Below are 227,090 nucleotides of genomic sequence, written 5' to 3' on the forward strand. Positions count from 1 at the left end.
GCCGCTGGGCCGCCCGGGACGGCCTGGTCGCCACGGTGGTCACGGTCCCGCGCACCTGAACGGCGAACCGCGCCGTCCCGGGCGAGTGCCGAGTGCCGAGTGCCGAGCGCCGAAAGCCGAGCGGCGGGCCGGCCCGTCCCTGCTCGCGTCAGGGGCGCGGACACCAGTTCCGCAGCAGCCGGAAGAACGCCTCCTCGTTCCCGGTCAGGCCCGCGGCCTCCAGGGCCCGCTCGGCCTCGGCCAGCACGGAGGGCGGGACGACGGGCGGCCGGGGAGGATCGCCCGGACCCGCCCCGGTGTCGAAACCGGCCCGCACGGTGTGCAGGAGCCGCAGGTAGGCCTGAACGGCGGTGCGCTCGTGGTCGGTCAGTACGGCGGTGGTCATCGGTCGGCTCTCCCCACAACGACGTCAGCTCTCACGCGCCCCCGCACGGCGGTGGCACCCTCCCAGCTTGCCGTCCACCACTGACAATCCCGCCGAGCCCCGTCCCCGGGCACTGTCCGGCGCGATCCGCTCGGGCCGTCAGCCCAGGTAGCCCAGCGACGCCTCGATCCGTCCCGCCAGGTGGTCCCGCTGCACCGGCCCGCGCAGTGACGAACCGGCGAGCCAGGTACGGCACTTGCTCGCCAGCAGCAGCCCGAAGGCCTCGGCCTCCCGCTCGTCGGCGAGGTCGAAGCGGGAGCGCGCGGCCACCGTGCGCACGGTGGCGCGCAGCGCTTCCTCGTCCCGCTCCGTCCCGTCCGGGGCCGGCAGCCGGGCCGCGACCGTGGCCCCCTCGACGTCGTGCCCGCCGTGCCCGGCCTGCATGTGCCACAGCTCGTGCCCCAGGATCACCAACTGGTGTCCGGGCGCGGTGCGTTCCTCCACGACGACCAGGTCCCGGTCCGTCATGTCGAGCCACAGGCCGCTGGCGGTCCCGGGCGGGAAAGCCGCCATGCGGAAGAGCACCGGGCGGCCCCGGCGCCGGCTCATCGCCCCGCACAGCGCCGCGTACAGCTCGGTGGGCTGTGCGGGCGCGGGGAGCGTCAGTTCCCCCACCAACTCGCCGCACAGGCGGCGCATCTCCTTACCGATGGCCACGTCTCTCCCCGGGCTCACGACGGGCTCATGCTTCGGGCCGCTTGACGCTTTCCAGGAGCATGTCCAGCCACTCGGCGACCTTGTCGCGGTGCTTGTCGGTGGGCAGTTGGGCGGCCCGCCAGGCGATGCCGCGCACGCCGTGGTCCTGGAGCAGCCGCTCCAGCGGGTCGTCGGCGGCGGCGGCCGCCTCCCGCTCCCGGTCGGCGAGCTGCTGGAGCAGTTCCTGCTCGGTGTGCTGGAGGACGCCCGAGAGCGCCTCGGGGTCCTCGGCGGTGAGGAATCCGGCGTGCACCCGGAAGAAGCGCTGAATGGCGTCGCAGTGTTCCATGGTGGGACGCCGGTCGCCGTTGATGAGCGCACCCGCCTGCTGGCGCGACATGCCGGCGCCGTCGGCTATCTCCTGCTGGGTGTACTTGCGGCCGTTCGGTTTCAGCCGGGTGCGGCGCAGCAGGTCCAGGCGCTGCACGAACCGGGTCTGCACATCGGGCTCGCCCGCGGGCCGGCCGCCGAGCAGGGCCCCGACGACGGGCTCGGGGACTCCGGAGGCGGCGGACAGCCGGCCGACGTCGAAGACCTCGGTGTGCGCCACGCCGAGCCGGTCCGCGAGTGCGGCGACCCGGGCGACGAGCGCGGTCAGCACGGTGGTCGGCATGGCGCCCGGACCTTCGAAGCCACCCGTCACCGACAGCTCTCCTACGTCTCTCACAGGCCTCACAGGCTTCTCACAAGCGGTTGCCGTGAACTTTCCGGAGAGTAGCCTGCCGCTCGAACTCACATCCAGGTATCGCCACAACTGTGGCCTATTTCAGCCGTCAACAGGCACGAAATGCCACGATAGTTGACACGCCTCGCGTCGGGGCACCAGGATGCGGGACGCCGCGAGAAGGCCGCATAGGCAAGAGGGGTGACCTCCCGATGGCATTTCAGGCAGGAGGGCAGCGGCCGGTGCCGCGGCCCGCCCCCGCGACCCCCGAGGCCCAGGCCTATCTCCAGGACTACGCCGCGCTCCTGGAGGCGGTGCCGTTTCCTTCTCTCGTCGTCGACCACGGCTGGGACGTGGTGATGGTCAACGGCGCCTTCCGGACACTCTTCCAAGGCGCGGGACCGCATCCCACGGCCATGCCGGACGACAACTTCCTCAGATTCGTCCTCTTCCACCCGGACGCCGCCGAGGTCCTCGGCGAGCACGAGTCGAGCTGGTGCCTGCCCATGCTGGCGCACTTCGCCGCCGCCCTGGAGCGGTACGGCCACGACCCGGGCCTCCAGGCCGTCCGCAGGGACATCGCGCAGGACCCGATCATGGAGGCCGCCTACCGCCAGGGCCTGCCGCACTGGATCCGCGCCGTCGGCGCGCGGGCCGTCGAACACGACGGTGCCGTACGGCCGCTGCACCACCCCGACCCGCGCCGGGGCACCACCGAGTGCCGGGTCGTGGTCGAGACCCCCAGGGCGCTGGAGGAGCTGGGCTACACCCGGTTGACGCTGGTCCTGCGGGAGCCGCGCCGCGCCGCACACCGCTCGCCGCGTCCCCGCCGCACCCCCTCCCACCTCAGGGTGGTCCCGGCCGCCGAGTGACCGGCCGCGCGGCCGGCCGGGTTCAGTGGGGTGAGCGGGGCCAGTGGGGTGACCGGGTTCAGTGGGGTGGCGGCGCGTCCGTCTTGACCGGCCCGGCCGCCCCGCGTTTCGCCGCCTGGATCTGCTCGTACACATGGGTGCGCAGCTCGGCGAAGCGCGGAGCCACCCGGGTGTGCGCCTGGTCCCGCCCGCCGGGCAGGTCGACCTGGAGCTGCTCGCGCACGACGGTGGGGGAGGCGGACAGCACGATCACCCGTTCGCCCAGGTAGACGGCCTCGTCGATGTCATGGGTGACGAACAGGATCGTGATCCCGCGCTCCCGCCACAGCCGCCGCACCAGGTCCTCCAGGTCGGCGCGGGTCTGCGCGTCCACCGCCGCGAAGGGCTCGTCCATCAGCAGCACCTCGGGCTCGTACGCCAGCGCCCGCGCGATGGCCACCCGCTGCTGCATGCCGCCCGAGAGCTGCCACGGATAGGCCCCGGCGGCGTCCGCGAGCCCGACCGAGGCGAGGGCGTCGGCGACCAGCTCCCGGCGCCGCGCCCTGCTCAGGTCCTTCTGCCGCAGGGGCAGTTCCACGTTCGCCCCGACCCGCATCCACGGGAACAGGCTGCGCCCGTACTCCTGGAAGACGAACGCCATCCCCGGCGGCGGACCGGCCACCTTCCGCCCGGCCAGGAACACCTCCCCGGCCGTCGGTTCGAGCAGCCCGCCCACGCACTTCAGCAGCGTCGTCTTGCCGCAGCCCGACGGGCCGACCAGGCAGACCAGTTCACCGGCCGCCACGGTGAACGTCAGGTCGCGCACCGCCTCGACGCGCCGCCCCGATCCCTCGTACACCTTGTTCAGGCCGCGTACGTCGAGCATGGACCGCCCTTTCAGAGCGTCACCTGGTCCGCCGGGCGGCGGCGCGCAGGCCGTGGTACCAGCCGAGCGCCCGCCGCTCGACCAGCTGGAAGAGGACCGACAGGACGAAGCCGAGCAGACCGAGCAGCAGGATGCCGGTCCACATGTCGGGGATCGCGAAGGAACGCTGGAACTGCACGATGGTGAAACCGAGCCCGTTGCTGGCGGCGAACATCTCGCTGATCACCATCAGGATGATCCCGATCGACAGCGCCTGGCGCAGCCCCGCGAAGATCTGCGGGCTCGCCGAGCGCAGCACCACGTGCCGCAGCCGTGCCACGCCCGTGACGCCGTAGGAGCGGGCCGTCTCGGCCATCACCGCGTCGACCGCCCGGACCCCCTCCACCGTGTTGAGCAGCACCGGCCAGACACAGCCCGTCGCGATGACGACGATCTTCATCGTGTCGCCGATGCCCGCGAACAGCATGATCACCGGCACCAGCACCGGCGGCGGCACCGCGCGCAGGAACTCCAGCACCGGCTCGCACACCGCCCGCACCCGCCGGTAGGAGCCGATGAGCGTGCCGAGCGCGACACCGGCGACGGCCGCGAGCGCGTAGCCCGCCGCGAGCCTGAGCACGCTGGGCAGCACGTCACCGCGCCACCGCTCGCCGGTCCACACGTCGGGGAAGGTCTCCAGAATCGTGCTCAGTGGCGGCCAGTACACGTCCTCGCTGCCGGCCGAGGCCGCCCACCACACGGCCACCAGTACGGCGGGCAGCGCGAGCACGAACACCAGCCGCAGCAGCAGGCGCCTCACACCGCCACCTCCCCGCGCACCGACTGGTGCCAGGCCAGCGCCCGCCGCTCCACCGACCGGGCCCCCACGTTGATCAGCAGCCCGAGCAGACCGGCGACCACGATCAGCGCGTACATCTCGGGCACCGCCTGCGAGGTCTGCGCCACGGCGATCCGGGCGCCAAGGCCCGGAGCCCCGATGACCAGTTCGGCGGTGACGGCGAGGATCAGCGCGACGGCCGCCGCCAGCCGCACCCCGGTCATCACGTACGGCAGCGCGGTCGGCCACAGCACGTGCCGGATCCGCGCCCAGGTGCCCAGGCCGTACGACCGCGCCGTCTCCTCCGCGACCGGGTCGATGTCCTGGACGCCGTACAGGACCTGGATCAGCACCTGCCAGAAGGAGGCGTACACGACCAGGAGCAGCACCGACCGCAGCTCGGTGCCGTACATCAGCACGGCCAGCGGGATCAGCGCGACCGACGGGATCGGGCGCAGGAACTCGATCGTGGACGCCGTCGCCTCGCGCAGGTACGGCACCACGGCCAGGAGTACGCCCGCCACGATCCCGGCGCCGACCGCGATCGCCAGTCCCAGCGCCCAGCCGGTGAGGGTGTCGCCGAGCGCGCTCCAGAAGGCGCCGTCCGCGACCTCCGTGCCGAGCGCGTCGGCGATGCGGCTGGTGGGCGGGAAGTACTCCTCCTTGACCAGGCCGAGCCGCGGCACCGCCTCGCCCAGGGCGAGGAAGGCCGCGAGCCCGGCCGCGCCGAGTGCGGCGTTGGCGCCCCTCACGGCAGCAGCTTGTCCAGGTCGGGCGTCTGCTTGAACAGGCCGTCCGCCTCGCCGAGCTTCGCCAGCTCCTCGATGGCGGCACGGTTCGGCTCGGCCGGCCACTTCGGCAGGGTCACCTTCGCCAGCACGTCCGCGGGGATCTTCGTGTACGTGGTGACGATCTCGCGGACCTCGTCGGGGTGGGAATCGGCGTACGAGAGGGACTCGGCGGTGGCCTCCTGGAACTTCTTCACCATCTCCGGGTGTTCCTGCGCGTACTTGGTGGAGGTGAAGTACATGGCGACGGTGAGCTTCGGCGCGACGTCGATCATGGGGGAGGCGATCTCCCGGCCGCCCTGGCTCTTGACCGTGGCCAGCGCCGGTTCCACCACCATCGCCGCCTCGATCCGCCCGGCGTCGAGCGCGGCCGGCATCTGGTCGAAGGCCAGCTCGACCAGCTCCACCTTGTCGGGGTCGCCGCCCGCCTTGCGCACCGAGGCCCGTACCGCGGTCTCGTTGATGTTCTTCAGCGTGTTGATGGCGACCTTCTTGCCCTCCAGGTCCTTCGCCGACTTGACGGGGCTGTCGCCCTTGACGGTGAGCGCCTCGAAGTCCTTGCCCACCTCGCCGGTGGAGGCGATGCCGTTCGCCACCGCCTTCACGGGCACGTTGTTGGACTGGGCGATCATCAGCGACGTCATGTTGCTGAAGCCGAACTCGAACTGCCCGCTGACCACGCCGGGCACGATCGCCGCGCCGCCCTGCGCGCTGGAGAAGGACAGCTTCAGCCCGCGCTCCTCGAAGAAGCCCTTCTTCTGACCCAGGTACAGCGGCGCGACATCGACGATGGGGATCAGACCCACCTTGACCTCGGTGGTGCCGCCGGACGCGTCGGACCCTCCGGACCCCCCGGAGTCGTCGGACGAGCCGCACGCCGTGGCGGCGGCCAGGACGGAAACGGCCGTGAGGCCGACGAACAGACGACGCATGACTCCCCCTGTGGGACCGGACCAGGTGCTCCGACAGGCTGTGCGCAGAGAGCACGAACGTGCTCAGCGGGAACGTAGGGCCCGCGCGAGTCCGGGTCAATGCTCCTGGCGCGATGGGCCGTTGAGGATTCAACCGGGAGTCGTTGACAGTGCACGACACGCACTCATAGCGTGCGCAGCGCGTACGGTCGTTCGTACCGCACGTCCCGCCGCACCGGCCCGCCGTGCGGCTTCTGCCGGAGGCCAGATGTCCGAAGACGCAGCCCGCGCACCGTACTTCGTGAAGTCCTTCGAACGCGGCCTCGCCGTCATCCGGGCCTTCGACGCCGAGCATCCGGCACTGACCCTGAGCGAGGTCGCCCGCGCCTCGGAACTGACCCGCGCGGCGGCCCGCCGCTTCCTGCTCACCCTGGCCGACCTCGGCTACGTCCACACCGACGGCCGCCGCTTCCGCCTCACGCCGCGCGTGCTGGAACTCGGCTACTCCTACCTGGCCGGCTTCACCCTGCCGCAGATCGCCGAGCCCCATCTGGAGCAACTCGTCGCGCAGATACGGGAGTCGTCCTCGCTGTGCGTCCTGGACGGCGACGACGTCGTGTACGTCGCCCGCGTCCCGACCAGCCGCATCATGACCGCGTCGATCACCGTCGGCACACGCTTCCCGGCCCACCTGACCTCCGTGGGCCGGGTGATCCTCGCCGACCTGCCGGACGCCGAGATCGACTCCCGGCTCGCCCGCGCCGACCTGCGCCCGCACACCGCCCGGACCCTCACCTCCGCGGACGCCCTGCGCGCCGAACTGCGCCGGGTGCGCCGGCAGGGGTACGCGCTCGTCGACCAGGAACTGGAGGACGGCCTCAGGTCCGTCGCCGCGCCCGTGCGCGACCGGGACGGCGAGGTGGTGGCCGGCGTGAACATCGCGGTGCACGCCGGCCGCAACTCCCTGGACTCCGTACGCCGGGACCTGCTGCCGCACCTCCTGGCCACCGTCGCCCGGATCGACGCGGACCTGCGGATCACGGGTCCGGGGGTCACGGGTCCGGGCGTCACCGGCCCGGGGGCCGCGGGCCCGGGCGTCACAGGTCCAGCACGAGCCGCCGCCCACGACACCGGGACACGCAGATGAGCATGGTCTCCCCGGCGGCCCGCTCCTGCTCGGTGAGGACCGAGTCCCGGTGGTCGGGCTCGCCCTCGACGACCTCGGTCTCACAGGTGCCGCAGGTCCCCTCCGTGCAGGAGTAGAGCACCTCGACGCCGGCTTCGCGGACCGCGTCCAGGACGGAAACGCCGGGCGGGACGGTGACCGTACGCCCGCTGCGCGCGAGCGCGACCTCGAACTCCGTGTCCGGGCCGCCGTCCGTCACCTCCCCGGGACTGAACCGCTCCACGCGCAGGATCCCGGCCGGGCACCGCGCCTCGACGGCGTCCAGCAGCGGACCGGGCCCGCAGCAGTAGACGAGGGTGCCCTCCGGCACGTCGTCGAGCACGGAGGCGAGGTCCAGCAGCCCTGCCTCGTCCTCGGGAGCGAACGTGACCCGGTCGCCGTACCGCTCCAACTCCCCGGCGAACGCCATGCTGTTCCGCGTCCGCCCGCCGTAGAGCAGGCTCCACCGGGCGCCCGCCTCCTCGGCGGCGGCCAGCATCGGCAGCAGCGGGGTGATGCCGATGCCGCCGGCGACGAAGCGGTAGCGGGCGGCCGGCTCCAGCCGGAAGCGGTTGCGCGGGCCGCGCACCCGGACCTTGTCGCCGATCCTCAACTCCCCGTGCACGTACGCCGATCCGCCTCGCCCGGTGGCCTCGCGCAGCACGGCGATCCGCCACACCTTCCGGTCGGCCGGGTCGCCGCACAGTGAGTACTGCCGCTCCAGGTCCGGGCCGAGGACGACGTCGATGTGCGCGCCGGGCTCCCAGGCGGGCAGCGGTTCGCCCAGGGGGTGGCGCAGGTCGAGGACGAGGACGCCTTCGGCCACCGACTCCCGCCGCTCGACGACGAGTTCGGTCTCATACACGGTCATGAGCCGCTGTCTCCGAGGTCGTGTCCTTGTGGGTGGGCGAGCATCCAGTCCCACATCGCGACGGGATCCTCGGCGGTGTGCTCGGCGCCGCAGTGACAGGTGCCGTGCAGGACGTCGGTGCCGGGCACCCAGTCGATGCGGTAGACCTCGCCGGTGCGCCCGCTCACGGGGCCGCCCGCTGCACGGGCTTGTCGCCCTCCTCCACCAGCCGGGCCAGGATGCGGCGGGCCGCCAGGCCACCGGTGTCGATGTTGATGCTCAGCTCCTGGTAGCCGGTGCGCTCGGCGCCGAGTGTGCGCTGGAGCAGGTCGAGCGCGTCGACGTCCTGCATGACGACCGTGTGGTTGTTCTTCCGCAGGAACTCGGTCACCTCGGCGTCGTCCGTGGCCCAGTCCCGCGAGACGGCCCAGAAGTCGTACACCTTCCCGTCGGCGGACGGCGTGATGGCGTAGGTGATCTCGGTGTGGAAGCCGTGCGGATCGTCGCCGCCGGGCTCGGGCACCACACCGGTGGGAGCCACCCTGCTGTGCAGCAGATACAGACACGGCGCGTGGTACTCGATGTCCTGCCAGCGGTCGATGCGGCCCTGGACGCCCGTGGACTTGGCGTAGAACGGCGGGCACTCCGCGTCGTCCATGTGCCGGCTCACCCGGACGATCCCGGCGCCCTCGTCGACCTCCGTGGTGATCGGCGTCTGCGCGACCTCGGGCGTGCCGATGTAACCGCCGTGCAGATACGTCTCGTGGGAGAGGTCCAGGAGGTTGTCGACCAGCAGCCCGTAGTCGGCGTCGATCGGCTCCATGCCACGGACCGTGACCCAGCCGGGGGAGTCCAGGTGCCGGGCCCGCGGCACCGCTTCGGGGTCGGCCAGTGCCGCGTCGCCGATCCAGACCCACACCAGCGAGTCCTGCTCCACCACCGGGTAGGAGGCGACGCGTGCGGTGCGCGGGACGCGTTTCTGACCCGGCACGTACACGCAGGTGCCGGTCGTGTCGTACGTGAACCCGTGGTACCCGCACACGATCCGGTCGCCGTCGAGCCGGGTCGGCGCCTCGGAGAGCGGGTAGCGGCGGTGCACGCAGCGGTCGTGCAGGACGACCGGGCTCCCGTCCTCCTCGGTGCGGTAGAGCACGAGCGGCTCACCGAGAACCGTGCGTCCCAGCAACTCGCGCCCCACCTCGTGGCTGTAGGCGGCGACGTACCACTGGTTCCTGGCGAAGGCGGTCATGTGCGGCATCGTTGCGGCTCCCGTCCGTCGTGGGTGGTGGCATCGTCGGGCCGCGCACGGCGGGGCGGCAACGCCTCTTCCGTCTCACGGAAGGGGAGGCGACGGGAAGTGTCGGTGGGTGCCCCTAGTCTTTCGCCAACGTCACAGCGGGGCCCGCCGATCGGGGCCGCCCCACGTGCTGTGCCGGGTGTTCCGAGTGACGGGAGAGGCGAAGAGCGCATGGGTTGGCTGGCAGCGGGCGACACATACGAAGTGGCTCTGGTGGAGGGCCGGGTGGTGGCGCGGTCCGCGTCGGCGAAGTCCCCGGCCGGGCAGGACGGAGACCCGGCGCGAGAGCCGGAGAGAACCCTGCCGGCGGAGATACGCGAGCGCCCCGAAGTCGTCGAACTCCAGCGCTTCGCCGAGTGGCTGGACAGACACGCGGCCGAGTGCGCGGCACAGGTCGACACCTGGATGGTGTCCTCGCTGCCGGTGGCGACCGGGCTGCTCGCGCGGGTCTGGCCGGACGAGGCGTGGCAGGCGGCGCTGCGCGACATCGTCGTGGTCGGTGACGGACCCGGCGAGGTCGGCCTGCTGCGCGACGCGGACGACTCGTGCGCACTGCGGGTGGTGAACCTGGACGGCGAGACCATCCGTCTGGCCCCCCGCACGGTGACCATGCCCCACCCGGTCCTCCTGCCGGACCTGGAGGAACTCCGTTCCTTCGCGGCCGAGTTGGGGGTCGTCCAGGGCGTGGAACAGCTCCACCGCGCCACCTGGCTGAAGCCCGCCGACATCGATGGCGCCGCGGAGACGATCACCGAGTTCGCCGGTGCCGAGTACCGCTCGTGGTTCCACCTCTCCTCCCGTGCCACGTCCCTCGGCTACAAGATCTCCGGCAGCAGCGTCGTCGACCGGATCAGGGACGCCGGACGCATCGTCACCGCCGTGGTCGGCATGAGCGACCCCTACGCCGAGGAGAAGGCCTGGACCGGCGGCCTGAGCTGGAGCGACGAGGACGGGCACCGGAGGCTTCCACTGACCGAGGTCGGCCCGGTGGCCTGGTCCGAGGGCATGCGCATGGCCGCGGCCCTGCATGCCGGCCGCACCGTGAGCACGGACGGCACCGAGTGAACGACGCGGCGGACACCCAGGGAAGGCACGCGATGACGAGCGACGGCACGGCACGGCACGGGGCGACGGCGGAGGTGGAGGAGCTGCTGCGCGCCGGTGCGGTGCTGCCGCCGGGCACCACCGGGGGAGGCGACCGGGCCGTGCCCGTGTTCACCCGGGCCTACCGGCATCCCGGTCTGGACGGCCGGATCGTGGTGCGGCTGAGCGCTGAGGACGGGACGGTCGAGGCGGGCAACGGCTTCCTCGGACTCGAACCCGAGGGGGAGCCGGCCGAGGTCGGCGTCGGGCAGCACCGGGCCATGGGCTTCCCCGAGTGGGTGCTGGTCCGGCACCCCTCGGACGGTCACCTGGCGATGTCCCTGGTCGAGGAGATGAACAAGGTCGCACGGACGGTGCGGTCCCGGGCGAAGCGGGCCCGTGCCACCTACGAGTCGATCGGCGATCGGCTCGCCGGTTCCGTGCCGCACTTCCTGCCCACCTTCTACGAGCAGGCGGGCCGGGTGTTCCTGGCCGCCGACGAGAAGGCGTACGCGTCCCAGATGTTCGTCAACGCGCGCAAGGCCGAGACGGCACACGGGCTGCCCTTCGACGAGGCGCGCATGGACGCCGTCTTCCTGGAGTTCGCCCTCGCCGACGCCATGCCGACCAAGGTCCTCTCCAGCTATGCCAAGGGCCTGTCGTCCCGGGTCCCCGCCGCCACGGCGTTCCGGCACCTGCGCGGGCTGTTCGTCCGGCTCGCGGCGCACGGACTGGCCCCGTCGAGCCCGGGCGCGAGCGATCTGCGCCGGCTGGCGAAGGCGGTCGCGGGAAAGAAGGCCCTCGCCGAGGAGATGACCTACCTGCGCGAGGTGCTGCCGCTGCCGGGCACCGCCAAGGCACCGCCCGGCTGGTGGAAGGCCCACCGGGCCGCCCTGCTGGAACTGGCCCGGCGCGAGCCCGCCGTGCGCGGCACGCTGCTGGCGCTGCTGCCCTCGGAGTGGGAGCAGCCGGAGCTGGGGCAGTGGCTCGACCTGCTGGAGAAGTCCCGCGCCACCGCCGGACTGTGCGACGCCGCGCTGCCGGCCGAGGAGCGTTCCCCCGACGGCACGGCAGGCTGGACGCGCAGGTTCCTCGCCCTGTGCCGCACCGCCGAGCGGCGCCTCGCCCCGGCGGAGCTGTACCCCCTCGTCGACCGCATGGCCGACACCCTCCGCGCCGAACTGGACGCCGAGGGCGGCACGTTGCCGCCGCCCGTCAGCGACGTCGACCTCCTCGACCAGCTCCTGGCGCTGCGCATCCCCCTCGAGGACCCCGGGGAGCACAGGCGGTTGGGCCTCGAGCACTGGGCGGCCCGCGACCAGCGGCGCGACCTCGTCGCCCTGGAGGCCGACACCCGCTTCCGCGCGGCCTTCCGGAACGGCTGTCCCGGGTACGAACGCGAGGGCGTCGACAGACGCACCGTGACCAGACTGGCCGAGTCACCCGGCGGGCGCCCGATGCTCGCCGAATGGGTGGCCGAGGTCAGCCGCAGGTACATCACCAGCGAGTTGGGCGGTTTCACCCGCTACTCCGGCCCGTTCGAGACGCTGAAGTGGCTGCCGGGCGAGGTCCTGGCGACCGCCGAGAAGCAGGTGCGGGAAGCGCTGAGCACCGGCATGGCCCCGGCACTCGCCCGCACCCTGCGCACCGGCATCCTCGACGAACTCGGCTGGCCCGCCTGGGACGAGGCGATCGGATCCCCGGAGTCCCGCGAGGAAGCGCGGAACATCCATGTGGGAGAGGCCTGGCCGCACCTGATCGTCTTCCGCGGCGACCACGCGCGCGTGATCGGCGCGGAGGGCACGGTGCTGACCCACGAGATGCGGCTCCCGGACGGGTCGGATCGCTGGCGCGCCGACGCCCGGTACGTGGACGGCGCACTGCTCGTCTCCTGGTACTCCTACTCCACGTCCGGTTCGCACGGCTACTGGCACCACGCCGGCTCCGGCACGTCGTCACCGGTGCCGCTCGACGGCGACGTCCGCTCCTCCTACGCCTGCCACGCCGACGGAACCGGCGGGATGAACGGCATGCCCTCCGCCACCCTCCCCCTGCCGGGCGGCGGCCGGACCACCGGCCAGGGAGTGCTGCGGCGAGGCGACACCTACGTGCCCTGGAGGCAGCAGGTGATCAGTGACGGTACGTCGTACTGGATCTGGAACAGGGACTGGTCCGACAGCGCGAACACCGCCTGGTTCGCCTACGACCCGGTCGGCGGCACGCTGGGGGAGCGCGACGCGCCCGACTGGTTCGGCGAGGGGCTGCGCGGCGCGCCGGAGGGCAGCGTCCTCGAAAGTGCCTGGCTGCTGCCCGCCCCCTCCGCCGTGCCGGGGCCGGTGTGCGCCCCGGTGGACGGGCTGCTCGGCTGGCGGGTGATCACGCTGCCCGACGGCTCGCGGCGGGGCGAGGACCTGGCCGGACGCTCGGTCGTCGTGCCACCCGGAGTCGGAGGGAGCCCGGAGCACGCGCTGGTGTTCCCCGGCACCGACCTGCCCGTGACGGTGCTCCGGAGCTCGAGCGACATCCGACTGCTCGACGCCGAGGGCAGGAGCGTCGCCGAGGTCACGCACGGCCATGCGGCCGGCCCCTTCTCCGCGGGCACCCCCCTGCTGCCGCCCCTGCGTTACTGGCACCTGCTCCGGCCCCGCGACCCCGAGGGCTCCGCGGCGCTCCGCCGGGTCGACGAGGACGTCGCGGCGGCCCTGCTGGCGGCGGCCTCGGCGGAGCCCGTGGCGCAGGCGTCCGGGGACGACGCGGACGACCGGGACCCGGTGCTCGAACCGGTCCGCACCCTGCTGCCGCAGGTCGGCCACGAGGCGCTGCTCAAGGGCATCACCGGTGTGGCGCGGTACGCGGCCGAACAGCAGCGCACCCTGGACGCCGCGCTCGCACGGCTGGACTCGGCGGTCCAGGGCGACGCCCCGGAGGAACCCCGGCCCGCGCTCGGCGACCGTCTGCTCGCCTCTGCGCTGAACGGCGTCGGCCTGACCGCACGCGACGAACGCTGGTACTACGACTTCCACCACCGCCTCTTCGAACTGCCGCAACTGCTCGCCCGGTCGGCGCGGAGCCAGGCCGAACCGGCCCCCGCGGGCAGCGTGCACGTGTCCCTGGCCACGCAGGGGTCGCTGGAGCAGCTGAACGTCCTGGCCCTGCCCGAACTGCCCGCCGTACTGGCCCTGCGGGCGGCTTCGCAGGCCACGGCGGCGGAGCACCGGGAGGCACTCGACGCGTTCCTCGCCGAACTGGACGCCCACCGGCTCACGGAACTGGACCCGGGCCACTGGCGGCGCGTCCGGCTGTGTCTGGACAGCGACCTCTTCACCGGGCCCGACGCCGTGCAGGGGTACACGAGGGCGACCGTGCTCGACCTGGCCGACGGCGCGTTCCTCGCCTTCCCCGAACGGTGGTACCAGTTCGTCCACGAGTACGGCGCGCACGACGTGCCGGGCCGGCACTACGGTGCCCTCCACCACGATCCGGCCGGACGCTTCGAGACACCCGCGCCCTACACCCTGGTGTCGCAGGAGCCGTTCGTGCCGGAGCCGACGCGGGCACCCGGCTGGGCCGCCGCCTTCCGGGCCACGCTCGCGGAGCGCGGTCCGGCGCCCTGGCACCCGGCGGCCGCCGAGGAGTTCGCCCGGCTCACCGGCGTCACCCCGACCACGGCCCGGCTGGTGCTCGCCGGTATGCCGCAGATCGACGACAAGCGCCGGAGCGTGCCCTCGGCGACGCTGAAGGTCATCGGGGTGAAGGCGGCCGATGCCCGGGTGGCCAAGGACGAACTCAGGTCCCTCGACGTCGGCGCCCTGCGGGCCGTCGTGGCGGCGCTGCTGCCCACCGAGCCGTCGCGGCTGTGGACGGACGGCCCCGACGTCGCCCGCGCGGCCGAGGTCTGGAACGCGCGGCTGGGCCGGCGCACCCCCCTCCCCGAGGACGTGCTGCACGACGCGGTCCGCACCGTCGAGCCGGTCGGATGGGCACCGGCCGACGCACTGCGCGGCTTCGTGGACGTGGCCGCCGAGCCCCGGTTGACGCAGGACCTGACCTGGACCTTCGGCAGCTACTACCTCGAGCCCGCCCAGAAGACGCCCGGCTTCGACGGCAACGTCCTCAAGGGTTCGGTGGCCATGGCCGCGTGGCTCGCCCACCGGCTCCCGTCCGGCGACCCGATCCGGGCCGCCCTGCCCGGCGTCCTGACCGCGCTGCGCGACCGGCTGGCCCGCCCCGGCCTGCTGCTCGCCCTCGACCGGCGGGGGGTCGACTGGGAGGCCTTCCGGCGGGCCGCGGGCGAACCCACGGAGACCGGCGAGGACTTCGTCCGCCACGGCGCGGTTCTGCTGGGCACCGAGGGGCCCGACCCGGTCCCCGCCGTCCGGCCGGCGCTGCTGGACGCGACCGGTCACGACCCCCACCTGGCGGCGCTGTTCACCGGTGAGCGGCCGAACGCCCAGGAGACCGCGCTGCGTCTGGTCCACGACCGGCCGTTCGCCGAACTGCTCGCCGACCCGGGGAACCCGATGGCCGGCGAACGCGACGAGAACGGACTGTGGTGGCCCCAGGACCCCGCACGCTCCGTGCCCGGCCTGGTCGGCGAGGTGGCCAAGCGGTACGGCATCGGCGAGGACGCCGCCGTCCTCTACCTGATGCTGCTCGCCATGCCGGATCCCACCGACCGCAACACCGCACGCTGGACCGGCTGGGCCGCACAGCGCGGCGGGACGGCACGGCTCCGGGCGGCCCGGGCCGAACTCGCCGCCACCGACCTGGTGGTCGAGGGCAGCCGCTCCAAGGCCGGACGCTCACTCTTCCTGCCCTGCGGCTGGACCCAGCTCCCCAACCCGCACCTCCCGCTGGAGCGGTGGAAGCTGCCGCTGTACGACCTCCTCGACGGCGAGAACCCCGTCCTGGGCGCCGTCGTCCCGTTCCGGCCGGTCGCCGGTCTCTACCGCGAGGCCTGGCAGCGCGTCCTGGACGGGGACGAGCCGCGACTGGACGAACTGGAGGTGCCGCGACCGCGCAAGCGCCGGCGCTGAGTCCGCCACTGGAGGGGACGGCCGCCGCGTGCGGCGAGCCGTGCCCGCAGTCTGGCGACGGGCATGCCGGAGATCAGCTTGCGGAACCGCTTCTGGCGGCCGTGCTTCTCACCGACCCTCTGAGCCGGTACCGGCAGCGTCCCCTCGCGGAACCAGCGATACGCGGTCTGAGGATGCACGCCCTGCGTCGGCCCTCGAGGCACACATGCGCTCGGTCGTCGCCGCGGTCGTCGGTACCTTCCGCCCGCCTGACCTGTCCGGTGAGGGGAATCCCGGTGTCGAGGCGCAGGCCCTGCCAGGATGAGGGCGGCCGCGGAGCCGACGGGATTCGAACCCGCGGACAGGAGGGGCAGGGCCCGCCCGGTTCCCGTCGAGTCGACGTGAACGGGGCCTCGCCCACGTCGATCGCATTGGACCGCTCTGCCACGGCCCCGCAGCCTGCGGGTACCGCGCGGTCCCGCTCGGGTCAGCGTAGGCATGCGGGCCGGCCCGTGGCGAGGGCTTTTCCCTCCCGGCCGCCGCTTCCCGCGTACCGGCGACTTTCACTTCACGGCCACCGGGTCCTTCCTGGCCGTTGGGCGTTCCTGGAACACTCCATTCGCGCGTGCACCCACCGTTCCGGCACCACCCGTCCCCGGCCGGACTCCCCCCAACGCGAGAGGTCCCTCATCCCATGCCCGACGTGAACCGGCGCAGATTCCTCCAACTCGCGGGCGCCACCACGGCGTTCAGTTCGCTGTCCGCGAGCATCGAGCGAGCGGCCGCGCTCCCGGCGAATCACCGCTCGGGGACGATCGAGGACGTCGAGCACATCGTCGTCCTGATGCAGGAGAACCGTTCGTTCGACCACTACTTCGGCAGGCTGCGCGGTGTCCGCGGCTTCGGCGACCCGCATCCGGTGACGCTGGACAGCGGCAGGTCGGTGTGGCATCAGCCCAAGGGCGACGGCACTGAGGTGCTGCCCTTCCGGCCGGAGGCCGACGACCTCGGCATGCGGTTCCTGGAGGGGCTCCCGCACGGCTGGCCCGACGGACAGGACGCCTACCACGACGCCAAGTACGACCGGTGGCTGCCCGCCAAGGGCACCACCACCATGGCGTACCTGACCCGCGAGGACATCCCCTTCCACTACGCGCTCGCCGACACCTTCACCGTCTGTGACGCCTACCACTGCTCCTTCATCGGCTCCACCGACCCCAACCGCTACTACCTGTGGTCGGGTCACACGGGCAACGACGGCGAGGGCGGCGGCCCAGTTCTCGGCAACGACGAACTCGGCTACGACTGGACGACGTACCCCGAGCGGCTCCAGGAGGCCGGGATCTCCTGGAAGATCTACCAGGACATCGGCGACGGCCTGGACGCGGCCGGTCACTGGGGCTGGATCGACGACGCCTACCGCGGCAACTACGGCGACAACTCCCTGCTGTACTTCAACAAGTACCGCGACGCGAAGCCCGGCGACCCCCTGTACGACAAGGCCCGCACCGGCACCGACGCGAAGAGCGGCGAGGGCTACTTCGACCGGCTCCGCGCCGACGTCAAGGCGGGCCGGCTGCCGAAGGTCTCCTGGATAGCCGCCCCGGAGGCCTTCTCCGAGCACTCCAACTGGCCCTCGAACTACGGCGCCTGGTACATCTCCCAGGTCCTGGACGCCCTCACCTCCAACCCGGCGGTGTGGGCGAAGACCGCCCTGTTCGTCACGTACGACGAGAACGACGGCTTCTTCGACCACCTGGTGCCGCCGATGCCGCCGAAGTCCGCCGCCCAGGGCCGGTCCACCGTCGACGTCTCCCTGGACGTCTTCGCGGGCAGCGGCAGCCACCGCGAGGGCTTCTACGGGCTCGGCCCGCGCGTGCCCATGCTGGTCGTCTCACCCTGGAGCAAGGGCGGCTTCGTCTGCTCCGAGACCCTCGACCACACCTCGGTCATCCGGTTCATGGAGCGGCGCTTCGGCGTGCGCGAGCCGAACATCTCGCCCTGGCGGCGCGCCATCTGCGGCGACCTGACCTCGGCCTTCGACTTCTCGCGCAAGGACAGCCGCCCGGCCCGCCTGCCGGACACCGACGCCTACGAGCCGCCGGACCGCGAACGCCACCCGGACTACCGGCCCACCCCGCCCGCCGACCCGGACATGCCCCGCCAGGAACGCGGCCCGCGCCCCACCCGCCCGCTGCGGTACGCCCCGCACGTGGACGGCGCCGTGGACGCCGCGGCCGGGAAGTTCACGCTCACCTTCGCCTCCGGCGCCCGGGCCGGCGCCGCCTTCCTGATCACCTCCGGCAACGGCACCGACGGCCCCTGGACCTACACCACCGAGGCCGGCAAGGACATCGCGGACACCTGGAACTCGGCGTACTCCGGCGGCTCCTACGACCTGACGGTGCACGGACCCAACGGCTTCCTGCGCGTCTTCCGGGGCGCCGGCAAGACCGCGGGACCCGAGGTCACCGCCCGGCACAGCGGCGACGACGTCCGGCTGACCGTCACCAACACCGGCACCGGGACGGCCCGCCTCCGGGTCGAGAACGCCTACGGCGGCCGGAGCAGGACCTTCGCCGTGCGCCCCGGCACCACCGTGCGCCACACCGTCGACCTCTCGGGCAGCCGCCGCTGGTACGACGTGACGGTCACCTCCGAGTCCGACCCGGCGTTCCTGCGGCGCTTCGCCGGGCACGTGGAGAACGGCCGGCCGGGGGTGAGCGACCCGGCGATCGTCACGGACTGAGCCGAGCCCGGTGACTAGAGCCGCGTGAGGCGCCCAGGCCCCGGCCCGGGCTGCCGGGGCACCAGCACCGGTCCGACCCGCCTCGGCCCCTCGGACTCGGGTTCCGGCTCCGGCTGCGGGTCCGGCGCCGGGGCGGCGGTCACCGGTCCGGCGTGCCCGGGCGGCGGGCCCGGGGTCGCGCGGCTCAGCTGGAGCACTCCCCAGGCGGCCAGCGCCGCACCGGTCAGCGCGAGCAGCACGCCGCCCGCGCCGCCCCGCAGGCGCTCTCCGAGCAGGGACAGCCCGATCACCGCGGCGGCCACCGGATTGGCCAGGGTCACCACCGCCAGCGGGGCGCCGAGACCGCCCCGGTACGCCGTCTGCGCCAGCAGCAGTCCGCCCGCAGCGAAGGCGGCCACCAGCACGGCCACGCCGATCACCTGCGCGCTCAGCAGCGGGCCCGAGCGGTCGGTGACGGCGACCGTGACGGTCTGGGTGAGCGCCGAGGCGACCCCGGAGGCGATACCGGAAGCCGTCGCGTGCCGCAGCCCGGGCCGGGCGCCGGGCCGCGACAGCACGCCGATCAGCGCCGCCGTCGCGCCGGACACCGTCAGCGCCTCGGGCACGCTCAGCGTGTCGTCGGGCGCGGGCCCGGACGCGGTGAGCAGCAGCGCGCCCAGACCCAGCAGCGTCAGTCCGGTGCCCCGCCACTCGACCGCGCTCACCCGGCGGCCCGCCAGCCGCGCCCCCAGGGGCACCGCCGCGACCAGGGTGAGCGCACCGAGAGGCTGCACCACGGTGAGGGGACCGTACTTGAGCGCCACGACGTGCAGCAGTGCGGCCGAAGCGTTCAGCGCGACCGTCCACCACCAGGCGCCCGAGGCCAGCAGCCGCAGCGCGCCGGCGCCGGAGGTGCGTGCGGCCAGCCGCTCCTGGGCGACGGCCGCGGCGGCGTAGGCGCAGGCCGAGACGAGGGACAGCAGGACGGCGACGAGAGCGGCGTTCATCGGCCCGCTCCGACCAGCCCGTGCTGCTCCGCGGGCGTCCGGTGCCGCGGCTCCGGCCGGCGGCGGGGCACGGCGCACCGCGGCCGGTGCGGCAGGCGGAGCACGGCGAGCGCGAGGCCGAGCAGCGCCGCGGCCACGATCACGTCGAGCCAGTAGTGGTTCGCGGTGCCCACGATGACCAGCAGCGTCACCAGCGGATGCAGCAGCCACAGCCACCGCAGGCGCGAGCGCGTCGCGACGATCAGACCGATCGCCAGCATCAGGGCCCAGCCGAAGTGCAGCGAGGGCATCGCCGCGAACTGGTTAGACAACTGGTCGGTGCGCGGCGGGCCGTACACCGAGGGACCGAACAGCCGGGCCGTGTCGATCAGACCGGTGGCGCCCAGCATGCGCGGCGGGGCGAGCGGAAAGAGGAGGTGCAGCACCAGCGCGGCGCCGGTCACCGCGGCCAGGACCCGGCGGGCCCAGACGTAGTGCGCGGGCCGGCGCAGGTAGAGCCAGACCAGGAAGGCCAGGGTGGCCGGGAAATGGATGGTGGCGTAGTAGGTGTTCGCCACGTGTATGAGCGTGTCGCCGTGCAGGAGCAGGGACTGCACCGTGCCCTCGTCGGGCAGCCGGAGCGCGCGTTCCCAGTCCCAGACGTGGTGGGCGTTGCGGAAGGCCTCGGCGGTGTGGCCGGTCGCCAGCTGGCGGCCGAACTTGTACACGAGGAAGAGCCCGGCCACGAGCAGGAGCTCACGGACGAGAGGTGGGCGCGCGGGCGCGTCCGGCCCCGCTGGTGCAGGCTCGCTGCGGGCGTTCATCCCCCGGCCCCTTCGCTGACGGTGGTGCGTGCGGCTCATCGGGTACGGGGGCGCGGGTGACGGTTCTCATCGATACGACCTCGTTCCGGTACGCCAGTGTACCGATACGATGGCGTTCCGGTACACTGGCGTATCGATAGACATAGGACACACTGGAGTGCGGGGCCGCGGTACGGCCCCCGGAGCCATCAGCGGAAGGAGCGGGGACGATGACGTCGCAGGCCGCGGACCGACCCGAACCGGTCGGCGCCTCACGCCGCTCCAAGATCACGCCCGAGCGTGAGCAGGAGTTCTTCGACGCCGTGCTCGACCAGCTCCGCTCCTGCGGCTACGACGCCGTCACCATGGAGGGCATCGCCGCCAGCACCCGGTGCAGCAAGTCCACGCTCTACCGGCAGTGGCGGACCAAGCCCCAGTTCGTGGCCGCCGCACTGCGCTCCAACCGCCGGGTGCGCTTCGCCGACATCGACAGCGGGTCGCTCGCCGAGGACCTGCGCCGGGCGGCCCGGGCCGCGGGCCAGGGGGCGGGCAAGGACACCGGGCTGCTCCAGGCCCTCGGCCACGCGGTCATGGAGGACCCGGAGCTGAAGGGCGCGCTGCGCGAGGCGCTCGTCGAGCCGGAGATCGCCGCGCTCAGGCAGATCCTCGCGCGCGGTGTGGCACGGGGAGAGGTCCCCGCCGGCCATCCGGCGCTGGAGTACGTGCCCGCGCAGCTCTTCGGCATGCTGCGGATGCGGCCCGTCCTCGAGGGCGAGCAGGCCGACGCGGAGTACCTCGTCCGGTTCGTGGAGGCCGTCGTGCTGCCGGCGCTCGGCCTTCCCTGAGACTCAGGTCGCCGTCCACGGGATGACTGGACGGTGACCTGCCCGCGCCGCACCGTGGGGACGGGGGCGGCGCGCAACCCCGGCCGGGCGGGGCACCCTTTGAGCGGAAGGGCGCCCCGCCCGGCCGACAGTTTTCCGGCCGCCGCGGCGACCTGCGCCGGGCCGGGCGGCTGACCGTCAGCCGGCCAGCCGGCCAGAGGGGCGAAGAGGCGGAGGGTCAGACGTCCTGTCCGTTGCCGCCGCCGGAGCCGTCCACCTCGATGCCCTTGGTGATCTCGTCGATCACCGTCTGCTTCTCCCCGACGTCGACGCCGAAGCGGACGACGACGATGCGCTCGGGCTCGGCGGGCGAGGGGAAGGCGAGCGACTCGACATAGCCGTCGGAGCCCTTCGCGGTGACCGCCTTCCAGCGGACCAGGTAGCCCTTCTGCCCGGCGACCGTGACCGCCTTGGCGGCCAGCTCCTCGTGCGAGGTGATCTCGCCGTAGGACTCGCCGCCGTAGGACTCCTCGGCGTTCGCTTCGATGTCGGCCTTCGCGACCTCCTCGGCGGTGCCGCCCTTGGTGCCCAGCACCACCGCCGGAGCCGAGTAGGCGCCGCCCTTGGTGCAGGTCGCGGAGGTGTCGCCGGGACACTTGTAGCTGTCGTCCGACGTGACCGACGCACCCACCTGCAACTCCTGTCCCGACCAGCCGTCGGGGATGGGCAGGCTGATCCCGCTGACCGGGTCCGTCACCGACCCGCTGTCGATCGTGGGCGGCTCCGACCCCTCCGGGGAGTCCGGCGCCGGCGACCGGCCGTCCTCGCCGCCGCCGTTGCCGCCGCCCGAGCCGCCGAAGGGGTCCTCCTGGCCGCCGGGACCGCGCCGGTCCTGCTGCGAACTTCCCGCGCTGTCGCTGCCCGAGCCGTCGTCGGCGAGCACGTACACGCCGACCCCGATGCCGGCCAGCACCGCCACGGCCGCCGCGACGGCTATGCCGGTACGCAGCCGGCGCCGCCGCGCGGACGGCGGCTGGACGGGAACGCCCGGATATCCCGGGTGCACGGGATACGTCCCTGCCGCGTCGTCCTGCGTCGGGGGTTGCACCGGGAACTGGTCCGGGGACTGGGCCGGGGGTTGCACCGGCGGCTGCGCGGGAGGAGCCCACGCGGCGGCCGGCCCCGCGGTGCGGACCTGGTCGGTCCACGCCTCGCCGTCCCACCAGCGCTCGGTGGCGGGACCGTCATTCTTCTGTCCGGGGTCCGGGTACCACCCGGGAGGAGTCGCCTGCGTCATGGGCCCACCGTATGAGGCGTCGGTGAAAGCCGGATGAGAGGCCCGGTCGTACACCCCGCTGCGGCCGGGCAGCCGCCCGTTCCGCGCGAGAGGTTGACGGCCACGGGCCCAGGCCGCCGCTGATGACGAGCCCGGCGCGTCGTTCGCGCTTTACCGCATGTCACCCGTCACGGCAACTGGCCCGCGGAGCGCGCACCACTCGCGCGGTCGGAGGGCTAGGCTCAGGCTCTGTACGTCATTCGGGCGACTCGGGGAGGCAGCGGGATGACGGAGGTACGGCGGGCGGGCGCCGGTTCGGCCTCCCTCTGGGAGCGCGACGAGGAAGTCGCCACCATCACGCGCGCGGTCGACGTCCTGTGCGCGGACCGCTCGTCCCCCGGCACCCTGCTGGAGGCCCGCGGCGAGGCCGGGGTCGGCAAGACCGCGCTGCTCGCCGAGACCCGCCGCATCGCCGAGGCGCGGGGCTGCACCGTCTGGTCGGCACGCGGCGGCGAGACCCTCAGGTCCGTCCCCTTCAACGTGGTACGCCAACTGCTCCAGCCCGCACTGGTGTCCATGCTCCCGGAGGAGGCCCGCGAGTACCTGGGCGACTGGTACGACATCGCGGGACCCGCCCTCGGCATCGTGGACCCCGGCGAGCGGCAGGCCGACCCGCAGGGGGTGTGCGACGGCCTGGTCGCCGCCGTACGCCGGCTCGCCCGCCGCGAGTGGCCGCTGGTGCTGCTGATCGACGACGCCCACTGGGGCGACCAGGAGACCCTGCGCTGGCTCGCCGCGCTCGCCGAACGGCTCGACGAGACCTCCGTCCTGGTCGTGATCGCCCGCCGCCCCGGCGACGTCAGCGGTGACAGTGCCCGTCACCTGGACGCGGCCGCCGCCGTGGGCCGGCCCCTCGCCCCGCTGAACGCGCTCACCCCCGGGGCGACGGCCGGACTCACCCGCGCCACCCTGGGCGGCCACGCCGACGCCGCGTTCTGCCGCGAGGTGTGGGCCGTCACCGGCGGCAACCCCTACGAGACCGTCGAACTCCTCGCCAAGGTCCAGGACAGCGAACTGCAACCCATCGAGGCGGAAGCCGCCGAACTGCGCGCCCTGAACCGCTCCGCCCGCGGCGGCGGTCTCGTCGCTCGCCTGGAGCAACTCGGCGTCGACTCCACCCGGTTCGCCTGGGCGGCGGCCATCCTCGGCGGCGGCATCACCGTCGACATGGTGGCCGCGCTCGCCACCCTCGACCGCGCCGACGCCGCCCGCTGCGCAGAACTGCTGTGCAACGCCCGGATCCTCTCCGTACCCGACTCCGCCGCGGGACAGCCGCGCACGGGCGAGCTGGAGTTCGTGCACCCGCTGATCGCCACCGCCGTCTACAACTCCATCCCCGACGCGCTGCGCACGGCGATGCACGGCATAGCGGCCCAGCTGGTCACCGACTCCGGACTCGGCGCCGCGGCCGCCTCCCGCCATCTGCTCCAGGTCTATCCCGACGACGACCAGGAGGTCGTGGAGCAGCTGCGCGACGCCGCCCGCGAGCACCTCGCCGTCGGAGCCCCCGACGCCGCCCGCCTCTGCCTCGAACGCGCGCTGCGGGAACCGCCGTTGCCCGACACCCACGCACGCGTGCTGTTCGAACTGGGCTGCGCCACCCTGCTCACCGCGCCCGCCACGACCATCGGCCACCTGCGCACCGCGCTCGCCATGCCCGGCCTGAACGGCGAGCAGCGCGTCGACGCCGTCTTCCGGCTCTCCCAGGCCCTGCTCCACAACGACCAGCTGGAGGAGGCCGTCCGCACCGTCGAGGCGGAGGCGGCGCGCAACCCGGACCCGTCCGCGCGGCTGCGGCTCCAGGCCGCCCAGTACATGTGGGAGGGCATCCACGCCGGCGAGACGTCCTCGCCCCGCCGCTCCGCGCGCCTCGCCGAACTCGCCGCCACCTGCACCGGCCGCGACAACGCCGAACGCGCCCTGCTCATCCTGCGCGGGTTCGACGCCATGACCCACGGCGAGAGCGCCGAAGAGGTCGTCGAGCTGTGCGACCGCGCTCTCGTCAACGGCCGCCTCGCACCCGGGCTCGGCTGGACGGACACCGAGTGGGGCCTGGAACTGCCGATGATGCTGGCCAGTTCCTACGCCTACGCCGACCGGCTCGACCGCGCCGAGGCACTGTTCACCGAGGCCCTGCGCGCCTACGAGAGCGCCGGCTGGAGCGGCGGGCACCTCTCCCTCGCGCACGCCTACGTCGGCCTCGGCCACCGCAGGAGGGGCCGCCTGAGGGAGGCCGAGCAGTCCCTGCGCGAGTCACTGCGCATCGCCGAACGCGTCGGCCGCGGGCTGCCGCTGTACTGGTCGGCGACCTGCAACCTGATCGACACCCTGCTCGCCCGCGGCCACGTCGAGGAGGCCCGGACCCTCGCCGACCAATACGGCTTCGCCCCGCCGTACCCGTCGACGATCGTGCTGCCCGACCCCCGCTCGGTGCGCGGGCGGCTGCTGCTCGCCACCGGCCGCACCAAGGAGGGCGTCAACGAGCTTGAGGCGGCCGAGAAGGCGGCGGCCGCCCGCGGCCGGCACAACCCGGTGGTGGTGCCCTGGGCGACCGAACTGGCCCGTGCGCTGGCCACCGAGGACCCCGGCCGCGCCGCCCGGCTGGCCACCGACGCCCGCCGCCAGGCCGAGCGCTTCGGCACGGACACCGCGATAGGAGAGGCCCTGCGCTGCGCCGCCGCGCTGGAGACCGGCCAGCGCGCGGTCCGGCTCGCCGCCCAGGCCGTCGCCTATCTGGAGGCCTCGCCCTGTCAGTACGAGCACGCCGCCGCACGCGTGGAGTACGGCATCGCGTCCCGTTCGGCGGCCGAGCTGAACCGTGGGCTCGCACTGGCCGACTCGTGCGGCGCCGACGGCCTGGCCACCCGCGCCCGCGAGGCCCTGGCGGTAACACACCCGGCCTGAGACCCGGCCCCGGCCCGGATGCGGCCGGGGCGAGGTTCCCGGCGCCGTGTCACTGCGCGGCGCCGTCCTCCTCGGCCAGCACCCGCTGGGCCGTCGTGAAGGCGGAGTTGGCCGCCGGTACCCCGCAGTACACGGCCGTCTGGAGCAGTACCGCCCCGATCTCGTCCGCCGTCAGCCCGTTGCGCCGGGCGGCCCGCACGTGCATGGCCAGCTCCTCGTAGTGGCCGTGCGCGACGAGGGCCGTCAGCGTGACCATGCTGCGCTCGCGGCGCGAGAGCGTCTCGTCGGTCCAGATCTCGCCCCACGCGTAGCGCGAGATGAAGTCCTGGAAGCGGGCGGTGAACGGGGTCTGCCGCCCTTGCGCCCGGTCCACGTGCGCGTCGCCCAGCACCTCGCGCCGCACCGCCATGCCCCGTTTGGCGCCCCCGGCGAAGTGCGCCCGCAGCGCGGTCAGCACCGCCTCGGGGCGTTCGGCCGGCGCCAGGTGCGACGCACCCGGGATCTCGGTCAGCGAAGCGCCCGGCACCGCGTCGGCCAGCTCCCGCAGATGCGCGGGAGGGGTGGCCGGGTCCTCCCGGCCGGCGACCAGCAGCGTCGGCGCGGAGATCCGGCCGAGCCGGTCCCGCAGGTCGAACGCGGCCAGCGCGTCGCAACAGGCGGCGTACGCGCCGGGATCGGCGTCCCGGTGGTCCCGGACCAGCCGCGGCACGGTGAACCCCGGGGTGAACCACCGCTCGTCCGCCGTCGCGGCGAGCCCCGCCAGCCCCTCGGTCCGTACCAGCGCGGCCCGCTCCTCCCACGGCCTCGCGCCGTTGAAGTGCGCCGACGAGCAGATGACCGCCAGGGACGACACGCGCTCCGGATGGTGCACGGCCAGATGCAGGCCCACCGCGCCGCCCAGCGACACCCCGGCGTAGGCGAACCGCTCCACCCCGAGCGAGTCGGCGAGCGCGAGCACCAGGCCGGCCAGGTCGCCGACGGTGGCGCCGGGTCCGATGAGATCCGCCGCCGAACCACCGTGCCCCGGCAGGTTCCAGCGGATCACCCGGTGCCCGACGGACAGCTCGGGCGCCACCTGGTCCCACAGGGCGTACGAGGTGCCCAGCGACGGCCCGAGCAGCAGCGGGGGAGCGGAGGAGGGGCCTTCGGTGAGGTGGTCGAGCATGGTCAACGTCGCTCCAGGGCACGGTCGGTCAGGGCTCCCGCGGAGCCGGTGCAACGGACGGGATCGGTGAGTGCGGCAACGTCGACGTCCCGCAATTCCGGTACCTCGGCCAGCAGTTCGCCCAGGCTCCGGTCCTCGGCGTACGTACGCGCCGCCAGCTCGGTCAGCAGCGCCTTGGCGCGGGCTCGCCCGAGCACCGGCGCCAGTTCGGCGGAGAGCCGCTCGGACACGATCAGCCCGTGCGTGAGACCGAGGTGCGCGCGCATCGCCTCCGGGCGCACCCGCAGCCCCTCGGTCAGTTCGGCGGCGTCACGCGCCGCCGTCCCGGTCAGGCGCAACAGGTCCCGCAGCGGCTCCCACTCGGCGTGCCAGGCCCCGGCCGGCCGCTCGTCCTCGGCGACCAGCGAGCCGTACAGCGTGGCCGCGAGCTGCGGCGCGCGCCGGGCGGCGGCCGCGATCAGCGTGGACCGTACGGGATTGGCCTTGTGCGGCATCGCCGACGAACCGCCGCCGCTGCCCTCGGCGACCTCGCCGATCTCGGTGCGCGACAGCGTCAGCACGTCCGCGGCGATCTTCCCGAGCGCCCCGGCGGTGAAGGCGAGCGCGCCCGCCAGGTCGGCGACCGGAGTGCGCAGGGTGTGCCAGGGCAACACGGGTGCCCGTAGCCCGAGTTCACCGGCGTACGCCGTCGGCAGCGCGGTCGGGTCCGGCGCCCCGTACGCCGCGAAGGCCGCCAAGGTGCCCGCCGCACCGCCGAGTTGCGCGGGCAGCGCGTCGCGTACCGCGGTGATCCGGTCTCGCGCGTCGAGCACCAGTGAGCGCCAGCCGGCCGCCTTCAGCCCGAAGGTCGTCGGCACGGCGTGCTGGGTGAGTGTCCGGCCGGGCATCGCCGTGTCCCGGTGCTCGGCGGCCAGCCCGGCCAGCGCCCGTTCCGTACGGGTGAGATCGGGCAGCAGCAGGTCCAGGGCACGGGCGGCGACCAGCATCGTCGCCGAGTCCATGATGTCCTGGCTGGTCGCCCCCCGGTGCACGTACGGCCCATAGGGCTCGCCGACCGCCTTCGTCAGGTCGGCGACCAGCGGGATGACCGGATTCCCGCCGCCACGGGCGCGCTCGGCCAGGGAGTGCGCGTCGAACCCGGCGGGGTCGGCGGCCCCGGCCACCGCCTCGGCCGCCTCCGCGGGGGCGAGGCCCAGTGCGGCCTGGGCGCGGGTGAGCGCCACCTCCGCATCGAGCAGGGCCCGCAGATACGCGCGGTCACCGGTCGCCGACGCGACCGGCGAGCCCGCCCACCCGGGGGCGAGCAGGCTCGTGTCGGCGTTGGCGTCGGCGGGGTCGGCAGGTGATGTCACTGGAACTCCAGGAAGACCGTCTCGCCCTCGCCCTGAAGGCGGATGTCGAAACGGTACGTCCCGTGGCCCTCGTCCGCCGCGACCAGCGTGTCGCGGCGCTCCGCCGGCACCCGGGCCAGCAGCGGATCGGCGCCGAGCACCGCCTCGTCGCCCGGCAGGTAGATGCGGGTGTAGAGGTGCACGAGCAGCCCGCGCGCGAACACGCACACGCTCACGTACGGCGCGCTCCGCCCGCGCGCCCCTGGCCGCAGCGTGCGCGCGTACCAGTGGCCGTCCGCGTCGGTCTGGATGCGTCCGAAGCCGGTGAACTCCACGCCGTTGCGGCCGAGGAAGCCGCCGGAGGCGGGGTCGCGCCGCATCGAGCCGTCGGCCGTCGGCACCCTGCCCTCGGTGTCCGGGCCCCACAGTTCCACGAGGGCGTCCGGCAGCGGGTTGCCCTCGCCGTCGTACACGTACCCGTGCACGGTGACCGTGTCCGGATGCCCGGCCGGCGCGATGTCCTCACCGCCGCGGAACGGCAGCGCGTACCCGTAGAACGGGCCGACCGTGTGCGACGGCGTGGGCAGCACCTGCTCCGGGCGACTGGTGTCGATCTTCGTCATGGCGGATCAGCGTCCTTCTTCGATCCAGGTGGCGTTCGGGCCGTCGAGCACGATGTCCCAGTGGTAACCGAGCGAGAACTCCGGCACGGACAGGCTGTGGTCGTACGTCGCGATCAGCCGCTGCCGGGCGGCGTCGTCCGTCACCGACTGGAGGATCGGGTCGTACGGGAACAGCGGGTCGCTCGGGAAGTACATCTGCGTCACCAGCCGTTGCGTGAACGCCGAGCCGAACACGGAGAAGTGGATGTGGGCCGGGCGCCAGGCGTTGACGTGGTTGCGCCACGGGTAGGGGCCGGGCTGGACGGTGGTGAAGCGGTAGAAGCCGTCGTCGTCGCAGAGGGTGCGGCCCACGCCGGTGAAGTTCGGGTCCAGCGGCGCGTCGTGCTGCTCGCGCTGGTGCGCGTACCGCCCGGCCGAGTTGGCCTGCCAGATCTCCACGAGCTGCCCGCGCACCGGCTTCCCGTTCCGGTCGAGGAGTCGGCCTGAGACGGTGATGCGCTCGCCGACCGGCTCCCCGTTGTGCTGCCGGGTCAGGTCGTTGTCGATCCCGGTGATGTCCCGCTCGCCGAAGGCGGGGGAGGACAGCTCCACCAGCTCCGGGTCCTTGGTGACGTCGATGGCGATCGGCGGCTGCTTCGGGTGGCGCAGCACCGAGGAGCGGTACGGCGCGTAGTCGCGGCGCGGGTGGTGCTCGACGGGCGCGCCGTCGGCGACCCGCTTCTCGTAGGCGGCGTGCTCGGCCGCGATCTCCGCGTCGATGTCGTGCTGGGTGAGAGTCATGACGGTTCCCGTGATTCCCGTGGGTGGCTAGCGGTCGAGGACCAGGGCGAGGCCCTGGCCGACGCCGATGCAGAGGGTGGCGATGCCGGTGCCGCCGCCCCTGCGGGCGAGCTGGTGGGCGACGGTGCCGGCGAGGCGGGCACCGGAGGCGCCGAGAGGGTGGCCGAGGGCGATGGCCCCGCCCTGCGGGTTGAGGATCGCGGGGTCGAACTCGGGCCACTCGGCGACGCAGCCCAGCACCTGGGCGGCGAAGGCCTCGTTGAGTTCGAGGACGTCGAGGTCGGCGAAGGTGCGGCCGGCCCTGGTGAGCGCGCGGTTGACGGCCTCGACGGGGGCGAGGCCGAAGTACTGGGGGTCGGTCGCCGAGACGCCGGTGGCGGAGATCCGGGCGAGCGGCTCGCGGCCGGTGGCCCTCAGGCCCTCCTCGTCGACCAGGAGCAGCGCGGCCGCGCCGTCGTTGAGCGGGGAGGCGTTCCCGGCGGTCACGGTGCCGTCGTTCTTGCGGAAGGACGGCCTGAGCTTCGCCATCGCCTCCAAGGAGGTGTCCGGGCGTACGCACTCGTCGGCGGCGAAGTCCACCGGATCGCCCTTGCGCCGCGGCACCGGGACGGGGGCGAGTTCCGCGTCGAACAGGCCGTCCGCCTGCGCCCGCGCCGCCTTCCGGTGCGAGGCGAGGGCGAACTCGTCCTGCCGCTCGCGCGTGATCCCGTGCTTGTCGGCGATCAGTTCGGCCGATTCGCCGAGGGGGATGGTCCACTGCGGGTCCATCCTCGGGTTGACCATGCGCCAGCCCAGAGTGGTGGAGTACAGCTCGGTGTGTCCGGCCGGGAAGGGCCGCTCCGATTTGGGCAGTACGTAAGGCGCTCGGGTCATCGACTCGACCCCGCCCGCCAGCGCGATCGACGCGTCGCCGACGGCGATGGCGCGGGCGGCCTGGATCACCGCTTCGAGGCCGGACGCGCACAGCCGGTTCACCGTGACGCCGGGGACGCTGGTGGGCAGGCCCGCGAGCAGGGCGGCCATGCGGGCGACGTTGCGGTTCTCCTCGCCCGCGCCGTTGGCGTTGCCGAAGTAGACGTCCTCGATCCGGGCGGGGTCCAGATCCGGGGTGCGGGCGAGGAGTTCGCGGATCGCGTGCGCGGCCAGGTCGTCGGGGCGCACGCCCGCCAGGGAGCCGTTGTACTTGCCGAACGGGGTGCGGACCGCGTCGACGACGTAGACGTCCTTCACTTCGGCTCCTCTCCGACGACGAGCTTCGCGTCGGTCTTCGCGACGACCTCGTCGACGCTCACGCCCGGTGCCCTCTCCACCAGGACCAGGCCGTCGCCGGTGACGTCGAGGACGCCGAGGTCGGTGATGATCCGGTTCACACACGCCTTGCCGGTCAGCGGCAGCGCGCACTCCTCGAGGATCTTGGGGGAGCCGTCCTTGGCGGTGTGGGTCATGACCACGATGACGGTGCGGGCGCCGTGGACGAGGTCCATCGCGCCGCCGATCCCGGTGATCATCTTGCCGGGTATGGCCCAGTTGGCGAGGTCGCCGCCCGCCGACACCTGCATGGCACCCAGGACGGCGACGTCGATGTGCCCGCCCCGGATCATGCCGAAGGACAGCGCCGAGTCGAAGAAGGAGGCGCCCGGCAGGACGGTGACGGTCTCCTTGCCGGCGTTGATCAGGTCGGGGTCCACCTCCGCGTCGGTGGGGTACCTGCCGGTGCCCAGGATGCCGTTCTCCGACTCCAGGGTCACCTCCACGCCCTCGGGGAGGTAGTTGGGGATCAGCGTGGGCAGGCCGATGCCGAGGTTGACGTACTGGCCGTCCTCGAGCTCCAGCGCCGCCCGCGCGGCCATCTGTTCACGTGTCCACGCCATCAGGAACTCACCGTCCGCCGCTCGATCTTCTTGTCGGCGGCCTGCTCCGGGGTGAGCGCCACCACCCGCTGGACGAAGATCCCCGGCAGATGCACCGCGTCCGGGTCGATCTCGCCCGGCTCGACCAGCTCCTCCACCTCGGCGATCGTCACCCGTCCGGCCGTCGCGGCCAGCGGGTTGAAGTTCCGGGACGACTTCGCGAAGACCAGGTTCCCGTGCCGGTCGCCCTTCGCCGCGCGGACCAGCGCGAAGTCCGTGCGGATACCGCGCTCCAGCACGTACTGGGTCCCGTCGAACTCGCGGACCTCCTTGGGCGGCGAGGCCAGCGCGACCCCGCCGGACCCGTCGTAGCGCCAGGGCAGCCCGCCGTCGGCGACCTGGGTGCCGACCCCGGCGGGGGTGTAGAAGGCGGGGATGCCCGCGCCGCCGGCCCGCAGCCGCTCGGCCAGGGTGCCCTGCGGGATCATCTCCACCTCCAGCTCCCCGCCCAGGTACTGCCGGGCGAACTCCTTGTTCGCGCCGATGTAGGACCCGGTCACGCGGGCGATGCGGCCGGCGGCCAGCAGGACGGCAAGCCCCGACTCCATCGCCCCGCAGTTGTTGGAGACCACCGAAAGACCGCCGGTCCCGCACTCGTACAGCGCCTGGATCAGCACGTTCGGCACGCCGCTCAGTCCGAAACCGCCCACCGCGAGCGAGGCGCCGTCGGGCACGTCGGCCACCGCCTCCCCGGCCGTGGCCACCACCTTGTCCATCCGAGAAGCCCCATCTCTTCCGCGCGCCCCGGGGACAGATAGTCAGGGCACTGAGTATTTTAGCGAGGTTTCCCACACGCTGCCACCGGACGGCCGGGGCGTCAAGACCCACAAAGTACGAGGTAGATCGTCTGAGGCGATCCGGGATGTCGGGACCCGGTGCCGTGTATCGTCAGTGCACCTACGAAAGTGACCACGGGGAGTGCACATGGCAGCGGTCGATCTGGCCACCCACCCCGGCCACCTGGCCCGGCGGCTGCAGCAGGCGCACTACCTGCTGTGGAACACGATGGTCTCCGAGGAGACCACCTCGCCGCAGTACGCCGTCCTCAACGCTCTCGTCGCCGAGCCGGGGCTCGATCAGCGCACCGTGGGGGAGCGGGTGGGCCTGGACCGGTCCACCATCGCCGAGGTGGTCAGCCGGCTCGGCCGCCGCGCCCTGCTCGACAAGGTCCGCGACCCGCAGGACGGCCGCCGGTCCCTGCTCCGGGCGACCGACGAGGGCCTGCGCGTCCACCGCAGGCTGGGCGTGCGCATCGCCCGGATGAACCAGGTGTTCCTGGCCCCGCTCGCCGCCGACGAGCAGGCGGTGTTCATCGACCTCATCCGCCGGGTCGCGGACGCCGCGGAGGGGCTCCGCAACCCGGCCGAGCCGACGGCGGCACCGGGCTGACCGGGGACTTCCCCGTCAGGAGCCCCCGGCGAAGACCACCCACACCTGGCCCTCGGCGAAGTTCAGCGGCTCGCCGTCCTCGGTGGTGAAGGTCGTGCCGGCCTCGGCCGCCCCCCGCTTCCAGGTCGCCTCGTACGCGCGCCCGTCGCGCAGCACCTCCGCCTGCCCGGAGCCCACCGACTCGACATAGGGCGAGTTGCTGCCTCGGAAGTCGCGGAAGTCGGACTCGCGCACCGTCACGTGCTGCACGACGACCGTGGCCGGCGCCAGCCGCCCGCCGTCGGCCGTGCGGGCCGGGGCGCCGTCCATGGAGACCAGCCACCGGTCCCGGCTGTCGGACCAGCTGAAGGTGAAGCTCGCCGCCGGATAGCGCACTGTGCGCGAGGACTCCGACCGGCCGCCCGCGGGGGCCTTGCCGTAGGTGAACCCGTTACTGAGGGCCGCCGCCCCCGAGGGTTCCTGGAGCAGCTTGCGGGGGTGCAGGTAGAGGTTGTGCGGGGCCTGCCGGTCCCCGGCGCGGACATACGCTTCGGAGTCCTCGCCGGGCGGCTCCGCGCGCAGGGGAGCCTTGTCGATGAGCGGCAGCAGCTTGCTCTGCGCGCCGGAGAACGCCAGCACCGGCCGGTCGAACTGGCCGAGCAGCTCCAGGTCGGACTCCCGGGCGCTGCGCACCGGTCCCACGGACTCGGGCAGCTCGGTGGCGTAGATCGCCATCAGTCGGCTCAGCCCGGCCTCCACCGGCTCGGTGTAGACGACGTCCGCGTCCTCCAGACCCGTCTGCGGGCGGGCCGCGCGTACGTTGTCGACCTTCACGGCGAGCACCGGTCCCGAGGCGGGGGCGGCCGTGCTGTGCGACCGCTCCGGTTTCGGCGCCCGCCCGTCGTCCTTCGTGCCGGGCCCCGCCGTGCAGCCCGCCGCGGCCAGCGAGACCGCCACCGCCGCCGTCAGCAGCGCGGCACTCCGCCCGCTGTGTGTCCCTCTTCGCATTCCGAGCATCCGTCCACCCATCCCGTGTCATTGATTGTGCGCTTCTTGAAGCATTTAGTGCCATACCTGACTGAATCCGATACGGCACACGGAACGGAGCAGATAATCCGCTGTTCGGCCGAAACGACCGCCGGGTTCGGCGACGAGGCCGCAGGGGTACCCGGCCGCCACGCAGCACCGAAGCGCACGGCGACCAAGGGAGCGCGGGGCGATGAAGGCAGTGACATGGCAGGGCAAGCGGGACGTGCGGGTCGAGGACGTGCCGGACCCGAGGATCAAGGAGCCGACCGACGCGGTCATCCGCGTCACGTCCTCGGGGCTGTGCGGCTCGGACCTGCACCTCTACGAGGTACTCACGCCGTTCATGACACCGGGCGACATCCTCGGCCACGAGCCGATGGGCATCGTGGAGGAGGTCGGCCCGGAGGTGACCAACCTGAAGCCCGGCGACCGGGTCGTGGTGCCGTTCCAGATCGCGTGCGGCCACTGCTACATGTGCGGCAACGGCCTGCCGACCCAGTGCGAGACCACCCAGGTCACCGGCGAGGGCATGGGCGCCCCGCTGTTCGGCTACACCCGCCTGTACGGCGCGGTGCCCGGCGGTCAGGCCGAGTACCTGCGCGTGCCGCAGGCGCAGTACGGCCCGATCAAGGTGCCCGAGGGCCCGGCCGACGACCGCTTCGTCTACCTCTCCGACGTCCTGCCCACCGCCTGGCAGGCGGTCGCCTACGCCGACGTCCCGCAGGGCGGCAGCATCGCCGTGCTCGGTCTCGGCCCGATCGGTGACATGGCCTGCCGGATCGCCCGGCTCAAGGGGATCGACAAGGTGTTCGGCGTGGACCTCGTGCCGGAGCGGCTGGAGCGGGCCCGCGCACGGGGCGTGGAGACGTACGACCTGCGGGCCTTCGACAACGAGAAGGAACTCGTCGCCGCGATCCAGGACCGGACCGACGGCCGCGGCCCCGACGCCGTGATCGACGCGGTCGGCACCGAGGCGCACGGCGGCGCCGTCGCCAAGCTGGTGCAGCAGGCCGCCGCGGTGATGCCCCGGGCCATCGGCGGACCCCTCGCGGAGCGGTTCAGCATCGACCGGCTCGCCGCGCTCTACACCGCCATCGACCTGGTGCGCCGCGGCGGCACCATCTCCCTCTCCGGCGTGTACGGCGGCATGGCCGACCCGATGCCCATGCTCACCCTGTTCGACAAGCAGATCCAGCTGCGGATGGGCCAGGCCAACGTGCGCCGCTGGAGCGACGACATCGTCCCGTACCTGACCGACGGCGACCCCCTCGGCGTCGACGGCTTCGCCACCCACCGGGTGCCGCTGACGGACGCGCCGCACGCGTACGAGATGTTCCAGAAGAAGCAGGACGGCGCCGTCAAGGTGCTGATGACGCCGTAAGGCCCCGGGCGGCTCACGGCCCGCCGAGAATCTCCGCCAGGTCGTAGCGGACCGGCTCCTCCAACTGCGCGTAGGTGCAGCTCTCCGGTGTCCGGTCCGGGCGCCACCGGCGGAAGCGGGCCGTGTGCCGGAAGCGCGCCCCGTTCTCCATGTGGTCGTACGCCACCTCGACGACCCGCTCGGGACGCAGCGGCACCCAGGACAGGTCCTTCTTGCCGGACCACCGGCTGGGAGCGCCCGGCAGCCGGGCCGACTCGTGCGCCGCCTCCTCGGCCCACGCCGCCCAGGGATGGCCCCGGGCGTCGTCCATGCGCAGCGGCTCCAGCTCCTCCACCAGCTCGGCGCGGCGCTTCATGGTGAAGGCGGCACTCACCCCCACGTGCTGGAGGACGCCCCGGTCGTCGTACAGGCCGAGCAGCAGCGAGCCGACCACGGGACCGCTCTTGTGGAGGCGGTATCCGGCGACGACCACGTCCGCCGTGCGCTCGTGCTTGATCTTGTACATGGCCCGCTCGTCCTGCCGGTAGCGCAGGTCGAGCGGCTTGGCGACGACGCCGTCGAGCCCCGCCCCCTCGTACTGCTCGAACCACTGCCGGGCCACCTCGATGTCGTCCGTCGCCGGCGCCACGTGCACCGGCGGCGTGACCCCGGCCAGCGCCCGCACGAGCAGCGCCCGCCGGTCGGCCAGCCCCACGTCGAGCAGGGACTCCTCGCCCAGGGCCAGCAGGTCGAAGGCCACCAGCGAGGCCGGTGTCCGCTCCGCCAGCGTCCGCACCCGGGAGTCCGCGGGATGGATCCGCTCGGTGAGCGCGTCGAAGTCCAGATGCCCCTCCCGCGCGATCACGATCTCCCCGTCCACCACGCACCGCTTCGGCAACCGCTCCCGCACCGCCGTCACCAGCTCCGGGAAATACCTGGTCAGCGGCTTGCCCGTACGGCTGCCCAGCTCCACCTCGTCGCCGTCGCGGAACACGATCGCCCGGAAACCGTCCCACTTCGCCTCGTAGTGCATGCCCGGCGGAATCTTCACCACGGACTTGGCGAGCATCGGCTTCACGGGCGGCATCACAGGCAGATCCATGGTCCGATTCTGCGCGCCATCCATTCCGCCTGCCTGATATGCGCGGCGAAGGCGCTGCGCCTACCGTGGCTCGCATGGCGGAAGCGGTGGAACTGGAGGCGGGCGGCCGGACCGTGCGGCTGTCCAGCCCGGGGAAGGTCTTCTTCCCGGAGCGCGGCTACACCAAGCTCGACGTGGCCCGGTACTACCAGGCCGTCGCCCCCGGCATCCTGCGTGCCCTGCGCAACCGGCCCACCACACTCCAGCGCTACCCGGACGGCGTCGCCGGCGAGTGGTTCTACCAGAAGCGCGCGCCCAAGAGCATGCCCGACTGGATCCCGACCGCGCACATCACCTTCCCCAGCGGACGCAGCGCCGACGAGATGTGTCCCACCGAGGAGGCCGCGGTCCTGTGGGCCGCCCAGTACGGCACCCTCACCTTCCACCCCTGGCCGGTGCGGAGCGACGACGTCGACCACCCCGACGAACTGCGCATCGACCTCGACCCGCAGCCCGGCACCGACTACGACGACGCCGCCCGCGCCGCCCACGAACTGCGGGCGGTGCTGGAGGAGTTCGGCGGGCTGCGCGGCTGGCCCAAGACCTCCGGCGGGCGCGGCATCCACGTCTTCGTGCCGATCGAACCGCGCTGGACCTTCACCCAGGTGCGGCGCGCCGCCATCGCCGTCGGCCGCGAGATGGAACGGCGGATGCCCGGGCGGGTCACCATCAAGTGGTGGAAGGAGGAGCGCGGCGAGCGCATCTTCATCGACTACAACCAGACCGCCCGCGACCGCACCATCGCCTCCGCCTACTCCGTGCGCCCCCGCCCGAACGCCCCGGTCTCCGCGCCCCTGACCTGGGACGAGGTGGGCCTCGCGCACCCGCAGGACTTCGACATCACGACCATGCCCGCGCGCTTCGCCGAACTCGGCGACGTGCACGCGGGCATGGACGAACGGTCCTACTCCCTCGACGCCCTGCTGGAACTGGCGACGAAGGACGAGCACGACCACGGGCTCGGTGATCTGCCGTACCCGCCCGAGTATCCGAAGATGCCGGGCGAGCCGAGCCGGGTACAGCCCAGCCGGGCCAGGAAGCAGGCTCCCGGCCCGGACTGAGCCACACCGCCAGGTGTTCCTACGGCTCCTACAACTCCTTGATGCGGACGTCCCGGTACGAGATCACGTCCGAGGTGCTGTGCACCTGGAGCCCGACGTAGCCGGAGGCGAACCGCCGCCCGTCCGTGCCCGGGTCGTCCGAGCGCTCGGGGTAGAAGGTCTGGCCGCCGAAGTTGTCGAACTCGTTGATCAGCACGCCGTTGCGGAAGACCGAGTAGTGCTGGTCCTCCACCCGGATCTCGTAGTCGTTCCAGGTGCCCTTCTCCGTCACACCCGCACCGGCCAGGCCGACCCGGTCGAAGCCGTACACGGAGCCGGACTTGTACATGTCGCCGGTCGGGCTGTCGAACGCCTGGATCTCGTGCCCGTACTTGATGGCGACCCACTCCGGACGCGACTCCTCCGGGTGGTCGTGCACCTGCGGGAAGCGCACGAAGACGCCGCCGTTGGTGTTCGTGGTGCCCGCCGCGTCGTCACGCCACTGGAGCTTCAGCGAGAAGTCGCCGTACTTGCGCTCCGGGAACCACAGCATGCCCATGCCGGGCGTGCTGGTGCTGGAGGTGATCGACCCGTCCGCGTTCAGCCCGAACGAACCGCCGCCCACCTGCTCCCACTTGGCGAAGGACTCCTGGCTGCCGTCGAGGATCGTGCGGTAGCCCTCGGTCTGGCCGGGCTTGCCGATCTTCGACTGACGGGCGGCCTTGTTGATCGCCCGGTACTCCCGACGGTCGACGACGCCCTCGTCCAGGAGGCCGTCCATGACCTCACGGACGTGCTTGAGGAAGAGCGCCTGGGACGTCCACTCCTTCTCGTCCTCGATCATCTCGTTGATCCGGCACCGGTTGTCGGTGACCCGGTTCGGCACACCCGTGTCCACCGTGCCGACGATCACCGTCTGGCGCTCGTCGTACTCCGGGCAGGGCGGCGCGGGCACCCCGCCCGCCACCACCGAGAAGCTCACGGTCAGCGACTCGGAGGTGTTGCCCGCCTTGTCGCTCGCCCGGTACGCCACGGTGTGCCGGCCCACGCGGTCCACGACCACCGGGTCGGAGTACGCGAGGTAGGGCCCGGCGTCGAGCGAGTACTCCACGCCGGCCACACCGGAGCCGCCCTCGTCCGTGGCGTTCACGGTCACCTTGGCGCTGCCGACGTAGGCGCCGTCGGAGTTCTTGGTGCCGTCCACGGTCGCGCCGGTCACCGGCGGGGTGGTGTCCTGCGGGGGAGCGGCGACGACGGTGAAGGCGACGCTCTTCTCCGCCGCGACGTTGCCCGCCTTGTCGGTGGCCCGGTAGCGCACGGTGTGCTCGCCGACCTCGTGCACCATGACCGGCGCCGTGTACGCCGTCCAGGCGCCGTCGCCGACCGCGTACTCGATGGTGTTGACGCCGGAACCGGTGTCGGAGGCGGTGACGGTCACCGTCGCCATGTCGATGTAGGCCCCGTCGGGATTCTTCTCACCGCTGACCGTCGCCGAGGTCTCCGGCGCGGTCGTGTCGTCGGTGTCCGGTGCGGCCACGGCGAACGTGACGTTCTTCTCCTCGGCGGCGTTGCCCGCCTTGTCGAACGCCCGGTAGCGCACCGTGTGTTCACCGACCTGGTCCACGACGACCGGCGTGGTGTACGGCTGCCAGGCGCCGTCCGCGCCGATCGCGTACTCGATCCGCTCGACGCCGGAGCCGCCCTCGTCGGTGGCGGCGAGCGTCACGGTCGCGCTGCCGACGTAGGCGCCGTCGGCGTTCTGCGTGCCGCCCACCTCGGCCGAGGTCGCGGGCGCGGTGGTGTCCTCGCCACCGCCGCCCTCGGTCACCACGAGCACGCCCGTCATCTGGCCGTGGCCCGGGATCGTGCAGTGGTACATGTACTTGCCGGGGGTCAGGGTGACCTCGGCGGTGTGCTTGCCGCCCTCGGCGTCGTTCGGGTTGGCCAGGATGTTCAGCTGGACGTCCTGGTTGTACGCGGGATCGCTGGTCATGAACGTCAGCGTGTGCGGCATGCCGGTGGTGTTGCCGGTGGCCTCACTGTTCTCGAAGACGATCGTGGCCGGACCGGCCACCGCCGTCTCGGGCGCCGACGTGTACTTGGTGATGTCGTCGCCCGCCGTCCAGGTCAGCACCTGGTCGGCGGCGGCCGCGGTGGGTGCCGCCGCGGGCTGCCCGGAGGCGGAGGTCGCCTGCAGACCGAGCATCATCAGCAGGCCGGCCAGCAGCGCGGCCCACATTCTTCGTTGGCGTATCACTCGGTCCCCCTCGCCAGCTGTCCGGCGGCCGGCGTCGGCCCACCGCCCTCGTAAGTGACCCGCCACAGGGCCGACTTGGAGTCCGAGGTGAAGAAGCCGCGGCCGTAGTCGAGGACGTACAGCGCGCCGTCCGGGCCGAACTTCCAGCCCATCAGGTTCTTGATGCCGTCGTTGCCGATCGGCACGATCTTCTTCAGGGACTCCGAGTGCACCGGCAGACCGCCGTCGCCCTGCGTCTTCGGGTCCATCAGCACCGCGTTGCGGGGCTGGTCGGCGTCGTAGAAGTCACCGACGAACCACTTGCCGTCCCAGTACGCGGGCCACTTGGTCTCGCTGGTGCTGTCGGCGTCGTAGCGGTAGACCGGGCCGTTCATCGCGGCCTGGCCGCCGCCCTTGAGCCAGGGGAGCCGGTAGGTGGCCTCGTCCTCCTCGTACGACGGGATGCCGTTCTCGTCGCGCGGGTAGTCGGGTCCGCCGCCCTGCGGCGAGTACCAGATGTTGTTGCCGGTCACCGGCGGCAGGTTGACCAGGCCGTCGTTGTTCGGCGACTCGTTCTTCGGGTGGTCGCAGTCGTACCAGCCCAGCGGCTTGGACGGGTCCGGCAGGTTCCGGTCCCGGTAGGGCTGCTTGTTGCCCATGCAGTAGGGCCAGCCCCGGTTGCTCGCCTTGGTGATCGTGGCGAACGTGTCGTACTTGGCCGGGCCCCACGTCGGCGACGGAGCACCGGCGTCCGGGCCGACCCAGCCCGCGTAGAGGGTGTCGGTCTTCTTGTCGACGGAGATGCGCGCCGGGTTGCGCACGCCCATCACGTAGATCTCGCCGCGCGTCTTGCCACCGCCCTCGGCGGTCTCCTCGCCGGTGAAGAGATTGCCCTCGGGGAGCGTGTACGTCCCGTCCGGCTCCGGGTGGATGCGCAGGATCTTGCCGTTGAGGTTGTTGGTGTTGCCGGCGGTGCGGCGCGCGTCGGCGAAGGACACGCCCTTGAAGTTGGGCTCCGGGTTGTTGCCCGAGTAACCGTCGCTGAAGCCACTGGAGTTGTTGTCACCGGTGGCGATGTACAGGTTGCCCTTGGAGTCCCAGGCCAGTCCGCCGCCCGCGTGGCAGCAGCTGTGGATCTGCACCGGCCACTTCAGCAGCACCTTCTCGCTGCCGAGGTCCAGCTTGTTGGTCGCCAGGTCGAGCGTGAAACGGGAGACGCGGCGCTCGGCCATGTGGGTGTCTCGGTTGATCTGGGAGTGCGGCGTGTAGTGCAGGTACACCCACCCGTTCTCCTCGAACTTCGGGTCCAGCTCGATGCCGAGCAGGCCCTCCTCGACCTTGACCAGCTCGTCGCCGCCGCCCTTGTTGCCGAAGACGGTCAGTTCACCGGCGAGCGTGACCTTCTTGGTCTTCGGGTCCCAGACGTGGATCTCGCCGGTGCCCTTGCCGACGTTCGGGTCGTTCCAGTCGGTCACCACGGGCTGGGACGAGTCCGCGCCGCCGCGTCCGATGTAGAAGACGCGGCCGTCGGGGGCGGTGACCAGGCCGTGCGGTTCGCCGATCTGGTCGTTCTGGCCGGGCTGGTTGGGCTGGGTGAGCCGCTCGGCCTTGTAGTTGCCGTTGATGGTCGCCTTGCAGTCGGCCTGCGACAGCCGGGTCGTCCACAGCAGGGCGCCGCGCAGATGGGTGCGGAAGTCGGTCTCGTCGTACGACGACACCGTGCCGCCCATGCCGGTGTAGAAGGACCGGCCGCCGTCGTAGTCACGGCACCAGCTGACCGGGTGGTCCGGCCCGTTGGCGCTCGCCCCGGGCGCGTACGTCGACTCGCGCACCCGGGCCACGGTGTGGACGTCTCCGGACGGGTTCTTCTGCCAGTTCAGCCACTCGTCGGGCCGCTTCCACTCCAGCGGCAGGTCCTTGGTGGCCGGATGACGCCGGTCGCCGACCTCCACGGTGGCGCGCTGGACCTTCGTCGGACTCGAGGAGGCCGGGCGGGCGCCGACCAGACCGGTGAACCAGTCCGAGTAGGGCTCCGCGCGGGCCGCGTCGTGGACGCCGAGGAACCCGCCGCCGGCCTCCATGTACGCCTCGAGACCCGCCTCCTGGGCGGGCGTCAGGACGTCACCGCCGCCGGTCAGGAACACGATCGCGTTGAAGCGGCCGAGCTTCTTGTCGTTGGTGAAGACGTTGGCGTTGTCGGTGGCCTCGACCTTGAAGCGCTCCCCGGCCGGGCCGGACAGCCCGATCCGTTCGATGGCCGCGATCCCGGCGTTGACGACCGGTGACTCGTCCCCGGCCGCGGCGGAACCGTAGTAGATCAGCACACGTACGTTGGAGCCGCCCGGTGGCGACTTGATCGACATCGTTGTCAGGGATGGGTCCGGCGCCGGACGTGCACTGGCGGCAGGGCCGGCCAGCAGTCCCGCGGCGACGAAAGCGGCGGTGGCACACGCCGCCCAGCCTCTTCTTCTCGCGCTCAACCCTCTTAAGGGCATGGGCACCTCCTCGGTCACGGCAGCAGCGCCAAGGAAGCTAGACCTCTTTGCGTGGTTCGCCAATAGGTATGACCGGGATCGAACGAACTTTGTCCTGAGTGTGGATAAACACGGCGGCAACCGGTACGGTCCCACAGGTTCATCACAGCCAATCAGGCCATGAGTCTGCGCAAATTCCGTATCGGCGTGGGGAGTTCGGCATGGACAGGCGAGGCTTCAACCGACGCGTACTGCTGGGCGGCGCGGCCGTCGCGACATCGTTGTCCATCGCCCCGGAGACCGCGGGCGCGGCCGCCGCCAAGGGAGTCACCGCCAAGACGGCGCCGGCCGGGGGCGAGGTGAGACACCTCAAGATGTACGCCGAGAAGCTGGCCGACGGACAGATGGGCTACGGCTTCGAGAAGGGCAAGGCGTCGGTCCCGGGCCCGCTGATCGAGCTGAACGAGGGCGACACGCTGCACATCGAGTTCACGAACACGATGGACGTACGGGCCAGCCTGCACGTCCACGGCCTGGACTACGAGATCTCCAGCGACGGCACGGCGATGAACAAGAGCGACGTCGAACCGGGCGGCACCCGCACCTACACCTGGCGCACCCACAAACCCGGCCGACGCGACGACGGCACCTGGCGGCCGGGCAGCGCGGGCTACTGGCACTACCACGACCACGTAGTCGGCACCGAGCACGGCACCGGGGGCATCCGCAACGGCCTGTACGGCCCGGTGATCGTGCGCCGCAAGGGCGACGTGCTGCCCGACGCCACCCACACGATCGTCTTCAACGACATGACCATCAACAACCGCAAGCCGCACACCGGCCCCGACTTCGAGGCCACCGTGGGCGACCGCGTCGAGATCGTCATGATCACGCACGGCGAGTACTACCACACCTTCCACATGCACGGTCACCGCTGGGCGGACAACCGCACCGGCATGCTCACCGGCCCCGACGACCCGACCCGGGTGATCGACAACAAGATCACCGGCCCGGCCGACTCCTTCGGCTTCCAGATCGTCGCGGGGGAGGGAGTGGGCGCCGGGGCGTGGATGTACCACTGCCATGTGCAGAGCCACTCCGACATGGGGATGGTGGGACTGTTCCTGGTGAAGAAGCCGGACGGCACGATCCCCGGGTACGAGCCGCACGAGCACGGCGCGGCGGCCGAGGGGAGCGGGGAGGCGGCCGGCGAGGACACCGCGCACCACCACTGAGGAGCACTCGCTGCCGCCCGACGGCCTGCCGCTATCCTGAGCCGCAGCCGCCGAGGAGGAGCGCCCGTGACCGAGACCGCGCCGCGTCCCACGCTCGAGGCCGTGGCCGAACGCGCCGGGGTCTCACGGGCCACCGTGTCCCGCGTGGTCAACGGGGCGCACGGGGTGCGGGAAGCGCTGGCCGAACGAGTCCGGCGCGCGGTGGAGGAACTCGGCTACGTGCCCAACCAGGCCGCCCGCTCCCTGGTGACCCGGCGCCACGACGCGGTCGCCGTCGTCGCCGCCGAACCGGAGACGCGGGTCTTCGCGGACCCCTACTTCGCCCAGCAACTGCGCGGCATCAGCAAGGAACTGACGGCCCACGACAGTCAACTCGTCCTGCTGCTCACCGAGGGCCGTGAGGACCACGCGCGCGTCGGCCGCTACCTGGCCGGTGGCCACGTCGACGGCGCCCTCGTCTTCTCCCTGCACCTGCACGACCCGCTGCCCGGGCTGGTGCGCAGCGCCGGTGTGCCGACCGTGTTCGGCGGGCGCCCCGACTGGGAGGACGGCCGGGACGACGTGGTCTACGTGGACAGCGACAACCGCGGCGGGGCCCGCGCCGCCGTCCGCCACCTGGCCGGGCTGGGCCGCACCCGCATCGCGCACATCACCGGGCCGCTCGACCAGACCTCGGCCGCCGACCGGCTCGCGGGCTTCCGCGAGGTCCGGCCCGGCGCCGACGCCGGGCTGATCGCGCGGGGGGACTTCACCTCGGGCGGCGGGGAGCGGGCGATGCGGGAACTGCTCGACCGGTGCCCCGACCTGGACGCCGTGTTCGCGGCCAACGACCTCACCGCGGCGGGCGCCCTGCGGGTGCTGCGCGAGCGCGGACGCCGGGTGCCGGACGACGTGGCCGTGGTGGGCTTCGACGACATGCTGCCCGTCGCCGAGCAGACCGACCCGCCGCTGACCACCGTCCGCCAGGACATCGAGGAGATGGGCCGGCTGATGGCCCGTCTGCTGCTGCGCGGCCTGGACCGCGGCGCGGCCGCCGACGGCCGGGAGGACAGCCCCGAGACCTCAGAGACCGCAGAGACCTCAGAGACCTCCGGGGCCTCCCGGACCTCCCAGGACTCCGGTGCCCCGGCAAGCACCGCATCCGGCGTGATCCTGCCGACCACCCTGGTCCACCGCGCGACGGCGTGAGCACCGGCGCCGGACGGCCCCTGCGCCCCGGACGCCCCCGACGCCCCGACGCCCCGACGCCCCGAGGCCTACGCCTGACGCGGCATCGGCCTGAGCACCGCGAACCGGGCGCCGTACGGGTCGGCGAGGCCGGCGACGCGGCCCACCCCCTCGATGTCCGTCGCGGGCATCCGCACCGCACCGCCCAGCTCCCGGGTCCGGGCGACCGCGGCGTCCGCGTCCTCGACCGCGAAGTACGGCAGCCACCCGGCTTCCGTGTCCGCCGGGTCCTCGGCGAGCGGGACGACGCCGCCGAACATGGCCTCCTCGCCCTCGCCGGCCGGATTGACGCAGGTGTAGGAGCCGCCGGGGAGGGAGACTCCGGAGGTCTCCAGGCCCAGCACCGACCGGTAGTACGCGGCGGCGGCCGCGATGTCGGCCGTGTGCAGCTCGACCCAGCACAGCGCGTTCGTCTCGCCGGCCGCGTCCAGGCCGGTGCGCCGCCCCGGCTGCCAGATGCCGAACGGCACCCCGGCCCGGTCGGCGAGGATCGCCATGGTGCCCTGGTCCATGACGTCCATCGGCCGCACGAGGACACCGCCGTGGGCCTGCTCGGAGGCCTGTGCGGCGCCCTCGGCGTCCGGAACCTGGAAGTAGACGGTCCAGGACGGCGGGCCCTGATCCTCGGTGGTTTGCATGCCTGCGGCCACGATCCGGCCGTCCAGTTCGAAGAAGCCGTAGCCGCCTGTCTCCGGCCCCGCCGACCGGAACCGCCAGCCGAAGAGGCCGCCGTAGAAGGAGGTGGCGCCGTCGAGGTCGGAGGTGCCGACGTCGAGCCAGTTCGGAGCGCCGGTGACGAAACGGGTGGTGAGCATGATCGCCCTCCTTGGAAGGGCCCCGGGTAGGGTCCCGTTGCCTGCACTGCCGAGTCTTCCACCGACGACTGGCCGTCGCTTCCGCGCGCCGCCGTGCGCCGCCGTGCGCGGCGCAGGACCATCTGATCGGCTGCGGGTGCCGCACGCGCGGCGTTGATCCCGCGTTGATCGAATGTTTTTCGCCGCCGGGCACGCTCCTGTCCATGTACATCGAGATGACCGAGACGCCCGACCTCAGCTGGCAGGAGGAGGCGTTGTGCGCACAGACCGGGGGAGACTTCTTCTTCCCCGAGCCCGGCAGCTCCGTACGGGACGCCAAGCGGATCTGCGGCCTGTGTCCGATCCGCTCGGCCTGCCTGGAGTTCGCGCTGAACAACGACGAGCGCTTCGGCGTCTGGGGCGGACTGTCGGAGAAGGAGCGGCTGGCCCTGCGGCGCGCGACGCGCTGAGTGCGCCCCGCTGGTCACGGCGCCCACCCCGCCGCTGACGTGGACGCCCGCCCGCACCCGTAATTCGCTGTGCCGCACCCGCCCCGGCAGGCACAATCCCCGCATGTCCCCAACCGCCGCACAGCACGAGGCCGAGAGCCTGCTGCACGCCCTCGATCCGCTCGCCCACCCGCGGCGCATGCGGGAACTCGTGGCGCGGGTAAGGGAGTCGGTCGACCCGCGGCCCGTGCTCGCCGAGCTCGAACGCCACGGCAGCCACGGACGCCGGCTCGCCGTCGTCGCCGCGTCCGCCGCGGGCGACACCGGGTGGATCGCGGACCGGATTGCCGACCCCGACCCGTACGTGCGCGGTCACGCCCTGCGCGTCGCCGACAGCCTGGGTGTGCCGGACGCGGCCTTCGAGGCGGGGCTCGCCGACGCCCCCGAGGCGGTCCGCCGGGGCCTGCTGCGCGCCGTCGTGGCCGGCGGGCGCACCGCCCTCGCCGACCGGCTGGTCGACGGTCTGCGCCGCGACTGGGGCGACACCGAGGCGACCCGTCTGCTGCCGGGCTGCACCGCGCCGACGGTCGCCCGGCTGCTGCCCGGCCTGCTGTACGCCGTCCGGGCCTGGAGCCCGCTGGCCAAGCGCCACCACGCGGCGCTGTTCGCCGTGCTGGAGGCCGAACTGACCGCGCAGCCCGAGGCCCTGCGCGACATCTGGTGGGGCCGGTACGCGCCCGCGGTGGCCACGCTCGCGTCCGCCGAGCCCGCGCGGGTGCTGGCGATGCTGGCGGAGCGGGGACCGAGCCGCCTGCCGTACGCACTGCGCGCTCACCTCCCGGCGTTCGCCGCCGCCGACCCGCGGCGCGTGCTGCGGCTGCTGCCCACACCTGCCTGGGCCCCCGTCGTCGGCGTCCACCGGCTGGGACGCACCGTGCTGTACCGGCTGACCCGCACGGACTCGCCCGAACTCGTCGCCTACGCCCGCGTCCTGCTGCCCCACGGCGATTTTCCCAAGCTGCTGAAAGCGCTCCCGCCCGCCCGGCGCCACGACCTGTGGACGGCCGTGCGCGAAGGGCGGGGACCCGGCACGGCCGACGTCGACGAGCAGCTGCTGGAGGTGCTGCCGCGCCGCCACGCCGCGCGCGAGGCCCGGGAGGCGGCCGCCCGCGCGCGTGAGGCCGGTGCCGGCGAGAACACGGTCCTCGTCGCCGAGTCCTTCCTCCCGGCGGCCGAGGTCCACGACCGGCTGCTGACCGCCACCGGGCGTCCGGACGCCGACGATCGCGCCTGGGCCTGGCCCCTGCTGATCAACAACGCCGCGCGCTCCGGCGACCCGGCCGCCGTCACCGTCGTACTGAAGGACATGGCGCGGCTGCGCAACGAACAGGACCCGGTGCGCTCCGCCGCGCTGCGGGTGGCGCGCGCCGTCCCGGCCGCCCTGTTCACCGAGGACGCCGCCGAGCACCTGGACCGGCTCGCCACCGACGCCGTCGAGGCCCGCGACTCCTCACCCGGCACCCGCCGGCTGCTCGGCGAACTCGCCCTCGCCGTGCTGCGCGAGCACGCGGCGGGCGGCACGCGCACGCTGGTGAACTGGGCCCTGCGCACCCTCGTCCGGATATCCGGCACCACCGGCGGCGCCGACCTCGGCCGCCTCGACCGCACCCTGCGGCGCGGCCAGGAGCACCAGGTGTACGAGGCGTTGCGCCCGTGGATCGAGGCGGGCGCCGAGAAGGCCGACTACGGACTCGTCTTCGCGCTCGCCCGCGCGGTGGGCCCCCGCGCCGCCGGGATGCCGGAACTCCAGGACCTGCTGTGGCAGGCCGTCCGGTACGGCAACGACACCACCGCCCGCACCGCGATCGGCCTGTGGCTCGAACCGTCCGCCACCCGCGACGAACGCGCCGCCCGCGTCCTCGCGCACGAACCGTCGGCGGCCGCGCTGGCGCCGGTGCGCGCGGTGGTCGTCCGGCGCCGCACCGACCTGCTCGACCCGCTGCTCGCCGAGGCGCCGCCGTACGGCCGCTTCCTGACCAAGGGCACCCCCTGGTCCGTACCGGTGGCCGCGCACGAGGTGAGCCGGTGGGTGCCGCGGCAGCAGTCCGCGCTGCTGCGCCGGTACGCCGCCCTGGCCGCCGACGCCGGGCTGCCACTGTACGCGCGGGCGAGCGCCCTCACGTGGGCCGCCGCCGTGCCCGACGGCGGTGCCGACCTCCTGCGCCGCTGGACCGGATCGGCGGACGTCGTCCTCGCCGAGGCCGCGCTCGCCGCCCTGGCCCGCACCGACGAGGCCGCGGACGCGCTGCCCGAGCTGCTGGCGCACGCCGGCGGCGACCGGGCCCGCGTCGCCGTGTACGCGGTCACCCAGGCGTCCCGGCAGGCCCGCCCGTCGAGCCTGGCCGGGCTGCTGCGGGAGGTCCTGCGGGCGCCGGACGCCAAGGTGACCAGCCGTAAGGAAGCGGTCCGGCTGGCGGCGGTCCGCCTCCCCGTGCCGGACGCCGCGGCCCTGATCAGCGAGGTCTACGCCCGCCCGGGAACCCACCCGGACGTACGCGCCGCCTGTGTCGCCTTCGCCGACGGGCTGCTCGCACGGGAGGAGACCTGGGAACTGCTGCACGACGCGGCACACGGCGCGCCGGTCCTGCGGGCGGCCCTGCTGCGGGCGGTGCCGCAGAACCTGCCCGAGGTCCACCGCGGCCGGTACGCCCGCCTGGTGCGCGACGTCGCCGTCACCGACGACCCCGCCACCGCGCTCCTCGCCTTCCACGCCCTGGCCCACTGGATCCCCTGGTCGGCCGAGGAGGCCGGGGTGCTGGCCGGGGCCGTCACGGACCTCACGAACCGGGGGACCTGGCACGCGGCGGCCAACGCCCTGATCAGCGTGGCGTCGAGCGCGCCGGAGGGCCTGGCCGGGCTGCTGGACGCCCTGCACGCGCTGGCCGGGGCGGAGGCCGACGAGGACAGCGACGCGGGGGAGCGGCGGGACCGGCCGGCCCGCCGGCGCGTCGAGTACCTCGTCGCCGGACTCGCGTCGAGCGGCCCGGGCTCCGAGGCGGCCGTCCGCCCGGCCGCGCTCGCCGCCGCCGAGCTGCTCTCCGCCTACGACGCCCACGTGGCGCAGGTCGCCGTGCTCGCGGCGCACCACGTCGACCTGACCGCCCTGCCGCCGCGCCTGGACCGGGTGACCGCCCTGGCCGGACCCGACCGCCCGGCACTCGCCGCGCGGATCGCCGACGAGGTCGGCGGGCGCCTGCAGACTCGGGAGCTGCCGGGCGACGCCGCGGTGCTGCTCGCCGAGGCCACGGCCCTGGCCGGGCACGGAGGCCATGCCCAGGGACTCATGGCCGTCGCCGTCACCGGCGCGGTCGGCGGCCGCGAGGACTGGCCCGCGCCGTGGCGCGCACTGCTGCGCGCCCTGCGCCGCCATCCGGTCCCCGACGTGCGCGACGCGGCACTGGAGGAGACGACGGTCTACGAGTGACGGCGGTCCCGGGTGACGGCTGCGCGGGAGGGTGCGGTCAGCCCGCCTTCCGGGCCGCCATCCGGGCCTTGCGCGCCGCGAGCTTCTCGTCGAACTTCGCGGCCTCGGCGTCGAGGCCGCCCATGTAGAGGCCCAGTTCCTCCTGGGCCGCCTGCCCGTCGGGACCGAGCCCGTCGATCTCCATGATCTTCAGGAAGCGGAGCACGGGCTGGATCACGTCGTCGTGGTGGATGCGCAGGTTGTAGACCTCGCCGATCGCCATCTGCGCGGCGGCCCGCTCGAAGCCGGGCATGCCGTGACCGGGCATCCGGAAGTTCACGACCACGTCCCGCACCGCCTGCATCGTCAGGTCGGGCGCCAGCTCGAAGGCCGCCTTGAGGAGGTTCCGGTAGAAGACCATGTGCAGGTTCTCGTCGGTCGCGATGCGGGCCAGCATGCGGTCGCAGACCGGGTCTCCGGACTGGTGGCCCGTGTTGCGGTGCGAGATGCGGGTGGCCAGCTCCTGGAAGGCCACGTAGGCCACCGAGTGCAGCATCGAGTGCCGGTTGTCCGACTCGAAGCCCTCGCTCATGTGGGCCATGCGGAACTGCTCCAGCTTGTCCGGGTCGACCGCGCGCGAGGCGAGCAGGTAGTCGCGCATGACGATGCCGTGCCGGCCCTCCTCGGCGGTCCAGCGGTGCACCCAGGTGCCCCAGGCGCCGTCGCGGCCGAAGAGGCTGGCGATCTCGTGGTGGTAGCTGGGGAGGTTGTCCTCCGTCAGGAGGTTCACCACGAGGGCGATGCGGCCGATCTCGGTGACCTTGGACTGGTCCTTCTCCCAGGCCTCGCCGTCCTCGAAGATCCCCGGGAAGTTCCGTCCGTCGGTCCACGGCACGTACTCGTGCGGCATCCAGTCCTTGGCGACCTTCAGATGCCGGTTGAGTTCCTGCTCGACCACTTCCTCCAGCGCGTACAGCAGCCGGGCGTCGGTCCATTCTGCGGAAGTGCCGAGGTGCGGGGAGACGATCGTCACGAAGAACTCCAGGGGGACGTGCGACAGTGCGGAGTGGCCGGCGAGCGGTGCCGGGAACCTACGGGATCGTAGGCTACGAAACCGTAGGTTACGAGACCGTAGGTTAAACGCACTGTAAAGGTCGCTGATCAGCAGCCGTTCGGCGGGGCCCGGGAATGCCCCGAGAGTCGCAGGTCCCGCGGCCGCGGGGGTGCCGCGCGTCAGGACTCAGGCGTACAACTCGCGCAGCCGGACCGAGAGGCACGTCACACAGCCCTCGAGCTTCTCGAACTCGCCGATGTCGACGACCACCGGCTCGTGGCCGAGGTCGGCGAGCAGCTCCGCCGTCTTGGGCGCACTGGCCGCCATCAGCAGCCTGCCGCCGCCGAGCAGCACCACGTGTGCCCCCGACTCCTCGGGCACCGGCAGGAACCGCGGGAACAGCGACGGCACGTCCGTCATCGGGATGTGCCCGATCACCGTCCCGTCCGGCAGCGCGGTGACCGCCGACTTCAGGTGCAGCACCTTGCTCACGGGCACCGCCACGACCCGGGCGCCCAGCGGCTCGAACGCCGCCCGCAGCTGCTGGACGCCGGCCGCGTTGGTGCGCCCGCCGCGTCCCACGTAGATCGTGTCGCCGATCTTCAGGACGTCGCCGCCGTCCAGGGTGCCCGGCTCCCAGACCCAGTTGACCGAGCAGCCGAGCCGGGCCACGGCCTCCTCGACGCCGGCCGTCTCCGCGCGCCGCGACTCGGCGCCGGGCCGCGTGATCAGCGCGACGTTCCGGAACAGGACGACCGTGTCCTCGACGAAGACCGAGTCCGGGCAGTCGTCGGCCGGGTCCACCTCCAGCGTCTCCCAGCCGTGCGCCCCCAGCGCCTCGACGTAGGCGTCCCACTGCTCGACCGCCAGGTCGTGATCGACCTTCTCCCGTTCGATGTGCGTCACCAGCCCTTCGGCGAGCCGGGGACTGGGGCGGCGGACGAGGGCCTTCTTGCTGGGCACGCGGGGCCTTTCGTATCGGCGCGGATCGGCGCGTATCGGCGTCGGCTGTCCGGCGCCCCTCACGCGGCGCCGGTGCGCCATCATGCAGCGCGGACCTGTGCGGACGGAACCCCCGGGGGCAGGTCCGGGGGCAGGTCCGGGGGCCGGTCCGGCCGGCGGGCCCTACCCCGACCACCCGGCGATCGTGTAGATCATCCCGCCGATCCAGGCCACCCCCGCGCCCACCGCCAGCACCAGTCCCGCGACCACCGCCCGCTCGACGGGCCGGGCCGGCTGGGCGGGGTACTCGGGTGCGCGGTGTGTCGTCATGCCCCTCAGCCTGCCGGTGGCCCGGGCGACGGCACATCCGTACGGATACTCAGATCATCCGAGTGCCCGCACCTCGGCTGCCGCCCGCACCGCGATTTGAGGCTTGCGCGCCCCTCTCTCGGCACCACCGGGAGCACCGCACGGCGAAGTGCCAAGAAGGACTTCAATGAAACCCTTGAAGGTATGAAGTTCCTTCTCGAAGTCACCATGGACGAGGGCGCGCTCGCCGAGGACCCCACGGGCGAGCTGCAACGGATCCTGCGGTACTGGGGCGGCAACCTGAAGCACTACGAGATGCGGCCCGGCGACGGTTCGGCGATCTACGACTCGGCGTACCAGGAGGTGGGCCGCTGGAGCGTCGAGGGTCAGGCCGAGTAGGCGGTGGCCGCCCGCAGGGCCGCGCGGCACAGGGCGTCGGCCCTGCGGGTGGTCTCCGGCAGCCGGTAGGCAGGGGCCAGGGCCAGCGTCTGGGCGCAGGCGTTGTCGAGGCTCACCCGGTGCCCGACGGAGACGAAGACCGGCTTGACGGCGTCGCGGGTACGGACCGCGCGCCCGACCTCCTCGGCGCCGGCGAGCAGCGGGGACGTGCTGCCGCGCGGGGCGCCCGGGTCGTCGTACGTGAAGGTGAACGGGTTCTTGGCGACGCCGATCGTGGGCAGTCCGGTGAGGACGCCCAGATGGCTCGCGAGGCCGAAGCGGCGCGGGTGGGCCAGGCCGTAGCCGTCGCAGACGACCAGGCCGGGCGCGCAGGGCAGCGCCTCCAGGGCGGCGAGGACGGTCGGGACCTCCCGGAAGGCGAGCAGGCCGGGCACGTAGGGGAAGGAGATCCGCCCGACGGCCGTGGCCTCGGCGACGACGGCGAGGGTCGCGGCGTCCAGCACGACGGCCGCCGCCGCGACGACGTCGCGTTCGTCGTCGTAGGCGACGTCCACGCCGGTCACCCGGCCGGTGCCGGGCGGCGGGCCGGGCTCGTCGAGCACCACGCGTGCGCGCAGTTCGTCCTGGACGGCGAGGGCCCGCTCCTCGGTCGCGGGCCAGCCGGCGGGGATCTGCACGGTCACGGTCGTCATCGTGGCCGCAAGCCTACGGGAGCCCGGGAGCCTCGTAGCCCCGGAGTAGGCTCACGATCATGTTCGTACTGGAGCTGTCCTACACCGCCCCGCTCGAAGCCGTCGACGCCGTGCTGGCGGACCACGTGGTCTGGCTGGACGAGCTGTACGAGCAGGGCGTGTTCCTGGCGTCCGGGCGCAAGGAGCCCCGCGACGGCGGGGTGATCGTCGCCGTCGCGCAGGACCGTGCGCGGATCGAGGAGATCACCGCGGGCGACCCGTTCGTCAGGGCCGGCGTGTGCGCGTACCGCGTCACCGAGTTCGTCGCCACGAAGACGGCACCGGCACTGGAGGGGTACCGCGAGACGCTCGGCTAGGAGCCGTCGGGCTCACTTGCCGAGGGCCCGCTGGAGCTCGCCCTTGTTCATGCTCGAACGGCCGTGGACGTCACGGCGCTTGGCCTCCTGGTAGAGCTGGTCGTAGGTGGGCCCCTGGGGCCCCTGCCGCTTCCCGGACCGCCGGCCGCCGCGCTTGCCCGGCGACATGTCCTGCGTCGACGTACGGCTGGCGGTCTTGGACTCGCCGGTCTGCGCGCGTTCCTTGTTCACCGTCCGGGCCGCGATCTCCTTGGCCCGGCCGGTGCGCTCGCCCCGCTCCTCGGCGCTGTCCTTGATGTGCTCGTACTGCCGCTCCCGTTTGGAGCTCGAACCGCGTGGCATGTCCGCTCACTTCCTCTCACGTTCAGCGAACGGTTACCCACGTTACGGACAAACACCCTGCCCCGCGCGGCGTCAGCGCTCCAGGCGGGCGACCCGGCCCTGCTCGCCCGCGGCCCAACAGCCCAGGTCCGGGGTGCAGTCCACGGTGTCGTACGACCCGGTGTCGACCGTGCGCCAGGTGTGCCCGCCGTCCGTGGTGAGGTCGGTGCCGGTGGGGCCGACGGCGAGGGCGGCGGTGCGGCTGTGCGGGAGCCAGGCGACGCCGGAGCGGTAGGCCGGGGGCGGCCGGTCGGCGGGGCGCCAGGTGCGGCCGGCGTCGGCGGTCCGGGCCGCCGCCCGCGGCGAGGCCTGGTCGGGGCGGAAGTCGCCGCCGACGGCGAGGCCGTGGGCGCGGTCGCGGAAGGCGAGGGCGAAGACGCCCCGGGCCGGGTCGCCGGCCGGGATCGGGGAGTCGGTGGCCGTCCAGGTGAGCCCGCGGTCGGCGGAGTGCAGCACACGCGCGCGTGCGGCGCCGCCGGTGGCCAGCCACACGTCCCGCGGCCCGGCGGAGACCAGGCACTGGCCACTGGCCGCGAACCCGGCCTCACCGTCCTGCGCGGCGGGCATCCCCTTGTCGGGCAGCACCTTCCAGGAGCGGCCGCCGTCGCTGGTCGACAGGATGCGGAACCTCCCGTCCACCGGGTCGCTCATGGCGAGGCCGTGCCGCCGGTCGAAGAAGGTGAGGCAGTCGTAGAAGGCCCGCGCGTCGGTGTTGCGGAAGGACTCGGTCCAACTCGCCCCGCCGTCGTCGGTGCGGTAGACCCGGGACGCCTCGCCCTCACCGATGGCCAGGGCCACGGCCCGGCGGGCGTCGAAGGCCTCGACGTCCCGGAACTCCAGCTCGCCGGCGCCCGGTGGGGAGACGTCGCGCCACGTGTCGCCGCCGTCGGTGGTGCGCAGGACGGTGCCCCGCGTGCCTGCCACCCAGGCGGTGTGCCGGCTGACGGCCGCGAGACCCCGGAAGCGGACGTCGGACACTCCGGTGCCGGTGTCCTTCACCTCCCAGTGCGGCCGCTGGTGCGCCTGCGCGGGGGTGGCCGCCGTCAGCGCGGCCAGCGCGGCCGCGCACACGGCCACCGCGAGCGCCGGCCGTCCCCTGCGCCTGCCGCCGGTTCGAACGGGCCGTACCGTGCGTCGCATGCTTCCCAAGCGCCTCATGGCGGGCGAAGCTAGCCCACCCATGGTTCGCCGTCCAGAGGACCTCGACCGCCACGCGCGCGTGGCCACGAACGCCACAAGTGCCTTACGGGGCCCACGAGGAGAGCCGTGTCACTCCCGTGCATGAACGCGGTGACAGAGGTCACTCGCTCGTCGTGTGCACGGATTGGCTGATTCCGTCGTCTCTTCCAGTGCCCGGCCCGCACGACCCATGAGCCCGTCCAGCCGTCACGAGGGAGCAAGACGTTGTCCACCGTCATCGAGCAACCCGTCGAGGCGCGTCTTGTCGCCGCCGCGCCGCGCATGCCGAACATCCCCGCCACCCTGCACTACGACCGCGGTGACCCGTTCGCCGTCCGCATGACCTTCCCCGCCCCGGCCACCCTCGAGGGCGTGGAGGTCTGCTGGACCTTCTCCCGCGAGCTGCTCATCTCCGGGATGCGGGAGCCGGACGGTCACGGCGACGTTCGGGTGCGCCCGTACGGGTACGACCGCACGGTCCTGGAGTTCCACGCCCCCGAGGGCACGGCCGTGATCCATGTGCGGTCGGGCGAGCTGCGCCGGTTCCTGGAGGCCACCGGCGAGCTGGTGCCCGTGGGTCTTGAGCACCTCCAGCTGGACCTGGACCACGACCTTGCGGAGCTGTTGCGCGGGAGCTACTGACCTCTACGCCGCCGAGGCCTGCGCGGTCTCGGCGCTCACCGCGCCCCACACCTCGCCCACGATCTTCCGCATCCCGGGCGCCGCCGCCCCGCAGCGCCCGGTCAGTTCCGTGATCCGGTCCCGCCCGCGCGCCCCGCTCCCCGCGCCCGCCGGGACACCCAGTGCGGCCGCGGCCGCCAGCGCCGCCACGGCCGCGTCCCGCTCGGAGACCTCCCCGGCCGGCAGCGGCCCCTCCAGGACCCGCCGCGTCTCCTCGCGGAGCGCCCGCGCCACGGCGACCCGCGCGAGCGTGTATTCCACGGACGGGAACACGCCGAGCACGCGCCTCTTCTCGGCACGCAGATACCCCTCGGCCACCAGCTGCTCCCGGACGGCGTCGAAGGTCACCCGGGCGTGCAGCCGCACCCATGTGCGCCACCGGTGCGGCAGCGACTCGCGGACGAGTTCCAGCAGCCCGTCCAGGACGGCGTCCCCGGTGCGGGAATCCAGGTCGGCGGGGGTGGCGACGCCGTCGTCGTCGATGAGCAGACCGTGCTGGGCCAGTTCGGTGAGCGCGCCGGCGCGCACCAGGTGGTGGACCCGGGCGGTGTCGGCGGCCCCGGACCGCGCGGGGTCCCAGGCCAGCAGGCAGAGCCGGGCCGGCAGTGAGAGCGAGCCGTTGGGCACGGGGCCTCCTCGGGGCCGTGAGACCGGGGCCGCGTCGGCGTTAATGCGTTGACAGGCCATCCGGTCTCTCTTAGATTCTGAATCGCTTCTGTTGCCGCCGATTGGAGAAGGACGTTGCTCGTCTGAGGTCCTGAGACACCGCGTCACACGTATCTCACGTGTGTACGCCGCGTGCGACCTCGGCGTCCGAGCCGTCCTTGCGGAGCAGGGCTTTTTTCATGCCCGAGCGCTCCCTGGACCCCTCCTTCCTCGTCCGACGTCGGCCGCCCGCTTCCGGTGTCTCGATACGCGTTTGCCCCTGACCGCCTCGAGCAACCGCGGAGACCCCGTATGTCTACTTCCCTCACCTGTACCTCCCTCTCCTTCGCCTGGCCCGACGGCACCGCCGTCTTCGAAGGCCTCGACACCTCCTTCGCACCCGGCAGGACCGGGCTGGTCGGTGTCAACGGAGCGGGCAAGTCAACCCTGTTGAAGCTGATCGCCGGGCGGCTCACCCCGGCCGACGGCACCGTCCGCGTGGCCGGCGAGGTGGGTTACCTCCCGCAGAACGTCACGCTCGACACCACGCTGCGCGTCGACGAGGCGCTCGGCATCGACGTACGGCGGGCCGCGCTGCACGCCATCGAGGCGGGTGACGTGGCCGAGGAGCACTTCGAGACCGTCGGCGACGACTGGGACGTCGAGGAGCGTGCGCTGGCCACGCTCGGCGAACTGGGCCTCGGTCACATCGGGCTCGACCGCACCGTGGGCGAGGTCTCGGGCGGCGAGTCGGTGCTGCTGCGCCTGGCCGCGCTGCTGCTGCGCCGGCCCGACGTCCTGCTCCTGGACGAGCCCACCAACAACCTCGACGTGTACGCGCGCAGGCGGCTGTACGCGGCCGTCGCCTCCTGGCCGGGCATGATGGTCGTGGTCAGCCACGACCGCGAGCTGCTGGAACTGGTCGACCAGATCGCCGACCTGCGTGCCGGCTCCATCACCTGGTACGGCGGGAACCTCTCGGCGTACGAGGAGGCGCTGGCCGTGGAACAGGAGGCCGCCGAGCGGATGATGCGGGTGGCCGAGGCGGATCTGCGCAAGCAGAAGCGCGAACTGGCCGACGCCCAGGTCGTCCTGGCCCGGCGCAGGCGGTACGGGCAGAAGATGTACGACACCAAGCGCGAGCCCCGGGCGGTGATGAAGCTGCGCGCACGCACCGCCCAGGAATCCGCCGGCAAGTACCGCGTCATGCACGAGGAGAAGCTCGCCGAGGCGAAGGAGCGGCTCGACGAGGCGGCGGAGGCCGTGCGGGACGACGCCGAGATCCGCGTCGACCTGCCGTACACGGCCGTGCCGCCGGGCCGGTCCGTGCTCACGCTGCGGAACCTGGAGCTGATGTACGGCACCCGGGTGACAGGCGGTCTCGATCTGCACGGTCCCGAACGGATCGCGCTGATCGGGCGCAACGGCGCGGGCAAGACCACGCTGCTGCGCACCGTCGCCGGGGAACTGGAGCCGGTGTCGGGCGAGGCGACGGCACACGTGCCGCTGCGGTTCCTGCCGCAGCGCCTCGACGTCCTCGACGACGGGCTGAGCGTCGCGGAGAACGTGGCCCGGTTCGCGCCGGGCGCCACCAACAACCGGGTCAGGGCCCGGCTGGCGCGCTTCCTGTTCCGGGGTGCCCGGGCCGACCAGAAGGCGGAGACGCTGTCCGGCGGCGAACGTTTCCGGGCAACGCTGGCCGCGCTGATGCTGGCCGAGCCCGCACCGCAGCTGCTGATGCTGGACGAGCCGACGAACAACCTGGACATGGCCAGCGTGCGGCAGCTCACCACGGCGCTGGAGTCGTACGAGGGGGCGCTGATCGTGGCCAGCCACGACATGCCGTTCCTTCAGTCGCTCGGCATCACCCGCATCCTGCTGCTGGAGGAGGGAGAGCTGAGGGAAATCACGCCAGAAGCTGTCGGGTATCCCGCCTAGCGTCCCCGGTATGAGCGAGTTCATCAGCATCACCGGAGCCAGGGAGAACAACCTCCAGGACGTCACCGTGCGCATCCCGAAGGGCCGGCTGACCGTGTTCACCGGCGTTTCGGGGTCGGGCAAGTCGTCGGTCGTGTTCGACACGATCGCGGTGGAGTCGCAGCGCCAGCTGAACGAGACGTTCACCTGGTTCGTGCGCAACCGGCTGCCGAAGTACGAGCGGCCGCACGCGGACGCCCTGGAGGACCTGACCCCCGCGATCGTCGTCGACCAGCGGCCCATCGGCGGCCACTCCCGCTCCACGGTCGGCACCATGACCGACATCCACTCGGTGCTGCGGGTGCTGTTCTCCCGGCACGGCACGCCCGGTGCCGGAGGGGCGACGGCGTACTCGTTCAACGACCCGTCGGGCATGTGCCCCGGCTGCGACGGCCTGGGCCGCAGGGTGCAGCCCGACTGGGACCGGATCCTCGACCCGGCCAGGTCGCTGGCCGGCGGGGCGGTCCGCTTCCCGCCGTTCGCGGCCGGGACCTGGCAGGGGCAGGCGTACACCAACACGCGGGAGCTGGACACGGACAAGCCGGTCGGCGACTTCACGGACGCCGAGCGCGCGTTCCTGATGCGCGGCCGGCCCGGCAGCAAGGTCACCGTCAACGGCTCGGGCGGGACGTGGAGCACCGACTACGAGGGGCTGGCGGACCGGTTCGAGCGGCTGTACCTCAAGCGGGACCTGTCGGGCATGAGCGAGAAGACCCGGGACCTGGTGCGCGGCTTCCTGGCCGAGGGCCGCTGTCCCGAGTGCGGCGGGGCCCGGCTGAACGCGGCGGCGCTCGCGACCCGGATCGACGGGCGCTCCATCGCGGACTGCTCCGCCATGCAGGTCACCGACCTGATCGCCGTACTGAGGGAGATGGACGACCCGGTGGCCCGGCCGGTCGCCGCCGCCGCGGTGGCCGCGCTGGAGCGGATCGAGGCGATCGGCCTCGGCTATCTCAGCCTGGACCGGGAGACCTCCACCCTGTCGGGCGGCGAGGGGCAGCGGCTGAAGACCGTGCGGCACCTCGGCTCCAGCCTGACCGGGATGACGTACATCTTCGACGAGCCCAGCGTCGGGCTGCACCCGCGTGACGTCGGGCGCCTCGGCGACCTGCTGCTGCGGCTGCGCGACAAGGGCAACACCGTGCTGGTGGTGGAGCACGACCCGGACGTCATCGCGCTGGCGGACCACGTCGTCGACATGGGTCCGCGGGCCGGTGCCGACGGCGGCCGGGTGGTGTTCGAGGGGACGCCGGGCGGGCTGGCCGCGTCGGACACGCTCACCGGGCGGTGCCTGGGGCGCCGTACGGCGGTGAAGGAGACCGTGCGGACGGCGGCCGGGGAGCTGTGGGTGAAGGGCGCCGGCCGCCACAACCTGCGGGACGTGACGGTGGCGTTCCCGACCGGGGTGCTCACCGCGGTCACCGGGGTCGCCGGGTCGGGCAAGAGCACGCTGGTCGCGGAGCTGACCGCCGCGCACCCGGACGCCGTGGTCGTCGACCAGTCGGCCATCGGCATCTCGGCGCGCTCGACCCCGGCGACGTACCTCGGGATCATGGACACGGTGCGGAAGATCTTCGCGCGGGAGACGGGTGCCGAGCCGGGGTTCTTCAGCTTCAACTCGGCGGGGGCGTGCGGCACCTGCGAGGGGCGCGGGATCATCCACACCGACCTCGCCTTCATGGACCCGGTGACGACCACCTGCCACGACTGCGAGGGGCGGCGCTTCCGGGAGGAGGTGCTGCGGCTGACGGTCGACGGCCACTCCGTCGCCGACGTGCTGGCGATGACCGCCGGCCGGGCCCTGGACTTCTTCGCCGACGCGGGCGTACGACGCCGGCTGCGAGCCCTGCGCGACGTCGGCCTCACCTACCTCACGCTCGGGCAGCCGCTGTCCACCCTCTCCGGCGGCGAGCGGCAGAGGATCAAGCTGGCGACCCGGCTGCACCGCACCGGCGCCGTGTACGTCCTGGACGAGCCGACCACCGGTCTGCACATGTCGGACGTCGAGGCTCTGCTCGCCCTGCTGGACCGGCTGGTCGACACCGGCAACACGGTCGTGGTCGTGGAGCACAACCTGGACGTGGTGGCGCACGCCGACTGGGTCGTCGACCTCGGCCCCGACGGGGGGCGGGACGGCGGCCGGGTGATCTTCGAAGGCGCCCCGCGCGCCCTGCTCGCGGCCCGCGGCTCCAGCACGGCGGAGCATCTCAGGAGGGCCACGATCCGCTGACGGGGGCGCCCCGTCAGCGGATCGCGGCCACCCGGAAGCCGATGCCGGCCGCCCGCAGCCGGTTGGTCAGCGCGTCGCCCATCGCCACGGCCGTCGTGACCTGCCCCGCCGTCGGCGGCAGCGCGTCGAGGGCGAGACAGAGCGCCGCCTCGGCGAACATCTTGGCCGTCTCGTCGTAACCGGGATCGCCGCCCGCGACCTCGGTGAACACCTTCCGGCCGCCGCCCTCGCCGACGAAGCGCACCGAGAACCAGCTCCTCGCCCGCCGCTCGGCGCCCGGTCCGTCACCCGGCTCGAGCCGGCCGGACAGCCAGCGCCGCGCGGGCGGCACCTGGGCCGCCGCCACCAGCGCGCCCACGGCCGCCACCCCGCCCACCGCGACGGGCAGCCGCCGCACGGCCGCGTAGTGGCGGTAGCGGAAGTCGGGGCCGTAGCGGTCCAGGACCTTCGCGGAGCGCCGCACGATCTGCGCGTCGATGGTCGGCAGCGGCAGCGCCCAGGCACCCACATCGCCGGCGAACCGCGGCGCCCCCGTCGGCGTCACCACGCGGCGCCCCACCAGACGGGGCTCGTGCCGCCGCCGTTCCAGCGCGGCGGCCCGCAGCTGCCGCCCGCGCGCGAACTGACCCAGCGCGGAGGCGAACGTACCGCCCGAGAAGGTGGCGCCGACGGTCACGAAACCGTCCACGGCCAGCGGCACGCCCTCGGGCAGTTGCCGCACGGTGAAGTGCACGCCGAGGTCGTGCGGGACCGAGTCGAAGCCGCAGGCGTGCACCAGCCGGGCCCCGGTCTCCCGCGCGCGGGCGTCGTGGCGGACGTACGTCAGGTCCACGAACTCGGGCTCGCCGGTGAGGTCGAGATAGTCCGTGCCCGCCTCCGCGCAGGCGGCGACCAGCGCGTCGCCGTACCGGACGTAGGGGCCGACCGTCGTGGCCACCACGCGCGCGTGCTCGGCGAGTTCGCGCAGCGAGGCCGGATCGGACACGTCGGCGAGCAGTACGCCGGCCTCCGCCGCGCCGGGCAGCCGTTCGCGCAGCCGCCGCAGCCTCTCCTCGCTGCGGCCCGCGATCGCCCAGCGCAGTCCGGCGGGCGCGTGCGCGGCGAGGTACTCCGCGGTCAGCTCGCCGACGAACCCCGTCGCCCCGAAGAGCACGAGGTCGTACGGCCGATCGGCCCTGTTCAGCCTGTTCATGACATCCCTTCGTCACCCGTCGGCAACCCCTGGGTCCGCAGCACGCGCCGTTGCCGGTGGCTGAGGCTAGCGTGAGGATCGCGGGGCCCGGAGAGAGGCCTGCGCCATAATTGGCTAAGCGCTTGCTCGCCCGGGTCTTGTGCCCAGTGGAACACGTTCTTAGCATCACTGGTGTTACATCGGTTGTGTCACAGAGCTGGGGGCTGAATGTCGGAAGGGAAGACGCCGGCGCGGACGACGGGCGCGGGTCCGCTCGCCGGTGTGCGCGTGGTCGAGCTGGCCGGGATCGGTCCCGGGCCCTTCGCCGCCATGCTCCTGGCCGACCTGGGAGCCGACGTCGTCCGCGTCGACCGGCCCGGCGGGCCCGGCCTCGGGATCGACCCCGCCCACGACGTCACCAACCGCAACAAGCGCTCCGTGGTCGTCGACCTCAAGGCACCGGACGGCCCGGCCCGCGTCCTCGACCTCGCCGAACGCGCCGACGTCCTGATCGAGGGCTACCGCCCCGGCGTGGCGGAGCGGCTCGGCGTGGGCCCCGGGGACTGCCACGCCCGCAACCCCCGCCTCGTCTACGGCCGCATGACCGGCTGGGGCCAGGAAGGACCGCTCGCCCAGCGCGCCGGGCACGACATCGGGTACATCGCGCTCACCGGCACCCTCGGCATGATCGGCGCCCCCGACGAGCCGCCGGCCGTCCCCGCCAACCTCCTCGGCGACTACGCGGGCGGCTCCCTCTACCTGGTCGTCGGCATCCTCGCCGCCCTGCACCACGCCCGCGCGAGCGGCACCGGGCAGGTCGTGGACGCCGCCATCGTCGACGGCACCGCCCACCTCTCCTCGATGATCCACGGCATGCTCGCCGCCGGCGGCTGGCAGGACCGGCGCGGCGCCAACCTCCTCGACGGCGGCTGCCCCTTCTACGGCACCTACGAGACCGCCGACGGCCGGTACATGGCCGTCGGTGCGCTCGAGCCGCGCTTCTACGCCGAGTTCATGCGCCTCCTCGGCATCCCCGACCTGGCGCCGGCCCGCGACGACATGTCCCGCTGGCCCGAACTGCGCGAGGCCGTCGCCGCCCGGTTCAAGTCCCGTACCCGCGACGAGTGGACGGTCGTCTTCGACGGCTCCGACGCCTGCACGGCCCCCGTGCTGTCGCTGCGCGAGGCCCCGCACCATCCGCACCTCGCCGCTCGCGGCACCTTCACCGACCACGGCGGCATCACCCAGCCCGCCCCCGCGCCCCGCTTCTCCGCGACCCCCACCGCCGTACGCACCGGGCCCGCCCGGCCGGGCGGCGACACCGAGGCCGTGACCCGCGACTGGGACCTGCCCCGGCGTCCGGACCCCGCCCCGAACACCGCAACGAACCCTCAGTGAAAGGCCTGCCAGTGACCACCGAAGCGTACGTGTACGACGCGATCCGCACCCCGCGCGGCCGCGGCAAGGCGAACGGCGCCCTGCACGGCACGAAGCCCGTCGACCTGGTCGTCGGCCTCATCCACGAGATCCGCGCCCGCTTCCCGGACCTGGACCCGGCCGCCGTCGACGACATCGTGCTCGGCGTGGTCGGCCCCGTCGGCGACCAGGGCTCCGACATCGCCCGCGTCGCCGCCATCGCCGCCGGACTGCCGGACACGGTGGCCGGCGTCCAGGAGAACCGCTTCTGCGCCTCCGGTCTGGAGGCCGTCAACATGGCCGCCATGAAAGTGCGTTCCGGCTGGGAGGACCTGGTCCTCGCGGGCGGCGTCGAGTCGATGTCCCGGGTGCCGATGGCCTCGGACGGCGGCGCCTGGTTCAACGACCCGATGACCAACCTCGCCACCAACTTCGTCCCGCAGGGCATCGGCGCCGACCTGATCGCCACCATCGAGGGCTTCTCCCGCCGCGACGTCGACGAGTACGCCGCCCTGTCCCAGGAGCGCGCGGCCGCCGCCTGGAAGGACGGCCGCTTCGAGCGGTCCGTCGTACCGGTGAGGGACCGCGCCGGTCTCACCGTCCTCGACCACGACGAGCACCCGCGTCCGGGCACCACCGCCGACTCCCTCGCGAAGCTCAAGCCCTCCTTCGCCGACATCGGCGAACTGGGCGGCTTCGACGCCGTGGCGCTGCAGAAGTACCACTGGGTCGAGAGGATCGACCACGTCCACCACGCGGGCAACTCCTCCGGCATCGTCGACGGCGCGTCCCTGGTCGCCATCGGCTCCAAGGAGGTCGGCGACCGCTACGGTCTGCGGCCGCGCGCGCGGATCGTCTCCGCCGCCGTCTCCGGCTCCGAGCCCACCATCATGCTCACCGGCCCCGCCCCGGCCACCCGCAAGGCCCTGGCGAAGGCCGGGCTGAGCATCGACGACATCGACCTCGTCGAGATCAACGAGGCGTTCGCCGCGGTCGTCCTGCGCTTCGTCAAGGACATGGGCCTGTCCCTGGACAAGGTCAACGTCAACGGCGGTGCGATCGCACTGGGCCACCCCCTCGGCGCCACCGGCGCGATGATCCTCGGCACCCTCGTGGACGAACTGGAGCGCCAGGACAAGCGCTACGGCCTCGCCACCCTGTGCGTGGGCGGCGGCATGGGCATCGCCACGATCGTCGAGCGCATCTGACTCCCTGCCCGGCAGCGGCCACCCGAGACCTCACTGGAGACCCCCGTCATGACGACCGAGAGCACCACCATCCGCTGGGAGCAGGACGACACCGGCGTCGTCACCCTCGTCCTCGACGACCCCGACCAGTCCGCGAACACCATGAACCAGGCGTTCCGCGAGTCCCTCGCCGTGATCACCGACCGCCTGGAGGCCGAGAAGGACTCGATCCGCGGCGTCGTCTTCACCTCCGCCAAGAAGACCTTCTTCGCCGGCGGCGACCTGCGCGACCTGATCCGCGTCACCCCCGAGACCGCCCAGGACCTCTTCGACGGCGGCATGGCCATCAAGCGGAACCTGCGCCGCATCGAGACCCTCGGCAAGCCGGTCGTCGCCGCCCTGAACGGCGCGGCCCTCGGCGGCGGTTACGAGATCGCCCTCGCCTGCCACCACCGCGTCGCCCTCGACGCGCCCGGCTCCAAGATCGGCTGCCCCGAGGTCACCCTCGGCCTGCTCCCCGGAGGCGGCGGCGTCGTCCGCACCGTCCGGATGCTCGGCATCACCGACGCGCTGCTCAAGGTGCTCCTCCAGGGCACCCAGTACAACCCGCGCCGCGCCCAGGAGAACGGCCTGGTCGACGAGGTCGCCGACACCCGCGAGGACATGCTCGCCAAGGCCCGCGCCTTCATCGACGCCCACCCGGAGTCCGCCCAGCCCTGGGACCGGCCCGGCTACCGCATCCCCGGCGGCACCCCCGCCCACCCGAAGTTCGCGGCCAACCTGCCCGCCTTCCCCGCCAACCTGCGCAAGCAGACGGGCGGTGCCCCCTACCCGGCACCGCGCAACATCATGGCCGCCGCCGTCGAGGGCTCCCAGGTCGACTTCGAGACCGCCCAGGTCATCGAGGCCCGCTACTTCGTCGAGCTGGCCGCCGGGCAGACCTCGAAGAACATGATCCAGGCGTTCTTCTTCGACCTCCAGGCGGTCAACTCCGGTGCCAACCGCCCGAAGGGCGTCGAGCCCCGGAAGGTCACCAAGGTGGCCGTCCTCGGTGCCGGGATGATGGGCGCCGGCATCGCCTACTCGTGCGCACGCGCGGGCATCGACGTCGTCCTCAAGGACGTCGCCCTGGAAGCGGCCCTCAAGGGCAAGGCGTACTCCGAGAAGCTGTGCGCCAAGGCCGTCGCCAAGGGCCGTACGAGTCAGGAGAAGGCGGACGCGCTGCTGGCCCGGATCACACCGACCGCCGAGGCCGCCGACCTCGCCGGGTGCGACGCGGTCATCGAGGCGGTCTTCGAGGACACCTCGCTCAAGCACAAGGTGTTCCAGGAGATCGAGCACGTCGTCGCCCCCGACGCGCTGCTCTGCTCCAACACCTCCACGCTGCCCATCACCGCGCTGGCCGAGGGCGTCGAGCGGCAGGGCGACTTCATCGGGCTGCACTTCTTCTCGCCGGTCGACAGGATGCCGCTGGTCGAGATCATCAAGGGTGAGCGGACGGGGGAGGAGGCGCTGGCGCGCGCCTTCGATCTGGTCCGGCAGATCAAGAAGACGCCGATCGTGGTCAACGACTCGCGTGGCTTCTTCACCTCCCGGGTCATCGGCCACTTCATCAACGAGGGCGTGGCGATGGTCGGCGAGGGCATCGAGCCCGCCTCCGTCGAACAGGCGGCGGCCCAGGCGGGCTACCCGGCCAAGGTCCTCAACCTCATGGACGAGCTGACCCTCACCCTGCCCCGGAAGATCCGCCAGGAGACCCGACGGGCCGTGGAAGAGGCCGGTGGCACCTGGACCGCACACCCCGCCGATGCCGTCATCGACCGCATGGTGGACGAGTTCGAGCGGCCCGGCCGCAGCGGTGGCGCCGGGTTCTACGAGTACGGCGACGACGGGAAGCGCGCGGGCCTGTGGCCGGGGCTGCGGGAGCACTTCGCCAAGCCCGGGTACGAGATCCCGTTCCGGGACATGCAGGAACGCATGCTCTTCTCGGAGGCGCTCGACACCGTCAAGCTCCTGGAGGAGGGGGTGCTGACGTCGGTGGCCGACGCCAACATCGGCTCCGTCTTCGGCATCGGCTTCCCCGGCTGGACCGGCGGCGTCCTGCAGTACATCAACGGCTACGAGGGCTATGCCGGAGCAGGTGCGGGCCTGCCCGGCTTCGTGGCCCGCGCGCGCGAGCTGGCCGACCGCTACGGCGAGCGCTTCACGCCGCCCGCGCTGCTGGTGGAGAAGGCCGACAAGGGGGAGGTCTTCACCGACGGCCGCTGAGGACGAGCGCCTCAGTCCGGGGCGGCGTGTTCGTCCTCGCCGCCCCCGTCGAGCCACTCCCGCAGCTCCTCGCGCAGCGACCGCTGGAACGTGGTCAGCAGCGCCTGGACCACGAGCGGGTGCATGTGCGCGGACAGTGACCGCACGTCCCGCGCGTCGCGGTCGGCGACCGCGTCGCGCAGCAGCCGCGACAGGTCACGGGCGGCGGCGCGGGAGTGCTCCAGCAGGGCCGTCCGGGCGGCGAGGAGCGTCTGGGAGGAGAACGGCACGTCGAGCAGCTCGACGCCGAGCCGGAGCAGTCCGGCGTCGACCCGGTAGGCGTCGCCGTCCGGGGCGGCGCCGTCCCGCGCGACGATGTCCATCGCCGTGAGCCGGTCCACCTCGTCGTCCGTCAGCGGCCGGCCCGCGCGCCGGCCCAGTTCCTCGCGCGTGAGGCTCTCCACCGTCTCCGGCGCCCAGGAGGCCACCACCGCGCGGTGCAGCGCGAGGTCGTGGGCGCTCAGGCCGGACGGCAGCTGCCCCAGATACCGCTCGATCGCGGCCAGCGTCATGCCCTGGTGCTGCAACTCCTCGATCAGCGCCAGCCGCGCCAGGTGCTCCCCGCCGTAGTGCCCCACCCGGCGCGGACCGATCGTCGGCGGCGGCAGCAGCCCCCTGGTGCCGTAGAAGCGGACCGTGCGCACCGTGACGCCGGCCCGCGCGGCCAGCTCGTCGATCGTGAGGGCCGGCTCCTCGGTGTCGGTCGTCGTCATGTGCAGCAGTATCGCTGTCTCACCAGTGCTGTGAAACCTCTTGCGCATCGCGTGGAGACGGCTGACGGATCCTGTGAGAAGTCACGCTGTGTGACATGAGCCACCGCATGCCCACGCGGCGTCGTGGGAAGGCGCCGCCTTGGTCCGTGCCGCGAAGGGTGGTGCGGGCCTTGTCGCTGTACGGACCACCTGGGCGTACCCCGCCCGGGCGCACCAGAGATTGGTACCACCCGTGAGCAAGGACGCCGTCGAGACGGCACAGGCCGCCGCCCATCCCCGGGCGACCGGGACCATCCCCGTGGACGCGGGCGACGCCGGTTACAGCAAGGACCTCAAGGCCCGCCACGTCAACATGATCGCCATCGGCGGTGCGATCGGCACCGGGCTCTTCCTCGGCGCCGGCGGACGCCTGCGCGACGCGGGCCCGGCGCTCGCGATCGCCTACCTCGTCTGCGGGGTCTTCGCCTTCTTCGTCGTCAGAGCCCTCGGCGAGCTGGTGCTCTACCGGCCCTCCTCCGGGTCCTTCGTGTCGTACGCGCGCGAGTTCCTCGGCGAGAAGGGCGCCTACGTCGCCGGCTGGATGTACTTCCTGAACTGGTCGACGACCGGCATCGCCGACATCACCGCGATCGCCCTGTACACGCACTACTGGAGTATGTTCACGAGCATTCCGCAGTGGGTGCTCGCGCTGGTCGCCCTCGCGGTGGTCCTGGCCGTGAACCTCATCTCGGTGAAGATCTTCGGCGAGATGGAGTTCTGGTTCGCCATCGTCAAGGTCGCCACCCTCGTCGGCTTCATGCTGATCGGCATCTTCCTGCTGGCCACCCGGCACGACGTGGGCGGCCAGACCCCGGGCATCGGCATGATCACCGATCACGGCGGCATCCTCCCGCACGGTGTGATGCCCGTGGTCCTTGTCATGCAGGGCGTGATCTTCTCCTACGCCGCCCTGGAGCTGGTCGGCGTCGCCGCCGGCGAGACCGCCGAGCCGGAGAAGATCGTCCCCCGTGCGGTGAACTCGATCATGTGGCGTGTCGCCCTGTTCTACGTGGGCTCGGTCGTCCTGCTGGCCCTGCTGCTGCCCAGCTCGCTCTACTCGGGCGACGAGAGCCCCTTCGTCACCGTCCTGTCGAAGATCGGCGTCCCGGCGGCCGGCGACGTGATGAACCTGGTCGTCCTCACCGCGGCGATGTCGTCGCTGAACTCCGGCCTGTACTCCACCGGCCGCATCCTGCGCTCCATGGCGACGGCGGGCTCCGCGCCCAGGTTCACCGGGGTGATGAGCCGCAGCCAGGTGCCCTACGGCGGCATCCTGCTCACCTGCGCGGTCTGCGTCCTCGGCGTCGGCCTGAACTACCTGGTGCCGAGCAAGGCCTTCGAGATCGTGCTGAACGTCGCCTCCCTCGGCATCATCAGCACCTGGGTGATCATCATGATCTGCCACCTCGCCTTCGTCCGCCGGGCACGCGCGGGCCTGGTCGAGCGGCCGCACTTCCGCCTGCCCGGCAGCCCGGTCACCGAGCTCGTCACCATCGCCTTCCTGCTGGCCGTGATCGTCCTGATGTGGAACGACCACGAGGTCGGCCGCAAGACCGTGCTGCTCGTGCCCGTGATCGCGGTGATGCTGGTGGCCGGCTGGTTCGGCGTCCGCCGCCGGGTGGCCCGCAACGCCGACCGCGAACTGAGCACGCTCACCGAGTAGCCGGCGGGCAGCGGACAGCGGGCCGCGGCCACTGTCAGTGGCGGCCCCTACGGTGGCGTCATGTCGGAGATCAGGTATGTCCGGGGCGACGCCACCGTTCCGTCGGTCAAGGGCGTCAAGGTGATCGCCCACGTGTGCAACGACCTCGGCGGCTGGGGCAAGGGCTTCGTCCTGGCCGTCTCCCGCCGCTGGCCCGAACCGGAGGCGGCCTACCGCGCCTGGCACCGCGACCGCGCGTCGAACGACTTCGGCCTCGGCGCGGTCCAGTTCGTGCGGGTCGAGCCGTACGTGTGGGTGGCCAACATGATCGGCCAGCGCGGCATCCGGACCGGCAGCAAGGGCGTCCCCGTGCGCTACGAGGCGATCGACACCGCCCTCGGCCGCCTCGCCGACAGGGCGGCCGAGCTGGACGCGTCCGTGCACATGCCCCGCATAGGCTGCGGCCTGGCGGGCGGCAAGTGGTCCCGCGTCGAGCCGCTCATCACCGAGCGTGTCACCCGGCGGGGCGTCCCCGTGACCGTCTACGACCACGGGGACGCGGGCTGAGGCTCGCCGGTCAGTGTGCGTGCACGTCGTTCGTCGCGGCGATCTTCCGCCACGACCGGGGCTGCGCGGGCGTGTCCGAGGACTTCGCGACGGACGCCGCGCGCGCCGCCGGGGCGTCCGGCTTCGACGGCTGGAACAGCCAGGTGTCGAACAGCGCGGCCAGCGGCTTGCCCGACACCTCCTCGGCGTAGCGCCGGAAGTCGTCGACGGACGCGTTGCCGTAGGCGTACTTCGTCGGCCAGCCCCTCAGGAGGGCGAAGAAGTCCTCGTCCCCGATCTCGTTCCGCAGCGCCTGAAGGGCCAGCGCGCCCCGGTCGTAGACCGCCGCGTCGAACTGGTTCTCCGGCCCGGGATCACCGGGCGCCACCGTCCAGAACGCGTCCTCGGCCGGGTACGAGGCGTACGTGTAGTCGGCCAGTTCCTGCGCCGTGCCCTCGCCCTCGTGCTCGGACCACAGCCACTGGGCGTACCGGGCGAAGCCCTCGTTGATCCAGATGTCCTTCCAGCCGCGCACCGAGACCAGGTCGCCGTACCACTGGTGGGCCAGCTCGTGCACGACGACGGACACGTTCGACCCGTTCGCGAACTGCCGCGGGCTGTAGAACGGCCGGGTCTGCGTCTCCAGCGCGTACCCGGTGGTGGTGTTCGGCACGTAGCCGCCGAGCGCGTTGAAGGGATACGGCCCGAAGTACTCGCTCAGCCAGTCGGCGACCTCCCCGGTCCGCTCCACGCTGGCCCGCGCCGCGCCGTCGTTCGCGCCCAGGTCCTTGCTGTAGGCGTTGACGACGGGGATGCCGCTCGCGGTGGTGCCGGTGGTCAGGTCGAACCTGCCGATCGCCAGCGTCGACAGATACGTGGCCTGCGGCTTGTCCGAGCGCCAGTTGAACCGGGTCCAGCCGAGCCGCGAACTCGTCGACTGGAGGGTGCCGTTCGAGATGGCCTGGGTGCCGTCCGGCACCTGCACCGACACGTCGTAGGTGGCCTTGTCGAGGGGATGGTCGTTGCTGGGGAACCACCACCAGGCGGCCTCGGGCTCGTTCGCGCCGACGCCGCCGTCCGGGGTGCGGTGCCAGCTGGTGAAGCCGTACGCCTGCTTCGAGGACGGCACGCCGCTGTAGCGGACGACGACGGTGACGGGCGTGCCCTTGCCGAGCGGGCTCTTCGGGGTGATCTCCAGCTCGTGCTCGCCAGAGGCCGTGAACGACGCCTTCGCGCCGTTGACCCGCACCTCGCCGACCTCCAGCAAAAAGTCCAGGTTGAACCGCGACAGGTCCTCAGTGGTGCGCGCCAGAATGGTCGCCGTGCCCTCCAGCCGGTCCGTGGCCGGCTGGTACTTCAGGCGCAGGTCGTAGTGCGAGACGTCGTATCCGCCGTTTCCGTAGGCCGGGTAGTAGGGGTCGCCGATGCCCGGAGCGCCGGGGGAGTGGGTCGCCGCCGACGCCGGGATCGCCAGCATGAGGGAGGCGGCGCCCAGCACGCCCGGCACAAAGATTCTGCGGTGCACGAAAGCTCCAAGTCGTAGGGTCACGAAGTCTGTTCGGAGGCTATTCAGCTCCTGTGCCCACCGTCATGTCCACGGCCACCCCTGTCACACGATCGCCATCCGGCCGTCACCGGCCACCTCCGGCCCCCTTCTGCGCGGCAGTCGACCGCTGTACCGTCCCGCGCATGCCGATACGCATGCGCCTCACGATCCGGAGACCGCTCGCGACGGCGGCCACGGCCGCACCCCGGCAGCCTCGGGCCGACACGCCGACGCTCACCCTGGACCTCTTCCGCACGTCGGCCCGCGTACCGTTCGTCGGCGGCACCGCCGCGTCCGCCCACGCCACCGCCGGTACGACGACCGCCGTTCCGGCACCCGCACCGCTCGACGGCGTGACCACGCCCCACCCCACGCACCGCGCCCCGAAGGGAGCCCGATGAACCGCCTGCGCACCCTCACCGTGACCACCGCGGCCCTCGCCGCGTCCCTGCTCGGCGCGCCGGCCCACGCCGACGGCCCCGCGCACCACCCGCCCCGCACCGGCTTCGAGCAGACGCACGGCGCCCGCTGGACCACCCAGCCCGAGGAACAGACCCTCCTGGCCGCCGCCGACCGGGCGAGCGACCGCGTCACCGTCGACCGCATCGGCACCACGAAGCAGAACCGCCCGCTGCGGCTCGTGACGATCGGCAGGCACTCCACCCCCAACAAGGTGCTCCTCGTGTGCAGCCAGCACGGTGACGAGCCCTCCGGTCGCGAGGCCTGCCTGTCCACCGTCCGCGACCTGGCGTACGCCAAGGACCGGCGGACCCGGCGCTTCCTGGACCGCACCACCGTGCTGGTCGTGCCCACCGCCAACCCCGACGGCCGCGCCGCGGACACCCGGGGCAACAGCGACGGGGTGGACATCAACCGCGATCATCTCGCCCTCAGGACGGCCGAGGGCCGCGCCATGGCCGCCGTCGTCCGCGACCGGCGCCCCGACGTCATCTACGACCTGCACGAGTACGGCGCCACGCCCCCGTACTACGACAAGGACCTCTTCGACCTCTGGCCCCGCAACCTCAACACCCGTACGCGGGTCCACGACGAGGCCCGCGCCCTGTCCGGGGCGTACGTCCGCCCCGCCGCCGAGCGCGCCGGACACTCGACCGGCACCTACGGGATCTGGACCGACCCCGTCACCGGCGACCCGGTCAAACAGACCGCGGGCGACGGCCAGGAACGCATCCTGCGGAACATGTCCGGCGTGAAACACGCGGTCGGCCTGCTCATCGAGAGCCGCGTCGACCCGCTGACCGACGCCGAGCGAGAGGACCCGGCCCTGAACAACCGGCGCCGGGTGAACTCCCAGCTCGCCGCCCTGGACGGCATGTTCCGCTACGCGGACGAGCGGCGCGGACACGTCGAGGCGGCCACCGGCGCCGCCCGAGTGGCCGGACTGGCCGACACCGGACCCGTGTACCTCGGCGGCGCCGACAACGACCCGGCCGAGGCGTCCGAGGTGCTCCAGGACCCGCCCTGCGGCTACCGGCTGACACCCGCCCAGTACAGCGACATCGGCGATGAACTTGCCCTGCACGGTGTACATGTGCGCCCGGACGGGGAGAAGGGCGCCTACGTACCGCTGCGCCAGCCGCAGCGCGCCCTGGTGCCGCTGCTCCTGGACGAGCGCGCGACGTACCACGTGACCGTGGGCGCACCCGACGCCCACTGCTGAGGAGGTGAGTTCCGCGTCGTACGTGGTAGGGGCGTAGCGGAGGAGTATTTTCAGCCTCACCGACTTGAAAGGTGCCGTCTGTGACGCAGGACCGACCAAGCGACAAGGAAGAGCACGAAAGAGGCACGCTTCCGGGTTCGGAAGCGGGCCTGCCGGGGCATGTGCACAAACCCCGGACCGACCGCGTCGTCTTCGGCGTCACGGCCGCCCTGACCCTCGCGTTCGTCGTCTGGGGCGCCGTCGCCACCGACTCGCTGGAGGACGTCTCCAGCACCATGCTCGGTGGCCTGATGCACAACGGCGGCTGGGGGTTCACGCTGGCCGCGTCCGGGTTCGTGGTCTTCGCCCTCTGGCTCGCGGCCAGCCGCTACGGCCGCATCCACCTGGGCGCCGAGGGCGAGGAACCCGAGTTCCGCACCGTGTCCTGGATCGCCATGATGTTCAGCGCCGGCATGGGCATCGGCCTGATGTTCTGGGGCGTGAGCGAGCCGCTGGCGCACTACACGACGGCCCCGCCGGGCACCTCCCCGGCCGACTCCGGCGCCCGCATGGAGACGGCCATGGCCACCACCCTGTTCCACTGGACGCTCCATCCGTGGGCGATCTACGCGGTGGTCGGTCTCGGCATCGCCTACAGCACCTTCCGCAGGCGCCGCAGGCAGACCATAAGCGCGGTGTTCACCCCGCTCATCGGCGAGAGGCACGCCAACGGCGTCAGCGGCCGGATCATCGACATCCTGGCCATCATCGCGACGATCTTCGGCTCCGCGGCCTCCCTCGGCCTCGGCGCGCTGCAGATCGGCTCCGGCGTGGAGAAGCTCGACTGGATGGACAAGGTCAGCACCGGGCTGCTGGTCGGCATCATCGCGGTGCTCACGGTGGCGTTCGTGGCCTCCGCGATCTCCGGCGTCGAGAAGGGCATCCAGTGGCTGTCCAACACCAACATGGTGCTGGCCCTGCTGCTCGCCGTGTTCGTGTTCGTCGCGGGCCCGACCATCCTCATCCTCGACCTGCTGCCCACGTCGATCTTCGGCTACCTCGGCGACCTGCCCGAACTGGCCGGTCGCACGGAGATCAGCGGTGGCGAGGGCGTCGCGGACTGGCTGAGCAGCTGGACGATCTTCTACTGGGCGTGGTGGATCTCCTGGACGCCCTTCGTCGGCATGTTCATCGCCCGCATCAGCCGGGGCCGGACCATCCGTCAGTTCATCGGCGGCGTCATCCTCGTGCCCAGCGTGGTCAGCCTGATCTGGTTCGCGATCTTCGGCGGCTCGGCGATGCGGCTGCAGGAGCAGAACCGGCTGGGCGACGACACGACCCCCGAGGGCCGGCTCTTCGCCGTGCTGCAGGAGTACCCCATCGCCACGGCGACCAGCCTGCTGGTGATGATCCTCGTCGGCATCTTCTTCGTGTCGGGAGCCGACGCGGCCTCCATCGTGATGGGCACCCTCTCGCAGAAGGGCGCGCTCGAACCGAGCCGCTGGGTGGTGATCTTCTGGGGCGTGGTGACCGGCGCGGTCGCCGCGATCATGCTGCTGATCGGCAGTGGCGAGGCGGACGCGCTCACGGGTCTGCAGAACCTCACGATCCTCGCGGCGGCGCCCTTCGTCATCGTGATGATCTTCATGTGCGTCGCCCTCATGCGCGACCTGCGCCGTGACCCCCTCATCGTGCGCGGCGAGATGGCCTCCGAGGCCGTCGGACTGGCCGTCATCGAGGGCCACAAGCAGTACGAGGGCGAGTTCGAGATCCGGATCGGTCCGGGCCCCGGCACGGACGTGGAGGGCGACCCGATCGGCAAGCACCAGAACAGCTGACAGGTGACCGCTGCCGTCCCTGCCGGCCGATCGACCGGCAGGGACGGCAGGGACGACGGCGTCAGGAGGCGAGCCCGGCCGCCTCGTGCGCGCAGCCCCAGGCCACGGTCACACCCGCGCCGCCGTGACCGTAGTTGTGCACCAGCAGCCGGCCGTCCGGCAGCGTTTCGCGCTCCAGCCGGACGGCGTTGCGCGCCGGCCGCAGCCCGACCGGGTGCGCGAGCACCCGCGCCCCGGCGATCTCGGGCCGCAGCGCGGCGCACCGCCGCACGATGTCCTCGGCGACCGCCGGGTCCGGCTCGGCCGACCAGGCGTCGTCCTCGGCCGTCCCGCCCAGCAGGAGCCGGCCGGGTTGCGGAAGGAAGTACGTCACCTCACCGGAGACGGGATCGGTGGAGACCAGCCAGGTCCGGATACCGGGGTTCTCCACCACGACCAGTTGACCGCGCACCGGCCGCACGGCCGGGTCCGGCACCAGCTCCCGGGCGCCCAGGCCCGTGCAGTTGACCACGACCGGCGCGTCCGCCTCGGCCAGGTCACTCACCGTACGCGCCTCAACCGTGCCACCCGCCGCCACAAGGCGCTCCCGCAACCAGGGCAGATGAGTCGACATGTCGATGAGTGGCAGCCGCGCCCACAGCCCCTGCCCGGCGTACTCCGCGGCACTCGCCGCACGCAGCCCCGGCAGCCGGGCGGCGGCCCACGGACCCACCTCGTCCAGGCCGGTCTCGCCGAGCACCCCCTCGACCATGCGTACGCCGGTGAGCTCGGGCCGCGCGGCCAGCTCCTCGTACACGTCCAGGGAACGCAGCGCCCACGCGCGCACCAGCTCCACCGGCTCGATCCGGTACGGCCACCACAGCCCGCCCGCGACCACCGAGGTGGTCCGCTCGACGGGCTCCCGCGACCACAGCCGCACCCGCCTGCCCCGCTCGGCCAGCACGACGGCCGTCGTCAGCCCGACCACCCCGCCGCCGACCACGACGACTTCGCCATCCAGTTCGGTTTCCACACCGGGACGTTAGCGGAATGCCCCATGCCGCGCTCGAAGCGGCCCCGACCCGGGAATACTCACCGTATGGCTGCCGAGTACGCGACCTTCGGTCTGGCCCCGGCGACGCGCGCCGGCGGGGTCCGCACCGACGGCGACTTCCAGGTCCACCGCGACTTCGTGGACTTCGTCGTCGACGGACGCCCCCTCCTGTTCCGCCTCTCCGACCTGGACGCCGTCTCCCCGCTCGCCTCCGACGTACCGCCCGCGATCTTCACCGCGCAGGTCCGCAGCCTGCTCCTGGAGACCGACGCGCCGCTGCCCGGCGGGCGGTACGTCATCTACGGCTGCCCGGAGTGCGAAGACCTCGCCTGCGGCGCGGTGACCGCCGTGATCCTGCGGGACGGCGACGACTTCGTCTGGCGGGACTTCGCCTGGCAGACCGGAGAACACGCCGACCTGGAGTTCAACGCCTACCACGGCATCGGCCCGTACCGCTTCTCCGGTGCCGAGTACCGCGCGGCCCTCGCCGCCCTGCTCGAGGGCTCCGCGCACTCCCGCCGCAGGGTCCTGCTGATCGGCGCCCGCGTCGCCCTGCTCGCCAGGCTCGCCGCGACGCTGCGCACCATCGGCATCGGCGCCGACATCACCCAGGACGCCCGCGACGTACCGGCCGACGAACTGCGGACCTACGGCGCCGTCGCCTTCGGCCGCGCGGTCACCGAGGAGCAGCGGACGGCCGTACTCCGGGCCTTCGCGGACGCCGGCGCGGACGTGGCCCACGTCGACGGACTCGCGCCGATCGTCCCGCTGCTCGTCGCCCAGATCGAACACGCCCTGGACCGCGGCCCCGCCGAACGGCGCCGGCTGACCCGCCTGACGGCGACCGGCGCCGCCGCGGACGTCGAGGTCACCTCGCCGTGCCGGGTACGGCTCACCGCGTACCGGCTCGACCGCCTGCACCGCACCCACGTCCACGAGGTCCTCGACGACGTGCTCCAGCCGGGCGGCCACCGCATCGCCCTGGACGCGAGGACGGTCCGGGGCGAGTCCTTCGTGGTGGCGCGGACACCGGGAAGCGTGCTGGTCGCGGCGGTGACGCAGGACCGGCCCGGCTGAGCGGGCGCGGGAATACCCGGCTGAGCGGTCGCCCGACCGGGGCTAGGATCGACGGTCTGATGACTGCCACCCTCGTCGCCAAGAACCTCGCCGCCGGCCACGGAGACCGCTCCCTGTTCACCGGGCTCGACCTCGTCGTCGCACCCGGCGACGTGATCGGCCTCGTGGGGGCCAACGGCGCGGGCAAGTCCACGCTCCTGCGGATGCTCGCCGGGCTGAGCACGCCGGAGCAGGGCGAGCTGCGCCTGTCCCCGCCCACCGCCACCGTCGGCCACCTCCCGCAGGAGCCGGAGCGCCGCCCCGGCGAGACCGTCCGGGCGTTCCTGTCCCGCCGCACCGGCGTCACCGACGCCCAGCACGCCATGGACGAGGCCACCCAGGCCCTGGTCGACGGCGCCCCCGGTGCCGACGACGCGTACGCCAACAGCCTCGAGCGCTGGCTGGCCCTGGGCGGCGCCGATTTCGACGACCGGGCGGGGGAGACCACCGACGCGCTGGGCCTGAGCGTCGACCTGGACCAGCCGATGACGTCGCTGTCCGGCGGCCAGGCCGCACGGGCCGGCCTCGCCTCCCTCCTCCTCTCCCGCTACGACGTCTTCCTGCTCGACGAGCCGACCAACGACCTCGACCTGGAGGGCCTGGAGCGCCTCGAACGCTTCGTGACCGGACTGCGCGCCGGCACCGTCGTCGTCAGCCACGACCGCGAGTTCCTCACCCGCACCGTCACCAAGGTCCTCGAACTCGACCTCGCCCAGCGGCAGATCAACCTCTACGGCGGCGGCTACGAGGCCTACCTGGAGGAACGCGAGGTGGCCCGCCGGCACGCCCGCGACGAGTTCGAGGAGTACGCCGACAAACGGGCGTCCCTCCAGGACCGGGCCCAGACGCAGCGCGCCTGGATGGACAAGGGCGTCAAGAACGCCCGGCGCAAGGCGGGCAACGACAACGACAAGATCGGCCGCAAGTTCCGCAGCGAGGCCAGCGAGAAGCAGGCCGCCAAGGCCCGCCAGACACAGCGCATGATCGAACGCCTGGACGTCGTCGAGGAACCGCGCAAGGAGTGGGACCTGCGCATGGAGATCGCCTCGGCGCCCCGCTCGGGCGCGGTGGTCGCCACCCTGCGCGACGCCGAGGTCCGGCGCGGCGACTTCGTGCTCGGCCCGGTCTCCCTCCAGATCGACTGGGCGGACCGGGTGGCGGTGACCGGAGCCAACGGCGCGGGCAAGTCCACCCTGCTGGGCGCCCTCCTGGGCCGCGTCCCGCTCGACGCCGGGCACGCGGCGCTCGGCTCCGGAGTCCTGCTCGGCGAGGTCGACCAGGCCCGCAAGCTGTTCTACGGCCCCGAGTCCCTGCTCGACGCCTTCCGCGCCCCCGTCCCCGACACGGAACCGGCGGAGATCCGCACCCTCCTGGCCAAGTTCGGCCTCAAGGCGGACCACGTCACGCGCCCCGCCTCCACCCTCTCCCCGGGCGAACGCACGAGGGCCGCCCTCGCCCTCCTCCAGGGCAGCGGCGTCAACCTCCTGGTCCTGGACGAGCCGACCAACCACCTCGACCTACCGGCCATCGAACAACTGGAGTCGGCCCTGGACGCCTACCAGGGCACACTCCTCCTGGTCACCCACGACCGCCGCATGCTCAACGCGGTACGGGTGACGAGGCGCCTGGAGGTCACGGACGGCAAGGTGGTGGAGGCTCCCGCCTAACTGCGGGCAGTCGTACACCCCCCCCCGAGCTGCGGGCAGTCGTGCCGCTGGGGCGGCACGGGTGGGCGCAGGCGGCACCCCGCAACGCCGGGCTGCGGCACCCCCCGGCCCCAGCACCGGTCGCCTACGCCAACCCGGCCCGCCGCAATGCGTCAGCCATCGCCCCGCTGGACGGCGAAGGCGCCGCAGACGACCGCCCCTTCCCCCCACCGCCGGAGGCACCCCGCTGCTGCCGCTGCCGAGGCGGCTTCCCACCTCGCTCCTTCTTCGGCTCCCCCTCGGCAGCGGCCTCGTCGTCCAACCGCAACGTCAACGAGATCCGCTTCCGCGGAATGTCGACGTCCATCACCTTCACCCTCACGATGTCCCCGGGTTTCACCACGTCCCGCGGATCCTTCACGAACGTCTTCGACATCGCGGACACGTGCACGAGCCCGTCCTGATGCACACCGACGTCCACGAACGCCCCGAAGGCGGCGACATTCGTGACGACACCCTCCAGCACCATCCCGGAGGACAGGTCGGAGATCTTCTCCACGCCCTCCTTGAAGGTGGCCGTCTTGAAGGCGGGCCGCGGGTCGCGCCCCGGCTTCTCCAGCTCCCGCAGAATGTCCGTGACCGTCGGCAGGCCGAACGTCTCGTCCACGAACTCCGCCGGCTTCAACGACCGCAGCACCGAGGTGTTGCCGATCAGTCCGGCCATCTCCTGCCCGGCGGTCTTCACCATCCGCCGCACCACCGGGTACGCCTCCGGGTGCACGCTGGACGCGTCCAGCGGGTCGTCACCGCCCCTGATCCGCAGGAAGCCCGCGCACTGCTCGTACGCCTTGGGGCCGAGCCGCGCCACCTTCTTCAGCGTGGTGCGCGAGGTGAACGGCCCGTTCGCGTCGCGGTGCGCCACGATGTTCTCGGCGAGTCCGGACGTGATGCCGGAGACCCGGGCGAGCAGCGGCGCGGAGGCCGTGTTGACGTCCACGCCCACGCCGTTCACACAGTCCTCGACCACCGCGTCCAGGGAGCGGGAGAGCTTCACCTCGGACAGGTCGTGCTGGTACTGGCCGACACCGATCGACTTCGGGTCGATCTTGACCAGCTCGGCCAGCGGGTCCTGGAGCCGCCGGGCGATCGACACCGCGCCGCGCAGCGAGACGTCCATGTCCGGCAGTTCCTGGGAGGCGAAGGCGGAGGCCGAGTACACGGAGGCGCCCGCCTCGGACACCATCACCTTGGTGAGCTTCAACTCCGGGTGCTTGGAGATGAGTTCCCCGGCGAGCTTGTCGGTCTCGCGGGAGGCCGTGCCGTTGCCGATGGCGATCAGGTCGACCGTGTGCTCCTTGGCCAGCCGCGCCAGCTTGGCGATCGCCTCGTCCCACCGGTTGGCGGGGACGTGCGGGTGGATCACGTCGGTGGCCACGACCTTGCCCGTCGCGTCGACCACGGCGACCTTCACGCCGGTACGGAAACCGGGGTCGAGGCCGAGCGTGGCGCGGGTGCCCGCCGGGGCGGCCAGCAGCAGGTCGCGCAGGTTGGCGGCGAACACGTTCACCGCCTCGTCCTCGGCGGCGGTGCGCAGCCGCAGCCGGAGGTCGATGCCCAGGTGGACCAGGATGCGGGTGCGCCAGGCCCAGCGGACGGTGTCCCCCAGCCACTTGTCCGCGGGCCGGCCGCGGTCGGCGATCCCGAACCGGCTCGCGACGATCCCCTCGTACGACGACCGGCCCTCGGTGGCCTCCTCGGGCTCCAGGACCAGGTCGAGCACGTCCTCCTTCTCGCCGCGCAGCATCGCGAGGATCCGGTGCGAGGGCAGCTCGGTGAACGGCTGGGCGAAGTCGAAGTAGTCGGCGAACTTGGCGCCGGCCTCCTCCTTGCCGTCCTTGACCTTGGCGGCGAGCCGCCCGCGCCCCCACATCCGCTCCCGCAGCTCGCCGATCAGGTCGGCGTCCTCGGAGAACCGCTCCGTGAGGATCGATCGCGCCCCGTCCAGGGCGGCCTGCGGATCGGCCACCCCCTTGTCGGCGTCGACGAACGCGGCCGCCGCGGCGAGCGGATCCACCGACGCGTCGGCGAGCAGGCCCTCGGCCAGCGGCTCCAGCCCCGCCTCGCGCGCGATCTGCGCCTTCGTGCGCCGCTTCGGCTTGAACGGCAGGTAGATGTCCTCCAGGCGCGCCTTGGTCTCCGCCGCCCGGATGCGGGCCTCGAGCTCCTCGGTGAGCTTGCCCTGTTCACGCACCGAGTCGAGGATCGCCGTCCGCCGCTCCTCCAGCTCTCGCAGATAGCGCAGCCGCTCCTCGAGCGTGCGCAGCTGCGCGTCGTCGAGCATCTCGGTCGCTTCCTTGCGGTAGCGGGCGATGAAGGGCACTGTCGAGCCGCCGTCGAGCAACTCCACCGCGGCCCTTACCTGCCGCTCCCGCACGCCGAGCTCGCCGGCGATCCTGCTTTCGATGGACCCTACGTCGAAAGACGCGCTGGACCCGGGTGTCGTCACGATCCCGTACCGCCTTCTCACTGAGGTTGCGCGGCAATTGTGGCAGGTGACACCGACAATCGGGGATCAGGGCACCGTCCGGGCCGGTCGGACCGGTGCGGACCGGGGCCGGGATCAGGCCTTGCGGCCCCGGGTGGCGGACGACGCCCCGCCGAAGAGCCGGGCCAGGGCCCGGAAGGGAAGCGTCACCACGGTGGCGAGTGCGCCACCGATCTGGCGCAGTACGTCTGCGATGGCACGGAACACGAGTTGCCCCTTTCGTCTCCCGGCCCCATCGGCCGGGAGACCTACGGGTACCTCCGTAGCGGCTCGGCATGCCCGTTCACGTGCCCGGGCGTGTCCTCAGCGCTTGGCGAGCAGGTCCGCCGGGAAGGCGCCGGCGCCGAGTGCCGTACGCGCGAAGGCGGTTGCGAGTTCCGTCAGGCGTGTCACGCCCTCGGCCCCCAGGTGCGTGTACGGGGCCGTGTCGAGCCGGTCCGTCTCCCGTTCGATCCCCTCGCGCAGGGCCGTGCCCTCCTCGGTCAGCTCGCCCGCCGCGTCGATCAGCCCGCGCTCGCGCAGTCGGCCGGTCGCCGCGTCCCACTCCTCCCGGGACCAGCCCCGGGTGCTGAAGATCCACTTCGGCGCCATGCCCTTGCCGGTCGCGGTGTGTGTGACCAGCGCCTCCAGACCGTCCAGGCCCGCGGTCACGAGCGCGGCGAGGTGACCGTCGCCCCGGTGCTCGCGCAGCAGCGTCGCCGCGTGCCAGAACGCCAGGTGCGGCGCGTCGGGCACGGGCAGGTCCGCGTGGGCCGAGTAGAGCGGGCGGGCCCCGCGCGTGCAGCCCTCGGTGGCGCGCAGCGCCAGGCCCGCCGCCTCCGACATCTCGGCCGACGTCAGGGTCTCCTCGCCCAGCAGCCGGCGCAGCGTCGCATCGACGGCACGCGCGCGTGCCGCCAGGGCCTGCTCCGGCGTGACCGTCTCCCAGACGGCCGGCACGTGCCGGGCGACCAGGTCGTGCTTGTAGTTGTAGAAGGCGGCCGTCACGGCACCCGCCCCGACTGGCCCCAGCGCGGCGGCGCGCACCGCGAAGTTGACGGCCCGGGGGTCGGTGACCCCCAGGGCGCCCAGTTCCCGGCCCAGGTCGGGCGAGAAGTAGTGCGTCGAGTGCAGCGAGTTGAGCGCGTTGTGGCAGCGGCGGCCGGCGCGTGGATCGATGGCGGCAGTGGTCATGCCGCGCAGGTTACCAACCGCTCAGTACGCCCTCCAGACGTGCGTGCCGCATGGCAGGAAAGGTGGGGTACTCGTCATTGCGGCCATCCGGCGGCGAGCGAAGAATCGACGGTATGCCGCAGCGAACCGGTCGCACCGTCCTGGTAATCCTCTTCGACCACGTCCAGAGCCTCGACGTCACCGGCCCGGTCGAGGTCTTCGCGGGCGCCGAGCAGCACACGCCGGGGACGTACCGCATCAGGACGGCCTCGCTGGACGGCGCTCCCGTGCGCACCTCCAGCGGTCTGACCCTCGTACCGGACCACGCCCTGATGGACGCGCCCGAGCCGGACACCCTGGTGGTTCCCGGCGGCCGGGGCACCCGGAGCCCCGACCCGCGCCTGACCGACTGGCTGCGCGGGCACGGACCGGACGCCCGGCGCCTGGTCTCGGTCTGCACCGGGGCCATCCTGCTCGCCCGCGCCGGTCTGCTGGACGGCCGCCGCGCCACCACCCACTGGGCCTACTCCGACCGGCTCGCCCGCGACCACCCGGCCGTGGACGTCGACCCCGACCCGATCTACATCCGGGACGGGAACGTGGCCACGTCCGCCGGCGTCACCTCCGGCATCGACCTCGCCCTCGCCCTGGTGGAGGAGGACCTGGGCCGGGACGTCGCCCTGACCGTCGCCCGCCACCTCGTGGTGTTCCTGCGCAGGCCCGGGAACCAGGCCCAGTTCAGCGCCCAGCTCGCCGCCCAGACCGCGCGTCGGGAGCCGCTGCGGGAGCTTCAGCACTGGATCACCGAGCATCCGGGCGCCGATCTGAGCGTCGAGTCCCTCGCCGCCCGCGCCAGTCTCTCGCCGCGCCACTTCGCCCGCGCCTTCCAGGCGGAGACCGGCACCACGCCCGGCCGGTACGTCGACCGGGTCCGGCTGGAGCACGCCCGCCGGCTGCTGGAGGACACCGGCGACGGCGTCGAGGAGGTCTCCCGCGCCAGCGGCTACGGCACCCAGGAGGCCATGCGCCGCGCCTTCGTCAAGGCCCTCGGAACCCCACCGGCGGAATACCGCCGACGCTTCCGACCCGCGCCCGTCACCTGAGGGCGCCGGGACGGAATGACCGAGAACCGAATGGCCGAGAACCGAATGAACCGAGAACCGAATGACCGAGAGAGGAAACACGTGCAGATCGCCATCGTTCTCTTCGACCGCTTCACCGCCCTGGACGCCGTGGGCCCCTACGAGACCCTCGGCCGTCTCCCGGACGCGGAGACCGTCTTCGTCGCGGAGCACACCGGACCCGTCCGCACCGACACCGGGAACCTCGCGCTCACCGCCGACCGGGCCCTGACGGACGTACCGAGCCCCGACATCGTCGTCGTCCCCGGAGGTCCGGGACAGACCCCGCAGATGGAGAACGAGGCCCTGCTGGACTGGCTGCGCGCGGCCGACGCCACCAGCACCTGGACCACGTCCGTGTGCACCGGCTCCCTGCTGCTCGCCGCCGCCGGACTGCTGGAGGGGCGCCGCGCCACCTCGCACTGGCTGGCGCTGGACCACCTGAAGCGGTTCGGCGTCGAACCGACCGGGGAGCGGGTGGTGACCGACGGCAAGTACGTCACCGCCGCCGGCGTCTCCTCCGGCATCGACATGGGACTGACCCTGCTCGGCCGGATCGCCGGCGACGACCACGCCCGGGCGGTCCAGCTGCTGACCGAGTACGACCCGCGGCCGCCCTACGACGCCGGGTCCCCGGACAAGGCGCCCGCGCACCTCGTCGAGGAGCTCCGTGGCAGGAGCCGGTTCATCCTGACGTAGGGGCGCTCCCCGGCACGCTCCAGCCGAAACGCGGCTGCCTGCGTTCGAGGAAGGCGGCGACACCCTCCGCGGTGTCGCCGCTGCCGTCCGCCTGCGCGGCCCAGTGGGCGTCCCGGTCGGTGCGGCCGTTCGCGAACTCCTTCGCGGCGGCCTGCGTCAGCTGTGAGCGGGACACCAGCAGCCGGGTGAACTCCGCCACCCGCTTGCCGAGTTCGCCCTCCGGCAGCACCTCGTCCACCAGGCCGGTGCGCAGGGCCCGCTCGGCGTCGATCAACTCGCCGCTGAACAGCAGGTACTTCGCGGTGGCGGGCCCGGTCAGCGCCACCAGCCGCCTGGTCGCGGACGCCGGGTACACGACCCCCAGCTTGGCCGGGGTCACCCCGAACAGCGCCGACTCCTCGGCGAACCGCAGGTCGCAGGCGGCTGCCAACTGCGCCCCGCCACCCACGCAGTGACCCCGGACCGCCGCCAGCGTCGGCTTGGGGAACGCGGCGAGGGCCTCCTCGGCCCGTACCGCCAGCCGCTGCGCCTGACCGGCCGACTCCCGCAGGGTCGAGATGTCGGCCCCGGCGCAGAACGTCCCGCCCTCCCCGGTGAGGACCAGCGCCCGCACTCCGGGATCCCCGGCCAGGGCGCCGAGCAGCCGGGGCAGCGCCCGCCACATCGAGGCCGTCATGGCGTTGCGCTTGGCCGGATGGTGGACGACGACGGTGGCGACCGAGTCGGCGACCCGGTGCAGCAGCTGCGGCTCCATGGACCGGATGCTATCCACCGGCTCTTCGCTTCGAGCGGACGGGCAGGGGACGGGCAAGCGGAACAGGAACGGTCCCACAACTGACCGTGTCATACGCCAACGATCAGAAACCGCTCGATACATGCTGACTTGTGTTCAGTCATCCGGGGCGGAGCGGCGCGTTACCAACACTCGGGGTGTGGTGACAATCGAGCCCAGGGGTGGCGACCGGACGATGGACGAGACCGGGCCCGCCGGGCCGCTGCCGTACGAAGGTGTCTGGCGGTTCACCGCCCCCGCCGTGGACGCGTCGGTCCCGCAGGCACGGCACGCCGTGCGCGACCTGCTGGTGCGCCAGGGCGTGCCGGTCTCCGACGACGTGACGCAGGCCCTGCTGCTGATCGTCTCGGAACTGGTCACGAACGCGGTCCGGCACGCGGCGGTGCTGTCGCCGGTGCTCGCCGTGGAGGTCGCGGTCGGGCCCGAGTGGGTGCGGGTGGCCGTGGAGGACGACCACCCCTACCGCCCGACCGCCCTGGAGACCGACCACGGCCGGACCGGCGGGCGCGGGCTGCTCCTGGTCCGCGAGATCACCCGGGAGACGGGCGGAGCCTGCGACGTGGCCCACACCGCGAGCGGCGGCAAGGTGATCTGGGCCGCCCTGCCGCTCAAGCACGCCCCGCGCTAGGACCGCCGCGCCAGGACCGCCGCGCAAAACCGCCGCTCACCAGCTCGCGGACGGGCCCGTCAGCTCGCGGACGGCCGGCCGGGCCGCGTCGAGCACCGTCATGAACCACGCGGAGAAGGTGTCCTTCGCGTGCCGTTCGGTCAGCTCGGCCGGGGACACGAAGGCCGTCCCGGCCACTTCCTCCGGGTCGGGGCGCGGCTCCGCCTGCACCAGGCCGACGAAGAGGTGGTTGTACTCCTGCTCGACCAGCCCGGACGCCGGGTCGGGGTGGTTGTAGCGCACCGTGCCCGCCTCGGCGAGCAGGGAGGGCGACACCCCCAGCTCCTCGTACGTCCGCCTGGCCGCCGCCGCGAACGGCGCCTCCCCCGGGTAGGGATGACCGCAGCAGGTGTTGGACCACACACCGGGGGAGTGGTACTTGCCCAGCGCCCGCTGCTGGATCAGCAGCCGCCCCCGCTCGTCGAAGAGGAACACGGAGAAGGCGCGGTGCAGCCGCCCGGGCGGCTGGTGCGCGGAGAGCTTCTCCGCGGTGCCGATCGTCACGCCGTTCTCGTCGACCAGTTCCAGCAAAATCGCGTCTGCGGTGCCGTTCGACGAGCTGGGCGTCGCGGTGGCAGGAGTGATCGGCATACCCATCCTTCACGTCGGTCCTCGCGCCCCAAGTGTGCCGTACCAAAGCGGCACTCCCGGCACTTCCCGGCACACCCGCATGTCCCACGCGCCTTGCGCGGGCGGCGGGCGTCGCCGGTCGGACACCGAGGAGGGGTCCGATTGGTGATCGTGCCCTGCGCCGCCGTCCGGGAACCGTCCGGTTCAGCGGCACAACCGCGCCTCGTGCTCCGCGTGACCGCCGGGTTCCAGCTGGAACGTGCAGTGCTCCACGTCGAAGTGGTCGCCGAGGCAGCCCTGCAGTTCGTGCAGCATCTTCTCGTGGCCGATCGCGCTGAGCGCCTCGCCGTTCACCACCACGTGCGCCGACAGCACGGGCATGCCCGAGGTGATGGTCCAGGCATGCAGGTCGTGCACGTCCTCGACCCCGTCGAGCGCCAGTATGTGGGCGCGCACCTCGGCGATGTCCACGCCCTTGGGCGCGGCCTCCAGCAGCACCTCCAGGGTCTCGCGCAGCAGCCGCCAGGTACGGGGCACGATCATCAGGCCGATGACCAGCGACGCGATCGGGTCGGCCGGCTGCCAGCCGGTGGCCAGGATCACCAGCGCCGAGACGATCACCGCCAGGGAGCCCAGCGCGTCCGCCGCCACCTCCAGGAAGGCGCCCCGCACGTTCAGGCTCTCCTTCTGCCCGCGCATCAGCAGCGACAGCGAGATCATGTTCGCCACCAGACCGATCGCGCCGAAGACGACGGTCAGCCCGCCCGCGGTGTCGGCGGGTGTGACGAACCGCTCGACCGCCTCGTACAGCACGTAGCCGCCGACCCCGAGCAGCAGCAGACAGTTGGCCAGGGCGGCGAGGATCTCGGCGCGGGCGTAGCCGAAGGTGCGCCGGTCGCTCGCCGGGCGTCCCGCGAAGTGCACGGCCAGCAGCGCCATGCCGAGCCCCAGGGCGTCCGTCGCCATGTGCGCGGCGTCGGCGATCAGCGCGAGCGAGTCGGCGAGCAGGCCGCCGACGATCTCGACGACCATGACGGTGAGGGTGATCGCCAGCGCCACCCGGAGCCTGCCGCGGTAGGCGGCGGTCGCCGTCCCGCCGGCGTGCGCCCCGTGCGCGTGCCCGTGATCGTGCCCAGCCCCCATGAGAAAGCCGCCTCCCTGTGTGTACCGGCCGCCGGTGTCCGGCGCCCGAATGACAGTCAACTACGGGTAGGGGGTATCCGGCAACGCGGCACTGAACACCGTTGTCATGTGCCCTGACCTGCGAAAATGTTGTGCAGGTCAGAGCGTTGAGGGGGATGCGCCGACACGGGGCGATGTCCGCGATGCCCGGTCTGGGGAGCGCGGTTTGTGGGGCGGCCCCCCGATCCACGATGATGATCGCGGCAAAGGCGGGTGCAAGCGGCGCCGACCGACCGTGAAACGGGCGGTGAACACGGCGTTCCGGGGATCCGATAGCCTCTGCCGACATGCTGCCCGGGTGCCGCCGGCACGGGCGCGCCACCATGCACAGACCCGGCGTCCAGGCGCCGGCACCAGGGAGTGAGTTCGGTTGCCGACCGCCATCCTCACCGGTCAGCCGGTCCCCGGTTCGTCGATCGAGAGCGAGCTGCGGTCCCTGGGCTTCGACGTGCACCACGCCGCCGGTGCGGCCGACACCGAGTCCCTGCTGGCCCGGGTCCCCGGCGGGGAGCGGGTCGCCTTGGTCGACGCCCGCTTCGTGGGCCACCCGCACGCCCTGCGCCTCGGTCTCACCGACCCCCGCTTCCCGCTCTCCGCGATCCCGGGCGCCGTGACCGCCCAGCCGCCCGCCCGCCAGGCGCTGACCCGCGCGATGGCCCGCGAGAACTCCGCGGGCGGCGGCACCGCGCTGGCCGTGGACAGCCTCGCCGACCGGATCGCCGCCGCCCTCGACGCCGACGGCGCGGACGTGCGCCGCCCTCCACTGGGCACCCTCGTCGCCGCGGTCCCCGCCGACCCGCAGGCCCGCAACGAGGCCCGGCAGGCCGTCGCCGCCGTCGACGACGAGGCCGTACGCCTGAACTCGTCGGTCAAGGCCCGCGACGGCTTCGTCACCACCCACTTCATCAGCCCCTACTCGCGCTACCTGGCCCGCTGGTGCGCCCGCCGGGGCCTGACCCCCAACCAGGTCACCACCGCCTCGCTGTTCACCGCGCTCATCGCGGCGGGCTGCGCCGCCACCGGCACCCGCGCCGGGTTCGTCGCCGCAGGCGTGCTGCTGATCGCCTCCTTCGTCCTCGACTGCGCCGACGGGCAGCTCGCCCGCTACTCCCTGCAGTACTCCACGCTCGGCGCCTGGCTCGACGCCACCTTCGACCGCGCCAAGGAGTACGCCTACTACGCGGGCCTCGCCCTCGGAGCCGCCCGCGGCGGCGACGACGTATGGGCGCTGGCGCTCGGCGCGATGGTCCTGCAGACCTGCCGGCACGTCGTGGACTTCTCCTTCAACGAGGCGAACGCCGACAGCACGGCCGCCGGCGCCAACACCAGCCCCACCGCCGCGCTCTCCAACAAGCTCGACAGCGTGGGCTGGACGGTCTGGGCGCGCCGCATGATCGTCCTGCCGATCGGCGAACGCTGGGCCGCCATCGCCGTCCTGACCGCACTCGCCACGCCCCGGATCACCTTCTACGTGCTGCTGATCGGCTGCGCCTTCGCCGCGGCGTACACCAGCGCCGGCCGCGTCCTGCGCTCGCTGACCCGCAAGGCCGCCCGGACCGGCCGGGCGGCGAAGGCGCTGGCCGACCTCACGGACTCCGGCCCGCTCGCCGAGGCTGCCGCCAAGGGGCTCGCCCGGACCGCCGACCGGCTGCCCGGCTACGCCGCCCCCGGCCTGGCCCTCCTCGGCGGCGTGGCCGTCGTCGCGACGGGCGCGCTCACCGACTTCGGCGGCCCCTGGCCGCTCGTCGCCGCGATCGTCTACGTCCTGACCTCGGCCCTCGCCGTCGCCCGCCCCCTCATGGGCGTCCTCGACTGGCTGGTCCCGCCCTTCTTCCGGGCCGCCGAGTACGGCACCGTACTGGTACTGGCGGCGAAAGCCGACGTGAACGGGGCGCTTCCGGCGGCTTTCGGGCTGGTGGCCGCGGTCGCCTACCATCACTACGACACGGTCTACCGCATCCGCGGCGACGCGGGCGCGCCGCCGCAGTGGCTGGTGCGGACGGTCGGGGGGCACGAGGGCCGCACGCTGGTGATCACCGTGCTGGCCGTGCTCCTCACCGCCACACAGTTCAAGGTCGCGCTCACGGTCCTCGCCGTGGCCGTGGCTCTCGTGGTGCTCGTCGAGAGCATCCGCTTCTGGGTTGCCGCCCACAAGGTCGGCGCACCCGCCGTACACGACGAAGGAGAACCCGCATGATCGGCCTCGTGCTGGCGGCCGGCGCCGGACGCCGTCTGCGCCCCTACACCGACACCCTGCCCAAGGCACTGGTCCCGGTCGGCCCCGAGGGCGCGGAGGACGGCATCACGGTGCTGGACCTGACGCTGGCCAACTTCGCCGAGGTCGGCCTCACCGAGGTCGGGATCATCGTCGGCTACCGCAAGGAAGCGGTGTACGACCGCAAGGAGGAGCTGGAGCAGAAGTACGGCGTCAAGCTCACCCTCATCGACAACGACAAGGCCGAGGAGTGGAACAACGCCTACTCCCTGTGGTGCGGCCGCGACGCCCTGGCGGACGGTGTGATCCTCGCCAACGGCGACACCGTGCACCCGGTCTCCGTCGAGAAGACCCTGCTCGCCGCCCGCGGCGACGGCAAGAAGATCATCCTCGCCCTCGACACGGTGAAGAACCTCGCCGAGGAGGAGATGAAGGTCGTCGTCGACCCCGACAAGGGCGTCCGGCGCATCACCAAGCTGATGGACCCGGCCGAGGCGACCGGCGAGTACATCGGCGTCACCCTCATCGAGGGCGAGGCCGCCGCCGACCTGGCCGACGCGCTGAAGGCCACCTTCGAGCGCGACCCGCAGCTGTACTACGAGGACGGCTACCAGGAGCTGGTCAACCGCGGCTTCAAGGTCGACGTGGAACCGATCGGCGACGTCAAGTGGGTCGAGATCGACAACCACGACGACCTCGCCAAGGGCAGGGAGATCGCGTGCCAGTACTGACGAGGCTCATCCCGTCGCCGGTCGTCGTGGACATCCGCGCGGGTGCCCTCGACGACCTGGGGTGTGTGCTCGCCGACGAGCGCATCTCCCACTCGGGCAAGCTCGCCGTCGCCGTCAGCGGCGGCTCCGGCGCCCGGCTGCGCGAGCGCGTCGCCCCGTCCCTGCCCGGCGCCGACTGGTTCGAGGTCGGCGGCGGCACCCTGGACGACGCGATCAAGCTGGCCGGCGCCATGAAGGGCGGCCACTACGACGCGGTCGTCGGCCTCGGCGGCGGCAAGATCATCGACTGTGCCAAGTTCGCCGCGGCGCGCATCGGCCTGCCGCTGGTCGCCGTGCCCACGAACCTCGCGCACGACGGACTGTGCTCGCCGGTCGCCACCCTCGACAACGACGCGGGCCGCGGCTCCTACGGCGTGCCCAACCCGATCGCCGTCGTCATCGACCTGGACGTCATCCGCGCGGCCCCGGCCCGCTTCGTGCGCGCCGGCATCGGCGACGCCGTCTCCAACGTCTCCGCGATCGCGGACTGGGAGCTCGCCAACCGGGTCAAGGGCGAGAAGATCGACGGCCTGGCCGCCGCGATGGCCCGCCAGGCCGGCGAGGCCGTGCTCCGGCACCCGGGCGGCATCGGGGACAACGAGTTCCTCCAGGTGCTGGCCGAGGCGCTGGTGCTCAGCGGCATCGCCATGTCGGTCTCCGGTGACTCGCGGCCCTCCTCGGGCGCCTGCCACGAGATCAACCACGCCTTCGACCTGCTCTTCCCCGAGCGCGCGGCCGCCCACGGCGAGCAGTGCGGCCTGGGCGCGGCCTTCGCGATGTACCTGCGCGGTGCGCACGAGGAGTCCGTCCACATGGCCGGGGTCCTGCGCCGGCACGGCCTGCCGGTGCTGCCGGAGGAGATCGGTTTCACGCCCGAGGAGTTCTTCCGGGTCGTCGAGTTCGCCCCCCAGACGCGGCCCGGCCGCTACACGATCCTCGAGCACCTCGCCCTCAACACCGACCAGATCAAGGACCTGTACGCCGACTATGTCAAGGCCATCGGTAGCTGAACTACGTCCGGTCGTCCATCCCGCGGGAGTCAAGGACCGGCGCAGCGGTGAGCACTGGGCGGGACGCCTCTACATGCGCGAGGTCTCGCTGCGGATCGACCGCTACCTGGTGAACACCAGGATCACGCCCAACCAGCTCACGTACCTGATGACCGTCTGCGGCGTGCTCGCGGCCCCGGCGCTGCTGGTGCCGGGCGTCTGGGGCGCGATACTCGGCGTCGTCGCGGTCCAGCTGTACCTGCTCCTCGACTGCGTCGACGGCGAGATCGCCCGCTGGCGCAAGCAGTACTCGCTCGCCGGCGTCTACCTCGACCGCGTCGGCGCCTACCTGACCGACGCCGCGGTCCTCGTCGGCCTCGGCCTGCGCGCCGCCGACGTGTTCGGCACCGGCCGGATCGACTGGCTGTGGGCCTTCCTCGGCACCCTCGCCGCGCTCGGTGCCATCCTGATCAAGGCCGAGACCGACCTGGTGGGCGTCGCCCGGCACCAGACCGGGAAGGCGCCGGTCCAGGAGGCCGCGTCCGAGCCGCGCTCCTCCGGCATGGCGCTGGCCCGCCGGGCCGCCGGGGCGCTCAAGTTCCACCGGCTGATCCTCGGCATCGAGGCGTCCCTGCTGATCCTCGTCCTCGCGATCGCCGACCAGGCACGCGGCGACCTCTTCTTCACCCGCCTCGGCACCGCCGTACTCGCCGGCATCGCGCTGCTGCAGACCCTGCTGCACCTGGTGTCCATCCTCGCCTCCAGCAGGCTGAAGTGAGCGCGGCCATGAAGGTCGGCGCCGTCGTCATCACGATGGGCAACCGCCCCGAGGAACTGCGCGCCCTGCTCGACTCGGTCGCGGGGCAGGACGGCGACCGGGTCGAGGTGGTCGTGGTGGGCAACGGCGCGCCCGTCCCGGAGGTGCCGGACGGCGTGCGCACCGTCGAGCTGCCCGAGAACCTCGGCATCCCCGGCGGCCGCAACGTCGGCATCGAGGCCTTCGGCCCCGGCGGCCAGGACGTCGACGTCCTGCTCTTCCTCGACGACGACGGCCTGCTCGCCCGCACCGACACCGCCGAGCTGTGCCGCGAGGCCTTCGCGGCCGACGACGAGCTGGGCATCATCAGCTTCCGGATCGCGGATCCGGACACCGGCGAGACCCAGCGCCGGCACGTCCCGCGGCTGCGTGCCGCCGACCCGATGCGCTCCTCCCGGGTCACCACCTTCCTAGGCGGCGCCAACGCGGTGCGCACCCGCGTCCTCACCCAGGTCGGCGGCCTGCCGGACGCCTTCTTCTACGCCCACGAGGAGACCGACCTGGCCTGGCGGGCGCTCGACGCGGGCTGGATGATCGACTACCGGTCCGACATGGTGCTGAACCACCCCACGACCGCGCCCTCCCGGCACGCGGTCTACCACCGCATGGTCGCCCGCAACCGCGTCTGGCTCGCCCGCCGCAACCTCCCCGCCCTCCTGGTCCCGGTCTACCTCGGCGTCTGGATGGCGCTCACCCTGCTGCGCCGGCCGTCGCGACCTGCCCTCAAGGCCTGGTTCGGCGGCTTCCGCGAGGGCTGGGCCACCCCGTGCGGTCCTCGCCGGCCCATGAGGTGGCGTACGGTGTGGCGCCTGACCCGGCTGGGCCGGCCCCCGGTGATCTGACAAGCTCGTACCCGAGAGTGTTCCGGCCCCGACCGGGGCCAACAGGTCCATGCCAGGCCCGCGCGGCCGAGCATTTTCGAAGACGAAAGTATCCACCAGTGAGTGAGACAACGCACGACGGCACGGTCGCCATGACCAAGCCCGTGTCGCCCGACGAGGGCCTCACACCGGCCCGGCTCGCCGCCAAGTACGGGCTGAGCGTGAGCGGTGCCCGACCTTCCCTCGCGGAGTACGTCCGTCAGCTCTGGGGACGGCGGCACTTCATCCTCGCCTTCTCCCAGGCGAAGCTGACCGCTCAGTACAGCCAGGCCAAGCTCGGCCAGCTGTGGCAGGTGGCCACGCCGCTGCTGAACGCGCTCGTCTACTTCCTGATCTTCGGCCTGATCCTCAACGCGGGCCGCGGCATGGCGAAGGACGTGTACATCCCGTTCCTGGTGACGGGTGTGTTCGTCTTCACCTTCACCCAGTCCTCGGCCATGGCGGGCGTGCGCGCCATCGCCGGCAACCTCGGTCTGGTGCGGGCGCTGCACTTCCCGCGCGCCTCGCTGCCGGTCTCCTTCGCGCTGCAGCAGCTCCAGCAGCTGCTGGCCTCGATGATCGTGATGTTCGCGGTGGTCATGGGCTTCGGCAGCTACCCCTCGCTGTCCTGGCTGCTGGTCCTGCCGACGCTCGTCCTGCAGTTCCTCTTCAACATGGGGCTGGCGCTGGTCGTGGCCCGGATGGGCGCCAAGACGCCGGACCTGGCCCAGCTGATGCCGTTCATCCTGCGGACCTGGATGTACGCGTCGGGCGTCATGTTCTCCATCCCGATCATGCTGGAGGGCAAGCCGGCGTGGCTCGCCGACGTGCTCCAGTGGAACCCGGCCGCCATCTACATGGACCTGATGCGCTTCGCGCTGATCGACGGGTACGGCTCCGAGAACCTGCCGCCGCACGTGTGGGCGGTCGCCCTCGGCTGGGCGGTACTCGTCGCCGTGGGCGGCTTCGTGTACTTCTGGAAGGCTGAGGAGAGGTACGGCCGTGGCTGAGCAGCAGCAGGGCGAGTGGGTGCCGACGGTCATCGCGGACGAACTGCACATCGTCTACCGCGTCAACGGCGCCAGGACCGGCAAGGGCAGCGCCACCGCCGCACTCAGCCGCATGATCAAGCGAGGCTCCGACGACACGGCGCGGGGCGTGCGCAAGGTGCACGCCGTGCGGGGCGTCTCCTTCACCGCGTACCGGGGCGAGGCCATCGGCCTGATCGGCTCCAACGGCTCCGGCAAGTCGACGCTGCTGCGGGCCATCGCCGGCCTGCTGCCCGCCGAGCGCGGCAAGGTCTACACCGACGGCCAGCCCTCCCTGCTCGGCGTGAACGCGGCCCTGATGAACGACCTGACCGGTGAACGGAACGTCATCCTCGGCGGCCTGGCCATGGGCATGTCCCGCGAGCAGATCAAGGAGCGCTACCAGGAGATCGTCGACTTCTCGGGCATCAACGAGAAGGGCGACTTCATCACCCTGCCGATGCGCACCTACTCCTCCGGCATGGCCGCCCGGCTGCGCTTCTCCATCGCCGCCGCCAAGGATCACGACGTCCTGATGATCGACGAGGCGCTCGCCACCGGGGACCGCAAGTTCCAGACCCGCTCCGAGGAACGCATCCGGGAGCTGAAGAAGAAGGCCGGCACCATCTTCCTGGTCAGCCACAACAACAAGTCCATCCGCGACACCTGCAACCGCGTGCTGTGGCTGGAGCGCGGCGAGCTGCGCATGGACGGCCCGACCGACGAGGTGCTCAAGGAGTACGAGAAGTTCACGGGCAAGTAGCCCGACACGCCGGGGCCTCGCCGGAACTGTTCCGGCGAGGCCCCGCGTTTGCAAAGGAAACGTCAACTCCTGGCGTTCTGAGGAATCTTGAAGTCAATCGGTGTGTTGTTGTGATGCGCTGTGCACCCCGACGGACGCCCGTGAGTTGTACAACGTAAGCTGTACCGGTCCTGAAACGCGGCACATGGGGCGATAATGCCCGACACCCTCGAGCGGGCCTGCCGCGCGGGTGGCGAGGCGGCGTGTCCGAAATAGTGTGTATTGGGTCGGCAGTGTAGAACGGGAGATGTGACGGCAATGGCTACGGAAACTCCCCAGCTCCGCGAAGCGTGCGCCGTCCCCGCCCAGGGCAGCCCGCGATGACGGTCACCGACACGGCGCACGCCGTCCATCCGGAGCGCGGCACCCTCGCCAAGGCCGCCGACGAGAACTTCCCCGTGGCCCCCTTCTTCCTGCCCCGCGACTGGCGCACCGACCTCATGGCCGTGTACGGCTTCGCCCGCCTCGTCGACGACATCGGAGACGGCGACCTCGCCCCCGGCGGCGCCGACGCCCGCCTCCTCGGCGTCCCCGACGAGCACGCCGACGACCGGCTGCAGATGCTGGACGCCTTCGAGGAGGACCTGCGCAGGGTCTTCGACGGCTCCGACGGCTCCGACGGCCCGCCCCGCCACCCGCTGCTGCGCCGCCTGGCGCCCACCGTGCGCCGCCGCTCGCTGACCCCCGCGCCCTTCCTCGGGCTGATCGCCGCCAACCGCCAGGACCAACTGGTCGCGCGGTACGAGACCTACGACGACCTCCTCGCCTACTGCGAGCTGTCCGCCAACCCGGTCGGCCACCTCGTCCTCGCCGTCACCGGCACCGCGACGCCCGAACGGATCCGCCGCTCGGACGCCATCTGCACCGCCCTGCAGATCGTCGAGCACCTCCAGGACGTCGCCGAGGACCTGGGCCGGGACCGGATCTATCTGCCCGCCGAGGACATGAAACGCTTCCACGTCCAGGAGACGGACCTCGCCGCACCCACCGCGAACGCGTCGGTGCGCGCACTCGTCGCCTACGAGGCCGGGCGCGCCCGCGACCTGCTGAATGAAGGCGCCCCCCTGGTGGGTAGCGTCCACGGCAGGCTGCGCCTGCTGCTCGCGGGGTTCGTGGCGGGAGGAAGGGCGGCGCTCCGCGCGATCGCCGCGGCGGATCACGACGTACTTCCCGGCCCGCCCAGGTCCGGCAAGATCCAGTTGCTGCGCGAGGCGGGCGTGGCCCTGCGAGGAGAGGGGTGATGGGGGCCGTGGAGTCGTCAGCGAACATGTCGGCACCGGTGCTCGCCGCCTACAGCTACTGCGAGGCCGTCACCGGTCAGCAGGCACGCAACTTCGCCTACGGCATCCGGCTGCTGCCCACGCCCAAGCGGCGGGCGATGTCGGCGCTGTACGCGTTCTCGCGCCGCGTCGACGACATCGGTGACGGGCTGCTGGCGGACGACGTCAAGGTCGCGAGGCTGGACGAGACCCGGGCCGTGCTCGCCCGGATCCACGACGGCGCGGTCGACGAGGACGACACCGACCCGGTCGCCGTCGCCCTCGCCCACGCGGCCCGGCAGTTCCCCATTCCGCTCGACGGCCTCGACGAGCTGATCGACGGCGTCCAGATGGACGTGCGCGGCGAGACCTACGAGACCTGGGACGACCTGAAGACGTACTGCCGCTGCGTGGCGGGCGCCATCGGACGCCTCTCGCTCGGTGTGTTCGGGACCGAACCGGGGGCGCGCGGCACCGAGCGCGCGCCCGAGTACGCCGACACGCTCGGGCTCGCGCTTCAGCTCACCAACATCCTGCGGGACGTCCGGGAGGACGCCGAGGGCGGGCGTACCTACCTGCCCGCCGACGACCTCGCCAAGTTCGGCTGCTCCGCCGGATTCAACGGGCCGAAGCCACCCGAGGGCTCCGACTTCGCGGGCCTCGTGCACTTCGAAGTCCGTCGGGCCCGCGCCCTTTTCGCCGAGGGCTACCGGCTGCTGCCCATGCTCGACCGCCGCAGCGGCGCCTGCGTGGCGGCCATGGCCGGCATCTACCGCCGCCTCCTGGACCGCATCGAGCGCGACCCGGAGGCGGTCCTGCGCGGCCGGGTCTCGCTCCCCGGACGCGAGAAGGCGTACGTCGCCGTGCGTGGCCTGTCCGGTCTCGACACCCGGCACGTCACCCGGCGGACCGTCAGGAGGCGCGCCTGATGGACACACCCGGCACACTCGACACGCCGGAACGGCACGAGAGCACCGGCGCGCGGCGGCGGGCAACCCTCCGGTGGCGGTCGGCGTCCCTGACTGAGACGGTCAGCCGTACACCGTTCAAACACCACGGCGACCCGACAGGGAAGGGCGCACCATGACGCAGGGCAACGGCACGCGCGACGGCGGGCAGCTCGCGGACGTCTCCGCCCTCCGTCCCGGCGGGCATGCCGTCGTGGTCGGCGGCGGCCTCGCCGGGGTCACCACCGCGCTCGCGCTCGCCGACGCCGGGGTCCGTGTCACCCTGCTCGAAGGACGCCCGCGCCTGGGCGGACTCGCCTTCTCCTTCCAGCGCGGCGACCTCACCGTCGACAACGGCCAGCACGTGTACCTGCGCTGCTGCACCGCCTACCGCTGGTTCCTCGAGCGGATCGGCGGAGCGGCGCTCGCACCGGTGCAAAGCCGTCTCGACGTGCCCGTACTCGACCCGGACCGGCCCGAGGGCAGACGCCTGGGCAGACTGCGGCGCGACGCGCTGCCCGTGCCCCTGCATCTGGGGCGCAGCCTGGCGACGTACCCCCATCTCTCGCTCGCCGAGCGTGCCAGGGTCGGGCGTGCCGCGCTCGCGCTCAAGGGGCTCGACCTCGCCGATCCGACCCTGGACACCCAGGACTTCGGCAGCTGGCTGACCGCGCACGGTCAGTCGGCGCGTGCCGTCGAGGCCCTGTGGGACCTGGTCGGGGTCGCCACCCTCAACGCGGTCGCGGGCGACGCCTCACTGGCACTCGCCGCGATGGTGTTCAAGACCGGTCTGCTGTCCGACCCGGGCGCGGCCGACATCGGCTGGGCCCACGTCCCGCTGGGCGAACTGCACGACCGGCTGGCCCGCAGGGCGCTCGACTCCGCGGGCGTGCGTACCGAGGTCCGTACACGCGTCACCTCCCTCTGTGTAAACGAGAACGGAGGCTGGAGCGTTCAGGTTCCCGGCGAGACGCTCGAAGCGGACGCCGTCGTCCTCGCCGTACCCCAGCGCGAGGCCCACGACCTGCTGCCGGACGGTGCGCTGGACGCCCCGGAAAATCTTCTGAGGATCGGCACCGCGCCGATCCTCAACATCCACGTGATCTACGACCGCAAGGTGCTCGCCACGCCCTTCCTCACGGCCCTCGGCACCCCGGTCCAGTGGGTGTTCGACCGCACCGAGGCCTCCGGCCTGAAGGAGGGGCAGTACCTGGCGCTGTCGCAGTCGACCGCACAGAACGAGATCGACGAGCCCGTGGCCGCGTTGCGCGAGCGGTACCTGCCCGAACTGGAGCGGCTGCTGCCCCGCACCCGGGGTGCCGAGGTGAAGGACTTCTTCGTGACCAGGGAGCGCACCGCCACGTTCGCCCCCGCCCCCGGCGTCGGCCGCCTGAGGCCCGGCGCCCGCACCAAGGCACCCGGCCTGTACCTGGCCGGAGCGTGGACCGCCACCGGGTGGCCCGCGACCATGGAGAGTGCGGTTCGCAGCGGTGTCGGGGCGGCCGCCGCCGCGCTCGGCGCCCTCGGCCGGTCCCGCGGCCTCCTTCCCGATTTCTTCGAGGAGGCGGCGTGAAGGCCGATCCGCGCGGGACCGACGCCCGCACTCCCGGTACCGCAACTGGAGGAAAGACTGTGCCCACTGTGCCCCCGGCCCCGAAGGCCGATCGACGGACCACGGTGGACGTGACCGCGCTTCTGGAGCGCGGCCGGACCCTGGCCACGCCGGTTCTGCGGGCGGCGGTCGACCGCCTGGCACCTCCCATGGACACCGTCGCCGCCTACCACTTCGGCTGGATCGACGCCCAGGGCAACCCCGCGGACGGCGACGGCGGCAAGGCCGTACGCCCCGCGCTCGCCGTGCTCTCCGCCGAGGTCACCGGCGCCGCGCCCGAGGTCGGCGTACCCGGCGCGGTGGCCGTGGAACTGGTGCACAACTTCTCCCTCCTGCACGACGACCTGATGGACGGCGACGAACAGCGCCGCCACCGAGACACCGTCTGGAAGGTGCACGGCCCCGCCCAGGCCATCCTGGTCGGCGACGCCCTGTTCGCCCTCGCCAACGAGGTGCTGCTCGAGCTGGGCACCGTCGAGGCCGGCCGCGCCACCCGCCGGCTGACCAAGGCCAGCCGCTCCCTGATCGACGGCCAGGCCCAGGACATCTCCTACGAGCACCGCGACCGCGTCAGCGTCGAGGAGTGCCTGGAGATGGAGGGCAACAAGACCGGCGCCCTGCTCGCCTCCGCCAGCTCCATCGGCGCGGTGCTCGGCGGCGCCGACGAGCACACCGCCGACACCCTGGAGAGGTACGGCTACCACCTCGGCCTCGCCTTCCAGGCCGTCGACGACCTGCTCGGCATCTGGGGCGACCCGGACGCCACCGGCAAGCAGACCTGGAGCGACCTGCGCCAGCGCAAGAAGTCGCTGCCGGTCGTCGCCGCCCTCGCGGCCGGCGGGCCCGCCTCCGAGCGGCTCGGCGAGATCCTCGCCGCCGACGCCAAGGCCAGCGACTTCGCGAACTTCTCCGAGGAGGAGTTCGCGGCCCGCGCCGCCCTCATCGAGGAAGCGGGCGGGCGGGAGTGGACCGCCGACGAGGCGCGCCGCCAGCACACCATCGCCATCGAAGCCCTCGACGCCGTCGACATGCCCGACCGGGTGCGGGAGATGTTCACGGCGCTCGCGGACTTCGTCGTCGTACGAAAGAGATGATCATTATCGGTCGAATAGCCCTCGCGTAGTCGCCGGCCGGTGTCGTGATCGCACGAGCACCGGCCGACGGCGGACCCAAGCAGACGCACCACCGTATGCACACTGCACGAAGGGGAAGCCATGACAGCGACGACCGACGGAAGCACCGGGGCCTCCCTGCGGCCCCTGGCAGCCTCGGCCAGCGACACCGACATTACGATCCCCGCCGCGGCGGCCGGGGTACCCGAAGCCGCCGCACGCGCCACCCGGCGTGCCACCGACTTCCTGCTCGCCCGGCAGGACGCCCAGGGCTGGTGGAAGGGCGACCTCGAGACGAACGTCACGATGGACGCCGAGGACCTGCTCCTGCGTCAGTTCCTGGGCATCCAGGACGAGGAGACCACGCGGGCCGCCGCCCTGTTCATCCGCGGCGAGCAGCGCGAGGACGGCACCTGGGCCACCTTCTACGGCGGCCCCGGCGAACTGTCCACGACCATCGAGGCCTACGTCGCCCTCCGCCTGGCCGGCGACGCGCCCGAGGCGCCCCACATGGCGCGGGCCTCCGACTGGATCAGGTCCCGCGGCGGAATCGCCTCCGCCCGCGTCTTCACCCGGATCTGGCTGGCCCTGTTCGGCTGGTGGAAGTGGGACGACCTGCCCGAACTCCCGCCGGAGCTCATCTACTTCCCCACCTGGGTCCCGCTCAACATCTACGACTTCGGCTGCTGGGCCCGGCAGACCATCGTGCCGCTCACCATCGTCTCCGCGAAGCGGCCGGTGCGCCCCGCGCCCTTCCCGCTGGACGAGCTGCACAGCGACCCGGCGAGCCCCAACCCGCAGCAGCCCCTGGCCCCGGCCGCGAGCTGGGACGGCGCCTTCCAGCGCCTCGACAAGGCGCTGCACGCCTACCGCAAGGTCGCCCCGCGCCGGCTGCGGCGGGCCGCGATGAACACCGCCGCCCGCTGGATCATCGAGCGGCAGGAGAACGACGGCTGCTGGGGCGGCATCCAGCCGCCGGCCGTGTACTCGGTCATCGCGCTCTACCTGCTCGGCTACGACCTCGAACACCCCGTGATGCGCGCGGGCCTCGAGTCGCTGGACCGGTTCGCGGTGTGGCGCGAGGACGGCGCCCGGATGATCGAGGCCTGCCAGTCCCCGGTGTGGGACACCTGCCTGGCCACCATCGCGCTGGCCGACGCCGGGGTGCCCGAGGACCACCCGCAGCTGGTGAAGGCCTCGGACTGGATGCTCGGCGAACAGATCGTCCGCCCCGGCGACTGGTCGGTGAAGCGCCCCGGACTCCCGCCCGGCGGCTGGGCGTTCGAGTTCCACAACGACAACTACCCCGACATCGACGACACCGCCGAGGTGGTCCTCGCCCTGCGCCGGGTCAGGCACCACGACCCGGAACGGGTGGAGAAGGCCATCGGACGCGGGGTGCGCTGGAACCTCGGCATGCAGTCGAAGAACGGCGCGTGGGGCGCGTTCGACGTCGACAACACCAGCCCCTTCCCGAACCGGCTGCCGTTCTGCGACTTCGGCGAGGTCATCGACCCGCCGTCCGCGGACGTCACCGCGCACGTCGTCGAGATGCTCGCCGTCGAGGGCCTCGCCCACGACCCCCGCACCCGGCGCGGCATCCAGTGGCTGCTCGACGCACAGGAGGCGGACGGCTCGTGGTTCGGCCGCTGGGGCGTCAACTACGTCTACGGCACCGGGTCCGTGATCCCCGCCCTGACCGCCGCCGGACTTCCCACCTCGCATCCGGCCATCCGCCGGGCCGTGCGCTGGCTGGAGTCCGTCCAGAACGAGGACGGCGGCTGGGGCGAGGACCTGCGCTCCTACCGCTACGTCCGGGAGTGGAGCGGCCGGGGCGCCTCGACCGCCTCGCAGACCGGCTGGGCGCTGATGGCCCTGCTGGCGGCCGGGGAACGGGATTCCAAGGCGGTGGAGCGCGGCATCGAGTGGCTCGCCGCCACCCAGCGGGAGGACGGCTCCTGGGACGAGCCCTACTTCACGGGTACCGGCTTCCCGTGGGACTTCTCCATCAACTACAACCTCTACCGTCAGGTCTTCCCGCTGACGGCCCTCGGCCGGTACGTCCACGGGGAGCCCTTCGCCAAGAAGGCGACCGAGCCCGCCGTGGCCGACCCGGCCGCGCCCGAGCCCGTCGTGGCCGAGGTGAAGGGCAGCTGATGAACCCGCAGACCGGCCCGTCCCCGCTGCTGATCGCCTGCGCGCTCGGCATCGAGCACCTCGCCCTGCGCACCGGCGACCGCGGTGGAGCCGGCGGACCGGTCACCGTCCTGCGCACGGGCATGGGCCCGAAGGCGGCCGAGCGCGCGGTGGCCCGGGTCCTGGCCGACCCGGCACTCGAGGCCGCCGCCGTGCTCGCCACCGGCTTCTGCGCGGGACTCGCCCCCGGCATGCACCCCGGCGACCTCGTCGTCGCCGAGGAGACCCGGGACCCACGCGGCACCGTCGCGTGTGTCGGAACCGACCGGCTCGTGAAGGAACTCGCGCGAGCCGTCCCCGGGCGCACCGTCCACACCGGGCCGCTGACCGGCTCGGACCACGTCGTCCGCGGCCCCGAACGCGCCGATCTGCTCGCCACCGGCGCGATCGCCGTGGACATGGAGTCCGCGGCCACGCTCCTGAGCGCCGTGCGGGCGGGTCCGCGCCCGGTTGCGGCCGTCCGTGTGGTCGTGGACGCTCCTGAGCACGAACTCGTCCGGATCGGCACGGTGCGCGGTGGAATATCGGCTTTCCGCGTTCTTCGATCCGTTCTTCCCGCATTTTTCGAATGGCACCGTTCTTTGTTGCTCCCCCGGAGGTGAGCCCAGATGGCCATGCCGCTGCGCCAGTCCATCAAGGTCGCTACATACCTGGCCGAACAGAAGATTCGCCGACGGGACAAGTTCCCGCTCATCGTCGAGCTGGAACCGCTCTTCGCCTGCAACCTCGCGTGTGAGGGGTGCGGCAAGATCCAGCACCCGGCCGGGGTGCTCAAGCAGCGCATGCCGGTCGCGCAGGCCGTGGGAGCGGTGCTCGAATCGGGCGCGCCGATGGTCTCCATCGCCGGTGGCGAGCCCCTGATGCACCCGCAGATCGACGAGATCGTGCGGCAGTTGGTGGCCAAGCGGAAGTACGTCTTCCTCTGCACCAACGCCATGCTCATGCGCAAGAAGATGGACAAGTTCAAGCCCTCGCCGTACTTCGCCTTCGCGGTGCACATCGACGGGCTGCGCGAGCGGCACGACGAGTCGGTGGCGAAGGAGGGGGTGTTCGACGAGGCCGTGGAGGCCATCAAGGAGGCCAAGCGGCGCGGCTTCCGGGTGACCACCAACTCGACCTTCTTCAACACCGACACCCCGCAGACCATCGTCGAGGTCCTCAACTTCCTCAACGACGACCTCAAGGTCGACGAGATGATGATCTCGCCCGCCTACGCCTACGAGAAGGCGCCCGACCAGGAGCACTTCCTGGGCGTGGAGCAGACCCGCGAGCTGTTCAAGAAGGCCTTCTCGGGCGGCAACAGGGCACGCTGGCGCCTCAACCACTCCCCGCTGTTCCTCGACTTCCTCGAGGGCAAGGTGGACTTCCCGTGCACCGCGTGGGCCATCCCGAACTACTCCCTCTTCGGCTGGCAGCGCCCCTGCTACCTGATGAGCGACGGCTACGTGCCCACGTACCGGGAGCTGATCGAGGAGACCGACTGGGACAAGTACGGCCGCGGCAAGGACCCGCGCTGCGACAACTGCATGGCGCACTGCGGCTACGAGCCCACGGCCGTCCTGGCCACCATGGGCTCGCTCAAGGAGTCCCTGCGCGCCATGCGCGAGACGGTCTCCGGAAACCGGGAGTGACGTCGTGACCGCCATCCCCTTGGGCGTCCCCGAGGTACCGGTCCGGCCGATCGCCGAGCGACGCGTGTCGCGGCGGATCCAGGTCGGGCCGGTGGCGGTCGGCGGCGGGGCCCCGGTGTCGGTGCAGTCCATGACGACGACCCGTACGTCCGACATCGGCGCCACGCTCCAGCAGATCGCCGAGCTGACGGCGTCCGGTTGCCAGATCGTGCGGGTGGCCTGCCCGACCCAGGACGACGCGGACGCCCTGCCCGTGATCGCCAGGAAGTCGCAGATCCCGGTGATCGCCGACATCCACTTCCAGCCCAAGTACGTCTTCGCCGCCATCGAGGCGGGCTGCGCGGCGGTGCGGGTGAACCCGGGCAACATCAAGCAGTTCGACGACAAGGTCAGGGAGATCGCGAAGGCGGCTCGCGACCACGGGACGCCGATCCGTATCGGTGTCAACGCGGGTTCGCTGGACCGCCGCCTGCTCCAGAAGTACGGCAGGGCGACCCCGGAGGCGCTGGCGGAGTCGGCCCTGTGGGAGGCGTCGCTCTTCGAGGAGCACGACTTCCGGGACATCAAGATCTCGGTCAAGCACAACGACCCGGTCGTGATGGTCGAGGCCTACCGGCAGCTCGCCGCCCAGTGCGACTACCCGCTGCACCTGGGAGTGACGGAGGCGGGGCCCGCGTTCCAGGGCACGATCAAGTCGGCCGTCGCCTTCGGCGCCCTGCTCTCCCAGGGCATCGGCGACACGATCCGCGTCTCGCTCTCGGCCCCGCCGGTCGAGGAGATCAAGGTCGGCATCCAGATCCTCCAGTCGCTGGGGCTCAGGGAACGCCGGCTGGAGATCGTCTCCTGCCCCTCCTGCGGGCGGGCCCAGGTCGACGTCTACAAGCTGGCCGAGGAGGTCACCGCCGGCCTCGAGGGCATGGAGGTGCCGCTGCGCGTCGCCGTCATGGGCTGCGTCGTCAACGGCCCCGGCGAGGCCCGCGAGGCCGACCTCGGTGTCGCCTCCGGCAACGGGAAGGGCCAGATCTTCGTCAAGGGCGAGGTCGTCAAGACCGTCCCCGAGTCCAAGATCGTGGAGACCCTCATCGAGGAGGCGATGAGGATCGCCGAGCAGATGGAGAAGGACGGCGCGTCGGGGGAGCCGGCCGTCACCGTGAGCTGAACACGGACCGAAGGGGGCCCGAGCGTGACGATTCTGGAGAGCATCCGGGGACCACGCGACCTGAAGGCGCTGTCCGAGGCGGAACTCGGCGAACTGTCCGAGGAGATACGTGACTTCCTGGTGCACGCGGTCGCCCGCACCGGCGGTCACCTCGGACCCAACCTGGGGGTGGTGGAACTCACCGTCGCCCTGCACCGGGTCTTCGAGTCGCCGGACGACCGCATCCTGTGGGACACCGGCCACCAGAGCTACGTACACAAACTCCTGACCGGACGTCAGGACTTTTCCAAACTGCGCAGCAAGGGCGGCCTGTCCGGCTATCCCTCGCGCGAGGAGTCCGAGCACGACGTCATCGAGAACAGCCACGCCTCCACCGTCCTCGGCTGGGCCGACGGCCTCGCCAAGGCCCGCCAGGTGCAGGGGGAGCGCAGCCATGTCGTCGCCGTCATCGGTGACGGCGCCCTCACCGGCGGGATGGCCTGGGAGGCCCTGAACAACATCGCGGCGGCCCGGGACCGGCCACTGATCATCGTCGTCAACGACAACGAACGCTCCTACGCGCCGACCATCGGCGGCCTCGCCAACCACCTCGCGACGCTCCGCACGACCGACGGCTACGAGCGGATGCTGGCCTGGGGCAAGGCCGTGCTCCAGCACACGCCCGTGGTCGGCAACCCCGTCTACGAGGCGCTGCACGGTGCCAAGAAGGGATTCAAGGACGCCTTCGCCCCGCAAGGGCTCTTCGAGGACCTGGGGCTGAAGTACCTCGGCCCGATCGACGGACACGACATCGGCGCCGTCGAGTCGGCGCTCAGGCGCGCGAAACGCTTCCACGGGCCCGTACTGGTCCACTGCCTCACCGAGAAGGGCCGCGGCTACGAACCCGCCCTGCGCGACGAGGAGGACCACTTCCACACCGTCGGCGCGATGGACCCGCTCACCTGCGAGCCGCTCAGCCCCGCGGGCGGGCCGTCCTGGACCTCGGTGTTCGGCGAGGAGATCGTCCGTATCGGCGAGGAGCGCGACGACGTCGTGGCGATCACCGCGGCCATGCTGCACCCGGTCGGCCTCGCCCCCTTCGCTGAACGCTTCCCCGACCGGGTCTGGGACGTCGGCATCGCCGAGCAGCACGCCACCGTGTCCGCCGCCGGCCTCGCCACCGGGGGCCTGCACCCGGTCGTCGCCGTCTACGCCACCTTCCTCAACCGTGCCTTCGACCAGCTCCTGTTGGACGTGGCCCTGCACCGCTGCGGCGTCACCTTCGTGCTGGACCGGGCCGGTATCACCGGCACCGACGGGCCCTCGCACAACGGCATGTGGGACATGTCCGTCCTCCAAGTCGTCCCGGGCCTGCGCATCGCCGCGCCGCGCGACGCCGACCAGCTCCGGGCGCAGCTGCGCGAGGCGGTCGCCGTCGACGACGCGCCGACCCTGGTGCGTTTCCCGAAGGAGTCCGTCGGACCGGCCGTACTTGCCGTGGACCGGATCGGCGGTCTCGACGTCCTGCACGCCGCCGACCGGCCCGAGGTACTGCTGGTGGCCGTCGGCGTGATGGCACCCGTCTGCCTGCGGGCCGCCGAGCTGCTCGAGGCCCGCGGCATCGGCTGCACCGTCGTCGATCCGCGCTGGGTCAAACCCGTCGACCCGGCGCTCCCGCCGCTGGCGGCCGGGCACCGGCTGGTGGCCGTCGTCGAGGACAACAGCCGGGCCGCCGGAGTCGGTTCCGCGGTGGCGCTGGCACTGGGCGACGCCGAGGTCGACGTGCCGGTACGCCGGTTCGGCGTACCCGAGCAGTTCCTCGCACACGCCAAGCGCGCCGAGGTGCTCGCCGACATCGGCCTCACCCCGGTCGAGATCGCCGGCCGGATCAGCGCGAGCCTGGCGCTCGGGGAACCGGCGGTGGAACAGTCCGGGGACGGACAGATCGTCATGCCAGGGCAAGGAGACAACTGAATGACCAAGGAGTTCGACCTCGCCGCGCTGTTGGCCGAGCGCGGAGCCGAGCGGTACGAGCTGCACGCCAGGCACCTCAACCACCAGCTCCCGCGCATGCTGCGCACCATCGGCTTCGACAAGGTCTACGAGCGGGCCGAGGGCGCGCACTTCTGGGACGCGGACGGCAACGACTACCTGGACATGCTCGCCGGGTTCGGGGTGATGGGGCTCGGGCGTCACCACCCCGTCGTCCGCAAGGCGCTGCACGACGTCCTGGACGCCTCGCTGGCCGACCTGACCCGCTTCGACTGCCCGCCGCTGCCCGGGCTGCTGGCCGAGAAGCTGCTCTCCTACAGCCCCCACCTGGACCGGGTCTTCTTCGGCAACAGCGGCACGGAGGCGGTCGAGACGGCGCTGAAGTTCGCGCGCTTCGCGACCGGCAGGCCGAGGATCCTGTACTGCTCGCACGCCTTCCACGGATTGACCACCGGCTCGCTGTCCGTCAACGGCGAGACCGGCTTCCGGGACGGCTTCGCCCCGCTGCTGCCCGACACCGCCGTCCCGCTCGGCGACCTGGACGCCCTGGCGCGGGAGCTGAAGAAGGGTGACGTGGCCGCGCTGATCGTGGAGCCGATCCAGGGCAAGGGGGTGCACGAGGCGCCGCCCGGCTATCTGCGGGCCGCCCAGGACCTGCTGCGCCGCCACAAGGCACTGCTGATCGCCGACGAGGTGCAGACGGGCCTGGGCAGGACCGGGAAGTTCTACGCCTTCCAGCACGAGGACGGCGTCGAGCCCGACCTGGTGTGCGTGGCCAAGGCGCTGTCCGGCGGGTATGTGCCGGTGGGGGCCACACTGGGCCGGGACTGGATCTTCAAGAAGGTGTACTCCTCGATGGACCGGGTGCTGGTCCACTCGGCGAGCTTCGGTGCCAACGCGCAGGCCATGGCAGCCGGGCTCGCGATGCTCTCGGTGATGGAGAACGAGGAGATCGTGGCGAACGCCGCGGCGGTGGGGGAGGGGCTGAAGACCAGGCTGGCCGAGCTGGTGGACCGCTACGAGCTGCTCGCCGATGTCCGTGGCCGGGGGCTGATGATCGGCATCGAGTTCGGCCGGCCAAGGTCCCTGAAGCTGCGCAGCCGCTGGACCATGCTCCAGGCCGCGCGCAAGGGACTGTTCGCGCAGATGGTGGTGGTGCCGCTGCTGCAACGGCACCGGATCCTGACGCAGGTGTCCGGCGACCACCTGGAGGTGATCAAGCTGATCCCGCCGCTGATCATCGACACCGACGACGCGGACCGGTTCGTCGACGCCTTCACCGAGGTGATGGAGGACGCGCACAACGGTGGCGGCCTGATGTGGGACTTCGGCAAGACACTGGTCAAGCAGGCGGTGGCCAACCACTGAGCCGCCGCCGGGCTTGATGCGCCTTGATTTGCCTGCGAGGCAAGAAGTTTGCCCGGCAGGCAAGATTCGGGCTGAATAGGAGGCATGAGCTCCTCCGAGTCCGGCCCGGCCGAGGCCGCGGTCGCCGCCGTCGCGCCACAGCTGCGTGAGCTGCGGCGGCGGGCCGCCCTCACCCTCGAGACCGCGGCCCGCGTCGCCGGGCTGTCGCCCGCCCACCTCTCCCGCCTGGAGACCGGACAGCGCCAGCCCTCGCTGCCGATGCTGCTCGCCCTCGCCCGGGTCTACGGTACGACCGTCGCCGAGCTGCTGGGCGAGTCGGCCGCCGACCGGGACGCCGTCGTGCGCGGCGCCGACATGGTACCCACCGCCGCGGGCGGCTGGACGTACTGGCGGGCCGGAGCGCCGGGCCGCGGCATGCAGGCCCTGCGCGTCCAGGTGCCGTACGGCTCCCAGGGCGACGTCGTGCGGGTGCACCCCGGTGAGGAGTGGCTCCACGTCCTCACCGGCCGGCTGCGGCTGCGCCTCGGGGACACCGAGCACCGGCTGACCGCGGGGGACAGCGCCCACTTCGACTCGACGACCCCGCACCGGATCGCCGCGCAGGACCCCGACGGGGTCGAGCTGCTCTTCGTCCACACCCTGCTGCAGAGCCCGACGGCCACCCTGTGCCTCGGGCCGACCCCCGGAGAGATGCCATGAGCACCATGCAGGAGAAGTTCCCGCGCGCCCTGTGGGTGCGACTGCTCATCTACATCGCGCTGGGGCACGTCTTCGGCGGCTTCCTCTACCTGCTGTTCGAGGTGGGGGCCAAGTAGCGCCGTCCGCGAGCGGGTGGCTCAGTCCAGCATCCGCTCGCGCAGCCGCTCCCGGGTTTCGGGGGCGAGCCCCAGGCCCTTCTCCAGGTAGGCGTCGACCCCGCCCCACGTCTCCTCGACGGTCTCGAAGGCCGCCGCCAGGTACTCGGCGCGCGCGTCGAACAGGGGGCTGAGCAGCTCCATGACCTCGGGGGAGTAGGCCGAGGCGGTGGTGCCGCTGCGGCGCACCTTGTAGCGGCGGTGCGCGGCGTTCGACTTCAGGTAGTCCTCGACGACGGCGTCGCGCTCGACGCCCAGCGCGAGCAGGGTGATCGCGATCGACAGTCCGGCGCGGTCCTTGCCGGCGGCGCAGTGCATCAGCGCGGGGACGCTGTCCTCGGCGAGCGCGTGCAGGATCCGGGAGTGCTCCGCCGTGCGCTCCTTGACGATCATGCGGTAGGAGCCGATCATCCGGTCGGCGCCCTTGTCACCGGCCAGGATCTCGCGCAGCTGGTCGAGGTCCCCGTCGCGGACCATCTTCCAGAACTCGGCGCCGTCGGCCGGATCGCTCAGCGGCAGGTTCACATTGCGCACGCCCGGCAGCTCGACGTCCGGACCGTCGAGCTTCTGGTCGGCCGCGTTGCGGAAGTCGAAGATCGTGTGCAGGCCCAGCGAGGCCAGGAACGCGGCGTCCTCCCCGGTGGCGTGCGCCAGGTGGCCGCTGCGGAACAGCACCCCCTGCCGCACCCGCCGCCCGTCCACGGTCGGCAGTCCGCCCACGTCCCGGAAGTTGCGCACACCGGTCAGCTCGGGTTCGGTCGACGGGACCTGCTGCGTCACAGGGGCTCCTCCCACTGAGCGCCGCCGACGCTGCTCGCCTGCGGGCACCACTCGACGATACGGCATCACCTGTGCCCGAAAGGCGCTTTCAAAAGAGGTATTGCGAGATGATAAGAGCCTTCTGTCCGAATTGGTGTCTTGATGACAACTGGGCCTGAAATGGCGGTAGGTGGGGAAGCGGCGCGTGAGCAGCGTCATATCCGTGACCGTGCGTTGCCCGTCATGTTCACGTAATTCAGCTGCTTCTCAAGGGCCTTTAGGGAAAAGAGTGCCGCGGAAATCGACGCAGGGTTACCGGGTTTTCCCTCAAAGGATCAATCGGAACACCGGTCGACGGAACCCCTCGCTTGTCCACGTGCGTCTTGGTCCCTTACGTTCACCACCGATCCGGACGGACGCCTAATCCTGCCGCCGACCGGAGCCCGCACTCATCCACCACCCGTACACGGCAGGAGCGGGGGACCCACAGGTACAACTGCCTGTTCCGGTTCCCGGAACGGCTTGGGGTAAAGCCGCGTTTCGGCGCGGCCGGGCATCTCCAGCCCGCACCCGACAGCTCACCTCGCAGGCGCCGGAGAGGAATTCGCCATGCCCGCGAAGGGTAAGCACCGCCGTACCAGGGCCATGCGCCTGACCCGCACCATCGCCGTCGCCGGAACCGGTGGGGCCGCGCTCGCGCTCCCGCTGATGGGTGCCGCCGGGGCCAACGCCGCCCCCGCCCACTCCGTTTCCGAGCAGGCCGTGCAGTCCATTGCGACGTCGGCCAAGAAGTCCGCCGCGAGCGCTTCAGAGAAGAACTCGGATTCGCGGACGTACACCGTGAAGAGCGGTGACTACCTTTCGAAGATCGCCGACGACCAGGACGTGGACGGCGGCTGGAAGAAGCTCTACTCGGACAACCGCGAGGCCGTCGGCTCCGACCCGTCGCTGATCCACCCCGGCCTGAAGCTCTCGATCGGCGGCCAGGCCGCCGAGTCCTCGGCCCCCTCCTCCGCCAAGTCGGAGAAGCCGGCCGCCGAGAAGCCCGCCAAGGCCGAGAAGTCCGCCTCCCAGTCGTCCGAGAAGTCGACGGACGCCGACAAGGCCTCCTCCTCGGACTCCGCCGGCTCCTCGGACACCGGCACCCAGTCCGCCGACAGCAGCAGCGGCTACACCTCCCCCGTCGCGGGCGGCACCGTCGGTACCCCGTACCACCAGTCCGGCAGCATGTGGTCCAGCGGCTACCACACCGGCACGGACTTCGTCGTCCCGACCGGCACCTCGCTCAAGGCCGTCGGCGCGGGCACCGTCGTCTCCGCCGGCTGGGGCGGCGCGTACGGCAACCAGGTCGTCATCCAGCTCTCCGACGGCCACTACGCCCAGTACGCCCACCTCTCCTCGCTCTCCGTCTCCGCCGGCCAGTCGGTGACGGCGGGCCAGCAGGTCGGCCTCTCGGGTGCCACCGGCAACGTGACCGGCCCGCACCTGCACTTCGAGATCCGCACCACGCCGGACTACGGCTCGGACGTCGACCCGATCGCGTTCCTGCGCTCGCACGGCGTCTCCGTCTGACGAGCGCCGACAAGCGCTGACGAGCTGACGACCTGACGGCGTTTCGGCGCGGTCCCCGCGCCACCGAAGGCCGGACCCCGATCCCCGGGTCCGGCCTTCGGTGTATTCCGGAATTGACGAACACTTTAGGCGTGGCTTTTCTCACCGCCCGTCAATCCCTTCCTACGGTCGCGTAGGTCACATTCCACGGTGAATCATGGGCCGATGTGGCAGACGATTCGAAGAGTGACAGCAGAGCAGTGATCGGGTCGTACGTGGCGGTGGGGGACAGCTTCACCGAGGGCGTCGGCGATTCCGGCCCCGACGGGGCGTTCGTCGGCTGGGCCGACCGACTCGCCGTACTGCTCGCGGACCGGCGCCCCGAGGGCGACTTCACGTACACCAACCTCGCCGTGCGCGGCAGGCTGCTCGACCAGATCGTGGCGGAACAGGTCCCCGGGGTCGTTGCACTCGCCCCGGACCTGGTCTCGTTCGCGGCGGGCGGCAACGACATCATCCGGCCCGGGACCGACCCGGACGAGGTGGCCCAGCGGTTCGAACTGGCGGTGGCCGCGCTGACCGCGGCGGCCGGCACCGTACTGGTGACCACCGGGTTCGACACCCGTGGCGTGCCCGTCCTCAAGCATCTGCGCGGCAAGATCGCCACGTACAACGGGCACGTGCGTGCCATCGCCGACCGGTACGGCTGTCCGGTGCTCGACCTGTGGTCGCTCAGGAGCGTCCAGGACCGCAGGGCGTGGGACGCCGACCGGCTGCATCTCTCGCCCGAGGGCCACACGCGCGTGGCGCTGCGCGCGGGACAGGCCCTCGGCCTGCGCGTCCCGGCCGACCCGGACCAGCCCTGGCCGCCCCTGCCGCCGCGCGGCACGCTGGACGTCCGGCGCGACGACGTGCACTGGGCACGCGAGTACCTGGTGCCGTGGATCGGACGCCGGCTGCGGGGCGAGTCGTCGGGCGACCACGTGACGGCCAAGGGGACGCTGTCGCCGGACGACATCAAGACGCGGATCGCCGCGGTGGCCTGAGAGCGGGGAGCGAACGGCCGGTGTCCAGTGGGGAGTGAACGGCCGGCGTGCGCGGGGAGCGAACGGCCGGCGTGCGGCGGGGCTAGCGCCTCGTGGGCGTCAAGGCCGTTCGCTCCAGGCCCAGTTCCCGGGCCAGCGCCTCGTCCATCCACTCCTGTGCCCGTGCCCGCGACACCGTGCCCGCGTACGACGTGAGCTGCACCGCCAGCCCGTCGAGCAGGGCCGTCAGCCGCAGGGCGGCGCCCTCGGGCTCGGCGCACGGGAACTCACCGGCGGCCACGCCCTCGGCGATGACCTCGGCGATCGCCGCCTTCCACTGGCGGTCCAGCTCCCGCGTGACCTCCCGCAGCGCGGGCTCGCGCAGCGACACCGCCCAGCCCTCGATCCACAGCCGCCAGCCCTTGGCCTGACCGGTGGGGGCGTACCAGCGCACGGCCGCGCGCAGCCGGCGCAGCGCCGACGTACGGCGGCCGAGCAGCTTGCGCAGATGGGCGAGGTCGTCCTCGGCGGCGTGGGTGAACGCGGCGGCGACCAGCCTCTCCTTCGTGGAGAAGTGGTAGAGCACCAGGGCGTTGCTGACACCGAGCGTGGCGGCCACGTCGGCGATCCGCAGCGCCGCCACGCCCCGCGCCGATATCTGCTCGATGGCCGCGCGGAGCAATTCCTCGCGCCGCTGGGTCACGCTCAACCGGACTCTCACCACGCACGTCACCCTATACAGGCCCTCGGACGTGCGGTGGCGCCCTCTTCGGCCGCGGAGGACCGGGAACACGGATGTGGCATCCGTCGTTCGAGGTGACGTAGGACGAGACGACAATGAGAGCCTGAACCACTCCACCTGGAGGTACCGTGGCCGGTTTCCGTTCCCCGAGTCCCGGGCTTCGCGTGCCGCTGCCCGCGGCCTTCGGCGCGGACCCGAGCGGTGAGCGCATGGCGCGCATCCGCAGATCGCCGAACTTCCGCGACGGCGTCTTCCAGAACCCCGGCGGCACCGCCCGTACCCGGCCCTCCGGATCGGCCACGGAGTTCGCGAAGATCTACTTCAACAAGGAGGCGCGGCTCCGCCGTGCCCCGCGGGGTCCGATCCCGGTGCACGCCACCACCCTCGCCGACCTCGCCAGGCCGCCCGCCACGGGTCTGCGGCTGACCTGGATGGGACACTCCAGCGTGCTCGCCGAGATCGACGGGCAGCGGGTGCTCTTCGACCCCGTGTGGGGCGAGCGCTGTTCCCCGGTCCCCTTCGCCGGCCCCAAGCGGCTGCATCCGGCACCGCTGCCCCTGGCGGCCCTGGGCCCGGTCGACGTCGTCGTCATCTCCCACGACCACTACGACCACCTCGATCTGCCCACGATCAAGGCGCTGGCCGGCACGGACACCCTCTTCGCGGTGCCGCTGGGCGTCGGCGCCCACCTCGAACACTGGGGCGTGTCCCGCGACCGGCTGCGCGAGCTGGACTGGCACGAGTCGACGCGCGTCGGCGGCCTCACCCTGACCGCCACCCCGGCCCGGCACTTCTGCGGGCGCGGACTGCGCAACACCCAGCACACCCTCTGGGCGTCCTGGGTCGTCGCCGGGGAGGAGCACCGCGTCTACCACAGCGGGGACACGGGCTACTTCGACGGCTTCCGGGACATCGGCGCCGAGCACGGCCCGTTCGACGCCACGATGATCCAGCTCGGGGCGTACGCCGAGTTCTGGCCCAAGAACCACACGGACTATACGCCGCTGCCTGGCATGTGGCCAGACATTCACATGACGCCTGCGCAGGGGGTGCAGGCCCACCTTGACCTGCAGGGAGGCGCTCCGGGTGGGGTGCTGCTGCCGATCCACTGGGGGACGTTCAACCTGGCCCCGCATCCGTGGGCGGAGCCGGGGGAGTGGACCAAGGACGCGGCCGACGAGGTCAGCCAGGCGGTGGCATTCCCGCGGCCGGGGGAGCCGTTCGAGCCGGCGGGGGAGCTGCCGGTGGAGGCGTGGTGGCGGGCGGTCTCCGGTCCGATCGTGCACCCGTGGCGCCGTCCCCGGATCGCTCAAGGCGTGGCCGAGACGAGCAAGGGTGATCTCGACCTCGCGGGGGAGAGGTGACGTCGGTCGGGCAGGAGCTGAGGGAGATGGTCCAGATGCTGGAGCGTCTCCCTGCTGACGAGCAGGATCGTTTGCTGCGCGCCTTGGACGGAGCGTCCCGCCTGGAGTGCGAAGTCACTGCGCAGCGCTTCAGGCCCTTGCCGTTCGCGGACGGCTCGTCACGGGTTGTTGTCCGAACGCGCATTGTGGAGCGCTGAGCTTGCAGGAGGGGGCTGGCTGGGCAGCGCTCTGTCGCACTGCTCGGCCGGTGTCAGTCCCGGCTGGCCCGGCAACCGGCCCGTCATAGAACGCGCCGAGCAGCGCGGACCGCCTGTTCTGCCACGTCTACGGCCGCAGCGGCCGGTCCTCGCACCAGTTCATCCCCGGCTGGCCGTACTCGTTCGTCGCCGCTCTCGAATCGGGCCGGACGTCCTGGTGCCAGCTCCTGGACGCAGTCCGTCTCGGCCTCGAGGACGACGTCACCGAGGTCACGGCCGCCCACCTCCGCCGGGTGGCCACCGATCTGATCGAGATGGGCCGCTGGCACTTCGGCGACCGCAATATCCTTATCGTCTTCGACGCCCCGCGCATGGCCACATCCCCGCCGGCCTGCCGGTCAAGGTGTTGGGACGCATGCGCTCCAACCGCGTCATGCGACGGTCGACACCCTCGCCGACGCCGCCAATGGTCAGGGCGAGCCGCAGGAGGACGCCAAGCAGCACGGACCAGGTGAACAGGACCCAACTAATCCCCAGCAGCGTGTCACCGACGATCGCCGACCGGTCCTGCTGGCGTCGGCCGTGGCCGCGCACGATGGCGAGCGGCATGCATGCCATGCCGAGCACGAACAGAGCGGTTCCAGTCAGCGTGATGGGCAACGGCCAGTGCTGGCCGCTGTGCAGGAGCACCCAGCAGGGCACGGCCCACAGCAGGACGGGGGCGATCAGGGGGACGAAGCGCATCAGACGGTGCAGCAGGCTCTGCCGCGGCGCTCGCGCTTCTCCCTCGGCGGGCCGGGTGCTGCTGGTGTCGGTCACGCTTCCATTCGCAGGCTGACCGAGCAGGAGGGGCAGAAGCTGCAGCGGATCGTGCGCCGGGGCAGCACCAGCACGGTGCGGTTCCGCAGGGCGATGATGCTGCTGGGTTCCGCGGGCGGGAACACCGCCCCGGTGATCGCGAACCTGGTGCAGGCGGACGAGGACACCGTCCGCGATGTGATCCACCGGTTCAACGAGATCGGGTTGGCTTGCTTGGACCCTCAGTGGGCGGGAGGCCGTCCCCGCCTACTGAGCGTTGACGACGAGGAGTTCGTCATCGAGACGGCCATCACCGGCCCCACCAAGCTCGGCCAGCCCTTTACCCGCTGGTTGATCCGCAAGCTCGCCGAGCATCTGCGGCGCAACGTCGCCCGTCCGATACGCATCGGCCGCGAGGCCCTGCGCTGCCTGCTCCGCCGTCGCGGCGTGACGTTCCAGCGGACCAAGACCTGGAAGGAATCCAGCGACCCGGACTTCGACGCCAAGCTGGGCCGGATCGAGTACGCGCTGACCGAGCGCCCCGGCCGCACCTTCGCCTTCGACGAGTTCGGGCCGCTCGGCATCCGTCCCACCGCCGGGGTCGTGCTGGGCGAAGGAGGGCAAGCCCGACCGGTTGCCGGCGACCTTCCACCGCACCCACGGCGTCACCTACTTCCACGGCTGCTATTCGGTCGGCGACGACACCCTCTGGGGTGTCAACCGTCGCCGCAAGGGCGCCGTTCCATCGCTGGCCGCGTTGCAGTCGATCCGGGCCGCCCGGCCGGACGGCGCCCCGATCTACGTGTTCCTGGACAATCTGTCCGCCAATAGGGGCAGCAAGGTCCGCCGGTGGGCCCGGAAGAACAAGGTCGAGCTGTGCTTCACGCCGACCAACGCCTCCTGGGCGAACCCGATCGAGGCGCACTTCGGTCCGCTGCGGCAGTTCACGCTCGCCAACTCGCATCACCCGAACCACACAGTTCAGACCAGGGAGTTTCAGCGACACCTGCGCTGGCGCAACGCCAACTCCCGGCACCCCCATGTTCTGGCCGCTCAGCGTTGTGAACGAGCCCGTGTTCGCAGCGAGAAGGGAACCCGCTGGGGCGGCTGACCTCTCGCCACCGCGGCCTGAGGATCTCGATGTTGCTCACTGGGGCAGAGGGTTATCCAGTGTAGGGGTTGCCGCCGAGCCAGGTGGTGCCATCGATCAGTTCGCGTGCAGCGTCCAAGTGACCGCTGTGGCAGGCGACCTCGGTGAGCACGTGGATGAGGATGCGGCGCACATCGGGCAGCCGCCAGGTCGGCCAGATGTCCACGGGCCACGCAGCAGGCTCCTGGTCCAGGTTGGCGGCGGCGAGCACGACGTCTGCGCGTGCGATGGCCGCCCGGTAGTCGGCGAAGACCTCCCTGGTGCTCATCCCCTCGGGGACGTACCAGTGCGCCTCCGTGCCTACCGCGAGCTGTCCGGCCACATCCGGTTCGCCCGCGATCACTCCGGGGAACCAGAAGCGTTCGACATCCACCGTGAGGTGGCGCAGCAACGCCAGGCAGCTCCAACCGCTGGGCAGCACCGGCCGCCGCAGATCCTCCTCCGAGACCCCTTCGAGGATCCCAACGACGTGCGCGCGCTGGCTGTCCAGGGCACCCTTGAGCGCGGCGAGTTCAGCGTTCACCGAACGGCTCCCTGCGCCTGGATCTTGGTCAGCTGGGACGCCGCCCACCATGGCCTCGCCCGTCGTACTTGTCATCCGCGCGCCTCCGTCAACCACAGAACATGATCTGACTCCGGCCCGGACGCTACACCGGGGGTACGACAACCCCCAGCCGATCGGCGCTACGTCATTCTGCACCGCCTACCCGGCAAACCTTCCCGGTCACGGCACTAGACGGCTCATCTCGGGTTGCCGTCCGAACACACATCTTGGGGCCCTGAACTAGCCAGATGGAGCCCAGGCTGGGCAGCGCTCGGCCGCACTGCTCGGAGAAGGGCGGAGGCAGTGTCTTGGTGCGGCGCATGACGTGTGAAGCGCCCATATGCCCGCATCGTATGCAGCACAATGGCCTTCAGCCGGGGGACAACAGCACATCCGCGGCTTGCATGCAGGCACACGGTGGAGCGGGGCGAGCCAAGGCGTGGAGACAGTACAGGTCGTCGGTGTACACGGAATCGGGCAGTCGAAGACCTCTGGGCATCGACTGACCGCCGACTGGAGTCGAGCGCTCCAGCGCGGCATTGACTCGCTGCCCGACATAGAAGCCTGTGCGGTGTCCCTCGTGGTGCCGCATTGGACGGCACTCCTGGCGAGGGGAACAGACCGTTTGGGTCCCGAGGACGACCTCTTCAGCGAGTCAGTGCCGATGGAGGCGGCGGCGGAGGACTTCGTTGCCGAGGCTTTCACCGACCTTGTACGGTCCGAGGACGTAGCCTTTGCCGAAACCCAGCCCCTGGCCACGTTGGGGCTTCCCAAGCTGTGGTCGCCGCGTCTGACCCGGCTGGCGATGGCCTATGACCACCGTTTCCCGGGAGGCGGCGTGCAGTTCCTCGTCCGGCGCTTGCGGGAGGTGCGCTACTACCTCACCAGGCCAGCCCTGGCCGCCGAGGTACGGGCGTTCGTTCGGGACGAATTCACGCTGGATACTGCCGTGGTCATCGGTCATTCGCTCGGCAGTGTCATCGCCTACGATCTGCTCCGCCGCAAGGAGCTCGGTGCTGCGGGCATGCCCGGCTCTGACCTGCACACGCTGGTGACCTGTGGCTCGCCGCTGGGCATACCCGCCGTGCGGCGGCTCATGGGACTCATCGATGGCGCACCCCTCCAGCTCGACTCGCGCATCAGGTGGGTCAACGTCTTTGACCCCGACGACTTCATCACCGGGGGCGCGAGCCTGTCTGCCGTCGCGCGGGAACTCACCGAAGCTCCGGTGAACAATGGCACAGGCGACCCGCATAGCGCCCTGCGCTATCTCCGCAGCGTGCCCGTGGCTCGCGCCGTGGCGGGCGGCCGACCGTGACACGCGCGCCAGCCCCGGATACCTTCGCCCGCCGCCTCGTTGTCATCGCGGTCTCGGAGTACGACGACGGATCTGCAGCCGAGCAGGAGGCGTTCGGAAAGGCGATCACCGCGCAGGTGACGGCGGTGAAGGACTGGTGGGCACATCCCTCTCTCGATGACGAGCGCCGTTTCGAGCCTTCCGAGGCCAAGCAGCTTCACGACTTGCGCGACCTGCGCACCTTCCTCCTGGAGGAGGATCTAGGGAACGCGGATGACGACGAAGCCCTTGTCGTCTATATCACCGGGCACGGGCTGGCTCCGACGAACTCTCCTCAGCACTTCTTGCAGCTGCGGGACACGTACGTGGACAGGCCGTACGCGACCGCGTTCCCGACCGCTGAGATCATCACCACCGTACTTGACTCCCATGCCACGCACGTCTTGGTGATGGTGGACTCCTGCTTTTCGGGCCAGCTTGAGGCTGAACTCAAGACAACGCTGAGGGGTCTGCGGCAGGAGCGCCGCGCCCTTGCCTCGTTGGTGGTCGTCGTCGCTGGGAACGACCAAAGCACGCCCAGCTTGAATGCCTTTGCCAACGTCCTGCGAGCCGTGCAGGCACACTGTGAGGACGAGGCCAATGGTTTTGCAGGGCCGCACCTAAGCTGGCAGGACTGGAAGAGCATCCTTAGGAAGGTGTTCGACCAGAGCACCATGGCCAACGTTGAGTTCGTCTGGCCCACGCCCTCGGCCACTGTGGAGAGGGCGCAAGAACAGCTGAGCCCCTGTCTTCCCAATCCGGGCCATAAGGGGATCGAAGCGGTCTTAAAGGCTTCCGCCCACCAGGTCGGGTGGACACGCGCTCAGCTCGACAGGTTCTGGATTTCCCGCGCCGCAGGTGCCTCCGAACTGGATAGTCCGGGCTGGTATTTCACGGGCCGTGCCAAGCTCGTCAAGCGCATCCTCGCCTTCCTGGCCGGTGCGGAAGGCGTTTTGATCGTCACGGGTGTGGCCGGGTCCGGGAAGTCTGCCCTCCTTGCCCGTACCGTGACCCTGAGTGACTCCCGCTTCCGGGCCGACGAGATGTACCGCGCCCTGGTCACCCAGATCCCGGCAGAACTTGAGGTGCCGGAAGGGTCCGTGGATGCTGCCGTCCTCGCCCGCAACACCGACCCGGACGAGCTCGCCCAAGCGCTCTGCGAGGCCCTCGACGCCGACCTGAGGCAAGGAATCCCGTCGAGGGCCGACGGCCCCGTGAGCGGACACCTCGCTCGGTTGCGGAACTTGTTGCAGAGCGAGGCGCGGCGCCGGGGCGAGCCGCTCACCCTGGTAATCGACGGCATCGACGAAGCCAAGAACCCAACACGGGTCATCACAGACTTGCTGCGTCCCTTGGCAGATCTTCGGATGACGGATGAACGCCCTGCCGTCCGGCTGCTGCTCGGCATCCGCAGCCCTCGTCCCGACACCGCAGCCGCCGCTGATGCTCCCGCCTCGCGTGCCCAGAACCCAGACCTCCTCGATTTGCTGGTCCGGGCCACTGCCGCCAGTGCCCCCATCCGTACAGACGGCCCCGACACCGCGCAGGACATCGCGCCGTACGTCCGCGCGCTGTTGGGAGTACCGTATGCGGGTCAGGAGGACGGGGAAGTGCTCTCGGGTCCGCCGCTCGCCCGCCACGCGGATCTGGCGGAGGCGGTGGCCCGGGAAGTGACTCCTTCATTTCTGGACGCCCGTATCGCGGCGGAACGCCTGCGCGCGCGATGCATCCTGCCGGATTTGGAGGACCCTGAGTGGCTCCAGAGCCTGCGCGAGGGCACCGAGGCCCTCCTGCGGGAAGACCTCCGTGACGTCGCCGAAACGCATTCCACGGCCGCGGAGCAGCTCATGTCCGCATTGCGCGCTACAGCGCTCGCGTACGGGGCGGGCCTGCCATGGGCTGACATCTGGCCAGCCGCCGTGGACTGTCTTTCACCGACCTCTGTCGCCGACCCGGATGACGTCATCCGGAAGGTGTGGGACAGCCGCCTCTCCGGCTATCTCACCAACGCGGTCGAGGACGGCCGGACCGTATACCGGCCGGTGCATGAGCGGATCAGCGAGACACTCCGCTACGCACCGCGCACACTCCTTGGTGGCTCGGAGAACGGCGTGTGTGAAAGGCTCTCGGACGAGGAGATCTCGGACAGCCACCGGGCACTAGTCTGGGCGTTTGAGCGGCTCATTCCTCGCGCGGGCGACCAGATCGCCCCGCACCCCTATCTGCGGCGCCACCTGGTGGCTCACGCCGCAGCCGCCAAGGTCCTCGACGGCAGCCACGTTCCAGCGCACTTCCTTCCTTGGGAGACCAGCGGCACCGTACGGGGCGCTCTCGGGCTCCCGGCCAACCCCACGCGCCGTACCTTGCACTTGGCCTCGTGGGCACGCATCGAGCCGTTCCTCGCCGATGCCCCGCCCTCGGCACGCGCCGACAGCCTGGCCCTTGCTGCTCTTGGCATGGTCCGCGAATACGACGGCATCGCACTCAGTACGCAGGATCCGACGGAGAGCGAAGCCACGCCGACCGCGCGCAGCGAGAACGACGTGGCACCAGCACATCCGCGTGTCGTCCCGCAGTGGAACGAGCTGCGAGTACCCGGAAACCTGCTGGGTCGCACCCAGACAGAAGTTTCCTCGCTCGTTTCCTTCACCCTGCCCGACGGCACTGTCCTGGTGGCGGCAGGTGACAGCGGCGGCGAGGTCCGCCTGTGGGATTCGCTCACCGGTACCGACTTCGGGCTGCCCGTACGACGCGGTCCGTATGCGAGAGCTCTGGCCGTGCTGGCCGGCCGCCGAGGAGAGCCACTGCTTGCGGTCGGCTGCGCAAAAGGGGCCTGGCTTTACGATCCGCAGAGCGGCCACGTCGACCATCTCCCAGTGTCGGCCCCCGTGTACGCGCTAGCCATATTCTCCACGGTGGGGGGCGGCACCAGGTTGGTGCTGGGCACGGCGGAGGGGCTGGTGATCTGTGACCCCCTCGCAGGCGAAGTGCTGTCGAGAACTCCCCGCGCAACGATGTGGGGTGCCTCCATCAAGGCCCTTGCCGCGCTGCAGCTCCCTACTGGCCAGACTCTGATCGCTGTCGGCGGAGAAGGGAGCACGGTCGAAGTACTCGACGCCGAGTCGCTTACGCTGGTCAGCGAGGTGGGGGGCCAGGGCAGGGGAGTTTCGGCTGTTGCCCTGTACGTCGGCAGTGATGGTTGTCCGCGGCTGGCCGCAGCCTCACGTTCTACGGGGCGCGTGCGCAACTACGATGCGTGGACGGGAAAGGAGAACGCTACAGCTGTCATTCGCGAGTCTGCTGTGACCATCTGCCTGTACCCTGCCGGACGCAATTCCCGCACGGAAACACTGCTCGCTCTGGGACCCAGCCGGGGCGGGAGCATCCGCCTCTGGGATCCGGAAACCGGTTTGGCGGTGCGCGACTTCGCCGCCAACCACGACAAGAGGGTCAAGGGCCTGACCGTCCTTGATGCGGGGGAAGTGGCCCCGAGGCTGGTGTCTGGGTCCGACGATCACGCTGTCCGGGTTTGGGATCCTTCCACCCCTCTATCACAGCGAAGCAACCGCCAAGAAGAGCCGCGTGACGGGTCGATCATGGTGCCGTTCCCCGCGCGGGGAGATACTGCCCTCCTCCTAAGATCGAAGTCGCTGCGTTCTCTGAACGTCACCTCAGTCGTGACTGGGGAAGTGCGGCAGCAGATCCACCTGCCCGAAGAGGTGGCCTTCCAGGGACTGACAGCTGTCACCAGCCACCTGTGGCCCGATGGATCGGCATCCGTGATCGCGGGCACGTATGGCGGCGGGATCGTCCGTTGGGACCAAGAGAATGGATGGTTCCGCATGCCTGATCCGACCCGCACGTTTTTGTCGAGGCCAGTACACGATCTGACACCGATACGTGCGCTGACAATCTTTGGCGTGGATGGCAGGGACCAGGTGTTCGTAGTCAGCGGCACGAGTTCTGGCACCGTGTCCTTCCACGATCTGGCCACCGGAGAGCCGTGGCCCGTCGTCCGCGCCTCACATGCGATCCGCGCCCTGGTGGCCCTGCCGAGTGCGGAAGGCACGATCGTGGCCTACTCATCCGCTGCGGCCGTACGGTTCTGCCGTCCCGGGCAACCTTCCGAGGGACGCCTTCCTTCCCGCATCGGCATCGTAGGTTGCTTGACCACTTGGACGGCGGAGGACGGCACCGTGCTCCTCGCCACCGGCGGCTCCGACGGCATAGTTCGGTTTTGGTCTCCAGATGCACTGAGACAGGAGGCGCTTCCCGTATTGCGCGGCCATCAGGGCCCGGTGACTGCCATTACGAGCTTCCGGGCCTCGCCCACCGCCCCACCCCTCCTCGCCACGGTGGGTCAACGGGATACCACTGTGCGGGTGTGGGAGCCCCGTACGGGCGAGGAGTTGACGCGAATCGTCACTGGTGCTGCTCTGACGTCGCTCTGCGCCCCGCCCGCATGGGACGATCCAAAGGTCGCGGATCCGGTCCTCGTCTTCGGTGGAACGGCGGGCGCTGGCGCGGTTTCGGTCCGGCTGTAAAGCAAGCGTGCCGGATCACGATCCTGCCAGGCGTCGTGCAGGATGCGGGCCGTGGCCGCCGTACCGCGGACCTCTCCGACCGCGACTACCAGAGCGTCCGCCTGGATTCGCAGGCCGACCGCTTCGCTCTCCCGCTCAGCCCGCCGCTGGGCCGGGCGGTCATCCACCACGTGAGCACGGCACCCAACACCGTGTCGCACAACGTGCTCGCCGCGTCCTTGATCTGTTCTGCTTCCGCGGATCGAAGAATCATTCCTATTGATCAGAAACTCATGGGGTTCTCGTCCAGGACGTAGCGGACGCGTGGGCCGCCGAAGTAGCCGCGGACGATGTGTGGCTGACGCTGGCGCCGGCGGAAGAAGCGCCGTGCTTCTGCGGCGAGTTCGGTCTGATTCCGGGCTCGGTGCTGCTTGGGCAGGCTGTGTTTGAGGTCGGCGTTGACCAGTTCGTCGGGGTTCAGCTCGGGCGAGTACGGCGGCAGGAAGTGCAGTTCGACGTCGTCGGGGTGGGCGGCGAGCCAGTCGCGGACCTTCTTGGAGCGGTGGGCGGAGTGTCCGTCGACGACGAGGTGGACCTTGTGGTCGAAGTAACCGGCGAGCCGGTCTAGGAAGCGGCACATCACCTCGGCGGTGAAGCTCTCGGTGAAGACCATGAAGTGCATCCGGCCCTTGGTGCTGATAGCCGACATCGCGTTGACCGAGAACCGGTTGCCGGTCCGCCGCACGACGGGTGTCTTCCCCTTCTCGCCCCAGGTGCGGCCGGTGACCTGGTCGGAGCGGATGCCGACCTGGTCGGCGAAGAGGATCTCGCCGCCGTCGGCCTTCGCCTTCACGCGGATCTCCGGCCAGATCTCCTGGTGCCAACGCCGCACGGCCTCGGGCTCCTGCTCGACGGCCCGCTTGTCCGGGCGCTGGAAGGACAGCCCCCACCGTTTGAGGTACTTGCCCACCCCCACCTCGGTCAGCCGCACCCGATACAGCTTCGCGATCAGGTCACCGATCAACCGCCGCGTCCACAACTGCCCACTCAGCCCCACGTCACAGGGTCGGTGATCGAGGACCGCCTGCCGCACGGCGGCCTGCTCGGCCTCCCCGAGCACCTGGTGCACCCCGACCGGCTTACCGCGCGGGCGCATGACCAGCGCCTCCCGACCACCGGCCTGCCACTTCGCCCACCAGATGTCGACCGCCTTCAGTGACACCCCGAACACCGCCGCCACGTCCTCACGGTCCCGCCCCGCCACCAACGCGGCCACCGCCCGCAGCCGCAGGGCCTCCTGCGCCGACGGCGACAGATGCCGCGCGTCCCCCACCAGATCGCTCACACACCACCAACGACCCAGAACCCAAACCGTTTCGGATCAGTATGGGCCGAATTCGCGCTGTTCAAGAGCCTTCCGCGACTTCATGCCAGGGAGGGACACAGGCAGTAGGAGGTCCGGACGGTGGGTAGGCCACCTCCGACGGCAGGAGCGGGCTGGGGGGACGCACATGGATCTGGAGCTGTGGCAGGGGCTGGCGGGAGTGGCACTCACCGGTGCCAGCCTCCACTACGCACGCAGGGCGGTCGGTCCCGCGAGCGAGGGCGAGTCACGACGGTCGTTCGTCAACGAGCGGAAGGACATGCGCGCCCGCTACGGCGAACTCTCCGAGATGGCCGCCGACATCCACCTGCGGGCGCGCCCCGGCCTGGAACGGATCGGCGACTCGACCCTGCTGTGGGAACCGGCGATGCGCCCACCGCGGCCGGTCCCGCTGCGGGACGTCACCCTCACCTGGCGGGAGAACCCGCCCCCGGCCGACCCCGCCCTGCTCCGCGCGGCGCGGCGTTACCTGCCGAAGGAGACCCGGTCACGGTCGTACGAGCGATACTCCTCGGCCATGGGCGATCTCGCCCGACCGGCGCTCTATGAGGACAACCCGTGCTTCCGGCTGGTCCGGGCCGACTGGTCGCACCCCGATGGACCACAGCTGGACTTCGGCATGAGCCACTACTTCGAGCTCATCGACCAGAACGAGGCCGTCGCCCACGAACTGGCCACGACGACCCGGCGGAAGCCCGGACGCCTGCCGCGCTGGCGGCACCTGCCCCTGCGCAACCTCCTCACCGACGACCCGTTGCGGCTGGAGACGCGCACGGTGCTCCCCTCTGTCGGCACGCTGACGCTGCGCCGTACGCCGGACGGGCGCGCCACCTTCTTTCTGCTGAAGCGCGGCGGTGGCAAGGTCGCCACGGTGGGGGACACGTACGGGCCGTTGCCTGGCGGAATGATCCAGCCGGCCTCGCAGTCGCCTGGCGCGTACCGGCGCGACCTGTCCCTGTGGCGGGTGATCATGCGCGAGTACAACGAGGAACTGCTCGGCGCCCCCGAAGCGAAGGGCGAGAGCGGCACCGAGGTCGACTACACCCGTCCCCCGTACAGCCTGCTCGACGCCGCGCTGAACGACGGCTCGCTGCGCGTCTGGTGCTTCGGCATGGCACTGGAACCCCTGCACCTCGCCGTGTGCGTACTGACCGTGGCGGTCTTCGAGGCCGAGACCTTCGACACGATCTTCGCCGACGCCGTGGAGGAGAACGAGGAGGGCCAGGTGATCAGTGGGAACCGATCGCACGGCCGGATCGTGGGCCTGTCCTTCACGGAGTCCGAGATCGCCGCGCTCGGAACCCAAAAGCTGTCGTCGCCCGCCGCGGGTCTCCTCCAACTCACCCAGCACCACCGAGAGATGCTCCTCGCCCCACCCGGCATCACCTCGCCCTGAGTACCCGCTTCGCGCTGGGACGTACAGTCAGCGGCGTGAAGCAACCCCCTGGGATCGCGGGGCGTGACGAGTACGACGCCCTCGTCGTCCGGACCGACTACAGCGACGAGGCCGCCTGGCAAGCGATGGTCGCGGAGCTGGCCCAACCGTGGGCGACGAGGGTCAGTACGACGCCGAGGTCCATCTCGTCGACGATCACGCCTGGGCCGATCGCACACCCGACCAGGCATGCGACGAGGCGAGGCGTGACGACGACCTGTGCGTGGTCTTCCTCGCCGACCAGACAGCGATGCGGTCCCCCCATCGCGCACTGCTCGCTCTCGACATCGCCGAGGACGAAAGACAGGACCTCGACCCGCTGTACTACCAGGAGATCATCGACTCCCCACCACCCCGGGAGTTCCGAACGGTCCCGGCCAGCGTCCACGACGTGCACGCGAATCTGTCGATCGCCAACATCGTCCGCGGCTACTTCGGCGGCCCGCACGTCCGTTACGTCCTGGACGAGAACCCCATGAGTTACTGATCAATAGATGCTCTCTGTCACCGGGCTGTTGCCTTTCGCGGCAGAACATGGATCATCCCGTGGTGATCAGGGCCGTGCCAGCCCCGGACACACGACTGCCCGGGGCCGGACGCCCTGGGCAGTCTCCGCCACAGCCGGTGGCAGGTGGCTTGTCAGATCTCCTTGAACGTCCCGTTTATGCCGAGTTCTTCAAGGCGCTGCTGGATTTCCTCTGCCGCGTCAGCCTGCATCACCAGCTGGAGGGTGCCCTGCAGGTAGCTGATCTGCCTTTCGTCCAGGGTCATGTAGAACGCCCGGAAGAGCGCGGCGAAGCCGTCGGCACTGTCAGCGTTGGCCAGAAGATTCTTGGTGAAGGAGAAGGCAACCTGCCGCTCCTTGACGGGTGCCGGCTTCGGGGGACGGGTCAGCGCCCGCCGGTTCTTGAGGTGGGCGATGCCGTGCCTGACCCAGATGCGTCGGGAAGAGTAGGCCGTGTGCTGTCGCTCTTGGGGGAGAGTGACTGCAGTGGTGGTGGTCATGCGGTTAGAAGCCGTATCTCAACCGAACGTGATCCCTTGATTCCTGCTGTTCAGGCATGGTTTCGCTCGGGTTGAGGGAGGCATCGCGACGTCTTGTGTCCGCTTCATGGTCGAGGGGTGCGCGGTGGCGTCGGTGCTGGGAATGCTGGAGGAGCGAGAGGCGGCTGCCCGTGTGCGGGTGGAGGGCTTGCGGGAGGAAGTCGCGCGGTTGGCTGAGGCGTTGGAGGCCGCGGAGATCGAGCTGGACCGGCGGGTGATCGCGCGGGAGGAACTGATCGAGGCCCTGGCAGTATCTGCGGCCGAGTCCACTGCCGTGACCACGACCGAGGCGGAGGAGGAAGCGGCACCGCCGCTCGCCCCGGTGCCCGGCTCGACGGTGCCGCCCTGGCGGGAAGGGCTGCCGGTGACGGCTTTGGCGCCGGACTATCAGCGGATTGTGGGCGTGCTGGAACAGCAGCGGTCCATGGGTCACGGGCCGCTTCGGGCGAAGGAGATCGCGGTGGAGCTGGGCCTGGGGGCGACACCGGCGAAGGTCGAGGGGGTGCGGTCGAAAGCCCGGCGCCTGGCGGAGCGCGGGTGGCTCCTCCTGGAGGCGTCGGGGGCATTCAGTGCCGGACGGCGGCCCGTGGCCGTGCCAGACGCCGGCTCATCCGCGTGACCATCGACCACCGGATCATCGCCTCGCTGCTGGCCGGCAACGTTTCGTAGTCCCGGGCCAGACGGCGGGAGTTCATCAACCATGCGAACGTGCGCTCTGCCACCCACCGCCTCGGCAGCACCACGAACCCTGTCATGTCGTCGGTGCGCTTGACGATCTCCAACGTCAGGGCGAGTTTGTCCCGGCACCAGCCGACGAGGGAGCCGGTGTAGCCGCCGTCGGCCCAGACGAGGGTGATATCGCGGTTCAAGCCGCGCAGCCTGGCCAGCAGGCCCGCCGCGGCGTCCCGGTCGCCGATGTTCGCGGCAGTGACCGCGACGGTCAGGAGCAGGCCGAGCGTGTCGGTCACGATGTGCCGCTTGCGGCCCGGCACCTTCTTCCCGCCGTCGTAGCCGCGGGAGGCGGCCGGCACCGTCGCGGCGGCCCGCACCGACTGCGCGTCGATGATCCCCGCCGTGGGCTCGGCCTCACGACCTTCGCGTTCCCGGACCCTTCCACGCAGCCGATCGTGGAACTCAGTGATCAGCCCGTGCTCGCGCCAGCGGCGGAAGAAGGCGTAGACCCGGCCCCAGTCGGGAAAGTCAGCGGGCAGCGCCCGCCACGAGATCCCGCCCGCGACCAGGTAGCGGACCGCTTCCAGCAGCTGGCGGTGGCAGTAGCCCTCAGGCCGTCCGCCCCGCCCTTGGAACCAGCCCGGCACCGGCAGCAAAGCCCGGACAGCCGCCCACTCCGCGTCCGTCATGTCCGACGGATACCGGCACACCCGATCCGGATGATCGGCCGCGTTGCCGTACACGTGCGCGAGGCAGTCACACGATGGTGCTGCCGAGTTGAACTGGACGAGCTCGGACACGTACAACAAGGACACCAGGGCCTCCCGGCACTGCTCGGTCAGATTCGCATCCCCGAGCTACCGAGAGGCCCTGTCTCCATGCACGTACAGCAGGAAGTTCACCCAGGCGGGAAGCCCGTTCGAACCGCACGTTCCGTCATCGGTTGAGATACGGCTTCTTAGAAGCTGTTGTCTTTCCGAGAGTGCGGGTGTGTTTGCGCTGGTCAGGTGTAGGGGTGGTGTTTCGGCGGGAGGGACGGGTTGTTGTGTCGTCTCTTCGATGGAGGTGCCGGGATGCCGTCGGTGATGGGGCTGCTGGAGGAGCGTGAACGCGTCGCTCGGCAGCGGGTGGATGCTCTCCAGGCCGAGTTGCGGGAAGCGGAGGCGGTGTGGGAGCGGTTCGTGATTGCCCGTGAGACGGTGGGTGAGGTTCTGGCGGAGCCTCGCGGAGGCCAGGACGTGGTGCCGGTTGTGGTGGCCGGTGAACGGCCGGTGCAGGTCAGGCAGGCGGTACCCGGCTCAGTGGTGCCTCACTGGGAGGAAGGGGTCGCCCCGGTGGTTCTCGCGCCGGACTACCAGCGGATCATGGCCGTGCTGGCCGGCGGGAACGGGATGCGCGGGGAGACGATGGACTGTCGTCAACTCGCGGTCGGCCTCGGGCTGGAGCCGGTCCCGGCGAAGGTGGAAGGGGTGCGGTCGAAAGCCAAGCGGCTGGCCGCGCGGGGCTGGTTGGCGGAGGAACGTCCGGGGCTGTTCAGCGTGCCTGTCGGGCGAGGCGGCGGCTCATGACCGTGCTCATCGCCCACTTGATCACTGCCTCCGAGGTGTCGGTGCGCGTCTCGTAGTCGCGGGCCAGTCGGCGTGAGTGCATCAGCCACGCGAACGTGCGCTCCACCAGCCACCTCTTCGGCAGCACGGTGAAACCGCTGGTGTCGTCGCTGCGTCTGACCACGGTCAGCGCGATCCGCAAGGCGTCGCGGGCGAGGTTGACCAGGCGCCCGGTGTAGCCGCCGTCGGCCCACACCCGCGTGACGCGCCAGTGCCGTTCACGCAGCCGGGCCAGGAGTGTCTGCCCTGCTTCCCGGTCGGTGACCGAGGCCGCGGTCACCATCACGGTCAGCAGCAGTCCGAGGGTGTCCACCACGATGTGCCGCTTGCGGCCGTTGACCTTCTTCCCGCCGTCGAATCCCCTGGTCGCGCCCGGCACCGACGCGGCTGCCTTCACCGACTGCGCATCGATGATGCCGGCCGTCGGTTCCGGGTCCCGGCCCGCGGCCCGGCGGACCCGGTCGCGCAGCCGATCGTGGAACTCGGCGGTCAGGCCCTTGTCCCGCCAGCGCCGGAAGAACGCGTAGACGCGGTCCCACGCGGGGAAGTCCGCAGGCATCGCCCGCCAGGTGATGCCGCCTGCGACCAGATAGCGCACTGCATCGACCATCTGCCGGTGGCAATAGCTCTCCGGTTGCCCGCCGCGGCCCTCGAGCCAGCCGGGAGCCGGCATCGCGTCACGTACGACGGCCCACTCCGCGTCGCTCATGTCGGACGGATACTTCGGTCGCCTGTACGGCCGGTCCGCGGCGTTCCCGAACCGGTGAGCGAGACAATCACACGACGGAGACACCGAGTTGGACGCCATCGATGCCGGCACGGAAGACTGCAGCACCAGGGGCCTCCTGTTGCTCGTTTGGATTCGACACCCTCGAGCTGTGCGGGAGGCCCCGCTTTCATGCCCGGTCGGCCACGAGATCACCCGACCGAGTCGACGACCTCGAACTCACGCCCACCAAGATCGATAAAGCAACAGCTTCTTACATGGGCGCATGATTTCCCTGACACACCAGCCACCCAGGGGGACCCCATGCGCCGCCGCACTACCATCCTGCTCATCACCAGCCTCGCCGCCCTCGCAGGATGCGGAAACAGCAGCGGAGAACCCGACACCATCCGTGTAACCGTCACCCAGACCGTCACCGCCCACCCCAGTGGCAAGCCCGCCGCCGCACCAGACGACGGCATCTACAAGATGGGTGACAAGGCCACCATCAACGACACCGAGAGCAACATCCGTTTCACCGCTCAGGTCGTCGAATACCAGCAGCCCTACAAAGGCCCCCAGCCCCAGAAACCCTCCGACTTCCAAGGCGGCGACACGTGGGCCACCGCCAGTATCAAGGTCTGCAACGAGGAAGGTGAGACCTTCTCCGTCGACCAGAGCGTGTGGTCCCTGGAGTACGCGGACGGCACCAGCGTGGAGAGCACCGGTCTGTCAGGAGGGGACATGCCGAAGCCCGAGTACCCGATGGACAAGGCCGTGAAGGCGGGTCGTTGCGCCGCCGGCCTGATCGCTTATCCAGTCGACGGGAGTAAGCGGCCCGAGCGCGTGGTGTACAGCCCTGAAGGGCTCGACTCCCTGGAGTGGGCCATCTCCGAAGCTGACTGACTGGCCATACGCCGCCGTCCCCGGTCCGACTTCCCGCGGATCCCCCTATCGGTGCTGGTGTTGGCCTTCGTCCTGGCACGCGAAGGCGTCCTCCTCGACCAGGTTCGCCCACTGCAGGGACCACCCGCTGGGCCGACAACGCAGACGGCGTGGCCGGTCTGGCGGTGCTGCGCGGAAACCTGATCACGGCTGCGGAGCGGCGTCCGTCCCACGGGAGGCAGTCATGAACGAACGCGACGTCCTGCTCAGTGAGCTCGCGCAGGGGTTTCGCCCGATGTCAGAGGGCATCGAATGGTTCGACGGCCTCAGCCAGGAAGAGCAAACCGGGGTGCTGCTGTTCCTGCGCCATCACTGCGTCCAGGCGCGCGCTGTCAGCGAGGACGCGCAGGAGGCCATCCGGCGTGCCGGGCTGCGCCCGACGCATACGCCTGCGGTGCTGATCTCACGAGGCCGGATCGACGATCAACTGGGAAAGATCGCCGGTCTCGCACCTCTCGACGAACGCCGCAAGGCGTTCAGGCTGCTGATCGCGGTACTCACGATCGCCGACGCACGACGCCGCGAACGCTTCTGCTCCGATGGCTGCAGTCACTGGTGGCACAGACTGTCCGCCGACTGAAGCCCCTGCACCGGACCCATGAAGGCCAGTTCTCGGTTGGGCGTCTGCGACAGGATCAGTCCCACCAGAAGTCCCAGCGGCGGGCGCCGGTGATCCGCTCGGCGTATGCGGCCAGTGTGTACGGCCTGCTGCCCTGCCAGATGTTGTCCGGGCAGAAGGCCAAGTGCTCGGCCGTCACCAGAAGAGCCTTACGCTCGCCGGCAGGACGACCGTGGAGAACTTCGCGGTGTCGTTGTCGTAATGCAGGGCCGGCCCAGCCCGCGGCTGTCAGAGCCTCGGCACCGGATGCTGCGGCGACGAGCCCCAGGCGTGCCTGTGGATGGTCGGCAAGGAACGCCTGCGCGAACTCGGAGGCCAGTTGATCGGGGTTCGTTGTCGTCTCCCGGCTGGGCGCGAGCCCGGGCCAGGTCTGCCCGAAGGGAGCCGTGACGGCGAGGCGCCTGTCGGTGTCGAGTATGTCGTCTTCGTCGACGGCTGTGTAGGTCGCCCACCACTGTGCCAAGAGGCCGGCAGAGGCGTGGCTCGCAGGGGAGGACATCTGCTCGGGAAAGACCTCTCCGGATCCCCATGGGCGGAATTCGCCGTCGTTCGGATTCAGCGAGTCGAGCAGCAGCGGCCAGAGGCCGGAGCGTGTGTGTTCGCCATCGCTCCTGTCTACCCTCACCCGTATGACGATCGACTGGATAGCGGAAGCCCAACGCCTGGCCTATGGGCGATGCTTTGACGAGTTCAGCAGCCCGGCCTCGGGACAGGACTCCTCCCCAACGCCGCTGTCCGAAGCACAGGTCTGCGAGGCGGAGACGGGATTGGGGGGTTATATCTCCCGTCGAATACCGGGGAGTACTTGCTCCGACAGAGCGCTGGCGGCGCGATGAACCGCCTACGCCGATCCGCGGCAGGCTGGGGCTGGCAGGAAGACTCAAGCACCAACTACGACCTGCTCACCATTGCCTTCCCACATCCTGACTCCAACCGCGCTTACGAAGACGAGCTGGACGCACGTGAGCCGCTGGAAGAGAACTTCCCGGACCACGACGCCTACCAGCAGGAATGGAAGCAGTGGGATGCGGTCATGAGGGGGCGCTGTTCTGTAGGCGACTGAAGATCGCAGACCGGCCCGCTACCGAGCACTGACTGCTGTTTGTGCCCAAGCGTCAGAAAGCGTCCCTGGCATGGTCTTCATGCAGCTAGCATGCTGGGAATCACTGTTCACGAGAGGCGGCGCCGGTTGGCCAGGCATCATCTGCGCTTCGCGCCCAAGATCCTCACGCGTCTAGGTGAAGAACTCGTTCCGCATCCAGACATGGGGATCATGGAGTTGGTCCGCAACGCGTACGACGCCGACGCCACTGAGTGCAGCATCGAGTTGGTCGACTCCGGGCGCCCTGGCGGCTCGATCATCGTTTCGGACAACGGACACGGGATGACCGATGCCGAGCTCACCTCCGACTTCCTGCTCATCGGCAGTTCTAGGAAACCTTCGTCGCCGCTCACCCGCAGTGGGCGAAGGCGGGTCGGTGAGAAGGGCCTTGGGCGTCTGGCGGCGCTTCGTCTGGGCCGCCGCGTGAAGGTCACGACACGATCCGAGGCGACCCTAGGGGTGCAGTACACCCTGGACATCGACTGGGACGAACTAGACTTGGCTCGTGCGGTGGAGGACGTAGCGCTCGAACTCCGCGACGTCCCGCCTCACGCCCGCGTGGGAACTCGTATCGAGATACACGATCTCCGGCAGGGTCTGAGCGTCGCGGATGTCGACAGGCTGACGCGCTCACTCACGCTGCTCACGGGCCCATTTCAGACCGAGTCGACATTCAAGATCCTTTGGAATCAAACGGCGTTCGGACACGAGGACCTCACCTCGGCCGTGACGGATGAACATCTGCAGTGGGCCGAGTTCCACCTGTCGGGGCGGCTCGGTGCGGATGGCAGCCAGTCAGCGGAGCTCAGGGACCACCACGGGCATCTGATCGGCACCGCAACGGCGGATGACCTTCGATCCGCGGCCGCAGGAGGCGGACGCCGAACCATCACCGGTGACGGCCAACGTCTCTTCACCAGTTCTCCTGCGGCCAAGTTCGACCTGTGGATGTTCAACCTCAACCCGAGGCATTCGGTCGCCCTGCGTGACTCGATCCAGCCGACACCAGAGATCAAGACCTGGCTCGCAGATGTCGGCGGTGTGCACCTGTATCACCACGGGCTGCGCGTCCAGCCCTACGGCGACCCTGACGACGACTGGCTGAGCATCAACGTCCGCCGCGCTGTGCTCTCCGAATTTCGGCCCTACACCAACAACTCCGTAGGGGCACTGGTCGTCAACGACCCGGAAGATCGCCTCCAGCCAAAGACGGACCGTAGTGGTTTCGTCCAGAACGCGGCCTTCGGTGAGCTACGCGAGTTCGCCCGGTCCGCGATCGAGTGGGCATCACAGCGCCGTCGCCAGATTCGCGAGGCCGAGCGGCAGGAACAACGCAAGCGTGCGAAGGCGCAGACGGCCGACGCCGAGGCCGAATTCACTGAGGCCAAGAAGGCTCTTGAAGAGCAACTTGCGGACAACCAGGGCCGGCTGGACGGCAACTTTGACCGTGCCTCGGTGCAGCGCATTCTGACCACCTCGCAGGTTCTCGCGGACCAGCGTCTGCGAGAGATCAAGGATCTCCACTCCGAGCTGCTCCTCTATCGGGCCCTCGCCACTGTGGGAACGAGTACCGCCGTGTTCGCCCATGAGGCGCAGCAGCCCGCTGATCGCATCCTCCAGGAAGTGCGCACGGTCGACCGGAGGGTGCGTCGGGATCTGGATCCGGCAATCGTCGACGATCGCTACAAACCGTCTCTGAGCGCCATCACGGACGGAGCCCGCACCTTGCAGATCTTTGCGAAGCTCCCCCTGGAACTACTGGTCCGCAAGAAGCGCGATCTGACATACGTGGACATCGACGACGTGTGTCTGGCCACATTGCGGCTGTTCCATAACTTCCTGAGTGACCGCGGCATTCACGTCACCCAGGACCTCGACTGCCAGAACCTTCGCGTACGAACCTACGAGGCTGCGGTCGAATCCATCGTCTCCAATCTGCTCGTCAACTCCATCCACGCGCTGACGCGCACGGATGGCGGTTCCGAGCGCAGGATCCATCTCGCAACGCGCTCCTTCGTCGACAAGGACACCCCGTGGATCCGCCTCATCGTGGATGACTCGGGCCCAGGGATCCAGGATGCCTCCACCGAAGAGATCTGGGTTCCCGGATTCACGACGCGAGACGGCGGGACGGGCTTGGGGCTGACCATCGTCCGTGACACGGTCGGCGACATGTTGGGTCGACAGGAAGCGATCAAAAACGGTCCTTTGGGAGGAGCCCGCCTCCTGGTCGAGTTGCCTGCCTCGACGACAACCCCCGCCGCCGGGACCACGAATGACGAACAAGAGGAGTGACGATGGCTCTGCACCCTGAGGGTGTCCACAAGGTCGGCATCGTGGACGATGTGAGGGCCGACGCGGAAGCTCTTGGTCGGCTCTTCGAAGACTTCGATATGCGGGCTCTGATCATGCCCCGGCCGCAGCCCCGCGCCACGGCGGAGGAATATTTGTCGACGCTCCCTTCTCTAGACGTACTCGTCTGCGACCACCAGCTGAGCAACAGCTGGCCGGTCGCGTTCACGGGAGCGGAGCTCGCCGCTCGGGCCAACAACAGCCCTCACAAGCTCCCGGCCATCGTTATGAGTACGCATGTAGGCACCCACGAAGCATCCTCCATCCACCGTTGGCGGGCCGACATTCCCGCTGTCGTCCCCAAGCAGGCCGACGAAGAAGAAGTCCTCGGCGCCGTCCGGTACGCCCTCGAAGAGGCGGCCGGCAAGTGGTCACGAGAGCGGAGCCGGTTCCGAACCCCGGTCGAGGTCCTCGCCGTGCACCCGGCAGGCGCAACGCCGTATGCCGAGGTGCTGGTCAGCGGCTGGAGTCTGACGGAGGTGGGGCACCTGCCACTCCTGCGCTTCGAGGAGGACACCGGGCTCCCGGCTGACGCTCTGCTGCCAGGCACTTGGTTACGGGCCGAGGTCAACTGCTACGCCCCTCGGGCTGAGGACCTCTGCTTTGCGCACATCTCCCTGGCCCCCCAACTGTCCGAGGAAGTCACCGCCCTGTGACCGTTTCTCTACTCCCCCGTCAGAGTGCATCTCCCGAGGACGATCTAGCGGTCACCATCTTGGATGTCGGCCATGGAAACTCCGCCATCGTACGCGACGGAAAACGGTGCGCGGTTGTCGACGCCGCGGACGACACCACGCACGCCGAACTTGAAAGACTCGGCTGCATGGACCTTGAGGAGGTCATCGTCTCGCACGTCGACAACGATCACATCGCGGGAATGAACAGACTCCTCCTGGACCCGCGGTGGTCGCTCGGCCGCGTTAGGGTCAACGCCGACGCGTCCAAGGACACTCGGGCCTGGCGGCACCTGCAGGAAACTCTTCAGCTCGTGTCGGACGACAAGCGCATCACGGGCATCCTGCCGGCCTACACGGATACGGGCCTGCCCATCCGGGTGGGCAGGGCAGAGCTCGAAGTGTGTCACCCCCGGTCGCTGATGGCGCTCTCGGGTCCGCGCACGCGCGATGCGCGGTTCGGCACGGTGACGAGCAACACCATGTCCGCCGTCATCCGGATTCATCTCGACGGCGCGGCTGCCGTGCTCCTCGCCAGCGACATCGACGGCGTCGGCTTGCGGGACATCTTGGATCGCCGGAGCCAGCAACTCTGCGCGGATGTCCTCGTCTTCCCGCATCACGGCGGCCTCCCTGGGGCTATGAATCCGGTGGAATTCGCCCGCTCGCTCACCTCCGCGGTTAGCCCGCGCATGGTGATCTTCTCCATGGGGACGAGCGGCCGAACGGCCAATCCGCGACCGGAAATCATCGAAGGAGTACGGGCGGCGGCACCCGACGCACACATCGCCTGCACGCAACTGTCGGTCCACTGCCATGAGGTGGGCTCTCCTGCGCCATCCGAAGGGCACCTCTCCAAAGCCATGGCCCGTGGCCGCTCCACGAGTCGCTGCTGCGCAGGCAGCATCGTGATCACCCGCACTGAGAGCGGCTTCCAGTACACGCCGCCGCTGCCTAGTCATGGCGAGTTCGTGCTCGCACTGGCGTCAGGGACAGAGACAGGAACGTTGCCGTTGTGCCGTGCGGGAGCGTCGCCGATCCCGAACCCTTCAACTGGCCAAAGCGTCAGATAACAGCAAGTGGATGAAGTCAGCCGTTCCTCGGCCCAGCCAGTTTTGGTGTAACAGAGCGTAGTCCAGCACACCCAAGTGGGCGGCTTCGTGTTGCTGCCGTTCGCATGCCGCCAGATCCTCGCCCCGTTTGAGGACGGCGAGCACGGCTTACAGCCCCTGAGACCGGCACGTCCAAGTCGCCCGGGTCAAGCTCAAACGCCTCGTGATCTGCTGCACCCTGACCGAGCCCGAACCCGAACCGAATGCGACCTGCTCACCATGCCTCGATCGGCAAATTGAGTCCGCGTGAAGGCAACCCGAGCCCGGCCTGATCCAACGCCATCAATGCAGGACCGGCTGATGGCTCGCACAACGCCCCTTGTGGCTGAGAGAATTAAGAACGACTTCTGGCCCAAGAACCACACGGACTATACGCCGCTGCCTGGTATGTGGCCAGACATTCACATGACGCCTGCGCAGGGGGTGCAGGCCCACCTTGACCTGCAGGGAGGCGCTCCGGGCGGGGTGCTGCTGCCGATCCACTGGGGCACGTTCAATCTGGCTCCGCATGCGTGGGCGGAGCCGGGGGAGTGGACGAAGGACGCGGCCGAGGAGGTCGGTCAGTCGGTGGCGTTCCCGCGGCCGGGTGAGCCGTTCGAGCCGGCGGGGAGGCTGCCGGTGGAGGAGTGGTGGCGGGCGGTGTCGGGTCCGATCGCGCACCCATGGCGGCGTCCCCGGATCGCTGAGGGTGTGGCCGAGACGAGCAAGGGCGATCTCGACCTCGCGGGGGAGCGGTGAGGCCGGTCGGGGACAAGATGGGGGAGATGGTGCGGATGCTGGAGCGTCTCCCTGCTGACGAACGGCGTCGCCTGCTGCGAGCCTTGGACGGAGCGCCGCGCGTGGAGTGTGAAGCCACAGCTCAGCGCTTCAGGCCCTTGCCGTCCCTGGAAGGCCCGTCTCGGGTGGTCGTCCGAACGCGCATCGTGCGGCGCTGAGCTTGCGGGAAGGGGTCGGCTGGGGAGCGCTCGGCCGCACGCCCGGACGGTGTCGGTGGAAGCGCCTAGGGTGCTGGCGCATGTCTGCCTCGTCAGCGTCCCCCGCGGCCGACCCCGAAGCCTTCGGTCTGACCGCCCTCGCCTCCCGGCTGACCGAGCAGCACCCCCTTACCGAGCGGCCGCTGACCCTCGCATGCGACGACACCACCCCGGCATACGCGTACGGGAATCCCGACGACTGTGAACGGCTGCTGCGCTACCTCGTCGACGACGCCGTCCGCCACGCCGCGCACCACGTGCAGGTCACCGTCCGGACCGGGGTCGACCGGGTGGTGCTCGCGGTGTACGACGACGGGCCGGGCGTGCCCGCCGAGGACGCCGAGCGCGTCTTCGAGCGCTTCGTCCGGCTCGACGACGCCCGCTCCCGCGACCGGGGCGGCACCGGGCTGGGACTCGCCATCGCCCGCGACCTGGCCCACCGCCACCGGGGACCCTCGCCCTTACCCCACGCGCCTTCGGCGCCTGCTTCGAGCTGAGCCTGCCCCGGGCCATCGGCTGTGCCGTGGAAGCCGGATGACGGGGCGAGGGCGTCTACGCCCCCGGTATCGGATCCGCGACCCTGGCCGCTTCGGGTATGCCGCTCTTCGGGGCGCGGCCGGGCATGAACGCGACGATGGCGAGGGGGAGGACGGCCAGGACCGCGGCGAGCAGGAATCCGAACCGGAAGCTGCCTTCGGTGGGCAGTCGAGTGACCGGATCCGTGCCGCTGGACAGCGCGGCGGCGGAGATCTGGACGCCGATCGCGGCGCCGATCCCGCGTGCCACCATGTTGACGGAGCTGGCGACGCCGGTGTCGGCCGGGTCCACCGACGCGATGGTGCCGGCGTACAGGGCGGTGCCCGCGGTGCCGACGCCGATGCCGACGGCCACGACGAGGCTGAGCACGACGTGCCACGGGGCGCTGTGCCAGACCGCCGCGAACAGCAGTCCGGCGGCGGTGACGCCGAGCGCGGCGGCGACGACCACACGTGATCCGAACCAGCGGACCAGTTGCCCCGACAGGGGGCCGACGAACATCGCGCAGAGGTACGCCGGGAACAGGTAGAGACTGACCTGGCTGGTGGAGGCCGTGAAGCCGAACCCGGCCACCTCGGAGGGCATCGCGAGCAACTGGGGGAACAGGTACGCCGGGACCGCGGACCCCGCGCCGAGAACTCCGGCGACGACGACCGAACTCCACACGCCGCGACGACCCAGAAGACGCAGGTCGATCAGCGGCGAGGCCGTCCGGCGCTCCACGGCCACCCAGCATGCTCCGGTGACGAGCGTGACGCCGAACAGGACCACGGACTCGGTGGACAGCCATCCGGTGCGGGGGATCCGGGACAGGTTGAACGTGAGCGCGCCGAGCGCGACGGCCAACAAGAGCGCGCCCGGCCAGTCGAGCGGCTCCCGCCCCGCACGAAGGGCGGCGGGCGACTTGCGCCGGGGCAGGGCGAACTGGGCGGCGACGGCCAGGGCGGCCACCAGCAGGGTGGGCAGCAGGAAGACCCAGCGGCGCCCCATGGCGTCCGCGATCGGTCCGGCGACCACGATCCCGAGGCCGGTACCGGCGATGAAGGGGCCCGTGACCAGCCCGACGGCCAGGGCCATGCGCTCCTGCACGTACTCACGTACCAGCGTGAACGCGACCGGCAGGATGCCGACACCGATGCCCTGGAGTATCTGCCCGGCCAGCATCACGGGCAGCGAGTCCGCGAAGGCCGAGAGGCCCGCGCCCGCCACGATGATCCATGTCATCACGAGCAGCATGCGGCGTCCGCCGTGTATGTCCGCGAGCTTCGCCGTGACCGGTCCCGTCACCGAGCCGCTGAGGACCAACGCCGTGGTGAGCAGTGCCGCTTGGGAGGTGTTGAGGGAGAGTTCGTGCTGCAGGAGCGGAAGCACGGGGACGGGGACGTTCTCCAGGGCGCCGACGGCGACGGCGAGGACGGCCAGCACGGCCATGCCGGCACGCGGAAGGCCCTGCCGAGCGGGAAGTGGTGCGGGTTCGGGCACGAGGGCCTCCAGGAGTGAACGGGGATGAGAGGGGAGCCGCGTGGGGGATTGGCACTTCTGGACTGACGTTCACGGCGCCGGCACGGGCGGCGGACACGTCGTGGCTGGAAAGAGTGGCGGCGTCGACACCGCTTCAACAATCGACACGGGTCGCAGTTCACGTGACGAAAGCCGGCCGGCTGTCGCACCGCGTCCGTGGGGCGACCGGCCCCGTACGCCTCGTCATCCCGACTGCGCGCGCCTCGCGACAGATGTCGCCCGGAGGGACCGCGTGCTCCGACAGCCGGCGCTCGCCAGCCGCTCGGCGCGAACCTAGTATGCGGCCGAGAGCCGCTATTACTCATGGGAGATTCATGCCGCAGGACCAGGTGAAGACGCAGCCGGGCTTCACGGCCGAGTACGCCCGGGCACTGGTGTGGGAGCAGCATTGCTGCCTTCCCCTGGACCCGGACACCCGCGTCGACGAGCTGTGGCGGTACGCCGAGGCGGGCGCTTCGTTCGTGTCGGTGAACGTCGGCTACGCGCCGCACGACATCACCGACACGATCAGGGTCCTGTCCGCGTTCCGCCGTCACGTACTCACGAACCCCGACCGCTACGTCATGGCCGACTCGGCCGACGACGTGCGCCGGGCCAAGGAGTCCGGGCGCCTCGCGGTGGCCTTCGACCTGGAGGACACGCGTCCGCTGGGGGGCCGCATCGAGACGGTGCAGACCTATTACGACCTGGGTGTGCGCACCATGCTGCTGACCTACAACCAGCAGAACGAGGCGGGTTCGGGCTGTCACGACGCCGTCGACGGCGGCCTGACCGACTTCGGCCGGGACGTGGTGGCGGAGATGAACCGTGTGGGCATGGTGGTCGACGTCACCCACTGCTCCTACCGCACTTCGATGGACGTCTTCGCCGCGTCGAAGGCGCCCGTCGTGCTGTCCCACTCCTCGGCGCGCGCGCTGCACGACCACGAGCGCAACGTATGGGACGACCAGATCAAGGCATGCGCCGCGACCGGTGGCGTCATCGGTGTCAACGGCGTGGGAATCTTCCTCGGCGACAACGACACCAGCACCGAGGCGATCGTCCGCCACATCGACCACACGGTCGACCTGGTGGGCTGGGAGCACGTCGGGCTCGGTCTCGACTACTGCTTCGAGGCCGACGACGTGAACGACGAACTGACCCGGAATCCTGAGCTGTTCCCACCGGGCTACGACAAGTGGGACCGTATCGACTTCATCGAGCCGGAGCGACTGCCCGCGATCGCGGCGGCGCTGTCGGATCGGGGTTACTCAGGGGAGGCCACCCGAGGAATCCTCGGCGAGAACTTCCTGGGCGTGGCGGAGAACGTGTGGCGCTGAAAGGGAAGGCGAAGCCCCTCCTGCCGACCCGGCTCCTCCTCGCCGGCGACGCGTGTGGACGCTCTGCACCGACCGTGTGAGCCGGACGGTTCGATCTCACCCGCCTGCACGACAGCCGTCGAAATCGTGACGGTCGAGAATGGACTGGCGTCGCGTGTGGCCCGCAGCGTGCTCACCTATGTTTGGTGTCATGATGACGTCCAAGGAGCTCACGCGCCGGCTCGTGGAGCTGGCCGGGAAACACAATGTGGTGGGTGCCTCCGCGGCCCTGTGGCACGACGGCACGCTCGTCAGGGCGGAGGCCGGGACGGTCAACGTGGACACGGGTGCGCCGGTGCTCCCGGGCACGTTGTTCGCGGCCGGGTCCGTGACGAAGGTGTTCACCGCGTCCCTGGCGATGACCCTCGTCGACGAGGGACTGCTCGAACTCGACGCACCCGTGCGGGCGTACCTGCCGGACTTCGAGCTCGCGCATCCCGAGCGGTCGGCGGCGATCACCGTGCGCATGCTGCTGAACCACTCGTCCGGCCTGCCCGGCGACTACATGCCCGACCTGCCCCCCGGCGACGACGTGCTCGAACGGCTGATGCGGGAGCTGACCACCCTGCCGGTCACGGGAACTCCCGGCGTGCGGTGGTCCTACAGCAACATGGGCATGGGCACCCTCGGCCGCATCATCGAAGTGCTCACCGGCGAGGAGTACCACGCCGCGCTCCGCACCCGCATCCTCCGGCCCCTCGGGCTCAACGCGACCGCCGACGCCGAGGAACTGCTCCTGCTGTCGACCGCCGTGGGGCACACCGTGGACCCGGCCACGGGCAAGGCCTCACGCGTCCCCCGTCTGCGGGCCTGGCCCGAGAACGGCCCGGCCGGGTCCCGCCTGTGGCTCGACGTCGACGCCCTGATCGGACTCGGCCGGATGCACCTCGACGGCACGACACCCGACGGCCGCCGAATCCTGTCTCCCACGTCGCTCCACGAGATGCGCGTGCCCCAGTTCGACGACTACTGGGGCTGCTTCCCCATGTACGTGAACTACGGGCTCGGCTGGGCCATCGCCCGGGAAGGCGACGACCCGGTCCTGGTGCACGGCGGCGCCAACTTCGGCATGCACTCCAACCTGTACGTCATCCCGGAGCAGAAGGCCGTCCTGGCGGTGCTCACGAACAGTACGACCGGCCACCAGCTGTACACCGAGCTGTGCGAGACCCTGCTCGAGGAGTGCTTCGACGTCCGCAGTCCGGCTCCGACATACCCGCCGGAGCCCCGCGTCGAGGTCGACAACGAGCGGTTCACCGGGGTCTACCGGTCACCCAACGGCGAGGTGTCCGTCGAAGTGCACGACGGGCGGCTCCACCTCCGGACGACCCCGTCACCGGAGTTGATCGCCTGGGAGCGGCTGATGGGCGGTACGAGCGGCGGCGGACGGGCCCTGCCCCTCGTCTGCGTCGACGGCGAGCGGCGGCGGTTCTCCCTGGGCCTCGGCCGTCCGGGCGCCTACGGGGCCGTGCAGTTCTACGAACCGGACGCGGACGGTCGCCCCACGCTCATCCGCGTGGGGACGCTCTACGAGCGCATCCCCTGACGGGACTCCCGTTCAGACGGGTCCCTTTCAGACGAGCCCCAGAAGCCGGGAGACCTTGATGCCCAGGTGGAGGAGGAGGCGGTGTTGCCCGTCGGAGAGGTCGAGCTCGGTGACGTCCTCGATACGGCGGACGCGGTGGTACACGCTCGCCCGGTGCAGACCGAGCCCGACGGCGGTCGCCCGTGCGTCTCCCGCCTTGTCCAGATACAGCTCGGCCGTGGTGAAGAGCTCGCGGTCGGCCTCGAGCAGCCGCCGCACCGCGGGGTGCACCCCGTAGCTGCCGAGCTGGTCGAAGGGGTGGCCGGCGAGCAGGGCGTAGATGCCCAGCGCGTCGTGCGCGACCAGGGGGGCGAACGAGGGCACCACCTCCGCCACGCGCAACGCGTCGAGCGCCTGCGCGTAGGACGTCACGGCCTCGTCGAGCCGACGGGCGGGGCTGCCCGTCGCGACGTGCACGTCACGCCACTTCGCACTGCGGCCCAGCCGCTCCAGGGACGTGGTCCTCAGCGTCTCGGGCAACTCCGGTGAGCGTCGCAACACAGCGCTCGACATGACCAGGACCGCGTGGTCCGGCCGGACGAGGCGCAGGCTCCCCCGGTCCCCGAGTCGGGCGGAGGCCGCGTTCAACGCGGCCTGGAGGGCCATCCTGTCGTCTTCGTCGACACCCTCCGTGCCGACGGGAAGCGGACGTGCGACCACGACGGTGACGTCGCCCCGCAGCGCGAACAGACCGCCCTCCACCAGTCTGGCCGAGGCCATGCCCCTCACCCGTTCGTCTTCCGACAGCAGGTCGCGCACCAGCTCGCCCTCCCGAGCCGCGCGCAGGTGCGAAACCACGCGCTCGCGGAAGCAGACGGCGCCCGCGTCCGCCGCGGCCTCCGACGCCAGCCCGAGCTGCTCCTCGGTGAGTGAACCCTCCGCGTCTAGCAGCCACAGGTAGCCAAAGCGCACGTCCTGGTACACGACCGGCACCACCACCCGCGGCAGGATGCCGAGACCGTCGTCGGCCGGGAGCCGCACCGGGCCGGTCTCGCGCCCCAGCCGCTGCCGGCGCAACCACGCGAGCGCCTCGGGCGGCGCCTCCCGGTTGAGGATGACACGCGCGCGCCACTCGTCGCCCTCGTCGAGATGAGCGCTGTAGGCGAGCAGTCTGAAGTCCAGGTCGTCCACGGCGACCGCACGTCCGAGCCGATGCGCGAGGGTGTCCACCACGCGCTGAAGTTCTTCGAGCACCCGATTCACCATCCTGCCGCAGGGCGGCCACGCCCGTCCGCCCACGACTCCCGTCGGCGCCTCTCAGTGGTACCACGCGACACGACACCGGTCATGTGTGGGCCCGGCACACGCGACATCCGACGCGTGCGGCGGCGCGACCGCTCGTCCCGGCGGCGACGGCAACGTGCGGCCGGAGGCCGCGGGCGGCCGGGCCGGCCGCACGACAGATGTAGAAGCGCCGACGCCGACAACGCAACGCGGGCCACATGTCCCGCCGAACGGAGTGCGGGAGCCTTGAGGGGTTCGGACACGACGGTCAGACCCGGAGGGCTCCTTGCGTGCAGCGCCGACGACACGGGTGCCGCGTCGTTCCGGCGGGCGGTCAGCGGCGGCGGGCCCAGGCCTCCAGCTCGACCAGCGCGCCGAGGGGCAGCTCGTGCACCGCCACGCACGTACGCGCCGGCGGTTCGGTACTGAAGACGGCGTTGTACTGCTCGTTGAAGATCGAGAAGTGTTCCATCGTGGTCAGGTAGACGTTGACCTTGACCACGTCGGAGGTGTTCAGCCCGGCCGCGTCCAACACGGACAGCAGATTGGCCAGGGCCTGCTCCGTCTGTCCGGCGGCGCCGCCGTCCACCAGGCGGCCGTCGACCATGCCGATCTGTCCGGCGATCGCCACCAGGTCACCGGCGTCAACGGCCGGGCGGTAGAGCGGAAGTGAATTCATCGGTTCCTCACTTGAGAGTCGGCGGCCGGTCGGGCCCGTTGCGGCCACTATCGGCTTCCCGACGCTCGAAGTCGCCCTTCAGTTGTCCGGTGTCGACGGCCTCGTTTTCGACGTCTGTCACACCGGCCGTCGCACACCCCGCAGTACAGTCCTCACTCCTGGAGACAAGCATGCATCCCCCAGAACTCCCGGTCCCGCGGCGCGAACCCGAGGACGTCACCCGCCGCCACCCGCGCACGGCCGACCTCGGCGCAGGCGGTGGTCGCGCGTGACCCGCACGACGCGCAAGCCCCCCGCGCGGGTCGCCGTGGTCGGCGCCGGCATGGTCGGGCTGTCGACCGCGTGGTTCCTCCAGGAGGCCGGAGTCGAGGTGACGGTCCTCGACCGCTCGGGCGTCGCCGCGGGCTCCAGTTGGGGCAACGCGGGCTGGCTGACCTCCAGCCTGGCCACCCCACTGCCCGAACCGGGGATCCTGAAGTACGGCATCCGTGCCATGTTCAGCCCGTCCTCGCCGTTGTACATACCTCCGACCGCCGACCCGCGCATGCTCAGGTGGCTGGCCCGGTTCGCCCGGAACTGCACCTCGGCCCGGTGGAACAAGGCGATGCGGGGCATGCTGCCGCTCATCCAGGGCGCCCCGACCGCGTTCGACGCGATGGAGGCCGGCGGGGTCACCGCCCGCACCAGGCCGGCCGACCCGCTCACCGTGGCGTTCCGCCGCGCACGGGACAGCGAGGGCCTGCTGGAGGAGTTCGCACACCTGCGGGCCACCGGGCGGCCGGTGGACTTCGACATCCTCGACGGAGCCGACGCGAGGAACGCCGAACCCTCCCTGTCCGACGAGATCACCCGCGTGGTCCTCCTCCGCGGCGAGCGGCTCATCGACCCCGCCCGGTACGTCCGGGCCATCGCCGACTCGGTACGCGAGCGGGGCGGCCGGATCGTCGAGGGGGCCGAGGTCCGCACCGTCCGGCCGACTCCTTCCGGCGTCACCGTGGCGGGGGAGGACTACGACTCGGTCGTCCTCGCCCACGGCGCCTGGATCAACCGGCTGGCCCGGCAGGCAGGCGTGCGGCAGATCGTGCAGGCCGGGCGGGGGTACTCCTTCACCGTCAAGACGGACCACATGCCCGAGGGCCCCCTCTACTTCGCCAAGCAGAAGGTCGTCTGCACCCCCCTCGGGGACCGGGTGCGGATCGCCGGGACGATGGAGTTCCGGGACGTCGGCGCGCCCAAGGACCCGCGACGCGTCGAGTCCCTCGTCGCACAGACCCGCGTCCTGCTGAGAGGAGCCCGGCTCGACGACCGCCAGGACGAATGGGTCGGCGCCCGCCCCTGTACCGCCGACGGCCTCCCTCTGGTCGGAGCGGGCAAGGACCCTCGTGTCTACGTGGCCGGCGGCCACGGGATGTGGGGCATCTTCCTCGGGCCGGTCAGTGGCCGGCTCCTGGCCGAGGAGATCGCCACCGGACACCGTCCCGAGCCACTGCGCGCCGTCGATCCGCTGCGCTGACGGCCCGGTACGGCCGACACCGCGACGACGCCGGCAGTCGGCCGCTCGGCACCGACGCCGGCGCCGCACACCCGTCCGCCCCATCCGCACCGTCCACGAGGAGACGACCCGCCGTGACTCGACCCCCAGGTTTCCGTTCCCCCGCCCTGACGGAACAGCCCGACCTGCCGCACTGGCAGCAGCGGCTCGCCGAGCTGGCCGAACGGCACCAGGTGCCCGGCGCGGTCCTGGGCGTCGCCCGAGGCGCGCACACTGAGGTGGCCGCGCACGGCGTGCTCAACAAGGCCACCGGGGTGACCGCCACGCCTGACTCCCTCTTCCAGATCGGGTCCATCACGAAAGTGTGGACCGCGACGTTGGCCATGCAGCTCGTGGACGAGGGCGCACTGGACCTCGACGCCCCGGTCGCCGACGTTCTGCCGGAGCTGCGCCTAGCCGACCCGCGGGTCGCACGGCAGGTGACGATGCGGCACCTGCTCACCCACACCAGTGGCATCGACGGGGACGTGTTCACCGACACCGGACGCGGCGACGACTGCGTGGAACGCTTCGTCGGTCGGTTGGACGAGGCCGCCCAGAACCATCCGCCCGGGGCGACCTTCTCGTACTGCAACTCCGGGTTCGTGCTCGCCGGGCGGGTCGTCGAGAAGCTCACCGGCATGAGTTGGGACCGTGCGTTGCGCGAACGGCTGTGCGTCCCGCTGGGCCTCGAACACACCGTCACGCTGCCGGAGGAGGCGCTGCGCTTCCGCACCGCCCTGGGGCACGACTCCGAGAACGGGCTGCCGCCCCGCCCGGTCTCCACCTGGGGCCTGCCGCGGTCGGCGGGACCGGCCGGCCTGATCACCGCCACGGCCGGTGATGTCCTCACCTTCGCCCGGGCGCACCTGGCGGGCGGCACCGCACCGGACGGGACCCGACTGCTCTCGGAGCGGGCCGCACGGGCCATGACCGAGCATCAGGTCGAGTTGCCGGACACCCACGCGCTCGGGGATTCCTGGGGTCTCGGCTGGATCCGCTTCGGCTGGGACGGCCACCGCCTGGTCGGGCACGACGGGAACACCCTCGGACAGTCGGCGTTCCTGCGAGTGCTGCCGGAGCAGGACCTGGCCGTCACGCTCCTCACCAACGGCGGTGCGGCGAAGGACCTTTACCGGGAGCTGTTCGGGGAGATCTTCGCCGAACTGGCCGGCCTGGCCCTGCCCGGGCCGCCGCGGCCACCGGCCGACCCGGTCCCGGTGGACGTCTGTCGGCACCTCGGGCGGTACGAGCGGGCCGGGTCACGCATCGACATCCTCGAGACCGCGGACGGACCGCGGCTGCGGCACACGACCACCGGAGCACTCGCGCACCTGGTGCCGGAGCCGGTCCAGGAGACCGCGCTGGTGCCCGTGTCGGAGAACCAATTCCTCGTGCGGTACGCGGACAGCCCGTCCTGGATCCCGGTGACGTTCTACGCGCTGCCCACCGGTGAGCGCTACGTCCACCACGGCATGCGCGCGACCCCGAAGGTGTCCTGAGCCGACCCGGTGGTAGGCGGGGAAGCCCGGCCGTCGTGCCCTCGTCCTGCGGCGCAGCCGGTCCGGCGAGGCGTCAGCGGGCGATCGACACGGCGAAGGGCGCGAATCCGCTGGAGCGGATCACATGGGGGACGAACAGCACCGCCGCCTCGGTCGCCCGAGCGGTCTCGACCCCGCCGAGGTCCGAGATCCAATCGGGCCGCCAGCCGAGGTCCGCCAGGATTCCCCGGACGAGTTGCTTGGCCTCCGCGCTCTCACCGGAGAGGAAGGCCGTCGGCGGTTGCGCGAGCAGCGCCGGGGCGGTCATCACCGGGTAGAGCATCGTGTTGAGGGTCTTCACGACGTGGGTGTCGGGGAGCGCCTCCTGCAGGTGCTCGGCGAGGCTCGAGCCGGGGTGGAGCAGCGCGGTGGGCAGGCCGTCCGGGCCGTCGACGGTGGCGTTCGCGAGGTCCACGAGGACCTTGCCCCGCAGCTCTTCGCGCAGTGCGGTCAGCCGCTCCAGTGTGTCGTGGCCGGGGGTGGCGTTGACGATGACATCCGCCTCGCGAGCGTTGTCCGCCGCCTCGCCGGGCGTACGCCCCGCGACGCTCACCCGGTGTCCGGCCCGGATCAGGGCCGCGGCGAGCGGCCGGCCGACACGGCCGTTTCCGAGAACTGCGATCCGGTGCATTTGAGTTGGTCCGTTCCGTAGGTGGGGTGGTGTCCGGTGGTCAGCGCTTCAGCGCGTCAGGGTGGCGACGGCGGCCGCGTGCACCCCTGGAGCCGTGGCCAGGAAACTGTCACTCTCCGGAGTCCACGCGCGCCCCTCGATGTCCGAGACGAGTCCGCCGGCCTCGGAGACGAGCAGAGCCCCGGGGAGCAGGTCCGCACGAGCGCCGGCGAACTGCCAGAAGGCGTCGACACGGCCGGCGGCCACGGACAGCAGGTGCAGTGTCGCGGGCACGGACACGCGTACCACCAGCGCGTCGAGGAGCATCGCCGTGATCGAGGAGCCGAGGCGGCGGACGACGGCCGCGTCTTCGTCCGGTCTGGCCTGGCTGGTGGCCGCGAGGGCGAGGGTGAGGTCCGTGGTTGTGGACACGTGGAGGCGCCGGCCGTCCAGGTGGGCACCGGCGCCGGCGAGCGCCGTGTAGGTCTCGCCGCTCAACGGCAGGTGGACCGCGGTGAGTACGGGCCGGTTCGCGCGGACCAGAGTGGCGGTGACCGCCCACTCCCGCAGGCCGTGCAGGTGGTTGATGTTGCCCTCCACCGGATCCACCAGCCACCACTCTCCGGGCGGCAGCGCACCCCCTTGCAACTCGTCCTCCACCCAGCGGGCGTCAGGGCGCAGTTGGGCGAGGCGGGGCCGCAACGCGGCGAGCACCGCGTCGTCGTTGGCGGCGAGCGCCCGCATCAGGTCCGCGCGGCTCTCGTGGCGGACGGTGTCGCCGAAGCGCTCCACGAGGAGCGATCCCGCGGCCCGGACGGCGTCCGACGTCCGGGCGAGCAGTTCGACGTCCGGCGAGGGGACTGCTGCTCCCGCGTTCGCGACGGTGCCTCGTATCGATTCGGGCATGACGGTCTCCATCCGAGGGAGTGTGAGTGGTGGATGTGGGGCCTTCGCCGGCCCGGCCCCGCACTCCGACGGTAGGAGTCCGCTCACTTAACATCAAGTGCATGTCAGGAACGCCTAACATGACTCGCATGCAACTGGATCTGAACCTGCTGACAGCCCTCGACGCCCTGCTGGAGGAGGGCAGCGTGGCCGGAGCGGCAGCGCGGCTCCACGTGACCGCCCCCGCGATGAGCAGGAGCCTCGGCCGGCTCCGACGCGCCACGGGGGACCAGATCCTCGTGCGCACCGGACGGGAGATGACCCCCACGCCCTACGCCGTCGCCGTACGGGAGCAGGTGCACGACGTGCTGCTCCAGGCCCGGAGCGTGCTGGCGCCGAGCCGTGAGGTCGACCTCGCTCGTCTGGACCGCACCTTCACGCTCCGCTGGCACGACTCCCTCGTCGCTCTCGCCGGGCCCGCGCTGTTGACCGCCGTCCGCGGCCGGGCGCCGGGAGTGCGGCTGCGCTTCATCGCGGAATCCAGCGTGGACACACCCGAGTTGCGCCGTGGGCAGGTGGACCTGGAGGCCAACGCGGCCCGTCCGGACACGCACGGTGTCCGGGCCGAGCAGGTGACCGAGAGCCGGCTCGTGATCGTCGTACGGCGGGGGCACCCGCTCACCCGCGCCGGGAGCGTCACCGCCGCGCAGTACGCGTCCGCCGAGCACATCACCGTCTCGCGGCGCGGCAGTCTCACCAACGCCCTCGACGACGCCTGCGCGGAACTCGGCCTCACCCGCCGCGTGGTGGGAACCGCGCCCACCGAAGCGGCCGCCTTCGCGTTCGCGCGCGACTCCGACCTCCTCGTCACCGTCCCCGACATCACCGTCCGCCCGGTGGACACGGTGGCCGGTCTGACCGTGCTGGGACTGCCGGTCGAGCTGCCGCCGGCCCCGGTGTACCTGTCATGGCACCAGCGCTACGACACCGACCCCGCGCACGTGTGGCTGCGCGACCTGGCGCGGACCGCGCTCGCATCGTGCGCGGAGTCCGGAGGGCCGCTGGACGGGGCGGCGAAAGAAGCCGGACGTTAGACGGCCGGCTTCGCGGTCTTGTCGGTGAGGGTCCGCAGGAGTCCTTCGACGCCGTTGAGGAACGTCGCGGAGATCAGTTCCGGGTCGAAGAGGCAGCCGGCCGCCATGGCTCCGTCGCGGAGCATGACGAGGTGTCCTCCGGCGGCCTCGGCCTCGTCGCCGTTGACCTGGCCGAGCAGCTCGGTGAGCGTGTCGAGGAACCACTCCCGGTGGGCGATGACGGCTCGGTGGATCGGATGGGCGGGGTCGAAGTACTCGGCGGCGGCGTTGAGGAAGGCGCAACCGCGGAACCCGGGGGAGCGGATGCCTTCGGTGATGGACCGGGCGACGGCCCGGACCTGCTCGGCCGGGGACCGGCTGCCGGCCACGGCGTCGGCGACCTGGGCGCGGATGGCGAGGTCCGCCTGGTCGAGGTAGGCGAGGACGAGTTCTTCCTTGCCGGCGAAGTGCCGGTACAGCGTGGCGCGGGTGACCTGCGCTTCGGCGGTGATCCGGTCGATGCCGACGGAGTGGATCCCCTCGGCGTAGAAGATCCGCGTCGCCGTGGCCAGAAGCCGTGCACGCGCTTCGGAAATCTTGCCGCCCTCCGTGCTCCGAGTCATAACGACCGAGCGTACCGCATGGCAGAACGTTCGGTCTTGTCAGGTCGTCGCGTGAAGTCGTGCACGTCAGGAGCCGGAACGGCCGGAGCGGCGGACGCTTGGACTAGAAGTCCAGATCTGTACTACTTGGCCATTTCGGCTAACGTGCAGGTTGGCCCAGCCGAGACGGTGAGGCCGAAGCCTGTCGCGGGACGAACAGCGCCTGGCCGCGAGGAACGAACGCGACAGCGCGGTCGCCGCGGCGGACCGGTTGCGCGCCGGCGGGATGCCCGTCGGTACCGTGAGCGTCGATTCCACACCCACCGGGCACGCTGCCGAGGACCTCGGCGGTGTCACCGAACTGCGGGCCGGGAACTACGTGTTCTTCGACCTGGTGATGGCCGGCCTCGGGGTCTGCGGCATCGACGACCTGGCGCTGTACGTGGTCGTCACCGTGATTGGCCACCGCCCCGAGTACGGCTGGATCGTGACCGACGACGGATGGATGGCGATGTCCCGTGACCGCGGCACCGCGGCCCAGGCGGAGGACCAGGGGTACGGACTGGTCACGGATCTCGACGGGCGGCTGATCCCGGGCCTGCTGATGACGGTCGCGAGCCAGGAGCACGGCACACTCACCACCCGCGACGGCGCCCCCCTGCCGGAGCTACCGATCGGCACCCGCCTGCGCATCCTGCTCAACCACGCCTGCGCCACCGCCGCCCAGCACCGCGGCTACCAGGTCTTCGACGGCTCCCAGAACCCCGCCAACGGCCCTCGGGCCATCGAGGCCTTCTGGCCGCGGGTCTCCGGCTGGTGACGGCTGAGTCGACGCCCACCGTGGGTCGTTCCGCCCGGACATGACCCCGGGGTCACGCGCCTGCTTCCATCAGTTCGCCTGCCAGACGGTCCCGCGGGCCTCGTACTCCAGCATCGCCTCCACACCTGTCGCGGCATCCGACCCGAGTTCGCGTCCGACCAGCCACAGGCCCAACTCCAGGCCCGACGTGATGCCCGCGGCGGTGACGAGGTTCCCGTCGTCGACCACGCGGGCGTTCTTGACGATCCCACCGTGCTCTTCGAGGTACGCCTTCGCGCCGTGGTGCGTGGTGCACGGGCGGCCCTCGGTCAGACCGGCCGCGGAGAGTATTACCGCCCCCGTGCAGAGGGAGCTGATCGTCAGGCCGCGACGGGGAGCGGCGGCGAGCGCCCGCGGGAGGGTGCCGTCGTCGATCTCGGCCCAGACGCCGGGTCCTTCGCGACGTGTGTAGCCGCCGCCGGGTACCACGATCAGGTCGGTCTCCCGCGGGGCCCAGCGGTGCCGCACCTGGACTCCCGTGCCGTATCCGCAGCGGATCAGCCTCGGCCGGCCCGTGGTGACGTACCGGACCTCGACCCCGGCCGCACTGTGCATCGTGGCTGCCGAGAAGACCTCGTAGGGCGCGATGCAGTCCAGCTCCTCGACCCCGTCGAACATGACGATGTCGACGCGCAGGGGCCCTGTCCGTCGCGCCGTGACGGGAGCAGCCTCGGCGTGGGGCACCGCGGCCGCCGTCAGTGCCCCGGCCCCCAGGCCGGCCGCACCCGCTGTCGTCCGGCGAAGAAACTGTCTGCGCTCCATCGGTGTGCCTCCAGTGGCCGCCGTGGTGACGATCGGAATGACCTTGCGGCTCATTGGTCGTGTCGAGCACCGACCCAGTTCCCTGAGGGGGCCCTTCAGCCGGCGTCCCGGACCTCGGCCCACGGGCTCTCGGGCAACGCGTCGCGATCGATGCGGGTGCCGTCCTTGAACACGTCGGCGATGCGGCGGTAGTTGCGCGGGTCGGCCAGGGGGTCGGCGTCGAGGATGACCAGGTCGGCCCGCTTGCCGCTCTCGACGGTGCCGAGTTCATCGGCCTTCCCGTAGGCCTCGGCGATGTTCCTCGTCGCGGCGAGCAACGCGTCCATCGGCTGCATGCCCCGCTCGGCGACCGCTTCCAGCCACAGGAAGTGCCCCTCGCCCAGCTCCGTCAGCAGGTCGTCCCCCTGAAGCAGCGGAGCCATCGCGGTGAACCGCAGCTCGGGGCGTGTGAGGTAGGCGTCCGTGGTGAGCAGGATCCTCGCGCCGGCGTCGATGAGTCTGCGGTCGTTGACGTCCTTGGTCGCGTGCAGCCACTGCATCGGCGGGATGCCGTGGGCCTCGTTCCACGCCACGTAACGCTCCGTCTGGACCATGCACGCGCACGGGATCTGCCGTCGCACGATGTCGTCGAGCAGGTCGTCCGGGATCGGGTGCCGGCCGGAGGCGTCCGGGTGCTGGAGCAGGTCCGCACCGGCCTCGACCTCCATCCGCAGACTCTCCGGAGTCGTGGAGTGGGCTTGCGCGGTGAGCCCGGCCCGGTGCGCCTCCTTCACGATCATCCGCTGCGTCCGCTCGGAGAAGAGGATGTGGTCCATCTGCTGATGCCCGCTGGAGCCGTACTTGACGAGGTCGACCAGTCCACGGTCGAGGTAGGAGCGCACGCGGTCGCGCACCTGCTCCGCCGGCAGCCACAGGAGGTCTGCGCCGACACCGGCTTCGAAGACCTCGTTGATCCGGGTGATCGTGTCGGAGCCGATGATCGGGCTGGACCCGAAGAAGTCCGGTGACAGCGGCCCGGAGAATCCGATGATGTTCCCGCCGACGAACATCCGGCTGCCGACCGCACCGCCGCCGTTGATGAGGTCACGGGCCTTGACCAGCGGCTCCAGCGGGCCGTAGGTGTCGAAGACCGTCGTCAGGCCCGCGCGCAGGGCGACCGCCGCGGACTCCAGCGCCATCTCGTGGTAGCGCCCCTCCTCTTTGAGCAGCCGTTCCGGCGGCGGGGCGATGAAGTGCACGTTGGCGTCCATCAGGCCGGGGATGACGAATTTGCCGGTCGCGTCGATGACCTCGGCGCCGACGGGCGGCGGCTGAGTGCCGACCGACACGATCCGCTCGTCCCGTAGCAGCACGTTCGCCTTGGCTGGGGCGCTGCCGGTCCCGTCGACGACGGTCGCGCCGACGATTGCCAGGTCCTTCACGATGACTCCTCGGTCCGGGTGCGGAGGGGCGGCAACCTGCCCAAGGCGGGAGGAAGGGCAAGCGAGGGCGGCTCGTCTGCGGCTTCGCGGGGCGGGCCTCGGTAACGCGTCTCACGCTAGCGGGCCACGCGGTCCACGGTCTCACGACGGATGTCGCGACCTGGACCTGTCGGACTCGACACCGTGCGCGCCGCCGCGCCGAAACGCACGTCGATGCGATCCATGCGCCTGCGCCCCGCGGCATGCCGCCGCCCCCGCCGGAGAGGTAGGTAGAACGTTCGGTCTTGACAAGAGAACTCGGTGTTGCAAGCCTTGTCAGACAGAACGCTCGGTCTCCCTGAGGTGCTGTCACCGGACCCGCGGGTCCGCCCGTTCGGGACGACCGGCCCGCCCCCGGACCTCTCCGCTTCCGGATCCCATCGAAAGGTTCACCATGACCACCATCGCCGCTCCGTCCGCCACCACCGGGCCGGCCTCCGCACTACGGCGGCTCTACTTCGTCCGGTTCGCGTTCGCCATCGTCTGGGCCCTGGTCATGTTCACCATGGCCGAGGAGATCACCCCCGTCGCGGGCGTGCTGCTCGTGGTGTATCCGCTGTTCGACGTCGGTGCCGCCGTCGTCGACGCCAACGCCTCGCGCGAGACCCGGTCGCCGGTGCTCCTCTACGTCAACATGGCGGTCAGCCTCGTCGCGGCCGTCAGCGTGGGCATCGCCGCGACGTCCGGGATCCCGGCGGTGCTGCGGGTGTGGGGCGCCTGGGCGATCGTCTCCGGTCTGGTCCAGCTGATCGTGGCCGTTCCCCGCCGCACGATGGGCGGCCAGTGGCCGATGATCCTCAGCGGTGCCATCTCCGTGCTCGCCGGAGCCTCGTTCGTCGCGTCCGCCGGCGCGGACGACCCCACGCTCGCCGGCGCCGTCGGGTACGCCGTCCCGGGCGGCATCTTCTTCCTCATCTCCGCCCTGCGCCTCGGCCGCGCCGCCAGGGAAAGCTGACGACCCGCACTCCCGAGGCGCCTTGTTCACGCCCGGCCCCGGCCCGTGTACAGCTCCAGTTCCCCGTCGAGTTCGAGGGCGAGGACGCTGCCGTGGCGGGCGAGGTCCGCCGGGTCGGGCGCGTCGATCCACAGGACCCGGGGACGTCGTGCAGACCACCGGTGCGACGGTGGGCGAGTTCGGTCCCGGTCCCGAGGACGCTGACCCGACGCACCGCGTTGCGCAGGCCGCGGACCGCCACCGTTTCGCTCGGTGGGTCGAAGCAGACCAGGTAGAGCGTGCGGCGGTCGGCGGACAACGTGCTCGGTCCGTAGTGGTGCCCCGGCGGCAGGCCCGCGACGGTGCCGTGGACGGCCGCGGAGTGGCGCCGGATCCAGTCACCCAGCCCTTCGAGCCGTCGGGCCTGTTCCGCGACGATCGTGCCGTCGGCCCGCGGCCCCACGTTCAGCAGGAGATTGCCCCCATGCCTATCGTCTCGGCGAAGTACCGCACGAGTTGTCCCACGCTCTTGTGGTTGTCGTCCCGGGGCCGGTAGCCCCAGGAGTCGTTGACGGTCAGGCACAGCTCCCATGGGGTCTCGGATGCGGACATGGGCAGCCCCTGCTCGGGCGTGGCGTAGTCGCCGTGGCCGAGCAGCCGGGCATTGCACACCGTGTCCGGTGCCGTCTCCCGGATCAACCCGGCCAGTTCGGACATCCGCCACTGCTGGGCCGAGCGTTCCCACTCGCCGTCGAACCAGAGCAGGTCCGGCCTGAACCGGGTGAGCAGTTCGTGCACCTGGCCGTCCCGGTAGTCGAGGTAGCGGTCCCAGGCGCGGGGGTCCTCGGCGCCCGGGGCGGGGGAGACGCAGCCGCTGTCGACCAGTTCTGGGTGGGGTGGGTGGGGGTGCCGTATCGAGGCGTAGTCGGGGTGGCTCCAGTCGGAGTGCGAGTAGTACAGACCGGCCCTGAGCCCTTCGGCTCGCATCGCGCCCACGTACTCGGCGACCAGGTCGCGGCCCGCGGGTGTGCGCCGGACCACGTTCAGATCGCTCAACCGCGTGTCCCACAGGGCCACTCCGTCGTGGTGCCGTGCCGTGAGAACGGCGTACCCGGCCCCCGCGCGGGCGAAGAGCCGGGCCCAGGCGCCGGGGTCGTAGGCGGACGCGGTGAAGCCGTCGAGTTGCCTCATGTACCGCTCGTGCGGCATCACGCCGTCGAAGAGGGCCCAGGACTCGGGCACGCCCTCGACCGAGTAGATGCCGTAGTGCACGAATATGCCGAGCTTGGCTTCGGTGAACCAGGGTTGCATGGTCATGATGGACCGTCCTCGCAGAATCTCGCCGTATGCCTCCGGGCCGACCCCCGTGATTGTCGCCGCGGATTGGTCCCGGCCGGGCTCGACGGCCACCATGTGGTCCGTCGGCATCTGCCCAGGGCCAGGCCGGGCGCGTGCCGTGCTGTAGCGCCGGCGGTCCGATCCCTTTGACAGCTGTCGGTCGCCGCGCCCTCGGAGACCCACCAGAGTGGGCCCCATCGGGGCCACGGTCGGGGAGAACCCGCGTCTGCCCACCCACGGTCGAAGGAGATTCCTTGCTGAGCAGTGATGTCGTGGTCGTCGGTGCCGGGATGGCCGGAGCGTCCGTGGCCGCGGAGCTGTCCGAGCGGCTGTCGGTCGTGGTGGTGGAAGCGGCCGCCTCGGGGGAGGAGCACAGCACGGGTCGCTCCGCCGCCGCGTTCCTGCCCTCCTACGGAAGCGCCGGGGTACGCGCGCTCACCCGGGCGAGCCATCCGCTCTTCGAGGCGATGGCCGGCGGCGACGCGCCCCTGCTGCGACCGCGGCCCCTGCTCTGGGTGGCGACCGACGAGCCGAGCGAGCACACCCTGACCGAGCTGAAGCGGACCTCACCGCACCTGGAGTCACTCTCCCCCGCGCAGGCGCGGGGCCTGTGCCCGCCGCTGCGGAGCGAGCGCGTCCGGTCCGCAGCGGTGGACCGGACGGCCGCGGACGTGGACGTCGCGGGCCTGCACCAGGCGTACTTCAGGACGTTGCGGCGGCGCGGCGCCACCGTGCTGTTCAACGCCGCGGTGCGCGAGATCGAGCGCGAAGGCCAAGGCTGGAACGTCACGGCAGGCGAACACGTCGTGCACTGCGCGAAGGTCGTGGACGCCGCCGGGGCGTGGGTCGACCAGGTGGCAGGCCGCGCCGGCGTACCGGCGCTCGGCATCCGGTCAAAGCGGCGCACAGCCTTCGTCAGCCCCACCGGGTTCGCGGGTGACGTCGGCAAACTACCGCTGGTCGTGGACGCCTGTGAGCGCTGGTACGTGAAACCGGAAGCGGGGCTCATCCTCGGTTCGCCCGGGGACGCCACGGACGTGTCTCCCGGCCGGCCGCGCCCGGACGAACTGGAGATCGCGCGAGCACTCGAGGCCATCGCGGCGACGACCACGCTCGGGCTGCGCAGTGTGCGACGCGCGTGGGCGGGTCTGCGCAACTTCGTCGACGACCACGAGCCGGTGGTCGGCGAGTGGTCCGGGCACGAGGGCTTCCACTTCCTGGCCGGACAGGGTGGTTACGGCATCCAGATGGCCCCGGCGCTGGCCCGCCTGGCGGCTGACGTCGTCGCCGACGGAACGCTGTCCCCGGAAACGGCGGGGTACGGGGTCCCGGCGACCGCCCTCCGCCCCGACCGCCTGTCGCCCGCACCGACGACTCGGCTCCGGTGAGGCACGTTCAGGATGTGGTGGCCCGGACGGCCGCGGCCGCCTCCGTCAGTCCGTGAGCCAGCCGGGGCTGACCATGCGGTACTCGTAGGCCATGACGACGACTTGGGATCTGTCGCGGGCGCCGAGTTTGGCCATGATGCGACTGACGTGGGTCTTCGCGGTCAAGGGGGAGAGCACCAGCTGGGCGGCGATCTCGTCGTTGGTGCGGCCGGCCGCGATCAGCCGCATCACTTCGCGTTCACGGCCGGTCAGGGCGTCGAGGCGCCGGTCCGGTGGACCGGTCCGGGTCTGGTCCGGGCGGTCGGCGAACTCGGCGATCAGCCGGCGGGTGACGGAGGGGCTGATGAGCGCGTCCCCGCGGGCGGCGACACGCACCGCGTGCAGCAGTTCGGCCGGTTCGGTGTCCTTGACCAGGAAGCCCGTGGCGCCGCAGCGCAGGGCCTCGTACACATACTCGTCCAGGTCGAAGGTCGTCAGCATCACCACTTTCACCGCCGCCAAGTGCTCGTCGGCGGCGATGCGGCGGGCGGCTTCGAGGCCGTCCATGCCCGGCATGCGGATGTCCATCAGCACCACGTCGGGGTGCAGTTCCCGGCAGCCGGCCAGGGCGGCGTTCCCGTCGGCGGCCTCGGCGACGACGTGCAGGTCGGCCTCGTCGTCGAGCATCCCGCGAATGCCGGCGCGCACGAGGCGCTGGTCATCCGCCAGCAGGATCCTGATCATCAGCTGCTCCGCCGATCTGCTCGTGGTGGTCCGGCAACGGTAGTCGGGCCCGGACGGTGAACCCGCCGGTGGGGCCGGGTTCGGCGCTGAGGGTGCCGCCCAGGGCGCGGGCGCGTTCGGTCATGCCCGCGATGCCGCTGCCGTACCCCGGGCGGGCCGGCCTCGGGCCGTCGTCGGTGACCGAGAGGGCCAGGACACGCCGGCCGTGACGGACGCCGACGACGACGTGCCGGGCGCCGCTGTGCCGAACGGCGTTGGTCAGTGACTCCTGCACGATGCGGTAGGCGGCGAGGTCCACCGCCGCCGGCAACGGTGCCCGAGGGCCCGTGTGCTCGACGCGTACGTCCAGGCCCGCCAGGGATGCCGTGGAGACCAGCTCGTCGATCCGGGACAGCCCGGGTGCGGGCGTGGTGGGAGCCTCTTCGTCGACCTGACGCAGGACACCCAGGGTGGCGCGGAGTTCTCGCAGACCGTCCTTGCTGTTCTGCTTGATGGCGGCCAGGGCTTCCTCGGCCAGCCCCGGGTTCTTCCCCAGCCGGTGCAGGGTGGACGACGCCTGGACGTGAATCATCGACATGGTGTGGCCCGCGACGTCGTGCAGTTCGCGGGCGATGCGCAGACGCTCCCGGGTGGCCCGCAGCCTTGCCTGCTCCTCGGCGTAGGCGAGCCGGTCGTGGCGCATCGCCCCCAGCGCCACCGTCGCGACCAGCCAGCCGGCGAGCATGAAGACCGCCGTACCGGTGACGTCGCCGGTGCCGACGAGCGCACCCGCGCCCACGCCGATCACCATGACCGCTGCCATGGCGACGGACGTCTGGATTCTCCCCTGGGCCGCCAGCGTGTACAGGACGGCGATCGGGATCAGCACGAGTGGGCCGTCGACGGAACTCAGCAGGTAGTAGGCGCCGGTGCACAGGACCGTGAACCAGCCCACGGCCGTGGGGCGGCGACGGCGCAGCGGCAGTACCGCGCACACCACCACGGCAAGCGCCCAGGAGCCGATCAGCGAAGCGCTCGCGTCCCAGTCCGCGCCCAGGCGCTGTCCCTCGGCCGTGCCTGTCAGGACCAGGACGAGTCCGGCGAGCGCCCGGTCGGCGCGCGGCCCGGTGGGCAGGCGGAGGCGGGACACGTCGAGGTGCGGCATCGCTCCATCTTGCCCGCACCGCGGCGCGACCCGGCGGCTTATGTCCGCATTTCGTCTCAGGGTGCGTGCTGGAGAAGTACGTGGCGGCCGGGACGTACAACCGCTGGTGTACAGCGGCCACCGAGGACTGTCAGCCACGGGCCGACGTCCGGGCCCCGCCTCGGCCAGCAGGATCGAGGGCATGTCATCGTCCATCGCCCCCACCCGGATCAGTGCCGCCGTCGTCGGCGCGCTCGTGGGCGCCGCTGCCGGAATCCTGCTGGTCTCCGCTGCCGGAACGTTCTCGATCACGGTCAGTGGCCTGTTCGCCGGACTCGCACTCGGTGTACTCGCGCTCGCCGGGGCAGCGGTGGGCGCGGCGGTGACTCCCGGCACCACTCGATCCGACCCGAGGTAGGCACATGTCTTCCCCCCGCCGCTCCGCCCCACCCGTCGGCCCGCCCCCGCCCCCGCCGGCGTCCGGTACGTCCGCACCGGTCGGCCGGTTCGGCGCCCTGGCCGGCTGGGCGCAACGCCACCGCTGGACGGCCCTCGTCCTGTGGGTGGCGGTCGTGGCGGCCATCACGCTGGGCTCCACGCTGGCCGGCTCCGCGTACAGGAACGACTTCACGCTGCCGGGTACCGACTCGCAGACGGCCACCGACCTGTTCAAGCAGCACGGCAGCGACCAGGCGGGCGACAGCATCGAGATCGTCTTCAAGGACACCGCCGGCGTCCGGGGCGCCGAGGACCGCGTCGAGCCGATGCTGGCCGAGGTCGAGCGGATGACCGGGGTCGCGGACGTACGCAGTCCCTTCGCCGACGCCTCGGCGATCTCCGAGGACGGCACGATCGCCTACGCCTCGGTCACCCTGGACGGCAAGACCGAGGAGGTCCCCAAGGAGGACGTCGCCGAGATCATCGACGTCGCGCAGCGCACCGCCACCGACGGCCTGCAGGTCGAGGTGGGCGGAGAGGCCGCGCGCAACGCCGAGGACCAGGCGGCACCGACCGCCGAACTCGCCGGCATCGTGGCTGCCCTGGTCATCCTGGTCCTCTTGTTCGGATCGCTCCTCGCGGCGGCGGTGCCGCTGATCACCGCGCTGTTCGCGGTCGGCGGCGCCATCGGCCTGATCGCCCTGGCCTCGCACTTCTTCACCGTCGCCGACTTCACCCCGCCCATCCTGATGCTCGTCGGCCTGGGCGTCGGCGTCGACTACGCCCTGCTCATCTTCTACCGCTTCCGCCACGAACTGCTGGCCGGAGCCCAGCCCGCCGAAGCCGGCCGCAAGGCCCTCGACTCCGCCGGCCGCACCGTCTTCTTCGCCGGCTGCACGGTCATCGTCGCCCTCCTCGGCCTGGTCGCCCTCGGGCTCGGCTCACTCCAGGGCATCGCCCTGGCGGTCGCCATCACCGTCCTGGTCACCATGGCCGCCTCCCTGGTGCTGCTGCCCGCGCTCCTCGCCCTGTTCGGCGACCGCATACGACGCCATGTCCTCGGGCAGCGGGCCAAGGCCGCGACCAAGGGCACGACCGAAGGCAACCGCTGGCGGACGATGGCGCGCGCCGTGCAGCGCCGCCCGATCCCGACCCTGCTGGTCGGCGTCGTCGCACTCCTCGCCCTGTCCGCACCGGCTCTCGGCATGCGCCTGGGCTTCGCCGACTCCGGCAACGACGCGAAGAACACCACGTCCCGCCACGCCTACGACCTGCTCGCCGAAGGCTTCGGGCCGGGCTTCAACGGCCCGCTCATCGTCCTCATCAAGGGCGATGAGCGAGCGGGCAGGACCGTCCAGGCCCAGATCGCCACCACCGACGGCGTCGCCGCGACCAGCCCGGCGATGCCCTCCGAGGACGGCGCCCTGTCCACCGTCTTCGTCTACCCGACGACCTCCCCTCAGGCCGCCGGCACCGTGGACCTCGTCCACCACCTGCGCGACGACGTGGCCCCACCGCTGGAACACACCACTGGTGCCGAGGTGTTGGTCGGCGGCGCCACCGCCGCCTCCCAGGACGTCTCCGAAACCCTTGCCGACCGGCTGCCGCTGTTCGTCGCCGTCGTCGTCGGCGTCTCCTCGCTGCTGCTCCTGCTGGTCTTCAGGTCCGTCTGGATCCCGGTCAAGGCCGCCATCCTGAACCTGCTGTCCATCTCCGCCGCGCTCGGCGTGATCACCCTGGTGTTCCAGCACGGCTGGTTCGGGGCGCAGCCCGGCCCGGTGGAGGCGTTCATCCCCGCGCTGATCTTCGCGATCGTCTTCGGGCTCTCGATGGACTACGAGGTCTTTCTCGTCTCGCGCATACACGAGGAGTGGACGCGCACCAAGGACCCCTCGCAGTCCGTGCGGGAAGGTCTCGCTGCCACCGGCAAGGTCATCACCGCCGCCGCGGCGATCATGATGTTCGTCTTCGGTGCCTTCGTCCTCAGTTCCGACCGCATGCTCCAGCAGTTCGGGCTCGGCCTGGCCGTCGCCATCCTCCTCGATGCCGTGGTCATCCGCTGCCTGATCGTTCCCGCGGTCATGCAGCTGCTGGGCAAGTGGGCCTGGTGGCTGCCCGCACCGCTGGCTCGCAAGCTGCCCGAGGTGTCCGTCGAACGCCCCGAGCACAGCTGACCTGCAGCCGCCTCCGTCGCCAGAGCTGTGGCAATGGCACGGCCGGCGGACCGTTCCAGGCAGACGAGGGGCACGCGGTTGCCGCCCTCCGGGTCGCGGTGGAGCCTCGCGAGGGCTGCGACCGCGGCCCCTTCCGGCTCTGCGATACCGGTTCCGACCCCGTGGATGGCTGCAACACACGCGTCGACGCCCTGGTCGCCGAAGCGGTCAACGTCCTGACGGGCGTGCCGAAGGGCCGTGGACCGGCGGCAAGCTGGTTCGCCTGATAGAGCGTCATGCAGCCCAAGAACCACACGGACTATACGCCGCTGCCTGGCATGTGGCCAGACATTCACATGACGCCTGCGCAGGGGGTTCAGGCCCATCTTGACCTGCAGGGAGGCGCTCCGGGAGGGGTGCTGCTGCCGATCCACTGGGGCACGTTCAACCTGGCCCCGCATCCGTGGGCGGAGCCGGGGGAGTGGACCAAGGACGCGGCCGAGGAGGTTGAGCAGACAGTGGCGTTCCCGCGGCCGGGGGAGCCGTTCGAGCCGGCGGGGGAGCTGCCGGTGGAGGCGTGGTGGCGGTGGCGGGCGGTGTCGGATCCGATCGCGCACCCCTGGCGCCGCCCCCGCATCGTCGAAGGCGTGGCCGGGACGAGCAAGGGCGATCTCGACCTCGCGGGCGAGCGGTGACGTCGATCGAGGAGGACCTCGCGGAAGTCGCGCGGACGCTGGAGCGCCTCCCGTCCGAAGGACGCGGCCGAGTGCTGCGGGCATTGGACGGGGAACCTCGCAGCGAGCGAGCGGCCGTCGTCCAGCGGTTCAGGCCCTTTCCGACCTCGCAGGGCCCGTCGCGCGTTGTGGTCCGAATGCGCATCGTCGATCGCTGAGCTGCAGCTTCGTACGGATCTTCTGGATGCTTGGCGGTTCGTGGGTGTCGGGATGTGCCCCTTCCCGCAGCCGGCCGGCGGAGGCGGTCGGGCAAGGCATGATCGAGTCTCTGGGGATTCGATGGTGGGGGTGTGGTGTGAGGGATTGGCGGACCGATCCGACGTTCGCGATGTGCCGAGCGCTGGTGGACGGAGCAGATCTGGCCTCGTTCGTGGGAGGCGCGTTCGATGTGCGGGCGGTGGTGGCCGACATCGCCCGGGCCTGCCCCCGTTATGTTTTCCGCGGTCCTGCAAGAGGGCCGCTGGCCTCCGAGCCCGGCATGACTGTGTCCCCCTGTTGAACCGTATGACCTGGGGGGTGGTGTTCACCGGGCCCGAGAGGTGCCGTCGGAGACGCTGATGAGAGGTCCGGCCACCGTCCGGTCCGGTGCAATACCGGGCAGTTCACGGGCGGCAGGTCTGCATAACGTGGATGCGCGCGTACGACACCGATGCCCAGGCCAGCCGTGCCAAAGGAAGTGGAGAGCACGATGTTCGACACCGGCGACGTGGACGTCTTCCTCGGCCTGGACGTCGGCAAGACCGCCCATCACGGCCATGGACTGACCCCGGCCGGCAAGAAGGTCTTCGACAAGCCCCTGCCCAACAGCGAGCCGAAGCTGCGGGCCGTCTTCGACAAGCTGGCCGCGAAGTTCGGCACCGTCCTGCTGGTCGTGGACCAGCCCGCCTCTATCGGAGCCCTGCCGCTGACCGTCGCAAGAGACGCGGGCTGCAAGGTCGCCTACCTGCCGGGCCTGGCGATGCGGCGGATCGCCGACCTCTACCCGGGCGAGGCCAAGACCGACGCGAAGGACGCCGCGGTCATCGCGGACGCCGCCCGCACCATGCCCCACACCCTGCGGTCCCTGGAACTCACCGACGAGATCACCGCCGAGCTGACCGTCCTCGTCGGCTTCGACCAGGACCTCGCGGCCGAGGCCACCCGCACCTCCAACCGCATACGCGGTCTGCTCACCCAATTCCACCCCAGCCTGGAACGCGCCCTCGGCCCACGCCTGGACCACCAGGCCGTCACCTGGCTGCTGGAACGCTACGGCTCCCCCGCCGCACTGCGAAAAGCCGGACGCCGCAGGCTCGTTGACGGAATCCGGCCCAAGGCCCCGCGCATGGCCCAGCGGCTGATCGACGAGATCTTCGACGCGCTCGACGAGCAGACCGTCGTCGTTCCCGGCACCGGCACGCTCGACATCGTCGTCCCGTCGCTGGCCCGCTCGCTCGCGGCTGTTCACGAACAGCGCCGAGCTCTGGAAGCACAGATCGGGCAGCTGTTGGAGAAGCACCCTCTTTCCCAGGTCCTGATCTCGATGCCGGGGATCGCGATCAGGACCGCTGCCACCTTGCTGGTCACCGTCGGCGACGGCACCAGCTTCCCCACCGCCGCCCACCTGGCCTCCTACGCCGGCCTCGCACCCGCGACAAAGTCGTCGGGAACCTCGATCCACGGCGAACACGCACCACGAGGCGGCAACCGGCAGCTCAAACGCGCGATGTTCTTATCCGCGTTCGCCGCCCTGCACGATCCCGCCTCCCGGACCTACTACGACCGATGCCGAGCCAGAGGAAAGACCCACACGCAGGCTCTTCTCCGCCTCGCCCGACAGCGGATCAGCGTGCTGTTCGCGATGCTCCGAGACGGCACTTTCTACGAACACCGAACCCCACGCCTCGCTTGACGAAAGACATAGAGGCACCCCCCGGCCCTGGCTGCCGCAGGGAGCCAGGGGGAATCTCCTGCAGAGCGCGGCCCCCCGGCAGGCGCAGCCCAACCGGCTAGCCGGCGCCGAGGGCGCCGACGACCGTGCTTCCCGCCGGAGTGCGCACGCTGTGGGGACAGCCGCGCCGGCTGCTCCTTGTGCTGCACCAGCCAATCAGCCTCGCAGGGCGCAGCCGCCGTGGTAACTGTGGGTAAGTGCTGCAGAGATGTCAGAGCACACGCCGCCTGGCTTCATCCGGCCCGATCCGTCATTAGGGGGAGGCCGCACGCGCCGTCTGGCCTGGGAGTGTTGCTGCTGTGGCCTCTCGCCGGAGGAGATGGATGGGCAGACTGGGAGAGCCACTGAGAGAGACGTGTTGCACGAAACGCCAGTGCTCTGTGCGACCCCTGTGAACACGCCGTGCATCCAGACGATTACTACAACGGATGTACGAGATGCACCACAGAAGCATGAAAGCGCTGAACGCCACCCTCGCCGCGAGCCGTGAGTGCCTCTAAAGTGCCACTACGGGCTCACGAATTTCACGGGGGGAACATGACGTCACCTGTCATCCGATGCAGAGACAGAAGGCCGATGCTTCCGGACCCGAACGTTCGCCACCTCAAACGCTCACCGATCGAACTGGTGGTCTTCGAGCTTTTGCTCCCGCCTGGCCTCGAGCCCCTAGGCGCTGCACAGATCCTGGAGCTGAAGGAAGCCGTCGCATCCCACGGGTGGACGGCGACCCGGTTCGAGTCCGCCTTCCGTCGCAACCTGAAACTGAAACTCGAGCCAGGGGAAATGCTCGCGGATGAGGCCAGAGGGTGGACGCTGATCGGGCAAGAGGACCCGCCGGTGACCGCCTCCATCTTCCCCACCGTCGTCAACATCCAGGCCAACAGGTACAGCTCCTGGCGCCACTCGCTCCGGCAGACCTTCGAGGCAGTGATCACTGCCATGCATGAGGTGATGAAGCCACCCGCTGTCCAGCGGATCGGCCTGCGCTATATCAACCGCCTCGTCGACCCTGAGGCACAGAACGCCGATCACTGGCGCGGCAAGGTCGTCGATGAACTCCTGGGCGCGGCGTTGCATCCCGTTCTCGGGCCGGCCCTCGCGGGAAGCCAGCAGCAGTTGGACCTGGCATGGGAGGGGGGTGTCACTGGAGTGATCAGACACGGAGCATTTAGAGACGGCGCCGTGTCGAACTCGTTCAGCTACCTGCTCGACATTGATATCTCCGACGCGAATGGCGGTAATTTCACTCCCGCGCGGGTACTCTCTGTAGTGGACGGACTACAGCTGATGGCCGTGTCTGTGTTCCAGCAGTCTCTGACTGAGCGGTATCTCGAAGTTCTACGGGGGGAGAACTGATGCCTTTGACGTCCCATCTTGCGCGCGGTAAAACTTTGCGGCGCCCGAGGTCAGAACACGAGTCCGCCCTGGTCACACGACGCACCGACGTGGAGATCTCCCGGATCATCGATCCGGTCCTCAGGGACACCCTGATCGCATTCGAGGCACGTCTGAGCGTCGTCGGAGGCCCTTCACTACCGCTGTACTCACGGACAGTCTGGCCCCTTGATGCCGTCATGATCGCGCTCTCTCAGGAACTCCAGCCGTCCCCCCTGCGCTCCACCGGGATGGGCTGGCTGGGCAGCACCCGCACCAGGTCCCGTTCGGTGCAGGTGGTCGTCAGGGTGGTCGCAGAACTGCAGGATCTGCTGGGCTTCACGCAGCAGGAGGTCCTGCAGGCAGCAGGGGTGAGCAAGCGGACCTTCCAGAACTGGCGCAAGGGAAGCGTCGAGCACGTACGGCCGGCCAGCATCGGTCGACTGTGGGAGCTCTACGCGCTGGTCCAGGACCTGACCGAAATCAAGGGCATCAGCGGTCTGCAGCACTGGCTGGCCCAGGACAAGACCCGGAAGAAGGGACTGAGGGAGGGAAGGTTCGACCCCCTCATGCTGCAAGCCTCCGCTCCCGACCCCACGAAGACCTCGGCCCCTCTCATGCGGGTTGAAACGGCAGAGGTGGAAGCGGAACCAAGGATCTTCGTCGATCCGCACGAGATGGACGACCTGGAGATCGACGCCGATGATGTTGTGGAGCCGCCAGAGTGAATCTGGAAGCACTGATCGACAAGGACGAGTGGTCTGAGGACATCGACCAGTCCTTAGATCGGTTCCATCAAGGCCACTTGATCCGCAACATCCCGCTGTTCTACGCGGGCAGCCCCACCGCGCCGATCACCGTCAGCACCAAGCAGGTAGCAGAGGCCGCGAGACGGGCCGGCGGCGACGTCCCCGATCTGAGAGTCATATCCCTGCCCAAGGCGAAGCGCTATCCGTTCGCGGTGATCACATCGGCAACCTGCGACATCGCAGAGGCAGGTACCCCCAAGAACCCCTTCATCCAGGTGGCGCCCGTCTTCGACATCGGTCCCAGTCTCAAAAATGGGGAAGCCAACTTGCTCCGAGCAGGCAGGTACGGGGACTTCGTCTACCTGACGAAACCTCCCAGACCCACCGGTGTCTGGGTGGTCGACCTGCGTGTGGCCTTCCCGGTCGAGAAGGGCGCCCTGCGCGATCGCAAGCCGCTCGAAGGATTTGCCACCGAGGCCGACCGCCTCCGTTTCGCCAGACGCCTGGGCAAGCGCGTCATGCGGCCGGCGCTGGCAGACATCGTGCACACCCAGATCGTTGCCGAACTCGATCGGTGGATCAAGGACGACGAACGGGAGGCCGCGCAGAGCACTCCCAAGGTGCTTCGCGGAGGGCTGGCGCGTTTCGCTGACGTCAAACGGGTAGCCCTTCGTTTCGAAGGCGACCGTCTTGAGCCAGAGTGGGTCCAGGTCGTCGTCTTCCAGGACACTCCGCTGAGCACGCCGGACAAGCTCCATTGGCGGAACTGGCGCAGCAAAACAGAAAAGAAGCTCCGCAAGCACGGCATCCGCCTGCAGCCGGTGGCCTTCACCTCCCTGGCCGAGATGTCAGTCGCTGAGTACGAAGGCCTGGTCGAAGTCGTGGTTTCCGGCCTGGGACGCGAGACGTACTACTGACCACCGGATACGGCGACGGCTCATGACAGGACGCCCCACACCCCCAACCTGCTCAACGGCTCGCGTCCATCGCACCGCGGGCTGGCCACAGTCCACCCCGCCTGGTCAAGGCAACCTGCCGCGAGGAAGCCGCCGGGAGGCCGCTCCCAGTGGGGAGCGCCTGCGGCAGGAGTACCAACGGCGACATTTGCGCATCCGACGAGACCACGAGCTGAACGAGTTGGGACGGCGGCAGGTGCGCGCCCGCGAGACGTTCCTCCGGGAAGAGATTCTCGCCAACCCGGCCACCGCCCGTCTCTACGGGCTGTTGGAGGGGGCGTCGAAGCAGTGGTCCCGACTCGGCGGTCCGCCGTCGGGCACCGACCTTGACGACCTGGTGCGCGAGGTCCAGCAATGGCAAGGACAGCAATGAGTGACTGTCGCCAATTACTCCACGACTTCGTCGCCGGCCTGACCACGGAAGGCGCAAAAAAGAGCTACTCACCCTCCTCGCCGACGCTGTCCGCGCGTTCGGCGACGATCGTACCGCCCATCGCCTCGCCCTCCTCGCGGGCGAAGCGCGGTGAGGAGCGCTGTGCTGCGCTGGGTGCTCGACCCTGTCACCAGCGCGTTGGCTCTACGACTGCGTGTGCGAGAGCGCGGCCTTTTATCCTACGACGCTGGCTGGCGCCTTGCCCGAGTGATGCGGCATCCGGACGAGATGGGCTACCGTCTTCATGGACGCCGCGGCGAAGACACACAGTAGAAATCCGTGTCAACCGCCCAGTTGTAGACGCTCGCCTCACGCGGCGGCTACGCGCCCGCAACAGCCGAGCTGAGTACCTGCGCCCAGCCTCCGAGCACTGCTGAACCAGCGGATACCTGAAGCCTGATAGAGCGTCATGTAGCCGGACATCCACATGACGCCCGAGGAGGGCGTACGCGCCCACCTCGACCTCCAGGGCGGTGCGCCGCACGGCGCCCTGCTGCCGATCCACTGGGGCACCTTCAACCTGGCGCCGCACGCGTGGGCGGAGCCGGGGGAGTGGACGCTGGCCGCGGCCGGCGCGGTCGGGCAGGCGGTCGCGGTGCCGGTGCCCGGTCGGCCCTTCGAGCCCGGCGGCGAGCTGCCCACGCATCCGTGGTGGCGGGACCTGTCCGTGCCGTTGGACCGCGAGTGGCCCGTGCCGAAGGCCGCCCCGGTCGCGCCTCGCGACCTCGGCCTCGTGGGCGAGGGCTGAGCACCGACGAACCCCCGCGTGTGACGTCATCCCGGCCGCAATCCCGGAGGCCGGACACGAGCGGCCCGGCGAGCTTTCGCCGGGCCGCTCGCGTGTGACCGGCCCTCGGCGCGCACGAACCCTCGGTCACCCCCATTGCCCATGGTGACTCGCCTCGCTATGTTAACGAGAAATCACATCACTCGGCAGGGCTCGAAGTGTGGTGGTCGCTCAACTGGCATGCAAGAACGACGCAGAGCATCGTCTGACCCTCAGGGAAGCGGGCTAAGTCAATGGAGAATCTCAGCAGGCGAGGAGTCCTGTCCCTCGGTGTCGCGCTCGGGCTCGTGGGCGTGGCGGACAGCGCGAAGGCGTGGGCGTGGCCAGCGGCCGGCTCGGTGGCCGGCACCGGTGCGGGTGCCGATCCGGAGTACGTCTGGGACAGCGCGACGGACCCTCTGATGGCCGCGCTGATCAAGAACGGCAGCGTCCCGTCGATCAACACCGCGATGGCGGGATGGGTGAACAACGGTGACCCGCTGCCCAGCGGTCTGCCGGCCGGCCTCACCGCGCATCTGCGACAGGTCAACAGGCTGCCCTCCTGGGCCGACCGGGCCAAGCTGACCCGCGCGGCCGACTTCAACCGGCGCAGGGACACCTACCTGTTCATGCTGTACGGCCTCGGCAGCGGAATCATGAGCACCGTGATCCCGCGCGAGGCCAGGAGCGTCTACTGGTCGGCGGGTGGCGCCGACATGCAGGACCGCGCGGCCAAGACGTTCACCTTCGGCTACGACCTGTCCCAGCTGAAGGCCTTCGAGCCGACGGGGCAGTTCGTGGTCACCGCCAACAAGACCCGGCTGGTGCACGCCGCCGTGCGGCACCTGCTGCCCCAGTCGCCGCACTGGACGTCCGGCGCCGACCAGGACATCCCGATCAGCGCCGCCGACATCCTGGTCACCTTCCACAGCCTGGGCACCTACGTGCACACCAAGCTGACGGAGTGGAGGATCCCGTTCTCCGCCGAGGACCAGGAGGCGTTCCTGCATTCCTGGCAGGTCGCCATCCACCTGCTGGGCGTGCCGGACGAGTACATCCCCAAGACCTGGGCGGCCGCGAAGGCGCAGTCGGAGCAGGTGCTCACCCCGATCCTGACCCCGACGACCGAGGGCATCGAACTGGCCGAGGACCTGCTCGGCCTGACCGCGCAGATCGACCTCGGCGTCACCCGCGGGTTCCTGAACGAGTTCGTGCGCTACGTCCTCAGCGACGAGGTCGGCGACTGGCTGGGACTGCGCCGCGACTACGTGGCGGCCGCCCTGGTCCGCACCGCGTGGCCGGCGTACATCAGGTTCCGCGAGGGGCTGTCGCCCGTCATGCCCGGCACCTTCTACATGGTCGACCAGTTCATCCGAGCCCTGGCCATGCTGTTCCTCAACAAGGGCTCCTCCGGGACCACCACCCCCATCACCATCCCCACCGGGAACAGGCCGGCCGGCTGAACGACCCGCCCCCCGCTCCGGTGCGCGCTCACAGACCCAGGGCGCCGACGACCAGGGCGGTCACGGCGTCACGGTGGTCGAGGTCCTCCTGCCATCGCAGGCTGCGCCCGGCCTCGACCACCACCCCGAACCCCGCGTGCACCAGCACCCGCGCCTGCCGCGGGTCCAGTTCCGGACGGGCCAGCCGCAACTGCTGCTCCCAGACGGCGATGTGTTCCCGCTGGGCGAGGACCAGGGGCCGCCGCAGGTCCGTCGGCAGACCGGCCAACTCGGCCTCGGCGACGCTGTTCAGCGCGGTGTACTCGAAGCAGTAGGCCACGTACGTCGCCGCCAGCGCGACGACGGCCTCGCGCGGGCCCGTCACCTCGTGCAGGCTCCGCTCCACCCACTGGGCCAGCAGACCCGCCGCCTGGAGGCAGGCCGCCGCCAGGATGTCGACCTTGCCGGGGTAGTGACGGTAGAGCGCGGACGGGGCCAGCCCCACCTCCCGCGCGATCTGTCCGTTGGTGACGTTGGCGAACCCGTCCCGTGCGAACAGCGGGACGGCGGCCGCGAGGATCTCCGCGCGCCGGGTGCGCGGCGCCGGCTGCGCGGGCAACTCGACCGGGCGGGCGCCCTCGTGGACCGCGGCGGGGTCGGTGGCGGCCACGCGCAGCGCGGACGCCGACAGCAGGGCCTCGGCCCGGCGCGCGGCGATCGAGGTGCGGTGCATCGTGATGGAGCCGATCGCGCCGAGAGCGGCCACCGCCCGCAGGTGCTCGTCGGGCAGCGGGTACTCGCGCCGCACCGCCTCGTCGACCCGCCCGACGAGGTGCCCGAACTTCTCCTTGAGGCGCCGGCGGTCCTCCCGATTGAGGTACCGGGCCTCCCACCGGTACACGCCGCCCGACGTCCGGTGCGCGACGGTGACCCGCGCGAGCGCGGCGAGCACGTCCGTCAGGGGCGCACCGGGCGGCACCTCGTCGAGCGCGGCGACCAGCCCGTCCGCCATGACGTCGGCACATTCGGCGAAGAGCGCGTACTTGTTCGGGAAGTGCCGGTACAGGGCCGCCGCGGTGATACCCACGCCTGCGGCGATCTCCTCCATGGACGCCCGGTGGTAGCCGCGCTCGCTGAAGACCCGGCCCGCCGCCTCGACGATGAGCTGCTTGCGATTGCGGGGCCGGGCGGCCGTGGTCGGATCGGCGGTCACCGGCGAACGGGCGGTTGCGGAGGCGGGACCATGCCGTTCAGTCAATCACACCCGGCCCGGGTGGCCCGGCCCTTCTGCGCCCGCCCCGCGCCGCCTCGCGCCCCCTCGTCCCGCCCCGTCCCGCCCCGCACCGCCCGGCCCGGTTCAGGCGAAGGTGAGGACCGGCTTGACCGCGCTTCCGTCGCGCATGGCGGCCACGGCGGCGCCGATCTCCTCGAAGGGAAACGTGGTGACCAGCCGGTCCACCGGAAAGAGACCGCGCCGGTGCAGGTCGATCAGCTCGGGGATGAAGCGGACCGGATCGGAGTCGCCCTCCATCACCCCGTGGAGGCGAACTCCCTTGGTCATCAGGCGCATCACGTCGAACGTCACCTCACCGCCGAGGCCGAGCAAGGCGAGTTCACCGCGCGGGCGCAGCGCGGCGACGGCACGGTCGAGCATCTCGGGCCGGCCCGTGGTGTCCACGACGTGGTGCGCCCCGCCGTCGGTGACCTCGCGCACCGCCGCGACCAGAGCGTCGTCCGGGGGCAGGGCCGACCGGGCGCCGAGTTCAAGGGCCAGGTCCCGCCGGGAGGCGACCGGGTCGACGGCCACCACCGGGTCGCAGCCCACGGACACCGCGGCCATCAGCGCGCTCAGCCCGACCCCGCCGGCCCCGAGGACCACGAGCGAGGTGCCCGGCTCTGGGCGCAGCCGGTTGAGCACGGTCCCCGCGCCCGTCTGCCCTCCGCAGCCCAGGGGAGCGGTGAGCGTGGCCGGCAGATCGGAGGGCACCTTGACCACGCCGCGTTCGTGGACGACGGCGTACGTCGCGAAGCTGGACTGTCCGAAGAAGCCACCGTGCAACGGGGCGCCGTCGAGGCGGAGCGTGGTGGTGCCGTCGCCGCGCCCGCCGGAGAGGTTGAGGTCCCGCGCCGAGTCGCAGTACGCCGGCTGACCCGCCGCGCACCGCGGGCACGCGCCGCAGCTGGCGAACGTGAGGCAGACGGAGTCCCCGGGCCCGAGACCCGTCACCTCCGCGCCCACCGTCTCGACCCGGCCGGCGCCCTCGTGACCGAAGACCATGGGGGTGAGCCGCCGGGGCCAGCCGGCCTGGATGCCCAGGTCCGTGTGGCACACCCCGACCGCGGTCATCCTGACCAGCACCTCGCGCGGCCGCGGGTCCTCCAGTTCCACCTCCCGGAGCGCGAACGGGGCGCCCGGCTCCCGGGTGACCGCGGCGCGGGCACGCCTCACGCGCGCTCCAGGAAGAAGTAGTAGTAAGGACCCTCGGCGGGCACCCCCTTGCCGTTCATGATGCCCATGAGGGTGCTGTCGTCGACCCGCTTGAAGTGGTCGAGGACCGGCCGGCCGTCGTAGACCATCGTGGCCGTCGGCTCGCCGCGGAACTCCACCGTCCACAGGCTGGCCTCGCCCTTGCCCAGCTCCCGGTTGGAGTACAGCTCGCCCGCCGCATCCCGGCACATCAGCGGCTTGGCGTCGTGCACCGAGGTGAAGGTCTTGCCGTACCAGCCCGCCTTCGCCAGCTCGCCGTTGAGCGGGTGGCCGGTGTCGAACTCGCCGCCCTTCCACTCGCCGAGGATCTCCTCGGGCCGGACGGTGTCCAGTACGGCCCAGACGTCGTCCAGCGCGGCCGCGTCCACCCGGCCCTTCGTCTCGCGCAGCGCCCGGAAGCGGGTACGGGCCTGAAGCGGGTCCATGAGGGGCGTCCTCTCGTCGATGTCATCGGAAGCCGTGCGGAGCCGCCTCCTGGAGGGCGGAGGAACGCACGGGGTGGCCCACGGTGCCCAGGCTCAGCAGGACGTGGCGTTCGGCGACCTCTTCCGCGGTGAGCGGGCCGTCGGGGCGGAACCAGTTGGCGACGCCTTGGCACATGATGAGGACCGCGCGGACGGCGTCGGCCGGGATCGGCGTGGTGAACACGCCCTCGGCCCGGCCCGCTTCGACCGTGTCGAGCAGCATGTGCTCGAGGTAGTCGCGCAGGGCCACGTAGCGGGCCCGGTTGGCGGGCTCCAGGCTGCGTATCTCGGTGTCCAGGAACGCCAGCGACCTGCGGTGGGCCATGTAGAGCACGATCGACTCGACCATGCCGCAGAACCTCGCCAGCGGAGCGGGTCCGGCCTCCGCGGCCGCAGCCCGGCAGCGGTCCAGGACGTCCTTGATGGACGTCTCCAGCAGGGTGGCGAGCAGCGCCTGCTTGTTCTCGTAGTGGTAGTACAGCGCGGGCACGGTGACGCCGACCCGGCCGGCGATGTTCCGGACCGAAGTGCCGTGGTAGCCCTGCTCGTTGAAGGCCTCCATGGCGTGCACCAGGATCGGGGGCAGGTCGAGCGGCCCGTAGGAGCGCCAGAGCTGCGCTGGGGCCGTGGTGTCCTGGCTCGGCTCGGTGCTCAACGGCTCTCCTCGGAACATGCGTCGACGGGCGACATCGTACGGCCGTGCGTCCGGATTCGTTCCTCCCTGGAGCTTAGCGCTCGATAAGTATTCGAGGGACATCAGTTGACGCCCGCTCTTCCGCATCCGTCAAGAGCCGTCGCAACTACCGTTGTTCAAGGCGTTGACCGATCGACCGAGCGCTTCTACGTTCTTAGCGAACGCTCAGTAAGGTCCCGGTCGCGCGGCGGCGAGCCCGCCGTGGCCCGAGAGAGGAACCCATGAGCCACCACCCCCCTGACTCCCCGGGCCGAGGCAGCGCCGGTCCGCTGGACGGCGTGCGTGTGGTCGAACTGGCGGGCATCGGCCCCGGCCCGTTCGCCGCGATGCTGCTCGGGGACCTGGGCGCCGACGTCGTGCGCGTCGACCGCCCCGGGCCCGCGCCGCTCGCCGGCGACCCGGCCCACGACGTGACCAACCGCAACAAACGCTCGGTCCTGGTCGACCTCAAGTCGCCCGAAGGACCGGAGACCGTACGGTCCTTGGCGGCGCGGGCGGAGATCCTGGTGGAGGGATACCGCCCGGGTGTCGCCGAGCGGCTCGGCGTCGGCCCCGAGGAGTGCATGGCCGCCAACCCCGCCCTGGTGTACGGCCGGATGACCGGCTGGGGCCAGCAGGGGCCGCTCGCGCCGCGGGCCGGTCACGACATCGGCTACATCGCCACGGTCGGCGCCCTCTCCATGATCGGCGCGCCGGACGGGCCGCCCGCCGTCCCCGCCAACCTGCTCGGCGACTACGCCGGCGGCTCGCTCTACCTGACGACCGGCGTCCTGGCGGCGCTGCTCACCGCCCGCGCCACCGGCCGCGGCCAGGTGGTGGACGCCGCGATCGTCGACGGCACGGCCCATCTCACCTCGCTCTTCTGGGGCATGCTCGCCGGGGGGACCTGGCGGGACGCCCGCGGGAGCAACCTCCTCGACGGCGGCTGCCCGTACTACCGCCTCTACGAGACCGGTGACGGCGGCTGGATGGCGGTCGGCGCCCTGGAGTCGCAGTTCTACGCCGTGTTCGTCTCCCTGCTGGGCCTGGAAGGCGACGACCTCCCGGACCGCGCCGACCCGCGCAACTGGCCCGAACTGCAAGCCCTGTTCACCGCCCGGTTCAAGACCGCGTCCCGTGCGCGGTGGACGGCCCTCTTCGAGGGCACCGACGCCTGCGTCGCCCCCGTACTCTCGCTGCGGGAGGCGGCGGTCCACCCGCACCTGACCGGCCGCGGCACCTACACCGAGGCGTACGGCGTCACCCAGCCCGCTCCGGCGCCCCGCTTCTCCGCCACTCCCGGCACCCTGCGGCTGCCGCCCGCCGTTCCCGGCGCGCACGCCGCCGCCGTGGCCCGCGACTGGGACCTGCCCCACCTGTCCGAACCCCTGAAGGACGGCCGCTGATGGAACTGTCCTCACCCCTGACGTACACGGGTGACCCGCGCGAGGCCGCGGACCGGGCCGCCGCCCTGGAGTGCGCGGGACTCGACGCGGTCTGGGTGGCCGAGGCCTACGGCTTCGACTCCCCGACGATCATGGGATACCTGGCCGCGAGGACCGAGCGGATGCGGATCGGCTCGGCCGTCCTGAACGTCTACTCGCGCACCCCCGCCCTGATCGCCCAGACCGCCGCCGGACTCGACGCCCTCACCGGCGGCCGGGCCCTCCTCGGCCTCGGCGCCTCGGGACCGCAGGTCGTCGAGGGCTGGCACGGCCGCCGCTACGACCGCCCGCTGGGCCGCACCCGCGAGGTGATCGAGCTGTCGCGGCGGATCTGGCGCCGCGAGGTGATCGAGCACCACGGCATCACCGACCTGCCGCTGCCGCCCGAGAAGGGCGGCACCCTCGGCAAACCCCTCAAGCTGCTCACCCACCCGGTCCGCGACACCATCCCCGTGTACGTCGCCGCGCTCGGCCCGGCCAACGTCCGCATGACGGCCGAACTGGCCGACGGCTGGCTGCCGTTCCTGTACGCGCCGGAACACGCGGCCAAGGTGTGGGGCCCGGCACTGGCCGAGGGCACCGCCCGACGCGACCCCGCGCTCGGACCGCTGTCGGTCGTGGCGGGCGGCCCGCTCGCCATCGGCGACGGCGCCGAGGCCGTCCGCGACCTGATGCGCCCCACTGTCGCCCTCTACGTGGGCGGCATGGGCGCCCCGGGACGGAACTTCTACCACGCCCTGGTCGGCTCATACGGCTACGAGGCCGCCGCGGACACCATCCAGGAGCACTACCTCGCGGGCCGCAAGAAGGACGCGGCGGGCGCCGTGCCCGCCGAACTGCTGGAACGGATCTGCCTGGCCGGCCCGGAGGGCTACGTCCGCGACCGCGTCGAGGCCTTCCGCGAGGCGGGCGTGACGATGCTCAACATCACCCCCACCGGGCCCGATCCCGCCCGGCTGATCGAGCGCGTGAGGAGCTGGCTGTGACATTGAGGCGCGAGCTGTACGGGCCCGACCACGAGGCCTTCCGCGAGACCGTGCGGACCTTCCTGGCCAAAGAGGTGGCCCCGCACCACGAACGGTGGGAGCGAAACGGCGTCGTCGACCGGGCGGTGTGGTGCTCGGCGGGCCGCCAGGGCCTGCTGGGGCCGGCCGTCGGCGAGGAGTACGGCGGCGGCGGGACGGACGACTTCCGTTACAGCGCCGTGCTCATCGAGGAGTTCGCCCGCGCCGGCGCGTCCGGACTGGCCCTGAGCCTGCACAACGACATCGTCGGCCCGTACCTGACGCGGCTCGCCACCGAGGAGCAGAAGCGGCGCTGGCTGCCCGGATTCGTCTCGGGCGACATCGTCACCGCCATCGCCATGACGGAACCGGGCGCCGGGTCCGACCTCCAGGGCGTCCGCACCACCGCCACCGACCAGGGCGACCACTACCTGCTCAACGGCTCGAAGACCTTCATCTCCAACGGCCTCCTCGCCGACCTCGTCGTCGTGGTCGCCCGCACCACACCCGAGGGCGGCAGCGCGGGGCAGAGCCTGCTCGTCGTCGAGCGCGGCACGGAAGGCTTCGAACGCGGCCGCAACCTCGAGAAGATCGGCCAGAAGGCCCAGGACACCGCCGAGCTGTTCTTCAACGACGTACGCGTCCCCAAGGAGAACCTGCTGGGGGAGGAGAACCTGGCCTTCACCTACCTGATGGGCAACCTCGCCCAGGAGCGGCTGGCCATCGCGGTCGGCGCGGCCGCCGCGGCCGAGGAGATCCTCGACGTCACCACGCGGTACGTGAAGGAGCGCGAGGCGTTCGGGCGGCCGCTGGCCACGCTCCAGCACATCCGCTTCGAGATCGCCGAGATGGCCACCGAGGCAGCGGTCACCCGCACCTTCCTCGACCGCTGCGTCAGCGAGCACAACGCGGGCCGGCTCGACGCCGTGCACGCCTCGATGGCCAAGTGGTGGGCCACTGAACTGCAGAAGCGGGTCGTCGACCGCTGCCTGCAACTCCACGGCGGCTACGGCTACATGAGCGAGTACCGGGTGGCACGGGCGTTCCTCGACGGGCGCATCCAGACCATCTACGGCGGCACCACCGAGATCATGAAGGAGATCATCGGCCGCTCCCTCCTCGGTTGAGCCCGCGCCCCGACCGCACGCGCCAAAGTCCGTGCCGCGTCCGCGGCTTGTCACGACCACACTTGGAGGGTCCCCGAGGTGAGCGACGAACCGGAGCGCCAGGACAAGCGCTACGGCCTCGCCACGATCGTCGAGCGCATCTGATCCCCGCACGGTCGCGGCCGCGCAGGACCTCACCGGAGGAGTCAGCCATGGACACCACCACACGGCCCTCCACCATCGCGCCGCGTTCATCGACTCGCTGGACGCCGTCGCGACGCGCCGACCGCCACGGCGAGCGCTTCAGGCTGCCCGCGCCGCTGTCGCGCACGGCCGAGCGGCACGAGACCTTCACGGACTCCTGAGCGGGCCTCTGAACGGACTGCCGAACGGACTGCCGAACGGACTTCTGAACGGACTTCTGACTCCGGACGTTCCCATCCGACCCGCAAGGAGGCTCCGATGACATCAGCGCCCCGCACCACCGGTGAACCGCCCGACACGCCGGCCGAGCGGACCCTGCCGCGGCTGCTGGCCCGCAACGCCCGTGAGTACCCCGGACTGCCCGGCCTCTCCTGGCAGCCGGCGGACGGCGACGGCGAGTGGACGACGCTCACCTGGGCGGAGATCCACGAGCGCACCGAGCACCTGGCCGCCGGCTACGCGGCCCTCGGCGTCGGCCGCGGCGACCACGTGCTCATGATGATGGCCAACCGCCCCGAACACTGGCTGTCCGACCTGGCACTCGTCCGCCTCGGTGCCGTCCCCGTCAGCGTCTACGGCACCGCCGCGCCCGGGCAGATCGCCCACATCGCCCGCAACTGCCGGGCCCGGGTCGCCGTGGTGGAGGGGACGGCGCAGGTGGAGGTGTGGGAGCCGCTGCTGACCGACGCCGACACCCCGCTCGCGCGACTGGTGGTCGCCGAGCCGGGCGCCGAGGGCGGCCACGTCCCGTACGCCGCCCTGCTCCGGGAGCCGGTGCCGGAGCGGTTCGCCAAGGAGTTGGACGCCGCGAGCCCCGAGGACCCGCTGACCGTCGTCTACACCTCCGGCACCACCGGGGAGCCCAAGGGCGTCGTACTGACCCACCGCCAGGTGATGGCCAACGCCCTCGCCCTGGATGCCGTGGTGGAGCTGCCGCCCCACGTCGAGCACATCTGCTACCTGCCGTTCGCCCACATCGCCGAGCGGATGCTGGGCATCTACCTGCCCTGCCACCGGGCCTCGCACGTCCACCTCTGCGCCGACCCCACGGCCGTGGGCACGGTCGTGCGCAAGGTGCGCCCCGCGCAGTTCTTCGGCGTGCCGCGAATCTGGGAGAAGCTCTGCGCCGCCGTACGGGCCGTGCTCTCCCTGATGCCGGCAGAGCAGCGGGAGGTCATCGACGCGGCGTCCGCGGTCGCCCGTGAGCACGTCGGGTACCGCGAGCGGGGGGAGACACCGCCGGCCGATCTGGAGGAGCGCTACGCCCGTGCCCGCGAGGAGGTCCTGCTGCCACTGCTGGCCGCGGGCGGCCTCGACCGGGTGACCTGGGCGGCCAGCGCGTCGGCGCCCATGCCGGTGGACGTCGTGGACTTCTGGGCCGGGTTCGGCATCGTGATCATGGATGCCTGGGGGCTGACCGAGACCACCGGCGTGGCCACCACCAACAGCCCGCGGACCGGCTTCCGGATCGGCTCGGTGGGGCGCCCCGTGGAGTCCGTGGAGGTCAGGCTCGCCGCCGACGGCGAGATCGAGGTACGCGGCGAGTCCGTCTTCTCCGGCTACCTCCAGCCGGACGGATCGGTGCTCTCCGCCCTGGACGCCGACGGGTGGCTGGCCACCGGCGACATCGGCCGGACCGACGAGAACGGATTTCTCTGGCTCACCGACCGCAAGAAGGAGATGATCATCACCTCGACCGGGAAGAACGTCTCGCCGGCCCTGGTGGAGAACACGCTCAAGCAGCACCCGCTGATCGGCCAGGCGCTGGTGCACGGCGACCGGCGCTCCTACCTCGTCGCCCTGCTGGTGCTCGACGCCGAGGCCGCCCCCGCCTGGGTCGCGGCCAACGGCGTCGAGACGGACGGCACCGTCGCCGCGCTGGTGGGTCACCCGGCCGTCAGGGCCGAGGTGGAGCGCGCGGTCGAAGCGGCCAACTCCCGGCTCAACCGCACCGAGCAGGTGAAGCGGTACGAGTTGCTGGCCGAGGAGTGGGGCCCGGCGACCGGCGAGCTGACGCCCTCGCTGAAGATGCGGCGCCGGGTCATCCGGGACAAGTACGCGGACGCGCTGTCCGGCCTCTACGAGGAGGACTGAGCCGGGCCCGCGCGTCGCGCCCGCGGGAAGGCGGCCGCCCACCCCGGCCGGGTGGGCGGCCGCCACGCGCGGAGCCGGTTCAGAGGCCGTACGTCTTGCCGATCACGTCCCGCTGGATCTCGCTGGTCCCGCCGTAGACGGTGGAGACGACCGCGGCCCGCAGATGGCGCTCCATGTCGAACTCGGTGGCGTAGCCGTAGCCGCCCATCATCTGCATGCCCTCCAGGGCGGCCCGCTTGGCGGTCTCGGTGGCCTTCAGTTTCGCCATGGACGCCTCCCGCGGGAACAGCCGGTCCGGTCGCGCGTCGCAGTCCAGGGCCACCTCGCGCACCAGCAGCCGGGTGCACTCGATCTCGGTGGCGAGGTCGGCCACCCGGTGCCGCAGCGCCTGGAAGGAGCCGACGGGCCGCCCGAACTGCTCGCGCTCGCGGACGTAGGCGAGCGCGTCGTCGAAGACGCGGCGCGCCAGGCCCAGCATGTTCGAGGCCAGGAAGAGCCGCTCGTGGTTCAGTCCGGCCATCAACTGCCGCCAGCCGTCGTCCACCTGCCCCACCACCGCGTCGGCGGGCAGCCGCACGTCGGTGAGGAACACGTCGTTGACCTCCCGGCCGCCCATGGTCTCGATGCCCCGCACCTCCACGCCCGGGGTGTCGGCGGGCAGATGGAACATGGTCAGCCCGCCGTGCTTGTCCTCCCCGGTGCGCGCCACCAGCAGAATGCTCTTCGCGTGGTGCGCGCCCGAGATCCAGGTCTTCTGCCCCTCGATCTCCCAGGTGCCGTCCGCCGCCCGCCGGGCCCGGCAGCGCAGTGCGCCGACGTCCGAACCGGCCCCCGGCTCCGACATGGCGATGGACAGGACGTCACCGCGCACCGCGCCGGACAGCACCTCGTGCCGCTGCCGCTCGCTGCCGAACCGTTCGTAGGCCTTCGCGGCGATGACGGTGGTGATGAATCCGCCGGCCGGGACCATGCCGTAGGAGGTCTCCTCCAGGAACAGGCAGGCGTCGGCCAGTCCGCCGCCGGAACCCCCGTACTCCTCGGGCAGGCACACTCCGAGCCAGCCCAGTTCGGCGAGCCTGCCGTACAGCCCGGGGTGGTGGGCCTCGCGGCCGTTGCCGGTCAGCGCGTCCCGCTGCCGGCGGGTGCCGCACTCGCGCTTGGCGAAATCCCTGACGGCCGCGACGAACGCGGACTGTTCTTCGGTGAGACGGCTGCCCATCGGGTCCTCCACATGTCGTGTTACAAAGTGGTGATAGTTGTTTCTTGTCTTCTCGGGACGGGAGTACCGGTTTCGTGAGCACGGCCTTGACGACCGAGACGGAGGATCCGACCGCACGGCGCATCCTCGACGCCGCGCTGGACCAGTTCACCGTCTTCGGACTGCGGCGTTCCTCCATGGACGACGTCGCCAAGCGGGCCGGTGTCTCCCGGGTCACCGTCTACCGGCGCTTCCAGAACAAGGAGAAGCTGGTCGAGCAGACCCTGCTGCGCGAGAACAGCCGGTTCTTCCAGCGGCTGGACGCGGCGGTGGCGTCGCTGCCGACCATGGAGGAACGGGTCGTCGAGGGATTCGTGGTCGCCCTGCGCCACACCCGCGCACATCCGCTCTTCGGTGGGCTGCTGCGCCTGGAACCCGAGGTGGTGCTGCCCCACCTGACCGTGAACGGCGGTTCCTCGCTCTCCGCCACCGTCGACTACCTGACGGGTCATCTGCGCCGTGCGCAGCGGGCCGAGGGCCGCCCCGACCAGGACCCGCGACCGGTCGCCGAACTCATGGTCCGGGTGGCCGTCTCCTTCCTGCTCAACCCGGCCAGCTGCATCGAGATGGAGGACGAGGACCAGGCCCGGGCCTTCGCCCGTCGCTACCTGGCCCCGCTGCTGAACGCCTGACCGGCCCGGCGAGGCGCCCCGGCGACTCAGTGCCGCAGGTGCAGTGCCCGGGCCAGCCGTACCGCGCGCTCCCGGGCGGCGGCCGGTGCCTCGAAAGAGGTCAGCGCGATCGGCGGGGTGAACCGCTGCACGGTCGTCGACTGCACCGCCGTGAAGGCCCGCAGCCCCTCCGCACCGTGGATCCGCCCGAAACCGGAGTCCCGCGAACCGCCGAACGGCAGCGCCGGCACGGCGGCGAACCCCAGTACCGAGTTCACCGACACCGCGCCCGCGCGCAGCCGCGCCGCGATCGCCGCCCCGGCACGGCGGTTCCCGCAGAACACCGCGGCTCCCAGGGCGTAGCGCGAGTCGTTGGCCCGGGCCACCGCCTCGTCCACGTCGGCCACCGCGTTGACGGCGACGACCGGCCCGAACGTCTCCTCCGTCATCGCCGCCGCGTCCTCCGGCACCTCGGTCAGGACGACGGGCGCGACGTACGGCGCCCGGACGGACTCCGGTCCGCCCAGCAGGGCCCGCGCCCCCGACGCCACCGCCGAGGTCACATGCCGCTCCACGGTCCGGAGCTGACCGGGCAGGGTCATCGGACCGTAGGCCGCGTCGGCCTCGGCGCCCGTACGGAGCGCACCGGCGCGCTCGACCACCCGGTCGCACAGGGCCGCATGGATCTCGCGCACGGCGTAGACGCGTTCCACCCCCGCACAGGTCTGTCCCGCGTTGCTCAGCGCGCCCCACACGATCGCCTCGGCGGCGGCGTCCAGGTCCGCGTCCGCGGTGACGATCACGGCGTCCTTCCCGCCGCACTCGGCGAGGAACGGCGTCAGCGTCTCGGCGCACACCGCCATCACCTTGCGCGCCGTCCCGGGCGAGCCGGTGAACGCCAGCTTGTCCACCCCGGAGCGGGCCAGCGCCTCTCCGGTGGCCGCGGCGCCGGTGACGGTGGTGAGCAGCCCGGCGTGGGCCGGCACGGCCGCGTCGAACAGCCCGGCGAGCAGGACGCCGGTCCCCGGGGTCAGTTCGGACGGCTTGAGGACCACGGCGTTCCCGGCCGCCAAGGCGTACCCGACGGAGCCCATCGGGGTGTAGCAGGGGTAGTTCCAGGGGCCGATCACGCCGACCACACCCAGCGGCCGGTGCACCAGCGAGGCCCGCTGGTGGACGGTGAACAGCCCGGTCCGCACCCGCCGCCCGCGCAGCACGCGGTCGGCGTTGCGGGCCGCCCAGCCCAGGTGCTCCAGCGTGAGGACGACCTCCAGCGCGGCGTCACCGGCCGGCTTGCCGGTCTCCTCGGCGATGGTCCGGGCAACGGTGTCCAGGTCGGAGGCGAGGGCCCGCTTCCAGCGCAGCAGATGGTCACGTCGCCGGGCCGCCGGCAGCGCGGCCCAGCCCGCCTGGACCTCCCGGGCCCGGGCCACGGCCCGGGCGACCTCCTGCGGACCGTCCACCGGGTATGCGGTGAGCGACTCGCCGGTCGCCGGGGAGCGGGTGGTGAACGTCGCGGCACGGGGTGCGGCGTCCGGGGTGGTGTCGGTCATCGGGCCCCCTGAGTCGAAGATACAAAAACTATTCACTTGTTTCATGGGCGTGTCGGCGCGTCAATACTCCGGTCGCGACGGACGGGCCGCCGCCGGGCGTGCGGCGGCGCCCCGCTGTCACTCACCGTGACGGAATTTGATCGAGTCCGATCGATCCTCGGCGCTTCACGAACGGGTACTTCACCGGCTTATCGGTCTGTCGTACGAGGCCTCATACCAGAGCGGGACGTTGGCCGAGGGACTTTGGCAACTGCCCACCGCACATGAGGGGCAGCCGACTACTGTCAGTGTCCGTCGGGCGACGTAGGGCCGACGTATCAGTACACGGACCAGTACGAGGACACCGATGTCTCACCTCCGCGCCCCGGCCGCGCGAGCAGACCGCCGTGAGGGCGGGCGGCACGGCCGGCCGGCCCCACGTACGACCACCGCGCTGCCCGAGAACCACATACGGCCCCAACTCCTGCGCCTCGCCGTGCTGCCGCCGGTCGCGGTCGCCCTCAGCGCCTGCGCGGTCGTCCTGTTCACCGTCCGCTCCACCGGCGCCCGGCCCGGCCTCGTCCTGTGGTGCGCGCTCGCCGGGGCGGTCTCGGTGACCGTCGCGGCCGTCGCCATCGCCGCCGTCGCCGCCGACCGCGCCGCCCGGTCCGTGCACGACCGCGTCGGCGCCCTGCGCCGCAGCACCGCCCGCCAGGAGGGCGATCTGCGCGCCGTCGTCGAGGCGTTGCGCCGCGGCGAAACGCCGTCCCGGCGCAAACCGCGCGGCGGTCCGCCCGACGACGCCGACGACTTCGAGCTGCTCGCCGCCGACCTCTCCCGCGCCCACGACGGCGCCGTCACCGCCGTCGTCCGGGCCGCACAGCTCTCCAGCCAGGCCGGCAGCGAACAGAAGCTGGAGGTCTTCGTCAACCTCGCCCGGCGCCTCCAGTCGCTGGTGCACCGCGAGATCTCCATCCTGGACGAGCTGGAGAACGAGATCGAGGACCCCGACCTCCTCAAGGGCCTCTTCCACGTCGACCACCTCGCCACCCGCATCCGCCGCCACGCCGAGAACCTCGCCGTGCTCGGCGGCGCGGTCTCCCGCCGGCAGTGGAGCAACCCGGTCGACATGACCGAGGTGCTGCGCTCGGCCATCGCCGAGGTCGAGCAGTACTCCCGGGTCCGGCTGGTCCCGCCGATCGACGGCACCCTGCGCGGCCACGCCGTCGCCGACGTCATCCACCTGCTGGCCGAACTCGTCGAGAACGCCACCCTGTTCTCCGCCCCGCAGACCCAGGTGCTGATGCGCGCCAACCTCGTCACCTCGGGCCTCGCCGTCGAGGTCGAGGACCGCGGCCTCGGCATGCCCGTCGGCGAGCAGAGCCGGATGAACGCCCTGCTCGCCGACCCCGACCAGGTCAACGTCGCCCGCCTCCTCGCGGACGGCCGCATCGGGCTGTTCGTCGTCTCCCAGCTGGCCAAGCGGCACGGCATCACCGTCCGGCTCCAGACCAACATCTACGGCGGTGTCCAGGCCGTACTGGTCGTGCCGCAGGCCCTGTTGGGAGCGGAGCCGGGCGCGCTTGCCGGGGGCGGCGCGGTCCGTCCGGCCGAGGTCACCGGCGCCGAGCCGACGCCCGTACCGCCGGCCCCGCGGCAGCCGCGGCCCGTGGCTCCCGCGGTGTCGCCGGCTCCGGCCGGCCCCGCCCCGGCGGGACCGGTTCCGGCCCCGTTGGCCCCGTTGGCCCCGGTGGCGCCCCTGGCGTCCCCGCCGTCCGGCCCGTCCGCGCCGACTCCACCGGCGCCCGCTCCGGTCGCTCCCCGCCCGGACCGGGACCGGAGGACCGACGGCGAGCCCGTGCCGCTGCCCGTGCGCGGCACGCACCGCAACCGGCCCACCCCGGCCGCCGCCGTGCCGGGTGTGCGGCCCGACGACCGGGGCGTCCTCGCCGAACACGCGGCCACCCCGCCCGTCCCGCGCCACAGCGCGGTGCGCGGCACCATGGGCAAACCCCAACTGCCCCGCCGCCGCGCCCAGGAGCACATCGCACCCCAGCTGCGCGGCGGTCCCGCACCGCGCCAGGAACCCGAGCAGTACGCCGGTCACGACCCCGGCCTGATGGCGGCCTTCCAGCGCGGCATCGGCCTCGCCGAGGCCCAGCAGCACACCGAACCGGCACCCCCGGCACCGACCTTCGTGAGTCCCGCCCCGTCAGAACCGGCCCCGATGGAGCCGCCCCCCGGGGACCCGGCCGGATGATGACCACCCCCACGAGCGGCGCCGGTTCCTCCCACCCCGCCCCCACCCTCACGACCAGCGCTCCCGCAGACCTTCGTACCCCAAGGAGTCGATCCACCATGGCCAGCGATGCGCCGACCGGCCAAGTTTCCGACCTCGACTGGCTGATGAGCGGCCTCGTGCAGCGCGTGCCGCACACGAGCAGCGCGGTACTCCTGTCCGCCGACGGACTGGTGAAGTCCGTCCACGGCCTCGACGCCGACAGCGCCGACCACATGGCGGCCCTGGCCTCCGGGCTGTACTCCCTCGGCCGCAGCGCCGGCGTTCGCTTCGGCGACGGCGGAGACGTACGGCAGGTCGTCGTCGAACTCGACTCGACCCTGCTCTTCGTCACCACCGCCGGATCCGGCACCTGCCTCGCCGTGCTGGCCGGCCGCGAGGCCGACGCGGCCGTGCTCGGCTACGAGATGGCGATGCTGGTCAAGAGCGTCCGCCCCTACCTCGTCACCGCGCCCCGGCAGCACGCCGTGGAACCCCCGGCGATGAGGCCTTGAGGGTGGCCGCGGCCGGCGACGGGCCCTGGCTCGACGACGCCGCCGGACGGCTGGTGCGCCCCTTCACCGTCAGCAACGGCCGTACCCGGCCCACCGTCGCGCTCGACCTGATGTCCCAGGTGATGGCCACGGGGGCGACCCCCCTCGGCTACCTCGGACCCGAGCACGCGCAGGCACTCGACCTGTGCCGGGCGCCGCTCCCGGTCGCCGAACTCGCCGCCCACCTGCGGCTTCCGGTGGCCGTGACCAAGGTGCTGCTCTCGGACCTCGTCGACTGCGGCGCGCTGACCACCAAACCCCCCGCCTCGTTCCACCACCACCCCACGGACCGGGCCCTTCTGGAGGCAGTGCTCGATGGACTACGACGACAGCTCTGACCACGCCCACGGCGAAGGCGCCGACCCGTTCCCCACCGCCCTGAAGATCCTCGTGGCGGGCGGATTCGGCGTCGGCAAGACGACCCTCGTCGGCGCCGTCAGCGAGATCGCGCCGCTGAGCACGGAGGAACTGCTCACCACGGTCAGCGCCGCGACCGACAACCTCGACGGAATCGAGAACAAACTTGAAACGACCGTGGCCATGGACTTCGGCCGCATCACCCTCGACGCCGAGCACGTCCTGTACCTGTTCGGAACGCCCGGCCAGGAACGCTTCTGGTTCATGTGGGACGAACTGTGCGAGGGCGCCCTCGGGGCGGTGATCATCGCCGACACCCGCCGTCTGGAGGAGTCCTTCGCCGCCATCGACTTCTTCGAGGAGCGCGGACTCGCCTTCATCGTCGCGATCAACGAGTTCGACGGCTCCTACCGCTACGACCCCGAGGAGGTGCGCGCGGCCATGGACCTCCACCCCGAGATCCCGATCGTGCGCTGCGACGCCCGGATCTCCAGTTCCGGCGTACAGACGCTGCTGACCCTCGTACGCCACCTCATCGCCCACACACCGGCCCCCACATCGGGGTTCGGTGCCGGAGCCCGCCCATGAGCTACGACCCGCCGCGCCCGACCGGACGTCTGCTGCTCACCCCCGAGGACCGGGAGGCCCCCGCCCGGGTACGACGGTTGCGCCGGCTCGGTCTGGCGGAACGCCCCGATCCGGCGCTCGACGCCTTCGCCGCCCACCTCGCGGGCCTCGCCGAGGCGCCGTACGCGATGGTCAACTTCCTGGTCGAGGGCGGGCAGTTCTTCGCGGGCCTCAGGGTGCCGCAGGTCCCGCCGGTGACGCGGGGGGACGGCACCAGTCCCGAGTTCGGCCGGGTCCAGCCCCGCGACCACGGGTTCTGCCCCCATGTGGTGGTCCGGCGCAAGGCCCTGGTCCTGGAGGACGTGCGCGACTACCCGCGCTTCGCGGGCAACCCCGTCGTCGACGAGTTCGGCATCCGCTCCTACCTCGGTGCCCCGCTCATCGACAGTACGGGGACGGTCCTCGGCACGGTGTCCGCCGCCGACATACAGCCCAGAACCTGGGGGACGGCGGGCCTGGCGACGATCAAGTCCACGGCGGCCGACCTCGTACGGCGCATCGAGCGCAGCGCGGAGGACGGGCTCCCCCTGTGAGCGGCGGCAGACCCCCGCGGGCGGCGTGAAGGAAAGCTGCGACGGGGCTTAAGAAAGGCTCGATGGACCCGGGGCGGTGTCGTACGGCAGATTGCTGTGCGATTCCCCTCCCCTCCCCGGACGCGGGCCGCTTCGGCCTGCCCACCGCCGGGGCCTCACCCCGTCAGGAGCCGCTCAGTTGAAGGCGCTGGTCAAGGAGAAGGCGGAGCCCGGGCTCTGGCTCGCGGACGTCCCCGAGCCGGTCGTCGGACCCGGTGACGTACTCATCAAGGTGCTGCGCACCGGCATCTGCGGCACCGACCTGCACATCCGGGCCTGGGACGGCTGGGCACGCCAGGCCATCCGCACGCCGCTCGTCGTCGGGCACGAGTTCGTCGGCGAGGTCGTCGACACCGGCCGGGACGTCACCGACATCAAGGCCGGTGACCGGGTCAGCGGCGAGGGCCATCTGGTGTGCGGCAAGTGCCGCAACTGCCTGGCCGGACGGCGTCACCTGTGCCGCGCCACGATCGGTCTCGGCGTCGGCCGGGACGGGGCGTTCGCCGAGTACGTGGCCCTGCCCGCCACCAACGTCTGGGTGCACCGCGTCCCCGTCGACCTCGACGTCGCCGCGATCTTCGACCCGTTCGGCAACGCCGTGCACACCGCCCTGTCCTTCCCGCTGGTCGGCGAGGACGTGCTCATCACCGGCGCCGGACCGATCGGCCTGATGGCCGCCGCCGTGGCCCGGCACGCCGGGGCGCGCAACGTCGTGATCACCGACGTCAGCGAGGAGCGCCTCGACCTCGCCCGCAAGATCGGCGCGAGCCTCGCCCTGAACGTGTCGAAGGCGACCATCGCCGACGGGCAGCGCGAGCTGGGCCTGCGCGAGGGCTTCGACATCGGCCTGGAGATGTCCGGCCGCCCGGAGGCCATGCGCGACATGATCGCCAACATGACGCACGGCGGCCGGATCGCCATGCTCGGCCTGCCGTCCGAGGAGTTCCCGGTCGACTGGGCCCGCATCGTCACCTCGATGATCACCGTCAAGGGCATCTACGGCCGCGAGATGTTCGAGACCTGGTACGCCATGTCGGTGCTCCTCGAGGGCGGCCTCGACCTCGCCCCCGTGATCACCGGCCGGTACTCGCACCGCGACTTCGAGGCCGCGTTCGCCGACGCGGCAGGCGGCAAGGGCGGCAAGGTCGTCCTCGACTGGACCGCGTAAGCCACCTCTGGACCGCGTAAGCCACCTCCACCTCCCGTATCTCCAGGAGCTTCTGAGATGTTCGACTCCGTGCGCGACGACCTGCGCGCCACCCTCGACGAGATCCGCGCCGCAGGCCTGCACAAGCCCGAGCGCGTCATCGGCACCCCGCAGTCCGCGACCGTCAGCGTCACCGCGGGCGGCCGCCCCGGCGAGGTCCTCAACTTCTGCGCCAACAACTACCTCGGCCTCGCCGACCACCCCGAGGTCGTCGCCGCCGCCCACGAGGCCCTGGACCGCTGGGGCTACGGCATGGCGTCCGTGCGCTTCATCTGCGGTACCCAGGAGGTGCACAAGGAACTGGAGGCCCGGCTGGCCGCGTTCCTCGGCCAGGAGGACACGATCCTCTACTCCTCCTGCTTCGACGCCAACGGCGGCGTCTTCGAGACCCTCCTCGGCCCCGAGGACGCGGTGATCTCCGACGCCCTCAACCACGCCTCGATCATCGACGGCATCCGGCTGTCCAAGGCCAAGCGGTTCCGCTACGCCAACCGCGACATGGCCGACCTGGAGGCGCAGCTCAAGGCCGCCGGCGACGCCCGCCGCAAGCTGATCGTCACCGACGGCGTCTTCTCCATGGACGGCTACGTCGCCCCCCTCGCCGAGATCTGCGACCTCGCCGACCGCTACGACGCCATGGTCATGGTCGACGACTCGCACGCCGTCGGCTTCGTCGGCCCCGGCGGCCGCGGCACCCCCGAGCTGCACGGCGTCATGGACCGCGTCGACATCATCACCGGCACCCTCGGCAAGGCCCTGGGCGGCGCCTCCGGCGGCTACGTCGCGGCCCGCGCCGAGATCGTAGCCCTGCTGCGCCAGCGGTCGAGGCCGTACCTCTTCTCCAACACGCTGGCCCCGGTGATCGCCGCCGGCTCCCTCAAGGTGCTCGACCTGCTGGAGTCCGCCGACGACCTGCGCGTGCGGCTCGCCGAGAACACCGCCCTGTTCCGGCGCCGGATGACCGAGGAGGGCTTCGACATCCTCCCCGGCGACCACGCCATCGCGCCTGTCATGATCGGCGACGCGTCGAAGGCGGGCCGCATGGCGGAGCTGCTGCTCGAGCGCGGCGTCTACGTCATCGGCTTCTCCTACCCGGTCGTGCCGCAGGACAAGGCCCGCATCCGCGTGCAGCTGTCGGCCGCTCACTCGACGGACGACGTGCACCGCGCGGTGGACGCCTTCGTGGCGGCGCGGGAGCAGCTCGCCGCCTGAACGGCCGGTGACCTGAGAGAATCGATCCCGTGATCGAAGCGCGGCGGCTGCACATCCTCCGAGCGGTGGCGGACCACCGCACCGTGACGGCGGCTGCCGCCGCGCTGTACCTCACCCCGTCGGCGGTCTCCCAGCAGCTGGCCGCCCTGGAGCAGGAGACCGGGCACCGCCTGGTCGAGCGCGGCGCCAAGGGCGTACGGCTGACCCCGGCCGGCGAGATCCTGCTCAGCCACACCAACGCCGTCCTCGCCCAGCTGGAGCGGGCGGAGGCCGAGCTGGCCGCGTACAGCTCGGGCGCGGCCGGGACGGTCACGGTCGCCTCCTTCGCGACCGGCATCGCCCTCGTCGTCGCGCCCGCCCTGGCCCGCCTCGCCGCGTCGGCGCCCGGCATTCGGCTGCGCGTCCAGGACGCGGAGGGCGACGCCAGTCTGCCGATGGTCCTCGACCGGCAGGTCGACGTGGCCGTCGCCGTCGAGTACCGCGGGGCGCCGTCCGCCGACGATCCGCGTCTGACCCACGTCTCCCTGTACGCCGAGCCCTTCGACGCGGTCGTCCCGGTGGCCCACCGCCTCGCCGACGCCGACGAGGTGCCGCTCGCGGAGCTGGCCAAGGACCCCTGGATCGGCCCCTACCCGGGCAATCCGTGCCACGACGTGGTCGTGCTGGCCTGCGAGAACGCCGGGTTCCAGCCCCGCCTCGAACACTCCTCGGACGACTTCCGCGCGGTGGTGTCCCTCGCCGCGGCCGACGCCGGTGTGGCGCTCGTCCCGCGCTCGGCTCTGCTCGGCACCGACCTCACCGGTGTGGTCGTCCGCCCGGTCGACGGGGTCGCGCCCACCCGCCGCGTCTTCGCGGCCGTACGCCGGGGAGCCGAGGAGCACCCGCTGATCCGCCCGGTGCTTGACGCGCTCGCCGAGGCGGCCCGGGCGTGAGGCTCCCGTAACACGGCCGTCTCATATTCGGGATAGCGTCCCGGATATGAGAGGAATCGATGAGGCTCCCGATCTCGTGGACGCGCGGCTCGCCGCCCGGCTGGCCGAGCTGCGGGTCGAACACGGCTGGTCGCTGGGAGAGCTGGCGCAACGCAGCGGAGTGAGCCGGTCCACGCTGTCCCGGGCCGAACGGGCGGAGATCAGCCCCACCGCCTCCCTGCTGAACCGCCTGTGCGCGGTCTACGGACGGACCATGTCCCGGCTGCTCAGCGAGGTCGAGGCGGAACCCGCGCTGCTGGTGCGGACCGCCGAGCAGTCGCTGTGGGAGGACCGTTCCGCCGGGTTCACCCGCCGGTCGGTGTCCCCGCCGCACGCCGGACTGCGCGGCGAACTGGTCGAGGGACGGCTCGCGACCGGCGCCGACATCGCCTACGACCGGCCGCCCGTGCCGGGCCTGGAGCAGCACATCTGGGTCCTGGAAGGAGCACTCGAGGTGACCGCCCAGGACGTCGCCCACCACCTCGGCACCGGGGACTGCCTCCGGATGCGGGTGTGGGGACCGACCAGGTTCCGGTGTGCGGGCCCCGGGGACGTGCGCTACGTGCTGGCGGTGGTGCTGCCGTGACCGTGGGCCGCGTGGACGCCGACCGGCTGGGCGTTCTGCTGGAGGACCTGGCCGAGCTGCTGACCGACACCGTGAACGGCGGCGCGTCCGTCGGGTTCCTCGCTCCGCTGGACCGCGCCGAGGCCGTCGCCTGGTGGCGCGACCGGGTCGCCGCCGTGGCCGCGGGGCGGCTCGCCGTCTGGGTGGCGCACGACGGCGCCCGGGCGACCGGGACGGTGAGCCTCGCCCTGCCCGACAAGCCCAACAGCCGCCACCGCGCCGAGCTGGTCAAACTCATGGTGGCCCGGACGGCCCGGGGCAGGGGACTGGGCCGCACGCTCCTCACCGCCGCCGAGGAGGCGGCCGCGGCGGACGGCCTCACCCTGCTCCACCTGGACACCGAGACCGGCAGCCCGGCCGAGCACCTGTACCGCTCCGCCGGGTGGACCCGGGCCGGCACGATCCCCGACTACGCGGCGGACCCCGGCGGGGAACTGCGGCCCACCACGCTCTACTTCAAGCAGGTCGGCGGGGAGGCCGGCGGGCAGATCGGCACCCCGGCCGGCGCGCGGGCCGGTGTGCGGACCGACGGGCCCGCCGTCGCCGGGTGACTGTCAGTGGCGGCGGTTACCGTGCCTGACATGCCGGACGCAGAAGACGTACGCCGTATCGCCCTGTCCCTGCCGGACACGACGGAGAAGACCGCCTGGAACATGCCCACCTTCCGGGTCGCGGGGAAGATGTTCGCGACGCTGCCCGAGGAGGAGACCTCCCTCGCGGTGCGCTGCCCGAAGGAGGAGCGCGACGAACTGGTGCTGGCCGAGCCGGAGAAGTTCTGGATCGCCGGCCACGAGGCCCAGTTCGCCTGGGTGCGGGCCCGGCTCGCCGCCCTGGAGGGCGAGGACGAGCTGCGCGACATCCTCGCCGACTCCTGGCGCCAGGCGGCCCCGACCCGGCTGCTGGAGGCCCACCCCCGGCTGGGGCTGGCGACCGGGGGCTGAAAACCCCTCGGGCGTTGTCAGTGCCCCGTGGCATGATCCGAAGACGTGCGTGGCAGCCGGGGCCGGAGGGGGGCTCCGGCTGTCGGACGTACGGCGCGAGCGGATCAGTGGGGACGGGGCGCACGGGACGGGCGGCGCACGGGGGCCGGCCGGAGGGACTGGGCGGCCGACGGGACTGGGCGGCCGACGGGACGGGGCGGCCGACGGGACGGGGCGGCCGGGGAGGGGAGAGCGCGGGATGGCAGGAAGGTCGTCGCAGCCCACGTACGAGAAGGCGGCAGCGGCACGCGCCGTCTGGTCGCGGGACTTCGGGCTGTTCTTCACCGCCCGGGCCGTGGCCCGGCTCGGCGACACCATGCTGCCCGTCGCCCTCGCCGCCGGCCTGCTCCAGCACGGGTACGGGGCGGGCGCGGTCGGCCTCGCCATGGCCGCGACCGCCGCCGCCTTCGCCGGTCTGGTCGTCTTCGGCGGAGTCCTCGCCGACCGCTTCAGCACCCGCAAACTGATGATCGGCTCCGACCTGGTGCGGCTCGGCACCCAGGCCCTGGCCGCCGCGCTCTTCTTCTCCGGGCACGTCGTGCTCTGGCAGATCTGCGCCATCGGCTTCGTCAACGGCGTCGCGAGCGCCGTCTTCCAGCCCGGCGTCGCCAGCACCGTGCCCCGGCTCGCCGCCGACATCCAGGGCGCCAACGGCGCGATACGCGTCGCCGAGTCCGCCGCCCAGCTCGCGGGCCCCGCCGTCGCGGGCCTCCTGGTCGGCTTCGCCTCACCCGGCGGGGTCTTCGCCGCCCACGCCACCACGTACGCGGTCAGCGCCCTGTGCCTGCTGCTGCTCCGCCTGCCCCCGCCCGTGCCGGGGAGCCGAGCGGTCGCCGGCCGGGGGACGAAGGCCTTCCGCGCCGATCTCGTCGAGGGCTGGCGGGAGTTCCGTTCGCGCCGGTGGCTGTGGGGCGTCATAGCCGTCTGGTGCGTCTACATGATCGCAGTCTGGGGCCCGACCGTCCCGCTGGTGGCCACCGAGGTCGTGCGGGAACACGGCCCACGCGCCTACGGCCTGGTCAACTCCGCCCTGGGCGCCGGCACCGTCGTCGGCGGGCTCCTCGCGCTGCGGCTGCGGCCCCGCCGCATGCTCCGGGCCGGCGCGATCGCCCTCGTCGGCTTCGCCGCCTTCCCTGCGAGCGTCGGTGCCGGGCTCGGCCTGCCCGCCATGGCGGGCGGGGCGGCCGTCGCCGGGGCCGGCATGTCCTTCTGGGGGGTGATGTGGGCGACCAGTGTCCAGACCCAGGTCCCGCCCGACGTCCTCAACCGCATCCACGCCTACGACGTCGCGGGCTCGCTCGCGATGATGCCCGTCGGCCAGGCCCTGGCCGGCCCGGCCGCCTCGGTTCTCGGCGCCGACCACGTGCTGCTCGTCGCCGGTGCGACGAGCTTCGCCGTGTGCGCGGCCCTGCTCCTGATACCGGCGGTGCGCGGTCTGGTGCGGGTCGACGCCGCCGCGGCCGGCTCGGACGGGACGTCAGCACCGCTGCACACGGCCGAGCCCGCCCGCGCGCCGAAGCGCTGACGCCCCCGGACCGCGCCCCCGAAAAGCGATGCGCGACCACGGGCCCGAGTGCGGTATGGTTTTCCTGCACGTTCGGCCGGGGGAAACCCCAGGTCAGGCGGGCAACGGGACGTGGCGCAGCTTGGTAGCGCACTTGACTGGGGGTCAAGGGGTCGCAGGTTCAAATCCTGTCGTCCCGACTGGAGACAGTCGCGGTTGAAGGGGCGGTTTCGGAGAGATCCGGGACCGCCCCTCTGCGTGTGGGCCGCGAGAACGGCGCCCCGGGGCCGGTCCGGTGGCATCGCGAGGGTCGCGGCGTGCCTGGGCGTCCTGGTGAGATGTCCGATATATCACTGTCGGGTGTCCTGTCCTCCCGCCTCCCGGGCGCCCACCCGCCACCCCGCATGACCGCGCTCATCCTCTGCCACTTCGCGCTCGCGCCGTTCGCCGCGCCGCTGGTACGACGGTGGGGAACCCGCGCCTTCCTCGTGCTGGCCCTGCCGCCCGCCGCGGCGACCGTCTGGGCGGCCACCCGGTGGAGCACGACGGCCGCGGGCGGCGCCGACACCACCGAGTGGAACTGGCTGCCGGCCTACCGGGTGGACTGGGCGCTGAGGCTGGACGCCCTCGCCGAACTCATGGTGCTGCTCGCCGCGGGCGTGGGCACCCTCGTCCTGGTCTACTGCGCCTCCTACTTCGACGCCCGCTCGCGGCAGCTCGGCAGATTCGCCGGGAACCTCCTCGCCTTCGCCGGGGCGATGCTCGGCCTGGTCCTCGCCGACGACCTCGTCCTGCTCTACATCTTCTGGGAACTGACGACCGTCTTCTCCTACCTGCTGATCGGCCAGACCAGCGACCACAAGCGCAACCGACGCAGCGCCCTGCAAGCCCTGACCGTCACCGCGCTCGGCGGACTGACCATGCTCGTCGGCTTCCTGCTCCTGGGCCACGAGGCGGACACCTACCGCGTCTCGGCGATCCTCGCCGACCCGCCGCCCCCGTCGGCGTCGCTGTCCACCGCGATCGTGCTGATCCTCGTCGGCGCCCTCTCCAAGTCCGCGATCTGGCCCTTCAGCCTCTGGCTGCCCAACGCCATGGCCGCCCCCACCCCGGTCAGCGCCTATCTGCACGCCGCCGCGATGGTCAAGGCCGGCGTCTACCTCGTCGCCCGGCTCGCCCCCGCCTTCGCCGAGGTCACACCCTGGCGCCCGCTCCTGCTCGTCCTCGGCTCGGTGACGATGCTGCTGGGCGGCTGGCGGGCGCTGCGGCTGAACGACCTGAAACTCGTCCTCGCGTACGGGACCGTCAGCCAACTCGGCTTCCTCACCGTCCTCACCGGCGCCGGCCGCCACGACACCGGCCTCGCCGCCACCGCCATGATCCTCGGGCACGCCCTGTTCAAGGCGCCGCTCTTCCTGGTCACCGGCATCATCGACCACGCCACCGGCACCCGCGACCTGCGCAGACTCTCCGGACTCGGACACCGGCTGCCCGCCGTGTGCGCCGTCGCCGTGATCGCCGGAGCGTCCATGGCGGCCGTACCGCCCCTGCTCGGCTTCACCGCCAAGGAGGCCGCCTTCCAGGCGCTCCTGGACGGCAGCACCGGCGACCGCTGGGCACTCGCCGCGGCCGTCGTCGGCTCGGCGCTGACCACCGCCTACACCCTGCGCTACCTGTGGGGCGCCTTCGCCCGCAAACCCGGCGTCCCCGACACCGACGCACACCAGGTGCCGGCGGCCTTCCTCGCGCCGCCCGCCGTGCTGGCCCTGGCCTGCCTCGTCCTGGGACCCGGCGTGGCCTGGCTCCAGGGCCTCCTCGGCACCTACGCCGGGCAGTTCCCCGCGCCCGCCCATCCGTACCACCTGGCGCTCTGGCACGGGGCGGGTCTCGCCCTCGGCCTGTCCTGCGCGGCCTGGGCGGGCGGGGTCCTGCTGTTCCTCGCCGCGCACCGCGTCCAGCGGACCGGCCAGGCGCTCGCCTGGCGCTCCGCGGACCGGGTCTTCGGAGGGATACTGCTCGCACTGGAGCGCACCGCCCTGCAGTGCACCGGATTCGTGCAGCGCGGCTCGCTGCCGGCCTACCTCGTGACGACCATGAGCGTCGTCCTCGCCGGGCAGATCGCCGTGCTCGTCGCGGACGAACCCTGGACCGCGGTCCCCGCCCCGCGGGTCTGGGACCACCCCGCCCAGGCGGGTGTCGCGCTGCTGACCTGCGCCGCGGCCCTGCTGTGCCTGGGCGTGCGGCGCCGGATGAAGGCCGTCGTGTTCGCCGGCCTCACCGGATACGGCACCGCGCTGCTCTTCGTCGCGCAGGGCGCGCCCGACCTCGCGCTGACCCAGTTCTGCGTGGAGACCGTCTCGATGATCGTCTTCGTGCTCGTGCTGCGCCGGATGCCGGTGTACTTCGAGGAGAACTACAGCCGGTGGCGCCGCCTGCTGCGGATGCCGGTGGCGCTCGCGGGCGGCGCCGCCGTCGCCGTCGTCCTGTGGATCATGGCGGGGCACCGCCGGGCCGACAGCGCCGGAGCGGCGATGGTCGAGGAGACCGCGCACCACGGTCTGAAGGACGTCGTCGCGACGATCCTCGTCGACCTGCGGGCCTGGGACACGATGGGGGAGTCCGCCGTGCTCGCCGCCGCCGCGATCGGCGTCACCAGCCTCATCTACCTGCACCGCCGCGCCGACGGCGCCGAGCAGCCCGTACTGCCGCTGCCCGGCGACCATCCGCACGCCGGACTGCGCACCGCCTGGCGGGCGACCGGGTACGAGTCGGCGGGCCTGCCCAGCGGCGACGAGAGCGCGCCGGAGCGGACCTGGCTCGCCGCCAGTGCCACCCTCGCCCCGGAGCGCCGCTCCGTCGTCCTGGAAGTGGTCGCGCGTCTCATCTTCCACCCCGTCCTAGTCCTCTCCGTCTACCTGCTGACGTGCGCGGAGAACCTGCCGGGCGGCGGCTTCGTGGCGGGCCTGACCGCCGGCGTCGCCTTCATCGCCCGCTATCTCGCGGGCGGGCGGCACGAACTCGCCGACGCCGTGCGCTTCAAGCCGGGCCTGTTCACCGGCCTCGGCCTGTTCCTGTCCACCGGGACCGCGCTGGGCGGCCTCGGCGACGGCACCGTGCTGCACGGCTGGACCTGGCACGGCCACCTGCCCGTGTGGGGCGACGCCCACCTGTCCACGGCCGTGCTGTTCGACTGCGGGGTCTACCTCCTCGTGCTCGGCGTGGTCCTGGACATCGTGCGGGCCCTCGGCGCCCGCATCGACCACCAGATCGAACGGGCCGCCCCGCGCCCGGATGCGGGCCGCGCATGACCGTGAGCCTCTCCCTGCTGGTGGCCGCCGCCGTCCTGAACGCCGTCGGGGCCACCCTGCTGCTGACCCGGTCCCTGACCCGGATCCTGCTCGGCGCCGTCGTCCTGGGCAACGGCGTCAACCTGCTGGTCCTCGCCTCCACCGGCAGCGCGGGCCACGCACCGCTGCTCTACCCGCACATCATCCGCAACCGCGTCACCGACCCGCTGCCCCAGGCCATCGCCCTGACCGCGATCGTCATCACCCTCGCCACCACCGCCTTCCTGCTCGCCATGGCCTACCGCAGCCACCAGGTCACCGGCTCCGACGAGATCAGCGACGACACCGAGGACCGACTGGTCGCCCTGCGCGGCGAGTTCCTCGACCGGCGCGGCGAACTCCGCGACCGCTACCGCGAGGCCCGTGACGAGGACGGCGGCGCCGACGCCGAGCAGCGCGCCCGCTACCGCGACGCGCGCAGACGGCTGCGCCGGCGGGTCCGCGAGGAACGCGCCTACCAGGCCCGCGCCAACGACGTCTCCGGGAACCTCTGGAACGACATCCTCGGCGCCGACCCCGAGGACTACCGGGAAGGCCGGGAACGGGGCACCACCGACGCGGTGGGCAGGCCCGCACCCGCCCCGGCCCGTGTCGCCGGGCCCTCCAACGACCCCGAGGAGACCGGCCGCGAGCCCGACGCGCACCCGGGCGAGGACTCCGGCCACACGCCGCCCGACCAGCCCGACGACCCCGAGGGCGCCGGCACGGAAGGAACCAGTTGAATCCTCTCCCAACTGCCGCAGGGAGATTCCTGACTCACGCTGCCTGCCGGGTCAGCGACCAGGCAGGTCTTCCACGATCAACACCAGCCGGGTTGAAACCAGCCCGGTTCGGTACCACGAACTTGGAGGCGCATGTGCTGTCTTGGTTCTCGATCAGCACGGTGTACGCGCTTGGTTCTCGCAACGCACGACTCGCAGCCTGCCCGGCCCCGAGGCCGGAGGTCCGCCCTGCGGACAAATCGCCGATTCCGCTCGGGACCGAAGGCCGGGGCCTCCTTGGAAGTTTCCGGTGAACGCGCTCGTCCCCCTCCCCGTCGTGCTGCCCCTGTGCGTCACGGGCCTGAAGCTGGCCATCGGGCCCCGGCTCCACCGGTTCCAGCGCTTCATCAGCATCGCGGTGCTCGGCGCGGTCCTGGTGCTCTCCGCGGTGCTCATGGTGGCCGCCGACCGCCACGGCCCGCTCAGCGTGCACCTCGGCGACTTCGCGCCGCCGGTCGGCATCACCCTCGTCGCCGACCGGCTGGCGGGCCTGATGCTCACCGTCTCCAGCGCCGTCACCCTGCTCGTCCTCGTGTACTCCCTGGGCCAGGGCATGGCCGACCGCGACGACCAGGCTCCGGTCGGCGTCTTCCACCCCGCCTACCTCATCCTCGTGGCGGGCGTCTCCTGCACCTTCCTGGCCGGAGACCTCGTCAACCTCTACGTCGGCTTCGAGATCATGCTCGTCGCGAGCTTCGTCCTGCTCACCATCGGCGGCACCGCGACCCGGATCCGGGCCGGATCGACATACGTGATCATCTCGCTGTTCTCCTCCGTGCTCTTCCTGGTCGCCATCGCCATGACCTACGCCGTCGCGGGAACCGTGAACCTCGCCCAGCTCGCCCAGCGGCTCCAGGAGGTGCCGCTCGGGGTGCGCACCCTGCTGGAGGCGATGCTGCTGACGGTCTTCGCGATCAAGGCGGCGGTGTTCCCGCTCGCGGCCTGGCTGCCCGACTCCTACCCGACCGCGCCCGCCCCCGTCACCGCGGTCTTCGCCGGCCTGTTGACCAAGGTCGGCGTGTACTCGATGCTGCGCACCCAGACCCTGCTCTTCCCCGGCCACCGCCTCGGCGACCTGCTGATGCTCGCCGCCCTCGCCTCCATGGCCGTGGGCATCCTCGGCGCCGTCGCCCAGACCGACCTCAAGCGGGTGCTGTCCTTCACCCTCATCAGCCACATCGGCTACATGGTCTTCGGCATCGCGCTCGCCGGGCGAGCCTCGATCAGCGGGGCGATCGTGTACGTGGCCCACCACATCACCGTGCAGACCACCCTGTTCCTCGTCGCCGGGCTCGTCGAGCGGCGCGACGGCACCACGGAACTCACCCGCCTCGGCGGCCTGGCGAAGACGGCGCCGCTGCTCGCCGTGCTGTTCTTCGTGCCCGCCATGAACCTCGCGGGCATCCCGCCTCTGTCCGGGTTCATCGGCAAGCTCGGCCTGATGCGGGCGGGCATCGAGAACGGCGGCGGCTGGGCGTGGGCGCTCGTGGCCGGGTCCGCCGCCACCAGCCTGCTCACGCTCTACGTCATGGCGAAGGTCTGGAACCTCGCGTTCTGGCGCGACGCGCCACCCGGGGCCGAGGAGGAGGGCGTCGTGCTGGAGTCCGCCGAGGACGACGAACCGGACGAGGAGGGAAGGCCGACCGGCTCCGGCAGCGGGCTGCCGGAGCCCGCGGGAGCCGTGGTCTCCGCGGGCTTCCTGGGCCAGTCCATCACCACCACCAAGCGGCTGCCCTGGCCGATGCTGGTGGCGACCGGCGCCGCCGTCGCCCTCGGCCTGTCGTACACCGTGCTCGGCGGCCCCCTCACCACCTTCACCGAGGCCGCCGCCGCCGAACTCCTCGCCCGCACCCCCTACATCGAGGCGGTGCTCGGCCGGTGAGCAACCTGTTCCGCGACCGTTCGCCCTACAGCTGGTCCTTCCGCGTGGGCAGCGGCCGACGCGTGCTCGAGCTGCCCCTCGTCGGCTGGCTCACGGTCATCTGGATCCTGTTGTGGGGCACCCCGTCCTGGGCCAACCTCGTCAACGGCGTCGTCGTCGCGGTCTGCCTGTGCCTGGCCTTCCCGCTGCCCGCCGTGGACCTCGGCCTGCGGCTGCGCCCCCTGGGCATCCTGCGCCTCGGGGCCTACCTGCTGTACGACATGTTCTCCTCCAGCGTCGAGGTCACCCGGCAGATCTTCGCCAAGGGCCCCTACCGCGCCGCGGTCGTGGCCGTACCGCTGCGGGTGCGCAGCGACCTCATGCTCACGGCCACCGCCGTCGCCGTCTCCAACGTCCCCGGCGGCTCCGTGATCGAGGTGCGCCGGGCGACGGCCACCCTGTTCCTGCACGTCCTCGACGCGGAGAATCCCGGCGAGATCGAGGGCGCCCGGCGACGGGTGTGGCGCATGGAGGAACTCGTCGCCCGCGCCTTCGGCACCGCCGAGGACATCGCCGACGCCGCCCGTCCCGTACCGGAAGGTGACCCCTCGCCGTGACCACCCTGCACGCCGTCGAAGAGGCCATGCTGATCGCCTCGCTCGCGATGATCCTCGTCGCCGGCGCACTGCTGCTGTACCGGTTCTGGTACGGCCCCTCGATGCTGGACCGCGCGGTCGCCCTGGACGTGGCCGCGGCGCTCATCATCGCCGGCATCGGCGTCAAGGCCGCGCACGACCGCGACTCCTTCTACTTCCCCGTGATGCTGGTGCTCGCCTTCCTCGGGTTCACCGGCTCGGTGGGCATCGCCCGCTTCATCGCGGTACGCGACCGGCCCTCCGCGCGGGCGGACGGCGAGCAGGACCACCGGTGAACGCCTGGGCCGAGGCCGCCGACCTGGCCGGGGCGGTCCTCATGCTTCTTGGCTGCCTGCAGTGCCTCCTCGGAGTGATCGGGATGCTCCGCTTCCCCGACGTGCTCTCCCGCAGTCACGCCGCCACCAAACCGCAGACCCTCGGGATGCTCCTCGTCCTGGCCGGGGTGGCGCTGAGGCTGCGGCACGGCACCGACGTGGGCACCCTCGCGCTGATCGCCTTCTTCCAGTTCCTCACCAGCCCGGTCGCCTCCCACCTGGTGGCCCGCTCCGCCTACCGCACCGGCCAGACGGGTTCCCGGGGCCTGCTCCGGGACGACCTGGACCCGCAACTCAGCGCCGGGGACGGCCCCGGGGAGTAGCCCCGGCGGGGCCGTCGGAGCACCGGGTGGTCAGACCACGCAGCCCACATGCGCCAGCGCCTGCTTCAGCAGCACCCCGTGCCCGCCCGGCATCTCGCTCTGCACCGCCTCGGACAGGGCCTCCCGCGGGTCGAACCAGACCAGGTCGAGCGCGTCCTGCCGGGGCCGGCAGTCACCGCTCACCGGCACGACGTAGGCGAGGGAGACCGCGTGCTGCCGGGGGTCGTGGTACGGCGTGACGCCGTGCGTGGGGAAGTACTCGGCCACCGTGAACGGCTGGAGCGAGGACGGCACCCGGGGCAGCGCCACCGGGCCGAGGTCCTTCTCCAGATGACGCAACAGGGCGTCGCGGACCCGCTCGTGGTGCAGCACCCGGCCGGAGACCAGCGTCCGGCTGACCGTCCCGTCGGGCCCGATGCGCAGGAGCAGGCCGACGCTGGAGACTTCGCCGCTGTCGTCGACACGCACGGGCACGGCCTCGACGTACAGGATGGGCATGCGGGCGCGCGCCATCTCGAGTTCGTCGCTCGTCAGCCAGCCCGGCGTGGTTTCGGTCATGTCAGACATCGCTTGATCATACTTTCAGCCGTTCCTGGTTCCCGGGCGGCGCTCCGGGACTGGACTGTGACCCCTCCCACGCCGCTCAGCCGTCGTCCAGCGGGCCGCCGGGCAGCCGGTAGACCCTGCGGGCATTGTCGCGCCCCGCCCAGCGTGCGAGGCGCAGCGCGTCCGGCAGGGCCAGTTCGTCGGCGTCCAGCCGCTCCTGAAGCAGCCCGGCCAGCCCCTGCCGGAAGGCCAGTGCCCCCAGGTGGTGGAACTCGGCCACCCCGTAGGCGTCGGAGCTGTAGAGCAGCTTGCGGAACGGGGTGATCTCCAGCGCCTCCGCGAGGATCGCGCCCGCCCGCGCGGGACCGACGTGGTGCAGGGTGAGACCCACGTCGAGGTACACCCGTTCGAAGACCGCCGACAGGTAGGCCGCCTGGCGCTGGTAGGGCCAGCAGTGCAGCAGCAGGACCGGGATCGTGCCGGCGGTCAGGTGCAGCCAGTCGGTCAGGTGGGTCGGATCCACGCGGTGCATGCGGATGTCGCTGTCGCCGAATCCCGTGTGCAGTTGCAGCGGCCGCCCGAGGTCCACGGCGGTCCACAGCAGGTGCCGCATCAGCACCGGGTCCTCGAGCCGCCCGCCGCGCGCGAGCCAGTGCCGGGCGGCTTCGGTGACCTCGCCGGTCGAGGGCCGGGACGGGTCCAGGTCGAAGCCCGTGCGGTAGGCCGCCACCGACTTGACCGCCACCACGCCCGCCCGCCGGACCGCCTCCCACGCGGCCGCGCGGAACGCCGCCGCGTACGCGTCCGGCTCCACGCCCCCGGCCGCCACCGCCTCCGCGACCGCCTCCAGCCGGACCACCTCGTACGCCGTCGCGCCCGCCGCCTCCGCCAGCTCGGCCGGCGCGGTCACCCGGTGCGGGGCGTACCCGGTGTCCACGCAGAACACGCCCGTGCCCGCGGCCCGCAGGAACCGCCTGTTCACCTCGGCGGCGCCCAACTCGGCCCGCCGGGCCAGGTACAGGTCGGGCGGCGCGTGGCGCGGCAGGTCCAGCAGGGGCGCGCAGTGCCGGCGTACGGCGAGGCCGACCGGGCTGTCGAAGGGGGAGACGCCGGGCCACGACCCGCCCTCGGTGAGCAGGGACTCGAAGCCCTCCCGGTCCAGGTCGTCCGTGGTGGCGCCGTGGCAGTGGTGGTCCACCAGGTGCAGCGCGCCCAGTCTCTCGTGGACGGGTCCGGCCGCCATGTCAGTACTTCCAGCGGTAGGCCGCCGCCACCCGGTCGTCGTCCAGCCCGTCGACCGCCTCGATCTCCCCGAGCCGTACGGCGGCCACCGCGTCGGCCAGCACCGGCCCCAGCGCGGTCCGGAGCACACCGTCCGCGCGGAACGCCTCCACCGACTCCGCGAGCGAGCCCGGCAGCCGGCGCACCCCGCGGGCCTCGGCCTCGGCCACGTCCAGCCGGGCCGGGTCGCCGGTGATCTCCTCGGCCAGGGGCGCGGACGACGCGAGCCCGTCGAGACCGGCGGCGATCACCGAGGCGAGGGCGAGGTAGGGGTTGGCGGCGAGGTCGACCGGCTTCACCTCCAGGTTCGCCGCCCGCTCGCGCACCCCGGCGGTCCCGGTGACGATCCGCAGAGCGGCCTCGCGGGTCTCCCGGCCCCAGGCGGTGAACACCCCCGCCCACTGCGAGGGCCGCAGCCGCAGGTGGCTGGCCGGGCTCGGCGCGGTCATCGCCGTGAGCGCGGGGAGGTGGTCCAGCACCCCGGCGACGAAGGACTCCGCCTCGGCGGTCATGCCGTACCGGCCCGCACCTCCCGCGTGCAGGTTCCTTCCGTCGCGCCAGGCGGAGAGGTGGAGGTGCCCGCCGTTGCCGACGCCCCGCCCGAGGACCGCCGGGGCGAAGGAGACCCGCAGCCCGTGCCGCCGCGTCACGGCGCGGATCGTCTGGCGCACCAGCACGCTGCGGTCGGCCGCCGCCACCGGGTCGAGCGCGCCCACCGAGACCTCGAACTGCCCCGCCGCGTACTCGGGATGGAGCTGCTCCACGTTCACGCCCTGCGCCGCGAGCGCCGCCAGCAGGTCGGCGGCGCAGTCGCTCAGCTCGACCTGCCGGGTGGCCCCGTAGGCCGGTCCCGACACCGCGGGTACGAACGCGTCGCCGTCCGTGTCGCCCCGGCCCACGGTCCACTCGATCTCGACGGCGGCCCGGAACGTGAGGCCGTACCGCTCGGCGGCCCGGGCCACCGTCCGGCGCAGGACGGTGCGCCCGCACGCCGGATGCGGGTCGCCCTCCTGTGTGATCCGGTCGACCGGCGCCCACGCCCAGCCGGGCTGCGCCGCCAGTACGGTCAGCCGGTCGAGGTCGGGGTAGAGGCGCAGGTCGCCGTCGGGGGAGCCGAGGACGTCCGTGGCGACGATCGCGTCGTTCGCCAGGAAGGTGTCGAACACCGGCGACATGCCGACGCCCCAGGCCGCGGCCGAGGCGAGCTTCGCCGTCGGCACCGTCTTCACCCGGGTGATCCCGGCCGTGTCGACGTACGCCAGCACGACGCCGTGCACGCCCCGCCCGGCCAGCTCACCGCTCAGCGCGGTGGCCCGCTCGACCTCGCCGGGACGCCCGCCGGGCACGGGGTCGCTCTCGCTCACGTCTCGGCTCCTTCGCGCGTGCGCCGTCCGTCGCGGACCATTGTGCCGCCGCGATGATCACCCTGTCCGGGTTTCGCCGGATGTGCGCAAGGCGCGGTGGAAGCCGCACCGGGGTCAGTCCAGGTCGGTGGGCTGCGGCGAGGGGGTCCCGCCGTCCAGGACGGTCTTCAGGCGCTCGGTGCCCTGGCGCACGCCCCGCTCGACGGAGGAGGTCTGGGGGCCGTCCAGGCCGCCGCCCGTGACGGTGAGGGCGGAGGTGCCGACGCGTACGGCGGCGACGTCCAGGCTGAGCGTGACCGGGGTGCCGTCGGCGGTGCCCTGCACGGTCACGTGCAGTCCCTCGCGGGCGTCGCCCACGTCGGGCACCGAGGCCTCGGTCACCTGGACGGTGCGCTTGTCGCCGCGGGAGTCGGTCGCGGTGAACTCGTCGCACGTCTGCGGCAGGGAGTCCAGCCACTTCAGGCGGTCGTCGAGGCCGGCGCGGTCGTAGCCGGCGACCTGCTCGAGGAGACGGGCGTCGCCCTGCTCGAAGCCGGTGAGGGCCGACGGTCCCGACGGCTCGCCCAGCAGGTTGTCGCGGTAGAGCCCGTCGAGCAGCTGCTGACAGTCCGCGGCGTCGGCCTTCGCGGTGAGGAAGTCGGAGACGTCGACCTCGCCGACGAGCAGCCGGTCGCGCCACTTGTCCGCGTCCTGGACCTGGTTCCAGTCGTCCTCCAGGTCGGCCTCGGTGAGCAGGGCGGCCTTGGCGCCGGACTCGGTGAGGGCGGAGGGGGAGGCGCTGGGCGAGCCGCTCGGGGTCTGCCTCGCCGCGTTCTGCTCGGCGATCCCGGCCTGTTCGGCGGCGGTGTCCGAGGCGGTTCCCGACCCGCCGCCGTCCGAGCAGGCCGCGGTGGTCAGCAGCGCGCCCGCCGCCAGCGCGGAGGCCAGGAGACGGGCGGGGTGGGACGGACGACGGCTCATCGCGGGATGCCTCCTGGGACGGGAAACGGTGTCCTCAGCGCATCACCGCACCCGTGGACCCACCAGCGCACGGGCCTGTTCGGGTGACCGGTCACCGACCGGGAGGGGGCAGCAGGCCCGGCGGACTCAGCCGGCCCGCTCCAGGGTGTCCCTGCCGACTTCCTTGTCCACCGCCGCACGTACCAGCGCGGCCGCGAGCACCGCCGGTTCCGTCGACCGGGCCAGAGCGACGAGCCGCTCCGGGTCCCCGGGCAGACCGAGGCGTTCCGCGCCCTGGAGGGCCTTGCGGTCCAGGTAGGGGGCCGCCTCCGGCCAGACGAGCTGGGCCTCGCGCAGGAAGATGTCCGCGCCGGTCGGACCCACTCCGGGGAACTCCTGGAGCAGCCGCCGTACTTCGGAGACGTCGCCGTCCGCCTCCTCGCGCAGCCGGCGCAGGTCACCGCCCCACCGCTCGGTGAGCAGTTCGGCGGCCTCGCCGAGCTGCGTGGCGGTGCGCTCGTCGTAGCGCCGGTATCCGCCCCGGCCGAGTGCGTCCACCCGCTCCTGCCAGTCGGCGTCGGCCATGCGGCGCGGGTCGCGCAGCCCCGCCTCGCCGAGGGCACGGGCCGCGGCGACCGCGATGGAACCGCTGATACGGGCACTGAGCAGATGGGCGAGGACCAACAGCCGGTACAGCGGCTGCGGGGTGTCCTTGAGCCGGATGCCCGCCTCTTCGGCGTACGTCCGGCCGTGCGCGTCGACGAGTTCGCGTACGACCCGCCGTTGGTCGCGGCTCACGGCTACGGCTTCAGCGGGTCGTGACCGACCGTCATGAGCCGGTGCCTGAGCCCGGTGTCGTCGGACCGGGGCTCGTTCTCCAGGTCGGTGCGCGAGGTCACGGTGTCCACGACCTCGCGCATCGCACGGAGGTCGTCCTCCGTCAGGTCCGTGCGGCGTTTCTGCAGGATCGCGAGGACGTGCTGTCCCAGTGGCGGTCCGGCGTCGTCCGGCAGCGGCTCGGTCAGCTCGCCGGAGTCCCGTACCCGCAGCCAGTCGGCGAGTTCCGCGGAGGTCATGTTCACCACGCGGTGGAAGTCCTCCCACAGCGCGTCGAGTTCGAGGGCGTCGGCCATGAGGTGCCCCTCTTTTCGTGCGTATGTGCGTTCGGTGCGTTACGTGCGTACCGCCTGGTCAGCCGGAGCAGGGCGACGCGCTCGTCCTCGTCGGTGCCGCCCCACACGCCCGACGTCTGCCCCGACTCCAGCGCGAACGTCAGGCACTGGGAGGTCACCGGGCATCTGGTGCAGACACGCTTGGCGGCCGCCGTGTCCCGCAGGGCGGGTCCGGCGGTGCCCACCGGGAAGAACAGATCGGGGTCCTCATCCACGCAGGCGGCGCGGCGCAACCACTCCATGCGGGCGCGGGTGCCCATGGGGCCCGGGAGCAAACGCCCGGCGGGCGTCCGCCGTGGAGACCGGCCGTCAGCGGGCGAGTACGCCGTCCAGGAACCGCGTGAGGTCCGCGAACACCTCCGCGCGGTTGGTCTCGTTGAAGACCTCGTGCCGGGCGCCCGGGTAGATCCGCTCGGTCAGGTCGCCGCCGCTCAGCGGCTCGACGCCGACGCGGCTGCCGGGCAGCGGCACCAGCCGGTCGTCGTCCCCGTGCACCCACAGCAGCGGCAGGCGGCCGACGTCGCCGCTCCTGGCGACGGTCTCCAGCGTCCGTACGAACGCCTCGAGGGTCGGCCGTTTCATCGGCCCGTGCCACACCAGCGGGTCCGCCGCGTACGCCGCGCCGACCGCCGGGTCGCGGGAGAGCGAGGCCGGGCTGATCGGCGTGTCGGGGATCTCCTCGAGGGCGAGCAGCCGGCGCGGCAGCTCCCAGTCGCCGATCACGGGGCCGGACAGCACCAGCGCGGTCAGCCCTGGGTGGCGCTGGGCGTAGCGGGCGGCGACGAGGCCGCCCATGGAGTGCCCGATCATGACGACCGGCAGGCCGGGGTGGGCGCCCCGGGCCAGCTCGGCCACGGCGTGCACGTCGGTGACCACGTCCTCGAAGTCCTCGATCACCACCCGCTCGCCGTCCGACCGCCCGTGCCCGGTGTGATCCGGTGCGTAGACGGCCGCGCCGTGCCCGGTCAGGACGCCGGCCACCTCCTCGTAGCGGCCGGTGTGCTCGCCGTATCCGTGGACCAGCAGCGCGACGTAGCGGGGCCGCCCGGCGGGCCACTCGCGGACGGTGATCCGTCCCCGCGTTCCGTTCAGGGTGTGCTCGCGGGCCTCGGCCATGTCTCCTCCGGGTGCGTCGCTGACGGTCCTCGGAGGATCTTCCCAGGACACGGGACGGCGGTCTATAGTCCAAAACTAGCAGTGCTAATTAAGGTGCTGCTACGGAGACAGTGCCCATCAAGGAGTCACCTCGTGCGTCCCGTCCACTTCGCGGCCGCCCGCCGCACCCCGATCGGCAAGCTGCGCGGCGCCCTGTCCGCCGTGCGGCCCGACGACCTCGCCGCCGCAGTGATCCGGGGCCTGGTCGCCGACGTGCCCGCGCTCGACCCCGCCCGCGTCGACGACGTCTACTGGGGCGCCGCCAACCAGGCGGGCGAGGACAACCGCAACGTCGCCCGGATGGCCGCCCTGCTCGCGGGCCTGCCCGAGACCGTGCCCGGCGCCACCGTGAACCGGTTGTGCGCCTCCGGCCTCGAGGCCGTCACGACCGCCGCCCGCACCATCGCAGCGGGCGAGGCCGACGTCGTGCTCGCCGGCGGCTCGGAGTCGATGAGCCGCGCCCCCTTCGTCCTGCCCCGCCCCGACGAGGCGCTGCCGCACCGCATCGAGACCGTCGACACCCGGCTGGGCTGGCGCCTGGTCAACCCGGCGATGAAGGACCTGCACGGCCTGCTGGCCATGGGCGAGACGGCGGAGGAGGTCGCCGAGCGGTACGGCGTCCCGCGCGAACGCCAGGACGAGTTCGCCCTGCGCAGCCACCACCTCGCCGCCGAGGCCCGCAAGTACGGCCACTTCGACGACGAGATCCTCCCCGTCGAGCGCCCCGACGGCGTGGTCGTCGACACCGACGAGTGCGTCCGCGAGGACACCTCCCTGGAGAAGCTGGGCCGCCTCAAGCCCGTCTTCCGCCCCGGCGGCACGGTCACCGCGGGCAACGCCTCCCCGATGAACGACGGCGCCGCCGGACTCCTGCTGGTCAGCGAGGAGGCCCTGAACGACCTGGGCCTGGAGTCGCTCGGCCGCTACGTCGCGGGCGGCTCGGCCGGCGTCCACCCGGACGTCATGGGCATCGGCCCGGTCCCCGCCACCCGCAAGGTCCTCGCCCGGGCCGGCTGGAGCATCGGCGACATCACGGAGGCCGAGTTCAACGAGGCGTTCGCCGCGCAGGCCCTCGCCTGCGTCGACCGGCTCGGCATCGACCCCGACCTGGTCAACCCCACCGGCGGCGCCATCGCACTGGGCCACCCGCTCGGCTGCTCCGGCGCCCGCATCCTCACCACCCTGCTCCACCGCATGCGCCGCTCGGGAGCCGCCCGTGGCCTGGCCACGATGTGCGTGGGCGTGGGGCAGGGCAGCGCGGTGCTGGTCGAGCGGCACTGACCGCACGACCGGTCGAGGCCCCGTACGGCGACCGCTAAGGATCAATGGGCGAGACGGTGCTTACGGTGCCGGACCGGTGCGCATAGCATCGGTCCCCGCAATGGACACCATGACGCTCTGGCACCTCACCGGCTGGGAATTCGCCGCCCTGGCCTTCGCGGCCCTGCTCGTCGGCTTCTCCAAGACCGCGGTGAGTGGGGCCAACACCGTCAGCCTGGCGATCTTCGCGGCGGTCCTGCCCGCTCGCGCCTCCACCGGCATCCTGCTGCCGGTGCTGATCGCCGGCGACGTCCTGGCCGTCCTGACCTACCGGCGGCACGCGCACTGGCCGACCCTGTGGCGGCTGTTCCCGGCGGTGGGGGTGGGGGTGGTCGTCGGCACCCTGTTCCTGGTGTGGGCCGACGACACGGTCGTCAGGACGTCGATCGGCGTGATCCTGCTGTTCATGGCCGGCGTGACGGTGTGGCGCCGGCGGCGGGCCGACGACGCGGAGCAGCCGGACGAAATCACCTCGCGCACCGGCCGCGTGAAGGCCCGCTCCTACGGGGTCCTCGGCGGGTTCACCACGATGGTCGCCAACGCGGGCGGCCCGGTGATGTCGATGTACCTGCTCTCCGCGGGCTTCCGCAAGCTCGGCTTCCTGGGTACGTCGGCGTTCTTCTTCCTGATCGTCAACGTGTCCAAGCTGCCCTTCAGTGCGGGCCTCGGCCTGATCGACGGCCGCTCACTGCTGCTCGACGCGGCACTGGTGGTCTTCGTGGTGCCCGGCGCGTTCCTCGGCAAGTGGGCCGTGAACCGGATCAACCAACGCCTGTTCGAGCGTCTGGTGATCGCGGCGACGATCGTGGGCGGTCTGCAGCTCCTGCTGGCCTGACCCGCTCCGGCAGGCCGTTGCTCAGGTCCTCCACCAGCAGGCGCTTGGCGATGGAGTCGACGGCGGCGCGCAGCTCGGTGTCCGAGGGGCGGCCGATGTCCTGCTCCACCCGGCTCTCCAGCCAGGTGGCCCAGGCCCGGCCGATGACCAGGGCCTCGCGGGCTCCCGCCTCGGTGTGCGAGAGCAGGGAGCCGTCGCGGGTCAAGAACCCCTCCTCGACCATGCGGTCGAAGACCGGCAGCAGCACCTCCGGCGGTACCCGGCGGCGGGCCGCGATCAGGCCGAGGCCGGCGTGCCCGACCAGCCGCGTGAACAGCTCGACCTGCATGACGGCCCAGGCACCGGCGACGTCCAGCCGGGTGTCGCTGTCGGCGATGAGCCGGCGCGCGGTGGCCGGCTCCGCACCGCCGATGATCTTTCCGACGGATGCCTCCAGGGCCCTGCGGCTGCTCGCGTCGTGCGGTGAGGCGAAGCCCTCGCCCATGTCCGTGGAGCCGGCGCGGGCGCTGTCGCGCAGCTGCACCTGCTTGAGGAACAGGGCGACGAGGAAGCCGACGGCCGCGACCGGCACCGTCCACAGGAACACGGTCTGGATGGTGTCCGCGTACGCGCCCACGATCGGCGCCGACGCGCCCGGCGGCAGCCCGTGCACGCCCTCCGGACTGGTCGCCGCCCTGCCGATCACCGACGGATCGGCGGCGCCGGTCGCCGCGGCGGCGGACACGCCGTCCCGCAGGTTGGGGCCGAGGGCGTTGGCGTAGATCGTGCCGAACACGGCGGTGCCGAAGGAGCTGCCCAGCGTGCGGAAGAAGGTGACGCCGGAGGTCGCGGTGCCGAGGTCGGCGTAGTCGACGGTGTTCTGCACGACGATGGTCAGCACCTGCATGGACAGGCCGATGCCCGTGCCCAGCACGAACATGTACAGCGACTCGAGCCCCGCGCCCGTGGACGGCCCCATCAGCGACATCAGGTACAGGCCGACCCCCATCACCAGGGTGCCCGCGATCGGGAACAGCCGGTAGCGCCCCGTCCTGCTGACCACGGTGCCGCTGAACACCGAGGCGATCAGCAGCCCCGCCACCATCGGCAGCGTCCGGACCCCGGAGACGGTGGCCGAGTCGCCGTCGACGTACTGCAGATAGGTCGGCAGATACGTCAGCGCGCCGAGCATCGCGAAGCCGACGATGAAGCTGAGGATCGAGCAGACCGTGAAGACCGGGTTGCCGAACAGCCGCATCGGGAGCATCGGTTCGGCCGCCCGGGTCTCCACCAGGCAGAACAGGGCGAGCGCGATCAGCCCGCCCGCGAACAGGCCGATGACGACGCCCGAACCCCATGCGTACTCGTTGCCGCCCCAGCTCGTCGCCAGGATCAGCGCGCTGGCGCCGACCGCGACCAGCGCGATGCCCAGGTAGTCGATGACGGGCCGGACGGCCGACTTCACCACCGGGATGGTGCGGGCGGCGGCGATGACGACCGCGATCGCGATGGGCACGTTGACGTAGAACGCCCAGCGCCAGGACAGGTGGTCGGTGAACAGCCCGCCCAGCAGCGGCCCGATGACCGTCGCGACCCCGAACACGGCGCCGATGGCGCCCTGGTACTTGCCGCGCTCCCGCAGCGGGATGACGTCCGCGATCAGCGCCATCGCCGTCACCATCAGGCCGCCCGCGCCGATGCCCTGCATCGCCCGCCAGGTGATCAGCAGCGGCATGTTGGTGGCCAGCCCGCACAGGAACGAGCCCGTGATGAACACGACCGCCGAGACCTGGAAGACCACCTTGCGGCCGAACAGGTCGCCGAACTTGCCGACCAGCACCGTCGCCACGGTCTCCGCGAGCAGGTACGAGGTCACCACCCACGACATGTGCGCGGCGCCGCCCAGGTCGGACACGATCGTCGGCAGCGCGGTGCCGACGATCGTCTGGTCCAGGGCCGCCAGCAGCACCCCGAGCATGATCGTGACGAAGACGATGTTGCGGCGTCGTCTGTCCAGCACGGGTGGCTGGGTGGCGGCGGTCCGCGGCGACTCCTCGGCGACTGTCACAGGGTCACGATCACACCGGTGCACTGGCCACGCATGCGGGAACGGTCCGCGCGGGTGTGGCCGCTCGCGGCCGCCGGACGGGCCCTGGCGTTGGCCGCCGGCCGGGCCTCAGCGTTGGCCGGGGTTGCGCCGCAGCAGATAGGTGTCCATGATCCATCCCTTGCGCTCGCGTGCCTCGGCCCGCAGCCGCTCGATGCGGGGCGCGGCCTCGGCGATCGGCCCGGAGTCGAGTATCTCGTCCGGGGTGCCCAGGTAGGCGCCCCAGTAGATGTCGATGTCCTGGTCCGCGTACCGGCGGAAGGTCTGGTGGGCGTCGAGCATCACGACGACGTCGTCCGCGTCCTGGGGGAAGCCCTCGGCGAGCCGCCGCCCGGTGGTGATCTGCACCGGCCGCGCCACCCGGTTCAGCCCGGTGCGGTGCCGGGCGACCAGCGAGGAGACACTGCTGATGCCGGGCACGACGTCGTACTCGAACGCCACCGTCCCGCGCTCCAGGATCTCCTCCAGGACGCCCAGCGTGCTGTCGTACAACGCGGGGTCGCCCCACACCAGGAACGCGCCGCTCCCGTCCTCGCCGAGCTCCTCGGCGATCAGCCGCGCGTAGATGCCGGCGCGGGCGCTGCGCCAGTCCCCGACGGCGGGGGAGTAGGCAGCGCCGCCCGCGCTCCGGTCCCGCTCGGGGTCGCGCGCCTCGACGATCCGATACGTCCCCTCCGGTATGTGCGTCTTCAGCATGTCCCGGCGCAGCCGCACCAGGTCGGCCTTCGCCTCGCCCTTGTCCAGGACGAAGAACACGTCCGTGCTCCGCAACGCCCTGACCGCCTGGAGCGTCAACTGGTCGGGGTCGCCCGCGCCGATACCGATCACATGAATTGTCCGCACGCCACGAGTCTGCCGTACGCCACTGACAACGCCCCGGCCGGGCCGTCCCGGGCGGCGGCGGGTGACTTCAGCCCCGCAGCCGGGGCGCCCGCGCCGCCGCGTCCACGGGGTGACCGGCCTCCACGTCCCGCGCCAGCTGCCCGGCCCACTCTGCGACCGACCCGAGATCCATCCCGTACGGCCGCTCCCGCCCGCCTCCCGGCGCCGCCCACTCCGTCACGGCGCCCGCACCGCGTCGCAGCAGCCTGGCCCCGCCGGTGACATTGCCGCGCGCCGCGTGCGTGAGCCCGACGGCCAGCTGGGCCATCCCCCGCCACAGCTCCCGCTCCTCGTCGGGGCCCGACTTCCAGGCGTCCTCGAAGACCTCGTGCGCGTGAAAGGGCTGCCCCGCGTCCAGCAGCCGCTGCGCCTCGGCGACCGTGTCCTCGGGGGCCCGTACGACGCCCTCCGGCTGCCGGGGCACACCGTCGGCGCCGTACGGCAACGGCCGCCCGAGCCCGTCCCGGGGCCGGGCGTTGCGCGCCCGCCCCTCGTCGTCGCGGTCCCGCGCGTCCACCGACTGGTTCGAGGCTGTGCTGTCCATGGGACCGATTGTCCCTCGCCCGTGCCCGCTTAGGCGTGGCCCGGTGTGTGGGGTAAAGTGCGGTCCGCGTGATCGCGCGGTTCACCGCGCGTGAGCACACCGGGACGTGGCGCAGCTTGGTAGCGCACTTGACTGGGGGTCAAGGGGTCGCAGGTTCAAATCCTGTCGTCCCGACGGTGTGGAGGGCCTTCTCGGACGCGAGTCCGAGAAGGCCCTTCTGCTGTGCCGGCCGCCTCCCCCCGGGTCAGTCCCGCGGCCGCGCCCCCGCCGCGACGAGCAGGTCCACCGTCTCCGGATGCGGCCCGTTCGCCGCCCAGTCGAGCGGCGTCCAGCCCGTGCCGTGGTCCTCCCGCAGGTTCGGGTCGGCTCCGTACTCCAGGAGTACCCGGACGGCCTCGGTGTGCCCCCAGCAGGCCGCCCCGCACAGGGGCGTGCCCTCCGAGCCGATCCCGCTCTCCGTGTCGGGACGGGCACCGGCCGACAGCAGCACGCGCACGATGCCGGCGGCCCCGCTCACTGACGCCACGTACAGCGGCGTGCTGCCCGCGGCGTCCGCCGTCTCGGCCGGCACCCCGACCCGCAGCGCGTCCCGCACCCGAGCGAGGTCGCCGACCAGCGCGGCGTCCACCAGACGCCGGGACAGCTTCTTGCACTTTCGCCTGTTCACAGGAGCCGAGCCTAAAAGGGGCTGCGGCAGGGCTCAGCGGGGCCGCGGCAGGGTTCAGTAGTTCGCGGTGGCGAGCATCCCGCCGTCCTCGTCGTACACCGTCACCAGCCCGTTGTCCGACTCGTAGCACGATACGAAGGCCGAGATGATCCGAAAATGTCGTTGCGCCGGTCCGCTCCGGTGACCTTGGTGATGTGCCCGGCGGCCGACTTCTCGGTGGCCGTGCCGGACTCGGCGACGCAGCCGCGGAATTCCTCGGCCTGGGTCCTGGACCGTGCCGCCGGTTCCTCCTTCCCCTCCTCCTTCCCCTCCTCGGGCTGTGGCTTGCCGTCGGCGGCGATGGCCTTGTCCTTGGCTCCACGGTCCGTGGAGTCGCCGGAGCCACCGCTGAGCGCTCCGGCGATGCCGAGGACCGCGACGAGGCCGATGACGCCGGCGCAGCCGAGACCTGCGATCTTGCCGACGCCGCGCTTCTTCTGCGGCTGTGCGAACCCGTGCGGTTACGCGAATCGGAGCCGAACCACTCGATCGAGGAGTTCGGCCGGTCACGCCCGATCGTCAGAAGGCGCTTGACTTGAAGTGCACTTCAAACTGAAGACTCCTCTTCGTACCCGGACGACCGGGTGCAAATGGGGAGGAACATCATGAAGTACCGCACGATAGGCACCGACCCGGCGCACCGCCGAGAGGTGAGTGTGCTCGCGCTCGGTGCGATGCTGTTCGGTTCGCGGACCGACGAGAAGACCTCTTTCGCCGTCCTCGACCGCTATGTCGAGGCCGGTGGGAACTTCATCGACACCTCCGACAACTACGCCTTCTGGACCGACGGCGGCCAGGGCGGTCAGAGCGAGGAACTTCTCGGCCGCTGGCGGCGCAGCCGCGGGGTCGGGGACGAGATCGTCGTCGCCACCAAGCTCGGCGCCAGGCCGCTGGCCCCCGGCACCAGCTACACCGACAACCCGGAGGGCCTGTCCGCGAAGGTGATCCGAGAGGCCGCCGAGCGCAGCAGGGAACGGCTCGGTCTGGAGAAGCTGGACCTGCTGTACGCGCACATCGACGACTACACCGTGCCGCAGCGCGAGACCGTCGAGGGGTTCGGCGAACTGGTCGCGGAGGGCACGGTCGGACTGCTCGGCGTGAGCAATCAGGCGGTGTGGCGCGTCGAGCGGGCCCGCGCCCTGGCCGCCGCGGCCGGGGTGCCCGGCTACGAGGTGCTCCAGTACCAGCACAGTCACCTGCGGCCCCGCTTCGACATACCCGGCGAGTTCTCCCCGGACGGCAGCCTCAGTCACGCCGGCGCCGAACTCCTCGGCTACCTGCGGGCCGAGCCCGCCCTGACGCTGGTCGCCTACACGCCCCTGCTGGCCGGCGCCTACGTTCGCGAGGACAAGCCGCTGCCCCCGGACTACGACCACCCGGGCACCCCGGCGCGGCTCGCGGTGCTGCGGGACATCGCGAAGGAGACCGGCGCCACGGTCAACCAGGTCGTCCTCGCTTGGCAGATCGGCGGAGCGCTGCCGATCGTGCCGTTGACCGGGGTCTCTTCGGTGGCCCAGCTCGAGGAGAACCTGACCGCGGTGGAACTGGAGCTGACGGAGGATCAGCGGGATCGGCTCGACGCGGTCCACTGAAGGCTACTGACCCTCCGTCAGTTCCTGACCAGCAGCTGGAAGTCGAACGCGTACCGGGACGCGCGGTAGATGTGCGTCCCGTACTCGACCGGCCGCCCGGTGTCGTCGTACGCCGTGCGCTGCATGGTCAGCAGCGCGGCGCCCTCCCGCTCGTCGAGGCGCTCGGCCTCCTCGCGGGAGGCGATGCGGGCGCCGACGGTCTGGCGGGCGCTGTGCAGGGTGATGCCGGACGCGCGCATCATCCGGTACAGGCCGGTCGACTCCAGCCGGGCGTCGTCCAGGTCCAGCAGCCCCGTCGGCAGGTAATTGCACAGCAGCGCCACCGGCTGGCCGTGGGTGAGGCGCAGCCGCTCCAGGAGGGTGACCTCGCTGCCCTCCGCGACACCGAGGGCCGCCGCCACCTCGGCGGTGGCCGGGGCGCTCTCGTTGCGCACCACCCGCGTGCCGGGTCCCTGCCCGGCCGCCTCCAGGTCGTCATAGAGGCTGCTCAGCTCCAGTGGGCGTTTGACCTGGCTGTGCACCACCTGGGTGCCGACCCCGCGCCGCCGGACCAGCAGCCCCTTGTCCACCAGGGACTGGATGGCCTGGCGGACGGTCGGGCGGGACAGGCCGAGGCGGACGGAGAGGTCGACCTCGTTGCCCAGCAGGTTCCCCGGGGCGAGGACGCCGTGTTCTATCGCCGCCTCCAACTGCTGGGCCAGCTGGTAGTACAGCGGCACCGGACTGCTCCGGTCCAGGGCGAAGTCCAGAGTGCTGAGCGCCGGGGCGGTCACGGCACGTGCGGGGTCGCCGGTCTTCGCCATGGACGTACCTCCCTTGCGTAGGTGACTGGCTGTCAGGGGGGCGGGGGCGTCAGAGGTGGTGGCGGCGGTCGGCGACCGCCCCCTCGTACCGCGCGCGGGCGTCGGTCGCGGCCTCGCGCGCGGACACCTCGGCCACCGGCACGTCCCACCACGCCTCGGCCGGGGGAGCGGACGGCGCGGGCGCCGTCTCGACGTACACGCACGTCGGGCGGGTCGCCGCGCGGGCCGTCGTCAGCGCCTCGCGCAGCTCCCGCACCGTCTTGGCGCGCAGTACGTCCATGCCGAGGCTGGCCGCGTTGGCGGCGAGGTCGACGGGGAGCGGGGCGCCGGTGAAGGAGCCGTCGGCCACGCGGTGGCGGTAGTCGGTGCCGAAGCGCTCGGCGCCCACCGACTCGGACAGGCCACCGATCGACGCGTAACCGTGGTTCTGGACCAGCACCAGCTTGACCGGCAGGTTCTCCTGCACCGCGGTGACGATCTCCGTCGGATTCATCAGATACGTGCCGTCGCCGACCAGGGCCCACACCGGCGTGCCGGGCGCGGCCTGCTGGACGCCGAGCGCGGCCGGGATCTCGTAGCCCATGCAGGAGTAGCCGTACTCCAGGTGGTACTGGCGCGGGGACCGGGCCCGCCACAGCTTGTGCAGGTCGCCGGGGAGCGAGCCGGCCGCGTTGATCACCACGTCCTCGTCGCCGACGACCGCGTCCAGGGCGCCCAGCACCTGCGTCTGGGTCGGCACCGCGCCGTCGTCGTCGGCGCGGAACGCCGCCCGGACCGTCTCCTCCCAACGGGCCTTTCCCGCCCCGTACTCCGCCTCGTACGCCGCGTCCACCCGGTGGTCCGGCAGCGCGTCCGTCAGCGCCGTCAGCGCCGCCCGCGCGTCGCAGACCAGCGTGCGGGCGGCCAGCTTGTGGGCGTCGAAGGCGGTGATGTTGAGGTTCAGGAAGCGGACGTCCGGGTGCTGGAAGAGGGTGCCGGAGGCGGTGGTGAAGTCCGAGTAGCGGGTGCCGACGCCGATCACCAGGTCCGCGGTGCGGGCCAGGTCGTCGCTCACGGCGGTGCCGGTGTGGCCGATGCCGCCGAGGTCGGCCGGGTGGTCGTGGCGCAGGGAGCCCTTGCCGGCCTGGGTGGAGGCGACCGGGATGCCGGTGGCGTCGGCGAAGGCCTTCAGCGCCTGCTCGGCCTCGCTGTGGTGGACGCCGCCGCCCGCGACGATCACCGGGCGCTCGGCGGCGCGGATCAGGTCCACGGCCTCGGCCAGTTCCACCGGGTCGGGGGCCGGGCGCCGTACCCGCCAGACGCGGTCGGCGAAGAACTGCTCCGGCCAGTCGTACGCCTCCGCCTGCACGTCCTGCGGAAGCGCCAGGGTGACCGCGCCGGTCTCGGCCGGGTCGGTGAGCACGCGCATCGCCCGGAGCGCGGACGCGACGAGGGCCTCCGGGCGGTTGACGCGGTCGAAGTACCGGGAGACCGGCCGCAGGGCGTCGTTGACCGACACGTCGGCCTCGACCGGGTGCTCCAGCTGCTGGAGCAGCGGGTCGGCGGCGTGCGAGGCGAAGTAGTCGCCGGGCAGCAGCAGGACCGGCAGACGGTTGACGGTGGCGAGGGCGGCGCCGGTGACCAGGTTGGTGGCGCCCGGGCCGATGGACGTCGTCACCGCCTGCGCCGACAGGCGGTTCAGCTGCCGGGCGTGGCCGACGGCCGCGTGCACCATGGCCTGTTCGCTGCGGCCCTGGTGGTACGGCATCGCGTCCGCGTACTCGACGAGCGCCTGGCCGATACCCGCCACGTTGCCGTGGCCGAAGATGCCCCAGGTGCCGGCGATCAGGCGGTGCCGTACGCCGTCGCGTTCGGTGTACTGCGCGGCCAGGAAGCGCACCAGGGCCTGGGCGGTGGTCAGTCGGCGGGTGGCGGCGGCGCTCATGCGGACCTCTCCGGTGCGGTGTAGAGGGGGAGCCGGGGGTCGACCGGTTGGTCCGGCCAGGTGTCCCGGATCCAGGCGTGGTCGGGGTGGTCGCAGATCAGCCAGGCGCGCTCGGCCTCCGGACCGGCCATGACGTTGAGGTAGTACATGTGGTGGCCCGGCACGGCCATGGACGGCCCGTGCCAGCCGTCGGGGATCAGCACGACGTCCCCGTCCCGCACTTCGGCGAGCACGTCCGTGCCCTTGCCCTGCCCGGACGGCGAGACCCGCTGGTAGCCGAGGCCGGGGGTGCCGTCGTGGCCGGCGAACTCGAAGTAGTAGATCTCCTCCAGCACCGACTCCTCGCCGGGGCGATGCTCGTCGTGCTTGTGAGGCGGGAAGGAGGACCAGTTGCCGCCGGGGGTGATCACCTCGACCGCGATCAGCTTGTCGCACTCGAAGACCCCGGCGGCACCGAAGTTGTTGACCTGCCGCGAGCAGTTCCCGGTGCCGCGCAGCTCCACCGGCACCGCCGACGCCGGCACGTAACGGCTGGGCAGACGGCGGGTGCAGCGGGCGCCGGTGAGCGCGAACCGGCCGCCGCCGGCGGACGTCACCGTCGTACGGGCGTCGCGCGGGACGTAGGCGAAGTCGCTGACGCCGCTGAAGACGCTGTCGCGGCCGGTGAGTTCGAAGGTGTCCTGGCCGAAGTCGTCGGCCGTCGCGACGGAGCAGCCGCCGCTGAGCGGCAGGACGATCCACTCGCTGTCGCCGCTGTCGAAGGTGTGGCTGCCGCCGGCCGGCAGCGACACCACGCGCAGGCCGGAGTAGCCCCAGCCGGCGCTCTCGGGTGTCACGTCCACGTCGTAGGGGCCGTCCGCGGTCCTGTCCGCGGGCAGGTGATACGTCATCTCCTGGTCCTCCGCCTCTCCTCGGTCACAGCAGTCCGACGGCCGTGTCCACCGCCTGCTCCACGCTGCCCTCGGCCGGGTAGAGCAGCGAGCGGCCGACGACCATGCCCTGCACGGTGGGCAGCCTCAGTGCCTTGCGCCAGCGTTCGTAGGCCGCGCTCTGGTCCGCGGGGGAGCCGCCTATGTCGCCGCCGAGCAGGACCGCGGGCAGCGTGGAGGTCTCCAGGACCTCGGCCATGTCGTCCGGGTCGTGGGTGACGGGCAGTTTCAGCCACGTGTAGGCGGAGGTGCCCCCGAGGCCCGAGGCGATGGCGATGGAGCGGGTGACGGCCTCGGCGGACAGGTCGTTGCGGAGCCGGCCCTCGACCCGGCGGGAGATGAAAGGCTCGACGAACAACGGCAGCTGGCACGCGGCCATGGCGTCGACCGCGCGGGCGCTCGCCTCCAGGGTGGTCAGCGAGCCGGGGTCGTCGTAGTCGATGCGCACCAGCAGCTTGCCCGCGTCGAAGCGCAGGCGGGCGATGTCCTCGGCGCGGTGGCCGGTGAAACGGTCGTCCATCTCGAAGGCGGCGCCCGCCAGGCCGCCCCGGTTCATCGAACCCATGACGACCTTGTTCTCCAGCACCCCGAGCAGCAGCAGGTCCTCCAGCACGTCGGCGGTGGCGAGCACCCCGTCGACGCCGGGCCTGGACAGCGCGGTGCACAGGCGTTCCAGCAGGTCGGCCCGGTTGGCCATGGCGAGCCGGCGGTCGCCGACGCCGAGCGCGCCGCGCGCCGGATGGTCGGCGGCCACGATCATCAGCCGGCCGGAGTCGCCGATCAGCGGACGGCGTACCCGGCGGGCCGCCGCCTCGGCGATCGCCTCCGGGTGCCGGGCTCTGACCGCGGTGAGGTCCGGGATGCTGGAGATGCTGAGGGACAAGACGTTGCTCCGTTCAGGGAGTGGCTCGCGCGAGGAGGTCGTCGACCTCCGCCTCGGTGGGCATCGCGGAGGAACAGGCGAGACGGGAGGCGACGAGGGCGCCGGCCGCGTTGGCGTACCGCATGATCCGCTCCAGCTCCCAGCCGGAGAGCAGACCGTGGCACAGGGAGCCGCCGAACGCGTCGCCCGCGCCGAGGCCGTTGACCACCTCGACCGGGACGGGTCGCACCTCGGCGGACCGGCCGTCGGCGTGGACGGCGAGGACGCCCTTCGGGCCCTGCTTGACGACGGCCAGTTCCACCCCGGCGGCCAGCAGTGCCTCGGCGCAGGCGCGGGGCTCGCGTACGCCCGTGGCGATCTCGCACTCGTCCAGATTGCCGACCGCGACGGTCGCGTGCCGCAGCGCCTCGGCGTAGTACGGGCGGGCCTCGTCCGGGTCGGCCCAGAACATGGGGCGCCAGTCCAGGTCGAAAACCGTGGTGCCGGACCCCGCGCGGTGGGCGAGGGCCGCCAGGGTCGCCGTACGGCTGGGTTCCTCGCTCAGTCCGGTGCCGGTCATCCAGAAGATACTGGCCGCCCGGATTGCGTCGAGGTCCAGCTCCTGCGGACGGATCTCCAGGTCGGGCGCCTTGGGCCGGCGGTAGAAGTACAGCGGGAAGTCGTCCGGCGGGAAGATCTCGCAGAACGTGACCGGAGTCGGGTAGGCGGCGACCGGCGTGACCCAGCGGTCGTCGACGCCGAACTCCTTGAGCGCCTGGTGCAGATAGCCGCCGAAGGGGTCGTCGCCGGTGCGGGTGATGACGGCCGCGGCGCGGCCGAGCCGGGCGGCGGCGACCGCCACGTTGGAGGCCGAACCGCCGAGAAACTTGCCGAAGGTCTCAACCTCCGCCAGGGGTACGCCCGTCTGCAAGGGATAGAGATCGACCCCGATGCGACCCATCGTGATCAGATCGAAATGCTGGACTGACTCGGCCATGTGCGACGCTCCTCGGGCTGGGCGGGGGGCCTGCCGCCTCCCAGGTGTATGACTCCGAGGCGACCGTGTCAATACTTTGTACTTACATTCGGACCTGCGAGTGAAATGATGTCTTGACAAAGTATTGACAGCGGGCGCCTCAAGGACTTGTATCCGGTCCCAGCGCAACAGCCGTTCTTCTCTGGTCTGGCACACGGCTTCCCGTCGCACAGTCGCACAGTGAGGTGCAGGAAAGATGGACCGCTCTTCGCACGCCCGCTCCCGCAGATTCGCCCCCGCGGTGGCCCTCGCCGCCGCCGCGGCCCTGACCCTCGCCGGCTGCTCGAGCAGCTCGGGCGGGAAGAAGGCCGACGACGAGGGCGACTCGGGCGCCTCAGCGGGCAAGGCGAACACCCCCCGCATGACCGTCGCCCTGGTCACCCACCAGGCACCCGGCGACACCTTCTGGGACATCGTCCGCAAGGGAGCGGAGGCCGCCGCCGCCAAGGACAACATCAAGCTCGTCTACTCCGCCGACCCGAACGCGGGCAACCAGGCCAACCTGGTGCAGAACGCGATCGACCAGAAGGTCGACGGCATCGCCGTCACCCTCGCCAAGCCGGACGCCCTGCGGAGCGTCCTCGGCAAGGCCGAGAAGGCCGGCATACCCGTGGTCGGGCTCAACTCCGGTCTGGCGGACTGGAAGAAGCTCGGCCTGATGGAGTTCTTCGGCCAGGACGAGACCGTGGCCGGCGAGGCGCTCGGCAAGCGGCTCAACGAGGACGGCGCCAAGAAGGCCGCCTGTGTGATCCACGAGCAGGGCAACGTCGGCCTGACCCAGCGCTGCGAGGGCGTGAAGAAGACCTTCGAGGGCTCGATCGAGAACCTCTACGTCAACGGCACCGACATGCCCTCGGTGAAGTCGACCATCACCGCCAAGCTCAAGCAGGACGGCGACATCGACCATCTCGTCACCCTCGGCGCCCCGTTCGCCATGACCGCCGTGCAGTCGGTGGACGAGGGCGGCAGCAAGGCCAAGATCGCCACCTTCGACCTCAACAAGGAACTGACCGGCGCCATCGAGAAGGGCGACATCGAGTTCGCCGTCGACCAGCAGCCCTACCTCCAGGGCTACCTCGCGGTCGACGGGCTGTGGCTCTACAAGAACAACGGCAACTACAGCGGCGGCGGTGAGCAGCCGGTGCTGACCGGTCCGGCCTTCGTCGACAAGTCCAACGTGAAGGCCGTCGCCGAGTTCGCCTCGAAGGGCACCCGGTGATGAGCATGGCCCAACAGGCTGAGCCGGCGGTGACCACACCGCCGGCCCCCGGCCCGGGGCAGGCCGACGGGCGGACCCGCGAGCGCCCCGTGGCGCTGCGGCTGCTCGCCCGGCCCGAGGTCGGGGTCTTCCTCGGCGCCGTCGCCGTGTTCGTCTTCTTCCTGATCGCCGCCCCCACGCTCCGCGACGGCGGCTCCATGGCGACGGTGCTGTACCAGTCGTCCACCATCGGCATCATGGCGCTGCCCGTCGCCCTGCTGATGATCGGCGGCGAGTTCGACCTGTCGGCCGGTGTCGCCGTGGTCACCTCGGCGCTCACCGCCGGCATGCTCAGCTACCAGCTGACGATGAACGTCTGGATGGGCGTGGTCGTCGCCCTCGTGGCCTCCCTCGCCGTCGGCGCCTTCAACGGCTGGGTGCTGATGAAGACCGGCCTGCCGAGCTTCCTGGTGACGCTGGCGACCTTCCTGGTCCTCCAGGGCGTCAACCTCGCCGTCACCAAGCTCGTCACCGGCAACGTCGCCACCGACGACATCAGCGACATGGACGGCTTCGACCAGGCCAAGGCCCTGTTCGCCTCGTCCTTCGACGTCGGCGGCGTCCAGGTGAAGATCACGGTCGTGTGGTGGCTGGTCTTCGCCGCCCTGGCCACCTGGGTCCTGCTGCGCACCAAGTACGGCAACTGGATCTTCGCCGTCGGAGGCAGCAAGGAGTCCGCCCGCGCGGTCGGCGTGCCCGTCACCTTCACCAAGATCACGCTGTTCATGCTGGTCGGCTTCGGTGCCTGGTTCATCGGCATGCACCAGCTGTTCTCCTTCAACACCGTGCAGTCCGGCGAGGGCGTCGGCCAGGAGCTGATCTACATCGCCGCGGCGGTGATCGGCGGCTGTCTGCTGACCGGCGGCTACGGCTCCGCCATCGGCCCGGTCTTCGGCGCCTTCATGTTCGGGATGGTGAACCAGGGCATCGTCTTCGCCGGCTGGAACCCCGACTGGTTCAAGGCCTTCCTCGGCGCGATGCTCCTCGGCGCCGTCCTCATCAACCTGTACGTCCGCCGCGCCGCGACCCGGAGGTGATCGGAAATGACCAGCAAGACCCCCGGAACCCCCGGAGCCCCCGGCACCCACGGCGCCGTCCTCGCCGACCCCGTACCCGAGCAGGACCGGCCGATCGTCGAATTGCGCCGCGCCGGCAAGGCCTACGGCAACATCCGCGCCCTGCACGGTGTCGACCTCGCCGTCCACCCCGGCCGGGTGACCTGTGTGCTCGGCGACAACGGCGCCGGCAAGTCCACCCTCATCAAGATCATCTCCGGGCTGCACCAGCACACCGAGGGCGAGTTCCTCGTCGACGGCGAGTCCGTGCGCTTCACCACCCCGCGCGACGCGCTGGGCCGCGGGATCGCCACCGTCTACCAGGACCTCGCCACCGTGCCCCTGATGCCGGTGTGGCGCAACTTCTTCCTCGGCTCCGAGATGACCAAGGGCCCCTGGCCGGTCCGCCGTCTCGACATCGACCGCATGAAGCGGACCGCGGACGAGGAACTGCGCAACATGGGCATCGTCCTGGACGACCTGGAACAGCCCATCGGCACCCTCTCCGGCGGCCAGCGCCAGTGCGTGGCCATCGCCCGAGCGGTCTACTTCGGCGCCCGCGTCCTCATCCTCGACGAGCCCACCGCCGCCCTCGGCGTCAAGCAGTCCGGCGTGGTCCTCAAGTACGTCGCCGCCGCCCGCGAGCGCGGCCTCGGGGTCATCTTCATCACCCACAACCCCCACCACGCCTACATGGTCGGCGACCACTTCAGCGTGCTGCGCCTGGGCACCCTCGAACTCAGCGCCGCCCGCGCCGACATCACCCTCGAGGCCCTCACCAACCACATGGCCGGCGGCGCCGAACTCGCCGCCCTCAAGCACGAGCTGGCGCAGGTCGGCGGCGTCGACGTGGACGCGCTCCCGGACGACACGCAGGATGCGCCGGGAGCCCCCGTGCCGGACAGTGCCGAGAAGACAGAAACCGCGGAGAAGACCGAAACGGCGGAGAAGACAGAAACCGCGGAGAAGACCGCCGGCGCAGAGAAGACCGACAGCGCCACATCCGGTACCGCCGAAGGGAAGGCCTGAAGATGCCCGCTGCCCTCGACCGCATCCGCGTCGGCTCGGCCCCCGACTCCTGGGGCGTCTGGTTCCCCGACGACCCCCAGCAGGTCCCGTGGGAACGGTTCCTGGACGAGGTCACCGAGGCCGGCTACGACTGGATCGAGCTGGGCCCCTACGGCTACCTCCCCACCGACCCCGCCCGGCTCGCCGACGAGGTGACCCGGCGCGGCCTCAAGGTCTCCGCGGGCACCATCTTCTGCGGGCTGCACCGCGGCCCCTCCGAGTGGGACGCCACCTGGGAACAGGTCAGCCGCGTCGCCGCGCTGACGCAGGCCATGGACGCGAAGCACCTCGTCGTCATCCCGTCCTTCTGGCGCGACGACAAGACCGCCGAGATCCTGGAACCGCCGGAGCTGACCGGCGAGCAGTGGACGCACCTCACCAAGGGCATGGAACGCCTCGGCCACGAGGTGCGGGAGACGTACGGCCTGGACATCGTCGTCCACCCGCACGCCGACACCCACATCGACACCGAGGAGCACGTCGAGCGCTTCCTGGACTCCACCGACTCCGACCTCGTCAGCCTCTGCCTGGACACCGGCCACTACGCCTACTGCGGCGGCGACAGCGTCAAGCTCATCGAGACCTACGGCGAGCGTGTCGGCTATCTCCACCTCAAGCAGGTCGACCCGGAGATCCTCGCCGAGGTGCGGGCGGGCGGGGTGCCGTTCGGCCCCGCCGTGCAGCGCGGTGTGATGTGCGAACCGCCGGCCGGCGTGCCCGATCTCGGCCCGGTGCTCACGGCGGCCCAGAAACTGGACGTGGACCTGTTCGCCATCGTCGAGCAGGACATGTACCCCTGCGAACCGGACAAGCCGCTGCCCATCGCGGTGCGCACCCGTAAGTTCCTGCGGTCCTGCGGCGCCTGAGACCGACCGCGCCGGCGGGGGAGCGTCCCGCCGGCGCGCCGCTCGGCGGGCCGTTGTCAGTGGTGCGCGCTAGCGTGCGCAGCACTGACCCTTCGTCCCGTTCCGGGAGGCAGACATGACCTCGCGTCTCAACCCGTACCTCAGCTTCGACGGCGACGCCCGACAGGCGATGGAGTTCTACGAGCAGGTGTTCGGCGGCACGCTGGCGCTGAACACCTTCGGCTCGGCCGGCATGCCGGACAGCGCGTACACCGACAAGATCATGCACGGCATGCTGGAGACCCCGAGCGGCTTCACCCTGATGGGCGCCGACACCCCGCCCGGGATGGAGCACACCCCGGGGAACAACTTCTCGGTGAGCCTCAGCGGCGACGACGACGCCGAGCTGCGCGGCTACTGGGAGAAGCTGTCCGCCGGCGGTTCGGTCGCCGTGCCGCTGGAGAAGCAGATGTGGGGCGACGTCTTCGGCATGTGCACGGACCGGTTCGGCGTTCCCTGGATGGTGAACATCGGCGAGCCGGCGAGCTGACCCCGCGGCCCGCCGGCTCCGCGGCCCGGCTCAGCCCCGCCGCACCTCCGCGATCGTCACCGGGCGGTGCTCGAGCAGCGACAGGGTGCACGCCTCGGCGATCCAGCCCGCCTCCAGCGCGTCCTCGATCGTGCAGGGGGAAGTACGGCTGCCCGCGACGACCTCGGTGAACGCGGTCAGCTCGGCGCGGTAGGCGGCGGCGAAGCGGTCCATGAAGAAGTCGTGCGGGATGCCGGACGGGAAGGTCGCGCCCGGCTCGACCGAGCGCAGCGGAAGCCTGTCCTCCAGACCCACGGCGATGGAGTCCTCGAAGCCGTGGATCTCCATGCGGACGTCGTGCCCCCGCGCGTTGTGGCGGCTGTTGGAGACCACGGCGATCGTGCCGTCGTCCAGGGTGAGGACCGCGCCGGTGGTGTCGGCGTCGCCCGCTTCCCTGATGTAGTCGGCGCCGCGGTTGCCGCCGACGGCGTACACCTCGCTCACCTCGCGGCCGGTCACCCAGCGGATGATGTCGAAGTCGTGCACCGAGCAGTCCCGGAAGATGCCTCCGGAGGCGGCGACGTAGGCGGCGGGCGGCGGCGCCGGGTCCAGCGTGGTCGACCGTACGGTGTGCAGCTTGCCCAGCTCACCGCCCCGCACGGCCGCCCGCGCGGCGACGAACCCGGCGTCGAAGCGGCGGTTGAAGCCGATCTGGACCGGCACGTCGTGGCCCGCGACCGCCTTGAGCACCTCGACGCCCTCCGTCATGGTGCGGGCGACGGGCTTCTCGCAGAAGACGGGTACGCCGGCCTCGACGGCGGCGCGCAGCAGGGCCGGGTGGGCGTCGGTCGCCGCGGCGACCACCACGCCGTCCACCCCGGCGGCCAGCACCGCCTCGGGCGAGTCCGCGACCTCGGCGCCGAACCGCTCGGCGGCCGCCTTCGCGGCGTCCGCGAACGGGTCGGTGACGACGAGCGAGCCGACGGCGTCGAGCCCGGAGAGGGTCTCGGCGTGGAAGGCGCCGATGCGGCCGAGGCCGAGGATTCCAATACGCATGCGGGTCGTGCTCCTTGGTGACTGTGCGGTGCGGTGCGGTGCGGTGTGCCGGTCGAACGGTCGTACGGGGAGTGGGTCAGTCCAGGCCGCCGAGAACGTTCTGGTCCCAGTCGATCACCGACCCGGTGACCACCCCGGACCGGTCGGACAGCAGCAGGACCACGAAGTCGGCGATCTCGTCCGGCTGCCCGAGCTTTCCCATCGGCAGCCGTGCGGCGGCCCGCTCGCGCCAGTCGTCCCCGGCGCCGTGGAAGGCGCGCTGGGTGGCGTCCTCGCCCTCGGTGGCCGTCCAGCCGATGTTCAGTCCGTTGATCCGTACCCGGTCCCAACGGTGCGCGTGCGCGGCGTTCCTGGTGAGGCCGACGAGGCCTGCCTTCGCGGCGACGTAGGGCGCCAGGAAGGGCTGCCCGCCGTGCGCCGAGGACGTGATGATGTTGAGGACGGTGCCCGGCGCGCCCCGGCCCACCATGTCCGCGACAGCGGCCTGCATCGCGAAGAACGGTGCCTTGAGATTGATCGCGATGTGCTGGTCGAACAGTTCGGGGGTGGTGTCGAGGAGCGTCCCCCGGGAGGTGAGCCCCGCCGAGTTGACCAGGCAGTCGACCCGGCCGTACGCGTCCACGACCCGGGTCACGGACGCCTTCGCCTGCCCGGCGTCCGCCAGGTCGGCCCGTACGAACAGCGCCTTGCCGCCCGCCGCCGTCAGCTCGGCGACCAGGGCCGCACCGGGCTCCGGGCGCCGCCCGGTGACGGCCACGACGGCCCCCTCGCGCACGGCGGCCCGCGCGATCGCGGCGCCGACGCCCTGGCTGCCGCCGTTGACCAGGACGACCTTGTCGTCGAGAAGTCCCGTCGCGTTCGCGTTCACGTGCCTCAGCTCTCCCGCCGTTCGCGGCCGGCCCGCAGCTCTGCGCCCAGGGTCTCGGGTGTCCACTCCTCGCGCAGCGCCCGCCGTACGAGGTCCGCCTGGGAGGGCGGGGCCAGTCCGTCGACCGGCGGGTCGCTGTCGAGGTTCGTCGGGAAGGGGTACCCCTCCGCGCTCGCGGCGATCACATGCTCCAGCCAGCGCTCGCCCACGCCCTCGGCCCGGCGCTTGAGCAGCACGGGGTAGACGGCGTTCACCACGGCTTCCCGGTCCACGGTCTCCATGGCGCGGCCGAAGGCTGAGGAGATCTGCAGCAGGTTGGCCATGCGGCGGATGTCCGCGGAGCGGTTGGTGCCGGCCGCGTGGAACAGCGCGGGGTTGAAGAAGACCGCGTCGCCCTTGGCGAGCGG

The 227,090-nt window shown here is 71.7% G+C and carries 201 protein-coding genes, 3 tRNA genes, 10 pseudogenes and 1 riboswitch (2 of these 215 running past the window's edge); of the genes and pseudogenes, 124 read left to right on the forward strand and 90 right to left on the reverse strand.

From position 1 onward, the window contains the following. Positions 1-59, forward strand: the 3' portion of a protein-coding gene (locus ACGH7X_RS32985; RefSeq protein ID WP_399892256.1) for a 4'-phosphopantetheinyl transferase. Its footprint begins 622 nt before the window's first position; the window shows 59 of its 681 coding nt (coding positions 623-681); its start codon lies beyond the left edge, outside the window; its stop codon occupies positions 57-59. A gap of 89 nt (positions 60-148) precedes the next feature. Here the strand turns inward: ACGH7X_RS32985 and ACGH7X_RS32990 are convergent, their stop codons facing one another. The 3 genes from ACGH7X_RS32990 to ACGH7X_RS33000 form a co-directional block, all read right to left on the reverse strand. Continuing rightward, entirely contained in the window at positions 149-385 is a 237-nt protein-coding gene (locus ACGH7X_RS32990) for a hypothetical protein (protein WP_399892259.1), read from the reverse strand. Positions 386-523: 138 nt separating this feature from the next. Next, complete coding sequence (locus ACGH7X_RS32995) at positions 524-1,063, reverse strand: toxin-antitoxin system, toxin component (protein ID WP_399897502.1); 540 nt, start codon at positions 1,061-1,063, stop codon at positions 524-526. 43 nt (positions 1,064-1,106) lie between these two features. After that, positions 1,107-1,763: a helix-turn-helix domain-containing protein gene (locus ACGH7X_RS33000; protein WP_399897505.1), complete on the reverse strand. Its 657-nt coding sequence runs from the start codon at positions 1,761-1,763 to the stop codon at positions 1,107-1,109. A 233-nt stretch (positions 1,764-1,996) separates the two neighbouring features. Here ACGH7X_RS33000 and ACGH7X_RS33005 point away from each other — a divergent pair, with 233 nt between their 5' ends. Beyond that, a complete protein-coding gene (locus ACGH7X_RS33005; protein WP_399892262.1) occupies positions 1,997-2,656 on the forward strand; it encodes a hypothetical protein in 660 nt (219 codons plus the stop codon). A gap of 58 nt (positions 2,657-2,714) precedes the next feature. Here ACGH7X_RS33005 and ACGH7X_RS33010 read toward each other — a convergent pair whose 3' ends face one another. From ACGH7X_RS33010 to ACGH7X_RS33025, 4 genes are read right to left on the reverse strand one after another with little or no spacing between them, the layout of a single operon-like run. Continuing rightward, on the reverse strand, positions 2,715-3,521 hold the full coding sequence (locus tag ACGH7X_RS33010; protein WP_399892265.1) for an ABC transporter ATP-binding protein: 807 nt from the start codon (positions 3,519-3,521) through the stop codon (positions 2,715-2,717). Positions 3,522-3,540: 19 nt separating this feature from the next. Then, positions 3,541-4,320, reverse strand: a complete 780-nt coding sequence (locus tag ACGH7X_RS33015) for an ABC transporter permease (RefSeq protein ID WP_399892268.1) — start codon at positions 4,318-4,320, stop codon at positions 3,541-3,543. Further along, complete coding sequence (locus ACGH7X_RS33020; RefSeq protein WP_399892271.1) at positions 4,317-5,090, reverse strand: ABC transporter permease; 774 nt, start codon at positions 5,088-5,090, stop codon at positions 4,317-4,319. Before ACGH7X_RS33020 ends, ACGH7X_RS33015 begins: the two co-directional genes overlap by 4 nt. Beyond that, the gene (locus tag ACGH7X_RS33025) at positions 5,087-6,058 is read right to left on the reverse strand and encodes an ABC transporter substrate-binding protein (RefSeq protein WP_399892274.1); all 972 of its coding nucleotides are present in this window, start codon (positions 6,056-6,058) and stop codon (positions 5,087-5,089) included. The genes ACGH7X_RS33020 and ACGH7X_RS33025 overlap by 4 nt, the downstream gene beginning before the upstream one ends. A 247-nt stretch (positions 6,059-6,305) precedes the next feature. Here ACGH7X_RS33025 and ACGH7X_RS33030 point away from each other — a divergent pair, with 247 nt between their 5' ends. Beyond that, a complete protein-coding gene (locus tag ACGH7X_RS33030; RefSeq protein ID WP_399892277.1) occupies positions 6,306-7,184 on the forward strand; it encodes an IclR family transcriptional regulator C-terminal domain-containing protein in 879 nt (292 codons plus the stop codon). Here ACGH7X_RS33030 and ACGH7X_RS33035 read toward each other — a convergent pair. From ACGH7X_RS33035 to ACGH7X_RS33045, 3 genes are read right to left on the reverse strand one after another with little or no spacing between them, the layout of a single operon-like run. Then, on the reverse strand, positions 7,135-8,073 hold the full coding sequence (locus ACGH7X_RS33035) for a PDR/VanB family oxidoreductase (RefSeq protein ID WP_399892280.1): 939 nt from the start codon (positions 8,071-8,073) through the stop codon (positions 7,135-7,137). The genes ACGH7X_RS33030 and ACGH7X_RS33035 overlap by 50 nt on opposite strands. Beyond that, positions 8,070-8,240 carry a hypothetical protein gene (locus tag ACGH7X_RS33040; RefSeq protein ID WP_399892283.1) on the reverse strand — a complete coding sequence of 57 codons (171 nt, stop codon included), beginning with the start codon at positions 8,238-8,240 and terminating at the stop codon, positions 8,070-8,072. The genes ACGH7X_RS33035 and ACGH7X_RS33040 overlap by 4 nt, the downstream gene beginning before the upstream one ends. After that, positions 8,237-9,310, reverse strand: a complete 1,074-nt coding sequence (locus tag ACGH7X_RS33045) for a Rieske 2Fe-2S domain-containing protein (RefSeq protein ID WP_399892286.1) — start codon at positions 9,308-9,310, stop codon at positions 8,237-8,239. The genes ACGH7X_RS33040 and ACGH7X_RS33045 overlap by 4 nt, the downstream gene beginning before the upstream one ends. A 210-nt stretch (positions 9,311-9,520) precedes the next feature. Here ACGH7X_RS33045 and ACGH7X_RS33050 point away from each other — a divergent pair, with 210 nt between their 5' ends. Together ACGH7X_RS33050 and ACGH7X_RS33055 are read left to right on the forward strand one after the other, a co-directional pair. After that, positions 9,521-10,414 carry a DUF4132 domain-containing protein gene (locus ACGH7X_RS33050; RefSeq protein ID WP_399892289.1) on the forward strand — a complete coding sequence of 298 codons (894 nt, stop codon included), beginning with the start codon at positions 9,521-9,523 and terminating at the stop codon, positions 10,412-10,414. Positions 10,415-10,446: 32 nt separating this feature from the next. Continuing rightward, a complete protein-coding gene (locus tag ACGH7X_RS33055; RefSeq protein WP_399892292.1) occupies positions 10,447-15,468 on the forward strand; it encodes a DNA-binding protein in 5,022 nt (1,673 codons plus the stop codon). A gap of 313 nt (positions 15,469-15,781) precedes the next feature. Here the strand turns inward: ACGH7X_RS33055 and ACGH7X_RS33060 are convergent. Continuing rightward, positions 15,782-15,901 (reverse strand) — tRNA-OTHER (locus ACGH7X_RS33060). Between the two features lie 240 nt (positions 15,902-16,141). Between ACGH7X_RS33060 and ACGH7X_RS33065 the strand changes: the two genes are divergently transcribed. Then, the gene (locus tag ACGH7X_RS33065; RefSeq protein WP_399892295.1) at positions 16,142-18,196 is read left to right on the forward strand and encodes a phosphocholine-specific phospholipase C; all 2,055 of its coding nucleotides are present in this window, start codon (positions 16,142-16,144) and stop codon (positions 18,194-18,196) included. Between the two features lie 14 nt (positions 18,197-18,210). Here ACGH7X_RS33065 and ACGH7X_RS33070 read toward each other — a convergent pair whose 3' ends face one another. Together ACGH7X_RS33070 and ACGH7X_RS33075 are read right to left on the reverse strand one after the other, a co-directional pair. Continuing rightward, positions 18,211-19,182: a hypothetical protein gene (locus ACGH7X_RS33070; protein ID WP_399892298.1), complete on the reverse strand. Its 972-nt coding sequence runs from the start codon at positions 19,180-19,182 to the stop codon at positions 18,211-18,213. Next, on the reverse strand, positions 19,179-19,985 hold the full coding sequence (locus ACGH7X_RS33075; protein ID WP_399892301.1) for a phosphatase PAP2 family protein: 807 nt from the start codon (positions 19,983-19,985) through the stop codon (positions 19,179-19,181). The genes ACGH7X_RS33070 and ACGH7X_RS33075 overlap by 4 nt, the downstream gene beginning before the upstream one ends. 209 nt (positions 19,986-20,194) lie before the next feature. Here ACGH7X_RS33075 and ACGH7X_RS33080 point away from each other — a divergent pair, with 209 nt between their 5' ends. Then, positions 20,195-20,809: a TetR/AcrR family transcriptional regulator C-terminal ligand-binding domain-containing protein gene (locus ACGH7X_RS33080; RefSeq protein ID WP_399892303.1), complete on the forward strand. Its 615-nt coding sequence runs from the start codon at positions 20,195-20,197 to the stop codon at positions 20,807-20,809. A gap of 217 nt (positions 20,810-21,026) precedes the next feature. Here the strand turns inward: ACGH7X_RS33080 and ACGH7X_RS33085 are convergent, their stop codons facing one another. Next, positions 21,027-22,085, reverse strand: coding sequence for a DUF2510 domain-containing protein (locus ACGH7X_RS33085; protein WP_399892306.1), 1,059 nt, complete (start codon positions 22,083-22,085; stop codon positions 21,027-21,029). A gap of 264 nt (positions 22,086-22,349) precedes the next feature. Between ACGH7X_RS33085 and ACGH7X_RS33090 the strand changes: the two genes are divergently transcribed. Next, on the forward strand, positions 22,350-25,028 hold the full coding sequence (locus tag ACGH7X_RS33090; protein WP_399892309.1) for an ATP-binding protein: 2,679 nt from the start codon (positions 22,350-22,352) through the stop codon (positions 25,026-25,028). A 49-nt stretch (positions 25,029-25,077) separates the two neighbouring features. On the opposite strand, the gene pcaD is transcribed toward ACGH7X_RS33090, so the two are convergent. From pcaD to ACGH7X_RS33125, 7 genes are read right to left on the reverse strand one after another with little or no spacing between them, the layout of a single operon-like run. Continuing rightward, complete coding sequence (gene pcaD, locus ACGH7X_RS33095) at positions 25,078-26,193, reverse strand: 3-oxoadipate enol-lactonase (protein ID WP_399897508.1); 1,116 nt, start codon at positions 26,191-26,193, stop codon at positions 25,078-25,080. A 2-nt stretch (positions 26,194-26,195) separates the two neighbouring features. Then, positions 26,196-27,545, reverse strand: a complete 1,350-nt coding sequence (gene pcaB, locus ACGH7X_RS33100) for a 3-carboxy-cis,cis-muconate cycloisomerase (RefSeq protein ID WP_399892312.1) — start codon at positions 27,543-27,545, stop codon at positions 26,196-26,198. Continuing rightward, entirely contained in the window at positions 27,542-28,147 is a 606-nt protein-coding gene (gene pcaG / locus ACGH7X_RS33105; protein WP_399892314.1) for a protocatechuate 3,4-dioxygenase subunit alpha, read from the reverse strand. Before pcaG ends, pcaB begins: the two co-directional genes overlap by 4 nt. A 6-nt stretch (positions 28,148-28,153) precedes the next feature. Further along, entirely contained in the window at positions 28,154-28,927 is a 774-nt protein-coding gene (gene pcaH, locus ACGH7X_RS33110) for a protocatechuate 3,4-dioxygenase subunit beta (RefSeq protein WP_399892317.1), read from the reverse strand. Between the two features lie 27 nt (positions 28,928-28,954). Next, on the reverse strand, positions 28,955-30,157 hold the full coding sequence (locus tag ACGH7X_RS33115; protein WP_399892319.1) for a thiolase family protein: 1,203 nt from the start codon (positions 30,155-30,157) through the stop codon (positions 28,955-28,957). Next, positions 30,154-30,798 carry a CoA transferase subunit B gene (locus ACGH7X_RS33120; RefSeq protein ID WP_399892322.1) on the reverse strand — a complete coding sequence of 215 codons (645 nt, stop codon included), beginning with the start codon at positions 30,796-30,798 and terminating at the stop codon, positions 30,154-30,156. The genes ACGH7X_RS33115 and ACGH7X_RS33120 overlap by 4 nt, the downstream gene beginning before the upstream one ends. Continuing rightward, entirely contained in the window at positions 30,798-31,553 is a 756-nt protein-coding gene (locus ACGH7X_RS33125) for a CoA transferase subunit A (RefSeq protein WP_399892325.1), read from the reverse strand. The genes ACGH7X_RS33120 and ACGH7X_RS33125 overlap by 1 nt, the downstream gene beginning before the upstream one ends. Before the next feature lie 208 nt (positions 31,554-31,761). Here ACGH7X_RS33125 and ACGH7X_RS33130 point away from each other — a divergent pair, with 208 nt between their 5' ends. Continuing rightward, positions 31,762-32,226, forward strand: coding sequence for a MarR family winged helix-turn-helix transcriptional regulator (locus ACGH7X_RS33130; protein WP_399892327.1), 465 nt, complete (start codon positions 31,762-31,764; stop codon positions 32,224-32,226). A gap of 15 nt (positions 32,227-32,241) precedes the next feature. On the opposite strand, the gene ACGH7X_RS33135 is transcribed toward ACGH7X_RS33130, so the two are convergent. Then, complete coding sequence (locus tag ACGH7X_RS33135; protein ID WP_399892330.1) at positions 32,242-33,213, reverse strand: DUF3048 domain-containing protein; 972 nt, start codon at positions 33,211-33,213, stop codon at positions 32,242-32,244. Between the two features lie 211 nt (positions 33,214-33,424). Here ACGH7X_RS33135 and ACGH7X_RS33140 point away from each other — a divergent pair, with 211 nt between their 5' ends. Further along, positions 33,425-34,615 carry a zinc-dependent alcohol dehydrogenase gene (locus tag ACGH7X_RS33140; protein WP_399892333.1) on the forward strand — a complete coding sequence of 397 codons (1,191 nt, stop codon included), beginning with the start codon at positions 33,425-33,427 and terminating at the stop codon, positions 34,613-34,615. Positions 34,616-34,628: 13 nt separating this feature from the next. Here ACGH7X_RS33140 and ACGH7X_RS33145 read toward each other — a convergent pair whose 3' ends face one another. Beyond that, positions 34,629-35,696 (reverse strand): ATP-dependent DNA ligase, encoded by a 1,068-nt coding sequence (locus ACGH7X_RS33145; RefSeq protein WP_399892336.1) that lies wholly within the window; start codon positions 35,694-35,696, stop codon positions 34,629-34,631. A 74-nt stretch (positions 35,697-35,770) separates the two neighbouring features. Here ACGH7X_RS33145 and ligD point away from each other — a divergent pair, with 74 nt between their 5' ends. Continuing rightward, the gene (gene ligD / locus ACGH7X_RS33150; RefSeq protein ID WP_399892339.1) at positions 35,771-36,796 is read left to right on the forward strand and encodes a non-homologous end-joining DNA ligase; all 1,026 of its coding nucleotides are present in this window, start codon (positions 35,771-35,773) and stop codon (positions 36,794-36,796) included. A 28-nt stretch (positions 36,797-36,824) separates the two neighbouring features. Here ligD and ACGH7X_RS33155 read toward each other — a convergent pair whose 3' ends face one another. Continuing rightward, positions 36,825-39,014: an OmpL47-type beta-barrel domain-containing protein gene (locus tag ACGH7X_RS33155; protein ID WP_399897511.1), complete on the reverse strand. Its 2,190-nt coding sequence runs from the start codon at positions 39,012-39,014 to the stop codon at positions 36,825-36,827. A 14-nt stretch (positions 39,015-39,028) separates the two neighbouring features. Continuing rightward, on the reverse strand, positions 39,029-41,506 hold the full coding sequence (locus ACGH7X_RS33160; protein ID WP_399892342.1) for a ThuA domain-containing protein: 2,478 nt from the start codon (positions 41,504-41,506) through the stop codon (positions 39,029-39,031). 200 nt (positions 41,507-41,706) lie between these two features. Between ACGH7X_RS33160 and ACGH7X_RS33165 the strand changes: the two genes are divergently transcribed. Then, a complete protein-coding gene (locus tag ACGH7X_RS33165; RefSeq protein ID WP_399892345.1) occupies positions 41,707-42,720 on the forward strand; it encodes a multicopper oxidase domain-containing protein in 1,014 nt (337 codons plus the stop codon). Between the two features lie 66 nt (positions 42,721-42,786). Continuing rightward, entirely contained in the window at positions 42,787-43,908 is a 1,122-nt protein-coding gene (locus ACGH7X_RS33170) for a LacI family DNA-binding transcriptional regulator (protein ID WP_399892348.1), read from the forward strand. 68 nt (positions 43,909-43,976) lie between these two features. Here ACGH7X_RS33170 and ACGH7X_RS33175 read toward each other — a convergent pair whose 3' ends face one another. Beyond that, on the reverse strand, positions 43,977-44,762 hold the full coding sequence (locus ACGH7X_RS33175; protein WP_399892351.1) for a VOC family protein: 786 nt from the start codon (positions 44,760-44,762) through the stop codon (positions 43,977-43,979). A 203-nt stretch (positions 44,763-44,965) separates the two neighbouring features. Between ACGH7X_RS33175 and ACGH7X_RS33180 the strand changes: the two genes are divergently transcribed. Both ACGH7X_RS33180 and ACGH7X_RS33185 read left to right on the forward strand, forming a co-directional pair. Further along, positions 44,966-45,211, forward strand: a complete 246-nt coding sequence (locus ACGH7X_RS33180; protein ID WP_399892354.1) for a WhiB family transcriptional regulator — start codon at positions 44,966-44,968, stop codon at positions 45,209-45,211. 103 nt (positions 45,212-45,314) lie between these two features. Then, complete coding sequence (locus ACGH7X_RS33185) at positions 45,315-48,674, forward strand: hypothetical protein (RefSeq protein ID WP_399892357.1); 3,360 nt, start codon at positions 45,315-45,317, stop codon at positions 48,672-48,674. A gap of 37 nt (positions 48,675-48,711) precedes the next feature. On the opposite strand, the gene ACGH7X_RS33190 is transcribed toward ACGH7X_RS33185, so the two are convergent. From ACGH7X_RS33190 to mmpA, 3 genes are all read right to left on the reverse strand, one after another. Further along, entirely contained in the window at positions 48,712-49,686 is a 975-nt protein-coding gene (locus ACGH7X_RS33190; protein ID WP_399892360.1) for an acyl-ACP desaturase, read from the reverse strand. Positions 49,687-49,893: 207 nt separating this feature from the next. Next, complete coding sequence (gene ddaH / locus ACGH7X_RS33195) at positions 49,894-50,670, reverse strand: dimethylargininase (protein ID WP_399892363.1); 777 nt, start codon at positions 50,668-50,670, stop codon at positions 49,894-49,896. A gap of 162 nt (positions 50,671-50,832) precedes the next feature. Continuing rightward, the gene (mmpA, locus tag ACGH7X_RS33200) at positions 50,833-50,979 is read right to left on the reverse strand and encodes a morphogenic membrane protein MmpA (protein ID WP_399892366.1); all 147 of its coding nucleotides are present in this window, start codon (positions 50,977-50,979) and stop codon (positions 50,833-50,835) included. Between the two features lie 183 nt (positions 50,980-51,162). On the opposite strand from mmpA, the gene ACGH7X_RS33205 reads away from it, so the two are divergent. Continuing rightward, positions 51,163-51,357: a hypothetical protein gene (locus ACGH7X_RS33205; protein WP_399892369.1), complete on the forward strand. Its 195-nt coding sequence runs from the start codon at positions 51,163-51,165 to the stop codon at positions 51,355-51,357. Here ACGH7X_RS33205 and ACGH7X_RS33210 read toward each other — a convergent pair. Further along, positions 51,345-52,049, reverse strand: a complete 705-nt coding sequence (locus tag ACGH7X_RS33210; RefSeq protein WP_399892372.1) for an endonuclease V — start codon at positions 52,047-52,049, stop codon at positions 51,345-51,347. The genes ACGH7X_RS33205 and ACGH7X_RS33210 overlap by 13 nt on opposite strands. Positions 52,050-52,108: 59 nt before the next feature. Here ACGH7X_RS33210 and ACGH7X_RS33215 point away from each other — a divergent pair, with 59 nt between their 5' ends. Next, a complete protein-coding gene (locus ACGH7X_RS33215; RefSeq protein WP_399892375.1) occupies positions 52,109-52,405 on the forward strand; it encodes a YciI family protein in 297 nt (98 codons plus the stop codon). A gap of 12 nt (positions 52,406-52,417) precedes the next feature. Here ACGH7X_RS33215 and ACGH7X_RS33220 read toward each other — a convergent pair whose 3' ends face one another. Together ACGH7X_RS33220 and ACGH7X_RS33225 are read right to left on the reverse strand one after the other, a co-directional pair. Further along, the gene (locus ACGH7X_RS33220) at positions 52,418-52,747 is read right to left on the reverse strand and encodes a plasmid stabilization protein (RefSeq protein WP_399892378.1); all 330 of its coding nucleotides are present in this window, start codon (positions 52,745-52,747) and stop codon (positions 52,418-52,420) included. A 72-nt stretch (positions 52,748-52,819) separates the two neighbouring features. Next, positions 52,820-53,926 (reverse strand): WD40/YVTN/BNR-like repeat-containing protein, encoded by a 1,107-nt coding sequence (locus ACGH7X_RS33225; RefSeq protein ID WP_399892381.1) that lies wholly within the window; start codon positions 53,924-53,926, stop codon positions 52,820-52,822. A gap of 264 nt (positions 53,927-54,190) precedes the next feature. Here ACGH7X_RS33225 and ACGH7X_RS33230 point away from each other — a divergent pair, with 264 nt between their 5' ends. After that, positions 54,191-54,607, forward strand: a complete 417-nt coding sequence (locus tag ACGH7X_RS33230; RefSeq protein WP_399892384.1) for an SsgA family sporulation/cell division regulator — start codon at positions 54,191-54,193, stop codon at positions 54,605-54,607. 3 nt (positions 54,608-54,610) lie between these two features. Here the strand turns inward: ACGH7X_RS33230 and ACGH7X_RS33235 are convergent, their stop codons facing one another. Continuing rightward, entirely contained in the window at positions 54,611-55,273 is a 663-nt protein-coding gene (locus ACGH7X_RS33235) for a GPP34 family phosphoprotein (RefSeq protein ID WP_399892387.1), read from the reverse strand. Between the two features lie 330 nt (positions 55,274-55,603). Between ACGH7X_RS33235 and ACGH7X_RS33240 the strand changes: the two genes are divergently transcribed. Both ACGH7X_RS33240 and ACGH7X_RS33245 read left to right on the forward strand, forming a co-directional pair. Further along, positions 55,604-57,229, forward strand: coding sequence for an ABC-F family ATP-binding cassette domain-containing protein (locus tag ACGH7X_RS33240; RefSeq protein WP_399892390.1), 1,626 nt, complete (start codon positions 55,604-55,606; stop codon positions 57,227-57,229). Positions 57,230-57,239: 10 nt separating this feature from the next. Next, entirely contained in the window at positions 57,240-59,498 is a 2,259-nt protein-coding gene (locus tag ACGH7X_RS33245; RefSeq protein WP_399892393.1) for an ATP-binding cassette domain-containing protein, read from the forward strand. Between the two features lie 13 nt (positions 59,499-59,511). On the opposite strand, the gene ACGH7X_RS33250 is transcribed toward ACGH7X_RS33245, so the two are convergent. Then, the gene (locus ACGH7X_RS33250; protein ID WP_399892396.1) at positions 59,512-60,690 is read right to left on the reverse strand and encodes a saccharopine dehydrogenase family protein; all 1,179 of its coding nucleotides are present in this window, start codon (positions 60,688-60,690) and stop codon (positions 59,512-59,514) included. A 207-nt stretch (positions 60,691-60,897) separates the two neighbouring features. On the opposite strand from ACGH7X_RS33250, the gene ACGH7X_RS33255 reads away from it, so the two are divergent. The 3 genes from ACGH7X_RS33255 to ACGH7X_RS33265 are packed head-to-tail and all read left to right on the forward strand — an operon-like array spanning position 60,898 to position 65,540. Further along, positions 60,898-62,067, forward strand: a complete 1,170-nt coding sequence (locus ACGH7X_RS33255; protein ID WP_399892398.1) for a CaiB/BaiF CoA transferase family protein — start codon at positions 60,898-60,900, stop codon at positions 62,065-62,067. Between the two features lie 11 nt (positions 62,068-62,078). After that, positions 62,079-63,293, forward strand: a complete 1,215-nt coding sequence (locus ACGH7X_RS33260) for an acetyl-CoA C-acetyltransferase (RefSeq protein ID WP_399892401.1) — start codon at positions 62,079-62,081, stop codon at positions 63,291-63,293. A gap of 48 nt (positions 63,294-63,341) precedes the next feature. Beyond that, the gene (locus ACGH7X_RS33265) at positions 63,342-65,540 is read left to right on the forward strand and encodes a 3-hydroxyacyl-CoA dehydrogenase NAD-binding domain-containing protein (protein WP_399892404.1); all 2,199 of its coding nucleotides are present in this window, start codon (positions 63,342-63,344) and stop codon (positions 65,538-65,540) included. Positions 65,541-65,551: 11 nt separating this feature from the next. On the opposite strand, the gene ACGH7X_RS33270 is transcribed toward ACGH7X_RS33265, so the two are convergent. Next, positions 65,552-66,340 carry a MerR family transcriptional regulator gene (locus ACGH7X_RS33270; protein ID WP_399892407.1) on the reverse strand — a complete coding sequence of 263 codons (789 nt, stop codon included), beginning with the start codon at positions 66,338-66,340 and terminating at the stop codon, positions 65,552-65,554. A gap of 184 nt (positions 66,341-66,524) precedes the next feature. On the opposite strand from ACGH7X_RS33270, the gene ACGH7X_RS33275 reads away from it, so the two are divergent. Further along, positions 66,525-67,994: an amino acid permease gene (locus tag ACGH7X_RS33275; protein ID WP_399892409.1), complete on the forward strand. Its 1,470-nt coding sequence runs from the start codon at positions 66,525-66,527 to the stop codon at positions 67,992-67,994. A 60-nt stretch (positions 67,995-68,054) separates the two neighbouring features. Continuing rightward, on the forward strand, positions 68,055-68,540 hold the full coding sequence (locus ACGH7X_RS33280) for a macro domain-containing protein (RefSeq protein ID WP_399892412.1): 486 nt from the start codon (positions 68,055-68,057) through the stop codon (positions 68,538-68,540). 10 nt (positions 68,541-68,550) lie between these two features. Here the strand turns inward: ACGH7X_RS33280 and ACGH7X_RS33285 are convergent, their stop codons facing one another. Then, complete coding sequence (locus tag ACGH7X_RS33285) at positions 68,551-70,044, reverse strand: M1 family metallopeptidase (protein WP_399892415.1); 1,494 nt, start codon at positions 70,042-70,044, stop codon at positions 68,551-68,553. Between the two features lie 164 nt (positions 70,045-70,208). Here ACGH7X_RS33285 and ACGH7X_RS33290 point away from each other — a divergent pair, with 164 nt between their 5' ends. The 3 genes from ACGH7X_RS33290 (at position 70,209) to ACGH7X_RS33300 (ending at position 73,563) form a co-directional block, all read left to right on the forward strand. After that, positions 70,209-70,466 carry a hypothetical protein gene (locus ACGH7X_RS33290; RefSeq protein WP_399892418.1) on the forward strand — a complete coding sequence of 86 codons (258 nt, stop codon included), beginning with the start codon at positions 70,209-70,211 and terminating at the stop codon, positions 70,464-70,466. Beyond that, positions 70,463-71,746 carry a M14 family metallocarboxypeptidase gene (locus ACGH7X_RS33295; protein ID WP_399892421.1) on the forward strand — a complete coding sequence of 428 codons (1,284 nt, stop codon included), beginning with the start codon at positions 70,463-70,465 and terminating at the stop codon, positions 71,744-71,746. The genes ACGH7X_RS33290 and ACGH7X_RS33295 overlap by 4 nt, the downstream gene beginning before the upstream one ends. An 80-nt stretch (positions 71,747-71,826) precedes the next feature. Continuing rightward, on the forward strand, positions 71,827-73,563 hold the full coding sequence (locus ACGH7X_RS33300) for a BCCT family transporter (RefSeq protein ID WP_399892424.1): 1,737 nt from the start codon (positions 71,827-71,829) through the stop codon (positions 73,561-73,563). Positions 73,564-73,624: 61 nt separating this feature from the next. On the opposite strand, the gene ACGH7X_RS33305 is transcribed toward ACGH7X_RS33300, so the two are convergent. Beyond that, positions 73,625-74,575, reverse strand: coding sequence for an FAD-dependent oxidoreductase (locus ACGH7X_RS33305; protein WP_399892427.1), 951 nt, complete (start codon positions 74,573-74,575; stop codon positions 73,625-73,627). A gap of 66 nt (positions 74,576-74,641) precedes the next feature. Between ACGH7X_RS33305 and ACGH7X_RS33310 the strand changes: the two genes are divergently transcribed. Both ACGH7X_RS33310 and ACGH7X_RS33315 read left to right on the forward strand, forming a co-directional pair. Then, positions 74,642-75,673 carry an oxidoreductase gene (locus tag ACGH7X_RS33310; RefSeq protein WP_399892430.1) on the forward strand — a complete coding sequence of 344 codons (1,032 nt, stop codon included), beginning with the start codon at positions 74,642-74,644 and terminating at the stop codon, positions 75,671-75,673. Positions 75,674-75,732: 59 nt separating this feature from the next. Continuing rightward, positions 75,733-77,379 (forward strand): ABC-F family ATP-binding cassette domain-containing protein, encoded by a 1,647-nt coding sequence (locus ACGH7X_RS33315; protein ID WP_399892433.1) that lies wholly within the window; start codon positions 75,733-75,735, stop codon positions 77,377-77,379. Between the two features lie 124 nt (positions 77,380-77,503). Here ACGH7X_RS33315 and ACGH7X_RS33320 read toward each other — a convergent pair whose 3' ends face one another. From ACGH7X_RS33320 to ACGH7X_RS33330, 3 genes are all read right to left on the reverse strand, one after another. Beyond that, positions 77,504-79,864 carry a Tex family protein gene (locus tag ACGH7X_RS33320; RefSeq protein ID WP_399892436.1) on the reverse strand — a complete coding sequence of 787 codons (2,361 nt, stop codon included), beginning with the start codon at positions 79,862-79,864 and terminating at the stop codon, positions 77,504-77,506. Positions 79,865-79,978: 114 nt separating this feature from the next. Beyond that, positions 79,979-80,110: an LPFR motif small protein gene (locus ACGH7X_RS33325; RefSeq protein WP_399892439.1), complete on the reverse strand. Its 132-nt coding sequence runs from the start codon at positions 80,108-80,110 to the stop codon at positions 79,979-79,981. A gap of 96 nt (positions 80,111-80,206) precedes the next feature. Continuing rightward, positions 80,207-81,076: a hypothetical protein gene (locus ACGH7X_RS33330; protein ID WP_399892442.1), complete on the reverse strand. Its 870-nt coding sequence runs from the start codon at positions 81,074-81,076 to the stop codon at positions 80,207-80,209. A 113-nt stretch (positions 81,077-81,189) separates the two neighbouring features. On the opposite strand from ACGH7X_RS33330, the gene ACGH7X_RS33335 reads away from it, so the two are divergent. Beyond that, positions 81,190-82,158: a GlxA family transcriptional regulator gene (locus tag ACGH7X_RS33335; protein WP_399892445.1), complete on the forward strand. Its 969-nt coding sequence runs from the start codon at positions 81,190-81,192 to the stop codon at positions 82,156-82,158. A gap of 81 nt (positions 82,159-82,239) precedes the next feature. After that, a complete protein-coding gene (locus ACGH7X_RS33340; protein WP_399892447.1) occupies positions 82,240-82,875 on the forward strand; it encodes a DJ-1/PfpI family protein in 636 nt (211 codons plus the stop codon). Here ACGH7X_RS33340 and ACGH7X_RS33345 read toward each other — a convergent pair. Continuing rightward, positions 82,862-83,629 (reverse strand): enoyl-CoA hydratase/isomerase family protein, encoded by a 768-nt coding sequence (locus ACGH7X_RS33345; protein ID WP_399892450.1) that lies wholly within the window; start codon positions 83,627-83,629, stop codon positions 82,862-82,864. The genes ACGH7X_RS33340 and ACGH7X_RS33345 overlap by 14 nt on opposite strands. A gap of 214 nt (positions 83,630-83,843) precedes the next feature. On the opposite strand from ACGH7X_RS33345, the gene ACGH7X_RS33350 reads away from it, so the two are divergent. Then, positions 83,844-84,296, forward strand: coding sequence for an ATP-binding protein (locus ACGH7X_RS33350; RefSeq protein WP_399897514.1), 453 nt, complete (start codon positions 83,844-83,846; stop codon positions 84,294-84,296). Between the two features lie 36 nt (positions 84,297-84,332). Here the strand turns inward: ACGH7X_RS33350 and idi are convergent, their stop codons facing one another. Both idi and ACGH7X_RS33360 read right to left on the reverse strand, forming a co-directional pair. Next, on the reverse strand, positions 84,333-84,926 hold the full coding sequence (gene idi, locus ACGH7X_RS33355; protein WP_399892453.1) for an isopentenyl-diphosphate Delta-isomerase: 594 nt from the start codon (positions 84,924-84,926) through the stop codon (positions 84,333-84,335). Between the two features lie 183 nt (positions 84,927-85,109). Further along, positions 85,110-86,048, reverse strand: a complete 939-nt coding sequence (locus tag ACGH7X_RS33360; protein WP_399892456.1) for a cation diffusion facilitator family transporter — start codon at positions 86,046-86,048, stop codon at positions 85,110-85,112. A 409-nt stretch (positions 86,049-86,457) separates the two neighbouring features. Between ACGH7X_RS33360 and ACGH7X_RS33365 the strand changes: the two genes are divergently transcribed. The 20 genes from ACGH7X_RS33365 to ACGH7X_RS33460 all read left to right on the forward strand — a co-directional run bounded on the left by ACGH7X_RS33365 (position 86,458) and on the right by ACGH7X_RS33460 (position 107,638). Beyond that, positions 86,458-88,284 (forward strand): DUF5941 domain-containing protein, encoded by a 1,827-nt coding sequence (locus ACGH7X_RS33365; protein ID WP_399892459.1) that lies wholly within the window; start codon positions 86,458-86,460, stop codon positions 88,282-88,284. After that, positions 88,281-89,033: a sugar phosphate nucleotidyltransferase gene (locus ACGH7X_RS33370; protein WP_399892462.1), complete on the forward strand. Its 753-nt coding sequence runs from the start codon at positions 88,281-88,283 to the stop codon at positions 89,031-89,033. The genes ACGH7X_RS33365 and ACGH7X_RS33370 overlap by 4 nt, the downstream gene beginning before the upstream one ends. After that, entirely contained in the window at positions 89,021-90,082 is a 1,062-nt protein-coding gene (locus ACGH7X_RS33375) for an iron-containing alcohol dehydrogenase family protein (RefSeq protein ID WP_399892465.1), read from the forward strand. Before ACGH7X_RS33370 ends, ACGH7X_RS33375 begins: the two co-directional genes overlap by 13 nt. Further along, on the forward strand, positions 90,060-90,839 hold the full coding sequence (locus ACGH7X_RS33380; RefSeq protein WP_399892468.1) for a CDP-alcohol phosphatidyltransferase family protein: 780 nt from the start codon (positions 90,060-90,062) through the stop codon (positions 90,837-90,839). Before ACGH7X_RS33375 ends, ACGH7X_RS33380 begins: the two co-directional genes overlap by 23 nt. A gap of 8 nt (positions 90,840-90,847) precedes the next feature. Beyond that, positions 90,848-91,720: a glycosyltransferase family 2 protein gene (locus tag ACGH7X_RS33385; protein ID WP_399897517.1), complete on the forward strand. Its 873-nt coding sequence runs from the start codon at positions 90,848-90,850 to the stop codon at positions 91,718-91,720. 98 nt (positions 91,721-91,818) lie between these two features. Further along, entirely contained in the window at positions 91,819-92,748 is a 930-nt protein-coding gene (locus ACGH7X_RS33390) for an ABC transporter permease (RefSeq protein WP_399892471.1), read from the forward strand. Beyond that, entirely contained in the window at positions 92,741-93,529 is a 789-nt protein-coding gene (locus ACGH7X_RS33395) for an ABC transporter ATP-binding protein (protein WP_399892474.1), read from the forward strand. Before ACGH7X_RS33390 ends, ACGH7X_RS33395 begins: the two co-directional genes overlap by 8 nt. A 359-nt stretch (positions 93,530-93,888) precedes the next feature. Then, positions 93,889-94,809, forward strand: a complete 921-nt coding sequence (gene hpnC, locus ACGH7X_RS33400; RefSeq protein WP_399892477.1) for a squalene synthase HpnC — start codon at positions 93,889-93,891, stop codon at positions 94,807-94,809. Then, a complete protein-coding gene (gene hpnD, locus ACGH7X_RS33405; RefSeq protein WP_399892479.1) occupies positions 94,806-95,756 on the forward strand; it encodes a presqualene diphosphate synthase HpnD in 951 nt (316 codons plus the stop codon). The genes hpnC and hpnD overlap by 4 nt, the downstream gene beginning before the upstream one ends. After that, positions 95,756-95,914 carry a DUF6380 family protein gene (locus ACGH7X_RS33410; protein WP_399892482.1) on the forward strand — a complete coding sequence of 53 codons (159 nt, stop codon included), beginning with the start codon at positions 95,756-95,758 and terminating at the stop codon, positions 95,912-95,914. Before hpnD ends, ACGH7X_RS33410 begins: the two co-directional genes overlap by 1 nt. Continuing rightward, positions 95,911-97,347, forward strand: coding sequence for a hydroxysqualene dehydroxylase HpnE (gene hpnE / locus ACGH7X_RS33415; RefSeq protein ID WP_399892484.1), 1,437 nt, complete (start codon positions 95,911-95,913; stop codon positions 97,345-97,347). The genes ACGH7X_RS33410 and hpnE overlap by 4 nt, the downstream gene beginning before the upstream one ends. 68 nt (positions 97,348-97,415) lie before the next feature. Next, positions 97,416-98,480 carry a polyprenyl synthetase family protein gene (locus ACGH7X_RS33420; RefSeq protein WP_399897520.1) on the forward strand — a complete coding sequence of 355 codons (1,065 nt, stop codon included), beginning with the start codon at positions 97,416-97,418 and terminating at the stop codon, positions 98,478-98,480. A 120-nt stretch (positions 98,481-98,600) separates the two neighbouring features. Then, positions 98,601-100,655 (forward strand): squalene--hopene cyclase, encoded by a 2,055-nt coding sequence (shc, locus tag ACGH7X_RS33425; RefSeq protein ID WP_399892487.1) that lies wholly within the window; start codon positions 98,601-98,603, stop codon positions 100,653-100,655. Next, entirely contained in the window at positions 100,655-101,296 is a 642-nt protein-coding gene (locus ACGH7X_RS33430) for a 1-hydroxy-2-methyl-2-butenyl 4-diphosphate reductase (RefSeq protein WP_399892490.1), read from the forward strand. The genes shc and ACGH7X_RS33430 overlap by 1 nt, the downstream gene beginning before the upstream one ends. A 6-nt stretch (positions 101,297-101,302) precedes the next feature. Beyond that, positions 101,303-102,325, forward strand: coding sequence for an adenosyl-hopene transferase HpnH (gene hpnH / locus ACGH7X_RS33435; RefSeq protein ID WP_030872948.1), 1,023 nt, complete (start codon positions 101,303-101,305; stop codon positions 102,323-102,325). 4 nt (positions 102,326-102,329) lie between these two features. Continuing rightward, on the forward strand, positions 102,330-103,484 hold the full coding sequence (gene ispG, locus ACGH7X_RS33440) for a flavodoxin-dependent (E)-4-hydroxy-3-methylbut-2-enyl-diphosphate synthase (RefSeq protein ID WP_399892494.1): 1,155 nt from the start codon (positions 102,330-102,332) through the stop codon (positions 103,482-103,484). Positions 103,485-103,508: 24 nt separating this feature from the next. After that, a complete protein-coding gene (gene dxs / locus ACGH7X_RS33445) occupies positions 103,509-105,437 on the forward strand; it encodes a 1-deoxy-D-xylulose-5-phosphate synthase (protein ID WP_399892496.1) in 1,929 nt (642 codons plus the stop codon). Further along, a complete protein-coding gene (locus ACGH7X_RS33450) occupies positions 105,438-106,823 on the forward strand; it encodes an aspartate aminotransferase family protein (RefSeq protein WP_399892499.1) in 1,386 nt (461 codons plus the stop codon). Between the two features lie 84 nt (positions 106,824-106,907). Then, positions 106,908-107,522 carry a helix-turn-helix domain-containing protein gene (locus ACGH7X_RS33455; protein ID WP_399892502.1) on the forward strand — a complete coding sequence of 205 codons (615 nt, stop codon included), beginning with the start codon at positions 106,908-106,910 and terminating at the stop codon, positions 107,520-107,522. Then, positions 107,519-107,638, forward strand: a complete 120-nt coding sequence (locus ACGH7X_RS33460) for a DUF6126 family protein (RefSeq protein WP_399892504.1) — start codon at positions 107,519-107,521, stop codon at positions 107,636-107,638. Before ACGH7X_RS33455 ends, ACGH7X_RS33460 begins: the two co-directional genes overlap by 4 nt. 21 nt (positions 107,639-107,659) lie before the next feature. Here the strand turns inward: ACGH7X_RS33460 and ACGH7X_RS33465 are convergent, their stop codons facing one another. Then, positions 107,660-108,457 (reverse strand): tyrosine-protein phosphatase, encoded by a 798-nt coding sequence (locus tag ACGH7X_RS33465; RefSeq protein ID WP_399892507.1) that lies wholly within the window; start codon positions 108,455-108,457, stop codon positions 107,660-107,662. 426 nt (positions 108,458-108,883) lie between these two features. Further along, positions 108,884-109,041: riboswitch (cyclic di-AMP (ydaO/yuaA leader) on the forward strand. A gap of 4 nt (positions 109,042-109,045) precedes the next feature. On the opposite strand from ACGH7X_RS33465, the gene ACGH7X_RS33470 reads away from it, so the two are divergent. Beyond that, positions 109,046-110,008, forward strand: a complete 963-nt coding sequence (locus ACGH7X_RS33470) for a peptidoglycan DD-metalloendopeptidase family protein (RefSeq protein WP_399892510.1) — start codon at positions 109,046-109,048, stop codon at positions 110,006-110,008. 239 nt (positions 110,009-110,247) lie between these two features. Beyond that, positions 110,248-111,033 (forward strand): SGNH/GDSL hydrolase family protein, encoded by a 786-nt coding sequence (locus ACGH7X_RS33475; protein ID WP_399897523.1) that lies wholly within the window; start codon positions 110,248-110,250, stop codon positions 111,031-111,033. 82 nt (positions 111,034-111,115) lie between these two features. Here ACGH7X_RS33475 and ACGH7X_RS33480 read toward each other — a convergent pair whose 3' ends face one another. After that, the gene (locus tag ACGH7X_RS33480; protein WP_399892512.1) at positions 111,116-111,736 is read right to left on the reverse strand and encodes a TetR/AcrR family transcriptional regulator; all 621 of its coding nucleotides are present in this window, start codon (positions 111,734-111,736) and stop codon (positions 111,116-111,118) included. A 146-nt stretch (positions 111,737-111,882) separates the two neighbouring features. Between ACGH7X_RS33480 and ACGH7X_RS33485 the strand changes: the two genes are divergently transcribed. After that, complete coding sequence (locus ACGH7X_RS33485; RefSeq protein ID WP_399892515.1) at positions 111,883-113,118, forward strand: MBL fold metallo-hydrolase; 1,236 nt, start codon at positions 111,883-111,885, stop codon at positions 113,116-113,118. Positions 113,119-113,404: 286 nt separating this feature from the next. After that, positions 113,405-113,769, forward strand: a pseudogene (locus ACGH7X_RS33490) (transposase); the annotation flags it as partial. Here the strand turns inward: ACGH7X_RS33490 and ACGH7X_RS33495 are convergent. Together ACGH7X_RS33495 and ACGH7X_RS33500 are read right to left on the reverse strand one after the other, a co-directional pair. Continuing rightward, positions 113,754-114,134, reverse strand: a pseudogene (locus tag ACGH7X_RS33495) (metallophosphoesterase); the annotation flags it as partial. The pseudogenes ACGH7X_RS33490 and ACGH7X_RS33495 sit on opposite strands and share 16 nt — an antisense overlap. Continuing rightward, on the reverse strand, positions 114,131-114,301 hold the full coding sequence (locus ACGH7X_RS33500) for a hypothetical protein (protein ID WP_382884582.1): 171 nt from the start codon (positions 114,299-114,301) through the stop codon (positions 114,131-114,133). The gene ACGH7X_RS33500 and the pseudogene ACGH7X_RS33495, both read right to left, overlap by 4 nt. On the opposite strand from ACGH7X_RS33500, the pseudogene ACGH7X_RS33505 reads away from it, so the two are divergent. Beyond that, a pseudogene (locus ACGH7X_RS33505) lies at positions 114,228-115,224 on the forward strand (IS630 family transposase). The gene ACGH7X_RS33500 and the pseudogene ACGH7X_RS33505 overlap by 74 nt on opposite strands. Before the next feature lie 52 nt (positions 115,225-115,276). On the opposite strand, the gene ACGH7X_RS33510 reads toward ACGH7X_RS33505, so the two are convergent. Continuing rightward, positions 115,277-115,786 carry a DinB family protein gene (locus tag ACGH7X_RS33510; protein WP_399892518.1) on the reverse strand — a complete coding sequence of 170 codons (510 nt, stop codon included), beginning with the start codon at positions 115,784-115,786 and terminating at the stop codon, positions 115,277-115,279. Between the two features lie 460 nt (positions 115,787-116,246). On the opposite strand from ACGH7X_RS33510, the gene ACGH7X_RS33515 reads away from it, so the two are divergent. Next, positions 116,247-117,125 (forward strand): hypothetical protein, encoded by an 879-nt coding sequence (locus ACGH7X_RS33515; protein WP_399892521.1) that lies wholly within the window; start codon positions 116,247-116,249, stop codon positions 117,123-117,125. Further along, complete coding sequence (locus ACGH7X_RS33520; RefSeq protein ID WP_382884385.1) at positions 117,122-121,687, forward strand: AAA family ATPase; 4,566 nt, start codon at positions 117,122-117,124, stop codon at positions 121,685-121,687. Before ACGH7X_RS33515 ends, ACGH7X_RS33520 begins: the two co-directional genes overlap by 4 nt. 262 nt (positions 121,688-121,949) lie before the next feature. Here ACGH7X_RS33520 and ACGH7X_RS33525 read toward each other — a convergent pair whose 3' ends face one another. Continuing rightward, positions 121,950-122,951, reverse strand: coding sequence for an IS630 family transposase (locus tag ACGH7X_RS33525; protein ID WP_399897526.1), 1,002 nt, complete (start codon positions 122,949-122,951; stop codon positions 121,950-121,952). Positions 122,952-123,177: 226 nt separating this feature from the next. Between ACGH7X_RS33525 and ACGH7X_RS33530 the strand changes: the two genes are divergently transcribed. Further along, positions 123,178-124,446 carry a transcriptional regulator gene (locus tag ACGH7X_RS33530; protein ID WP_382887804.1) on the forward strand — a complete coding sequence of 423 codons (1,269 nt, stop codon included), beginning with the start codon at positions 123,178-123,180 and terminating at the stop codon, positions 124,444-124,446. A gap of 148 nt (positions 124,447-124,594) precedes the next feature. Continuing rightward, positions 124,595-124,972, forward strand: coding sequence for a DUF6924 domain-containing protein (locus ACGH7X_RS33535; RefSeq protein WP_382887805.1), 378 nt, complete (start codon positions 124,595-124,597; stop codon positions 124,970-124,972). 152 nt (positions 124,973-125,124) lie between these two features. On the opposite strand, the gene ACGH7X_RS33540 is transcribed toward ACGH7X_RS33535, so the two are convergent. After that, entirely contained in the window at positions 125,125-125,490 is a 366-nt protein-coding gene (locus ACGH7X_RS33540) for a hypothetical protein (RefSeq protein ID WP_399892526.1), read from the reverse strand. Positions 125,491-125,596: 106 nt separating this feature from the next. Between ACGH7X_RS33540 and ACGH7X_RS33545 the strand changes: the two genes are divergently transcribed. Beyond that, positions 125,597-126,148 (forward strand): hypothetical protein, encoded by a 552-nt coding sequence (locus tag ACGH7X_RS33545; protein WP_382887809.1) that lies wholly within the window; start codon positions 125,597-125,599, stop codon positions 126,146-126,148. On the opposite strand, the gene ACGH7X_RS33550 is transcribed toward ACGH7X_RS33545, so the two are convergent. Beyond that, a complete protein-coding gene (locus ACGH7X_RS33550; RefSeq protein ID WP_399892529.1) occupies positions 126,096-126,890 on the reverse strand; it encodes an IS5 family transposase in 795 nt (264 codons plus the stop codon). The genes ACGH7X_RS33545 and ACGH7X_RS33550 overlap by 53 nt on opposite strands. Positions 126,891-127,274: 384 nt before the next feature. Between ACGH7X_RS33550 and ACGH7X_RS33555 the strand changes: the two genes are divergently transcribed. Further along, on the forward strand, positions 127,275-127,769 hold the full coding sequence (locus tag ACGH7X_RS33555; protein ID WP_399892532.1) for a hypothetical protein: 495 nt from the start codon (positions 127,275-127,277) through the stop codon (positions 127,767-127,769). On the opposite strand, the gene ACGH7X_RS33560 is transcribed toward ACGH7X_RS33555, so the two are convergent. Beyond that, positions 127,735-128,517, reverse strand: coding sequence for an IS5 family transposase (locus ACGH7X_RS33560; protein WP_399892535.1), 783 nt, complete (start codon positions 128,515-128,517; stop codon positions 127,735-127,737). The genes ACGH7X_RS33555 and ACGH7X_RS33560 overlap by 35 nt on opposite strands. A 321-nt stretch (positions 128,518-128,838) precedes the next feature. Here ACGH7X_RS33560 and ACGH7X_RS33565 point away from each other — a divergent pair, with 321 nt between their 5' ends. Next, positions 128,839-129,420, forward strand: a complete 582-nt coding sequence (locus tag ACGH7X_RS33565; RefSeq protein WP_399892538.1) for a DUF4352 domain-containing protein — start codon at positions 128,839-128,841, stop codon at positions 129,418-129,420. A gap of 223 nt (positions 129,421-129,643) precedes the next feature. Then, positions 129,644-130,039 (forward strand): DUF5958 family protein, encoded by a 396-nt coding sequence (locus tag ACGH7X_RS33570; protein WP_399892541.1) that lies wholly within the window; start codon positions 129,644-129,646, stop codon positions 130,037-130,039. A 55-nt stretch (positions 130,040-130,094) separates the two neighbouring features. Here ACGH7X_RS33570 and ACGH7X_RS33575 read toward each other — a convergent pair whose 3' ends face one another. Continuing rightward, entirely contained in the window at positions 130,095-130,703 is a 609-nt protein-coding gene (locus tag ACGH7X_RS33575; protein ID WP_399892544.1) for a DUF4253 domain-containing protein, read from the reverse strand. A 180-nt stretch (positions 130,704-130,883) separates the two neighbouring features. On the opposite strand from ACGH7X_RS33575, the gene ACGH7X_RS33580 reads away from it, so the two are divergent. The 6 genes and pseudogenes from ACGH7X_RS33580 to ACGH7X_RS33605 all read left to right on the forward strand — a co-directional run. Then, a complete protein-coding gene (locus ACGH7X_RS33580) occupies positions 130,884-131,141 on the forward strand; it encodes a hypothetical protein (protein WP_399892547.1) in 258 nt (85 codons plus the stop codon). Positions 131,142-131,231: 90 nt separating this feature from the next. After that, positions 131,232-133,475, forward strand: a complete 2,244-nt coding sequence (locus ACGH7X_RS33585) for an ATP-binding protein (protein WP_399892550.1) — start codon at positions 131,232-131,234, stop codon at positions 133,473-133,475. Between the two features lie 2 nt (positions 133,476-133,477). Further along, positions 133,478-134,188 carry a response regulator gene (locus ACGH7X_RS33590; RefSeq protein ID WP_399892553.1) on the forward strand — a complete coding sequence of 237 codons (711 nt, stop codon included), beginning with the start codon at positions 133,478-133,480 and terminating at the stop codon, positions 134,186-134,188. Beyond that, on the forward strand, positions 134,185-135,279 hold the full coding sequence (locus ACGH7X_RS33595; protein WP_399892556.1) for a ComEC/Rec2 family competence protein: 1,095 nt from the start codon (positions 134,185-134,187) through the stop codon (positions 135,277-135,279). Before ACGH7X_RS33590 ends, ACGH7X_RS33595 begins: the two co-directional genes overlap by 4 nt. 429 nt (positions 135,280-135,708) lie before the next feature. Beyond that, positions 135,709-136,056 (forward strand): annotated as a pseudogene (locus ACGH7X_RS33600) (MBL fold metallo-hydrolase); the annotation flags it as partial. A gap of 295 nt (positions 136,057-136,351) precedes the next feature. Continuing rightward, a pseudogene (locus tag ACGH7X_RS33605) lies at positions 136,352-136,830 on the forward strand (sensor histidine kinase); the annotation flags it as partial. Between the two features lie 14 nt (positions 136,831-136,844). On the opposite strand, the gene ACGH7X_RS33610 reads toward ACGH7X_RS33605, so the two are convergent. After that, positions 136,845-138,311 (reverse strand): MFS transporter, encoded by a 1,467-nt coding sequence (locus tag ACGH7X_RS33610; protein WP_399892559.1) that lies wholly within the window; start codon positions 138,309-138,311, stop codon positions 136,845-136,847. A 353-nt stretch (positions 138,312-138,664) separates the two neighbouring features. Here ACGH7X_RS33610 and ACGH7X_RS33615 point away from each other — a divergent pair, with 353 nt between their 5' ends. Together ACGH7X_RS33615 and ACGH7X_RS33620 are read left to right on the forward strand one after the other, a co-directional pair. Next, entirely contained in the window at positions 138,665-139,669 is a 1,005-nt protein-coding gene (locus ACGH7X_RS33615) for a dipeptidase (RefSeq protein WP_399892562.1), read from the forward strand. A gap of 190 nt (positions 139,670-139,859) precedes the next feature. Next, positions 139,860-141,254 (forward strand): serine hydrolase domain-containing protein, encoded by a 1,395-nt coding sequence (locus tag ACGH7X_RS33620; protein WP_399892564.1) that lies wholly within the window; start codon positions 139,860-139,862, stop codon positions 141,252-141,254. A 27-nt stretch (positions 141,255-141,281) separates the two neighbouring features. On the opposite strand, the gene ACGH7X_RS33625 is transcribed toward ACGH7X_RS33620, so the two are convergent. Both ACGH7X_RS33625 and ACGH7X_RS33630 read right to left on the reverse strand, forming a co-directional pair. Next, positions 141,282-142,487: a PucR family transcriptional regulator gene (locus tag ACGH7X_RS33625; RefSeq protein WP_399892567.1), complete on the reverse strand. Its 1,206-nt coding sequence runs from the start codon at positions 142,485-142,487 to the stop codon at positions 141,282-141,284. Between the two features lie 364 nt (positions 142,488-142,851). Beyond that, positions 142,852-143,196 carry a RidA family protein gene (locus tag ACGH7X_RS33630; RefSeq protein ID WP_399892570.1) on the reverse strand — a complete coding sequence of 115 codons (345 nt, stop codon included), beginning with the start codon at positions 143,194-143,196 and terminating at the stop codon, positions 142,852-142,854. A gap of 268 nt (positions 143,197-143,464) precedes the next feature. Here ACGH7X_RS33630 and ACGH7X_RS33635 point away from each other — a divergent pair, with 268 nt between their 5' ends. Continuing rightward, positions 143,465-144,709, forward strand: coding sequence for an NAD(P)/FAD-dependent oxidoreductase (locus ACGH7X_RS33635; RefSeq protein ID WP_399892573.1), 1,245 nt, complete (start codon positions 143,465-143,467; stop codon positions 144,707-144,709). A 113-nt stretch (positions 144,710-144,822) separates the two neighbouring features. After that, entirely contained in the window at positions 144,823-146,229 is a 1,407-nt protein-coding gene (locus ACGH7X_RS33640; RefSeq protein ID WP_399892575.1) for a serine hydrolase domain-containing protein, read from the forward strand. A gap of 73 nt (positions 146,230-146,302) precedes the next feature. On the opposite strand, the gene ACGH7X_RS33645 is transcribed toward ACGH7X_RS33640, so the two are convergent. Then, entirely contained in the window at positions 146,303-146,899 is a 597-nt protein-coding gene (locus ACGH7X_RS33645; protein ID WP_399892578.1) for an NADPH-dependent F420 reductase, read from the reverse strand. A 48-nt stretch (positions 146,900-146,947) separates the two neighbouring features. Then, positions 146,948-147,784 carry an inositol monophosphatase family protein gene (locus ACGH7X_RS33650; protein WP_399892581.1) on the reverse strand — a complete coding sequence of 279 codons (837 nt, stop codon included), beginning with the start codon at positions 147,782-147,784 and terminating at the stop codon, positions 146,948-146,950. 128 nt (positions 147,785-147,912) lie between these two features. Here ACGH7X_RS33650 and ACGH7X_RS33655 point away from each other — a divergent pair, with 128 nt between their 5' ends. Then, the gene (locus tag ACGH7X_RS33655) at positions 147,913-148,857 is read left to right on the forward strand and encodes a LysR family transcriptional regulator (protein WP_399892584.1); all 945 of its coding nucleotides are present in this window, start codon (positions 147,913-147,915) and stop codon (positions 148,855-148,857) included. Here the strand turns inward: ACGH7X_RS33655 and ACGH7X_RS33660 are convergent. Then, the gene (locus tag ACGH7X_RS33660; RefSeq protein ID WP_399892587.1) at positions 148,854-149,459 is read right to left on the reverse strand and encodes a TetR/AcrR family transcriptional regulator; all 606 of its coding nucleotides are present in this window, start codon (positions 149,457-149,459) and stop codon (positions 148,854-148,856) included. The two genes, ACGH7X_RS33655 and ACGH7X_RS33660, sit on opposite strands and share 4 nt — an antisense overlap. Before the next feature lie 190 nt (positions 149,460-149,649). On the opposite strand from ACGH7X_RS33660, the pseudogene ACGH7X_RS33665 reads away from it, so the two are divergent. After that, positions 149,650-150,258 (forward strand): annotated as a pseudogene (locus ACGH7X_RS33665) (DSD1 family PLP-dependent enzyme); the annotation flags it as partial. A 69-nt stretch (positions 150,259-150,327) separates the two neighbouring features. Here the strand turns inward: ACGH7X_RS33665 and ACGH7X_RS33670 are convergent. Together ACGH7X_RS33670 and ACGH7X_RS33675 are read right to left on the reverse strand one after the other, a co-directional pair. After that, a complete protein-coding gene (locus ACGH7X_RS33670) occupies positions 150,328-151,059 on the reverse strand; it encodes a DJ-1/PfpI family protein (RefSeq protein ID WP_399892590.1) in 732 nt (243 codons plus the stop codon). Positions 151,060-151,154: 95 nt separating this feature from the next. Further along, complete coding sequence (locus ACGH7X_RS33675) at positions 151,155-152,480, reverse strand: amidohydrolase family protein (protein WP_399892593.1); 1,326 nt, start codon at positions 152,478-152,480, stop codon at positions 151,155-151,157. A 433-nt stretch (positions 152,481-152,913) separates the two neighbouring features. Here ACGH7X_RS33675 and ACGH7X_RS33680 point away from each other — a divergent pair, with 433 nt between their 5' ends. Further along, positions 152,914-153,474, forward strand: a complete 561-nt coding sequence (locus tag ACGH7X_RS33680) for a DUF308 domain-containing protein (RefSeq protein WP_385966214.1) — start codon at positions 152,914-152,916, stop codon at positions 153,472-153,474. 26 nt (positions 153,475-153,500) lie between these two features. Here the strand turns inward: ACGH7X_RS33680 and ACGH7X_RS33685 are convergent. Then, positions 153,501-154,770 (reverse strand): annotated as a pseudogene (locus tag ACGH7X_RS33685) (alpha-L-fucosidase). Between the two features lie 275 nt (positions 154,771-155,045). Between ACGH7X_RS33685 and ACGH7X_RS33690 the strand changes: the two are divergent. Then, positions 155,046-156,179, forward strand: coding sequence for an NAD(P)/FAD-dependent oxidoreductase (locus ACGH7X_RS33690; RefSeq protein ID WP_385966211.1), 1,134 nt, complete (start codon positions 155,046-155,048; stop codon positions 156,177-156,179). 45 nt (positions 156,180-156,224) lie between these two features. Here the strand turns inward: ACGH7X_RS33690 and ACGH7X_RS33695 are convergent, their stop codons facing one another. Together ACGH7X_RS33695 and ACGH7X_RS33700 are read right to left on the reverse strand one after the other, a co-directional pair. Further along, positions 156,225-156,902, reverse strand: a complete 678-nt coding sequence (locus tag ACGH7X_RS33695; protein ID WP_385966209.1) for a response regulator — start codon at positions 156,900-156,902, stop codon at positions 156,225-156,227. After that, the gene (locus ACGH7X_RS33700; RefSeq protein WP_399892598.1) at positions 156,877-158,046 is read right to left on the reverse strand and encodes a sensor histidine kinase; all 1,170 of its coding nucleotides are present in this window, start codon (positions 158,044-158,046) and stop codon (positions 156,877-156,879) included. The genes ACGH7X_RS33695 and ACGH7X_RS33700 overlap by 26 nt, the downstream gene beginning before the upstream one ends. 181 nt (positions 158,047-158,227) lie before the next feature. Between ACGH7X_RS33700 and ACGH7X_RS33705 the strand changes: the two genes are divergently transcribed. The 10 genes and pseudogenes from ACGH7X_RS33705 to ACGH7X_RS33750 all read left to right on the forward strand — a co-directional run bounded on the left by ACGH7X_RS33705 (position 158,228) and on the right by ACGH7X_RS33750 (position 169,021). Further along, positions 158,228-158,443 carry a hypothetical protein gene (locus ACGH7X_RS33705; RefSeq protein WP_399892601.1) on the forward strand — a complete coding sequence of 72 codons (216 nt, stop codon included), beginning with the start codon at positions 158,228-158,230 and terminating at the stop codon, positions 158,441-158,443. Between the two features lie 4 nt (positions 158,444-158,447). Next, the gene (locus ACGH7X_RS33710; RefSeq protein ID WP_399892603.1) at positions 158,448-160,637 is read left to right on the forward strand and encodes an MMPL family transporter; all 2,190 of its coding nucleotides are present in this window, start codon (positions 158,448-158,450) and stop codon (positions 160,635-160,637) included. 320 nt (positions 160,638-160,957) lie between these two features. Beyond that, positions 160,958-161,311, forward strand: a pseudogene (locus ACGH7X_RS33715) (MBL fold metallo-hydrolase); the annotation flags it as partial. A gap of 727 nt (positions 161,312-162,038) precedes the next feature. Then, positions 162,039-163,241 carry an IS110 family transposase gene (locus tag ACGH7X_RS33720; RefSeq protein WP_399882081.1) on the forward strand — a complete coding sequence of 401 codons (1,203 nt, stop codon included), beginning with the start codon at positions 162,039-162,041 and terminating at the stop codon, positions 163,239-163,241. 576 nt (positions 163,242-163,817) lie between these two features. After that, positions 163,818-164,636 (forward strand): TIGR04255 family protein, encoded by an 819-nt coding sequence (locus ACGH7X_RS33725; protein ID WP_399892605.1) that lies wholly within the window; start codon positions 163,818-163,820, stop codon positions 164,634-164,636. An 89-nt stretch (positions 164,637-164,725) separates the two neighbouring features. Continuing rightward, entirely contained in the window at positions 164,726-165,382 is a 657-nt protein-coding gene (locus ACGH7X_RS33730; protein WP_399892608.1) for a hypothetical protein, read from the forward strand. Beyond that, positions 165,379-166,320 carry a hypothetical protein gene (locus ACGH7X_RS33735; protein WP_399892611.1) on the forward strand — a complete coding sequence of 314 codons (942 nt, stop codon included), beginning with the start codon at positions 165,379-165,381 and terminating at the stop codon, positions 166,318-166,320. The genes ACGH7X_RS33730 and ACGH7X_RS33735 overlap by 4 nt, the downstream gene beginning before the upstream one ends. 187 nt (positions 166,321-166,507) lie before the next feature. Next, complete coding sequence (locus tag ACGH7X_RS33740; protein ID WP_399892614.1) at positions 166,508-166,732, forward strand: hypothetical protein; 225 nt, start codon at positions 166,508-166,510, stop codon at positions 166,730-166,732. Positions 166,733-167,207: 475 nt separating this feature from the next. Further along, positions 167,208-167,540, forward strand: a pseudogene (locus ACGH7X_RS33745) (MBL fold metallo-hydrolase); the annotation flags it as partial. A gap of 272 nt (positions 167,541-167,812) precedes the next feature. Further along, on the forward strand, positions 167,813-169,021 hold the full coding sequence (locus tag ACGH7X_RS33750; RefSeq protein ID WP_399892617.1) for an oxygenase MpaB family protein: 1,209 nt from the start codon (positions 167,813-167,815) through the stop codon (positions 169,019-169,021). 28 nt (positions 169,022-169,049) lie between these two features. On the opposite strand, the gene ACGH7X_RS33755 is transcribed toward ACGH7X_RS33750, so the two are convergent. The 4 genes from ACGH7X_RS33755 to ACGH7X_RS33770 all read right to left on the reverse strand — a co-directional run bounded on the left by ACGH7X_RS33755 (position 169,050) and on the right by ACGH7X_RS33770 (position 172,607). Further along, a complete protein-coding gene (locus tag ACGH7X_RS33755) occupies positions 169,050-170,213 on the reverse strand; it encodes a TetR/AcrR family transcriptional regulator (RefSeq protein WP_399892620.1) in 1,164 nt (387 codons plus the stop codon). A gap of 144 nt (positions 170,214-170,357) precedes the next feature. Continuing rightward, entirely contained in the window at positions 170,358-171,449 is a 1,092-nt protein-coding gene (locus ACGH7X_RS33760) for an NAD(P)-dependent alcohol dehydrogenase (RefSeq protein WP_399892623.1), read from the reverse strand. Next, the gene (locus ACGH7X_RS33765) at positions 171,446-171,913 is read right to left on the reverse strand and encodes a DUF4334 domain-containing protein (RefSeq protein WP_399892626.1); all 468 of its coding nucleotides are present in this window, start codon (positions 171,911-171,913) and stop codon (positions 171,446-171,448) included. The genes ACGH7X_RS33760 and ACGH7X_RS33765 overlap by 4 nt, the downstream gene beginning before the upstream one ends. 22 nt (positions 171,914-171,935) lie before the next feature. Then, the gene (locus ACGH7X_RS33770) at positions 171,936-172,607 is read right to left on the reverse strand and encodes a TetR/AcrR family transcriptional regulator (protein ID WP_399892629.1); all 672 of its coding nucleotides are present in this window, start codon (positions 172,605-172,607) and stop codon (positions 171,936-171,938) included. 260 nt (positions 172,608-172,867) lie between these two features. On the opposite strand from ACGH7X_RS33770, the gene ACGH7X_RS33775 reads away from it, so the two are divergent. From ACGH7X_RS33775 to ACGH7X_RS33795, 5 genes are all read left to right on the forward strand, one after another. Then, entirely contained in the window at positions 172,868-174,031 is a 1,164-nt protein-coding gene (locus tag ACGH7X_RS33775) for a CaiB/BaiF CoA transferase family protein (RefSeq protein WP_399892632.1), read from the forward strand. Beyond that, on the forward strand, positions 174,031-175,056 hold the full coding sequence (locus ACGH7X_RS33780; RefSeq protein ID WP_399892635.1) for an LLM class F420-dependent oxidoreductase: 1,026 nt from the start codon (positions 174,031-174,033) through the stop codon (positions 175,054-175,056). The genes ACGH7X_RS33775 and ACGH7X_RS33780 overlap by 1 nt, the downstream gene beginning before the upstream one ends. Continuing rightward, on the forward strand, positions 175,053-176,201 hold the full coding sequence (locus tag ACGH7X_RS33785; protein WP_399892638.1) for a long-chain specific acyl-CoA dehydrogenase: 1,149 nt from the start codon (positions 175,053-175,055) through the stop codon (positions 176,199-176,201). Before ACGH7X_RS33780 ends, ACGH7X_RS33785 begins: the two co-directional genes overlap by 4 nt. Before the next feature lie 191 nt (positions 176,202-176,392). Then, on the forward strand, positions 176,393-176,545 hold the full coding sequence (locus ACGH7X_RS33790; protein WP_399892640.1) for a hypothetical protein: 153 nt from the start codon (positions 176,393-176,395) through the stop codon (positions 176,543-176,545). Positions 176,546-176,642: 97 nt separating this feature from the next. Further along, a complete protein-coding gene (locus ACGH7X_RS33795) occupies positions 176,643-178,478 on the forward strand; it encodes an AMP-dependent synthetase/ligase (protein WP_399892643.1) in 1,836 nt (611 codons plus the stop codon). 79 nt (positions 178,479-178,557) lie between these two features. Here the strand turns inward: ACGH7X_RS33795 and ACGH7X_RS33800 are convergent, their stop codons facing one another. Continuing rightward, positions 178,558-179,697, reverse strand: a complete 1,140-nt coding sequence (locus ACGH7X_RS33800; RefSeq protein WP_399892646.1) for an acyl-CoA dehydrogenase family protein — start codon at positions 179,695-179,697, stop codon at positions 178,558-178,560. Between the two features lie 74 nt (positions 179,698-179,771). On the opposite strand from ACGH7X_RS33800, the gene ACGH7X_RS33805 reads away from it, so the two are divergent. Then, positions 179,772-180,368 carry a TetR/AcrR family transcriptional regulator gene (locus ACGH7X_RS33805; RefSeq protein ID WP_399892649.1) on the forward strand — a complete coding sequence of 199 codons (597 nt, stop codon included), beginning with the start codon at positions 179,772-179,774 and terminating at the stop codon, positions 180,366-180,368. Between the two features lie 26 nt (positions 180,369-180,394). Here the strand turns inward: ACGH7X_RS33805 and ACGH7X_RS33810 are convergent, their stop codons facing one another. Further along, positions 180,395-181,900 carry an aldehyde dehydrogenase family protein gene (locus tag ACGH7X_RS33810; protein WP_399892652.1) on the reverse strand — a complete coding sequence of 502 codons (1,506 nt, stop codon included), beginning with the start codon at positions 181,898-181,900 and terminating at the stop codon, positions 180,395-180,397. A 346-nt stretch (positions 181,901-182,246) separates the two neighbouring features. Between ACGH7X_RS33810 and ACGH7X_RS33815 the strand changes: the two genes are divergently transcribed. The 19 genes from ACGH7X_RS33815 (at position 182,247) to mnhG (ending at position 200,028) form a co-directional block, all read left to right on the forward strand. Next, complete coding sequence (locus ACGH7X_RS33815) at positions 182,247-184,139, forward strand: ATP-binding protein (protein WP_399892655.1); 1,893 nt, start codon at positions 182,247-182,249, stop codon at positions 184,137-184,139. A 98-nt stretch (positions 184,140-184,237) separates the two neighbouring features. After that, complete coding sequence (locus ACGH7X_RS33820) at positions 184,238-184,672, forward strand: roadblock/LC7 domain-containing protein (RefSeq protein WP_030189437.1); 435 nt, start codon at positions 184,238-184,240, stop codon at positions 184,670-184,672. 2 nt (positions 184,673-184,674) lie between these two features. After that, positions 184,675-185,049 carry a DUF742 domain-containing protein gene (locus ACGH7X_RS33825; RefSeq protein WP_217167159.1) on the forward strand — a complete coding sequence of 125 codons (375 nt, stop codon included), beginning with the start codon at positions 184,675-184,677 and terminating at the stop codon, positions 185,047-185,049. After that, positions 185,027-185,656, forward strand: a complete 630-nt coding sequence (locus tag ACGH7X_RS33830) for a GTP-binding protein (protein ID WP_399892658.1) — start codon at positions 185,027-185,029, stop codon at positions 185,654-185,656. Before ACGH7X_RS33825 ends, ACGH7X_RS33830 begins: the two co-directional genes overlap by 23 nt. After that, positions 185,653-186,228 carry a GAF domain-containing protein gene (locus tag ACGH7X_RS33835; protein ID WP_399892661.1) on the forward strand — a complete coding sequence of 192 codons (576 nt, stop codon included), beginning with the start codon at positions 185,653-185,655 and terminating at the stop codon, positions 186,226-186,228. Before ACGH7X_RS33830 ends, ACGH7X_RS33835 begins: the two co-directional genes overlap by 4 nt. Before the next feature lie 178 nt (positions 186,229-186,406). Further along, entirely contained in the window at positions 186,407-187,435 is a 1,029-nt protein-coding gene (tdh, locus tag ACGH7X_RS33840) for an L-threonine 3-dehydrogenase (RefSeq protein ID WP_399892664.1), read from the forward strand. A gap of 57 nt (positions 187,436-187,492) precedes the next feature. Next, a complete protein-coding gene (locus ACGH7X_RS33845; RefSeq protein ID WP_399892667.1) occupies positions 187,493-188,686 on the forward strand; it encodes a glycine C-acetyltransferase in 1,194 nt (397 codons plus the stop codon). A gap of 29 nt (positions 188,687-188,715) precedes the next feature. After that, on the forward strand, positions 188,716-189,618 hold the full coding sequence (locus ACGH7X_RS33850) for a LysR family transcriptional regulator (RefSeq protein WP_399892670.1): 903 nt from the start codon (positions 188,716-188,718) through the stop codon (positions 189,616-189,618). A gap of 46 nt (positions 189,619-189,664) precedes the next feature. Next, complete coding sequence (locus ACGH7X_RS33855; RefSeq protein ID WP_399892673.1) at positions 189,665-190,243, forward strand: helix-turn-helix domain-containing protein; 579 nt, start codon at positions 189,665-189,667, stop codon at positions 190,241-190,243. Beyond that, positions 190,240-190,833 (forward strand): GNAT family N-acetyltransferase, encoded by a 594-nt coding sequence (locus ACGH7X_RS33860; protein ID WP_399892676.1) that lies wholly within the window; start codon positions 190,240-190,242, stop codon positions 190,831-190,833. The genes ACGH7X_RS33855 and ACGH7X_RS33860 overlap by 4 nt, the downstream gene beginning before the upstream one ends. Before the next feature lie 30 nt (positions 190,834-190,863). Beyond that, positions 190,864-191,223 (forward strand): MmcQ/YjbR family DNA-binding protein, encoded by a 360-nt coding sequence (locus tag ACGH7X_RS33865; RefSeq protein ID WP_399892679.1) that lies wholly within the window; start codon positions 190,864-190,866, stop codon positions 191,221-191,223. A gap of 238 nt (positions 191,224-191,461) precedes the next feature. Beyond that, a complete protein-coding gene (locus ACGH7X_RS33870; RefSeq protein ID WP_399892682.1) occupies positions 191,462-192,787 on the forward strand; it encodes an MFS transporter in 1,326 nt (441 codons plus the stop codon). A 105-nt stretch (positions 192,788-192,892) separates the two neighbouring features. Then, positions 192,893-192,966, forward strand: a tRNA-Pro gene (locus ACGH7X_RS33875). A 204-nt stretch (positions 192,967-193,170) separates the two neighbouring features. Further along, a complete protein-coding gene (locus tag ACGH7X_RS33880; RefSeq protein ID WP_399897529.1) occupies positions 193,171-196,074 on the forward strand; it encodes a Na+/H+ antiporter subunit A in 2,904 nt (967 codons plus the stop codon). Continuing rightward, the gene (locus ACGH7X_RS33885; protein WP_399892685.1) at positions 196,071-196,835 is read left to right on the forward strand and encodes a Na(+)/H(+) antiporter subunit C; all 765 of its coding nucleotides are present in this window, start codon (positions 196,071-196,073) and stop codon (positions 196,833-196,835) included. Before ACGH7X_RS33880 ends, ACGH7X_RS33885 begins: the two co-directional genes overlap by 4 nt. A 289-nt stretch (positions 196,836-197,124) precedes the next feature. Next, positions 197,125-198,756, forward strand: coding sequence for a Na+/H+ antiporter subunit D (locus ACGH7X_RS33890; RefSeq protein WP_399892687.1), 1,632 nt, complete (start codon positions 197,125-197,127; stop codon positions 198,754-198,756). Continuing rightward, positions 198,753-199,352: a Na+/H+ antiporter subunit E gene (locus tag ACGH7X_RS33895; protein ID WP_399892690.1), complete on the forward strand. Its 600-nt coding sequence runs from the start codon at positions 198,753-198,755 to the stop codon at positions 199,350-199,352. Before ACGH7X_RS33890 ends, ACGH7X_RS33895 begins: the two co-directional genes overlap by 4 nt. 26 nt (positions 199,353-199,378) lie before the next feature. Continuing rightward, on the forward strand, positions 199,379-199,666 hold the full coding sequence (locus ACGH7X_RS33900; protein WP_399897531.1) for a monovalent cation/H+ antiporter complex subunit F: 288 nt from the start codon (positions 199,379-199,381) through the stop codon (positions 199,664-199,666). Beyond that, positions 199,663-200,028, forward strand: coding sequence for a monovalent cation/H(+) antiporter subunit G (mnhG, locus tag ACGH7X_RS33905; RefSeq protein WP_399892693.1), 366 nt, complete (start codon positions 199,663-199,665; stop codon positions 200,026-200,028). The genes ACGH7X_RS33900 and mnhG overlap by 4 nt, the downstream gene beginning before the upstream one ends. A 30-nt stretch (positions 200,029-200,058) precedes the next feature. On the opposite strand, the gene ACGH7X_RS33910 is transcribed toward mnhG, so the two are convergent. The 8 genes and pseudogenes from ACGH7X_RS33910 to ACGH7X_RS33945 all read right to left on the reverse strand — a co-directional run bounded on the left by ACGH7X_RS33910 (position 200,059) and on the right by ACGH7X_RS33945 (position 206,446). Beyond that, positions 200,059-200,586 (reverse strand): NUDIX hydrolase family protein, encoded by a 528-nt coding sequence (locus tag ACGH7X_RS33910; RefSeq protein ID WP_399897534.1) that lies wholly within the window; start codon positions 200,584-200,586, stop codon positions 200,059-200,061. An 85-nt stretch (positions 200,587-200,671) separates the two neighbouring features. Further along, the gene (locus ACGH7X_RS33915) at positions 200,672-201,817 is read right to left on the reverse strand and encodes an amidohydrolase family protein (protein WP_399892696.1); all 1,146 of its coding nucleotides are present in this window, start codon (positions 201,815-201,817) and stop codon (positions 200,672-200,674) included. A 1-nt stretch (position 201,818) separates the two neighbouring features. Continuing rightward, a complete protein-coding gene (locus ACGH7X_RS33920) occupies positions 201,819-203,219 on the reverse strand; it encodes a glutamine synthetase (RefSeq protein ID WP_399892699.1) in 1,401 nt (466 codons plus the stop codon). Between the two features lie 114 nt (positions 203,220-203,333). Continuing rightward, the gene (locus tag ACGH7X_RS33925) at positions 203,334-204,179 is read right to left on the reverse strand and encodes a hypothetical protein (protein WP_399892702.1); all 846 of its coding nucleotides are present in this window, start codon (positions 204,177-204,179) and stop codon (positions 203,334-203,336) included. Positions 204,180-204,305: 126 nt separating this feature from the next. Next, positions 204,306-204,956: an endonuclease gene (locus ACGH7X_RS33930; protein ID WP_399892705.1), complete on the reverse strand. Its 651-nt coding sequence runs from the start codon at positions 204,954-204,956 to the stop codon at positions 204,306-204,308. Between the two features lie 2 nt (positions 204,957-204,958). Next, positions 204,959-205,291 (reverse strand): DUF3140 domain-containing protein, encoded by a 333-nt coding sequence (locus ACGH7X_RS33935; protein WP_399892708.1) that lies wholly within the window; start codon positions 205,289-205,291, stop codon positions 204,959-204,961. 50 nt (positions 205,292-205,341) lie between these two features. Further along, a pseudogene (locus ACGH7X_RS33940) lies at positions 205,342-205,572 on the reverse strand (WhiB family transcriptional regulator); the annotation flags it as partial. A gap of 67 nt (positions 205,573-205,639) precedes the next feature. Beyond that, positions 205,640-206,446: a lysophospholipase gene (locus ACGH7X_RS33945; protein ID WP_399892710.1), complete on the reverse strand. Its 807-nt coding sequence runs from the start codon at positions 206,444-206,446 to the stop codon at positions 205,640-205,642. A 132-nt stretch (positions 206,447-206,578) separates the two neighbouring features. On the opposite strand from ACGH7X_RS33945, the gene ACGH7X_RS33950 reads away from it, so the two are divergent. Together ACGH7X_RS33950 and ACGH7X_RS33955 are read left to right on the forward strand one after the other, a co-directional pair. Beyond that, on the forward strand, positions 206,579-207,766 hold the full coding sequence (locus tag ACGH7X_RS33950; RefSeq protein ID WP_399892713.1) for a thiolase family protein: 1,188 nt from the start codon (positions 206,579-206,581) through the stop codon (positions 207,764-207,766). A gap of 100 nt (positions 207,767-207,866) precedes the next feature. Beyond that, entirely contained in the window at positions 207,867-208,640 is a 774-nt protein-coding gene (locus tag ACGH7X_RS33955; protein ID WP_399892716.1) for a sulfite exporter TauE/SafE family protein, read from the forward strand. Here ACGH7X_RS33955 and ACGH7X_RS33960 read toward each other — a convergent pair. The 3 genes from ACGH7X_RS33960 to ACGH7X_RS33970 all read right to left on the reverse strand — a co-directional run bounded on the left by ACGH7X_RS33960 (position 208,567) and on the right by ACGH7X_RS33970 (position 212,152). After that, positions 208,567-210,687: an MDR family MFS transporter gene (locus ACGH7X_RS33960; protein ID WP_399892719.1), complete on the reverse strand. Its 2,121-nt coding sequence runs from the start codon at positions 210,685-210,687 to the stop codon at positions 208,567-208,569. The genes ACGH7X_RS33955 and ACGH7X_RS33960 overlap by 74 nt on opposite strands. A 108-nt stretch (positions 210,688-210,795) precedes the next feature. Then, positions 210,796-211,569, reverse strand: a complete 774-nt coding sequence (gene cobF, locus ACGH7X_RS33965; protein ID WP_399892722.1) for a precorrin-6A synthase (deacetylating) — start codon at positions 211,567-211,569, stop codon at positions 210,796-210,798. 67 nt (positions 211,570-211,636) lie between these two features. Then, positions 211,637-212,152: a DUF309 domain-containing protein gene (locus tag ACGH7X_RS33970; protein ID WP_399892725.1), complete on the reverse strand. Its 516-nt coding sequence runs from the start codon at positions 212,150-212,152 to the stop codon at positions 211,637-211,639. Between the two features lie 100 nt (positions 212,153-212,252). On the opposite strand from ACGH7X_RS33970, the gene ACGH7X_RS33975 reads away from it, so the two are divergent. Next, positions 212,253-212,326, forward strand: a tRNA-Pro gene (locus ACGH7X_RS33975). Positions 212,327-212,396: 70 nt separating this feature from the next. Here the strand turns inward: ACGH7X_RS33975 and ACGH7X_RS33980 are convergent. Then, positions 212,397-212,819: an ankyrin repeat domain-containing protein gene (locus tag ACGH7X_RS33980; protein ID WP_399892728.1), complete on the reverse strand. Its 423-nt coding sequence runs from the start codon at positions 212,817-212,819 to the stop codon at positions 212,397-212,399. 644 nt (positions 212,820-213,463) lie between these two features. Here ACGH7X_RS33980 and ACGH7X_RS33985 point away from each other — a divergent pair. Beyond that, a complete protein-coding gene (locus tag ACGH7X_RS33985; RefSeq protein WP_399892731.1) occupies positions 213,464-214,450 on the forward strand; it encodes an aldo/keto reductase in 987 nt (328 codons plus the stop codon). 17 nt (positions 214,451-214,467) lie between these two features. Here ACGH7X_RS33985 and ACGH7X_RS33990 read toward each other — a convergent pair whose 3' ends face one another. The 5 genes from ACGH7X_RS33990 to iolC are packed head-to-tail and all read right to left on the reverse strand — an operon-like array spanning position 214,468 to position 219,965. Further along, on the reverse strand, positions 214,468-215,253 hold the full coding sequence (locus ACGH7X_RS33990) for a GntR family transcriptional regulator (protein ID WP_399892734.1): 786 nt from the start codon (positions 215,251-215,253) through the stop codon (positions 214,468-214,470). A gap of 49 nt (positions 215,254-215,302) precedes the next feature. After that, the gene (gene iolD / locus ACGH7X_RS33995; RefSeq protein ID WP_399892737.1) at positions 215,303-217,177 is read right to left on the reverse strand and encodes a 3D-(3,5/4)-trihydroxycyclohexane-1,2-dione acylhydrolase (decyclizing); all 1,875 of its coding nucleotides are present in this window, start codon (positions 217,175-217,177) and stop codon (positions 215,303-215,305) included. Continuing rightward, positions 217,174-218,067 (reverse strand): 5-deoxy-glucuronate isomerase, encoded by an 894-nt coding sequence (gene iolB / locus ACGH7X_RS34000; protein ID WP_399892740.1) that lies wholly within the window; start codon positions 218,065-218,067, stop codon positions 217,174-217,176. The genes iolD and iolB overlap by 4 nt, the downstream gene beginning before the upstream one ends. Positions 218,068-218,092: 25 nt before the next feature. Further along, positions 218,093-218,989, reverse strand: coding sequence for a deoxyribose-phosphate aldolase (locus tag ACGH7X_RS34005; protein ID WP_399892744.1), 897 nt, complete (start codon positions 218,987-218,989; stop codon positions 218,093-218,095). A gap of 13 nt (positions 218,990-219,002) precedes the next feature. Then, a complete protein-coding gene (iolC, locus tag ACGH7X_RS34010) occupies positions 219,003-219,965 on the reverse strand; it encodes a 5-dehydro-2-deoxygluconokinase (RefSeq protein ID WP_399892747.1) in 963 nt (320 codons plus the stop codon). Positions 219,966-220,200: 235 nt separating this feature from the next. Between iolC and ACGH7X_RS34015 the strand changes: the two genes are divergently transcribed. The 5 genes from ACGH7X_RS34015 (at position 220,201) to ACGH7X_RS34035 (ending at position 224,780) form a co-directional block, all read left to right on the forward strand. Continuing rightward, entirely contained in the window at positions 220,201-221,223 is a 1,023-nt protein-coding gene (locus ACGH7X_RS34015) for a sugar ABC transporter substrate-binding protein (RefSeq protein ID WP_399892750.1), read from the forward strand. Then, positions 221,223-222,299 (forward strand): ABC transporter permease, encoded by a 1,077-nt coding sequence (locus tag ACGH7X_RS34020; protein WP_399892753.1) that lies wholly within the window; start codon positions 221,223-221,225, stop codon positions 222,297-222,299. Before ACGH7X_RS34015 ends, ACGH7X_RS34020 begins: the two co-directional genes overlap by 1 nt. Before the next feature lie 6 nt (positions 222,300-222,305). Continuing rightward, positions 222,306-223,346 carry an ATP-binding cassette domain-containing protein gene (locus tag ACGH7X_RS34025; RefSeq protein WP_399892756.1) on the forward strand — a complete coding sequence of 347 codons (1,041 nt, stop codon included), beginning with the start codon at positions 222,306-222,308 and terminating at the stop codon, positions 223,344-223,346. Positions 223,347-223,348: 2 nt separating this feature from the next. Further along, positions 223,349-224,251, forward strand: coding sequence for a sugar phosphate isomerase/epimerase family protein (locus tag ACGH7X_RS34030; protein WP_399892759.1), 903 nt, complete (start codon positions 223,349-223,351; stop codon positions 224,249-224,251). Positions 224,252-224,366: 115 nt separating this feature from the next. After that, positions 224,367-224,780, forward strand: a complete 414-nt coding sequence (locus ACGH7X_RS34035; RefSeq protein ID WP_399892761.1) for a VOC family protein — start codon at positions 224,367-224,369, stop codon at positions 224,778-224,780. A 30-nt stretch (positions 224,781-224,810) separates the two neighbouring features. Here the strand turns inward: ACGH7X_RS34035 and ACGH7X_RS34040 are convergent, their stop codons facing one another. The 3 genes from ACGH7X_RS34040 to ACGH7X_RS34050 form a co-directional block, all read right to left on the reverse strand. Beyond that, the gene (locus ACGH7X_RS34040) at positions 224,811-225,815 is read right to left on the reverse strand and encodes a Gfo/Idh/MocA family oxidoreductase (protein ID WP_399892764.1); all 1,005 of its coding nucleotides are present in this window, start codon (positions 225,813-225,815) and stop codon (positions 224,811-224,813) included. Between the two features lie 76 nt (positions 225,816-225,891). Beyond that, on the reverse strand, positions 225,892-226,683 hold the full coding sequence (locus ACGH7X_RS34045; protein WP_399892767.1) for an SDR family oxidoreductase: 792 nt from the start codon (positions 226,681-226,683) through the stop codon (positions 225,892-225,894). Between the two features lie 5 nt (positions 226,684-226,688). Then, positions 226,689-227,090, reverse strand: the 3' portion of a protein-coding gene (locus ACGH7X_RS34050) for a phytanoyl-CoA dioxygenase family protein (protein WP_399892770.1). 759 nt of this gene lie beyond the right edge of the window; 402 of the gene's 1,161 nt are visible here — the last part of the coding sequence; its start codon lies off the right edge, out of view; it ends in the stop codon at positions 226,689-226,691.

This window comes from Streptomyces sp. BBFR51 (assembly GCF_044591655.1).
GTDB lineage: Bacteria > Actinomycetota > Actinomycetes > Streptomycetales > Streptomycetaceae > Streptomyces.

What these genes read in the sequence shown, in the direction of transcription:
- ACGH7X_RS32990 (WP_399892259.1), bottom strand. Translation starts at nt 385, where the DNA reads ATGACCACCGCCGTACTGACCGACCACGAGCGCACCGCCGTTCAGGCC.
- ACGH7X_RS32995 (WP_399897502.1), bottom strand. Translation starts at nt 1,063, where the DNA reads ATGCGCCGCCTGTGCGGCGAGTTGGTGGGGGAACTGACGCTCCCCGCG.
- ACGH7X_RS33005 (WP_399892262.1), top strand. Translation starts at nt 1,997, where the DNA reads ATGGCATTTCAGGCAGGAGGGCAGCGGCCGGTGCCGCGGCCCGCCCCC.
- ACGH7X_RS33010 (WP_399892265.1), bottom strand. Translation starts at nt 3,521, where the DNA reads ATGCTCGACGTACGCGGCCTGAACAAGGTGTACGAGGGATCGGGGCGG.
- ACGH7X_RS33025 (WP_399892274.1), bottom strand. Translation starts at nt 6,058, where the DNA reads ATGCGTCGTCTGTTCGTCGGCCTCACGGCCGTTTCCGTCCTGGCCGCC.
- ACGH7X_RS33030 (WP_399892277.1), top strand. Translation starts at nt 6,306, where the DNA reads ATGTCCGAAGACGCAGCCCGCGCACCGTACTTCGTGAAGTCCTTCGAA.
- ACGH7X_RS33035 (WP_399892280.1), bottom strand. Translation starts at nt 8,073, where the DNA reads ATGACCGTGTATGAGACCGAACTCGTCGTCGAGCGGCGGGAGTCGGTG.
- ACGH7X_RS33045 (WP_399892286.1), bottom strand. Translation starts at nt 9,310, where the DNA reads ATGCCGCACATGACCGCCTTCGCCAGGAACCAGTGGTACGTCGCCGCC.
- ACGH7X_RS33050 (WP_399892289.1), top strand. Translation starts at nt 9,521, where the DNA reads ATGGGTTGGCTGGCAGCGGGCGACACATACGAAGTGGCTCTGGTGGAG.
- ACGH7X_RS33055 (WP_399892292.1), top strand. Translation starts at nt 10,447, where the DNA reads ATGACGAGCGACGGCACGGCACGGCACGGGGCGACGGCGGAGGTGGAG.
- ACGH7X_RS33065 (WP_399892295.1), top strand. Translation starts at nt 16,142, where the DNA reads ATGCCCGACGTGAACCGGCGCAGATTCCTCCAACTCGCGGGCGCCACC.
- ACGH7X_RS33070 (WP_399892298.1), bottom strand. Translation starts at nt 19,182, where the DNA reads ATGAACGCCGCTCTCGTCGCCGTCCTGCTGTCCCTCGTCTCGGCCTGC.
- ACGH7X_RS33075 (WP_399892301.1), bottom strand. Translation starts at nt 19,985, where the DNA reads ATGAACGCCCGCAGCGAGCCTGCACCAGCGGGGCCGGACGCGCCCGCG.
- ACGH7X_RS33080 (WP_399892303.1), top strand. Translation starts at nt 20,195, where the DNA reads ATGACGTCGCAGGCCGCGGACCGACCCGAACCGGTCGGCGCCTCACGC.
- ACGH7X_RS33085 (WP_399892306.1), bottom strand. Translation starts at nt 22,085, where the DNA reads ATGACGCAGGCGACTCCTCCCGGGTGGTACCCGGACCCCGGACAGAAG.
- ACGH7X_RS33090 (WP_399892309.1), top strand. Translation starts at nt 22,350, where the DNA reads ATGACGGAGGTACGGCGGGCGGGCGCCGGTTCGGCCTCCCTCTGGGAG.
- pcaD (WP_399897508.1), bottom strand. Translation starts at nt 26,193, where the DNA reads ATGCTCGACCACCTCACCGAAGGCCCCTCCTCCGCTCCCCCGCTGCTG.
- pcaG (WP_399892314.1), bottom strand. Translation starts at nt 28,147, where the DNA reads ATGACGAAGATCGACACCAGTCGCCCGGAGCAGGTGCTGCCCACGCCG.
- pcaH (WP_399892317.1), bottom strand. Translation starts at nt 28,927, where the DNA reads ATGACTCTCACCCAGCACGACATCGACGCGGAGATCGCGGCCGAGCAC.
- ACGH7X_RS33120 (WP_399892322.1), bottom strand. Translation starts at nt 30,798, where the DNA reads ATGGCGTGGACACGTGAACAGATGGCCGCGCGGGCGGCGCTGGAGCTC.
- ACGH7X_RS33125 (WP_399892325.1), bottom strand. Translation starts at nt 31,553, where the DNA reads ATGGACAAGGTGGTGGCCACGGCCGGGGAGGCGGTGGCCGACGTGCCC.
- ACGH7X_RS33130 (WP_399892327.1), top strand. Translation starts at nt 31,762, where the DNA reads ATGGCAGCGGTCGATCTGGCCACCCACCCCGGCCACCTGGCCCGGCGG.
- ACGH7X_RS33135 (WP_399892330.1), bottom strand. Translation starts at nt 33,213, where the DNA reads ATGCGAAGAGGGACACACAGCGGGCGGAGTGCCGCGCTGCTGACGGCG.
- ACGH7X_RS33140 (WP_399892333.1), top strand. Translation starts at nt 33,425, where the DNA reads ATGAAGGCAGTGACATGGCAGGGCAAGCGGGACGTGCGGGTCGAGGAC.
- ACGH7X_RS33145 (WP_399892336.1), bottom strand. Translation starts at nt 35,696, where the DNA reads ATGGATCTGCCTGTGATGCCGCCCGTGAAGCCGATGCTCGCCAAGTCC.
- ligD (WP_399892339.1), top strand. Translation starts at nt 35,771, where the DNA reads ATGGCGGAAGCGGTGGAACTGGAGGCGGGCGGCCGGACCGTGCGGCTG.
- ACGH7X_RS33155 (WP_399897511.1), bottom strand. Translation starts at nt 39,014, where the DNA reads ATGTGGGCCGCGCTGCTGGCCGGCCTGCTGATGATGCTCGGTCTGCAG.
- ACGH7X_RS33160 (WP_399892342.1), bottom strand. Translation starts at nt 41,506, where the DNA reads ATGCCCTTAAGAGGGTTGAGCGCGAGAAGAAGAGGCTGGGCGGCGTGT.
- ACGH7X_RS33165 (WP_399892345.1), top strand. Translation starts at nt 41,707, where the DNA reads ATGGACAGGCGAGGCTTCAACCGACGCGTACTGCTGGGCGGCGCGGCC.
- ACGH7X_RS33175 (WP_399892351.1), bottom strand. Translation starts at nt 44,762, where the DNA reads ATGCTCACCACCCGTTTCGTCACCGGCGCTCCGAACTGGCTCGACGTC.
- ACGH7X_RS33180 (WP_399892354.1), top strand. Translation starts at nt 44,966, where the DNA reads ATGTACATCGAGATGACCGAGACGCCCGACCTCAGCTGGCAGGAGGAG.
- ACGH7X_RS33185 (WP_399892357.1), top strand. Translation starts at nt 45,315, where the DNA reads ATGTCCCCAACCGCCGCACAGCACGAGGCCGAGAGCCTGCTGCACGCC.
- mmpA (WP_399892366.1), bottom strand. Translation starts at nt 50,979, where the DNA reads ATGACGACACACCGCGCACCCGAGTACCCCGCCCAGCCGGCCCGGCCC.
- ACGH7X_RS33205 (WP_399892369.1), top strand. Translation starts at nt 51,163, where the DNA reads ATGAAGTTCCTTCTCGAAGTCACCATGGACGAGGGCGCGCTCGCCGAG.
- ACGH7X_RS33210 (WP_399892372.1), bottom strand. Translation starts at nt 52,049, where the DNA reads ATGACGACCGTGACCGTGCAGATCCCCGCCGGCTGGCCCGCGACCGAG.
- ACGH7X_RS33215 (WP_399892375.1), top strand. Translation starts at nt 52,109, where the DNA reads ATGTTCGTACTGGAGCTGTCCTACACCGCCCCGCTCGAAGCCGTCGAC.
- ACGH7X_RS33220 (WP_399892378.1), bottom strand. Translation starts at nt 52,747, where the DNA reads ATGCCACGCGGTTCGAGCTCCAAACGGGAGCGGCAGTACGAGCACATC.
- ACGH7X_RS33225 (WP_399892381.1), bottom strand. Translation starts at nt 53,926, where the DNA reads ATGCGACGCACGGTACGGCCCGTTCGAACCGGCGGCAGGCGCAGGGGA.
- ACGH7X_RS33240 (WP_399892390.1), top strand. Translation starts at nt 55,604, where the DNA reads ATGTCTACTTCCCTCACCTGTACCTCCCTCTCCTTCGCCTGGCCCGAC.
- ACGH7X_RS33245 (WP_399892393.1), top strand. Translation starts at nt 57,240, where the DNA reads ATGAGCGAGTTCATCAGCATCACCGGAGCCAGGGAGAACAACCTCCAG.
- ACGH7X_RS33250 (WP_399892396.1), bottom strand. Translation starts at nt 60,690, where the DNA reads ATGAACAGGCTGAACAGGGCCGATCGGCCGTACGACCTCGTGCTCTTC.
- ACGH7X_RS33255 (WP_399892398.1), top strand. Translation starts at nt 60,898, where the DNA reads ATGTCGGAAGGGAAGACGCCGGCGCGGACGACGGGCGCGGGTCCGCTC.
- ACGH7X_RS33265 (WP_399892404.1), top strand. Translation starts at nt 63,342, where the DNA reads ATGACGACCGAGAGCACCACCATCCGCTGGGAGCAGGACGACACCGGC.
- ACGH7X_RS33270 (WP_399892407.1), bottom strand. Translation starts at nt 66,340, where the DNA reads ATGCGCAAGAGGTTTCACAGCACTGGTGAGACAGCGATACTGCTGCAC.
- ACGH7X_RS33280 (WP_399892412.1), top strand. Translation starts at nt 68,055, where the DNA reads ATGTCGGAGATCAGGTATGTCCGGGGCGACGCCACCGTTCCGTCGGTC.
- ACGH7X_RS33290 (WP_399892418.1), top strand. Translation starts at nt 70,209, where the DNA reads ATGCCGATACGCATGCGCCTCACGATCCGGAGACCGCTCGCGACGGCG.
- ACGH7X_RS33295 (WP_399892421.1), top strand. Translation starts at nt 70,463, where the DNA reads ATGAACCGCCTGCGCACCCTCACCGTGACCACCGCGGCCCTCGCCGCG.
- ACGH7X_RS33310 (WP_399892430.1), top strand. Translation starts at nt 74,642, where the DNA reads ATGGCTGCCGAGTACGCGACCTTCGGTCTGGCCCCGGCGACGCGCGCC.
- ACGH7X_RS33315 (WP_399892433.1), top strand. Translation starts at nt 75,733, where the DNA reads ATGACTGCCACCCTCGTCGCCAAGAACCTCGCCGCCGGCCACGGAGAC.
- ACGH7X_RS33330 (WP_399892442.1), bottom strand. Translation starts at nt 81,076, where the DNA reads ATGACCACTGCCGCCATCGATCCACGCGCCGGCCGCCGCTGCCACAAC.
- ACGH7X_RS33335 (WP_399892445.1), top strand. Translation starts at nt 81,190, where the DNA reads ATGCCGCAGCGAACCGGTCGCACCGTCCTGGTAATCCTCTTCGACCAC.
- ACGH7X_RS33345 (WP_399892450.1), bottom strand. Translation starts at nt 83,629, where the DNA reads ATGGAGCCGCAGCTGCTGCACCGGGTCGCCGACTCGGTCGCCACCGTC.
- ACGH7X_RS33350 (WP_399897514.1), top strand. Translation starts at nt 83,844, where the DNA reads ATGGACGAGACCGGGCCCGCCGGGCCGCTGCCGTACGAAGGTGTCTGG.
- idi (WP_399892453.1), bottom strand. Translation starts at nt 84,926, where the DNA reads ATGCCGATCACTCCTGCCACCGCGACGCCCAGCTCGTCGAACGGCACC.
- ACGH7X_RS33360 (WP_399892456.1), bottom strand. Translation starts at nt 86,048, where the DNA reads ATGGGGGCTGGGCACGATCACGGGCACGCGCACGGGGCGCACGCCGGC.
- ACGH7X_RS33370 (WP_399892462.1), top strand. Translation starts at nt 88,281, where the DNA reads ATGATCGGCCTCGTGCTGGCGGCCGGCGCCGGACGCCGTCTGCGCCCC.
- ACGH7X_RS33380 (WP_399892468.1), top strand. Translation starts at nt 90,060, where the DNA reads ATGTCAAGGCCATCGGTAGCTGAACTACGTCCGGTCGTCCATCCCGCG.
- ACGH7X_RS33385 (WP_399897517.1), top strand. Translation starts at nt 90,848, where the DNA reads ATGAAGGTCGGCGCCGTCGTCATCACGATGGGCAACCGCCCCGAGGAA.
- hpnC (WP_399892477.1), top strand. Translation starts at nt 93,889, where the DNA reads ATGACGGTCACCGACACGGCGCACGCCGTCCATCCGGAGCGCGGCACC.
- ACGH7X_RS33410 (WP_399892482.1), top strand. Translation starts at nt 95,756, where the DNA reads ATGGACACACCCGGCACACTCGACACGCCGGAACGGCACGAGAGCACC.
- hpnE (WP_399892484.1), top strand. Translation starts at nt 95,911, where the DNA reads ATGACGCAGGGCAACGGCACGCGCGACGGCGGGCAGCTCGCGGACGTC.
- shc (WP_399892487.1), top strand. Translation starts at nt 98,601, where the DNA reads ATGACAGCGACGACCGACGGAAGCACCGGGGCCTCCCTGCGGCCCCTG.
- ACGH7X_RS33430 (WP_399892490.1), top strand. Translation starts at nt 100,655, where the DNA reads ATGAACCCGCAGACCGGCCCGTCCCCGCTGCTGATCGCCTGCGCGCTC.
- hpnH (WP_030872948.1), top strand. Translation starts at nt 101,303, where the DNA reads ATGGCCATGCCGCTGCGCCAGTCCATCAAGGTCGCTACATACCTGGCC.
- ACGH7X_RS33450 (WP_399892499.1), top strand. Translation starts at nt 105,438, where the DNA reads ATGACCAAGGAGTTCGACCTCGCCGCGCTGTTGGCCGAGCGCGGAGCC.
- ACGH7X_RS33455 (WP_399892502.1), top strand. Translation starts at nt 106,908, where the DNA reads ATGAGCTCCTCCGAGTCCGGCCCGGCCGAGGCCGCGGTCGCCGCCGTC.
- ACGH7X_RS33460 (WP_399892504.1), top strand. Translation starts at nt 107,519, where the DNA reads ATGAGCACCATGCAGGAGAAGTTCCCGCGCGCCCTGTGGGTGCGACTG.
- ACGH7X_RS33470 (WP_399892510.1), top strand. Translation starts at nt 109,046, where the DNA reads ATGCCCGCGAAGGGTAAGCACCGCCGTACCAGGGCCATGCGCCTGACC.
- ACGH7X_RS33530 (WP_382887804.1), top strand. Translation starts at nt 123,178, where the DNA reads ATGGATCTGGAGCTGTGGCAGGGGCTGGCGGGAGTGGCACTCACCGGT.
- ACGH7X_RS33540 (WP_399892526.1), bottom strand. Translation starts at nt 125,490, where the DNA reads ATGACCACCACCACTGCAGTCACTCTCCCCCAAGAGCGACAGCACACG.
- ACGH7X_RS33545 (WP_382887809.1), top strand. Translation starts at nt 125,597, where the DNA reads ATGGTCGAGGGGTGCGCGGTGGCGTCGGTGCTGGGAATGCTGGAGGAG.
- ACGH7X_RS33550 (WP_399892529.1), bottom strand. Translation starts at nt 126,890, where the DNA reads ATGACGGACGCGGAGTGGGCGGCTGTCCGGGCTTTGCTGCCGGTGCCG.
- ACGH7X_RS33555 (WP_399892532.1), top strand. Translation starts at nt 127,275, where the DNA reads ATGCCGTCGGTGATGGGGCTGCTGGAGGAGCGTGAACGCGTCGCTCGG.
- ACGH7X_RS33560 (WP_399892535.1), bottom strand. Translation starts at nt 128,517, where the DNA reads ATGAGCGACGCGGAGTGGGCCGTCGTACGTGACGCGATGCCGGCTCCC.
- ACGH7X_RS33565 (WP_399892538.1), top strand. Translation starts at nt 128,839, where the DNA reads ATGCGCCGCCGCACTACCATCCTGCTCATCACCAGCCTCGCCGCCCTC.
- ACGH7X_RS33570 (WP_399892541.1), top strand. Translation starts at nt 129,644, where the DNA reads ATGAACGAACGCGACGTCCTGCTCAGTGAGCTCGCGCAGGGGTTTCGC.
- ACGH7X_RS33585 (WP_399892550.1), top strand. Translation starts at nt 131,232, where the DNA reads ATGCTGGGAATCACTGTTCACGAGAGGCGGCGCCGGTTGGCCAGGCAT.
- ACGH7X_RS33590 (WP_399892553.1), top strand. Translation starts at nt 133,478, where the DNA reads ATGGCTCTGCACCCTGAGGGTGTCCACAAGGTCGGCATCGTGGACGAT.
- ACGH7X_RS33615 (WP_399892562.1), top strand. Translation starts at nt 138,665, where the DNA reads ATGCCGCAGGACCAGGTGAAGACGCAGCCGGGCTTCACGGCCGAGTAC.
- ACGH7X_RS33620 (WP_399892564.1), top strand. Translation starts at nt 139,860, where the DNA reads ATGATGACGTCCAAGGAGCTCACGCGCCGGCTCGTGGAGCTGGCCGGG.
- ACGH7X_RS33630 (WP_399892570.1), bottom strand. Translation starts at nt 143,196, where the DNA reads ATGAATTCACTTCCGCTCTACCGCCCGGCCGTTGACGCCGGTGACCTG.
- ACGH7X_RS33645 (WP_399892578.1), bottom strand. Translation starts at nt 146,899, where the DNA reads ATGCACCGGATCGCAGTTCTCGGAAACGGCCGTGTCGGCCGGCCGCTC.
- ACGH7X_RS33650 (WP_399892581.1), bottom strand. Translation starts at nt 147,784, where the DNA reads ATGCCCGAATCGATACGAGGCACCGTCGCGAACGCGGGAGCAGCAGTC.
- ACGH7X_RS33655 (WP_399892584.1), top strand. Translation starts at nt 147,913, where the DNA reads ATGCAACTGGATCTGAACCTGCTGACAGCCCTCGACGCCCTGCTGGAG.
- ACGH7X_RS33660 (WP_399892587.1), bottom strand. Translation starts at nt 149,459, where the DNA reads ATGACTCGGAGCACGGAGGGCGGCAAGATTTCCGAAGCGCGTGCACGG.
- ACGH7X_RS33670 (WP_399892590.1), bottom strand. Translation starts at nt 151,059, where the DNA reads ATGGAGCGCAGACAGTTTCTTCGCCGGACGACAGCGGGTGCGGCCGGC.
- ACGH7X_RS33680 (WP_385966214.1), top strand. Translation starts at nt 152,914, where the DNA reads ATGACCACCATCGCCGCTCCGTCCGCCACCACCGGGCCGGCCTCCGCA.
- ACGH7X_RS33695 (WP_385966209.1), bottom strand. Translation starts at nt 156,902, where the DNA reads ATGATCAGGATCCTGCTGGCGGATGACCAGCGCCTCGTGCGCGCCGGC.
- ACGH7X_RS33700 (WP_399892598.1), bottom strand. Translation starts at nt 158,046, where the DNA reads ATGCCGCACCTCGACGTGTCCCGCCTCCGCCTGCCCACCGGGCCGCGC.
- ACGH7X_RS33705 (WP_399892601.1), top strand. Translation starts at nt 158,228, where the DNA reads ATGTCATCGTCCATCGCCCCCACCCGGATCAGTGCCGCCGTCGTCGGC.
- ACGH7X_RS33710 (WP_399892603.1), top strand. Translation starts at nt 158,448, where the DNA reads ATGTCTTCCCCCCGCCGCTCCGCCCCACCCGTCGGCCCGCCCCCGCCC.
- ACGH7X_RS33720 (WP_399882081.1), top strand. Translation starts at nt 162,039, where the DNA reads ATGTTCGACACCGGCGACGTGGACGTCTTCCTCGGCCTGGACGTCGGC.
- ACGH7X_RS33725 (WP_399892605.1), top strand. Translation starts at nt 163,818, where the DNA reads ATGACGTCACCTGTCATCCGATGCAGAGACAGAAGGCCGATGCTTCCG.
- ACGH7X_RS33750 (WP_399892617.1), top strand. Translation starts at nt 167,813, where the DNA reads ATGGAGAATCTCAGCAGGCGAGGAGTCCTGTCCCTCGGTGTCGCGCTC.
- ACGH7X_RS33765 (WP_399892626.1), bottom strand. Translation starts at nt 171,913, where the DNA reads ATGGACCCGCTTCAGGCCCGTACCCGCTTCCGGGCGCTGCGCGAGACG.
- ACGH7X_RS33775 (WP_399892632.1), top strand. Translation starts at nt 172,868, where the DNA reads ATGAGCCACCACCCCCCTGACTCCCCGGGCCGAGGCAGCGCCGGTCCG.
- ACGH7X_RS33780 (WP_399892635.1), top strand. Translation starts at nt 174,031, where the DNA reads ATGGAACTGTCCTCACCCCTGACGTACACGGGTGACCCGCGCGAGGCC.
- ACGH7X_RS33790 (WP_399892640.1), top strand. Translation starts at nt 176,393, where the DNA reads ATGGACACCACCACACGGCCCTCCACCATCGCGCCGCGTTCATCGACT.
- ACGH7X_RS33795 (WP_399892643.1), top strand. Translation starts at nt 176,643, where the DNA reads ATGACATCAGCGCCCCGCACCACCGGTGAACCGCCCGACACGCCGGCC.
- ACGH7X_RS33800 (WP_399892646.1), bottom strand. Translation starts at nt 179,697, where the DNA reads ATGGGCAGCCGTCTCACCGAAGAACAGTCCGCGTTCGTCGCGGCCGTC.
- ACGH7X_RS33810 (WP_399892652.1), bottom strand. Translation starts at nt 181,900, where the DNA reads ATGACCGACACCACCCCGGACGCCGCACCCCGTGCCGCGACGTTCACC.
- ACGH7X_RS33815 (WP_399892655.1), top strand. Translation starts at nt 182,247, where the DNA reads ATGTCTCACCTCCGCGCCCCGGCCGCGCGAGCAGACCGCCGTGAGGGC.
- ACGH7X_RS33820 (WP_030189437.1), top strand. Translation starts at nt 184,238, where the DNA reads ATGGCCAGCGATGCGCCGACCGGCCAAGTTTCCGACCTCGACTGGCTG.
- ACGH7X_RS33830 (WP_399892658.1), top strand. Translation starts at nt 185,027, where the DNA reads ATGGACTACGACGACAGCTCTGACCACGCCCACGGCGAAGGCGCCGAC.
- ACGH7X_RS33835 (WP_399892661.1), top strand. Translation starts at nt 185,653, where the DNA reads ATGAGCTACGACCCGCCGCGCCCGACCGGACGTCTGCTGCTCACCCCC.
- ACGH7X_RS33845 (WP_399892667.1), top strand. Translation starts at nt 187,493, where the DNA reads ATGTTCGACTCCGTGCGCGACGACCTGCGCGCCACCCTCGACGAGATC.
- ACGH7X_RS33855 (WP_399892673.1), top strand. Translation starts at nt 189,665, where the DNA reads ATGAGAGGAATCGATGAGGCTCCCGATCTCGTGGACGCGCGGCTCGCC.
- ACGH7X_RS33865 (WP_399892679.1), top strand. Translation starts at nt 190,864, where the DNA reads ATGCCGGACGCAGAAGACGTACGCCGTATCGCCCTGTCCCTGCCGGAC.
- ACGH7X_RS33870 (WP_399892682.1), top strand. Translation starts at nt 191,462, where the DNA reads ATGGCAGGAAGGTCGTCGCAGCCCACGTACGAGAAGGCGGCAGCGGCA.
- ACGH7X_RS33880 (WP_399897529.1), top strand. Translation starts at nt 193,171, where the DNA reads ATGACCGCGCTCATCCTCTGCCACTTCGCGCTCGCGCCGTTCGCCGCG.
- ACGH7X_RS33885 (WP_399892685.1), top strand. Translation starts at nt 196,071, where the DNA reads ATGACCGTGAGCCTCTCCCTGCTGGTGGCCGCCGCCGTCCTGAACGCC.
- ACGH7X_RS33900 (WP_399897531.1), top strand. Translation starts at nt 199,379, where the DNA reads ATGCTGATCGCCTCGCTCGCGATGATCCTCGTCGCCGGCGCACTGCTG.
- ACGH7X_RS33910 (WP_399897534.1), bottom strand. Translation starts at nt 200,586, where the DNA reads ATGACCGAAACCACGCCGGGCTGGCTGACGAGCGACGAACTCGAGATG.
- ACGH7X_RS33915 (WP_399892696.1), bottom strand. Translation starts at nt 201,817, where the DNA reads ATGGCGGCCGGACCCGTCCACGAGAGACTGGGCGCGCTGCACCTGGTG.
- ACGH7X_RS33925 (WP_399892702.1), bottom strand. Translation starts at nt 204,179, where the DNA reads ATGAGCCGTCGTCCGTCCCACCCCGCCCGTCTCCTGGCCTCCGCGCTG.
- ACGH7X_RS33935 (WP_399892708.1), bottom strand. Translation starts at nt 205,291, where the DNA reads ATGGCCGACGCCCTCGAACTCGACGCGCTGTGGGAGGACTTCCACCGC.
- ACGH7X_RS33945 (WP_399892710.1), bottom strand. Translation starts at nt 206,446, where the DNA reads ATGGCCGAGGCCCGCGAGCACACCCTGAACGGAACGCGGGGACGGATC.
- ACGH7X_RS33955 (WP_399892716.1), top strand. Translation starts at nt 207,867, where the DNA reads ATGGACACCATGACGCTCTGGCACCTCACCGGCTGGGAATTCGCCGCC.
- ACGH7X_RS33970 (WP_399892725.1), bottom strand. Translation starts at nt 212,152, where the DNA reads ATGGACAGCACAGCCTCGAACCAGTCGGTGGACGCGCGGGACCGCGAC.
- ACGH7X_RS33985 (WP_399892731.1), top strand. Translation starts at nt 213,464, where the DNA reads ATGAAGTACCGCACGATAGGCACCGACCCGGCGCACCGCCGAGAGGTG.
- ACGH7X_RS33990 (WP_399892734.1), bottom strand. Translation starts at nt 215,253, where the DNA reads ATGGCGAAGACCGGCGACCCCGCACGTGCCGTGACCGCCCCGGCGCTC.
- iolD (WP_399892737.1), bottom strand. Translation starts at nt 217,177, where the DNA reads ATGAGCGCCGCCGCCACCCGCCGACTGACCACCGCCCAGGCCCTGGTG.
- iolB (WP_399892740.1), bottom strand. Translation starts at nt 218,067, where the DNA reads ATGACGTATCACCTGCCCGCGGACAGGACCGCGGACGGCCCCTACGAC.
- iolC (WP_399892747.1), bottom strand. Translation starts at nt 219,965, where the DNA reads ATGGCCGAGTCAGTCCAGCATTTCGATCTGATCACGATGGGTCGCATC.
- ACGH7X_RS34015 (WP_399892750.1), top strand. Translation starts at nt 220,201, where the DNA reads ATGGACCGCTCTTCGCACGCCCGCTCCCGCAGATTCGCCCCCGCGGTG.
- ACGH7X_RS34020 (WP_399892753.1), top strand. Translation starts at nt 221,223, where the DNA reads ATGAGCATGGCCCAACAGGCTGAGCCGGCGGTGACCACACCGCCGGCC.
- ACGH7X_RS34025 (WP_399892756.1), top strand. Translation starts at nt 222,306, where the DNA reads ATGACCAGCAAGACCCCCGGAACCCCCGGAGCCCCCGGCACCCACGGC.
- ACGH7X_RS34030 (WP_399892759.1), top strand. Translation starts at nt 223,349, where the DNA reads ATGCCCGCTGCCCTCGACCGCATCCGCGTCGGCTCGGCCCCCGACTCC.
- ACGH7X_RS34035 (WP_399892761.1), top strand. Translation starts at nt 224,367, where the DNA reads ATGACCTCGCGTCTCAACCCGTACCTCAGCTTCGACGGCGACGCCCGA.
- ACGH7X_RS34040 (WP_399892764.1), bottom strand. Translation starts at nt 225,815, where the DNA reads ATGCGTATTGGAATCCTCGGCCTCGGCCGCATCGGCGCCTTCCACGCC.